Annotated in this window: 191 protein-coding genes, 2 tRNA genes, 6 pseudogenes and 1 riboswitch (2 of these 200 only partly in view); of the genes and pseudogenes, 110 read left to right on the plus strand and 89 right to left on the minus strand. The window is 60.5% G+C overall.

What is annotated here, in order from left to right; genetic code table 11:
* The 9 genes from hutU to hutG form a co-directional block, all read left to right on the plus strand.
* Window positions 1-981: the 3' portion of a urocanate hydratase gene (hutU, locus tag AACY19_RS04285; protein ID WP_339448258.1), read on the plus strand. Its footprint begins 687 nt before the window's first position; the window shows 981 of its 1,668 coding nt (coding positions 688-1,668); the start codon falls outside the window, past its left edge; its stop codon occupies window positions 979-981.
* Window positions 982-1,157: 176 nt separating this feature from the next.
* The gene (locus AACY19_RS04290; RefSeq protein ID WP_339448260.1) at window positions 1,158-2,630 is read left to right on the plus strand and encodes a purine-cytosine permease family protein; all 1,473 of its coding nucleotides are present in this window, start codon (window positions 1,158-1,160) and stop codon (window positions 2,628-2,630) included.
* A gap of 70 nt (window positions 2,631-2,700) precedes the next feature.
* Window positions 2,701-3,669, plus strand: coding sequence for an ABC transporter substrate-binding protein (locus tag AACY19_RS04295; RefSeq protein ID WP_339448262.1), 969 nt, complete (start codon window positions 2,701-2,703; stop codon window positions 3,667-3,669).
* 83 nt (window positions 3,670-3,752) lie between these two features.
* Complete coding sequence (locus AACY19_RS04300) at window positions 3,753-4,604, plus strand: ABC transporter permease (protein WP_339448264.1); 852 nt, start codon at window positions 3,753-3,755, stop codon at window positions 4,602-4,604.
* On the plus strand, window positions 4,601-5,431 hold the full coding sequence (locus AACY19_RS04305) for a quaternary amine ABC transporter ATP-binding protein (protein WP_007909304.1): 831 nt from the start codon (window positions 4,601-4,603) through the stop codon (window positions 5,429-5,431). Before AACY19_RS04300 ends, AACY19_RS04305 begins: the two co-directional genes overlap by 4 nt.
* Before the next feature lie 133 nt (window positions 5,432-5,564).
* Window positions 5,565-7,088 carry a histidine ammonia-lyase gene (gene hutH / locus AACY19_RS04310; protein ID WP_339448267.1) on the plus strand — a complete coding sequence of 508 codons (1,524 nt, stop codon included), beginning with the start codon at window positions 5,565-5,567 and terminating at the stop codon, window positions 7,086-7,088.
* A 117-nt stretch (window positions 7,089-7,205) separates the two neighbouring features.
* Window positions 7,206-8,738 carry a histidine ammonia-lyase gene (gene hutH / locus AACY19_RS04315; RefSeq protein WP_339448269.1) on the plus strand — a complete coding sequence of 511 codons (1,533 nt, stop codon included), beginning with the start codon at window positions 7,206-7,208 and terminating at the stop codon, window positions 8,736-8,738.
* A 100-nt stretch (window positions 8,739-8,838) separates the two neighbouring features.
* On the plus strand, window positions 8,839-10,044 hold the full coding sequence (gene hutI / locus AACY19_RS04320; RefSeq protein ID WP_339448271.1) for an imidazolonepropionase: 1,206 nt from the start codon (window positions 8,839-8,841) through the stop codon (window positions 10,042-10,044).
* Between the two features lie 10 nt (window positions 10,045-10,054).
* Window positions 10,055-10,858 carry an N-formylglutamate deformylase gene (gene hutG, locus AACY19_RS04325; RefSeq protein WP_339448273.1) on the plus strand — a complete coding sequence of 268 codons (804 nt, stop codon included), beginning with the start codon at window positions 10,055-10,057 and terminating at the stop codon, window positions 10,856-10,858.
* Between the two features lie 343 nt (window positions 10,859-11,201).
* On the opposite strand, the gene AACY19_RS04330 is transcribed toward hutG, so the two are convergent.
* Entirely contained in the window at window positions 11,202-11,711 is a 510-nt protein-coding gene (locus AACY19_RS04330; RefSeq protein WP_339448275.1) for a hypothetical protein, read from the minus strand.
* A 377-nt stretch (window positions 11,712-12,088) separates the two neighbouring features.
* Here AACY19_RS04330 and pip point away from each other — a divergent pair, with 377 nt between their 5' ends.
* The 7 genes from pip to AACY19_RS04365 all read left to right on the plus strand — a co-directional run bounded on the left by pip (window position 12,089) and on the right by AACY19_RS04365 (window position 21,130).
* Window positions 12,089-13,060 carry a prolyl aminopeptidase gene (pip, locus tag AACY19_RS04335; protein WP_339448277.1) on the plus strand — a complete coding sequence of 324 codons (972 nt, stop codon included), beginning with the start codon at window positions 12,089-12,091 and terminating at the stop codon, window positions 13,058-13,060.
* Window positions 13,057-13,494, plus strand: coding sequence for a D-aminoacyl-tRNA deacylase (dtd, locus tag AACY19_RS04340; RefSeq protein WP_339448279.1), 438 nt, complete (start codon window positions 13,057-13,059; stop codon window positions 13,492-13,494). The genes pip and dtd overlap by 4 nt, the downstream gene beginning before the upstream one ends.
* A gap of 321 nt (window positions 13,495-13,815) precedes the next feature.
* Complete coding sequence (locus AACY19_RS04345) at window positions 13,816-15,585, plus strand: glucan biosynthesis protein G (protein ID WP_445262288.1); 1,770 nt, start codon at window positions 13,816-13,818, stop codon at window positions 15,583-15,585.
* The gene (gene mdoH / locus AACY19_RS04350) at window positions 15,578-18,148 is read left to right on the plus strand and encodes a glucans biosynthesis glucosyltransferase MdoH (protein ID WP_339448283.1); all 2,571 of its coding nucleotides are present in this window, start codon (window positions 15,578-15,580) and stop codon (window positions 18,146-18,148) included. The genes AACY19_RS04345 and mdoH overlap by 8 nt, the downstream gene beginning before the upstream one ends.
* A gap of 357 nt (window positions 18,149-18,505) precedes the next feature.
* Window positions 18,506-19,303: a transporter substrate-binding domain-containing protein gene (locus tag AACY19_RS04355; protein WP_339448285.1), complete on the plus strand. Its 798-nt coding sequence runs from the start codon at window positions 18,506-18,508 to the stop codon at window positions 19,301-19,303.
* Window positions 19,304-19,443: 140 nt separating this feature from the next.
* Entirely contained in the window at window positions 19,444-20,403 is a 960-nt protein-coding gene (locus AACY19_RS04360) for an amino acid ABC transporter permease (protein ID WP_339448287.1), read from the plus strand.
* Window positions 20,396-21,130, plus strand: a complete 735-nt coding sequence (locus tag AACY19_RS04365; protein ID WP_339448289.1) for an amino acid ABC transporter ATP-binding protein — start codon at window positions 20,396-20,398, stop codon at window positions 21,128-21,130. The genes AACY19_RS04360 and AACY19_RS04365 overlap by 8 nt, the downstream gene beginning before the upstream one ends.
* A 146-nt stretch (window positions 21,131-21,276) precedes the next feature.
* Here the strand turns inward: AACY19_RS04365 and AACY19_RS27820 are convergent, their stop codons facing one another.
* The 11 genes and pseudogenes from AACY19_RS27820 to ubiE all read right to left on the minus strand — a co-directional run bounded on the left by AACY19_RS27820 (window position 21,277) and on the right by ubiE (window position 29,448).
* Complete coding sequence (locus AACY19_RS27820; RefSeq protein WP_445262289.1) at window positions 21,277-22,149, minus strand: methyl-accepting chemotaxis protein; 873 nt, start codon at window positions 22,147-22,149, stop codon at window positions 21,277-21,279.
* Window positions 22,132-23,193: pseudogene (locus tag AACY19_RS27825) on the minus strand (methyl-accepting chemotaxis protein); the annotation flags it as partial. The pseudogene AACY19_RS27825 and the gene AACY19_RS27820, both read right to left, overlap by 18 nt.
* Before the next feature lie 148 nt (window positions 23,194-23,341).
* A complete protein-coding gene (locus AACY19_RS04375) occupies window positions 23,342-24,049 on the minus strand; it encodes a 16S rRNA (uracil(1498)-N(3))-methyltransferase (protein ID WP_339448293.1) in 708 nt (235 codons plus the stop codon).
* Window positions 24,046-24,837, minus strand: a complete 792-nt coding sequence (gene tatC / locus AACY19_RS04380; protein WP_445262285.1) for a twin-arginine translocase subunit TatC — start codon at window positions 24,835-24,837, stop codon at window positions 24,046-24,048. The genes AACY19_RS04375 and tatC overlap by 4 nt, the downstream gene beginning before the upstream one ends.
* On the minus strand, window positions 24,834-25,292 hold the full coding sequence (tatB, locus tag AACY19_RS04385) for a Sec-independent protein translocase protein TatB (RefSeq protein WP_339448295.1): 459 nt from the start codon (window positions 25,290-25,292) through the stop codon (window positions 24,834-24,836). Before tatB ends, tatC begins: the two co-directional genes overlap by 4 nt.
* A gap of 10 nt (window positions 25,293-25,302) precedes the next feature.
* Window positions 25,303-25,581: a twin-arginine translocase TatA/TatE family subunit gene (locus AACY19_RS04390; RefSeq protein ID WP_339448297.1), complete on the minus strand. Its 279-nt coding sequence runs from the start codon at window positions 25,579-25,581 to the stop codon at window positions 25,303-25,305.
* A 25-nt stretch (window positions 25,582-25,606) separates the two neighbouring features.
* A complete protein-coding gene (locus AACY19_RS04395) occupies window positions 25,607-25,939 on the minus strand; it encodes a phosphoribosyl-ATP diphosphatase (RefSeq protein ID WP_003220849.1) in 333 nt (110 codons plus the stop codon).
* The gene (gene hisI / locus AACY19_RS04400) at window positions 25,932-26,333 is read right to left on the minus strand and encodes a phosphoribosyl-AMP cyclohydrolase (protein ID WP_017336101.1); all 402 of its coding nucleotides are present in this window, start codon (window positions 26,331-26,333) and stop codon (window positions 25,932-25,934) included. Before hisI ends, AACY19_RS04395 begins: the two co-directional genes overlap by 8 nt.
* 120 nt (window positions 26,334-26,453) lie before the next feature.
* Window positions 26,454-28,058, minus strand: a complete 1,605-nt coding sequence (gene ubiB / locus AACY19_RS04405; RefSeq protein WP_339448300.1) for a ubiquinone biosynthesis regulatory protein kinase UbiB — start codon at window positions 28,056-28,058, stop codon at window positions 26,454-26,456.
* Window positions 28,055-28,678: a ubiquinone biosynthesis accessory factor UbiJ gene (locus AACY19_RS04410; protein ID WP_339448302.1), complete on the minus strand. Its 624-nt coding sequence runs from the start codon at window positions 28,676-28,678 to the stop codon at window positions 28,055-28,057. The genes ubiB and AACY19_RS04410 overlap by 4 nt, the downstream gene beginning before the upstream one ends.
* On the minus strand, window positions 28,678-29,448 hold the full coding sequence (ubiE, locus tag AACY19_RS04415) for a bifunctional demethylmenaquinone methyltransferase/2-methoxy-6-polyprenyl-1,4-benzoquinol methylase UbiE (RefSeq protein WP_186531921.1): 771 nt from the start codon (window positions 29,446-29,448) through the stop codon (window positions 28,678-28,680). Before ubiE ends, AACY19_RS04410 begins: the two co-directional genes overlap by 1 nt.
* A gap of 166 nt (window positions 29,449-29,614) precedes the next feature.
* Between ubiE and AACY19_RS04420 the strand changes: the two genes are divergently transcribed.
* From AACY19_RS04420 to AACY19_RS04430, 3 genes are all read left to right on the plus strand, one after another.
* Window positions 29,615-29,890 (plus strand): polyhydroxyalkanoic acid system family protein, encoded by a 276-nt coding sequence (locus AACY19_RS04420; RefSeq protein ID WP_339448306.1) that lies wholly within the window; start codon window positions 29,615-29,617, stop codon window positions 29,888-29,890.
* Window positions 29,891-30,067: 177 nt separating this feature from the next.
* Window positions 30,068-30,490, plus strand: a complete 423-nt coding sequence (locus AACY19_RS04425; protein ID WP_166218551.1) for a phasin family protein — start codon at window positions 30,068-30,070, stop codon at window positions 30,488-30,490.
* 10 nt (window positions 30,491-30,500) lie between these two features.
* On the plus strand, window positions 30,501-31,361 hold the full coding sequence (locus tag AACY19_RS04430) for a phasin family protein (protein ID WP_339448311.1): 861 nt from the start codon (window positions 30,501-30,503) through the stop codon (window positions 31,359-31,361).
* A gap of 254 nt (window positions 31,362-31,615) precedes the next feature.
* On the opposite strand, the gene AACY19_RS04435 is transcribed toward AACY19_RS04430, so the two are convergent.
* The 10 genes from AACY19_RS04435 to AACY19_RS04480 all read right to left on the minus strand — a co-directional run bounded on the left by AACY19_RS04435 (window position 31,616) and on the right by AACY19_RS04480 (window position 44,472).
* Complete coding sequence (locus AACY19_RS04435; protein ID WP_283437986.1) at window positions 31,616-32,236, minus strand: TetR/AcrR family transcriptional regulator; 621 nt, start codon at window positions 32,234-32,236, stop codon at window positions 31,616-31,618.
* A 30-nt stretch (window positions 32,237-32,266) separates the two neighbouring features.
* A complete protein-coding gene (phaC, locus tag AACY19_RS04440) occupies window positions 32,267-33,949 on the minus strand; it encodes a class II poly(R)-hydroxyalkanoic acid synthase (RefSeq protein ID WP_339448316.1) in 1,683 nt (560 codons plus the stop codon).
* A gap of 140 nt (window positions 33,950-34,089) precedes the next feature.
* Window positions 34,090-34,944 carry a poly(3-hydroxyalkanoate) depolymerase gene (phaZ, locus tag AACY19_RS04445; protein ID WP_339448318.1) on the minus strand — a complete coding sequence of 285 codons (855 nt, stop codon included), beginning with the start codon at window positions 34,942-34,944 and terminating at the stop codon, window positions 34,090-34,092.
* A gap of 94 nt (window positions 34,945-35,038) precedes the next feature.
* A complete protein-coding gene (gene phaC / locus AACY19_RS04450) occupies window positions 35,039-36,718 on the minus strand; it encodes a class II poly(R)-hydroxyalkanoic acid synthase (protein WP_339448320.1) in 1,680 nt (559 codons plus the stop codon).
* Window positions 36,719-36,976: 258 nt separating this feature from the next.
* The gene (locus tag AACY19_RS04455; RefSeq protein WP_141127262.1) at window positions 36,977-37,348 is read right to left on the minus strand and encodes a gamma-butyrobetaine hydroxylase-like domain-containing protein; all 372 of its coding nucleotides are present in this window, start codon (window positions 37,346-37,348) and stop codon (window positions 36,977-36,979) included.
* An 83-nt stretch (window positions 37,349-37,431) separates the two neighbouring features.
* Entirely contained in the window at window positions 37,432-38,769 is a 1,338-nt protein-coding gene (hslU, locus tag AACY19_RS04460) for an ATP-dependent protease ATPase subunit HslU (protein ID WP_141127263.1), read from the minus strand.
* A 54-nt stretch (window positions 38,770-38,823) separates the two neighbouring features.
* Window positions 38,824-39,354 carry an ATP-dependent protease subunit HslV gene (gene hslV, locus AACY19_RS04465; protein ID WP_090280391.1) on the minus strand — a complete coding sequence of 177 codons (531 nt, stop codon included), beginning with the start codon at window positions 39,352-39,354 and terminating at the stop codon, window positions 38,824-38,826.
* A gap of 232 nt (window positions 39,355-39,586) precedes the next feature.
* Window positions 39,587-40,303 (minus strand): SPOR domain-containing protein, encoded by a 717-nt coding sequence (locus AACY19_RS04470; protein ID WP_339448326.1) that lies wholly within the window; start codon window positions 40,301-40,303, stop codon window positions 39,587-39,589.
* Between the two features lies 1 nt (window position 40,304).
* On the minus strand, window positions 40,305-42,041 hold the full coding sequence (argS, locus tag AACY19_RS04475) for an arginine--tRNA ligase (RefSeq protein ID WP_339448328.1): 1,737 nt from the start codon (window positions 42,039-42,041) through the stop codon (window positions 40,305-40,307).
* A gap of 211 nt (window positions 42,042-42,252) precedes the next feature.
* Entirely contained in the window at window positions 42,253-44,472 is a 2,220-nt protein-coding gene (locus AACY19_RS04480; RefSeq protein ID WP_339448329.1) for a primosomal protein N', read from the minus strand.
* A 289-nt stretch (window positions 44,473-44,761) separates the two neighbouring features.
* Between AACY19_RS04480 and rpmE the strand changes: the two genes are divergently transcribed.
* The 3 genes from rpmE (at window position 44,762) to AACY19_RS04495 (ending at window position 47,259) form a co-directional block, all read left to right on the plus strand.
* Window positions 44,762-44,983 (plus strand): 50S ribosomal protein L31, encoded by a 222-nt coding sequence (gene rpmE, locus AACY19_RS04485; RefSeq protein ID WP_064585593.1) that lies wholly within the window; start codon window positions 44,762-44,764, stop codon window positions 44,981-44,983.
* Window positions 44,984-45,024: 41 nt separating this feature from the next.
* Window positions 45,025-45,807 (plus strand): thermonuclease family protein, encoded by a 783-nt coding sequence (locus AACY19_RS04490; RefSeq protein ID WP_339448332.1) that lies wholly within the window; start codon window positions 45,025-45,027, stop codon window positions 45,805-45,807.
* A gap of 183 nt (window positions 45,808-45,990) precedes the next feature.
* Entirely contained in the window at window positions 45,991-47,259 is a 1,269-nt protein-coding gene (locus AACY19_RS04495; protein ID WP_103305454.1) for a malic enzyme-like NAD(P)-binding protein, read from the plus strand.
* Window positions 47,260-47,468: 209 nt separating this feature from the next.
* Here AACY19_RS04495 and AACY19_RS04500 read toward each other — a convergent pair whose 3' ends face one another.
* Window positions 47,469-49,913: a penicillin-binding protein 1A gene (locus AACY19_RS04500; RefSeq protein WP_445262290.1), complete on the minus strand. Its 2,445-nt coding sequence runs from the start codon at window positions 49,911-49,913 to the stop codon at window positions 47,469-47,471.
* A gap of 219 nt (window positions 49,914-50,132) precedes the next feature.
* On the opposite strand from AACY19_RS04500, the gene AACY19_RS04505 reads away from it, so the two are divergent.
* The 11 genes from AACY19_RS04505 to hemE all read left to right on the plus strand — a co-directional run bounded on the left by AACY19_RS04505 (window position 50,133) and on the right by hemE (window position 65,937).
* Window positions 50,133-51,197, plus strand: a complete 1,065-nt coding sequence (locus AACY19_RS04505) for a pilus assembly protein PilM (RefSeq protein WP_339448340.1) — start codon at window positions 50,133-50,135, stop codon at window positions 51,195-51,197.
* Window positions 51,197-51,763 carry a PilN domain-containing protein gene (locus tag AACY19_RS04510; protein WP_339448342.1) on the plus strand — a complete coding sequence of 189 codons (567 nt, stop codon included), beginning with the start codon at window positions 51,197-51,199 and terminating at the stop codon, window positions 51,761-51,763. Before AACY19_RS04505 ends, AACY19_RS04510 begins: the two co-directional genes overlap by 1 nt.
* Window positions 51,760-52,383 carry a type 4a pilus biogenesis protein PilO gene (gene pilO, locus AACY19_RS04515; RefSeq protein WP_339448344.1) on the plus strand — a complete coding sequence of 208 codons (624 nt, stop codon included), beginning with the start codon at window positions 51,760-51,762 and terminating at the stop codon, window positions 52,381-52,383. Before AACY19_RS04510 ends, pilO begins: the two co-directional genes overlap by 4 nt.
* Window positions 52,380-52,907, plus strand: coding sequence for a pilus assembly protein PilP (locus AACY19_RS04520; protein ID WP_339448346.1), 528 nt, complete (start codon window positions 52,380-52,382; stop codon window positions 52,905-52,907). The genes pilO and AACY19_RS04520 overlap by 4 nt, the downstream gene beginning before the upstream one ends.
* Before the next feature lie 13 nt (window positions 52,908-52,920).
* Window positions 52,921-55,002 (plus strand): type IV pilus secretin PilQ, encoded by a 2,082-nt coding sequence (gene pilQ / locus AACY19_RS04525; protein ID WP_339448348.1) that lies wholly within the window; start codon window positions 52,921-52,923, stop codon window positions 55,000-55,002.
* Between the two features lie 4 nt (window positions 55,003-55,006).
* Window positions 55,007-55,525, plus strand: coding sequence for a shikimate kinase AroK (gene aroK / locus AACY19_RS04530; RefSeq protein ID WP_045122260.1), 519 nt, complete (start codon window positions 55,007-55,009; stop codon window positions 55,523-55,525).
* A gap of 151 nt (window positions 55,526-55,676) precedes the next feature.
* The gene (gene aroB / locus AACY19_RS04535) at window positions 55,677-56,777 is read left to right on the plus strand and encodes a 3-dehydroquinate synthase (RefSeq protein WP_339448350.1); all 1,101 of its coding nucleotides are present in this window, start codon (window positions 55,677-55,679) and stop codon (window positions 56,775-56,777) included.
* A gap of 10 nt (window positions 56,778-56,787) precedes the next feature.
* Window positions 56,788-58,380 (plus strand): AAA family ATPase, encoded by a 1,593-nt coding sequence (locus tag AACY19_RS04540; protein WP_339448352.1) that lies wholly within the window; start codon window positions 56,788-56,790, stop codon window positions 58,378-58,380.
* A 349-nt stretch (window positions 58,381-58,729) separates the two neighbouring features.
* Window positions 58,730-63,175, plus strand: a complete 4,446-nt coding sequence (gene gltB / locus AACY19_RS04545) for a glutamate synthase large subunit (protein ID WP_339448354.1) — start codon at window positions 58,730-58,732, stop codon at window positions 63,173-63,175.
* A 33-nt stretch (window positions 63,176-63,208) separates the two neighbouring features.
* Window positions 63,209-64,627 carry an FAD-dependent oxidoreductase gene (locus AACY19_RS04550; protein WP_007909438.1) on the plus strand — a complete coding sequence of 473 codons (1,419 nt, stop codon included), beginning with the start codon at window positions 63,209-63,211 and terminating at the stop codon, window positions 64,625-64,627.
* Between the two features lie 242 nt (window positions 64,628-64,869).
* Window positions 64,870-65,937, plus strand: coding sequence for a uroporphyrinogen decarboxylase (hemE, locus tag AACY19_RS04555; RefSeq protein ID WP_008077242.1), 1,068 nt, complete (start codon window positions 64,870-64,872; stop codon window positions 65,935-65,937).
* Window positions 65,938-66,026: 89 nt separating this feature from the next.
* On the opposite strand, the gene AACY19_RS04560 is transcribed toward hemE, so the two are convergent.
* Window positions 66,027-67,301 carry an MFS transporter gene (locus AACY19_RS04560; protein ID WP_339448359.1) on the minus strand — a complete coding sequence of 425 codons (1,275 nt, stop codon included), beginning with the start codon at window positions 67,299-67,301 and terminating at the stop codon, window positions 66,027-66,029.
* 118 nt (window positions 67,302-67,419) lie between these two features.
* On the opposite strand from AACY19_RS04560, the gene AACY19_RS04565 reads away from it, so the two are divergent.
* Window positions 67,420-68,322: a LysR family transcriptional regulator gene (locus AACY19_RS04565; protein ID WP_339448361.1), complete on the plus strand. Its 903-nt coding sequence runs from the start codon at window positions 67,420-67,422 to the stop codon at window positions 68,320-68,322.
* Window positions 68,323-68,466: 144 nt separating this feature from the next.
* Here the strand turns inward: AACY19_RS04565 and AACY19_RS04570 are convergent, their stop codons facing one another.
* The 21 genes from AACY19_RS04570 to AACY19_RS04670 form a co-directional block, all read right to left on the minus strand.
* Complete coding sequence (locus tag AACY19_RS04570) at window positions 68,467-68,904, minus strand: excinuclease (protein WP_339448363.1); 438 nt, start codon at window positions 68,902-68,904, stop codon at window positions 68,467-68,469.
* 159 nt (window positions 68,905-69,063) lie between these two features.
* Window positions 69,064-69,504: an excinuclease gene (locus tag AACY19_RS04575; RefSeq protein WP_339448365.1), complete on the minus strand. Its 441-nt coding sequence runs from the start codon at window positions 69,502-69,504 to the stop codon at window positions 69,064-69,066.
* A 20-nt stretch (window positions 69,505-69,524) separates the two neighbouring features.
* Window positions 69,525-70,760 (minus strand): beta-ketoacyl-ACP synthase, encoded by a 1,236-nt coding sequence (locus AACY19_RS04580; protein ID WP_339448367.1) that lies wholly within the window; start codon window positions 70,758-70,760, stop codon window positions 69,525-69,527.
* Window positions 70,760-71,488, minus strand: coding sequence for a 3-oxoacyl-ACP reductase FabG (gene fabG, locus AACY19_RS04585; protein ID WP_339448369.1), 729 nt, complete (start codon window positions 71,486-71,488; stop codon window positions 70,760-70,762). Before fabG ends, AACY19_RS04580 begins: the two co-directional genes overlap by 1 nt.
* Window positions 71,481-71,945, minus strand: coding sequence for a hotdog family protein (locus AACY19_RS04590; protein ID WP_339448371.1), 465 nt, complete (start codon window positions 71,943-71,945; stop codon window positions 71,481-71,483). Before AACY19_RS04590 ends, fabG begins: the two co-directional genes overlap by 8 nt.
* Window positions 71,942-73,138: a beta-ketoacyl-[acyl-carrier-protein] synthase family protein gene (locus AACY19_RS04595; protein ID WP_339448373.1), complete on the minus strand. Its 1,197-nt coding sequence runs from the start codon at window positions 73,136-73,138 to the stop codon at window positions 71,942-71,944. The genes AACY19_RS04590 and AACY19_RS04595 overlap by 4 nt, the downstream gene beginning before the upstream one ends.
* Window positions 73,135-73,731, minus strand: coding sequence for a hypothetical protein (locus tag AACY19_RS04600; protein WP_339448375.1), 597 nt, complete (start codon window positions 73,729-73,731; stop codon window positions 73,135-73,137). Before AACY19_RS04600 ends, AACY19_RS04595 begins: the two co-directional genes overlap by 4 nt.
* Window positions 73,731-74,456, minus strand: coding sequence for a class I SAM-dependent methyltransferase (locus tag AACY19_RS04605; RefSeq protein WP_339448377.1), 726 nt, complete (start codon window positions 74,454-74,456; stop codon window positions 73,731-73,733). Before AACY19_RS04605 ends, AACY19_RS04600 begins: the two co-directional genes overlap by 1 nt.
* On the minus strand, window positions 74,453-75,700 hold the full coding sequence (locus AACY19_RS04610; RefSeq protein WP_339448379.1) for an NAD(P)/FAD-dependent oxidoreductase: 1,248 nt from the start codon (window positions 75,698-75,700) through the stop codon (window positions 74,453-74,455). Before AACY19_RS04610 ends, AACY19_RS04605 begins: the two co-directional genes overlap by 4 nt.
* A gap of 87 nt (window positions 75,701-75,787) precedes the next feature.
* The gene (locus tag AACY19_RS04615; protein WP_339448381.1) at window positions 75,788-78,127 is read right to left on the minus strand and encodes an MMPL family transporter; all 2,340 of its coding nucleotides are present in this window, start codon (window positions 78,125-78,127) and stop codon (window positions 75,788-75,790) included.
* The gene (locus tag AACY19_RS04620; RefSeq protein WP_339448382.1) at window positions 78,111-78,713 is read right to left on the minus strand and encodes an outer membrane lipoprotein carrier protein LolA; all 603 of its coding nucleotides are present in this window, start codon (window positions 78,711-78,713) and stop codon (window positions 78,111-78,113) included. The genes AACY19_RS04615 and AACY19_RS04620 overlap by 17 nt, the downstream gene beginning before the upstream one ends.
* On the minus strand, window positions 78,710-79,135 hold the full coding sequence (locus tag AACY19_RS04625) for an acyl-CoA thioesterase (protein WP_108224348.1): 426 nt from the start codon (window positions 79,133-79,135) through the stop codon (window positions 78,710-78,712). The genes AACY19_RS04620 and AACY19_RS04625 overlap by 4 nt, the downstream gene beginning before the upstream one ends.
* Entirely contained in the window at window positions 79,128-80,672 is a 1,545-nt protein-coding gene (locus AACY19_RS04630; protein WP_339448386.1) for an HAL/PAL/TAL family ammonia-lyase, read from the minus strand. The genes AACY19_RS04625 and AACY19_RS04630 overlap by 8 nt, the downstream gene beginning before the upstream one ends.
* The gene (locus AACY19_RS04635; RefSeq protein WP_339448388.1) at window positions 80,653-81,600 is read right to left on the minus strand and encodes an LpxL/LpxP family acyltransferase; all 948 of its coding nucleotides are present in this window, start codon (window positions 81,598-81,600) and stop codon (window positions 80,653-80,655) included. Before AACY19_RS04635 ends, AACY19_RS04630 begins: the two co-directional genes overlap by 20 nt.
* On the minus strand, window positions 81,597-82,331 hold the full coding sequence (locus AACY19_RS04640) for a glycosyltransferase family 2 protein (protein ID WP_339448390.1): 735 nt from the start codon (window positions 82,329-82,331) through the stop codon (window positions 81,597-81,599). Before AACY19_RS04640 ends, AACY19_RS04635 begins: the two co-directional genes overlap by 4 nt.
* The gene (locus AACY19_RS04645) at window positions 82,324-84,003 is read right to left on the minus strand and encodes an AMP-binding protein (RefSeq protein ID WP_339448392.1); all 1,680 of its coding nucleotides are present in this window, start codon (window positions 84,001-84,003) and stop codon (window positions 82,324-82,326) included. The genes AACY19_RS04640 and AACY19_RS04645 overlap by 8 nt, the downstream gene beginning before the upstream one ends.
* Window positions 84,000-84,545, minus strand: a complete 546-nt coding sequence (locus AACY19_RS04650) for a hypothetical protein (protein WP_339448394.1) — start codon at window positions 84,543-84,545, stop codon at window positions 84,000-84,002. Before AACY19_RS04650 ends, AACY19_RS04645 begins: the two co-directional genes overlap by 4 nt.
* Complete coding sequence (locus tag AACY19_RS04655) at window positions 84,542-84,796, minus strand: acyl carrier protein (protein ID WP_339448396.1); 255 nt, start codon at window positions 84,794-84,796, stop codon at window positions 84,542-84,544. Before AACY19_RS04655 ends, AACY19_RS04650 begins: the two co-directional genes overlap by 4 nt.
* Window positions 84,797-84,805: 9 nt before the next feature.
* Entirely contained in the window at window positions 84,806-85,078 is a 273-nt protein-coding gene (locus AACY19_RS04660) for a phosphopantetheine-binding protein (RefSeq protein WP_339448398.1), read from the minus strand.
* Window positions 85,056-85,868, minus strand: a complete 813-nt coding sequence (locus AACY19_RS04665; RefSeq protein ID WP_339448400.1) for a lysophospholipid acyltransferase family protein — start codon at window positions 85,866-85,868, stop codon at window positions 85,056-85,058. The genes AACY19_RS04660 and AACY19_RS04665 overlap by 23 nt, the downstream gene beginning before the upstream one ends.
* Window positions 85,844-86,569: a beta-ketoacyl synthase chain length factor gene (locus AACY19_RS04670; protein WP_339448402.1), complete on the minus strand. Its 726-nt coding sequence runs from the start codon at window positions 86,567-86,569 to the stop codon at window positions 85,844-85,846. Before AACY19_RS04670 ends, AACY19_RS04665 begins: the two co-directional genes overlap by 25 nt.
* 356 nt (window positions 86,570-86,925) lie before the next feature.
* Between AACY19_RS04670 and AACY19_RS04675 the strand changes: the two genes are divergently transcribed.
* A complete protein-coding gene (locus tag AACY19_RS04675; RefSeq protein WP_339448404.1) occupies window positions 86,926-87,696 on the plus strand; it encodes a ParA family protein in 771 nt (256 codons plus the stop codon).
* A gap of 134 nt (window positions 87,697-87,830) precedes the next feature.
* Here AACY19_RS04675 and trxC read toward each other — a convergent pair whose 3' ends face one another.
* The gene (gene trxC / locus AACY19_RS04680) at window positions 87,831-88,265 is read right to left on the minus strand and encodes a thioredoxin TrxC (RefSeq protein ID WP_339448406.1); all 435 of its coding nucleotides are present in this window, start codon (window positions 88,263-88,265) and stop codon (window positions 87,831-87,833) included.
* Between the two features lie 41 nt (window positions 88,266-88,306).
* Here trxC and AACY19_RS04685 point away from each other — a divergent pair.
* A pseudogene (locus AACY19_RS04685) lies at window positions 88,307-88,504 on the plus strand (type II toxin-antitoxin system PemK/MazF family toxin); the annotation flags it as partial.
* Window positions 88,505-88,509: 5 nt separating this feature from the next.
* Here AACY19_RS04685 and selO read toward each other — a convergent pair.
* The 5 genes and pseudogenes from selO to AACY19_RS27835 all read right to left on the minus strand — a co-directional run.
* Window positions 88,510-89,973, minus strand: coding sequence for a protein adenylyltransferase SelO (gene selO, locus AACY19_RS04690; protein WP_339448408.1), 1,464 nt, complete (start codon window positions 89,971-89,973; stop codon window positions 88,510-88,512).
* Window positions 89,974-90,021: 48 nt separating this feature from the next.
* Complete coding sequence (mscK, locus tag AACY19_RS04695; protein WP_339448410.1) at window positions 90,022-93,375, minus strand: mechanosensitive channel MscK; 3,354 nt, start codon at window positions 93,373-93,375, stop codon at window positions 90,022-90,024.
* A 34-nt stretch (window positions 93,376-93,409) separates the two neighbouring features.
* Window positions 93,410-95,152, minus strand: coding sequence for a potassium/proton antiporter (locus AACY19_RS04700; protein WP_339448412.1), 1,743 nt, complete (start codon window positions 95,150-95,152; stop codon window positions 93,410-93,412).
* A 210-nt stretch (window positions 95,153-95,362) separates the two neighbouring features.
* On the minus strand, window positions 95,363-96,235 hold the full coding sequence (locus AACY19_RS27830; RefSeq protein ID WP_445262291.1) for a methyl-accepting chemotaxis protein: 873 nt from the start codon (window positions 96,233-96,235) through the stop codon (window positions 95,363-95,365).
* A 30-nt stretch (window positions 96,236-96,265) separates the two neighbouring features.
* Window positions 96,266-96,988, minus strand: a pseudogene (locus AACY19_RS27835) (MCP four helix bundle domain-containing protein); the annotation flags it as partial.
* A 276-nt stretch (window positions 96,989-97,264) separates the two neighbouring features.
* Between AACY19_RS27835 and AACY19_RS04710 the strand changes: the two are divergent.
* Both AACY19_RS04710 and AACY19_RS04715 read left to right on the plus strand, forming a co-directional pair.
* Complete coding sequence (locus tag AACY19_RS04710) at window positions 97,265-97,495, plus strand: hypothetical protein (RefSeq protein ID WP_008077586.1); 231 nt, start codon at window positions 97,265-97,267, stop codon at window positions 97,493-97,495.
* The gene (locus AACY19_RS04715; protein WP_339448416.1) at window positions 97,492-97,794 is read left to right on the plus strand and encodes a cell division protein ZapA; all 303 of its coding nucleotides are present in this window, start codon (window positions 97,492-97,494) and stop codon (window positions 97,792-97,794) included. Before AACY19_RS04710 ends, AACY19_RS04715 begins: the two co-directional genes overlap by 4 nt.
* Before the next feature lie 3 nt (window positions 97,795-97,797).
* Here AACY19_RS04715 and AACY19_RS04720 read toward each other — a convergent pair whose 3' ends face one another.
* On the minus strand, window positions 97,798-98,175 hold the full coding sequence (locus tag AACY19_RS04720) for a hypothetical protein (RefSeq protein ID WP_339448418.1): 378 nt from the start codon (window positions 98,173-98,175) through the stop codon (window positions 97,798-97,800).
* Window positions 98,176-98,374: 199 nt separating this feature from the next.
* On the opposite strand from AACY19_RS04720, the gene AACY19_RS04725 reads away from it, so the two are divergent.
* The gene (locus tag AACY19_RS04725) at window positions 98,375-100,312 is read left to right on the plus strand and encodes a methyl-accepting chemotaxis protein (RefSeq protein WP_339448420.1); all 1,938 of its coding nucleotides are present in this window, start codon (window positions 98,375-98,377) and stop codon (window positions 100,310-100,312) included.
* Between the two features lie 143 nt (window positions 100,313-100,455).
* Here the strand turns inward: AACY19_RS04725 and AACY19_RS04730 are convergent, their stop codons facing one another.
* A complete protein-coding gene (locus AACY19_RS04730) occupies window positions 100,456-102,258 on the minus strand; it encodes an acyl-CoA dehydrogenase (RefSeq protein ID WP_339448422.1) in 1,803 nt (600 codons plus the stop codon).
* Between the two features lie 259 nt (window positions 102,259-102,517).
* Window positions 102,518-106,471, minus strand: coding sequence for a trifunctional transcriptional regulator/proline dehydrogenase/L-glutamate gamma-semialdehyde dehydrogenase (gene putA, locus AACY19_RS04735; RefSeq protein ID WP_339448424.1), 3,954 nt, complete (start codon window positions 106,469-106,471; stop codon window positions 102,518-102,520).
* A 457-nt stretch (window positions 106,472-106,928) separates the two neighbouring features.
* Here putA and putP point away from each other — a divergent pair, with 457 nt between their 5' ends.
* The 4 genes from putP (at window position 106,929) to AACY19_RS04755 (ending at window position 112,124) form a co-directional block, all read left to right on the plus strand.
* Complete coding sequence (putP, locus tag AACY19_RS04740; protein WP_339448426.1) at window positions 106,929-108,413, plus strand: sodium/proline symporter PutP; 1,485 nt, start codon at window positions 106,929-106,931, stop codon at window positions 108,411-108,413.
* 355 nt (window positions 108,414-108,768) lie between these two features.
* Window positions 108,769-110,784, plus strand: a complete 2,016-nt coding sequence (locus tag AACY19_RS04745) for a type VI secretion system Vgr family protein (protein WP_339448428.1) — start codon at window positions 108,769-108,771, stop codon at window positions 110,782-110,784.
* Complete coding sequence (locus tag AACY19_RS04750; protein ID WP_339448430.1) at window positions 110,774-111,478, plus strand: DUF4123 domain-containing protein; 705 nt, start codon at window positions 110,774-110,776, stop codon at window positions 111,476-111,478. The genes AACY19_RS04745 and AACY19_RS04750 overlap by 11 nt, the downstream gene beginning before the upstream one ends.
* Before the next feature lie 328 nt (window positions 111,479-111,806).
* Entirely contained in the window at window positions 111,807-112,124 is a 318-nt protein-coding gene (locus tag AACY19_RS04755; RefSeq protein ID WP_339448432.1) for a hypothetical protein, read from the plus strand.
* A 67-nt stretch (window positions 112,125-112,191) separates the two neighbouring features.
* On the opposite strand, the gene AACY19_RS04760 is transcribed toward AACY19_RS04755, so the two are convergent.
* From AACY19_RS04760 to AACY19_RS04770, 3 genes are read right to left on the minus strand one after another with little or no spacing between them, the layout of a single operon-like run.
* Entirely contained in the window at window positions 112,192-112,608 is a 417-nt protein-coding gene (locus tag AACY19_RS04760) for a hypothetical protein (protein ID WP_122593875.1), read from the minus strand.
* Window positions 112,605-113,177, minus strand: coding sequence for a type VI secretion system amidase effector protein Tae4 (locus tag AACY19_RS04765; RefSeq protein ID WP_339448435.1), 573 nt, complete (start codon window positions 113,175-113,177; stop codon window positions 112,605-112,607). The genes AACY19_RS04760 and AACY19_RS04765 overlap by 4 nt, the downstream gene beginning before the upstream one ends.
* Window positions 113,177-113,749, minus strand: coding sequence for a PAAR domain-containing protein (locus tag AACY19_RS04770; RefSeq protein WP_339448437.1), 573 nt, complete (start codon window positions 113,747-113,749; stop codon window positions 113,177-113,179). The genes AACY19_RS04765 and AACY19_RS04770 overlap by 1 nt, the downstream gene beginning before the upstream one ends.
* A gap of 132 nt (window positions 113,750-113,881) precedes the next feature.
* Between AACY19_RS04770 and AACY19_RS04775 the strand changes: the two are divergent.
* Window positions 113,882-114,061: pseudogene (locus AACY19_RS04775) on the plus strand (hypothetical protein); the annotation flags it as partial.
* Window positions 114,062-114,235: 174 nt separating this feature from the next.
* Window positions 114,236-115,072 carry a 23S rRNA (adenine(2030)-N(6))-methyltransferase RlmJ gene (locus AACY19_RS04780; RefSeq protein WP_339448439.1) on the plus strand — a complete coding sequence of 279 codons (837 nt, stop codon included), beginning with the start codon at window positions 114,236-114,238 and terminating at the stop codon, window positions 115,070-115,072.
* Window positions 115,073-115,156: 84 nt separating this feature from the next.
* Here the strand turns inward: AACY19_RS04780 and msrA are convergent, their stop codons facing one another.
* From msrA to aceE, 5 genes are all read right to left on the minus strand, one after another.
* Window positions 115,157-115,807: a peptide-methionine (S)-S-oxide reductase MsrA gene (gene msrA, locus AACY19_RS04785; protein ID WP_339448441.1), complete on the minus strand. Its 651-nt coding sequence runs from the start codon at window positions 115,805-115,807 to the stop codon at window positions 115,157-115,159.
* Between the two features lie 107 nt (window positions 115,808-115,914).
* Window positions 115,915-118,611 (minus strand): putative bifunctional diguanylate cyclase/phosphodiesterase, encoded by a 2,697-nt coding sequence (locus tag AACY19_RS04790; RefSeq protein ID WP_339448443.1) that lies wholly within the window; start codon window positions 118,609-118,611, stop codon window positions 115,915-115,917.
* 253 nt (window positions 118,612-118,864) lie between these two features.
* Window positions 118,865-120,262, minus strand: coding sequence for an alkaline phosphatase D family protein (locus tag AACY19_RS04795; protein WP_339448445.1), 1,398 nt, complete (start codon window positions 120,260-120,262; stop codon window positions 118,865-118,867).
* A gap of 275 nt (window positions 120,263-120,537) precedes the next feature.
* A complete protein-coding gene (gene aceF, locus AACY19_RS04800) occupies window positions 120,538-122,499 on the minus strand; it encodes a dihydrolipoyllysine-residue acetyltransferase (RefSeq protein WP_339448447.1) in 1,962 nt (653 codons plus the stop codon).
* Window positions 122,500-122,510: 11 nt separating this feature from the next.
* The gene (gene aceE, locus AACY19_RS04805; RefSeq protein ID WP_339448449.1) at window positions 122,511-125,156 is read right to left on the minus strand and encodes a pyruvate dehydrogenase (acetyl-transferring), homodimeric type; all 2,646 of its coding nucleotides are present in this window, start codon (window positions 125,154-125,156) and stop codon (window positions 122,511-122,513) included.
* Between the two features lie 384 nt (window positions 125,157-125,540).
* On the opposite strand from aceE, the gene glnE reads away from it, so the two are divergent.
* The 15 genes from glnE (at window position 125,541) to AACY19_RS04880 (ending at window position 143,578) form a co-directional block, all read left to right on the plus strand.
* The gene (gene glnE, locus AACY19_RS04810; RefSeq protein ID WP_339448451.1) at window positions 125,541-128,480 is read left to right on the plus strand and encodes a bifunctional [glutamate--ammonia ligase]-adenylyl-L-tyrosine phosphorylase/[glutamate--ammonia-ligase] adenylyltransferase; all 2,940 of its coding nucleotides are present in this window, start codon (window positions 125,541-125,543) and stop codon (window positions 128,478-128,480) included.
* Between the two features lie 175 nt (window positions 128,481-128,655).
* The gene (waaF, locus tag AACY19_RS04815) at window positions 128,656-129,690 is read left to right on the plus strand and encodes a lipopolysaccharide heptosyltransferase II (RefSeq protein WP_339448452.1); all 1,035 of its coding nucleotides are present in this window, start codon (window positions 128,656-128,658) and stop codon (window positions 129,688-129,690) included.
* 1 nt (window position 129,691) lies between these two features.
* A complete protein-coding gene (gene waaC, locus AACY19_RS04820; RefSeq protein ID WP_339448454.1) occupies window positions 129,692-130,753 on the plus strand; it encodes a lipopolysaccharide heptosyltransferase I in 1,062 nt (353 codons plus the stop codon).
* Window positions 130,753-131,874, plus strand: a complete 1,122-nt coding sequence (locus AACY19_RS04825) for a glycosyltransferase family 4 protein (protein ID WP_339448456.1) — start codon at window positions 130,753-130,755, stop codon at window positions 131,872-131,874. Before waaC ends, AACY19_RS04825 begins: the two co-directional genes overlap by 1 nt.
* A complete protein-coding gene (gene rfaP / locus AACY19_RS04830; RefSeq protein WP_339448458.1) occupies window positions 131,874-132,680 on the plus strand; it encodes a lipopolysaccharide core heptose(I) kinase RfaP in 807 nt (268 codons plus the stop codon). The genes AACY19_RS04825 and rfaP overlap by 1 nt, the downstream gene beginning before the upstream one ends.
* Window positions 132,680-133,414, plus strand: coding sequence for a lipopolysaccharide kinase InaA family protein (locus AACY19_RS04835; RefSeq protein ID WP_339448460.1), 735 nt, complete (start codon window positions 132,680-132,682; stop codon window positions 133,412-133,414). The genes rfaP and AACY19_RS04835 overlap by 1 nt, the downstream gene beginning before the upstream one ends.
* Window positions 133,411-134,163, plus strand: a complete 753-nt coding sequence (locus AACY19_RS04840) for a lipopolysaccharide kinase InaA family protein (RefSeq protein ID WP_339448462.1) — start codon at window positions 133,411-133,413, stop codon at window positions 134,161-134,163. Before AACY19_RS04835 ends, AACY19_RS04840 begins: the two co-directional genes overlap by 4 nt.
* Window positions 134,163-135,614 carry a lipopolysaccharide kinase InaA family protein gene (locus tag AACY19_RS04845; RefSeq protein WP_339448464.1) on the plus strand — a complete coding sequence of 484 codons (1,452 nt, stop codon included), beginning with the start codon at window positions 134,163-134,165 and terminating at the stop codon, window positions 135,612-135,614. Before AACY19_RS04840 ends, AACY19_RS04845 begins: the two co-directional genes overlap by 1 nt.
* Window positions 135,615-135,828: 214 nt before the next feature.
* Window positions 135,829-136,161, plus strand: coding sequence for a YceK/YidQ family lipoprotein (locus AACY19_RS04850; RefSeq protein WP_339448466.1), 333 nt, complete (start codon window positions 135,829-135,831; stop codon window positions 136,159-136,161).
* A 172-nt stretch (window positions 136,162-136,333) separates the two neighbouring features.
* The gene (locus AACY19_RS04855) at window positions 136,334-138,091 is read left to right on the plus strand and encodes a carbamoyltransferase family protein (protein ID WP_339448468.1); all 1,758 of its coding nucleotides are present in this window, start codon (window positions 136,334-136,336) and stop codon (window positions 138,089-138,091) included.
* Window positions 138,075-139,205 (plus strand): glycosyltransferase, encoded by a 1,131-nt coding sequence (locus AACY19_RS04860; RefSeq protein ID WP_339448470.1) that lies wholly within the window; start codon window positions 138,075-138,077, stop codon window positions 139,203-139,205. Before AACY19_RS04855 ends, AACY19_RS04860 begins: the two co-directional genes overlap by 17 nt.
* Window positions 139,205-140,101 carry an antimicrobial resistance protein Mig-14 gene (locus tag AACY19_RS04865; protein ID WP_339448472.1) on the plus strand — a complete coding sequence of 299 codons (897 nt, stop codon included), beginning with the start codon at window positions 139,205-139,207 and terminating at the stop codon, window positions 140,099-140,101. Before AACY19_RS04860 ends, AACY19_RS04865 begins: the two co-directional genes overlap by 1 nt.
* A gap of 8 nt (window positions 140,102-140,109) precedes the next feature.
* Entirely contained in the window at window positions 140,110-141,546 is a 1,437-nt protein-coding gene (locus AACY19_RS04870; RefSeq protein ID WP_339448474.1) for a PIG-L family deacetylase, read from the plus strand.
* A complete protein-coding gene (locus tag AACY19_RS04875; protein WP_339448476.1) occupies window positions 141,543-142,697 on the plus strand; it encodes a glycosyltransferase in 1,155 nt (384 codons plus the stop codon). Before AACY19_RS04870 ends, AACY19_RS04875 begins: the two co-directional genes overlap by 4 nt.
* Window positions 142,694-143,578 carry a glycosyltransferase gene (locus AACY19_RS04880; protein WP_339448478.1) on the plus strand — a complete coding sequence of 295 codons (885 nt, stop codon included), beginning with the start codon at window positions 142,694-142,696 and terminating at the stop codon, window positions 143,576-143,578. The genes AACY19_RS04875 and AACY19_RS04880 overlap by 4 nt, the downstream gene beginning before the upstream one ends.
* Window positions 143,579-143,596: 18 nt before the next feature.
* Here the strand turns inward: AACY19_RS04880 and AACY19_RS04885 are convergent, their stop codons facing one another.
* The gene (locus AACY19_RS04885; RefSeq protein ID WP_339448480.1) at window positions 143,597-144,814 is read right to left on the minus strand and encodes an acyltransferase family protein; all 1,218 of its coding nucleotides are present in this window, start codon (window positions 144,812-144,814) and stop codon (window positions 143,597-143,599) included.
* Window positions 144,814-146,673, minus strand: coding sequence for an O-antigen ligase family protein (locus AACY19_RS04890; RefSeq protein ID WP_339448482.1), 1,860 nt, complete (start codon window positions 146,671-146,673; stop codon window positions 144,814-144,816). Before AACY19_RS04890 ends, AACY19_RS04885 begins: the two co-directional genes overlap by 1 nt.
* A gap of 154 nt (window positions 146,674-146,827) precedes the next feature.
* On the opposite strand from AACY19_RS04890, the gene msbA reads away from it, so the two are divergent.
* The 3 genes from msbA to hldE all read left to right on the plus strand — a co-directional run bounded on the left by msbA (window position 146,828) and on the right by hldE (window position 151,045).
* The gene (gene msbA / locus AACY19_RS04895) at window positions 146,828-148,630 is read left to right on the plus strand and encodes a lipid A export permease/ATP-binding protein MsbA (RefSeq protein ID WP_339448484.1); all 1,803 of its coding nucleotides are present in this window, start codon (window positions 146,828-146,830) and stop codon (window positions 148,628-148,630) included.
* Between the two features lie 164 nt (window positions 148,631-148,794).
* Entirely contained in the window at window positions 148,795-149,499 is a 705-nt protein-coding gene (locus AACY19_RS04900) for a sulfotransferase family 2 domain-containing protein (RefSeq protein ID WP_339448486.1), read from the plus strand.
* 124 nt (window positions 149,500-149,623) lie between these two features.
* On the plus strand, window positions 149,624-151,045 hold the full coding sequence (gene hldE, locus AACY19_RS04905) for a bifunctional D-glycero-beta-D-manno-heptose-7-phosphate kinase/D-glycero-beta-D-manno-heptose 1-phosphate adenylyltransferase HldE (protein WP_339448488.1): 1,422 nt from the start codon (window positions 149,624-149,626) through the stop codon (window positions 151,043-151,045).
* 38 nt (window positions 151,046-151,083) lie between these two features.
* Here the strand turns inward: hldE and AACY19_RS04910 are convergent, their stop codons facing one another.
* From AACY19_RS04910 to AACY19_RS04925, 4 genes are all read right to left on the minus strand, one after another.
* Window positions 151,084-152,052, minus strand: coding sequence for a metal ABC transporter ATPase (locus AACY19_RS04910; protein WP_339448490.1), 969 nt, complete (start codon window positions 152,050-152,052; stop codon window positions 151,084-151,086).
* A 31-nt stretch (window positions 152,053-152,083) separates the two neighbouring features.
* Entirely contained in the window at window positions 152,084-152,896 is an 813-nt protein-coding gene (locus tag AACY19_RS04915; RefSeq protein WP_339448492.1) for an aldo/keto reductase, read from the minus strand.
* A complete protein-coding gene (locus AACY19_RS04920; RefSeq protein WP_339448494.1) occupies window positions 152,893-154,068 on the minus strand; it encodes an NAD(P)/FAD-dependent oxidoreductase in 1,176 nt (391 codons plus the stop codon). The genes AACY19_RS04915 and AACY19_RS04920 overlap by 4 nt, the downstream gene beginning before the upstream one ends.
* 141 nt (window positions 154,069-154,209) lie before the next feature.
* On the minus strand, window positions 154,210-154,542 hold the full coding sequence (locus tag AACY19_RS04925) for a DMT family transporter (RefSeq protein ID WP_099757821.1): 333 nt from the start codon (window positions 154,540-154,542) through the stop codon (window positions 154,210-154,212).
* Window positions 154,543-154,648: 106 nt separating this feature from the next.
* Between AACY19_RS04925 and AACY19_RS04930 the strand changes: the two genes are divergently transcribed.
* Window positions 154,649-155,545, plus strand: coding sequence for a LysR family transcriptional regulator (locus AACY19_RS04930; RefSeq protein WP_339448499.1), 897 nt, complete (start codon window positions 154,649-154,651; stop codon window positions 155,543-155,545).
* 11 nt (window positions 155,546-155,556) lie between these two features.
* Window positions 155,557-156,831, plus strand: a complete 1,275-nt coding sequence (gene waaA, locus AACY19_RS04935; RefSeq protein WP_339448501.1) for a lipid IV(A) 3-deoxy-D-manno-octulosonic acid transferase — start codon at window positions 155,557-155,559, stop codon at window positions 156,829-156,831.
* A gap of 82 nt (window positions 156,832-156,913) precedes the next feature.
* Here the strand turns inward: waaA and AACY19_RS04940 are convergent, their stop codons facing one another.
* On the minus strand, window positions 156,914-158,347 hold the full coding sequence (locus tag AACY19_RS04940; protein ID WP_339448503.1) for a TolC family outer membrane protein: 1,434 nt from the start codon (window positions 158,345-158,347) through the stop codon (window positions 156,914-156,916).
* A gap of 206 nt (window positions 158,348-158,553) precedes the next feature.
* Window positions 158,554-158,659: riboswitch (TPP riboswitch) on the plus strand.
* Between the two features lie 146 nt (window positions 158,660-158,805).
* On the opposite strand from AACY19_RS04940, the gene thiC reads away from it, so the two are divergent.
* Together thiC and cytX are read left to right on the plus strand one after the other, a co-directional pair.
* Window positions 158,806-160,698: a phosphomethylpyrimidine synthase ThiC gene (thiC, locus tag AACY19_RS04945; protein ID WP_339448505.1), complete on the plus strand. Its 1,893-nt coding sequence runs from the start codon at window positions 158,806-158,808 to the stop codon at window positions 160,696-160,698.
* Between the two features lie 104 nt (window positions 160,699-160,802).
* Window positions 160,803-162,095 carry a putative hydroxymethylpyrimidine transporter CytX gene (gene cytX, locus AACY19_RS04950; RefSeq protein ID WP_339448507.1) on the plus strand — a complete coding sequence of 431 codons (1,293 nt, stop codon included), beginning with the start codon at window positions 160,803-160,805 and terminating at the stop codon, window positions 162,093-162,095.
* Here cytX and AACY19_RS04955 read toward each other — a convergent pair.
* Window positions 162,064-162,810 carry an RsiV family protein gene (locus AACY19_RS04955; protein ID WP_339448509.1) on the minus strand — a complete coding sequence of 249 codons (747 nt, stop codon included), beginning with the start codon at window positions 162,808-162,810 and terminating at the stop codon, window positions 162,064-162,066. The genes cytX and AACY19_RS04955 overlap by 32 nt on opposite strands.
* A 228-nt stretch (window positions 162,811-163,038) precedes the next feature.
* Between AACY19_RS04955 and AACY19_RS04960 the strand changes: the two genes are divergently transcribed.
* The 9 genes from AACY19_RS04960 (at window position 163,039) to AACY19_RS05000 (ending at window position 172,343) form a co-directional block, all read left to right on the plus strand.
* A complete protein-coding gene (locus AACY19_RS04960) occupies window positions 163,039-163,656 on the plus strand; it encodes an NUDIX domain-containing protein (RefSeq protein ID WP_339448511.1) in 618 nt (205 codons plus the stop codon).
* Window positions 163,647-164,099 (plus strand): DUF1249 domain-containing protein, encoded by a 453-nt coding sequence (locus tag AACY19_RS04965; RefSeq protein ID WP_339448512.1) that lies wholly within the window; start codon window positions 163,647-163,649, stop codon window positions 164,097-164,099. Before AACY19_RS04960 ends, AACY19_RS04965 begins: the two co-directional genes overlap by 10 nt.
* A 99-nt stretch (window positions 164,100-164,198) precedes the next feature.
* Entirely contained in the window at window positions 164,199-165,014 is an 816-nt protein-coding gene (cpdA, locus tag AACY19_RS04970; protein WP_339448514.1) for a 3',5'-cyclic-AMP phosphodiesterase, read from the plus strand.
* Window positions 165,015-165,115: 101 nt separating this feature from the next.
* A complete protein-coding gene (locus AACY19_RS04975; protein WP_339448516.1) occupies window positions 165,116-165,724 on the plus strand; it encodes a YqiA/YcfP family alpha/beta fold hydrolase in 609 nt (202 codons plus the stop codon).
* 41 nt (window positions 165,725-165,765) lie between these two features.
* Window positions 165,766-167,673, plus strand: a complete 1,908-nt coding sequence (parE, locus tag AACY19_RS04980) for a DNA topoisomerase IV subunit B (RefSeq protein WP_103304642.1) — start codon at window positions 165,766-165,768, stop codon at window positions 167,671-167,673.
* Entirely contained in the window at window positions 167,673-168,662 is a 990-nt protein-coding gene (locus AACY19_RS04985) for an esterase-like activity of phytase family protein (RefSeq protein WP_339448519.1), read from the plus strand. Before parE ends, AACY19_RS04985 begins: the two co-directional genes overlap by 1 nt.
* Complete coding sequence (locus AACY19_RS04990) at window positions 168,659-169,183, plus strand: retropepsin-like aspartic protease family protein (protein WP_339448520.1); 525 nt, start codon at window positions 168,659-168,661, stop codon at window positions 169,181-169,183. The genes AACY19_RS04985 and AACY19_RS04990 overlap by 4 nt, the downstream gene beginning before the upstream one ends.
* Before the next feature lie 7 nt (window positions 169,184-169,190).
* Window positions 169,191-171,455: a DNA topoisomerase IV subunit A gene (parC, locus tag AACY19_RS04995; protein ID WP_339448522.1), complete on the plus strand. Its 2,265-nt coding sequence runs from the start codon at window positions 169,191-169,193 to the stop codon at window positions 171,453-171,455.
* A 177-nt stretch (window positions 171,456-171,632) separates the two neighbouring features.
* Entirely contained in the window at window positions 171,633-172,343 is a 711-nt protein-coding gene (locus AACY19_RS05000; protein WP_339448524.1) for a PqiC family protein, read from the plus strand.
* A 302-nt stretch (window positions 172,344-172,645) separates the two neighbouring features.
* Here the strand turns inward: AACY19_RS05000 and AACY19_RS05005 are convergent, their stop codons facing one another.
* A complete protein-coding gene (locus AACY19_RS05005) occupies window positions 172,646-174,157 on the minus strand; it encodes an AhpA/YtjB family protein (protein ID WP_339448526.1) in 1,512 nt (503 codons plus the stop codon).
* 134 nt (window positions 174,158-174,291) lie between these two features.
* Between AACY19_RS05005 and serB the strand changes: the two genes are divergently transcribed.
* Window positions 174,292-175,506, plus strand: coding sequence for a phosphoserine phosphatase SerB (gene serB, locus AACY19_RS05010; RefSeq protein WP_141128517.1), 1,215 nt, complete (start codon window positions 174,292-174,294; stop codon window positions 175,504-175,506).
* Window positions 175,507-175,610: 104 nt separating this feature from the next.
* Here the strand turns inward: serB and AACY19_RS05015 are convergent, their stop codons facing one another.
* The 4 genes from AACY19_RS05015 to AACY19_RS05030 form a co-directional block, all read right to left on the minus strand.
* Window positions 175,611-177,362: a molecular chaperone gene (locus AACY19_RS05015; RefSeq protein WP_339448530.1), complete on the minus strand. Its 1,752-nt coding sequence runs from the start codon at window positions 177,360-177,362 to the stop codon at window positions 175,611-175,613.
* Window positions 177,363-177,430: 68 nt separating this feature from the next.
* On the minus strand, window positions 177,431-178,291 hold the full coding sequence (gene asd, locus AACY19_RS05020) for an archaetidylserine decarboxylase (protein WP_024011354.1): 861 nt from the start codon (window positions 178,289-178,291) through the stop codon (window positions 177,431-177,433).
* Window positions 178,288-179,124: a thiosulfate sulfurtransferase gene (rhdA, locus tag AACY19_RS05025; protein ID WP_339448532.1), complete on the minus strand. Its 837-nt coding sequence runs from the start codon at window positions 179,122-179,124 to the stop codon at window positions 178,288-178,290. Before rhdA ends, asd begins: the two co-directional genes overlap by 4 nt.
* 42 nt (window positions 179,125-179,166) lie before the next feature.
* Window positions 179,167-180,705, minus strand: coding sequence for an HDOD domain-containing protein (locus AACY19_RS05030; RefSeq protein ID WP_339448534.1), 1,539 nt, complete (start codon window positions 180,703-180,705; stop codon window positions 179,167-179,169).
* Between the two features lie 166 nt (window positions 180,706-180,871).
* Here AACY19_RS05030 and motA point away from each other — a divergent pair, with 166 nt between their 5' ends.
* From motA to AACY19_RS05060, 6 genes are all read left to right on the plus strand, one after another.
* Window positions 180,872-181,723, plus strand: coding sequence for a flagellar motor stator protein MotA (motA, locus tag AACY19_RS05035; RefSeq protein ID WP_339448536.1), 852 nt, complete (start codon window positions 180,872-180,874; stop codon window positions 181,721-181,723).
* A 3-nt stretch (window positions 181,724-181,726) separates the two neighbouring features.
* Window positions 181,727-182,797, plus strand: a complete 1,071-nt coding sequence (gene motB / locus AACY19_RS05040; RefSeq protein ID WP_339448538.1) for a flagellar motor protein MotB — start codon at window positions 181,727-181,729, stop codon at window positions 182,795-182,797.
* On the plus strand, window positions 182,794-183,006 hold the full coding sequence (locus AACY19_RS05045; RefSeq protein ID WP_339448540.1) for a hypothetical protein: 213 nt from the start codon (window positions 182,794-182,796) through the stop codon (window positions 183,004-183,006). Before motB ends, AACY19_RS05045 begins: the two co-directional genes overlap by 4 nt.
* A gap of 35 nt (window positions 183,007-183,041) precedes the next feature.
* Window positions 183,042-184,232 (plus strand): S-type pyocin domain-containing protein, encoded by a 1,191-nt coding sequence (locus AACY19_RS05050; protein WP_339448542.1) that lies wholly within the window; start codon window positions 183,042-183,044, stop codon window positions 184,230-184,232.
* Between the two features lie 24 nt (window positions 184,233-184,256).
* On the plus strand, window positions 184,257-184,604 hold the full coding sequence (locus AACY19_RS05055; RefSeq protein WP_339448544.1) for a DUF6572 domain-containing protein: 348 nt from the start codon (window positions 184,257-184,259) through the stop codon (window positions 184,602-184,604).
* A gap of 372 nt (window positions 184,605-184,976) precedes the next feature.
* The gene (locus AACY19_RS05060) at window positions 184,977-185,252 is read left to right on the plus strand and encodes a hypothetical protein (protein ID WP_339448893.1); all 276 of its coding nucleotides are present in this window, start codon (window positions 184,977-184,979) and stop codon (window positions 185,250-185,252) included.
* A gap of 41 nt (window positions 185,253-185,293) precedes the next feature.
* Here AACY19_RS05060 and AACY19_RS05065 read toward each other — a convergent pair whose 3' ends face one another.
* The 4 genes from AACY19_RS05065 to rsgA form a co-directional block, all read right to left on the minus strand.
* Window positions 185,294-185,779: a toll/interleukin-1 receptor domain-containing protein gene (locus AACY19_RS05065; protein WP_339448546.1), complete on the minus strand. Its 486-nt coding sequence runs from the start codon at window positions 185,777-185,779 to the stop codon at window positions 185,294-185,296.
* Entirely contained in the window at window positions 185,779-186,738 is a 960-nt protein-coding gene (locus AACY19_RS05070; RefSeq protein WP_339448548.1) for a caspase family protein, read from the minus strand. Before AACY19_RS05070 ends, AACY19_RS05065 begins: the two co-directional genes overlap by 1 nt.
* Window positions 186,739-186,740: 2 nt before the next feature.
* Complete coding sequence (locus tag AACY19_RS05075) at window positions 186,741-187,148, minus strand: TIR domain-containing protein (RefSeq protein ID WP_339448550.1); 408 nt, start codon at window positions 187,146-187,148, stop codon at window positions 186,741-186,743.
* Window positions 187,149-187,359: 211 nt separating this feature from the next.
* On the minus strand, window positions 187,360-188,391 hold the full coding sequence (gene rsgA / locus AACY19_RS05080; protein ID WP_016985702.1) for a small ribosomal subunit biogenesis GTPase RsgA: 1,032 nt from the start codon (window positions 188,389-188,391) through the stop codon (window positions 187,360-187,362).
* 107 nt (window positions 188,392-188,498) lie between these two features.
* Here rsgA and orn point away from each other — a divergent pair, with 107 nt between their 5' ends.
* Window positions 188,499-189,041: an oligoribonuclease gene (gene orn, locus AACY19_RS05085; protein ID WP_016985703.1), complete on the plus strand. Its 543-nt coding sequence runs from the start codon at window positions 188,499-188,501 to the stop codon at window positions 189,039-189,041.
* Window positions 189,042-189,128: 87 nt separating this feature from the next.
* On the plus strand, window positions 189,129-189,743 hold the full coding sequence (locus tag AACY19_RS05090) for a TRIC cation channel family protein (RefSeq protein ID WP_178120910.1): 615 nt from the start codon (window positions 189,129-189,131) through the stop codon (window positions 189,741-189,743).
* On the opposite strand, the gene queG is transcribed toward AACY19_RS05090, so the two are convergent.
* Window positions 189,725-190,804, minus strand: coding sequence for a tRNA epoxyqueuosine(34) reductase QueG (queG, locus tag AACY19_RS05095; protein WP_339448558.1), 1,080 nt, complete (start codon window positions 190,802-190,804; stop codon window positions 189,725-189,727). The genes AACY19_RS05090 and queG overlap by 19 nt on opposite strands.
* Before the next feature lie 63 nt (window positions 190,805-190,867).
* On the opposite strand from queG, the gene AACY19_RS05100 reads away from it, so the two are divergent.
* From AACY19_RS05100 to AACY19_RS27845, 13 genes and pseudogenes are all read left to right on the plus strand, one after another.
* A complete protein-coding gene (locus AACY19_RS05100; protein WP_339448560.1) occupies window positions 190,868-192,367 on the plus strand; it encodes an NAD(P)H-hydrate dehydratase in 1,500 nt (499 codons plus the stop codon).
* On the plus strand, window positions 192,355-192,825 hold the full coding sequence (tsaE, locus tag AACY19_RS05105; RefSeq protein WP_339448562.1) for a tRNA (adenosine(37)-N6)-threonylcarbamoyltransferase complex ATPase subunit type 1 TsaE: 471 nt from the start codon (window positions 192,355-192,357) through the stop codon (window positions 192,823-192,825). The genes AACY19_RS05100 and tsaE overlap by 13 nt, the downstream gene beginning before the upstream one ends.
* Before the next feature lie 57 nt (window positions 192,826-192,882).
* Window positions 192,883-194,256 (plus strand): N-acetylmuramoyl-L-alanine amidase, encoded by a 1,374-nt coding sequence (locus tag AACY19_RS05110; RefSeq protein WP_445262292.1) that lies wholly within the window; start codon window positions 192,883-192,885, stop codon window positions 194,254-194,256.
* Between the two features lie 8 nt (window positions 194,257-194,264).
* On the plus strand, window positions 194,265-196,166 hold the full coding sequence (gene mutL, locus AACY19_RS05115) for a DNA mismatch repair endonuclease MutL (RefSeq protein WP_339448897.1): 1,902 nt from the start codon (window positions 194,265-194,267) through the stop codon (window positions 196,164-196,166).
* Complete coding sequence (gene miaA, locus AACY19_RS05120) at window positions 196,166-197,137, plus strand: tRNA (adenosine(37)-N6)-dimethylallyltransferase MiaA (RefSeq protein WP_339448566.1); 972 nt, start codon at window positions 196,166-196,168, stop codon at window positions 197,135-197,137. The genes mutL and miaA overlap by 1 nt, the downstream gene beginning before the upstream one ends.
* Window positions 197,138-197,232: 95 nt before the next feature.
* A complete protein-coding gene (gene hfq / locus AACY19_RS05125) occupies window positions 197,233-197,493 on the plus strand; it encodes an RNA chaperone Hfq (protein ID WP_339448568.1) in 261 nt (86 codons plus the stop codon).
* 12 nt (window positions 197,494-197,505) lie between these two features.
* Window positions 197,506-198,807, plus strand: a complete 1,302-nt coding sequence (gene hflX, locus AACY19_RS05130; protein WP_339448570.1) for a ribosome rescue GTPase HflX — start codon at window positions 197,506-197,508, stop codon at window positions 198,805-198,807.
* Window positions 198,808-198,903: 96 nt separating this feature from the next.
* A complete protein-coding gene (gene hflK, locus AACY19_RS05135) occupies window positions 198,904-200,076 on the plus strand; it encodes an FtsH protease activity modulator HflK (RefSeq protein ID WP_339448573.1) in 1,173 nt (390 codons plus the stop codon).
* Window positions 200,076-200,945 carry a protease modulator HflC gene (gene hflC, locus AACY19_RS05140; protein ID WP_339448575.1) on the plus strand — a complete coding sequence of 290 codons (870 nt, stop codon included), beginning with the start codon at window positions 200,076-200,078 and terminating at the stop codon, window positions 200,943-200,945. Before hflK ends, hflC begins: the two co-directional genes overlap by 1 nt.
* A gap of 312 nt (window positions 200,946-201,257) precedes the next feature.
* A complete protein-coding gene (locus AACY19_RS05145) occupies window positions 201,258-202,445 on the plus strand; it encodes an ATP phosphoribosyltransferase regulatory subunit (RefSeq protein WP_339448577.1) in 1,188 nt (395 codons plus the stop codon).
* Between the two features lie 54 nt (window positions 202,446-202,499).
* Window positions 202,500-203,789, plus strand: a complete 1,290-nt coding sequence (locus AACY19_RS05150) for an adenylosuccinate synthase (RefSeq protein WP_008078328.1) — start codon at window positions 202,500-202,502, stop codon at window positions 203,787-203,789.
* Between the two features lie 1,115 nt (window positions 203,790-204,904).
* Window positions 204,905-204,958: pseudogene (locus AACY19_RS27840) on the plus strand (hypothetical protein); the annotation flags it as partial.
* 390 nt (window positions 204,959-205,348) lie between these two features.
* Window positions 205,349-205,864: pseudogene (locus AACY19_RS27845) on the plus strand (methyl-accepting chemotaxis protein); the annotation flags it as partial.
* Window positions 205,865-205,964: 100 nt separating this feature from the next.
* On the opposite strand, the gene AACY19_RS05160 reads toward AACY19_RS27845, so the two are convergent.
* The 4 genes from AACY19_RS05160 to AACY19_RS05175 form a co-directional block, all read right to left on the minus strand.
* Window positions 205,965-207,530: an ABC transporter permease gene (locus AACY19_RS05160; protein WP_339448583.1), complete on the minus strand. Its 1,566-nt coding sequence runs from the start codon at window positions 207,528-207,530 to the stop codon at window positions 205,965-205,967.
* Window positions 207,530-208,540: an extracellular solute-binding protein gene (locus AACY19_RS05165; protein ID WP_339448585.1), complete on the minus strand. Its 1,011-nt coding sequence runs from the start codon at window positions 208,538-208,540 to the stop codon at window positions 207,530-207,532. The genes AACY19_RS05160 and AACY19_RS05165 overlap by 1 nt, the downstream gene beginning before the upstream one ends.
* A gap of 192 nt (window positions 208,541-208,732) precedes the next feature.
* Window positions 208,733-208,819, minus strand: a tRNA-Leu gene (locus AACY19_RS05170).
* A gap of 180 nt (window positions 208,820-208,999) precedes the next feature.
* A tRNA-Leu gene (locus AACY19_RS05175) sits at window positions 209,000-209,086 on the minus strand.
* A 225-nt stretch (window positions 209,087-209,311) separates the two neighbouring features.
* Here AACY19_RS05175 and rnr point away from each other — a divergent pair.
* The 11 genes from rnr (at window position 209,312) to AACY19_RS05230 (ending at window position 226,222) form a co-directional block, all read left to right on the plus strand.
* On the plus strand, window positions 209,312-211,942 hold the full coding sequence (rnr, locus tag AACY19_RS05180; protein ID WP_339448587.1) for a ribonuclease R: 2,631 nt from the start codon (window positions 209,312-209,314) through the stop codon (window positions 211,940-211,942).
* Window positions 211,939-212,706, plus strand: a complete 768-nt coding sequence (rlmB, locus tag AACY19_RS05185; RefSeq protein ID WP_339448589.1) for a 23S rRNA (guanosine(2251)-2'-O)-methyltransferase RlmB — start codon at window positions 211,939-211,941, stop codon at window positions 212,704-212,706. Before rnr ends, rlmB begins: the two co-directional genes overlap by 4 nt.
* A 307-nt stretch (window positions 212,707-213,013) precedes the next feature.
* Window positions 213,014-213,436 carry a 30S ribosomal protein S6 gene (gene rpsF, locus AACY19_RS05190; protein ID WP_038360383.1) on the plus strand — a complete coding sequence of 141 codons (423 nt, stop codon included), beginning with the start codon at window positions 213,014-213,016 and terminating at the stop codon, window positions 213,434-213,436.
* Window positions 213,437-213,464: 28 nt separating this feature from the next.
* A complete protein-coding gene (gene rpsR / locus AACY19_RS05195; RefSeq protein WP_002551829.1) occupies window positions 213,465-213,695 on the plus strand; it encodes a 30S ribosomal protein S18 in 231 nt (76 codons plus the stop codon).
* Between the two features lie 36 nt (window positions 213,696-213,731).
* On the plus strand, window positions 213,732-214,625 hold the full coding sequence (locus tag AACY19_RS05200) for a hypothetical protein (RefSeq protein ID WP_122599308.1): 894 nt from the start codon (window positions 213,732-213,734) through the stop codon (window positions 214,623-214,625).
* A gap of 19 nt (window positions 214,626-214,644) precedes the next feature.
* On the plus strand, window positions 214,645-215,091 hold the full coding sequence (gene rplI, locus AACY19_RS05205) for a 50S ribosomal protein L9 (protein ID WP_003221136.1): 447 nt from the start codon (window positions 214,645-214,647) through the stop codon (window positions 215,089-215,091).
* Window positions 215,092-215,211: 120 nt separating this feature from the next.
* Entirely contained in the window at window positions 215,212-216,609 is a 1,398-nt protein-coding gene (gene dnaB / locus AACY19_RS05210; RefSeq protein WP_008016882.1) for a replicative DNA helicase, read from the plus strand.
* 191 nt (window positions 216,610-216,800) lie between these two features.
* Window positions 216,801-219,113 (plus strand): YgiQ family radical SAM protein, encoded by a 2,313-nt coding sequence (locus AACY19_RS05215; RefSeq protein WP_339448600.1) that lies wholly within the window; start codon window positions 216,801-216,803, stop codon window positions 219,111-219,113.
* Between the two features lie 368 nt (window positions 219,114-219,481).
* Window positions 219,482-222,775, plus strand: coding sequence for a transglutaminase family protein (locus AACY19_RS05220; protein WP_339448602.1), 3,294 nt, complete (start codon window positions 219,482-219,484; stop codon window positions 222,773-222,775).
* A gap of 70 nt (window positions 222,776-222,845) precedes the next feature.
* Window positions 222,846-225,332, plus strand: coding sequence for a circularly permuted type 2 ATP-grasp protein (locus AACY19_RS05225; RefSeq protein ID WP_339448604.1), 2,487 nt, complete (start codon window positions 222,846-222,848; stop codon window positions 225,330-225,332).
* On the plus strand, window positions 225,332-226,222 hold the full coding sequence (locus tag AACY19_RS05230) for a transglutaminase family protein (protein WP_339448606.1): 891 nt from the start codon (window positions 225,332-225,334) through the stop codon (window positions 226,220-226,222). The genes AACY19_RS05225 and AACY19_RS05230 overlap by 1 nt, the downstream gene beginning before the upstream one ends.
* Before the next feature lie 97 nt (window positions 226,223-226,319).
* Here the strand turns inward: AACY19_RS05230 and AACY19_RS05235 are convergent, their stop codons facing one another.
* Both AACY19_RS05235 and AACY19_RS05240 read right to left on the minus strand, forming a co-directional pair.
* Window positions 226,320-226,505, minus strand: a complete 186-nt coding sequence (locus AACY19_RS05235; protein ID WP_339448608.1) for a hypothetical protein — start codon at window positions 226,503-226,505, stop codon at window positions 226,320-226,322.
* Between the two features lie 68 nt (window positions 226,506-226,573).
* Entirely contained in the window at window positions 226,574-227,161 is a 588-nt protein-coding gene (locus AACY19_RS05240; RefSeq protein WP_339448610.1) for an LOG family protein, read from the minus strand.
* A gap of 343 nt (window positions 227,162-227,504) precedes the next feature.
* Here AACY19_RS05240 and azu point away from each other — a divergent pair, with 343 nt between their 5' ends.
* Window positions 227,505-227,948: an azurin gene (gene azu / locus AACY19_RS05245; RefSeq protein WP_339448612.1), complete on the plus strand. Its 444-nt coding sequence runs from the start codon at window positions 227,505-227,507 to the stop codon at window positions 227,946-227,948.
* Window positions 227,949-228,121: 173 nt separating this feature from the next.
* Here the strand turns inward: azu and nadE are convergent, their stop codons facing one another.
* The 3 genes from nadE to AACY19_RS05260 form a co-directional block, all read right to left on the minus strand.
* The gene (nadE, locus tag AACY19_RS05250) at window positions 228,122-228,949 is read right to left on the minus strand and encodes an ammonia-dependent NAD(+) synthetase (protein ID WP_339448614.1); all 828 of its coding nucleotides are present in this window, start codon (window positions 228,947-228,949) and stop codon (window positions 228,122-228,124) included.
* 4 nt (window positions 228,950-228,953) lie between these two features.
* Window positions 228,954-230,177, minus strand: coding sequence for a nicotinate phosphoribosyltransferase (gene pncB, locus AACY19_RS05255; protein ID WP_158957135.1), 1,224 nt, complete (start codon window positions 230,175-230,177; stop codon window positions 228,954-228,956).
* Window positions 230,178-230,408: 231 nt separating this feature from the next.
* Window positions 230,409-230,686, minus strand: partial view of a LysR family transcriptional regulator gene (locus AACY19_RS05260; RefSeq protein WP_339448619.1) — the final stretch only. Its footprint extends 619 nt past the window's final position; only the last 278 of its 897 coding nucleotides appear in the window; its start codon lies off the right edge, out of view; it ends in the stop codon at window positions 230,409-230,411.

Below are 230,686 nucleotides of genomic sequence, written 5' to 3' on the forward strand. Positions count from 1 at the left end.
GGCAAAGCGATTTCCATCGCCCTGCTCGGTAACGCCGCAGAAATTCTGCCGGAACTGGTCAAGCGCGGCGTGCGCCCGGACATGGTCACCGACCAGACCAGCGCCCACGACCCGCTCAACGGTTACCTGCCAGCCGGCTGGACCTGGGACGAATACCGCGCCCGCGCCAAGACCGAACCGGCCGCTGTGATCAAAGCCGCCAAGCAGTCGATGGCCGTACACGTCAAAGCCATGCTGGAATTCCAGAAGCAAGGCATTCCGACCTTCGACTACGGCAACAACATCCGTCAGATGGCCCAAGAAGAGGGCGTCGAAAACGCGTTCGATTTCCCAGGCTTCGTACCGGCCTATATCCGTCCATTGTTCTGCCGTGGCATCGGCCCGTTCCGTTGGGCGGCACTGTCGGGCGATCCGCAAGACATCTACAAAACCGACGCCAAGGTCAAAGAGCTGATCCCGGACGACGCGCACCTGCACAACTGGCTGGACATGGCCCGCGAGCGCATCAGCTTCCAGGGTCTGCCGGCGCGTATCTGCTGGGTCGGTCTGGGCCTGCGCGCCAAGCTCGGTCTGGCGTTCAACGAAATGGTGCGCAGTGGTGAGCTGTCGGCGCCAATCGTGATCGGTCGCGATCACCTCGACTCCGGCTCGGTCGCCAGCCCGAACCGTGAAACCGAATCGATGCAGGACGGCTCCGACGCCGTGTCCGACTGGCCACTGCTCAACGCGTTGCTGAACACCGCGAGCGGCGCGACCTGGGTTTCCCTGCACCACGGCGGCGGCGTCGGCATGGGCTTCTCGCAGCACTCGGGCATGGTGATTGTCTGCGACGGTACGGACGAAGCGGCCGAGCGCATTGCGCGCGTCCTGCACAACGACCCGGCCACCGGCGTCATGCGCCACGCCGATGCCGGCTACCAGATCGCCATCGATTGCGCCAAGGAACAGGGCCTGAACCTGCCGATGATTACCGGCAAATAAAAGCCGATCTGTGGGAAATGCTTTTGGGTGGGAGTGGGCTTGCTCACGAATGCGTTGGATCAGGCAGCACATGCTTTCGAATGTGCTGACCCCTTCGCGAGCAAGCCCGCTCCCACCAAAAGCAGCCCACGCAAGGCGCTCAGTGAACCCGAATAACAATCCACAGAGGTTGAATCATGGCTGTCACCACCGATCGTGCAGGCAACAAACCGTTGATCGAGAGGCGTTCGATCGACTACATCCCGGAAGCGGAAAGACACGGTCGTCTGTTCAGCCAGTTCACCCTGTGGATGGGTGCCAATCTGCAGATCACCGCAATCGTCACTGGGGCCCTGGCCGTGGTGCTGGGGGGTGATGTGTTCTGGTCGTTGATCGGTCTGCTGATCGGTCAATTGCTGGGTGGTGGCGTGATGGCGCTGCACGCGGCGCAAGGTCCGAAACTGGGCTTGCCGCAAATGATCTCCAGCCGCGTGCAGTTCGGCGTTTACGGCGCGGCCATTCCGATAGTGCTGGTGTGCCTGATGTACCTGGGGTTCACCGCAACGGGCACGGTACTGTCCGGCCAGGCGCTGGGTCAGCTGTTTAATGTCAGCGACAGCGTCGGCATCCTGATTTTTGCCAGTGTCATCGTGTTGGTGACGGTGCTCGGCTATCGCGTGATTCATTGGATCGGTCGCGTTGCCAGCGTCATTGGCGTGATTGCCTTCGTGTTCCTGTTCTGGCGCCTGATGAGTCAGACCGACGTCGGCGCACTTCTGCAAATCCGTCATTTCAGCTGGAGCAGCTTCCTCCTCGCGGTGTCGCTCGCGGCCTCCTGGCAGATCGCGTTCGGCCCATACGTGGCTGACTATTCCCGTTACCTGCCAAGCAACACCTCGGCGGTAAAAACTTTCTTCGCTGCCGGTGCCGGCTCAGTGGTCGGTGCGCAAGTGGCGATGATTCTCGGCGTGTTCGCGGCGGCTTCGGCCAACGGTCAATTCGCCGGTCATGAAGTGGCCTATATCGTCGGTCTGGGCGGCACCGGTGCCACCGCTGCGTTGCTGTATTTCAGCATCGCGTTCGGCAAGGTGACCATCTCGACGCTGAACTCCTACGGCAGCTTCATGTGCATCGCCACCATCATCAGCGGCTTCAAAGGTCATCTGACCGTTACGCGCCTGCAGCGTCTGGTGTTCGTGCTGGTGATCGTCGGCGCAGCGACCCTCATCGCACTGCTCGGGCAGCACTCGTTCCTCGGTGCGTTCAAGTCGTTCATCCTGTTCCTGCTCGCCTTCTTCACCCCGTGGAGCGCGATCAACCTGGTGGATTACTACTGCATCACCCGTGAGCGTTATGACGTGCCAGCGCTGGCCGATCCGAACGGTCGCTACGGGCGCTGGAACCTGCTGGGGATCAGCGTTTATGTGTTCGGCGTGCTGGTGCAGTTGCCGTTCATCTCGACCAAGTTCTACACCGGTCCGCTGGTGGCCGCCCTCGGTGACGTGGATATTTCCTGGATCATCGGTCTGGTGCTGCCGGCTGCCGTTTACTACGTGTGCGCAAAAAAATGGCACAGCGCGGTACCCGATCAGCTGATTCTGCCGGTCGAGCAGAACAGCGTTGTACAACCTAAAACAAGCGGGGCCGGTCGCGCTGCGGCACAGGCCTGATTTGGACGTAGACAGGGCTGGATGCCTCTTGACTGCCGTAAGCCAATTCATGATTAGGAGCGTCACAACAATGAAATCGAACAAGACCCTGCTGACCACTTTGCTGTCCATGGGCCTGTTGGCCGGTGCCGGTGCCACCCAGGCCGCCGGCTGGTGCGAATCGGGCAAACCGGTGAAATTCGCCGGCCTGAACTGGGAAAGCGGCATGCTGCTGACCGACGTGCTGCAAGTGGTGCTGGAGAAAGGCTACGACTGCAAGACCGACAGCCTGCCGGGCAACTCCATCACCATGGAAAACGCCCTGAGCAGCAACGATATTCAAGTGTTCGCCGAAGAATGGGTCGGCCGCAGCGAGGTCTGGAACAAGGCGGAGAAGGCCGGCAAGGTTGTCGGTGTCGGCGCTCCGGTCGTCGGCGCGGTGGAAGGCTGGTACGTGCCGCGCTACGTGATCGAAGGCGACGCCAAGCGCAAGCTTGAACCGAAAGCCCCGGACCTGAAAAACATTGCTGATCTGGGCAAATACGCCGCCGTGTTCAAGGACGCCGAAGAGCCGTCCAAGGGCCGCTTCTACAACTGCCCGGCCGGCTGGACCTGCGAACTCGATAATAGCGAAATGCTGAAAAGCTACGGCCTGGAAAGCAGCTACACCAACTTCCGTCCGGGTACAGGTCCAGCACTGGATGCGGCAGTGTTATCGAGCTACAAGCGTGGCGAGCCGATCCTGTTCTACTACTGGTCGCCAACGCCGCTGATGGGCCAGATCGACGCGGTCAAACTGGAAGAAAAACCGGGCGTCGACAAGACCGTCAGCATCAAGGTCGGCCTGTCGAAAACCTTCCACGACGAAGCTCCGGAACTGGTCGCCGTGCTGGAAAAGGTCAACCTGCCGATCGACCTGCTGAACCAGAACCTGGGCCGCATGGCCAAGGAACGTATCGAGTCGCCAAAACTGGCGAAAATCTTCCTCAAGGAACATCCTGAAGTCTGGCACGCGTGGGTCAGTGCAGACGCAGCCAGGAAAATCGACGCGGCGCTGTAGGTCGATACCTCCCGGTCAACCGCGAGGCTGGCCGGGAGATATGCCGTCAACGCTTGATTGAGATGTCTGATTGAGAGCCGCTTATGTTTCCCGAAAGCTTTACCTTTTCCATCGCCGACTGGGTCAACGGTTGGGTCGATTCGCTGGTCACCAACTACGGTGATGTGTTCCGCCAAATCTCCGACACCCTGCTGTGGGCCATCGTCAACCTTGAAGGCCTGCTGCGTGCGGCGCCGTGGTGGTTGATGCTGGCCATCGTCGGTGTGGTCGCCTGGCACGCGACACGTAAAGTGGCAACCACGGCGGTCATCGTCGGTTTGCTGTTCCTCGTTGGCGCGGTCGGCCTGTGGGACAAACTCATGCAGACGCTGGCGCTGATGATGGTCGCGACGATCATTTCGGTGCTGATCGGCATTCCGTTGGGGATTCTCTCGGCGCGCAGCAATCGCCTGCGTTCGGTGCTGATGCCACTGCTCGACATCATGCAGACCATGCCAAGCTTCGTGTACCTGATCCCGGTGCTGATGCTGTTTGGTCTGGGCAAGGTGCCGGCGATTTTCGCCACCGTGATCTACGCCGCGCCGCCGCTGATTCGCCTGACCGATCTGGGCATCCGTCAGGTCGACGGCGAAGTGATGGAAGCGATCAACGCCTTCGGCGCCAACCGCTGGCAGCAACTGTTCGGCGTGCAACTGCCGCTGGCGCTGCCGAGCATCATGGCCGGGATCAACCAGACCACCATGATGGCCCTGTCGATGGTGGTAATCGCCTCGATGATCGGCGCCCGTGGCCTGGGGGAAGATGTGCTGGTGGGGATTCAGACCCTCAATGTCGGACGTGGCCTCGAAGCCGGTCTGGCGATCGTGATTCTCGCAGTGGTCATCGACCGCATTACTCAGGCGTATGGTCGGCCACGGCATGAGGTGAACAAATGAGCAACGCAACCGTGAGCAAGATCGAAGTCAAAAACGTCTTCAAGATTTTCGGCAACCGCGCCAAGGATGCCCTGGCCATGGTGGGTCAGGGCAAGACCAAGGATCAGGTGCTGAGCGAAACCGGTTGCGTGGTCGGGGTCAACGACCTGTCGCTGAGCATCGGCACCGGCGAGATTTTCGTGATCATGGGCCTCTCCGGCTCAGGCAAATCGACGCTGGTGCGCCACTTCAATCGGCTGATCGACCCGACCAGTGGCGCGATCCTCGTCGACGGCGTGGACATCCTGCAATACGACATGGACGCCCTGCGCGAATTTCGCCGGCACAAGATCAGCATGGTATTTCAGAGCTTCGGCCTGCTGCCGCACAAGACCGTGCTCGACAACGTCGCCTACGGCTTGAAAGTGCGCGGCGAGAGCAAGCAGATGTGCTCGGAACGCGCGCTGCACTGGATCAACACCGTAGGCCTGAAGGGCTACGAAAACAAATACCCGCACCAGCTCTCGGGCGGCATGCGCCAGCGTGTCGGCCTGGCCCGCGCCCTGGCGGCAGACACCGACATCATCCTCATGGACGAGGCGTTCAGTGCCCTCGATCCGCTGATCCGCGCCGAGATGCAGGACCAGTTGCTGGAACTGCAAAAGACTTTGCACAAGACCATCGTCTTCATCACCCACGACCTGGATGAGGCGGTGCGCATCGGCAACCGCATTGCAATTCTCAAGGATGGGCGATTGATTCAGGTCGGCACGCCGCGCGAGATTCTGCATTCGCCGGCGGATGAGTACGTAGACCGGTTCGTGCAGCGGCGGGCGGCGGTGGTTTAAGCAGTTTTGTGTTGGCTGGGCTGGCCTCATCGCGAGCAGGCTCGCTCCCACAGGAGACTGCATTCCAATGTGGGAGCGAGCCTGCTCGCGAAGGCGGCGTCACAGCTGCATCAATGTTCGGATGAGGTTAATGATGTCCCAGGCTGAAAAAATCGTTATCACAGGCCGCCCTCTGCGTTGGCAGGACGTGGTCGCCGTCGCTCGTCACGGCGCGCCACTTGAGCTGTCGAGCGACACCTGGGCGCGCATTGAAAACGCGCAAGGCATCGTCCAGCGCATCGTCGAAAGCGGCGAGCGTGCCTATGGCGTCAACACCGGTCTGGGCGGTTTGTCCAACGTCTCGCTGCAAGACGAACAGCTCAGCCAGCTCTCGCGCAACACCTTGCTCAGCCATGCCTGCGGCGTGGGCCCGGTACTCGCCGACGAGCAGACCCGCGCGATCATCTGCGCCGCCATTCACAACTACAGCCAAGGCAAATCCGGCATCCACCGGCGTGTTGTCGAAGCGCTGCTGGCGCTGCTCAATCGCGGTATCACCCCGCAAGTGCCGGCGCAAGGTTCGGTGGGTTACCTGACGCACATGGCGCACATTGGCATCGCGCTGCTCGGCGTCGGTAATGTCAGCTATCGCGGGCAGATTATTTGCGCACAACAGGCGTTGGCCGAGGAAGGTCTTGAGCCAGTGCAACTCGGCGCGAAAGACGGCTTGTGCCTGGTCAACGGCACGCCGTGCATGACCGGCCTGAGCTGTCTGGCAATTGCTGACGCAACACGGCTGGTGCAATGGGCCGACGTCATTGGCGCAATGAGTTTTGAAGCACAGCGCGGTCAGATCGATGCCTTCGACGCCGAGATCATCGCGCTGAAACCGCACCCCGGCATGCAGCAGGTGGGCGTCAATCTGCGCGCGATGCTCGACGGTAGCGAAGTGATCGCGTCGAGCAAAGGCATTCGCACCCAGGATGCGCTGAGCATCCGTTCGATCCCGCAAGTGCACGGCGCTGCACGCGATCAACTGGAACATGCGATCAAACAGGTCGAAGCCGAACTCAACGGCTGCACCGATAACCCGCTGTTGCTCGGCACGCCGGACAACTTCCGGGTGATGTCGCAGGCCAACCCGCATGGTCAATCGGTGGCGATGGCGGCGGACCTGCTGGCGATTGCCATGGCCGAAATCGGCTCGATTGCCGAGCGTCGCCTCGACCGTCTGGTGAACCCGCATGTCAGTGGCCTGCCAGCATTTCTGGTGGCCAATCCGGGGGTGAACTCCGGGATGATGATCGTGCAATACGTCGCCGCGTCGCTGTGTGCGGAAAACCGCCAATTGGCGCAACCGGCGGTGCTCGACAACTACATCACCTCGGGCTTGCAGGAAGACCATCTGAGCATGGGCACCAACGCCGCGCTGAAGCTGCATCGCGCCCTGGAAAACTGCACCCAGATCCTCGCCATCGAATATCTGCTGGCGGCGCAGGCCTTTGAATTCCTCAAGGAACAACGCTTCGGCGCGGGTACCGATGTCGCCTGGCGACTGCTGCGTGAAACAGTTCCGGCCTACGATCAGGATCGCTGGCTGGCCCCGGACATTGCCGCTGCCGCGAGCGTGTTGAAAAAACCGAATCTGCCGCACCACGTTCTACCGAATTTGCACTGACCAATACCCATACCAGCGTGCCAAGGCGCGGATCGTCCAAAAGACGAGAGGCGACGGATAACGGAATGCTCCGGAGCGACTGGTAGTTAATAACAAACTCTCAAAAGGAGCATTTTAATGACTGCGCTGAACCTGATTCCCGGCCAACTGACGCTGGCCCAACTGCGTGATGTCTACCAGCACCCGGTCAAGTTGAGCCTCGACGACAGTGCCTCGGCACAGATCGAAGCCAGCGTCGCCTGCGTCGAGCAGATCCTCGCCGAAAACCGCACCGCCTACGGCATCAATACCGGTTTCGGCCTGCTGGCCTCGACGCGTATCGCCAGCGAAGACCTGGAAAACCTCCAGCGTTCGCTGGTGCTGTCCCACGCCGCCGGCGTGGGACAGCCGATCAGCGATGAGCTGGTGCGGCTGATCATGGTGCTCAAGGTCAACAGCCTCAGCCGTGGGTTTTCCGGCATTCGCCGCGTGGTCATCGATGCGCTGATCGCGCTGATCAACGCCGAGGTTTATCCGCACATTCCGCTGAAAGGTTCGGTGGGCGCGTCGGGCGATCTGGCGCCGTTGGCGCACATGTCGCTGGTGCTGCTGGGCGAGGGCAAGGCGCGCCACAAGGGTGAGTGGATGGACGCCACCGAAGCGCTGAAAATCGCCGGTCTGACGCCGCTGACTTTAGCGGCTAAAGAAGGTCTGGCGCTGCTCAACGGCACTCAGGTTTCCACCGCGTTCGCGCTGCGTGGTTTGTTCGAAGGTGAAGATCTGTTTGCCGGTGCCCTCGCGCTCGGCGGTCTGACGGTTGAAGCGGTGTTGGGGTCGCGCTCGCCGTTCGACGCCCGCATCCACGCGGCGCGCGGCCAGAAAGGTCAGATCGACGCCGCCGCCGCTTATCGTGACCTGCTGGGTGAGCGCAGCGAAATCTGCGACTCGCACCAGAACTGCGAGAAAGTGCAGGACCCTTACTCGCTGCGCTGCCAGCCGCAAGTCATGGGCGCTTGCCTGACCCAGTTCCGTCAGGCCGCTGAAGTGCTGGCCGTCGAGGCTAACGCGGTGTCCGATAACCCGCTGGTCTTCGCCGCTGAAGGCGACGTGATTTCCGGCGGTAATTTCCACGCCGAACCGGTGGCCATGGCTGCTGACAACATGGCGCTCGCCATCGCCGAAATCGGCTCGCTGAGCGAACGTCGCATCTCGCTGATGATGGACAAGCACATGTCGCAACTGCCGCCGTTCCTCGTCGCCAATGGCGGGGTGAACTCCGGCTTCATGATCGCTCAGGTGACGGCTGCGGCACTTGCCAGTGAAAACAAGGCGCTGTCCCATCCGCATTCGGTGGACAGTCTGCCGACTTCGGCCAACCAGGAAGACCACGTGTCGATGGCCCCGGCGGCTGGCAAGCGTCTGTGGGAAATGGCCGAAAACACCCGCGGGATTCTCGCTGTGGAATGGCTGGCAGCGGTGCAGGGGCTGGATCTGCGCAACGGTCTGAAGACCTCGGCGAAACTGGAGCAGGCGCGGGCGATTCTGCGCAAGGAAGTGCCGTTCTATGAGAAGGACCGCTTCTTTGCGCCGGACATCAATGCGGCGACCGAGCTGTTGGCTTCGCGATGCCTGACCGGGCTGGTTCCGGCCAGTCTTTTGCCTAGCCTGTAAGGGCCTCTTCGCGAGCAAGCCCGCTCCCACCTGTTGAACGCAACCTCCTGTGGGAGCGGGCTTGCTCGCGAATCGATTTTGAACAAGACGAGGACTTGGGATGAAAACCCTCTGGCAACACTGCCACGTCGCAACCATGGCGCAAGGCGTCTACTCGATCATCGAGGATGCGGCCATCGTGACGTCCGGTGCGCACATCGACTGGATCGGCCCGCGCAATCAGTTACCGTCCGGCGAGTACCCGGCGGTCAATGACCTGCAAGGCGCGTGGGTCACCCCCGGCCTGATCGACTGCCACACCCACACGGTGTTCGGCGGCAACCGCAGCGGCGAGTTCGAAAAACGCCTGCAAGGCGTCAGCTATGCGCAGATCGCAGCCGCCGGCGGCGGCATCGCCAGCACCGTGCGCGCGACGCGCGAAGCCACTGAAGACGAGCTGTTCGCCAGCGCGGCCAAACGCTTGAAAAGCCTGATGCGTGACGGCGTGACCACGGTCGAAATGAAGTCCGGTTACGGTCTCGATCTGGCTAACGAGCGCAAGATCCTCCGTGTCATCCGGCGCCTGCAGAAAGAACTGCCGATCAGCGTACGCAGCACCTGCCTCGCCGCTCACGCGTTGCCGCCGGAATACAAGGATCGCGCTGACGATTACATCGATCTGATCTGCACAGAGATGCTCCCCGCGCTGGCTGCCGAAGGGCTGGTCGACGCCGTAGATGCTTTCTGCGAGTACCTGGCATTCTCGCCGGAGCAGGTCGAACGCGTGTTCATCGCCGCGCAAAAACTCGGCCTGCCAGTGAAGTTGCACGCCGAACAACTGTCGTCGCTGCATGGCTCCAGTCTCGCCGCTCGCTACAAGGCGCTGTCCGCCGATCATCTGGAATTCATGGACGAGGCCGATGCCATCGCCATGGCCGAAGCGGACACCGTCGCGGTGCTGCTGCCAGGTGCGTTTTACTTCCTGCGTGAGACCCAGTTGCCGCCGATGGACGCCCTGCGCAAGCACAAGGTGAAGATTGCCATCGCCAGCGACCTCAACCCCGGCACCTCGCCGGCGCTGTCGTTGCGTTTGATGTTGAACATGGCCTGCACCTGTTTCCGCATGACCCCGGAAGAAGCCCTGGCCGGGGCGACCATTCACGCTGCGCAAGCGCTGGGCCTGGCCGATTCCCATGGTTCGCTGGAGGTCGGCAAGGTCGCGGATTTCGTTGCCTGGCACATTGATCGTCCGGCGGATCTGGCTTATTGGCTCGGTGGTGATCTGGACAAACGCGTCGTGCGTCACGGCGTCGAATCAAGTCTGTAGGAGTGCGATTGTGGATAGGGTTCTGAACTTCAAACAAGGTCGCGTGCCGCTGCTGATCAGCATGCCGCACGCCGGTGTGCGCCTGACACCTGCGGTGGAAGCCGGGTTGATCGCCGACGCGAAAAGTCTGCCGGACACCGACTGGCACATTCCTCAGCTGTACGACTTCGCCGAAGAACTGGGCGCCAGTACCCTGGCTGCCGAGTATTCGCGTTTTGTTATCGACCTGAATCGTCCGTCTGACGACAAACCGCTGTACGCCGGCGCTACCACGGGGCTGTACCCGGCGACGCTGTTTGATGGCATTCCGTTGTTCCGCGAAGGGCACGAGCCGTCGAAAGAAGAACGCGCGACGTATCTTGAGCAAATCTGGACGCCGTACCACCGCACGCTTCAAGAAGAGCTGGCACGACTGAAAGCCGAGTTCGGTTACGCGCTGCTGTTCGATGCGCACTCGATCCGCTCGATCATCCCGCACCTGTTCGACGGCAAACTGCCGGACTTCAACCTCGGCACCTTCAACGGCGCCAGTTGTGATCCTCAATTGGCCACGCACCTGGAAGCCATCTGCGCGCGTCATGGCGAGTACAGCCATGTGCTCAACGGTCGCTTCAAGGGCGGCCACATCACCCGCCATTACGGCAACCCGGCGGGGAACATCCACGCCGTGCAACTGGAGTTGTGCCAGAGCACCTACATGGAAGAGTTCGAACCGTTCCGCTATCGCGCCGATCTGGCCGAGCCGACGCAGGTGGTGCTCAAAGAGTTGCTGCAAGGCTATCTGGCCTGGGCAAAGGCTTACTACACCGCATAACCCCTGTGGGAGCGAGCCTGCTCGCGAAGGCGTCAGGTCAGCCAACACCTGCGTTAAATGACAGAGCGCTTTCGCGAACAGACTCGCTCCCACAGCGGGTATGTGTTTTTGCAGGTCATGCGTGCTGGCCGCGTCGCCGCTGTGCAAATCCCGCTCGCCACAGTCCATTTTTCTCGGCTACCGGAAACCAGCGATGGGGAGACCAACGGCAAATTGCCGGGCGTCGACCGCGCACTTTCAGCGGTGCCAGTTGCGAATATGGCGGAGTCGACGCGGGCGCTTGAGACATTTGCGGCAGTGTTTGTTGGCTCGGGGCCGCTCTCCTGGGAAAAGAGATCGACCGTCAGGAGCTCGAATACACTTCGGCTTCAAGGTGATGAATAGTGAATGAACCTTTGATTTTGAACGTGTGATTACCAGGTGTACCAGCGTTGAAGTCGAACGTCCCGATGGCAGACTCACCGTTTTGCACAATTGAGTAGTTGATTTCTCCACCCTCCTGGCCAGGAAGTTCCCAGGCGGCATCGACGTTGTCGTCAGCATCATCCGGACTGTCGGTCAGTATGTAATAGCTGGCACTGTTTGCACGGACCTCCGGCAATACCAATGGCGGGTGAAGTGTGGTGGGACCGCGCGCGGGGCTCTTTTCGAGGTAGAACTGAATTGTGTTGATCTGCTTTGACCCGGTATCGCTATTAACTGTGTCCTCGAAGCCTTTGATAACCAGGTATCGGGCGCCTCCACGGGTAATGATGTCGTGCATTCTGACGCGGTTGGCGTGAAAGGTTTTCTCGCCATCTGGGCATTGAATAGTGGCCTCGAAGGTGCCAGTCGAATTATTTTCTGCAGCCATGATTGCGCTCCTTGGAGTGAGTTATTCGGCCTTGCGGTCAGCCGTCATGGTTTAAATCACCGCAGGCTTATTGAATGTCAGTGCCGTAGAGAGGGCTACTGTCATAATTGACAGGTCTTTATTCTTTTTCGCGATTGTTGCGCACATTTGTTCGAGCACTTTCAGCGGTTGTGCTGTTTGGGGGCGAAAGGCAGCGCAACGCTTGGAAGCCGACAGAGAGTCTTGCGCAAGCACAACGATAAAGGGTGCTGACTCATGGCTGACAAATTGCGGCAGCGGACAGGCATGCTCATTGACGTAAATCGGGTTTATGATGCCCAACGGCAGAATAATAGAAGTCCCCCCAGGGATGACCTCGACCCCTTACGGAGCGCGCAATGCAGACTTTGTTTCCGCAGATCAAACCTCACGCCCGGCACGATCTGGCTGTCGATGACACCCATACGCTGTATGTCGACGAAAGCGGTTCACCGGAGGGTTTGCCGGTTGTGTTCATCCATGGCGGCCCCGGGGCCGGTTGCGACGCGCAGAGCCGTCGATATTTCGATCCGAACCTGTATCGCATTGTCACCTTCGACCAGCGCGGTTGCGGACGCTCCACCCCGCACGCCAGCCTGGAAAACAACACTACCTGGGATCTGGTCGCCGACCTCGAGCGCATCCGCAAGCACCTGGGCATTGAAAAATGGGTGCTGTTTGGTGGTTCGTGGGGGTCGACCCTGGCTCTGGCCTACGCACAGACTCACCCCGAACGCGTTCACGGTCTGATCCTGCGCGGGATCTTTCTCTGCCGTGCGCAGGAAATCGAATGGTTCTACCAGGCTGGCGCCAGCCGCCTGTTCCCCGACTACTGGCAGGACTACATCGCACCGATCCCGCTGGACGAGCGCGACGACCTGCTCAGCGCTTTCCACAAGCGCCTGACCGGCAACGATCAGATCGCCCAGATGCACGCGGCCAAGGCCTGGTCGACCTGGGAAGGGCGCACCGCGACCCTGCGACCGAACCCGCTGGTGGTCGACCGTTTCTCCGAACCGCAGCGCGCACTGTCGATCGCGCGAATCGAATGCCATTACTTCACCAACAATGCCTTCCTTGAACCGAACCAGCTGATTCGCGACATGGGCAAGATTGCCCATCTGCCGGGGGTGATCATCCACGGGCGCTACGACGTGATCTGCCCGCTCGACAATGCCTGGGAATTGCATCAAGCCTGGCCGAACAGCGAACTGCAGGTCATTCGCGACGCAGGCCACGCGGCGTCCGAACCGGGCATCACCGATGCACTGGTGCGCGCCGCAGGCAACATGGCCCGGCGCCTGCTCGACCTGCCGCCCGAAGAAGCATGAAGGGGCTTTTACAGCGCGTAAGGAATGCGCGGGTTGAAGTCGCGGGTGACGTCGTCGGCGCGGTGGATCAGGGTTTGCTCGTGCTGGTAGCGGTCGAACCCGACGACACGCGCGCCAGCGCCGACAAACTTCTGCATAAGCTGCTTAACTATCGGGTATTCAGTGACTCCGAGGGCAAGATGAATTTGTCCTTGGCGGATGTGGCTGGCGGGTTGCTGCTGGTCTCTCAATTCACCCTGGCTGCCGACACCAAAAGCGGGCTGCGACCGAGTTTCTCGTCAGCGGCTCCTCCGGCGCTTGGAGAGGAATTGTTTGACTATCTATTAAACAAAGCGAAACAGATGCATGGCACTGTGGCATCAGGTAGATTCGGCGCGGATATGCAGGTGCACCTGGTCAACGATGGCCCGGTAACCTTCCTGTTACAGACGTGAAAGCGCTTGAAACATCTTTTAAAGGGCTTTTCGACTGAAAACAGGGGTTTTTCGCGATAAATACTTTGTTACCCCTGATGCGTTGTCACGCGGGCTACTAGATAATCGCGCGCTATGGGGATCAGCGTTCGTTGGTCCATTTTGACTTAGGTAGAGACTTGTCTGGATCCGATTGGGGAATCATTTTGCCCCAGTGGAGTCGGAACAATGCTCGCCAACCTGGCATATAGATAGCTGGCCGTTGGTTTTTTGATCTGTTTTCGGCGAGGGTTGCTCGTGATTGTTAGTCCCTGTAATGCAGCAAAATTGTCTGCCAAACGCATGCGAAGTGCCTTGGTAGCGGGTTCGGCGCTCCTGTGCCTGCTCAGCGCCGGCCAGCTTTGGGCGTTCAATCTTGACGATGTATCGGCGAAGGCTAAGGAACTGGCCGGGCAGAAATTCGAAGCCCCGCGCAGCAACCTGCCGAACGAATTCCGTGACATGAAATTCGCGGATTATCAGAAAATTCGCTTCCTCACCGAAAAGGCTGAGTGGGCCGATCAGAAGACCCCGTTCAAACTGTCTTTCTATCACCAGGGTATGCACTTCGATACACCGGTGAAAATCAACGAAATCACGGCGAGCACCGTCGAAGAGATCAAATATGATCCGACCCGCTTCGATTTCGGCGACCTGAAATTCGATCCGAAAGCCACAGAGCAACTGGGGTACGCGGGTTTCCGTGTGCTGTACCCGATCAACAAGGCCGACAAGCAAGACGAAATCATGACCATGCTCGGCGCGAGTTATTTCCGCGTTGTCGGCAAGGGCCACACCTACGGCCTCTCGGCCCGTGGTCTGGCGATTGATACCGCGCTGCCGTCGGGTGAAGAATTCCCGCGTTTCCGCGAATTCTGGATTCAGCAGCCGAAGCCGGGCGACAAGCACCTGGTGATCTTCGCGCTGCTGGATTCGCCACGCGCTACAGGTGCCTACCGTCTGATCCTGCGTCCGGGCAGCGACACCATTGTCGACGTCAAAGCGCAGATGTTCCTGCGTGACAAGGTCGGCAAACTGGGCATCGCACCGCTGACCAGCATGTTCCTGTTCGGCGCCAACCAGCCGTCGAAAGTCCTCAACTACCGTCGTGAACTGCACGACTCCAGCGGTCTGTCGATCCATGCCGGCAACGGCGAGTGGATCTGGCGTCCGCTGAACAACCCGAAACACCTGGCCGTGAGCAACTTCAGCGTCGAGAACCCGCGTGGTTTCGGTCTGCTGCAACGTGGTCGCGACTTCAGCCACTACGAAGACCTCGACGACCGCTACGACAAGCGCCCAAGCGCCTGGATCGAGCCGAAGGGCGAGTGGGGCAAAGGCACAGTTGATCTGGTAGAAATTCCGACTGCCGACGAAACCAACGACAACATCGTTGCGTTCTGGAGCCCGGAAAAAATGCCGGAGCCAGGCCAGCCGCTGGACTTCGCGTACCGCATGCACTGGACCATAGACGAAGCGGCGCTTCACGCGCCGGACAGCGCCTGGGTCGAGCAGACGCTACGTTCGACCGGTGACGTCAAGCAATCGAACCTGATTCGTCAGCCGGATGGCAGCGTGGCCTACCTGGTCGACTTCCAGGGCCCATCGCTCGCCGCTCTGGCGCCGGATGCCGACGTTCGCAGTCAGGTCAGTATTGGCGACAACGCTGAACTGGTTGAAAACAACGTGCGCTATAACCCGGAAACCAAAGGCTGGCGCTTGACCCTGCGGATGAAAATCAAGGACCCGAGCAAGTCGACCGAGTTGCGTGCCGCCCTGGTGCAGCCAATCGTCACGGCTGATCTGGCCAAGTCTGCGGTGCCGGCGTCCAATTCGTCCGTCGCCAAGGCCGACAAGGTTGCCGCCAGGCAACAAGAGAAAGCCGACAAGGAAGCCAAGGCAGCCGAGGCCAAACAGGCCGACGTCAAGCCAGCCGCAGATGCCAAGGACAAGGCCAACAAAGACGCCAAGCAGCCAGCTGCTGCCGAGGCGGCCCCAGCCACACCGGAATCGGCACCGACTGAAGAAGTCCTGACCGAGACCTGGAGCTATCAGTTGCCTGCCGATGAGTAACTCTCAAGTACAGCCAGAGACTCTGTCCGAGTATCTGGCGCATCTGCCGATGACCGACGAGCAGCGCGCGGAACTCGCGGGCTGCCAGTCGTTCAGCGAGTTGCATGAACGCCTGTCGTCCTCGACATTCGACGCCCCTGCCGAGGCCGCCCAGGCTTCGGTGGGCAAGCGCCTGACGCTGAGCACTGCCGAAGAACTCGAAGACGCGGAAATGCTGGTGCTCGACGCCAGCGGTCGCGTCAGCATGAAGGCAACGCCACCGATCCGTCGGACCAAAGTCGTACCGGAGCCGTGGCGCACCAATATTCTGGTGCGTGGCTGGCGCCGTCTGACCGGTCGCACCAACCCGCCGCAGCCGCCGAAAGACGAGAACGTCCTGCCGGCGGCGCGCTGGCGTACCGTCGGGTCGATCCGCCGCTACATTCTGTTGCTGCTGATGCTCGGCCAGACCATCGTCGCCGGCTGGTACATGAAAGGCATCATGCCGTACCAGGGCTGGTCGTTCGTCGATCTCGAAGAAGTCCTGCACCAGCCGCTGCTGCAAACCGCCACGCAAGTGCTGCCGTATGCGCTGCAAACCAGCATCCTGATTCTGTTCGGGATTCTGTTCTGCTGGGTGTCGGCCGGTTTCTGGACCGCACTGATGGGCTTCCTTGAGTTGCTCACCGGTCACGACAAGTACCGTATCTCCGGAAAAAGCGCCGGTAACGAGCCGATTCCGAAAGATGCGCGCACCGCACTGGTAATGCCGATCTGCAACGAAGACGTGCCGCGTGTTTTCGCTGGTCTGCGGGCGACGTTCGAGTCGGTCGCGGCCACCGGTGATCTGGATCGCTTCGACTTCTTCGTCCTCAGCGACAGTAACGACACCGACATCTGCGTCGCCGAGCAGCAGGCCTGGCTGGACGTCTGCCGCGAAGCCAAAGGCTTCGGCAAAATCTTCTACCGTCGCCGTCGCCGTCGTGTAAAACGCAAGAGCGGCAACCTCGACGACTTCTGCCGTCGTTGGGGCGGTGATTACAAGTACATGGTCGTGCTTGACGCCGACTCGGTGATGAGCGGTGAATGCCTGACCAGTCTGGTGCGCTTGATGGAAGCCACGCCGGACGCCGGGATCATCCAGACCGCGCCGCGTGCGTCGGGCATGGACACCCTGTATGCGCGCATGCAGCAGTTCGCCACCCGCGTCTACGGCCCGCTGTTTACCGCCGGTCTGCACTTCTGGCAGCTGGGTGAATCCCACTACTGGGGTCACAACGCGATCATCCGCATGAAGCCGTTCATCGACCACTGCGCCCTGGCGCCGTTGCCGGGCAAAGGTGCATTCTCCGGTGCGATCCTGTCCCACGACTTCGTTGAAGCTGCGCTGATGCGCCGTGCCGGTTGGGGCGTGTGGATCGCCTACGACCTGCCGGGCAGCTACGAAGAACTGCCGCCAAACCTGCTCGACGAACTCAAGCGTGACCGTCGCTGGTGCCACGGTAACCTGATGAACTTCCGTCTGTTTCTGGTCAAAGGCATGCACCCGGTGCACCGCGCGGTGTTCCTGACGGGCGTGATGTCGTACCTGTCGGCGCCGTTGTGGTTCTTCTTCCTGGTGTTGTCGACCGCGCTGCTGGCGGTGAACACGCTGATGGAGCCGCAGTATTTCCTTGAGCCGCGTCAGCTCTATCCGCTGTGGCCACAATGGCATCCGGACAAGGCAATCGCGCTGTTCTCGACGACCATCGTGTTGCTGTTCCTGCCGAAACTGTTGAGCATCATCCTGATCTGGGCCAAGGGCGCGAAAGAGTTCGGCGGCAAGTTCAAGGTGACCCTGTCGATGCTGCTGGAGATGCTGTTCTCCATGCTGCTGGCGCCGGTGCGGATGATTTTCCACACCCGTTTCGTCCTCGCCGCGTTCCTCGGCTGGGCCGCGACCTGGAACTCGCCGCAACGTGATGACGACTCGACACCATGGAGCGAAGCGGTCAAACGCCACGGCCCGCAAACCCTGCTGGGCTTCTGCTGGGCGCTGCTGGTGATCTGGCTGAACCCGAGCTTCCTCTGGTGGCTGGTGCCAATTGTCGGTTCGCTGATGTTGTCGATTCCGGTGTCGGTGATTTCCAGCCGCGTCGGTCTGGGCCTGAAGTCCCGTGACGAGAGCCTGTTCCTCATTCCCGAGGAATACAATCCGCCACAGGCCTTGCTGGCGACCGATCAGTACACCCACGAAAATCGTTACCACGCCCTGAACGACGGCTTCGTCCGCGCGGTGGTCGATCCACAGCAAAACGCTTTGGCGTGCTCGCTGGCGACCTCACGCCATGGTCAGGCCGAGCCGATCGAGTGGCTGCGTCAGGAGCGTGTGCGTCACGCGATCAAGGTTGGCCCGGCCGGGCTGAACAACCATGATCGCCTGCAACTGCTGAGTGACCCGGTCGCCTTGGCCCGTCTGCATGAGCAGGTCTGGGCCGAAGGTCATGCCGAGTGGCTGGATGCATGGAGGGCTTCGGTTAAAGCCGATCCCCATGCGCCACTGTTGCCGCTGCGACCGGTAAGCCTGCAGGCGCAACCGGCCTGATAAAGAAACCCCGCTAGCCAGCGGGGTTTTTTTATGGCGCTGAAAAGCCCCTCACCCTAACCCTCTCCCAGAGGAAGAGGGGACCGACCGGGTTGGATGTTCGAGTTACACCGACCTGAGATATCGAGTCGAACTCAAGTTTTGAATATTCCCCGATCTGCTCCCTTTCCCCCTCGCCCCCTTGGGGGAGAGGGTTGGGGTGAGGGGGTAGCTCTTGATTGTCAAACAAATCGCCCATTAAACCTTGTGCAAAAAAACGAGTGCGTTAGCATCCGTCCCCGAATTGGCGCACCCGGGCTTTTTGCTCGCCTCTGTTGGTTTGCGCGCCGCACACGCAATGGTTTTGGGGACTTGAAGATGAAGAAGTATCTGTCGATGCTGCTGGTCGGCGTCACGGCACTGGTTGCAGTCAATGCGGCGCAGGCTGGCGCAATTGATGACGCGGTCAAGCGCGGCACGCTGAAAGTCGGCATGGACCCGACCTACATGCCGTTCGAAATGACCAACAAACGCGGCGAGATCATCGGCTTTGAAGTCGACCTCCTCAAAGCCATGACCAAGGCCATGGGCGTCAAGCTGGAACTGGTTTCCACCGGTTACGACGGCATCATCCCGGCGCTGATGACCGACAAATTCGACATGATCGGCAGCGGCATGACCCTGACCCAGGAGCGCAATCTGCGCCTGAACTTCAGCGAACCGTTCATCGTTGTCGGCCAGACCCTGCTGATCCGCAAGGAACTGGAAGGCACCATCAAGTCTTACAAAGACCTGAACACCGCCGACTACCGCATCACCTCCAAGCTCGGCACCACCGGCGAAATGGTCGCCAGGAAGCTGATCTCCAAAGCCACGTACCACGGCTACGACAACGAGCAGGAAGCCGTGCTCGACGTGGTCAACGGCAAGGCTGACGCCTTCATCTACGATGCGCCGTACAACGTTGTCGCGTTGAACAAGGTCGGCGCCGGCAAACTGCTGTTCCTCGACAAGCCGTTCACCTTCGAGCCACTGGCCTTCGGTCTGAAGAAAGGCGATTACGACAGCCTCAACTTCATCAACAACTTCCTGCACCAGATCCGTGAAGACGGCACCTACGATCGCATCCATGACAAGTGGTTCAAGAGCACCGAGTGGCTCAAGGACATGGAATAACGCCGGTCTGCCAGACCGCGTTGCCCCATTCGCGAGCAAGCTCGCTCCCACAGTGATTATGTGAACACCACAAATCCACTGTGGGAGCGAGCTTGCTCGCGAAGAGGCCCTCCAGAGCAACACAAAATCCGGAACCTGCAATGAAACAGAAAAAAGCCCAATGGCCCTGGCACGTCCTCACCGTGCTGGTGCTGGTCGGCCTGGCGGGCGCGTTGTATTACGCGACGTCGCTGATGTCCTACGAATGGCGCTGGAACCGTGTGCCGCAGTACTTCGCCTATCAGGCCGAAGAAACACAACGCGCCACCGACATTTCCACCGTCACCGAACTGGTACGCGAGGGCAGCAGCGCGCGAGTCACTTTGCGCAATGACGCCGGTGACGAGCAGCATCTGACGGTCGACGAGAACAGCCTGCAGTTCGCCCAGGGCGACGATGTGGCTGAAGGCGACGTCGTGGGTGTAACCCGGCATTGGGCGGCAGGACCGCTGTTGTGGGGGCTGTGGACAACGCTTTGGCTGTCGGTGGTGTCCGGCGTACTCGGTCTGTTGATCGGTCTGGTCACAGGGCTGTGCCGTCTGTCGAACAACCCGACCCTGCGCGACCTCTCGACGATCTACGTCGAACTGGTGCGTGGTACGCCGCTGCTGGTGCAGATCTTCATTTTCTACTTCTTCATCGGCACGGTGATGAACCTGTCCCGCGAGTTCGCCGGGATCGCCGCGCTGTCGCTGTTCACTGGCGCTTACGTGGCCGAGATCATCCGCTCCGGCGTGCAGTCGATTGCCCGTGGTCAGAACGAAGCGGCGCGTTCGCTCGGCTTGAGCGCTGGCCAGTCGATGCGTCACGTGGTGCTGCCGCAAGCGTTCAAACGCGTGCTGCCGCCACTGGCCGGGCAGTTCATCAGTCTGGTCAAGGACACCTCTCTGGTGTCAGTGATTGCGATTACCGAGCTGTTGAAAAGCGGCCGTGAAGTCATCACCACGTCGTTCTCGCCGTTCGAAATCCTGTTCTGCGTCGCCGGCCTGTACCTGTTGATCAACCTGCCGCTGTCGAAAGTCGCCAGCCGGCTTGAGCGGAGGCTCGCGCAAAGTGATTGAAGTCCGCGATCTGGTAAAAGTCTTCGACACCCGTGGGCAAGTGGTGCGCGCGGTGGATAACGTCAGCACCCAAGTCGCCAAGGGTGAAGTGCTGGTGGTGATCGGCCCGTCGGGTTCCGGCAAGTCGACGTTCCTGCGCTGCCTCAATGGCCTGGAAGAGTTCGATTCCGGCTCGGTGAGCATCGACGGTCTGCAACTGGCCGACCCGAAAACCGACGTCAACGCCTACCGCCGCGAAGTCGGCATGGTCTTCCAGCATTTCAACCTGTTCCCGCACATGACCGTGCTGGAAAACCTCTGTCTGGCGCAGAAAGTCGTGCGCAAGCGCGGCAAGAAAGAGCGCGAAGCCAAGGCGATGGAGTTGCTGAAAAAGGTCGGGATTGCGCAGAAGGCCAACGAGTTTCCGTCACGCTTGTCCGGCGGTCAGCAACAGCGGGTGGCAATTGCCCGGGCATTGGCGATGGAACCGAAGGTGATGCTATTTGACGAGCCGACCTCGGCCCTCGACCCGGAAATGGTCGGCGAAGTGCTGGACGTGATGAAGAACCTGGCGGTGGAAGGCATGACCATGGTTTGCGTCACCCACGAAATGGGTTTCGCCCGGGAAGTGGCGGATCGGGTGTTGTTCTTCGATCACGGCAAATTGCTGGAAGATGCGGCGCCAGCGGAGTTCTTTGATGCGCCGAAAGATCCGCGTGCCCAGGCCTTCTTGCGTCAGGTTCTTTAATTTCAGCGTCTGATCTACCGCTTTCGCGAGCAAGCCCGCTCCCACAATTGACCGAGTTGTCCAAGCGGACGAGGTTCAATGTGGGAGCGGGCTTGCTCGCGAAGGCATCACCTCGATTCCGAATGAACCGGGGTTTGCGGCTCACCTCAAACCTTGAAGCGCCCCACCAGCATCTGCAAATGCGTCCCCAGGCGCGCCAGTTCAACGCTGGACGCTGCCGTCTCTTCACTCGCTGCCGACGTCTGGTCCGACACATCCCGCACATTCAGCACGCTACGGTTGATCTCTTCAGCCACCGCGCTCTGCTGTTCGGCAGCCGCGGCGATCTGCTGGTTCATCGCCTGAATCGCCGACACGGTGCGGGTGATGCTTTCCAGCGAGCCGCCGGCACGACGGGTCAGCTCTACGCTGCTGTCGGTCAGGGTGCGGCTGTTGTCCATGATCGTCGAGACTTGCTGGGTGCCGTTTTGCAGGCCGACGATCAGTTCTTCGATCTCTTCGGTGGACTTCTGCGTGCGCTGTGCAAGGCTGCGTACTTCATCGGCAACCACCGCGAAACCACGTCCGGCTTCCCCGGCACGCGCAGCTTCGATAGCGGCGTTGAGCGCCAGCAGGTTGGTTTGCTGGGCGACGGATTTGATCACGTCGAGCACGCTGCCGATCTTGTCGCTTTCGCGCTTGAGTTCGCCCATGGCTTCGGTGGAGTGACCGACTTCAACGGCCAGACGCTCGATCTGTGCAATCGCTTCGCCCACCACTTTGTCGCCTTCTCGAGCCTGTTGGTCGGCGGCGACGGCCGCTTCCGAGGCTTCCTCGGCGTTACGCGCGACTTCCTGCACGGTAGCGGCCATTTCGTTCATGGCGGTGGCCACTTGATCGGTCTCGATCTTCTGATTGTTGACGCCGGCGCTGGTCTGCTCGGTAACGGCTGACAGTTCTTCGGCAGCGCTGGCGATCTGGGTGACGCCATCGCTGATCCCGCCCACCAGTTCGCGCAGGCCTTGGGTCATGCTCTGCATCGAGCGCTGCAGTTGGCCGAGTTCGTCACGGCGCAGGGAGACCAGGTTGTGGGTCAGGTCGCCCGCCGCCACGCGTTCGGCGACTTTCAGGGTTTGGGTCAGTGGAATGATGATTTGCCGAGTGATCGCCCAGGCGGCAATCAAGCCGAAGGCCAATGCCAGCACCGTGGCAATCAGCAGCATGTTTTTGGCGTGTGCGGCGTCAGTGTCCCGAACCACAGTCTGGGATTCAGTGAGCTTCTTGCTGACGGCGATCAGAATGTCGCCCTGCGCCGCCATGCTGGCCAGCGCTGCGGCGTTCTTCACCTGTGAATCACGGAACTGGCTGACCGCGGCGCGGTAAGCCTTGAGCGAGTCGGTGGCTTGTTGCAGGTTGGCAACGTGCTGTTCCGGCACCCGGGTCGGCAGGCTTTCGAGGTTTTTCAGGGCATTTTCGATGGCCGTCAGCGCCGGTTGTTCGGCGTCGGCCTTGCCGCTGTAGGTGTAGCCGCGCACTTGATAACGCGCTTGCTGCAGCAGTTTGCTCAGTTCGATCACGGCGTTGTATTGCGCAACGCTGTCGCCCTGCAGCAGGGCATTTTCGACTTCGCTGACCTTGGCCACGGCATTGTCCGCGTTTGCCCCCAGCTTGCTGCGCGCGTCCTCACGTTGCACGGTGGCCTGGGTCATTTCCCCAAACGCGCGTTTGTACTCGGCTACTGCTGCCAGTTGCTGGTCGACCATCGCCGCATCGGCGGGCTGTTCGATCATGTTGCGCGCCGATTGCAGGCCGCTTTCGAGTTTGGCCAGCAATTCATTGACCGCGCCCGGTCCCTGCTCGCCGCGACGCATGTCGTAATCCATGCGCGCCAGGCGCAGGTCCTTGGTCAGCTCGTTGAGGCTGGAGATAAAGCCGAGTTTGTCACCGCGGCTGATGATGCCGCTCATGCCCGTCCAGCCGGTGAAGGTGATCAACAGCGTCAGCAACAGCACCAGGCCGAAACCGATGCCCAGCTTGCGTTTGACGCTGACGTTTCCAAGACTCTCGGCTAACCAACGGTACATGCGACCACTCCCTTCGGACCACTAATTGGACTTATGAAGAGGGTATCGGCCGAATGATGGCAATCTGTAACGCCATCTGTCCGCTGGCGCCGCACTGGTTCATGTAGACGCTGGCGAAGGCTGCTCCTGCACAGGATCGGTGTTGGGCTTAGAAAAGGCGGGCGAGGAGTGCGGTGACGGCGGTTTCGACGCGCAGGATGCGCTCGCCCAGTTGCACCGGTTGCAGGCCGGATTTGGCCAGCAGATCGATCTCATAGGGAATCCAGCCACCCTCCGGGCCGATGGCCAGGGTCACCGGTTCACTCAGGGCGCGCGGGCACGGCGGATAATTGCCGGGATGGCCGACCAGGCCGAGGGTGCCATCGGTGATCGCTGGCAGTCGGTCTTCAACGAACGGCTTGAAGCGCTTTTCGATGATGATTTCCGGCAGCACCGTGTCGCGGGCCTGTTCGAGGCCGAGGATCAGGTTTTCGCGAATCGCTTCCGGCTCCAGAAACGGCGTCTGCCAGAAACTCTTCTCGACCCGGTAGCTGTTGACCAGAATCACCTTGGATACGCCCATGGTCGCCACGGTCTGAAACACCCGGCGGAGCATTTTCGGGCGGGGCAGGGCCAGCACCAGAGTCAGCGGCAGTTTGGCCGGTGGCGTCTGATCGAGGCTGACGCGCAGCTCGGCTTCACCTGCTTCCAGGCGCAGCAGTTCAGCGGTGCCCATCAACCCGTTGATGCGGCCAACGCGCAGACTGTCACCGACCTCCGAGCGATGAACATCCTGCATGTGGGTCAGGCGTCGATCACGCAGCACAACCCGGTCGGCCGCGATGAAGTCAGCCTCTTCGAGCAACAGCAGGTTCATGCCTGGGTCGCTGGCGGCTGGTCGTTGTGGTCGTCGGCCGGATTTTCTTCCGGACGTTCGCGTTTGCTGACCAAGCCGCCGAACAGAATGCCGACTTCAAACAGCATCCACATCGGCACGGCCAGCAGAGTTTGCGAGAAGATGTCCGGCGGCGTCAGGATCATGCCGACCACGAAGCAGCCGATGATCACGTATGGACGGATTTTCTTCAGGTATTTGACGTCGACCACGCCGATCCACACCAGCAGCACCACGGCCACCGGGATCTCGAACGCAACGCCAAAGGCGAAGAACAGCGTCATGACGAAATCGAGGTAACTGGCGATGTCAGTCATCATCTCCACGCCTGCCGGGGTGGCGGCGGCGAAGAACTTGAAGATCAGCGGGAACACGAAGTAATAAGCGAACGCCATGCCGGTGTAGAACAGCAGGATGCTGGAAACCAGCAGCGGCACCGCGATGCGCTTCTCATGCTTGTACAGGCCCGGCGCGATGAAGCCCCAGATCTGGTGCAGGATCACCGGGATCGCGAGGAACAGCGAGACCATCATCGTCAGTTTCAGCGGCGTCAGGAACGGCGACGACACGTCGGTGGCGATCATCGTCGCGCCGACCGGCAGGTACTGGCGCAGCGGTGTCGAGACGAAGGTGTAGATCTGCTGGGTGAAGGCGAACAGCCCGGCGAAGATGATGAAGATCGCCGCCACACAACGCAGCAGGCGGGTGCGCAACTCGGTGAGGTGCGAAACCAGCGGCATGTGCTGGTCGTTTTCGGGGAGATCGCTCATGGGGCTCGCGGCGGCAATGTAGGATCGTGAGGAGCCGGCGCAACAGGCGCGGCGGCTGGAGCAACGTGTTCAACCGACGTTTGTGCAGCGGCGGGCGCTGGTTCTGTCGGTGTCATGACAGGAGCATTGGCGGCTGCAGGGGGTTGCGCAGCAGCAGGGCTGTGAATCGTCTGCTCGCCCACGTGCTCGACCGGGGTCGGCTCCTGCTGAACCGGCGTGAAAATCTTCCGCGCCTCTTGCTCCAGCGACAGAATGTGCTCGTTGTGCAGTTGTCGACGAATCTCGTCGGCACCGATTTCACGTTCAACTTCCTGTTTGATCGCATTGAAGCTGCGCTTCAGCCGTCCGACCCACAGGCCGGCGGTGCGCGCAGCGCCCGGCAGACGCTCGGGGCCGAGCACCAGCAGGGCGACGAGGCCGACAAGCAGCAGTTCAGAGAAGCTGATACCAAACATTAGTCAGTGCTCACACGTCTTTGCGGATCGGCTCTTCGACTTTCTGCGCCTGCACGTCGATGGTGTGCGGCGGGTTGGCCTGAGCGGTGGCTTGCGGCTGAGCCGGTGGCACCGGTTGCGCGGGCGTCACGCTTGGATCAGCCGGTTTCTCGTCGTCGTTCATGGCTTTGCGGAAGCCCTTGATCGACTCGCCAACATCGGTGCCGAGGTTTTTCAGTTTCTTGGTGCCGAACACCAGCACCACGACAACCAGAATGACGACCCAGTGTTTCCAGTCAAAAATGCCCATGTTGCTGTTCCTCTCTAAAAGTTGTTCAGGCGGACGGACGCGAGGCTTTCTCGACGTGTCCAGACAGTCCGAAGCGACGATCCAGTTCATCCAGCACGGCCTGCGGGTGCTGCCCCAACTGGGCGAGCATGACCATGCTGTGGAACCACAGGTCAGCCGTCTCATAGATCACATCGCTGCAGTCACCGCTGATCGCAGCGTCTTTGGCGGCAATAATGGTTTCGACCGACTCTTCGCCGACTTTCTCCAGAATCTTGTTCAGGCCCTTGTGATACAGACTCGCTACATAGGAGCTGTCGGCGGCTGCGCCTTTGCGCTCTTCGAGCACCTGGGCCAGACGAGTCAGGGTGTCACTCATGTGTGTGTCCTGCGCAATAGATGGCGTGCGGATCTTTGAGGACCGGATCGACCGTTTTCCAGTCGCCGTTTTCGAAGACACGGTAAAAGCAGCTTTGACGGCCGGTATGGCAAGCGATGTCGCCGATCTGTTCAACCATCAGGATGATCACGTCGGCGTCACAGTCCAGACGCATTTCATGCAGCGTCTGCACATGGCCGGACTCTTCGCCCTTGCGCCACAGCTTGCCACGGGAACGTGACCAGTAGATGGCACGGTTTTCCGCAGCGGTCAGTTCGAGCGCTTCGCGGTTCATCCAGGCCATCATCAGCACGCGTCCGGTCTTGTGATCCTGGGCAATCGCCGGCACCAGGCCATCAGCGTCCCACTTGATCTCGTCCAGCCAGTTTTTCATCTTCAATTCCCGAAACGCAGCTACAAGCTTTGAGCTTCAAGCTGCAAGTAAAAGCAGATTGCGGTGTTCCAGTATCGTCAGGCTTGCAGCTCGCAGCTTATAACTTGCAGCTGATTCGTGCTATCGGCGAACGATCAGATACAAGCCCACGGCGACCATGATGCCGGCCGGCCAATGCCCCAACTCATGCAGCGGGCCACCAATGGCGAGGATCGCCCCGCCGCCCAGATGCGCGCAACCGAGCAGGCGCAGGAACCAGTCGTCCTTGCGTTTGTGCCATGGCGCCGGTGGGTCGTGGGCGTGTGGCTGCGACATGCGTTCGAGCAGATCGCGGGCCATGTTGGCCAGGTGCGGAAGCTGTTCGAACTGGCTCTGCACGTTGCCGAGCAAGGTTTTCGGGCTGACGCGTTCGCGCATCCAGCGTTCGAGGAACGGCTGCGCGGTGTTCCACAAATCGAGGTCCGGGTACAGCTGACGGCCGAGGCCTTCGATGTTCAGCAGGGTCTTTTGCAGCAGGACCAACTGCGGCTGCACTTCCATGTTGAAGCGTCGCGCGGTCTGGAACAGGCGCATCAGTACCTGGCCAAATGAAATATCTTTTAACGGTTTTTCGAAGATCGGCTCGCACACGGTGCGGATCGCCGCTTCGAATTCATTGAGCTTGGTTTCCGCCGGCACCCAGCCTGAATCGATGTGCAATTGCGCCACGCGTCGGTAGTCACGCTTGAAGAACGCAAACAGGTTGCGCGCCAGATAATCCTGGTCTTCCGGGGTCAGGCTGCCGACGATACCGCAGTCGATCGCAATGTATTGCGGGCTCCACGGATTGACGGTGCTGACGAAGATGTTGCCCGGGTGCATGTCGGCGTGGAAGAAACTGTCGCGGAACACTTGGGTGAAGAAAATCTCCACGCCGCGTTCGGCGAGCATCTTCATGTCGGTGCGCTGATCGGCGAGGGTTGCCAGGTCGGTGACCTGAATGCCGTAGATGCGCTCCATCACCAGCACTTTTGGCCGGCACCAGTCCCAATAGACCTGCGGCACGTACAGCAGCGGCGAACCTTCGAAGTTGCGCTTCAACTGGCTGGCATTGGCCGCCTCGCGCAGCAGATCGAGTTCGTCGTAGATGGTTTTTTCGTAGTCCTGAACCACGTCGACCGGGTGCAGCAGGCGCGCGTCGGCAGACACTTTCTCGGCGGCGCGGGCGAGGATGAACAGCCACGCCAGATCCTGAGCGATCACCGCTTTCAAGCCGGGGCGGATCACCTTCACCACCACTTCTTCGCCGGTTTTCAACCGTGCGGCGTGCACCTGCGCCACCGAGGCCGAGGCCAACGGTTCGACGTCGAAACGGCTGAACACCTCGCTGATCTTCTTGTCCAGTTGCTCCTCGATGAGCTTGATCGACAGCTGCGAGTCGAACGGCGGCACACGATCCTGCAGCAGCATCAGCTCATCGGCGATGTCTTCCGGCAGCAGGTCGCGGCGGGTCGAGAGAATCTGCCCGAACTTGATGAAGATCGGTCCCAGATCCTGCAACGCCAGACGCAAACGCGCCCCCCGGCTCAGCTCCAGCGGCTTGCGCGGGAACCAGCGCCACGGCAGCACATAGCGCAGCGCCAGGAGAAACCAGGGCAGCGGCAGATCGAACAGCAGGTCATCGAGGCGGTAGCGGATCACGACAGACTGGATGCGCAGCAGACGGCGGACGGCGAGCAGCTTCATGCGTTATCGCTTGGGTCGAGGGATCGGGAAAGGCGCTCGAAACGCGCCTCGAGTCGTTCCAGATCAAGTTTGATCCGGTCCAGTTCGCTGAATCGCGCTTCGGCTTCGCGTTGCCCGACGAGGGTGCGCGATTCTTCGGCGAGGTATTCGGCGAGGTTCTGGTTGAGGCTGGCAAATCCTTGTTGATACCAGCGTGCGCGGCTGCGCAGATGGCCACCGATCAATTGCGTGGCGACCGGACCGAGCCAGCGCGAGAGTTCGTACTCCCAGTCCAGCTCAAGGTCTTGCAGCACGCCGGCCAGCTCCAGCAGCACGCCGCTGTCACCGTCGAGCTCGACTTCCGGGGCGTGCAGCACCGCGGTCTTGTCTTTGCTCACGGCGAGTTTCAGCAGGCTGGATGCCGGTGCGCGCAGGGTGCAGTCGACGCCGGTTTCCCAATGGGATGCCAGCATCAGGCCTTCGTCGCTCGGCAGAATGAACAGTTGCAGCGCCGGACTGCGGCAGTCGACGGCAATCACCTTGCCGGTCAAATGCGCCAGCCGCGGCAGCGCCGTGCTGTCGAGACCCAGCACCCGGTTGAGGCCGAGTTCAACGCTGGCGAGCAGCCCGGTGAGCAACATCAGGGCTTGATGCCGCGATGCAGGGCAACGATGCCTGCGGTCATGTTGTGATAGGTCACGCGGTCGAAACCGGCGTCGACCATCATCGACTTCAGGGTTTCCTGATTCGGGTGCATGCGGATCGATTCGGCCAGGTAGCGATAGCTTTCCGAGTCGTTGGTGATCAGCTTGCCCATCAGCGGCATGAAGGCGAACGAGTAGGCGTCGTAGGCTTTCGACATCAGCGCGTTGGTCGGCTTGGAGAATTCCAGCACCAGCAGGCGACCGCCGGGCTTGAGCACGCGCAGCATCGAACGCAGGGCGTCTTCCTTGTGCGTCACGTTGCGCAGGCCGAAGGCGATGGTCACGCAGTCGAAATGGTTGTCCGGGAACGGCAGTTTTTCCGCGTCCGCCTGAACGAACTCGACGTTGCCGGCGACACCCAGATCGAGCAGGCGATCACGCCCGACCTTGAGCATCGATTCGTTGATGTCGGCCAGCACGACCTGGCCGGTCGGGCCGACAAGGTGCGAGAATTTTCTGGTCAGGTCGCCGGTACCACCGGCGATGTCCAGCACGCGGTTACCGCTGCGCACGCCCGACAGTTCGATCGCGAAACGCTTCCACAGACGGTGCATGCCGCCCGACAGAAGGTCGTTCATCAGGTCGTACTTCGCGGCTACCGAGTGGAAAACCTCAGCGACTTTTTCCGCTTTCTGGCTTTCCGGAACGTTTTTGAAGCCGAAGTGAGTGGTGGGTTCGGCATCGCTGCCTTTGCGCTGATCAGTCATATCGCTGTCACCAAAAGAGAATGCGCGACATTCTAATCCCCAAGCCATGCTTTGTCTTGGAATGGCTAAAGGTAAGATGGGCAACCTTCGGGACGATTTGCCGCAGCGGCGGTCAAGATTTACCGAGACCTCTTCATAGCCCCATTCAAAAAGCAGGAGTCATTCAATGGCCAAAATCAGTGTTGAGCGTGCCCACAGCCTGGGTAAGGAAGCCGCCCGCGAGAAGGCCGACAAACTGGCGCAGAAACTCTCCGAGCAATATGGCCTGGAGCCGCAATGGTCGGGCGACACCCTGAACCTCAAGCGCTCGGGCGTGAAAGGTGCGGTGCATGTGGCGGACGATTCGATCAAGGTCGACGTTGAGTTGGGCATCATGATGTCGGCCATGAGCGGCATGATCAAAGCCGAAATCGAAAAGGCCCTCGATAAAGCCCTGGTCTGATTCCCGGTTGAAATGTGATTCCCCGTGGGAGCGGGCTCGCTCCCACATTTTTATGTGGTGTGCCCACCTGTTCATGTCAGTTGTTAGGGTGCCGTTTCTAATTTTTCTGCCTACTTTGTGCCACAGCCCGACACTTTCCCGGGCAGTTCCTCAAACCTTCTGCGCGTGAGGTGCACCATGGCCAAAGTTATTCTGAAGAAAAAAATCGACGCTTCGACTTCTGCTCTGAGCGACGTCAAATCCTATGCCCGCAAGATCTGGCTGGCAGGCCTGGGTGCCTACGCCAAGGTCGGCCAAGAGGGCAGCGACTACTTTCAAGAGTTGATCAAGGCTGGTCAAACTGTTGAAAAGAAAGGCAAAAAAGCCGTCACCGAAAAACTCGAAGCGGCCAACGCCGAGATCGATGAAGCCAAGGGTGAAGTGAGCTCATTCAAGGGGCGCGTCGAGGTTCAACTCGACAAGGTCGAGAAGGCGTTCGACACCCGTGTGGCAAGCGCCTTGAATCGTATCGGCATTCCGTCTAAACATGACGTTGAGGCACTCTCTGCTAAGCTCGATGAGCTGACGGCATTGCTCGAACGCGTCGCGCGAAAATCTTAAGGAGAACGGGATGGCTGGCAAAAAGACTACTGATAAAAAAGATAGCAGCTCGTGGGTCGGGAAGGTCGAATCCTACTCCCGCAAAATCTGGCTGGCTGGTTTAGGCGTGTACTCGAAGATCGACACTGACGGCAGCAAGCTCTTCGATGCATTGGTCAAAGACGGCGAGAAAGCCGAGAAGCTCACCAAGTCTGCAGTCGGCAAAAAAGTCGATGCCGCCAAGGACTCCGCTTCTTCGGCCAAGTCGCGCATCAGCGGCGTCAAGGATCGCGCGCTGGGCAAGTGGGACGAACTGGAAGGGGCTTTCGACAAGCGCCTGAACAGCGCGATTTCGCGCCTGGGCGTGCCGAGCCGCAATGAGGTCAAGGCACTCAACAGCAAGGTCGATACGCTGACCAGGCAGATCGAAAAACTCACCGGTCTGAAAGCCCAGCCTGTAGCGGCGAAAACCGCAGCAGCAAAACCGGCAGCGAAAACTGCGGCGGCCAAACCAGCGGCAAAAACCGCTGCCAAGCCATTGGCAAAAGCGGCGGCTAAACCTGCAGCGAAAGCCGCGGCCAAACCAGCAGCGAAAACCGCTGCCGCCAAACCAGCCGCCAAAGCCGCGGCCAAACCTGCGGCTAAAACTGTAGCGAAACCCGCCGCCAAGCCAGCCGCGAAGACCGCCGCTGCCAAGCCAGCGGCCAAACCGTCTGCGGCGAAGAAGCCTGCAGTGAAAAAACCGGCCGCGCCGAAACCGGCCGCAGCTGCTGCAGCCAAACCTGCCACTCCGGCAGCACCGGTCAGCGCGTCGAACTCCGCCGCTGCACCGACTCCCGCGGCAACCCCGACTGTTGCATCGACCCCGTCGACGTCAACCAGTCAGTCCTGATTTCTCAGGACAAAAGAAAACGCCCGGCCTGTGAAGGTCGGGCGTTTTTGTATCTGAATTCCAACAGCCCCTCACCCCAGCCCTCTCCCAGAGGGAGAGGGGGCCGACCGCAATGTCTTGCGTCATGCATCGACCTGAAAAACCGAGTCGATTATGGATTCAACAGAGAGATTTCAGGTCGGCGTAGCTCATCAGCATCCTCGGATCAGTGCCCTCTCCCTCCGTGAGAGGGCTAGGGTGAGGGGCTTTTGATTTCAGTCGTGATCTTCAAGGTACTGCAGGGCCATGCGTTCGGTGGCGACCTTAACCGGCGGCAGCAAGTGCGGCGCTACCAGCATCATGATCTGATAAACCACCAACCTCACCTCACCCTCACGATCCAGAATCCGCTGATAATCCAGTGAAAACAGCAACGTCATGGTGATCTGCTCGACCAGTTGCCCCAATGCCTGGGTATCGCTGACCAACTGGCCCCCCGCCTTCAACCGCGCCAGCAATGACGCCAGTGTGCGCTTCAATGCGTTGAGCAGGTTGCGAATGCCCTTGGCCAGTTTCGGCAAGCGTCCGGCGAGGTTCGACAGGTCCTGAAACAGAAACCGGTATTGCGCCAGGCGCTCGACGATCAGGTGCAAAAATAGCCAGTAATCCTCCGGCGCCAGTTCCACGTCCGAGGGCGGATCGAGCAACGGCGCCAGTTCATTCTGAAAGCGTTCGAACAACCCGAGAATCAGCGGCTCCTTGCCGTGGAAGTGGTAGTAGAGGTTGCCCGGGCTAATGCCCATTTCGTTGGCGACCTCCATGGTGGAGACGTTCGGTTCACCCTTTTCGTTGAACAGTTGCAAAGCACATTCGAGAATCCGGTCGCGGGTTTTCATCCAGTCTTCTTAGAAAAGTTCGGTTAAGCGTCAGCGCACCCGCACGTAAGTACCGGGTGCGGCCTGCATCGGTGGATAGTTCGGGTTGCCGAGAGTCATTTGGGTTTCGTGCTGGGCGCCGGAACGCTCCTGAATCCACGTCAGCCACTGCGGCCACCAACTGCCGTCGACGTGTTTGCCGTCGTAGTACCAGGCGCGCGGGTCGCTGCTCATCTTGCCGTTCTCGATGTAGGCGGCCTTCGGATTGCTCGGCGGATTGAGAATGCTCTGCACGTGGCCGCTGTTGGATAGCACGAAACGTCGGTCGCCGCCGAGCAACAGGGTCGAGCGATACACCGCATCCCACGGTGTGATGTGGTCGTTCATGCCGGCGACGCTGAAGCTGTCGACGGTGACTTTCTGCAGATCGATCGGTGTGCCGCAGACTTCCAGCCCACCTGGATGGGTCAGCGGGTTGTGCTTGAAAAAGTCCAGCAAATCACCGTGAAACGCGGCGGGCAGGCGCGTGTTGTCGTTGTTCCAGTAGAGGATGTCGAAGGCCGGCGGCTCCTTGCCCAGCAAGTAGTTGTTAACGAAGTAGCTCCAGATCAAATCGTTCGGGCGCATCCAGGCGAAGACCTTGGCCATGTCGCGACCGTCGAGCACGCCTTTCTGGTAGGAGCGGCGCTTGGCTGCTTCCAGGGTTTGCTCGTCGGCGAACAGCGTGGCCGGGGTTTCAAGCTGACTGTCGAGCAGGCTGACCAGATAGGTCGCGCTGGAGACGCGTCGCAGTTGCCGCTTGGCCTGCAAATGCCCTTGCAGGGCGGCAATGGTCAGCCCGCCGGCGCAGGCGCCCATCAGGTTGACATCGCGGGCGCCGGTGATCGCGCGGCAAATATTCATCGCTTCTTCCACCGCTTCGACGTAGGTCGAAAGCCCCCATTCGCGATGACGTACATCGGGATTGCGCCAACTGATCATGAAGGTTTGCAGACCGTTCTTCAGGGCGTACTGGACGAAGCTGTTCTGCGGGCTGAGGTCGAAAATGTAGTACTTGTTGATTTGCGGCGGTACCACCAGCAGCGGCTTGGTGTACTGCTTTTCGCTCATTGGCTTGTACTGGATCAGCTCAAGCAGCTCGTTGCGAAACACCACTGCACCGGTGGTGGTGGCGACAGTCTTGCCAACCTCGAAGGCCTGTCTGGTCACCTGCCGTGGCAAGCCGTCGTTGTGCAGCATGTCGTCGAGCAGATGACTGAGGCCGCGCACCAGGCTGCTGCCGCCGGAGTTGAACAGCTCCTTGACCGCCAGTGGGTTGAGCAGGGTGTTGGAGGGCGCCACGGCGTCGTTGAGCAGGGTGAAAGCGAAGTGCGCGCGGGCGCGGTCGTCATCGCTCATATTGCTTTCGTCGATCCAGCTTTTGACCTGTTTCTGCCAGGCCAGATACGCCTGCAGACTGCGCCGGTAAAACGGGTTGAGGCTCCACGCCGGATCGGCGAAGCGGCTGTCGTTCGGATTGGTCGGGTGCAGGGTTTCGCCAAGCAATACCCGGCCTAATTGGCCGCCGAGTTTCAAGGCGTGTTTTGCACTGTGAATCGGGTTGCGCAGGCCATGGGCGGCGACGCTGCGCAAGGTCGACATCAAATCCCGCCCGCGCAGACCGGTGATCGCACTTTGTGCGTTGATGAACACGGCGGGGCTGGGCACCACGCCCGTCGCTGGTTTGTCGCGCATGACTCAACACTCCTTCGTCTTCAGGCCAAAAACACACTCACCGAACCAGAACACCATAGACGCTGTTACGGGTTGCTGCCTGCGCGGCGTCCTGCCGCGCACTCTCTGCCAAAAGCCCTGCATAAAGCCTGCCGCAGAGGTCAACCGCCGTGCGGTGTCGGATGCGGGTGCATCACTGCGCGCTGCCGTTCTTCCTGGAGAAATTTCATGATGATCGGCGCCACCGCTTCGGCGCGGGTAATCAGGAACAGATGTCCGTCATCGATGATGTGCAACTGCGCGTTGGGAATGCGCCAGGCGAGCATGCGCATGTTGATCAGCGGGATCAGCGGATCGTCGTCGCCGGCCAGCACCAGCGTGGGCTGATTGATCTTGTGCAGCCAGTGGATACTCGTCCAGCCTAAGCCTGCGAACAGTTGCCAGTAGTAACCCAGCTTGCCTGCGGAACGGACTTTCGCTGCGTGGCTGGCCGCCAGTGTCGGGTCGCGACGGAATGAGCCGCCGTAGATCAACGGAGCGATGCGGATCACGTGGGACGGCTGAATGTAGCGCCGCGGGCTCGCCATCATCCACAGCACTTTGGGTTTGCCCGGCACCATCACGGCGCCGGCAGCGGTCGCCGCCAGCAACAGTTTCTTGCAGCGCTCGGGGTAGTCATAGGCGAACTGCTGCGCGAGCGCGCCGCCCCACGACACGCCAATGACGTTGACCTGACCGTAGTCGAGGTAATCGAGCATCCGCGCCGTCAGCCTGGCCAGCCCCGGAAAGCGATACGGCCGGTTCGGCGTCGAGGAACCGCCGACACCGGGCACGTCGAAGGCGATCACTTCCAGATCCGGGTCGAGCGCCGCGACAAACGGAAACACCAGCTCCAGGTTGGCGCCGATGCCGTTGAAAATCAGCAAGGGCGTCAAGTGAGGCTTGCCGGGGCGCACCGCCGTGCGGAGGGTCTGCCCATCCAGATCGACGGTACGGAATATGAACGGTTGCGGCATGCGTCAGGCCCTTCGGGTTAGAGTGGAGCAGCTACAAGCCGCAAGCCTCAAGCAGAACCTGCTCAGCTTGCGGCTTGTAGCTTGTGGCTTGCCGCTATCTTTCATGTACGTAAGTGCCCGGCGAGGCTTCACCTGCCGGATGTGCTTTGTTACCCAGTTTCGCCGGGGCCTTTTTCAGGTTGCCCGAGCGCTCGGCCTGCCAGGCCTGCCAGTACAGCCACCAGGAATCGGTGTGCTTGGTCGAGTTCTCTTGCCATTCATCGGCATTGGCCGCCATTTCCTCGCCGGTCATGTAGCGCGATTTCGGGTTGCCCGGCGGGTTCAGAATGCTCTGGATATGCCCGCTGCTCGACAACACGAACTCGACCTTGCCGCCAAACAGCTGTGCCGACTTGTAGCAGGACTTCCACGGGGTGATGTGGTCATTGGTGCCGGCCAGCGAGAAGATGTCGGCGGTGACCTGCTTGAGGTCGATCGGTGTGCCGCACACTTCCAGTGCATTGGGGCGGATCAGTGGGTTGTTTTTGAACATCTCGATCAGGTCGCCGTGGAACGCCGCCGGCAACCGTGTGGTGTCGTTGTTCCAGAACAGGATGTCGAACACGGGTGGCTCGTTGCCGAGCAGGTAGTTGTTGACCCAGTAGTTCCAGATCAGATCATTCGGGCGCATCCAGGCGAAGACCTTGGCCATGTCCTTGCCTTCGAGCACGCCGGCCTGGTACGAGTGACGCTTGGCGGTCTCCAGGGTCTGCTCGTCGACGAACAGGGCGACATCGCTGTCCAGCGTCGTGTCGAGCACGCTGACCAGCAGTGTGAGGGCATTGACCTTGTTCTCGCCGATTGCCGCGTAGTGGCCAAGCAGGGCGGTGCAGGTGATGCCGCCGGAGCAGGCGCCGAGCATGTTCACGTCTTTGCTGCCAGTGATCGCGGTGACCACGTCGACCGCTTCTTTCAGTGCTTCGATGTAGGTCGACAGACCCCACTCGCGCTGGGCCTTGGTCGGGTTGCGCCAGCTGACGATGAACGTCTGCACGTTATTGCGCAGGCAGAAGCGCGCCAGACTCTTGTCCGGGCTCAAATCGAATACGTAGAACTTGTTGATTTGAGGGGGCACGACGAGCAGTGGGCGCTCGTGGACCTGCTCGGTGATCGGTCTGTACTGGATCAGCTCCAGCACATCGTTGCGAAACACTACCGCACCTTCAGTGACACCGAGACTCTTGCCGACCTCGAACGCACCCATGTTGACCTGGCTCGGCATGCCGCCGTTGTGCACCAGATCCTTGGCCAGATGCGAGAGGCCGTCGAGCAGGCTCTTGCCGCCGGTTTCGAAGAAGCGTTTGACCGCTGCGGGGTTGGCCGCCGAGTTGGTCGGGGCCATGGCTTCGGTCATCAGGTTGATGACGAAGTGGCCGCGCGCGATGTCTTTGGGTGAGAGGCTGCTGTCGTCGATCCAGTCGTGGAGTTCCTTGCGCCACGCCAGATAGGTTTGCAGATAACGTTTGTAGAGCGGGTTCTGGCTCCACGCAGGATCGGCGAAGCGACGGTCATCGCCAGCCGGTTGCAGTTCGGATTTACCAAACAGCACGTTCTTCAGTTCGAGGCCGAAATGGGTGACGTGCTTGACGCTATGGATCGGTTGTTTGATGGCCTGTTTCAGCACCATGCGAGCAGAGGCCAGCAGATCCTTTCCGCGTAGCCCAACGACGGGATTAAGCCCCAGGGTGTTTTCCGAGGCTTGGTACTTCAGGTCATCGTTATTCTTGTTACTCATCTACGACGCTCCATTGTCCTGAGACGAGTACCCGGTTTTCTGCTGTGCAGTTCCACAGCCAATGCCAGGTACTACTGCTCGGGTGACCGTTAATTCTGCATAGCTGCTTTACAGTCGTAGAGCACTGCAGGGAACTTGCCAGCTCCATTGGTTACCCGAGTTTAATTTTTTTCGCAAGCAGGCCGATCCTCGGCCACACAGCAGAGCATTCAAACAGATGCAGTTAGAAAATGCCCTCTAATGAGCGCAAGGCTCGGACTAGAGCATCAGCTTGACGATGGACTCATTCGGGTCGCGGGTTTTTCCGGCGGCTTTGAGTTCGGCCAGATAATCGGCCCAGAGTGCGTCATAACGTCGCCCCAGCTCGTAGAGATAATCCCAGGTGAACAAGCCGCTGTCATGACCGTCGTCGAAGGTCAGTTTCAGTGCGTAGTGACCGGCCGGTTCCAGTTTGCTCAGACCGACGTTGATCTTGCCGAATTGCAGGATCGGTTTGCCGTGTCCCTGGACCTCGGCGGAGGGAGAATGCACACGCAGAAATTCGGCGGGCAGTGTGTATTCCTCGCCGGACGCGTAGGTGAGCGTCAAGGTTTTCGAGGCTTTGTGCAGTTTGATGTCGGTGGGAATCATAAAAACAGCCCTGAGCTGCAAGCAACAAGCTGCAAGCTTAACTCAGCCCGCAGCTTGTCGCTTGCAGCTCGGAGCTTGCCGCTCTACAGAATGTAGCGGGACAGGTCTTCGTTCTGCGCCAATTCACCGAGGTGACTGTTGACGTATTCGGCGTCGATCAGGATCGGCTTCTCATCGTGGGTGCTGGCCAGATCGCCGGCGCTGAACGACACCTCTTCGAGCAGGCGCTCAAGCAGGGTGTGCAGACGACGGGCACCGATGTTCTCGGTCTTCTCGTTGACCTGCCAGGCGATTTCCGCCAGACGCTTGATGCCTTCGGGCTGGAACTGGATGTTCAGGCCTTCGGTTTTCAGCAGCGCGCAGTATTGCTCCGTGAGCGAGGCGTGCGGTTCGCTGAGGATGCGCTCGAAGTCTTCCGGACTCAGGGCCTTGAGTTCGACGCGAATCGGCAGACGGCCTTGCAGCTCAGGCACCAGATCGCTCGGCTTGCTCAGGTGGAACGCACCGGAGGCGATGAACAGGATGTGGTCGGTCTTGACCATGCCCAGTTTGGTGTTGACGGTGCAGCCTTCGATCAGCGGTAGCAGGTCGCGCTGCACGCCTTCACGGGAGACATCGGCGCCGCCGACATTGCCGCGCTTGGCGACTTTGTCGATCTCGTCGATGAACACGATGCCGTGCTGTTCAACCGCTTCCAGCGCTTTGGCTTTCAGCTCTTCTTCATTGACCAGGCGTCCGGCTTCTTCATCGCGGACCAGCTTCAGCGCTTCCTTGACCTTGAGCTTGCGCGACTTCTTCTTGCCCTTGCCCATGTTGGCGAACAGCGACTGCAACTGGTTGGTCATCTCTTCCATGCCTGGCGGCGTGGCGATTTCGATGCCGGCCACTTCAGCGACTTCGATCTCGATTTCCTTGTCATCCAGCTGGCCTTCGCGCAGACGCTTGCGGAACAGCTGACGGGTGTTGGAATCGGAGCTTGGCGCTTCCTCATTGCTGAAGCCCATGCGTGCCGGCGGTAGCAGTGCGTCGAGGATGCGATCCTCGGCAGCGTCTTCGGCACGGTGGCGAACGCGGGTCATTTCCTGCTCGCGAAGCATCTTGATGGCAGCGTCGGCCAGATCACGGATGATCGACTCGACGTCACGGCCAACGTAGCCGACTTCGGTGAACTTGGTCGCTTCGACCTTGATGAACGGCGCGTTGGCCAGTTTCGCCAGGCGACGGGCGATCTCGGTTTTACCGACACCGGTCGGGCCGATCATCAGGATGTTTTTCGGGGTCACTTCAACGCGCAGCTCTTCAGGCAGCTGCATGCGGCGCCAGCGGTTGCGCAGGGCAATCGCGACGGCGCGCTTGGCATCGTCCTGGCCGATGATGTGGCGGTTGAGTTCGTGGACGATTTCGCGGGGAGTCATGGACATAGTAATTGACGGTCCTCAAGCAGAAACAAGCCGTGGCACAGGGCCGCGTCAGGCTTATTCAGCGAGATCCTGCTCCTCAATGGTCTGGGTGTGGTTGGTGAATACACAGATGTCGCCGGCGATGCCGAGTGCGGTTTCGACGATCTCGCGGGCCGACAGGTCGGTCTTTTTCAGCAGCGCGCTGGCTGCGGCCTGCGCAAAGGCGCCGCCGGAACCCATGGCGATCAGGCCATCTTCAGGTTCGACCACGTCACCGTTGCCGGTGATGATCAGCGAGGCATCTTTGTTGGCCACTGCGAGCATGGCTTCAAGGCGGCTCAGCGAGCGGTCGGTGCGCCATTCTTTGGCGAGTTCGACAGCGGCACGGATCAGGTGGCCCTGATGTTTCTCAAGCTGACCTTCGAAACGTTCGAAGAGGGTAAAGGCGTCGGCGGTCGCACCGGCAAAACCGGCGATGACCTGGCCGTGGTACAGGCGACGAACTTTTTTCGCGTTGCCTTTCATCACGGTATTGCCGAGCGAAACCTGGCCGTCGCCGCCCATGACGACTTTGCCGTGACGGCGGACTGAAACGATGGTGGTCAAGGGAAGAGTCTCCACACAGCGGGGCGAAAGTGCCTTATGCCCATTCATATGGGGGTGCTGGAGAGGATTTCAACCGGGGAGGGTGCGGGGGGACGAACGGCGGGTGATAGGTTCGGGCTATGTGGCGTTGGAAATTACGCTTTCGCGAGCAAGCACGCTCCCACAGGATTAGCGCAGACCTTGTGGGAGCGAGCTTGCTCGCGAAGAACGATGACGCGGTGGTTTTGGCGAATCAGCGGCTCTGGCGTTGTTGTAACAGCAGGTTGCTGAAGCCGGCGCCGGCCAGTTGTTTTTGTGCGGTGGTCAGTTGTTCGCGGTTGCTGAACGGGCCGACCAACACGCGATACCAGGTTTCATCCTTCACCGTGCCAGACTCAACCGCCACGGCCTGACCGAGCAGAATAATCTGCGCGCGAACCTTGTCGGCATCGGTTTCCTTGCGGAACGAACCGGCCTGCAGGAAGAACCTGGTCACTGGCGCCGCTTTGCTCACCGGTGGCGCTGGCGGCGGGGTAATCCCGGCCAGTGCTGCCTGCGCGCGCGCGGTGTCGATCTTCGCCGCTTCCGCCGGGGTCACCGGCGTAGTCGGGATGGCCGGCACTTGTGGCGTCGGCAAAGTCTTCTCCGGTACGGCGTCCGGCGGAACGATCACTTCAGATTCCGGCAGCAGGGTGTAGAAGTCGTACTTCGGCTTCACTGGTTGCGTCGGGCTCGGCGGGGTCTTGTTGGCCTCGGCGATCTTCGACGCTTTCTGCTGTTGCGCCTGTTCGACCTTCTCACGCTTGACCGTGTCGCTGCCCTTGCCCGGCTCCAGCTTCATCAGGAACACGATGAACGCGCCGACTGTCAGGCCGATGGCCATCCACAGCCAACCCGGAATCGGTTGCTTCGCAGGAGCCTGGTAACGGCTGGCGCCACGCTTGGGTGCAGGTTTTTTCTTGGCAGCCAACTTACATACGCTCCAGAGTTTCCAGACCCAACAGCTCCAGGCCTTGCTTGAGGGTGCGACCGGTCAGCGCGGCCAGACGCAGACGGCTCTGCATCTGGGCCGGGGTTTCGGCAGCGAGGATCGGGCAGTTCTCGTAGAAGCTGGAGAACAGACCGGCAACGTCGTACAGATACGTGCAGAGAATGTGCGGTGTGCCTTTGTCGGACACGTTGTTCAGCACTTCGCCGAACTGCGCCAGCTTCGCCGCCAGCTCTTGCTCGTGCGCCGCTTCGAGAACGATCTGGCCGTCGACTTCGCTGAAGTCCTTGCCCAGTTTGCGGAACACGCCGGCAACACGGGTGTAGGCGTACAGCAGGTACGGCGCGGTGTTGCCTTCGAAGTTCAGCATCAGATCGAAGTTGAAGCTGTAGTCGCTGGTGCGGTGCTTCGACAGATCAGCGTATTTCACCGCGCCGATGCCGACGACCTTGGCGATGTTGCGCAGCTCGTCTTCGGCCAGCGTCGGGTTCTTTTCCTTCACCAGGTTATAAGCACGTTCCTGGGCTTCGGTCAGCAGGTCGATCAGCTTCACGGTGCCGCCATCACGGGTCTTGAACGGACGGCCATCGGCGCCGTTCATGGTGCCGAAGCCCATGTGCTCCATTTCCATCGGATGGGTCACGAAGCCGGCCTTGCGCGCCACGGCGAACACTTGCTGGAAGTGCAGGGCCTGACGCTGGTCGACGAAATACAGCGCGCGATCGGCTTTGAGTTTGCCGCTGCGGTAGCGCACGGCCGCCAGGTCAGTGGTGGCGTACAGGTAGCCGCCATCAGCCTTGACGATGATCACCGGTAGCGGGTCGCCGTCGGCGTTCTTGAACTCGTCGAGAAACACGCACTGGGCGCCATTGCTCTCGACCAGCATGCCCGCCGCCTTGAGGTCGTTGACCACGTTGATCAGGTCGTCGTTATAGGCGCTTTCGCCCATCACGTCGGCCATGGTCAGTTTGACGTTGAGCAGTTCGTAGATCTTCTGGCAGTGCGACAGCGAGATGTCCTTGAACCGGGTCCAGAGCGCCAGACACTCGGCATCGCCGGCCTGCAGCTTGACCACCAGGCCGCGGGCGCGGTCGGCGAATTCCTCGGATTCGTCGAAACGCTGCTTGGCGGCGCGGTAGAAGTTTTCCAGATCGGACAGCTCGTCGCTGGTGATCGGATTTTCCTGCAAGTAGGCCATCAGCATGCCGAACTGGGTGCCCCAGTCGCCGACGTGGTTCTGGCGGATCACTTCGTCGCCGAGGAATTCCAGCACGCGGGCCACGCCGTCGCCGATGATGGTCGAGCGCAAGTGGCCGACGTGCATCTCTTTGGCCAGGTTCGGCGCCGACAGGTCGACCACGGTGCGTTGCGCCGGGCCAGCCTTGCGCACGCCAACGCGGGCGTCGGCCAGGGCGGCGTCGAGGCGCGAAGCCAGGGCTTGAGTGTTCTGGAAGAAGTTGATGAAGCCCGGGCCGGCGATTTCGGCCTTGGTGACGTTCTCGTCAGCCGGCAGCGCGGCGATGATTTTTTCCGCCAGATCGCGCGGCTTCATGCCGGCAGGCTTGGCCAGCATCATGGCGATGTTGCTGGCGAAGTCACCGTGGGTCTTGTCACGGGCGTTCTCTACCTGAATCGCCGGCGTCAGGCCTTCAGGCAACACACCTTCGTTGACGAGTTGGGTGATGGCTTGTTGGATCAGCTGGCGAATGGTGTCTTTCATGGTCTTCTCTTTCGACCGCAAGCGCGGCGGGCGCATCGATGCGCGGGTGGAAAAACTGGGCATTATCCGTTGCGAAGACGGGCTTGCCAACCTTAGCAGGCAGCTTATGGATATGTGGTGGAAATCAGCGCCTCTTCGCGAGCAAGCCTGCTCCCGCAAGGACTGCGCTGTACCTGCGGGAGCGGGTTTGCTCGCGGATGCAATCTATCCATCAATACAAATCGACAGGATCGACATCCAGCGACCAGCGCACCGCCCGCCCACTCGGCATCTGCTCCAGCGCCAGCAACCAGCTCGCCAGCAACCGATGCAGCGGCGCGCGCGCCGTCGCTTGCAACAAAAGCTGTGCGCGATACCGTCCGGCGCGGCGTTCCATCGGCGCAGGCACTGGCCCGAGCAATTCAATCCCGCTCAGGTTCTGCTCAGCCAGCAATCGCTCGGCTTCGCTGCACGCTTCATCAAGAAAGCCTTCCGCTTGCCCCGGTTTGTGCGCCTCGGCACGCAACAATGCCAGATGTGCAAACGGCGGCAGCCCGGCGGCGCGGCGTTCGCTCAGGGCTTGCTCGGCAAAGGCGAAGTAACCCTGCTCGGTCAGTTGCACCAACAAAGGATGGTCAGCCAGGTGTGTCTGGATGATCACTTTTCCCGGCTCTTCCGCTCGTCCGGCACGCCCGGCAACCTGCACGATCAACTGTGCCATGCGCTCGCTGGCCCGGAAGTCGCCGGAGAACAAACCGCCGTCGGCATCCAGAATCGACACCAGTGTCACCCTTGGAAAGTGGTGCCCCTTTGCCAGCATCTGCGTGCCGACCAGAATGCACGGCTGGCCTTTCTGGATCGTCGCGAACAACTGATTCATCGCGTCTTTGCGCGAAGTGCTGTCGCGGTCGACGCGCAGCACCGGATAGTCGGGGAACAGAATGGCCAGGCGTTCTTCGGCGCGCTCGGTGCCGGCGCCCACAGGCCGCAGGTCGACCTTGTTGCACTTCGGGCACTGGCGCGGCGTGCGCTCGACGTTGCCGCAGTGGTGGCAGCGCAACTCGCCGTAGCGCTGGTGCACGGTCATCCGCGCATCGCAGCGCGAACACTCGGACATCCAGCCGCAATCGTGGCACAGCAGCGTCGGAGCAAAGCCACGACGGTTGAGGAACACCAGGACTTGCTGGCCGTTGGCAAGGGTCTGGCCGATGGCTTGTTGCATCGGCCCGGAAATGCCGCTGTCCAGTGGGCGGCTTTTTACGTCCAGACGCAGGAAGCGCGGCTGTTTGGCGCCGCCGGCGCGTTCGTTCAGGCGCAGCAGGCCGTAGCGACCGGTGTAAGCGTTGTGCAGGCTTTCCAGCGACGGCGTGGCGGAGCCGAGCACAATCGGGATGTTTTCCTGGCGAGCGCGTACCAGTGCCAGATCGCGAGCGTGGTAGCGCAGACCTTCCTGCTGTTTATAAGAGCCGTCGTGCTCTTCATCGATGATGATCAGCCCGGGATTTTTCATCGGCGTGAACAGTGCCGAGCGGGTGCCGATAATAATGTCGGCCTCGCCATCGCGGGCGGCGAGCCAGGCGTCGAGGCGTTCGCGATCATTGACCGCCGAATGCAACAGGGCAATGCGTGCATTGAAGCGCTGTTCGAAGCGCGCCAGGGTCTGCGGGCCGAGGTTGATCTCCGGGATCAGCACCAGCGCCTGTTTGCCGGCTTCGAGGGTTTCTCGGATCAGTTGCAAATAGACTTCGGTCTTGCCGCTGCCAGTTACGCCGGCCAGCAGGAACGCGTGATAACTGTCGAAACCGGCGCGGATCGCTTCGTAAGCGGCGCGTTGCTCGCTGTTGAGCGGCAGTTCCGGTTGCGCCAGCCAGTGTTCGTGACGCGCGCCTGGTGCATGGCGACGGACTTCCACTTGCACCAGATTTTTCGCCAGCAGCAGATCAAGGCTGTCCTTGCTCAACATCAGTTTGCTCAGCAACTGATGGGCGACGCCGTGCGGGTGCTGGGCCAGGGTTGCCAGCGCCTCGCGCTGGCGCGGTGCGCGGGCGATGCGTGGATCATCGAGGCTGGCGCCGGGCGCTGCGGACCAGAAACGCTCCTGTCGGGCTTCGGCCAGTTCGCCCTGACGCAGCAGCACCGGCAGCGCCCAACTCAGGGTGTCGCCGAGGCTGTGCTGATAATACTGCGACGTCCACAGGCACAATTTGAACAGCGCCGGAGGCAGCGGCGGCGTGGTATCGAGCAGCGCCAGCGCCGGCTTGAGTTTCTCCACTGGCACTTCGCTGGTGTCGCTGATTTCGACCAGAATCCCGATCATCTCGCGCCGCCCGAATGGCACCCGCAGGCGCATGCCTGGCTGCAATTGCTCGCGCCGCACCCCGGCCGGCGCTCGATAGTCGAACAGGCGGCGCAGTGGCGAAGGCAGGGCGAGGCGCAGAATGGCGTCGGGCACGCGGGGGGATCTCGATCAACAGACGATTAAAAGGACGGTGTACATAACCTGTGGGAGCGAATCTGCTTGCGAAAGCGGTGTGTCAGGCGATGAAAATGCTGGCTGACAGATCGTCTTCGCGAGCAGGCTCGCTCTCACAGGGACAGCGCAATGGGCCGGGAGCCTAGCAGACGGTCGGTCTCGGTGACAGCTTGCGTGATTGAAAAGGTCTGGTAGAATCCGCGGCCTAATTACGTGCGGTATTCAACAATAGTGTTGGGTGGCGGCACGCTAGCCTGAGGAATACACCATGAAAGCCGATATCCACCCGAATTACCCAGAAATCGCTGTTACCTGCTCGTGCGGTAACAAGTTCGAAACTCGTTCGACCTTCGGCAAAGCCCTGGCGATCGACGTTTGCAACGAATGCCACCCGTTCTACACCGGTAAGCAGAAGACTCTGGACACCGGCGGCCGCGTGCAGAAGTTCGCAGACCGTTTCGCTACTTTCGGCGTTGGCAAAAAAGCCTGAGGCTGATCATTTTGGAAGGTCGTACCGGCTTTTCCAGACTGATGAAAAAGGCGTCCCTTGCGGGCGCCTTTTTTGTGTCTGCGATTTGGCTGTCTGGCGCGCAGGCCTTTTGCCCGTCGCCCTCGGGCTTGAGCCACGTCGAAGTGCAGCGCGTGGTCGATGGCGACACAGTGCGCCTGCGTGACGGCCGCAGTGTGCGGATGATTGGCCTGAATACGCCTGAACTGGGCAAGCAGGGCCGCAGCGACGAAGCTTTCGCAGTAGCGGCGCGTAAACGCCTGCAAGCCTTGGTGGATGACAGCGGCGGGAAGCTCGGTTTGCGCCTCGGCAAACAGGCGAAAGACCATTACGGCCGTACCCTCGCTCATCTTTATGGCGCCAGCGGCGCCAATCTCGAGGCGCAGATGCTCGCCGATGGCCTCGGTTTCCAGGTTGCCGTGGCGCCGAATGTCGATCTTGTTGCCTGCCAGCAAGCGGCAGAAAACGACGCGCGACAGGCCGCAAGGGGTGTCTGGCGCCAGTCTCCTGTACTGAAAGCGGAGCAGATCCAGCGTTCCGGATTTGCCCTGATCAGTGGACGTGTGAGCAAAGTTCAGCGCAATCGCGGCGGAATCTGGATCGAGTTGCAAGGCTCACTTGTATTGCGCGTTGCGCCCAATCTGGTCGGACAATTCGACAATGCCCGATTGCAGGCGCTAAAGGGCAGGCAGGTCGAGGCCCGAGGCTGGGTCGTCGACCGTTCGCGCAATGGTGGGCTGAAAGCGGGGCAGTCACGCTGGCTAATGCCACTGACTGATCCGGCGATGCTGCAAACGTCCCGCTGAAGAAAAATTGTAGACATTTTTTCTGTTGATTGTGAACAGTCAAGCCCTTGTGCGCCGTGGCTCTTGGCCCAAAGTCGTAGGACAGGGCGCTTGACAGGGGTGACTGCTCAGTCTTGTGGGGACTTTGCGAGGCGCGTATCCTCGCTGACCAGTCTGTCCAACAGTAAAAAGCGGAATGCCAAAATGTCTGATCTGAAAACTGCCGCTCTCGAATATCATGCCAATCCTCGTCCAGGGAAGCTGAGTGTCGAGCTCACCAAGGCCACTGCTACCGCTCGCGACTTGTCGCTGGCCTACAGCCCCGGCGTAGCTGAACCAGTGCGTGAGATCGCTCGCGATCCTGAACTGGCCTACAAATACACCGGCAAGGGCAACCTGGTTGCAGTCATTTCCGATGGCACCGCGATTCTCGGCTTGGGTAACCTCGGCCCATTGGCTTCCAAACCAGTCATGGAAGGTAAAGGCGTTCTGTTCAAGCGCTTCGCCGGCATCGACGTTTTCGACATCGAAGTCGATTCCGAAAGCCCGCAGGCCTTCATCGACACCGTAAAGCGCATTTCCATCACCTTCGGTGGCATCAACCTGGAAGACATCAAGGCACCTGAGTGCTTTGAGATCGAACGCGCTCTGATCGAGCAGTGCGACATTCCGGTGTTCCACGACGACCAGCACGGCACCGCCATCGTGACCGCTGCCGGCATGATCAACGCCCTGGAAATCGCTGGCAAAACCCTGCCGGAAGCGAAGATCGTCTGCCTGGGCGCCGGCGCTGCCGCCATCTCCTGCATGAAATTGCTGGTGAGCATGGGCGCTCGCATCGAAAACATCTTCATGGTTGACCGTACCGGCGTGATCCACTCCGGCCGTGACGACCTGAACCAGTACAAAGCCGTGTTCGCCCACGCCACCGAGAAGCGCAGCCTGGCTGACGCCCTGCAAGGCGCTGACGTGTTCGTCGGTCTGTCTGGCCCGAACCTGCTGAGCGCTGAAGGTCTGCTGTCGATGGCAGCCAACCCGATCGTGTTCGCCTGCTCGAACCCGGACCCGGAAATCTCCCCGGAGCTGGCTCACGCCACCCGTAGCGACGTGATCATGGCCACCGGCCGTTCGGACTACCCGAACCAGGTCAACAACGTATTGGGCTTCCCGTTCATCTTCCGTGGTGCCCTGGACGTTCGCGCCAAGCGCATCAACGAAGAAATGAAAGTGGCGGCGGCCAATGCCCTGCGTGAACTGGCCAAGCTGCCTGTTCCTCAGGACGTCTGCGACGCCTACGGTGGTGCACCGCTGGAATTCGGCCGTGAGTACATCATTCCGAAGCCAATGGACAAGCGTCTGATCACCCTGATCTCCGACGCTGTGGCCAAAGCGGCCATCGAGACCGGTGTGGCGACCCTGCCGTATCCGAAGAACTACCCGCTCAAAAGCGTGGATGACGTGTTCAACGGCTAAGCCGTTGTAATGCTTCAAGCGAAAGCCCCGGCTCGTGAGAGTCGGGGCTTTTTTGTTTTCGGGAATTTTCAGGATCGCATTTCATATCGGCAAGGGCCCTCACCCTAACCGTCTCCCGGGGGAGAGGGCCAGGGTGAGGGGCTCTTGATCTTCAGGCAATAAAAAGCCCCGCACTTCAATCGAAGGCGGGGCTTTTCAATATTGCGGGATCAGAACAGATCGATCGGCGCCTGTTCATCCGCCGGCAGCGGGCTGCCCGGCGCGATGCCGTTGCCCAGTTCATTCACCGACGGCGGCGTGTCCTCAGACTTGAACAGCTCGAAGTACGCGCCCGGTGTGCTTGGCGTTGCCGCACGACCGCTGACCGGGTCCACCCGCAGGCTGAGGATGCCTTCCGGCTCAGGCTGCACGTGCGGCGGCTTGTCCTTCAGCGCCGCCGACATGTAGTTCATCCAGATCGGCAGCGCCACGGTGCCGCCGAACTCGCGGCGGCCCAGGCTTTCCGGCTGGTCGAAACCGGTCCAGACCGTGGTCACGTAATCGGCGTTGTAACCGGAGAACCACGCGTCCTTCGACTCGTTGGTCGTACCGGTCTTGCCGGCGATGTCGCTGCGCCCCATCGCCAATGCACGACGACCGGTGCCGAGTTTGATCACGTCCTGCAACATGCTGTTAAGGATGTACGTGGTGCGGCCATCGACGATGCGTTCAGCCACTGCCGGCGCTGGCGGTACTGCAGCGTTCCCCGGTGCTTCACCCGGAACCGGTGCGGCATTGACCGTGAACGATTGAGCCTCCGGCGCAGCAATACCGTCCGTCGCCGAGCCACCCTGAGGCACGGTCGCAGGATTGGCGACGAACAGCATGTCGCCGTTGCGGCTTTCGATCTTGTCGATGATGTACGGAGTGATCTTGTAGCCGCCGTTGGCGAACGTGCTCCAACCGGTGGCGATCTCCATTGGCGTCAGCGTTGCAGTACCCAGTGCCAGCGACAGGTTCGGCGGCAGGTCCTGCTTGTTGAAGCCGAAGCGGGTGATGTAGTCGATGGTCTTGCCGACACCCATCGCCTGCAGCAAGCGGATCGACACCAGGTTACGCGACTTGTACAGCGCTTCGCGCAGGCGGATCGGGCCGAGGAAGGTGTTGGTGTCGTTCTTCGGACGCCAGACCTTGTCCAGGTACTCATCGACGAACACGATTGGCGCGTCATTGACCAGCGTGGCGGCGGTGTAACCGCTGTCCAGCGCGGCGCTGTAGACGAACGGTTTGAAGCTGGAACCTGGCTGACGCTTGGCCTGCATGGCGCGGTTGTAGTTGCTCTGTTCGAACGCGAAACCACCGACCAGCGAACGGATTGCGCCGTTCTGCGGGTCCAGCGACACCAGTGCGCCCTGGGCTTGCGGAATCTGGCTGAATTTCAGCGAATTGTCTTTCTGACGCTGCACACGGACCAGGTCACCGACCTGCGCGACATCCGACGGCTGACGCGGGTTGGCGCCCATGCTGTTGGTATTGAGGAACGGACGCGCCCATTTCATGGTGTCCCAGGCCACATACTCTTCCCCGGTGCGGGTCAGCACTTGCAGGCCGTTCTTGTCGACCTGAGTCACGATGGCCGGTTCGAGGCTGCTGATGGTGCGTTGCTTGGTCAGCTCGCTGGCCCAGGCTTCGCGAGTCTTGCCCGGCAGGCGCGACTCGGGGCCACGGTAGCCGTGACGCTGGTCGTAGGTCATCAAGCCTTCGTGCAGCGCCGTGTTGGCCATTTCCTGGAGGTTGCTCGGCACCGTGGTGGTAACGCGGAAGCCTTCGGTATAGGCCTCGCTGCCGTAACGACCGACCATTTCCGCACGGGCCATTTCGGCGATGTACGGCGCGTTCACTTCCGGGGTCGGTACGTGATAGCTGGCGTTCAGCGGTTCGTTGATCGCGGCGGTGTAATCCGCCTCGCTGATCTTGCCGAGCTTGTACATGCGCCCCAGGATCCAGTCACGACGCTCTTTACTGCGTGCCGGGTTGGCCAGCGGGTTGAAGCGTGACGGGGCTTTCGGCAAACCGGCGATCATCGCCATCTGCGCCAGGCTGATGTCACGGATCGACTTGCCGTAATACACCTGCGCTGCCGCCTCGATGCCATAGGCGCGGTTACCCAGGTAGATCTTGTTGACGTATAGCTCAAGGATCTCGTCCTTGGTCAGTTGCCGTTCAATCTGCAGGGCCAGAAGAATCTCGGTGGTTTTGCGCGAGAAGCTGCGTTCGCTGGTCAGGAAGAAGTTCTTCGCCACCTGCATGGTGATGGTGCTGCCGCCGGACTGGATGTGCCCGCTTTTGACCAATTGGGTCGCGGCGCGCATCAGGCTGCCCGGATCGACGCCATAGTGGTTGGCGAAATTGTCGTCTTCAGCACTTAGTAACGCATTGATGAAGTTGGGGGGAATGTCGGCGAAACGGATCGGTGTGCGGCGCATTTCGCCAAATTCTGCGATCAACTTGTTGTCGCTGGAGTACACGCGCAGCGGAATCTGCAACTGAATGCTTCTCAGCGCCTCCACAGACGGCAAACCCGGACTAAGGTAAAGAAACGCGCCGCTGAGACCTAAAAGCAGTCCGCAGAAAACGGCGACGATGGACCAACCGAAAAATTTCAGCAGACGAATCAAGGCGTTTGGACATCCAGGGCAAAGAATGAATTTGGCGTCGGGGTTCCGGTAACACACAGAACGGACCGCGCTGGCAGTAAAAAGCAGAAAAAAACGCTGGGCATTATAAGCACTTTTCTGCTGGGGGCGTCATTTGCGCTTCTGTCAAGACGGGGTGAAGGAACGCAATGCGTATTACAGAGTCCGTAACTCACGGAAAGTCATAGGGAATTGGTAGTGCTGGGACTCTTCAATAAAAAGGCCAATACATTACTGGGGATCGACATCAGTTCGACGTCGGTGAAGCTGCTGGAGCTGAGCCGTCAGGGTGATCGCTACAGGGTCGAAGCTTACGCTGTAGAGCCATTGCCGGCGAACGCCGTGGTCGAGAAAAACATCGCCGAGCTCGAAGGGGTGGGGCAGGCGCTGAGCCGGGTGCTGGTCAAGGCACGGACCGGACTCAGGAACGTAGCCGTGGCGGTGGCCGGTTCCGCCGTGATCACCAAGATCATCGAGATGGACGCCGGGCTCTCCGATGACGAACTGGAAAACCAGCTCAAGATCGAAGCCGACCAATACATTCCCTATCCGCTGGACGAAGTGGCCATCGACTTCGAAGTCCAGAGTGTTTCGCCGCGCAATCCCGAACGGGTCAACGTGCTGCTGGCCGCCTGTCGCAAGGAAAACGTCGAAGTCCGGGAAGCGGCGCTGGCCCTCGCCGGGCTGACTGCGCGGGTGATCGACGTCGAAGCCTATGCGCTGGAGCGCTCGTTCGGCCTGCTGGCTACGCAACTGGCTGCCTCGCAAGAGCGCCTGACCGTGGCGGTGGTCGACATCGGTGCGACCATGACCACCCTCAGCGTCCTGCATAACGGCAAGATCATCTATACCCGCGAGCAGTTGTTCGGTGGTCGGCAATTGACCGAGGAAATCCAGCGCCGCTATGGCCTGACGATTGAACAGGCCGGGCTGGCGAAGAAACAGGGCGGTCTGCCCGATGATTACGTCGGCGAAGTGTTGCAGCCATTTCGCGACGCGCTGGTGCAGCAAGTGTCGCGCTCGCTGCAGTTCTTCTTCGCCTCCGGGCAATACAACGCGGTCGATCACATTCTGCTGGCCGGTGGCACCGCTTCGGTGCCGGGCCTGGATCGACTGATCGAACAGCGACTGAACACTCCGACCCAGGTTGCCAACCCGTTTTCCAGCATGGCCCTGAGCAGCAAGGTCAACGCAGGGGCGCTCGCCAGTGACGCGCCAGCCCTGATGATTGCCTGCGGGCTTGCGCTCAGGAGCTTCGACTGATGGCGCGGATCAACCTCTTACCCTGGCGCGAAGAGCGCCGCGAAGAACGGCGCAAGCGCTTCCTGCTGGCGCTGACCGGGGTGGTGGTCGGATCGGTCGGAGCGGTGCTGATCGCCGATCAGGTCATCAGCGCCGCCATTGAGCGGCAAATGGCGCGCAACGATTACATCGGCAAGCAGATCGCCGTGGTCGACGAACGGATCAAGCAGATCAGTGATCTCAAGGCACGCCGCCAGCAACTGGTCGAGCGTATGCGCATCATTCAGGACTTGCAGGGCAACCGGCAGATCAGCGGGCGAATCTTCGATCAACTGGCGCGCACGCTGCCGGACGGGGTGTATTTCACCGACGTGAAGATGGCCGGTAAAACGTTGTCTATCCGTGGCGCCGCCGAATCCAATAACCGTGTCTCCGAGCTCATGCGCAATCTGGACGCATCCGATTGGTTCGATGCCCCGAGCCTCAACGAGGTGAAAGCGACCTCAGCCGATCAGGTGGAACAGTCCAATACCTTTGAATTGACTGTGCGCCAGACGCAGCCCAAGGATCTGGAGGACGACCAATGAAGCCGTCCGAATGGCTGGAGAGCCTGCGCAGCATCGATTTCAATGATCTGGACACCAGCAACATCGGTTCCTGGCCTGCTGCGGTGAAAGTCATGGCCGGGGCGTTGTTGATGGTGCTGGTGTTGGCGCTTGGCTATAACTTTTTCATCAGCGACATGGAAAACCAGCTCGAAGCCAGGCGGGAAGAAGAGGCCACGCTCAAGGAGCAGTTCGCCAGCAAGGCGCGCCTGTCGGCCAATCTGGAGCTGTATACCCAGCAAATGAAGGAGATGGAAAATACCTTCGGCGTGCTGTTGCGGCAATTGCCCAGCGACACCGAAGTGCCGGGGCTGCTGGAAGACATTACCCGTACTGGCCTGGGCAGCGGTCTGGAGTTCGAAGAAATCAAACTGCTGCCGGAAGTCGCCCAGCAGTTCTATATCGAACTCCCGATCCAGATCACCGTCACTGGCGCCTATCACGACCTCGCGACTTTTGTCAGCGGCGTCGCCGGGCTGCCGCGCATCGTCACGCTGCATGATTTCGAGCTGGCCCCGGCCAACCCCGAAGGCGGGACGAAGTTGCGCATGAGCATCCTCGCCAAGACATACCGCTATAACGACAAAGGGCTGCAGAAATGATCCCGTTTCGTTATCTCGCCGTGTCGATCGCGCTGTTGGCATTGAATGGTTGTGGGTACAGCGACGACTTCGGCGACCTCGACGCCTACATGAATGAGGTGCGCCTGCGCCCGTCGGGGAAGATTGAACCGACCCCGACATTCCGGTCTTACCCGACATTCACGTACAGCGCCGCCAACCTGCGCAGCCCGTTTTCGCGTCAGGTGCGGGTCGATGTGGCCGGGCAGAAGCACGGCTCGCGCAACGTCAAGCCCGATCCTGACCGGATCAAGCAATACCTCGAAGGTTTCAACATCGAGCAGTTCGAGATGGTCGGCACGATTGCCAATGCCTCCGGCTCCTTCGCGCTGTTGCGCGGGGCTGGCGGGGTGCATCGCCTGAAGGTGGGCGATTACCTGGGACGCAACGACGGGCGCATCGTCGCCATCAGCGCCAACCAGGTCGATGTGGTCGAAATCGTCCCGGACGGCCAGGGCGCCTGGCTGGAGCGTCCGCGCACCATTCCTTTGAAAGAGCATTCATAGTGGAAGTCGAACAATGAACAGGATTTTCTCCACCCTCGGTTTTTCGCTATGGATAGCGCTGATGTCGCCGATGGTACTCGCGGCCAGTCTGAAGACGCTGGACGTGGCGGCGTTGCCTGGGGATCGCATTGAACTGAAGCTGTCGTTCGACGGCCCGCCGCCGCAGCCCAAGGGCTATACCACCGAATCACCGGCGCGCATTGCCCTCGATCTGCCCGGTGTCACCAGCCAGTTGGCCAGCAAAAATCTCGACCTGGGCAGCGGCAATGCACGCACCGCAACGGTCGTAGAGGCCAAGGATCGCACGCGGCTGATCGTCAGTCTCACGCAATTGACGCCCTACAACACGCGGGTTGAAGGCAACAACCTGTTTGTCGTGGTGGGGCGGGGCGCACCGGCAGCAGCACCGCGTCCTGCGACTGTCGCACCGCCCGCACCGATTGCCGTAGCGTCATCGGCCAAGCCGTTCGTGGCGAAAACCCGGGCGATTCGCGGTGTCGATTTTCAGCGTGGCACGACAGGCGAGGGCAATGTGATCATCGATCTGTCGGACCCGACCATTGCCCCGAACATTCAGGAGCATGACGGCAAGATCATCCTCGAATTCGCACGCACCCAGTTACCGGAAAAGCTGCGGGTGCGTCTCGACGTCAAGGATTTCGCCACCCCGGTGCAGTTCGTCAATGCCGGCGTGACCGGTGATCGCACGGTTATTACTGTCGAGCCCAATGGCACGTATGAGTATTCCACTTTCCAGACCGACAACAAGCTGACCGTCAGCATCCGCCCGATCACCGCTGACGACCTGCAGAGGCGTAACGCTGATCGTCAGGTATACGTTGGCGAAAAGCTCTCGCTGAACTTCCAGGACATCGATGTGCGTTCGGTGCTGCAACTGATCGCCGACTTCACCAACCTCAATCTGGTGGCCAGCGATACGGTGCAGGGCGGCATCACCCTGCGTCTGCAAAACGTGCCGTGGGATCAGGCCCTGGACCTGGTGTTGAAGACCAAGGGCCTGGACAAACGCAAGATCGGTAACGTGCTGCTGGTGGCGCCGGCGGATGAGATTGCGGCCCGTGAGCGTCAGGAAATGGAATCGCAGAAGCAGATCGCCGAACTGGCGCCGTTGCGTCGGGAGCTGCTGCAAGTGAATTACGCGAAGGCGGCGGACATCGCCAAGCTGTTCCAGTCGGTGACCAGCGCCGAGGCGAAAATTGACGAGCGCGGCTCGATCACCGTCGATGAGCGGACCAACAACATCATTGCCTACCAGACCCAGGATCGCCTCGACGAGCTGCGAAGGATCGTGGCGCAACTGGATATTCCGGTGCGTCAGGTGATGATCGAAGCGCGGATCGTCGAAGCCAATGTCGATTACGACAAGAGTCTGGGCGTGCGTTGGGGCGGTTCGATTCAGAACAAGGGCAACTGGAACACTTCCGGGGTCAGCAACGGTTCGTCGACCACCATCGGCACACCGGGCAGCACCAGCACCAATTCGCCGTTCGTCGACATGGGGACGGTGGGCAACACGTCGGGAATCGGTATTGCGTTCATCACCGACAACGTCCTGCTCGACCTCGAACTGACAGCCATGGAAAAAACCGGCAACGGTGAAATCGTCTCGCAGCCGAAAGTGGTCACCTCCGACAAAGAGACCGCCAAGATTCTCAAGGGCACCGAGATTCCCTATCAGGAGGCCAGTTCCAGCGGCGCTACCTCGGTGTCTTTCAAGGAGGCCTCGCTGTCCCTGGAAGTGACGCCGCAGATCACTCCTGACAACCGCATCATCATGGAGGTCAAAGTCACCAAGGACGAACCGGATTACTTGAACAAAGTGCAGGATGTACCGCCGATCAAGAAAAACGAGGTCAACGCCAAGGTGCTGGTCAATGACGGCGAAACCATCGTAATTGGGGGCGTTTTCTCAAATACTCAAAGCAAGGTCGTAGATAAGGTGCCATTTCTTGGCGATGTGCCGTATCTTGGCCGCCTTTTCCGGCGTGATGTGGTTTCGGAGAAAAAATCCGAGCTGCTGGTATTTCTCACTCCGCGTATCATGAATAACCAGGCGATTGCTGTGAGTCGTTGATTCTGTGCGAAATTTGATTCTTGTAGGACCGATGGGCGCTGGAAAAAGCACCATCGGCCGGTTGCTGGCCAAAGAGCTGCGCCTGCCGTTCAAAGATTCCGACAAGGAAATTGAACTGCGCACGGGCGCCAATATCCCGTGGATCTTCGACAAGGAAGGCGAGCCCGGCTTTCGTGACCGTGAGCAAGCGATGATCGCCGAGCTGTGCGCGTTCGACGGTGTGGTGCTGGCGACCGGCGGGGGCGCGGTGATGCGCGACGCCAATCGCAAGGCTCTCCATGAGGGCGGGCGTGTGGTGTATCTGCATGCCTCCGTCGAACAGCAGGTCGGCCGCACCTCTCGCGACCGCAATCGACCGTTGCTGCGCACGGCCGATCCGGCGAAAACCCTGCGTGATCTGCTGGCGATCCGTGATCCGCTGTATCGAGAAATCGCCGATCTGGTGGTGGAAACCGACGAGCGGCCGCCACGCATGGTGGTGCTCGACATTCTCGACCGCCTCGCACAGCTTCCACCCCGTTAAAGCATCGCTCGAAATGCGCTATCCTCGGCGTCCTGTCACAGCTGCCGAGGTTGTGGCGGATGGCGTGCGAGCGGCGTCATACCCGCTATAGGCCGCAGACAACCAAAAATTCAGGGCAGGACGCCTGCTTCCATCTTCACTGTGGGGACACATGCAGACACTCAAGGTCGATCTAGGCGAGCGCAGCTACCCGATTCATATTGGCGAAGGTTTGTTGGATCAGCCCGAGTTGCTGGCTCCTCATATCCACGGGCGGCAAGTGGCAATCATCTCCAACGAGACCGTTGCGCCGCTTTATCTCGAACGTCTGACCCGCAGTCTTGCGCAGTTCTCGGTAATCTCGGTGGTGTTGCCCGACGGCGAAGCCTTCAAGAACTGGGAAACCCTGCAACTGATTTTCGACGGCCTGCTGACCGCCCGTCATGACCGTCGCACTACCGTGATCGCCCTCGGCGGCGGTGTGATCGGCGACATGGCCGGCTTCGCTGCCGCTTGCTACCAGCGCGGCGTCGATTTCATCCAGATTCCAACGACCTTGCTGTCTCAGGTCGATTCGTCGGTGGGCGGCAAAACCGGTATCAACCATCCACTGGGCAAGAACATGGTCGGCGCGTTCTATCAGCCGAACGTGGTGTTGATCGATACCGCGTCCCTGAAAACGCTTCCGGAGCGCGAACTGTCCGCCGGTCTGGCAGAAGTCATCAAATACGGTCTGATCTGCGACGAGCCGTTTCTGACCTGGCTCGAAGAACACGTCGATGCCCTGCGTGCGCTGGACCAGAAGGCCCTGACCTACGCCATCGAGCGCTCCTGTGCCGCCAAGGCGGCGGTGGTGGGTGCTGATGAGAAGGAAACCGGCGTGCGCGCCACGCTCAACCTCGGCCACACCTTCGGTCACGCCATCGAGACCCACATGGGCTATGGTGTCTGGCTGCACGGTGAGGCTGTCGCAGCTGGCACGGTGATGGCGCTGGAAATGTCCGCGCGCCTTGGCTGGATCAGTGAGCAGGAGCGTGATCGTGGCATTCGTCTGTTCCAGAAGGCCGGCCTGCCGGTGATCCCGCCCACGGAAATGACCGAAGCGGATTTTCTGGAACACATGGCAATTGATAAAAAAGTGATCGACGGTCGTCTGCGCCTGGTGCTGCTGCGCCGGATGGGCGAAGCGGTAGTGACCGACGATTATCCGAAAGAGGTTCTAAAGGCCACGCTGGGAGCGGATTACCGCGCCCTGGCTCAGCTTAAAGGTTAATAAGATTCCGATGACTAGTTTGCATGCCGACGAGGCGTTCCTCGGCCATTTTCAGTTAAGTCACGACCCTTTCGCGCCACGCGTGCCGGGCTTCAAGTTCTTCCCGGCCCAGCGCAAACCGGTGCTGGGGCAACTGCATCACCTGGCCCGTTACAGCCAGTTGCTGCTGGTGGTTACAGGGCCGCACGGCAGCGGCAAGACCTTGCTGCGCCAGGCGCTGGTCGCCAGCACCAACAAGCAATCGGTGCAAAGTGTCGTGGTTTCCGCCCGTGGCGCCGGTGATGCGGCGGGCGTACTGCGTCAGGTCGCTCAGGCGCTGGACGTGGCGCAGGCCGATGTCGGCGCGATTCTGGCGCAAATCGTTCAGCTCGCGCTGACCGGCCAGGAAGTCTATCTGCTGGTGGATGACGCCGAGCAACTCGACGAGTCCGCGCTCGAAGCGTTGATGGCGCTGGGCGCCGGCGCACCGGAAGGCCGTCCGCATGTGTTCCTCTTCGGTGAGTCGTCGCTGATCGCCCAGCTCGAGGCCTTGCACCTTGAGGAAGAGCGTTTCCACGTCATCGAATTGCAGCCGTACACCGAAGAAGAGACCCGCGAATACCTCGATCAGCGCCTCGAAGGTGCGGGCCGGGGTGTCGAACTTTTCACCGCAGATCAGATCTCTGATATTCACGAAAGCGCCGAGGGTTGGCCGGGCAACATCAACCAGGTCGCCCGCGATGCTCTGATCGAAGTCATGATTGCCAGCCGCTCTGCGGTCAAGCGTCCAAGTATGGGGTTCAACATGCCGAAGAAACACGTATTGGCGATTTCCGCCGTCGTTGTGGTCGCGGTCGCCGCCGCCTGGCTGATGCCAGGTCGCAACAAGGCGCCAACCACGGGTGCACCGGCCAATGAACAGGCACAGTTGCCATTGGGCCAGGGCGCAGCCAACGGCGGCGCGCCGAACGTCGAGTTCGCCGGTAATACGCAGCCGATGCCGCTGCCGCTGGTCGGCAACTCGCAACCGGTCATGCGTGGTCCGTTGGCGGAAGCCGCTGGCGGTATAACCGAAGGCGATGACGGTGTTCCGGTCGAAGGTTCCAGTGCAACGCCGCCAACCGTGACGACCACCGCGCCACCGGCAGGCGTTCCGGCCGGCCCTGCGCCGACGCCGGTTCCGGTCCCGGCAGCGAAACCTGCGCCAGCACCGACTCAGGTAGCCACTGCCAAGCCTGCTCCGGCAGCACCGGTAGCAAAACCGGCTCCAGTGCCAGCCAAACCGGTTGCAGCAGCCAAACCGGCCGAGAAGCCGGTTACTGTCGCCAAGGCTGCCGGTGGCAGTTGGTACGCGGGTCAGCCGACCAGCAATTACGTGGTGCAGATCCTCGGCACCAGTTCGGAAGCCTCTGCGCAAAACTTCGTCAAAGAACAGGGCGGCGAGTACCGTTATTTCAAGAAAGTGCTCAATGGCAAGCCGCTCTATGTGATCACCTATGGCAACTTCGCCAGCCGTGATGCAGCCGTTTCTGCCATCAAGGCCTTGCCAGCGAAGGTTCAGGCTGGTAAACCTTGGCCTCGCACTGTCGCCAGCGTCCAACAGGAACTGGCAACAACTCGCTGAAGATTCGGCGGCCTTACCCAGGCCGCCTCTCCAAGCACCTCAAAATTTCTACGAGTGCGCGCCGTCCCTGCGACCGCGTGCCTTGTGGTGTCTGCGTCACAGTAGTCTTTGAGTCGTTGCGGTCAAAATTAAAAAAGTTTTGACTAGCACAGCAGATCGTTTTAAACCTTTCACAAATGCGACATGAATTTGCGACATTTCGTCGTCAAATTTGTGAGCCTCTGTGTCGCTGTGTACAATGACCACCCTTTTGCCCCTGCCAAGCCGGCGTACGTTCGGCGCGGGATGCAAGTGGTTGAATTGAAAAGAAATTTGCCTCGAAAAGAGGCAGCCTGGTGAGAAAGTGTCTATGAAAGCAGGTCTGTACCAACCAGATGAATTCAAGGATAACTGCGGTTTCGGCCTGATAGCCCATATGCAGGGCGAACCCAGTCATACCCTTTTGACAACGGCCATCGAGGCCCTGACCTGCATGACCCACCGCGGTGGGATTAATGCCGACGGCAAGACCGGTGACGGCTGCGGTCTGCTGATTCAAAAGCCCGACGCCTTCCTGCGCGCTATTGCCCAGGAAACCTTCAGCGTCGAACTGCCCAAGCAATACGCCGTGGGCATGGTTTTCTTCAACCAGGATTGCGCCAAGGCCGAAGCCGCTCGCGAGAACATGAATCGTGAGATCCTCGCTGAAGGCCTGCAGTTGATCGGCTGGCGCAAAGTGCCCATCGACACCAGCGTCCTCGGCCGCCTGGCCCTTGAGCGCCTGCCACAGATCGAGCAGGTGTACATCGGCGGCGAAGGCCTGAGCGATCAGGACATGGCCGTGAAGCTGTTCAGCGCACGTCGTCGTTCGTCGGTGTCCAACGCCGTCGATCCCGACCATTACATCTGCAGCTTTTCGCACAAGACCATCATCTATAAAGGCCTGATGATGCCGGCCGACCTGGCCGCGTTTTATCCAGACCTGAGTGACGAGCGCCTGCAAACCGCGATCTGCGTGTTCCACCAGCGCTTCTCCACCAACACCCTGCCGAAATGGCCGCTGGCTCAGCCATTCCGCTTCCTCGCCCACAACGGCGAGATCAACACCATCACCGGTAACCGTAACTGGGCACAGGCCCGTCGGACCAAGTTCAGCAATGATCTGATGGATCTGGAAGAACTCGGCCCGCTGGTCAACCGTGTTGGCTCCGATTCGTCGAGCATGGACAACATGCTCGAACTGATGGTCACCGGCGGCATCGACCTGTTCCGTGGCGTGCGGATGATCATTCCGCCTGCGTGGCAGAACGTCGAAACCATGGACCCGGATCTGCGTGCGTTCTACGAGTACAACTCGATGCACATGGAGCCGTGGGACGGCCCGGCCGGCGTGGTCATGACCGACGGTCGCTATGCGGTGTGCCTGCTCGACCGTAATGGTCTGCGCCCGGCGCGCTGGGTCACCACCAAAAACGGTTTCATCACCCTCGCCTCGGAAATCGGCGTGTGGAACTACCAGCCGGAAGACGTGCTCGCCAAGGGTCGCGTCGGACCGGGTCAGATCTTCGCCGTGGACACCGAAACCGGGCAGATCCTCGACACCGATGCAATCGACAACCGTCTGAAGTCCCGTCATCCGTACAAGCAATGGTTGCGCAAGAATGCCCTGCGCATCCAGGCGACCATGGAAGACAACGACCACGGTTCGGCGTTCTACGACGTCGATCAGCTCAAGCAATACATGAAGATGTATCAGGTTACGTTCGAAGAGCGTGATCAGGTACTGCGTCCGCTCGGCGAACAAGGCTACGAAGCCGTTGGCTCGATGGGCGACGACACGCCGATGGCCGTGCTGTCCCAGCGCGTGCGCACGCCTTACGACTATTTCCGCCAGCAGTTCGCGCAGGTGACCAACCCGCCGATCGATCCGCTGCGTGAAGCAATCGTGATGTCGCTGGAAATCTGCCTCGGTGCCGAGCGCAACATTTTCCAGGAGTCGCCGGAACACGCTTCGCGCGTGATCCTCAGCTCGCCGGTTATCTCCCCGGCCAAGTGGCGCTCGCTGATGAACCTCGACCGCCCGGGGTTCGAGCGAGCGATCATCGACCTCAACTACGACGAAAGCGTCGGCCTCGAAGCGGCGATCCGCAACGTTGCCGATCAGGCTGAAGAAGCCGTGCGTGCCGGTCGCACGCAGATCGTTCTGAGCGACCGCCATATCGTCCCGGGCAAGCTGCCGATCCACGCATCCCTTGCGACCGGTGCCGTGCACCATCGCCTGACCGAAAAAGGCCTGCGTTGCGATTCCAACATCCTCGTTGAAACCGCGACCGCCCGTGACCCGCATCACTTTGCCGTGTTGATCGGTTTCGGCGCTTCGGCGGTGTATCCGTTCCTGGCCTACGAAGTGCTGGGCGATCTGATCCGTACCGGTGAAGTGCTGGGCGACCTCTATGAGGTGTTCAAGAACTACCGCAAAGGCATCACCAAAGGTCTGCTGAAGATCCTGTCGAAGATGGGCATTTCGACCATCGCTTCGTACCGCGGGGCACAGTTGTTCGAGGCCATCGGCCTGTCCGAAGAAGTGTGCGATCTGAGCTTCCGTGGCGTGCCGAGCCGCATCAAGGGTGCGCGTTTCGTCGACATCGAAGCCGAACAGAAAGCACTCGCCGTCGAAGCCTGGAGCCCGCGCAAGCCGATCCAGCAGGGCGGTTTGCTGAAGTTCGTCCACGGTGGCGAATACCACGCGTACAACCCGGATGTGGTCAACACTCTGCAGGCCGCTGTGCAGCAGGGCGACTACGCCAAGTTCAAGGAATACACCTCGCTGGTGGACAACCGTCCGGTGTCGATGATCCGCGACCTGTTCAAGGTCAAAACCCTCGACACGCCGCTGGACATCAGTGAAATCGAACCGCTGGAGTCGGTGCTCAAGCGCTTCGACTCTGCCGGCATCTCGCTGGGCGCTTTGTCGCCGGAAGCTCACGAAGCCCTGGCCGAAGCCATGAACCGCCTCGGTGCGCGTTCCAACTCCGGCGAAGGCGGTGAAGACCCGGCGCGTTACGGCACCATCAAGAGCTCGAAAATCAAGCAGGTCGCCACTGGCCGGTTTGGTGTCACCCCGGAATACCTGGTCAACGCCGAAGTGCTGCAGATCAAGGTCGCGCAAGGTGCCAAGCCGGGCGAGGGCGGGCAACTGCCGGGCGGAAAGGTGAACGGGCTGATCGCCAAGCTGCGTTACGCAGTACCGGGCGTGACCCTGATTTCGCCACCGCCGCACCACGACATTTATTCCATCGAAGACTTGTCGCAGCTGATTTTTGACCTGAAACAGGTCAACCCGAAGGCACTGGTTTCGGTGAAACTCGTGGCTGAAGCGGGCGTCGGCACCATCGCTGCCGGTGTCGCCAAGGCCTATGCGGACCTGATCACCATCTCCGGCTACGACGGTGGTACCGGTGCTTCGCCGCTGACTTCGATCAAATACGCGGGCGCACCGTGGGAGCTCGGCCTCGCCGAAACCCACCAGACCCTGCGCGGCAACGACCTGCGCGGCAAAGTCCGGGTGCAGACCGACGGCGGCTTGAAAACCGGCCTCGACGTGATCAAGGCTGCGATCCTCGGCGCCGAAAGCTTCGGCTTCGGCACCGCGCCAATGATCGCGCTGGGCTGCAAATACCTGCGTATCTGCCACCTGAACAACTGCGCCACCGGCGTCGCCACTCAGAACGAGAAACTGCGCAAGGATCACTACATCGGCACCGTCGACATGGTGGTGAATTTCTTCACCTACGTCGCCGAAGAAACCCGTGAGTGGCTGGCCAGGCTCGGTGTGCGCTCCCTCGAAGAGCTGATCGGTCGCACCGATCTGCTGGAAATCCTCGAAGGCCAGACTGCCAAGCAACATCACCTGGACCTGACGCCGCTGTTGGGCAGCGATCATATTTCGGCAGACAAGCCGCAGTTCTGCGGCGTTGAGCGCAATCCGCCGTTCGACCAAGGCCTGCTGGCCGAGAAAATGGTCGAGATGGCGTCGTCGGCGATCAACGACCTCAGCGGCGCCGAGTTCGCTCTGGATATCTGCAACTGCGACCGTTCGATCGGCGCACGGATCTCCGGCGAAATCGCCCGCAAGCACGGCAACCAGGGCATGGCGAAAGCGCCGATCACCTTCCGCTTCAAAGGCACGGCGGGTCAGAGCTTTGGCGTATGGAACGCCGGCGGTCTGAACATGTACCTCGAAGGCGACGCCAACGACTACGTCGGCAAAGGCATGACCGGTGGCAAGCTGGTCATCGTGCCGCCGAAGGGCAGCGCCTACAAAACCCAGGAAAGCGCCATCATCGGCAACACCTGCCTTTACGGTGCCACCGGCGGCAAGCTGTTCGCTGCCGGCACCGCAGGCGAGCGTTTCGCCGTGCGTAACTCCGGTGCCCACACGGTTGTGGAAGGCACTGGCGATCACTGCTGCGAGTACATGACCGGTGGTTTCGTCTGCGTTCTGGGCAAGACCGGTTACAACTTCGGCTCTGGCATGACCGGTGGTTTCGCCTACGTGCTCGATCAGGACAACACCTTCGTTGACCGGGTCAACCATGAACTGGTGGAAATCCAGCGGATCAGCGGCGAGGCGATGGAAGCCTATCGCAGCCACCTGCAAAACGTGCTGAACGAGTACGTCGCGGAAACCGACAGCGAGTGGGGTCGTGAACTGGCCGAAAACCTCGATGACTACTTGCGCCGTTTCTGGCTGGTCAAACCGAAGGCTGCCAACCTGAAATCGTTGCTTTCCAGCACTCGTGCCAACCCGCAGTGATATGCGCCTGAAGAGTTTGATGAGGTTTTAACAATGGCTGAACGTCTGAATAACGACTTCCAGTTCATCGATGTCGGGCGCAAAGATCCGAAGAAGAAACTGTTGCGTCAACGCAAGAAAGAGTTCGTGGAAATCTACGAACCGTTCAAACCCCAGCAGTCGGCCGATCAGGCCCACCGCTGCCTGGGTTGCGGTAACCCGTATTGCGAATGGAAGTGCCCGGTGCACAACTTCATTCCGAACTGGCTCAAATTGGTGGCCGAGGGCAACATCCTTCAGGCCGCCGAGTTGTCGCACCAGACCAACACCCTGCCGGAAGTCTGCGGCAGGGTTTGTCCCCAGGATCGTCTGTGCGAGGGTGCCTGCACCCTCAACGACGGCTTCGGCGCGGTGACCATCGGATCGGTCGAGAAGTACATCACCGACACCGCGTTCGCGATGGGCTGGCGCCCGGACATGTCCAAGGTCAAACCGACCGGCAAGCGTGTCGCGATCATCGGCGCAGGCCCGGCGGGCCTCGGTTGCGCCGACGTGCTGGTGCGCGGCGGCGTGACCCCGGTGGTGTTCGACAAGAACCCGGAAATCGGCGGTCTGCTGACCTTCGGTATCCCCGAGTTCAAGCTGGAAAAGACCGTGCTGAGCAATCGTCGCGAAGTCTTCACCGGCATGGGCATCGAGTTCCGGCTCAATACCGAAGTCGGCAAAGACGTCACCATGGAGCAATTGCTCGCCGAATACGATGCCGTGTTCATGGGCATGGGCACCTACACCTACATGAAGGGCGGTTTTGCCGGCGAGGATTTGCCGGGTGTCTATGACGCGCTGGACTTCCTGATCGCCAACGTCAACCGCAACCTGGGCTTTGAAAAGTCGCCGGAAGATTTTGTCGACATGAAAGGCAAGAAAGTCGTGGTACTCGGCGGGGGAGACACGGCGATGGACTGCAACCGCACGTCGATCCGTCAGGGCGCCAAGTCGGTGACCTGCGCTTATCGTCGTGACGAAGCGAACATGCCCGGCTCGCGCAAAGAGGTGAAGAACGCCAAGGAAGAGGGCGTGAAATTCCTCTACAACCGCCAGCCGATTGCTATCGTCGGTGAAGACAAGGTCGAAGGCGTGAAAGTGGTCGAGACCCGTCTCGGCGAACCGGATGCCCGTGGCCGTCGCAGTCCCGAGCCGATCCCGGGTTCCGAAGAGATCATTCCGGCTGACGCCGTGGTCATCGCCTTCGGTTTCCGCCCGAGCCCGGCGCCGTGGTTCGAACAGTTCGAAATCCAGACCGACAGCCAAGGCCGCGTCGTTGCGCCTGAGCAAGGTCAGTACAAGCACCAGACCAGCAACCCGAAGATCTTTGCCGGTGGCGACATGGTGCGCGGTTCCGACCTGGTGGTGACGGCGATCTTCGAAGGCCGCAATGCCGCCGAAGGTATCCTCGATTACCTGGGCGTCTGATTCCATTTCAAACTGAAATGCGATCAGAAATGTGGGAGCGGGCTTGCTCGCGAATGCTTTGTATCAGTCACCTGATGTAGTGACTGGCACAGCGCTTTCGCGAGCAAGCCCGCTCCCACATTGGTTTTGGCGTGTTCAAGATATCCCGATAAATTGACTCGATAGACAAAAGGCTGACCTGCATCCGTGCCTTTTGCCTCGCGCTCTGAGAAAATGCCCGCACTTTTTTTCCGGATGCCGACATGACTGCCCTGAAGAACGACCGTTTCCTCCGCGCCCTGCTCAAGCAACCCGTAGACGTCACCCCTGTGTGGATGATGCGTCAGGCCGGCCGCTACCTGCCGGAATACCGCGCCAGCCGCGCCCAGGCCGGTGATTTCATGAGTCTGTGCATGAATCCGGAATTTGCCTGCGAAGTCACGATGCAACCGCTCGACCGCTATCCGCAACTGGACGCGGCGATCCTGTTTTCCGACATCCTCACCATTCCCGATGCCATGGGCCAGGGCCTGTACTTCGAGACCGGTGAAGGTCCACGCTTCAAGAAAGTGGTCAGCACCCTCGCTGATATCGAGGCGTTGCCGATCCCTGATCCGCACAAAGACCTGGGCTACGTGATGGACGCCGTCAGCACCATCCGTCGCGAGCTGAACGGCCGTGTGCCGCTGATCGGTTTCTCTGGCAGCCCGTGGACCCTGGCGACTTACATGGTCGAAGGCGGCTCGTCGAAAGACTTCCGCAAGACCAAAGCGATGCTCTACGACAATCCGCAAGCCATGCACTTGCTGCTGGATAAACTGGCGCAGTCGGTAACCTCTTACCTCAATGGCCAGATCATGGCCGGTGCGCAAGCGGTGCAGATCTTCGACACCTGGGGCGGCAACCTGTCGGCGGCGGCGTACCAGGAGTTCTCCCTCGCCTACATGAAGAAAATCGTCAGCGGGCTGATCCGCGAGCACGACGGTCGCAAGGTTCCGGTGATCCTTTTCACCAAGAACGGCGGCCTGTGGCTGGAAAGTATCGCCGAGGCCGGCGCCGACGCACTGGGTCTGGACTGGACCTGCGACATCGGCAACGCCCGCGCCCGTGTCGGCGACAAGGTTGCGCTGCAAGGCAACATGGACCCGACCGTGCTCTACGCCAAACCGGAAGCGATCCGCACTGAAGTCGGGCGTATTCTGGCGAGCTACGGCAAGGGCAGCGGCCACGTGTTCAACCTCGGCCATGGCATTACGCCTGAGGTTGATCCGGAGCATGCCGGTGCGTTCCTGCGCGCGGTGCACGAGTTGTCGGCGCAGTATCACGAGTGATCGCCACACAATAAAAAACGCCCGGCTTGTGCCGGGCGTTTTTGTTTGCGTGATTCAATGTCAGACACAGATCAACTGTGGGATTTATGTCAGGCCTTGACGCCACCGAGGGGCGGCAACTTCGCCAGTTTCAATGCAACCAGCAGGGCGATCAGCAGCAACGAGCCGATAAACCAACCGATCCCGTTCCAGCCGCCGAGATGCCAGAACACTCCGCCCGCCGTCCCGGCAATACTCGACCCTGCGTAATAGCTGAACAGATACAGCGACGATGCCTGGCCCTTGGCCTTGGTCGCCCGCCGACCGATCCAGCTGCTCGCCACCGAGTGCGCGCCGAAGAAACCAAAGGTGAAAATCAGCATGCCGACGATCACCAGCAACAGCGGCACAAGCATCGTCAGGGCAAGACCGGCAAACATCAACGCAATGGTCGCCCACAACACCTTGCGCCGCCCCAGTTTGTCGGCGAGCGAACCGATCTTAGCGGAGCTGTAGATCCCCGACAGATAGACAATCGAGAGCAGGCCGACGAACACCTGATCAAGGTTGTACGGTGCGGCGAGCAGGCGATAGCCGATGTAGTTGAACAGCGTAACGAACGCGCCCATCAGCACGAACGCTTCAAGAAACAGCAGCGGCAGACCGGCGTCGCGAAAGTGCATGGTGAAACCGTCGAGCAGGCTGCGCGGATGCAGTGAGCGCGAGCGGAAATTGCGTGACTCCGGGAGGATCTTCCAGAACACTGCCGCCGCAATCATCGCCAGGCCACCAATCACCAGCATCGCCGTGTGCCAGCTGACGAAGTCGATCAACACCCCGGTGATCAGGCGACCGCTCATCCCGCCAATCGCGTTGCCGCCAATATACAAACCCATCGCCAGGCCGATGTGCTGTGGATGAATTTCCTCGCTCAGATACGTCATTGCCACTGCCGCCAGCCCGCTCAGCGACAAGCCGGTCAGCGCACGCATGATCAGCACGCCTTCCCAACTCGGCATCATCGCACTGGCCATGGTGCACAGCGCCGCAGCGAACAGCGCCGTCACCATCACCGGTTTGCGCCCGACCCGGTCGGAAATCGGCCCGGTAATCAGCAGGCCGATGGCGAGCATGCCGGTGGCCACCGAGAGGATCAGGCTGCTCTGCGCCGCGTTGATGCCGTACTCGTGGGACAGCAGCGGCATCATCGGCTGCACGCAGTACAGCAGGGCGAACGTCGCAAACCCGCCGCTGAACAGCGCCAGCACCGTGCGCATGAACATCGGCGTGCCTTTTTCGATGTAGATCTCTTGCAGTTCGGCGACGACATCGTCCGCTTCAGCAGGCGGGACTTCATGGGCAAGGGGCGCGACAGCAGTTTTCACTTCAGACCTCGGAGGGCACGGCCAGGCAGGCAATGAAAAAATCATATAGCTGGCTAATGTTTCTATCCAATATATTGTTCGACCTGTTTGATAGCTCTAACGACCTAATGGGGTTTCCATGGAATTGCGTCATCTGCGCTACTTCATCGCCGTTGCCGAAGAACTGCATTTTGGCCGTGCGGCGCAGGTGCTGGGCATCTCCCAGCCGCCGTTGAGCCAGCAGATTCAGGCGCTGGAACAGGAAGTCGGTGCGCGGTTGTTCGAACGGACCAATCGTCGGGTCGAACTCAGTGAGGTGGGGCGCTTGTTTCTTGAGGAGGCGCGTCTGGTGCTGGCCCAGGTCGATAAAGCGGCGGACGTGGCCCGGCGTGCTCAGTTGGGTGAACTGGGCGAGTTGAAGATTGGTTTCACCTCGTCGGCGCCGTTCAACTCGACCATTCCGCAGGCGATATTTGCCTTTCGCCAGCGCTTTCCGGCAGTGCACCTGAACCTGCGCGAAATGAGCAGCACGATGGTCGCGGATGCGCTGGTCGATGAATCGATTGAAGTTGGCATCATGCGCCCCCTCGGTTTGCCCGATTCACTGAGCGTGGTGGAGTTGATGCGCGAGCCGTTGGTTGCCGTGCTCGGTTCCAAGCATCCGTTGGCGCAAGGCACCGAAGAAGGACTGTTCCTCTCGGCGCTGGCGCTGGAGCCGTTCGTGTTCTTTCCGCGTAGCTACGGCAGCGGGCTGTATGCGCAATTGCTGAGTCTGGCGCGCGATGCCGGGTTCAGCCCGCACTTTGCCCAAGAGGCGGGTGAGGCGATGACCATCATCGGTCTGGTCGCGGCGGGGCTGGGCGTTTCGGTGTTGCCGGCGTCCTATCAGCGGATGCGCATCGACGGCGTGGTCTATCGACCATTGCTCGATCCGGAGGCGGTGTCGGCAGTGTGGCTGGTGCAGCGCAAGGATCAGAAATCGCCGATGGCCAAAGCGTTTGTCGACCTGCTCACACGCAAGGTTGAACCATCAAGTGGGTAATGGCGACTGGCCTCTTCGCGAGCAAGCCGGCTCCCACACAAGATCTTCAGCGAAGACAGATTTTGTGTATGACACGTTCCAAATGTGGGAGCGGGCTTGCTCGCGAAGGGGGCCGCTCGCCACACTGAAAACATTCCTGAATGTCTAAGGCAACCGCACCAGATCCCCCTTCAACGCTACCCGCGTCACAAAAATCCCCGCCCGGCATTCGTAGGTATTCAGATCCTTGCGCACATGCTGGTCGTAATAACTGACGATATTGACCACCGCATTGGCCCCGACCCGCTTGGCATCGGCCTGCAACTTGATCAGGTTGGACTGCAACACCCATTCGCACGAATCATGGTCACTTTTATTGAAACCGTTGGTACTCAAATCACTGACCACCCCACGACGCAGCAACTGCTGGGTGCCCTGCGGCCCGTTGCCGATCAGATAGAATTTCACACTGCCATCCAGTCGCCCGGCGCGAATCGCGTCCGACAACACGGTTTCGAATGGCATGTACATGAGGTGGGTGGCATGGCTGGTGCCGGGTAGCAGTGCGAGGAGTGCGGCGGCGATCAGGGCTTTCACTTGCATGGTCATCTCCTTGACGATGAAAGAGAACCGCGAGTGCTCGACCGATCAGCCTCGCCGTTCTGGCCGGCGGTGTGATGGTCGGCTTCAGCGAGTGTAGATGCTGCTTGATCACCCTCAATGAAAAGGGCGCCGAAAGGCGCCCTTTGTCGTTTCTGGCGGTTACTGAACCTTCGCCAGATCACCCTTCAACGCAACGCCTGCCATAATTGCGCCCGCGTGGCATTCGTAGGTCTGCGTGTCCTTGCGCTCGTTGCTCTTGTAGAAGCTGACGATGTTGGTCACCGCATTGGCGCCGGCGTTTTTCGCCGCCTGGTGCAGGCTGATGATGGCTGACTGTGCGACCCATTCGCAGGCCTCAGTGTCAGACTTGTTGAAGGCGTTGGTTTTCTTGTTGGTCACGGCGCCGGGGCTGACAACAGTGACTTTGCCGGCCGGGGTGTTGCCGGCCAGATAGAATTTCACGCTGCCATCGATTTTGCCCGAGCGCGTCGCTTCGGCGACGGCTTTGTCGAACGGCAGGTAAACCGCAGTGTCACGGGCCTGGCTGACTGCCGGCAAGGCACAGATGAGCAGGGCGGCAGCGAGTGGTTTGAAGCGCATGGAGGTCTCCTTGACCTGGATTAATCCGGTTGCGGCCAGCGGCGGAAAATCAACGAGGTGTTGACCCCACCAAAAGCGAAGTTGTTGTTCATCACGTAGTCGTGATGCATCTGGCGGAATTCGCCGCGCAGGTAATCGAGCTTGCCGCAGTGCGGGTCGACGTCGTCGAGGTTGAACGTGTGCACGTACTGGTCGCGGTTCATCATCTCGATGCTGAACCACGACTCCAGCGCACCGCAGGCACCCAGGGTGTGGCCGAGAAAACTCTTCTGCGAGCTGATCGGCATGCGCTCGCCGAACAGGCTGCTGGTCGCCAGTGTCTCGGCGATATCACCCTGTTCCGTCGCCGTACCGTGGCCGTTTACGTAGCCGATGGCTTCAGGCATGAGGCCGGCGTCTTCCAGTGCCAGCTCCATCGCGCGACGCATGGTCACCTGCTCTGGACGGGTGGTGTGCTGGCCATCGGCGTTGCTGCCGAAACCGACGATTTCGGCGTGGATGTGCGCACCGCGCGCGAGGGCGTGTTCGAGTTCTTCAAGCACCAGCATGCCGCCACCCTCACCGATCACCAGGCCATCGCGGCCCTTGTCGTAAGGGCGCGGGCTGGTCTGCGGCGCATCGTTTTTCAGGCTGGTGGCGTACAGCGCGTCGAAGACCATCGCTTCGGTCGGGCAGAGTTCTTCGGCACCGCCGGCGAGCATCAGCGGCAGGCGGCCGAACTTGATCGCCTCGTAGGCGTAGCCGATGCCCTGGCTGCCGCTGGTGCAGGCACTGGACGTGGGGATCAAGCGCCCGGTGAGGCCAAAGAAGATGCTGATATTGGCGGCGGTGGTGTGCGGCATCATGCGCACATAGGAGTTGGCGTTGAGGCCTTCCGCCACGGAGTTGAGCAACATGTTGCCGAACGCCTTGATCTCATCGGTGCTGCCAGTGGACGAACCGCAGGCGACGCCCATGCGCCCGTCCCTGATCGATTCATCGCCGAGCAGGCCCGCGTCGGCGAGGGCCATTTCCGCTGCCCCTACCGCCAGCCGCGACACGCGGCCCATGCTGCGCAGTTGTTTGCGCGTCCAGTGCGAAGGGACGACAAAATCATCGATAGGGCCAGCCAGACGCGTGTTGAGTTCGCTGAAACGATCCCACTCGTCCATCCGGCGGATGCCGCTGCGATTGGCCGCGAAGTTGCCGACGATGGTTGCCCAGTCGCTGCCCAGCGAGGTGATGCCGGCCATGCCGGTGACGACGACGCGTTTCATCAGCACAAGCCTCCGTTGACCGCCAGAACCTGGCGGGTGATGTACGAGGCTTCCGCCGACATCAGGAAATTCACCGCAGCGGCCACCTCTTCAGGAGTGCCCATGCGTTGTGCGGGAATCATTTTCATCAGTTCTTCCACCGGCACGTTTTCGTCGAGCATTGCCGTGTCGATCAGGCCCGGCGCGACGCAGTTCACGGTGATTTTGCGCTTGCCCAGTTCAATCGCCAATGCCTTCGCTGCGCCGATCACGCCGGCTTTCGAGGCGCTGTAGTTGACCTGGCCCCGGTTGCCGATCAGTCCCGAGACCGAGGTGATGCAGACAATGCGACCGGCGGCGCGGCGGCGGATCATCGGCATCATCACCGGGTGCAGAACGTTGTAGAAACCGTCGAGGTTGGTGCGCAGGACCACGTCCCAATCGTCGTCGCTCAGCGCGGGGAACGCACCGTCGCGGGTCAGACCGGCATTCAATACAACACCGTAATAGGCGCCGTGGGCTTCGACGTCGGCTTCCAGAAGGGTTTTGCAGGTTTCGCGGTCGGCGACATCGAATTGCAGGATGCGCGCGTTGCGCCCCAGCGCTTCGACTTGCGCCTGCACGGCTTGCGCTTCGGCCATGCCGCTGCGGCAATGCAGGACGATGTCGTGTCCGGCCTGGGCCAGACGCAAGGCAATGGCGCGGCCTATGCCACGGCTGGAGCCGGTGACCAGTACTGATTCAGTCATCGTTCGACTCCTTTTTTTGTACGAGATAGTCAGCCGCCTGAGGCGGGCGGAACACGTTCAGCCGAGCACTGGCGGCGATGCCTGGCGCAGTGATATGGCATTCGAAAACACCCATGCCGTTGTCATCCTCCAGCGAGCGAAGGCCATGAATGGTCAATTTGCTGCCGGCTGGAAACGCCTCGACGTTGCACTCGAACTTGCGGGTGCCAAGGAGGAAACCCAGCTCTACCGGATTGCCTTTCTGCCGTGCGTGGCAGCCGGCGAACGCGGCAACGCTCTGCGCCATCAGCTCGATGCCCACCCACGCCGGCAGGCTGCCGTCGGGCAGGTTGAACAGGCCGTCAGGCTGGACGGTGAGGCGGGTGTAGATCTGCTCATCGTCAAAGCGCTCGATGCTGTCGATCAGGATCATGTCGCCGGCGTGGGGCAACAGCTCGGCGAGCGGCCAGTGGCTCATGGGGCGTCTCCGATAATCAGGCTGACGTTATTGCCACCGAAGGCAAACGAGTTGCTCATCAGGTAGCGCGGAGCAATGGACGTCAGGCGCTCGCTCGCGGTCACCCACTGCAGTGGCGGCAACGCGGGATCGGCCTGACCGTCCCAGACGTGCGGCGGCAAGGCGTGATCGGGGTTGTCGGCGCTCAGGCTCAGCCAGCAGAACGCCGCTTCCAGCGCGCCCGCTGCGCCGAGGGTATGGCCGGTCATCGGCTTGGTGGAAGAGCACGGCACGCCACGCGGGAACAGCGCGGCGACCGCCAGACTTTCCATGGCGTCGTTATGTGAGGTGGCGGTGCCGTGCAGGTTCAGATAGTTGATCTGTTCAGCTTGCAGGTGCGCACGGCTCAGGGCTTTCTGCATCGCTTGCAGGGCCCCGCGTCCACTCGGCTCCGGGGCGGAAATGTGGTGCGCATCGGAACTGGCACCGGCGCCGAGCAGGGCAATGGCCGGGCCGTCGCCGCGCTGTTTGCTCATCACGAACAGCACCGCCGCTTCACCGATGTTGATGCCGTCGCGGTTGGCCGAAAACGGGTTGCAGCGTTCATCGGAAACGGCTTCCAGCGACGAAAAACCATTGAGGGTCAGTTTGCACAGGCTGTCGACGCCACCGCACAGCACCGCATCGCACAGTCCCAGATCGAGCAGGCGCTGGGCGCTCAGCAAGGCCCGGGCACTGGAGGTGCACGCGGTGGAAATCACATACGCCGGGCCGCTCAGTTGCAGCCAGTCGGCGAGGAAGTTGGCCGGGGCACCGAGTTCCTGTTGGCGGTAATCGTATTGCGCCGGGAATTGCTGCTCACGAATGTAGTGCGCCAAGCCACGGCTGGCCTCGTCGATGCCCGAGGTGCTGGTGCCCAGCACGACGCCTATGCGCTCGCGGCCGTAGGTCTGAATGGCTTGGCCGATGTCATCGCGAATCTGCAACGCCGCTTCCAGCAACAGTTGATTGTTGCGACTGCTTTGAGCGATCAGTGCTGGCGGAATCGGCGCCAGTTCACCGCGTACCGCCGCCACCGGCAATGCCCGCTCCGCGACCCAGCCCGACTCACGGCGCATGCCCGAGCAGTCGCCGGCAAACAGGTTGCGGGCCACTTCAGCGGTGTCGCGGCCGAGGGCGCAGATCACGCCGAGGGCATTCAGATAAGCGGTCATGGCGTCGGCTCACTGAGCGGTGAAACGCGATAGTGCGGGCCTTGGGGCAGGTTCAATTCGAAGCTCAACGGTTGTGTGTAGCGGATGTCCCAACGTGTCGGCAGCGAACGTTGTTCGCCATGGGCCTGCGCGGAGGGGTAATTACGCAGCAGTTCGCCGGACGGGGTCAGGGCGAACAGCAGCGCGGCGAACAGCTCACGGGCCTCCGGGTTCGGTGGCAGCAGGCCATCGGCTTGCCAGCGTCCGTCGATCAGTTGCTGGCGTGCCTGAGGAATGCCCAGCGGGTCCATCATCGACCAGCGAATGCCCGAGCCTTCACGCTGGATCACCAGCAGCCAGTCCTGACGCTGTTCCGCTTGCTGGCGCTCGATGTGCAATTGCAGAGGCAGGGGCAACGTCGGGTTGCTCGCCGGCAGCGGGGCCTGGCTGGCGCAGGCACCTAACAGAAGTACCACGCCGAACACAAAGAATCGCCACACAGGGGACATTGTGGGAGCGAGCCTGCTCGCGAAGGCGCCGGCACATTCAACAGAGAGGTTGGCTGACCCACCGCTTTCGCGAGCAGGCTCGCTCCCACAGGTTATGTGTCGCATCAACGATTACCCTCAAGCGGCTTGCGCGCAACGACGTTGACCAACGTCTCTTCACGCTCACCAAACGGCTTCGGCTTGCGCAAGCCGAACCGCTCCAGCAAACCGAAATCCTTCGACCGGCTCCACCACAGGTACGGGTACGAGACGTTTTGCTCGGCAAACTCGAAACCCTGCCCTTGAATCATCTTCAGGTACTGCGCCGCACTTTTCTGCACATGCATCGGATGGCGGAACAGCCAGCGAATCACCCAGGTATCAATGTAAGCCTCGGTGGACTCGGCGAACAGCAGATAGCCCCCCGGTTTCAGCACTCGATAGAACTCGGCGAGGGCCTTTTCCTGCTCGACCAGATGGTGGAAGGTCTGGTGGCAGAACAGCAGATCGACGCTGGCGTCCGGTATATCGAGCGTCGCGCAGTCACTGCCGATCAGCTCAACGTCCAGATTCAGACGCTTTGCTTCTTCAGCGCTTAGTTCAAGGCTGTGCGGGTCGGCGTCAACGCCGATCAAACGCTGTGGCGCGAAGGTCTGGCGCAGATGGGCGAACGACTTGCCCTGGCCGCAACCGGCATCGAGCAACACCGGATTTTGCGGCAGCGACTCGCTGAACAACCCGCGCAGGTCGTTGATCGCCACGCGCAACACATGGTGTTGCCAGGTGTGGCTGCGCAGGAACCAGAAACCGAAACGGGTTTCCTCGACGTAGCTGTCGCTCAAGTAATTCATGTGGCGTCCTTTGCACAGAGTTCGGAAATCATCTTCAACCGGCGGCGCGCTTCGCTGACGAACGGGTTGCGCTCATCCCAAGCGTAACCGGCGAGGATCGAGCAGATCATCCGGCGAATGTCCGCCTGGCTGTCTTCGTAAAAAATCACGTCTTGAAACGTGCCGGCGTACCAGCCCTCGACGTAGCAGCGGAAGGTGTCGACGCCGCGCTTCAGGGGCTCGGCGAACTCGCTTTGCCAGTCGACCGTTTCGCCCTGCAACTGCCGGTGCAGCACAGCAGCGGCCATGCTCGCCGAGCGCATGGCGATGGTCACGCCGGAAGAGAACACCGGGTCGAGGAATTCTGCCGCGTTGCCGAGCAAGGCGAAGCCAGGCCCGTGCAGGGATTTCACATTGGCCGCGTAACCGCCGAGCGTGCGCGCCGGGGTGTCCCACACAGCGTTGTTCAGCACGCCGGCGAGACTTGGCGTTTCGGCGATAAAGCTGCGCAGGCAGGCGTCCAGATCGCTATCGCGACCGACGAAGTGCTCGGCGGCAGCGACCACGCCAACGGAGCAACGACCGTTGCTGAACGGGATCGTCCAGAACCACACATCGCGATGCTCCGGATGGGTAGTGACGAGGATTTTTTCGCGGTCGAATCCCGGGTTGTCGATGTGATCTTCGACGTGGGTGAACACCGCCTGGCGCACCGGGAAATTCGACGGTGCCTCCAGATCGAGCAAGCGTGACAGCACGCGGCCGTAGCCGCTGGCGTCAAGGACGAAATCCGCTTCGAGGCGATACTCGCTACCGTCCTCGCGACGCACATCCAGTTGCGGTTTGGCCCGGTCGAAATCGACGCTGACGATGGCATCGCCGTAGCGGATTTCAACACCTTGCAGCGTCGCTTGATCGGCTAGCAGTTTGTCGAAATCGGCGCGCTGCACCTGGAACGTGGTCGGCTTGCCATCGGTAAAGGTGTCGCTGAAATCGAAGGCGCTGTAGCGCTCGCCCCAGGCAAATGCGGCACCGGTCTTGCGCTGGAAGCCGGCGGCGTTGACGGCGTCGAGCATGCCGGCTTCTTCGACAAAATCCAGGCAGTGACTGAGCAGGCTTTCGCCGATGGAAAAACGTGGAAAGTGCTGGCGCTCGATGACCAGCACATTGTGGCCCTTGCGCTTGAGCAACGCAGCGGCGATGGCGCCGGAGGGGCCTGCGCCGATGATCACGACCTGACGGGATTCCATTTCAACGATTGGCACGCGAGCTCCGAGACAAAGGGTTTTTCAAATCCATAGGCGCACTGTGCAGGCCGATCAGGGCCGGCAGCAGCCAGAAACCGACGACCATCATGTCGACGATTCCGCGACGCAGTTGGCGTGTTCATGGCGTCCGGCCCACGGTGCGAGGATGAAACTGAACGCCAGACCGAGGCTTACCGACAGACCGAAATTACTCACCGCCGGCGTGCTGGAAACCGCCAGCAAACCGAACGACAGCCACGTCGTCACGGCGGCCAGCAACGTGCCCAGCAGGCTCACGGCCGCACCGCCGACTTGCTCACGCATGAGGATTGCGTAATCAACGCTGATCGCCGTCACCAGCAACAGGCCAAACAGGCTGAACAGGGTCAGCGGCTGGCCGAGCCAACCGAGGCTGGCCAGACTGCACAACGCCGCCAGCAAGGGCAGGGCGACGATCCGCAGGGCACCGGTCAAGCCGAACGGCACGATCAGCACCAACACGATCAATACGCAGGAGGCGAGTTTCAGTTCCGCCGCGCTGACCTGGGTGTGGGCGAACACTTCATTCAATTCACCGAGCCGGTCGACCAGCATCACCCCTGGCAAGTCGAGCGCCTGTACCCGCAGCAGTGCCGGATTGTTCAGGCCTTGCAGGCTGGTGATCGCCGCTACGCCGTCATCGGTCGCGCCGAGCCACAGCGTGCGATAGGGCTCGCCAAGCGGGCCGGCCAGGGCCGCGTCGATGTCTTCGGCGGGCACGGTCTGTAGCTGTTGCAGCTCGGTTTGCAACGCGCTGAGCGGTACGCCGAGGTCGAGCAGCGGCTGCCAGAACTGCGGCAGTTTGTGCAGCGCCGCGCGCACCTGCTCCTGCTGGCTTGGCGGGCTGACCAGTTGATCGAGGGCCAGATAGCCTTGCAGTTTGTCGAGGTTGACCAGTTGCTGCAGCCGCTCGCTCAAGGCTGCCTGACGCTCGAGCAACTGTTGCTGATTGGCGGCGCGCACGAGAAAGAACTGGCTGGTCGGCTGATAGCCGGTGATCCGCGCGATGGTTTGCGCTTCGTCGGTCAGGCGTTGCGGTGCGCCCACCCATTGACGGATGTCGTTCTTGCTTTGCAGTTGCAGCAGACCGCCGACACAGAAGCCGATCAGCAGCGTGAGCAGTACCGGGGTGCGCACGCGCTCAAGGAGTTTTTCCCGCAGATTGACCAGGCGTTCGGCCAGATGCAGCGGCCATTGCGCCGGGCGCAGTTCGAGGTTGTTCAGCAGCGCCGGCAACAGGCACACCGCCGACAGATAGGCACCGAGCAAGCCAGCGGCGGAGAACACCGCGATCTGCGTCAGCGCCGGGAATGGCGTCCAGGCCAGCGCCAGATAACCGATGGCGCTGGTGATCAGGCTCAAGGTCAGCCCGGGCAAGGTCAGGCGCAAGGCCGGCCAGCTGCGCCACGGCTTCAGGCTCCAGCTCTTCGACAGATAGTGCAGCGGGTAATCCACAGCCACACCGATCAGGCTGGAACCGAGCACCAACGTCATCACATGCATGTGACCGAACAGCGCCACGCAGGTCACTGCACCGAACAGCATGCCGACCAGCACCGGCACAAATGCCAGCAACACGCGCCAGCGGCGGAACGCCAGCAACAGCAAGAGCAGAATGCCAATCGTGGCGCCGCCGCCGACCCAAGTCATCTCGCGGGTCGCTTGCTGCTGGCCGTTGGCCGCGTACAGCAGACCGCTGGCGGCCAGCAGTTGCACACCGGATCGGGCGGCCTGCTCACGGCTGAGCTGGAGCAAATCCGCGACCTTCAGTGGCAGGCTCATATCGAAAGCGTCGCCGGTGGTGCGCGCGCGCAACAGCACCCAGCGCTTGCCGTCGGCATCGGCCACGAGCGTGCCGCTGCCGATATCCAGTTGCACCGCGCCGTGTTTCGGCTGGCTGTTCTGGATACGTCCGGTCAGGCCCAGCCAATCGTCCTGGCTCGGTACCAGGCTAAAACCAGTGAACGGGTCGAACAGCGCCTGCACGCGCTGCTGAATGAAGACGTCGGGGTGTTCGACCAGCAATTGCCGATCATCCGCCGACAGCATCGCCAGGCGACCTTGCAGCAACTGCGTGCGCAGCGCCGGGAGATCCGCTTGCAGGTTCCACTGCACTTTTTCGAACAGACCGCTGGCCTGCCACTGCTCGCCCAAGGTCTGCGCCATGGTCACCGCCTGCTGCCGATCAGCGTGACCGACCAGCACCAGCATTTCGCGGTTGAGCGGTTCCTGCATGCGTTGTTCGGCGCGCTGTTCGAGGGCGTCGGGGTGGGTGCCGGGCACCAGCTCCATCAAGTTGGCTGACAACGGTGCACCGTCGCGCCACTGCCAGCCGGCCAGGGCGACAACGGCCAGCAGCAGGATCAGAAACAGCCAGGGCAGTCTGCGTTCACTCGGCAAAGTCATGTTGCTCCGCGTCGCTCAACGGTTGGCCGGCGGTGCTGTCCTGCATGCGCAGTACGGTGCTGTCGCCCTGGGTTTCCAGCAGTTCGATGGTTTGCACCAGCGCGCCGCCGTCGATGTTGATCTGGTTGAACACCTGCTTGAGCAAGACCGAGCGCGGGGTCAGCGTGAGTTTCCACTGCTGCGCGTCGCCGCTCAGGGCCAGTTCGAAATCCCGTTGCAGGCCACTGCTGTCACCCTGCAGCACGGCGAGAAACAAACGGTTCTGCTCGGCACCGGCGCTCTTGTTCGGCAGCATTTGCCAGCCAGTGCCGTCACGCCGGGCGATGCCTTTGGCGGTGATGCGGTAGTCCTGCTGCAGCGGGGTTTTCAAAAGCCAGAGCAAGCCATTGTTTTTGGCGAGGACGAACGAGCCTTTGCTGATCAGCGGCTGCGGCAGGGCGCGCAGGTGTTTTTCCTGGATGAACTGGCCGTGGATCACATCCGGTTTTGCCAATTGCTCGCTGAGCTGTTGCAGGTCAAAGGCGTTGGCCAGGGTCGACATCGCCAGCAGCGCCAGCGCGCACAGGCATTTACCAAAAACATTCATCGCAGCATCCTTTCCACGGCATCGGTGAAGACTTTTGGCGAGGCCAGCTGCATCTCGCGGCTGCTGACTTCGACGGCGACCTGCACGGAGCTGGCGCGGGTCAGGCGCTCACCCGTTTGCAGGTCGGTGATCAGGTAGTTGATCTTCAGACGGTTTTCCCACTCGACCAGACTGGCGCGCACATTCAGGCGCTGACCAAACACCGCACCGCGCACATAGCGCAGTTGCAGGTCGATGATCGGCCAGGCGAACCCGGACTCGACCATGTGCGTGTAGTTGTGGCCGATCTTGTCCAGCAGGGCGCAGCGCGCCACTTCCAGGTATTTGACGTAATGGCCGTGCCAGACAACGTGCATGGTGTCGACGTCGAAGAACGGCACGAGAATTTCGGTGTCGGCATGAAGCACTCCGGCGCTACGCATGCAGCCTCCAGTGTTGTGCGGCGATGCGTTGCAGGCACAGGCGCAATTCGCCTTCCAGTGCACGGTCTTCGATGACCGGCGGGAAGTCCCTGGCCAGTTCTTCGTGCATTGCCGCCAGCGACGGTGGCAACGGCCGCGCGTCTTCGGCACGGGCGCGCAACCAGACGCCCTGGTTGGCCGCGAGCAATGTGGCGGCGGCGACCTGTTCGGTCAGTTCCAGCACGCGGATCGCATCGCGGGCGGCAATGGTGCCCATGCTCACCTTGTCCTGGTTGTGGCATTCGGTGGAGCGCGAGAAGACGCTGGCGGGCATGGTGTTTTTCAGCGCTTCGGCGGTCCAGGCGCTGGTGCCGATCTGCACCGCTTTGAAGCCGTGGTTGATCATCGCGCGATCCGCTGGCGCGCCAGACAGATTGCTCGGCAGACCGTGGTTGTAACGCTCATCGACGAGCAGGGCGAGCTGCCGGTCCAGCAGGTCAGCGACGTTGGCCACCAGGTTTTTCAGGCTGTCCATGGCGAATGCGATGTGCCCGCCGTAGAAGTGGCCGCCGTGCAAAACGCGCTCGGCTTCGGCGTCGATGATCGGGTTGTCGTTGGCGCTGTTCAGTTCGGTTTCGATGAACGAACGCAGCCAGTTCAGGCTGTCGGCCAACACGCCGAGGACATGCGGGGCGCAGCGCAGCGAATAGCGATCCTGCAGGCGATGCAGCGGCGCGGTCGGCGCGTCGATTGCCAGATCCTTGCGCAGCCATGCGGCGACCTGCATTTGCCCCGGATGCGGTTTGGCGGCGAACAGGCGCTCGTCGAAGTGCTCCGGGTTGCCTTGCAACGCGACCACGTTGAGCGCGGTGATGCGCGTGGCCAGTTGCAGCAGATAGTCGGCGCGGGCAAAGGCGAGGCAGGCGAGGCCGGTCATCACCGCGGTGCCGTTCATCAGCGCCAGCGCTTCTTTCGGGCGCAGTACCAACGGTGTCCAGCCGAGTTCGCGGTGTACATCGCCAGCCTGGCGGCGCTCACCACGGAACATCACTTCACGCTCGCCGGAGAGGGTCGCGGCAACATAGGACAGCGGCGTCAGATCGCCACTGGCGCCGACCGAGCCTTCTTCGGGAATCAGCGGCAGGATGTCGTATTCAAGGAACGCATGCAGACGCTCCAGCAGTTCAATGCGCACACCGGACACGCCGTGGCACAGCGACTGCAGACGCGCGGCGAGCACCGCGCGCGTGGCTTGTGCGTCGAGCAGCTTGCCCAGCCCGCAGCCGTGGAATGTGTAGAGGTGACGCGGCAACGCTTCAACGTGATGGAACGGCACCGCGACCACGCAGGAGTCACCATAACCGGTGGTGACGCCGTAAATAACGCCTTCCTTGTCCAGCAGTGAATCGAGGAACCGCGCGCCTTTGGCAATGCGCTCGCGGTACTCGGCGTCGCCCTGCAACTGCACGGGCGCCTGACGGTTGGCCAGGGCCAGCACGTCTTCGATGCGCAAAGGGCGTTCGCCGAAGGTTACCGGCTCATGGGTTGGCGTCGTCATCGGTCTTCCAGAAAGGGTAAAAGTTGAACCATTGTTGCGGCGCTTCGAGACAATAGTGACTCAGGCGCTGCGCATAGCGGGTGACCCACTGATGAATGACCTGCTCGCGCTCGCTGCGTTTCCACACCACGGTGTCGGCGAAGGGCTCGAGGGTCAGGCGATAGTGGCCGTCCGGTTGTTTCAGGCACATCAGCAGATTGACCGGGCATTTGAGCAGACCCGCCAGCAGCCACGGGCCCTGCGGGAAGGGCGCCGGGTGGCCGAGGAAATCGACGGTCACGCTGCGTCCACCGTGCAGCGGCACGCGGTCGCCGGCAATCGCCAGCCACTCACCGCGTTCCAGACGTTCGTGCAGTTGCAGCATGATCACCGGGTCGAGTTCGCTGACCTGAATCAGGCGCAGATTGGTCGCCCCGGCTTCACCGAGCAGGCGGTTGAATTGCTCCGCGTGTTTGGTATGCACCAGCACATTCATGGTGACCTTTTCGCCGATCTCCGCGAGTGCGCGGCACACTTCGAGGTTGCCCAGGTGCGCGCCGACCAGCAGTTGTCCACGACTGCCGCGCAATTGATTGCGCAGCAGCGCCGGGTCGATGATTTCGATCTGCTCGATGCTCAGCTTGCCGTTCCACACGTCAAGCTTGTCGAGCATCGAATCGGCAAAGGCCATGAACTGGCCGAACACCCGCCATTGCGTAGGGCGCAAGTCCTTGCGCTGACTCCACTCGGCGAGGCGTTGCTGGTATTGCCAGGCACTGCGCCGAGCCGTGCGACCGAAGAGGAAAAAATACAGCACGATACCGTACAGCAACGGGCTGAGCAGGCGTCGGCCCAACACCTTGGCGGCGAACGCAGTGAGTTTCATCAGCAGGAAACTGCCGCGCTCTTCGCGGTCGGCCCAGTGCTTCTTGTCGACTTCGTCGGTCATGCTTGCCACCGTCGCCAGAGAATCACGGGAAGGCGCAGCAACATGCCGAAGAACAGCCGCGTATGCATGCTCGAAATCAGCGCGTTGTCGTGGAACAGACGGAAGTGCGAGACGCCGTCCAGCGGGTAGTGCACGCTGGTTTGCAGCCAGCGCATCGGCTGATTGCGCCACGACAGGCGCACGAGAATGTCCGAGTCGAAATCCATGCGCTTGCCGACTTTCGCCGAGTTGATGACCGCCAGCGTGGGGACCAGTGGATAGACGCGAAAGCCGCACATTGAATCGCGAATCTGCAGCGAGAGCGTGTTGATCCATACCATCACGTGGGTCAGGTAGCGCGCATACAAGCGGCCCTTGGGCACGCTCTCATCGAACAGCGGATAACCACAGATCAACGCCTCGGGACAGGCGCGGGACGCTTCGACAAAACGCGCGACGTCATGCAGGTCGTGCTGACCATCGGCGTCGACCTGCAGTGCATGGCTGAAGCCCAGTCGCGAGGCTTCGCGCAAACCGGTCATTACCGCGCCGCCCTTGCCTTGATTGGCGGTCAGGCGCACCAGATACACGTGATCGCGCTCGGCCAGCGCATCGAGCACTTTTGCGCAGGATGGCGTGCTGGCGTCGTCCACCAGAATGCACGGCAGCTTTTGCGCGAGCAGGGCGTCGATCACGGTGCTGATCGCGGTTTCGTGGTTGTAGACCGGGATGACGGCGCAGGGGTTATGCATGGGCAGCTCCCAGCAGAATCCGTCCACTGGAGCAGGTCGCCGTGTCATTGCGATAAGCGAAATACAGTTTGCTGCGCTCGGGATCAAAGCGCAGGTGCAACTGGACTTCATCGCCGGGGCGCACCAGTTGCTGGAATTTCAGCACTTCCATGCCGGCGAACGCGCCTGTCAGGTTCAGCAATTGCCGGCCAAGATTCAGCGCCCATTCCACCTGCACGACGCCTGGCAGCACCGGGGCCTTGGGGAAGTGCCCGCTGAAATACGCCAGGTCCGCCGGCACGCTCAGTTGCAGGCTCCATTCACCGTCAGTCTCGACTTGTTCCAGCACCTCGGGCGCTTTCGGTCGCGGGGCAATCAGCAACGCTTCGACATCGGCCTGAGGCAGTTTGCCCTGGCTGTTCAGCGGCAATTGCCGCAGCAGACGCCAGCGCCGTGGCAGCGCCAGGGCCTCGCAGTGTTGGCTGAGATGCTTGCGCAGGCTTTCCGTCAGGCCGCGCCGGCCGTGTTCACGCAAAGCAAACAGACCGGGCTCGCTGAGCACCAGCAATGCGCCAAGGGAGGCGCGATTTTCCTGCACTACACCCAGACGCGCTTCGGCGACCCAATCATGGGCGACCAAGGCTTGTTCCAGCATCGGCAGGGAGATGCGTTTTTCTTCGAGTTTGACGATCCGGTCCAGTCGTCCGAGCAGTTCGAAGCGACCATCGGCGCCAATGCGCACGGCATCTGCGGTGTGTTCGATATGGCCGGCGGGCAGGTAGGGCGAGGCGACCAGCAGCGCGCCGTCGTTGTCCTGGCTTAGCGCTACACCGGCAAACGGTTGCCACAGCGGCTGGCCCTGACGCCAGGCGATACCACCGGTTTCCGAGCTGCCGAGAATTTCGGTCGGCCACTGTTGCAGGCGTTGCTGCAGGCGTTGCGCGGCTTCAACAGGCAGCGCACCGCCGGAGGAAAACACCCGGCGCACAGCGCTGAGGGCCGGCCAGTCGAGGTTGTCGCCCATGCGCTTGAGCAGTGCCGGGCTGGCAACCCAGGCGAAAGCCGCATGCTCGCGGCTGGCACGCTGCAAGTCTTCGGGAAACGCGAGTTGCTTACGCACGAACGAACGCCCGGCGCACAGCGGCCACAGCACACGAAACAGCAAACCGTAGATATGTTGGGTGGCAACACTGCCGATGATGCAGGCTTCGCCGAGGTCGGCGCCCCACAGCTGTTCCAGCGCCTCGACCTCGTTGGCCAGTTGGCGCAAGGTCTTGTCGATGCGTTTGGGCTCACCACTGGAGCCGGAGGTGCACAGGCTCAACTGACATTGATCGAGACTCAGCTCGGCGCCGGGCAATGGCGGCTGCTGAACGTCGAGCAAACGTGCGTCACCGGCTTGATCGGTCAGCCACAGATCGACGTCGTTCGACCAGCGCTGACGCGTCTGGGGCTGCAGGTCCGAAGGCAGCAGAACGCTGACCCCCGCACGCCACGCACCGAGCAGGGCGATGGCCAGTTCTGCGGCATCTTCCAGATGCACGGCCACACGCTTCACGCCTTGCGCCTGCAGCCCGGCGGCGAAGTGCAGCGCCTGTGTGCACAGTTGCGCGTGATCAAGTGCCGGTGCGTGGCTGACTGCCCGCGCCGGTCGGGTCTTGAGCAACAGCTGCTCAAGTTTTATCCAGTTCATGTACGGCCTCTTACCCGTTGTCGTATCAGCCATTCAATGGCAAACATCAGGCCGATCAATCCATAGGAGATCAGGCCGGTGTACAACATCCACCAATTCAGCGGCGCCCACAGGGTCAGGAGGGCGGCGCACAAACCGTTGCAAAAGAAAAACACGCTCCAGGCCATGGTGACCTTGCGTGTGTAACGAATCGCGATCTCCGGCAGCTCTGGCTCACGCAAACGCGCCAGTCGTTCGACCATCGGTGGCCCGAATTTCAGGCTCAGGCTGAACAGCACCAGCATGAAGCCGCTGATCAGCACCGGGTACCAGCGCAACAGCAGCGGGCTGTCGAACAGCGCCAGCAGCAGGCAGAACACAATGGCCACGCCGGCCATCCACAGGCTGCCGGGTTTTCGTTCGCCGGTCAGTGCCCGCGCCAGCCACAGGCTGCCCAGCAGCAGACCGAACTGCCATGGAGCAAAATGCTCCATGCCGAAATACACCGCAAAGGGGTAGAGCAGACCGGCCAGCAGCAGCCCGAGGCCGATCAATCGGCTCATGCGGCCGGTTCAACCAGACGGTAGACCGCCTCGACCACGTCACCGACCGTGCGCACTGATTTGAATTCTTCGGCAGCGATTTTCTTGCCGGTCTGGCGCTTGATGTGATCGATCAGATCGACCGCGTCGATGCTGTCGATTTCCAGATCCTGATACAGGTTGGCGTCCAGGCTCACACGGGCCGGGTCCAGTTCGAACAGCTCGACCAAGGCATCGCGCAGGGTGTTAAAAATATCGTCACGAGTTTGCATGGTCCGGTCTCAAGCTGCCTGTTTTGCCGTGACGAACGCCGCAAGGCTGGCCACGTTGGTGAAATGGTTGCGGGTGTCCTTGGCGTCGGCGTCGATTTTGATGCCGTACTTTTTCTGGATCGCCAGACCCAGTTCCAGCGCGTCGACGGAATCCAGGCCCAGGCCTTCGCCGAACAGCGTCTGCTCATCGCCGATGTCTTCGGCGCTGATGTCTTCGAGGCCGAGGGCGTCGATGATCAGCAGTTTGATGTCCTGCAGGCTAGGGGTTTTCAGATCGCTCATCTTCGGCGAGCTCCTTAATGAAGTAAGAATGCAAATAATCGTTGAGCTTGCGCGATGCCTGCGGTGCAGGGCCTTGCGCGGCGAATGTCTGTGGATCTATATCGGCCCCGACGCGAAAACTGAAATGCACGCGGCGGCTGGGAATGCGATACCAGGGCTCGGCTTTGGTCAGGGTGGTCGGGCTGACCTTGATGATCACCGGGGTGAGGATTTTCGCACCGCGCAGGGCGATCGCCGCCGCGCCCCGATGAAAGGCTGGCGCCTGCCCCGGCTGGGTGCGCGTGCCTTCGGGGAAAATGATCAGGGTCTGGCCGTTCTGCAGCGACTCGGCGGCGGCATCGAGCATGTCCATGCTGCCGTCGTTGCTGATGTATTCGGTGCGGCGCAGCGGGCCACGGGTGAAGGGGTTTTCCCACAGGCTTTTCTTCACCACGCAATTGGCCTGGCGTACCAGGCCGATGAGAAATACCACGTCGATCAGCGACGGGTGATTGGCGATGATCATCTGCCCCGGCCGACCGAGGCGTTCGGCACCCTGAATGTCATAGGTCAGCACGCCGGTGCGGGCCATGAACCGCACGAAAAACCAGAACAGCCGACTGACGGTCTGCCGCGCACGCTGGCGATGTCTGAGCGCGTCACCGGGCAGGCAGCCCAGCAGCGGAAACACCAGCACGCGCAGGCACAGCCCGCCGAGCCCGAACAGGGCGAAGCTTGCAGCGGTGGCCAGCAGGCGCCAGTAATAGGCGTCGCGGTTCTTCTCGATCACGGGTTGCGTTGCCAGGTCCATACACGATTTTTCCAGGCATGTCGGCAAAGGGTTTGCTGGCCGAGCAGGGTTCGCAGCAGATTGAGCGCGTGGGGCCATTGCGCGTTGGACAGTGCTTCTGAGGGGCTGTTCAGGGTGAGCCGCCAGTCGGTACCGGGGGTGAGAAGCAGGCCTACGGCATACGGAAACGGCACGTCATCGATCCACTTCGAGTAGGCGACGGGCGGCTGTTCTTCGGTGATCACCAGCAACACGGCGGGGGCGCCTTCATTCAATAAGGCGGCAGCTTCGAGCATGCCGTGTTCGAGGCCGTCGCCCGCTGCCGCGAGGGCGGTCATTTCGCTGGTTTCGCCGCGCATGATCGACCACAGGCCGATGATTGCGTTGTGCACCGAAAGGCTGAACTGGGTGGGCGACAGCGGTTCGTCCCGGGCCAGATCGCTGAGGATTTCGTAAGTGCGCGGGGTTTCGCCGTGACGGGAGACGAACACCAGCGGCAGGTTGTCCCGTCCGTCGGCCAGCGGCCAGCCGACACTGAAAGCCATTCGGGCCAGGCGGCTGAGGCGGCGACGCTGCATGGCCGGCAAAAACGACACATCGGGCGCGGCATCACTGCTCTGGAGCACCACCGGTTGGCGGCTCCAGGCCTGCCAGGCGTCCACGCTGTCGAGCCCGGGGGCCCACGCGCGCCATTGGGCGATGTTGAAGTTGATCACGGACATTTCATCCCGCCCCTGCGGGCTTGTGTTGACGCATTGGAGTCGCCGGGCCGCAGCAGGCTTGACGTGGCGCTTGGCGCCGAGTGGCGCGCATTATCCCGGTGCGACGAGTGTGTAGCAAATGCTGGTTACATTTTGTGCAACGAAATGTACCGAACCGTTCACTGAAAAACTGTCACTTGGCCATTATCCAGATTGTGAGCGACCTGTCTGTCAGGCATCTCAGCGCGCACTGGCAGTTTTTACCTGGCCTGCACTCGGATATGGCCTCTGACTCTGTAGTCCGTGTCCGTGAAGGTGGCGAAGCGAGGCCGCGCGCATCTACACTCGGTCATTCTTTGATACACGGAGGTTTGGTCATGCGGCGCGTGGTGTTCAATCAGAAAGGTGGCGTAGGCAAATCCAGCATTGCCTGCAATCTGGCGGCGGTCAGCGCCAGCGAGGGGTATCGCACGTTGTTGGTCGACCTCGATGCCCAGGCCAACTCCACTCAGTATCTGACCGGGCTCACCGGCGACGACATACCGATGGGCATTGCCGACTTCTTCAAGCAGACCCTGTCTTCAGGGCCGTTCTCGAAGAAGAATCAGGCCGACATCTATGAAACCCCGTTCGACAACCTGCACATCATCACGGCGACCGCCGAGCTGGCTGACCTGCAGCCCAAGCTTGAGGCCAAGCACAAGATCAACAAGCTGCGTAAGTTGCTGGATGAACTGTCCGAGGATTACGACCGGATCTACCTTGATACCCCGCCAGCCCTGAATTTCTATGCGGTATCGGCGCTGATCGCCGCTGATCGGGTGTTGATCCCTTTCGACTGTGACAGTTTTTCACGGCAGGCCCTGTACGGACTCATCGCGGAAATCGAAGAGCTGAAGGAAGACCACAACGAAGGTCTGGAAGTCGAAGGCATCGTGGTCAACCAGTTCCAGGCCCGGGCCAGTTTGCCTCAGCAGATACTCGATGAGCTGATTGCCGAGGGTTTGCCGGTGTTGCCGGTGTACCTGAGCAGTTCGGTACGCATGCGCGAGTCGCACCAGGCCAGCATGCCGCTGATCCACCTCGATCCGCGCCACAAGCTGACCCAGCAATTTGTCGAACTGCATAACCTGCTCGAAGATCACTGATCTCCTGCATCGCCCCCAAATCCCCACTGTGGGAGCGGGCTTGCTCGCGAAGGCGCCGGGTCAGCCAACATCAATGTTGAATGGCACACTGCTTTCGCGAGCAAGCCCGCTCCCACAATTGGATCGGTGTTGGGTCAGATGCCCTGGCTGCGCAACCACGCCATCAACTGCGGCAACGGCAACGCGCCACTCTGCCGGGCCACCTCCCGGCCGTTCCTGAACAGAATCAGACTCGGAATCGAGCGAATCCCCAACTGCGCCGACAACTGCTGATTCGCCTCGCTGTCCAGTTTGGCCAACCTGCACTTGCCGGCCAACTGTGCCGCTGCCTGCTCGAACACTGGCGCAAACGACTTGCACGGCCCGCACCACTGCGCCCAGACATCCACCAGTAACGGCAGATCACCCTTGATCTGGCTGGCGTAATCGCCTTGCTTGAGTTCGAACGGTTTGTTCAGCAGCACGGCGGATTTGCAGCGACCGCACTTGGGCTGATCCGCAAGGCGCTCAGCAGGAATGCGGTTGAGAGCGTTGCAGGAGGGGCAGGGGATGAGGAGTGGGGTAGTCATGATGCGTTCTCTGATAGGCAGTCTATGCTAGCGGTGGGAATTTCAGCCGGAGTCTGGGTTTGGCGGTGACCATTACTGGCCACGAAACCAATGGTGTAGTGGTGTGTAATCAGGTTCGCAGTTTTGACATCGAACAACGGGTAAAAGAAGGTACGGCCAAATTCATCGAGCGACTGGATGACGTGACAATGTCTGACATCGTCGACCGTGTAATCAGTGCAATCGACCCGCTAAGCTGAAGCGCCTACGAAGAACAACTGATCTCCAGGTGCTTGCCCCACTCCGGAGGCCGCTCGGCGTAACTTTCCATCCCCGGCTGCTCTTCAAACGGTTTGCTCAATACCGCATGCAGTCGGCGTACCTCCGAGTAATCCCCTTGCTCTGCCGCATCGATAGCTTTCTGCGCCAGGTAATTGCGCAGGATGTACAGCGGATTGACCGCATGCATCCGCGCGCGGCGCTGCGTTTGATCAGCGTCGCCGTCACGGGCAACCCGGGCGACGTAGCGTTCGCCCCAGGCATCAAAGCCCTTGATATCGACGAAGTCATCACGCAATCGGGCGACGGCCTGTTCGGCGGATTCTTCACCCAATCGGCGGAAGAACAGCGTGTAGTCGACGCCGCTGTTCTGCATCAGTTGCAGCAGATCCTCCAGCAGTTTCTGGTCGTTGTCTTCAGCGGTGGTGAAGCCGAAGCGCCGGCGCATCAGATCAAGGTAATGCGCCTGGAACAGCGGCAGGTAGAGGCCGAGGGTTTCGCGCAGGGCTTCGACGCTGATGAAAGGCGTCAGTGCCTGCGCCAGTGCGCTGAGGTTCCACTGGCCGACCGGCACCTGATTGCTGAACGAGTAGCGGCCCTGATCATCCGAGTGGTTGCAGATGAAATTGGTGTCGAAGTCGTCGAGGAAGGCGAACGGGCCGAAGTCGAAGGTGATGCCGAGGATCGACATGTTGTCAGTGTTCATCACGCCGTGGCAGAAACCGTAGGCCTGCCACTTGGCGATCAGTTCGGCGTTGCGCTCGACGATCTCGCGGAACATCGCCAGATACGGTTCCGGCTGTTCCAGGCATTCCGGGAAATGCATCGCCAGCACGTGTTCGCCGAGTTCTTTCTGCTGCTCGGGGCGTTTGGTGTAGTAGAAATATTCGAAGTGGCCAAACCGGATGTGGCTTGGCGCCAGCCGTAGCACCATCGCCGCACGTTCCTGCTTTTCGCGCCAGACCGGGGTGTCGGAGCCGATCACGCAGGCCGCGCGGGAGGACGGAATGTTCAGCGCGTACAAGGCTTCGGAAGCAAGGAATTCGCGAATCGACGAACGCAGCACCGCACGCCCGTCACCCATGCGCGAAAACGGCGTCTGCCCGGCGCCCTTGAGGTGCAAGTCCCAGTGCTCGCCGGCGGAGTTGTAGACCTCGCCCAACAGCAGCCCGCGACCATCGCCCAGTTGCGGCGTGTAGCCGCCGAACTGATGCCCGGAATAGACCATCGCTCGCGGCTCGGCATCAGCCCACAGCTTGTGGCCGCCAAACAGTTCGGCAAATTCCCCGGTTTCGGCTGTGGCAGAGTCGAGATCGAGCAAGGCCAGCGCCGCCGGGCTGGCGACGACCAGGCGCGGGTTGTCGATGGGCTCGGGCAGCACGTGGGCGGAGAACGCATCGCCGAGGCGCGCGAAGCGATTGTCGAAGGTCAGTTCGTCGAGGGCTTTCAAGGGCCGGCTCCAGCAGAATGTCCGAGCATTCTGCTGGGAATAGACCGGTTAGTCGAGCTTGGCCGGCGGCGGCTCTTGCAATGGTTTCTGATCGTCGGGGATCGGCACGATGGTTTTTGTTTCGGGCTCGATGGGCACCATCTTGTATTCCTGACCTTGCAGGTTCTTCAGGTAAATCTCCATCTGGCGGAACGAGATATTGATGTGCTGCTTCTTGAACTCGCGGTTGATGAAGCGGTTGACCTCATCGAGCACCGGGTTACGGTCGCCCAGATCGCGCACGTGCATGCGCAACTCGTGATCGAGGGTGCTTTCGCCGAAATTGAGGAAGTACACGTGCGGCTCCGGCTCTTTCAGCACGCGCGGATTCTCACGGGCAGCCTTGAGCAGCAGCTCTTTGACCAGATCGAGGTCGGAGCCGTAATCGACGCCGAGTTTCAGGGTCACGCGGGTGATGGTGTCGGTCAGCGACCAGTTGATCAATTGCCCGGTGATGAACGTCTTGTTCGGGACAATGATGTCCTTGCGGTCGAAGTCGGTGATGGTCGTGGCGCGGATGCGGATCTTGCTCACCGTGCCCGACAGGTTGCCGATGGTGATGGTGTCACCGATGCGCACCGGACGTTCGAACAGAATCATGATGCCGGAGATGAAGTTCGCAAAAATCTCCTGCATACCGAAACCGAGGCCCACCGACAGCGCCGCCACCAGCCATTGCAACTTGTCCCAGCTCACGCCGAGGGTCGACAGGGTCGAGACGAAGCCGACGCCGGCGATCACATACGACAACAGCGTCGTGGTCGCGTAGGCACTGCCTTGGGCCAGATTGAGCTTGGACAGCACGAACACTTCCAGCAGGCCGGGCAGGTTGCGCGCGAGGGCGAAGGTGATGCCGATGATGATCAGCGCGCCGAGCATGTCGCCGATGCTGATCGGCACCATGCTCATGTTGGCGCCGGTGCCGCTGGTGTATTCGTAGAGGGTGATGTTGTCGAGGTACGAGAACACCGAAATCAGGTCCGACCAGACCCAGTACAGCGCGGCGATGAAACCGCCGAGCAGGGCGAGACGGATCAGGCGCAGCGACTGTTCGTTGACCTTTTCGATGTCCAGGGTTGGCTCTTCGATCACCGTCTCGCCGTCGCCGGCCTCTTTCGCTGCCTGACGTTTGGCCAAGGCACGCTGGTAGGCGAGGCGTCGCGCGGCAACGCTCAGACCACGGACGAAGGTGGCTTCGATCACCAGCCAGAACATCAGCAGGTACAGAGTGTTGATCAAGCGGTCGCTGAGTTTCAGCGCGGTGTAGTAGTAGCCGAAGCACACCGCGACGAACAGGGCGATGGGCAGCAAGGTGAACATCACGCCGACCGCTTTGCGAAACAGAGAAGTGTTTTCGTGAGCCGGGCTGCTGATCAACAGACGACTGAGCAGCCACGCCATCAGGGCGTAGCAGGTCAGCACGACGGGCATGCCGAGCACGTCGTCGGCCAGCGCCGCCGGTTGCAGTTCGGCGACGGCCACAATGGTCACCAGCGCCATCACCACCAGGCCGAGTCGACGAATCCAGCCCTGCAGGAATTCAACCTGGGGTTTTTCCCAGCGGAAGTGCAGTTCGGCCACGCCGCCCGGCGCCAGAATCCGGTAAGCGGTATAGAACACCAGCCACGCCTGACCCATTTGCAGCAGGGCCGCGCCCATGTTGGCGTTCTGCCCACGGGCATCGATCTGCAAGGCCAGACCGCACAGCGCGAGGCCAAGGGCTACCGGCATCGCCAGCAGAATATTGATCAGGATTGCCTGCGGCGTGTGCCACTGGCTGTCACGCTTGAAGTGGCCGATGTCCTGGTGAACCTTGTTCAGCCGCGCGTAGAGATTCTTGCGCCGCCACAGCAGTGCGCCGATCAGCAGCGCCAGCGGCAGGAACAGCAGTGGACGCTGGGTCAGGCCGTCGGTCAATTCGCTCAGGCTGGAGGCCCACGGCAGGGTGTCGACCTGACGTTTCAGGCGCTCCGGCACACCGCGCATCCATTCCAGGTCCAGCGGCTTGTTGCTCGGAATCCAGAACATCTGCTCGTCGAGGGTCGCACGCAGGCTCTGTGCGGTGCTCAGCAGTTGTTTCTGGTTGAGTTGCAGGGTGATCGATTCGTTGAGTACCGCGCTCAGTTCACGGTTCAGTCGCTCCAGCAGGTCGGCACGGGTGTTGGCCAGGTCCAGCAGGCTTTTGCGCAGCTGCGGGGTGATTTGTTCCGGCGGTTGCGTGGCGAGCAGGTTGTCGACGTAGGTCGACGGGTTGCTCAGCAGTTCACGCTGCTGGCTGACTTCAAATTGATAGAGACGAATGTCGGCGATCTGGTCCGCCAGATCGCGGTCGACCTTGAGGCGTGGCAATGCCTGCTTCTGCTTATAGAGAATCTTCGACAGCAGCAGGCTGCCCTTGAGCACGTTGATCTGCTCATCGAGAGCCGAATCGCTCTGGGTCAGGCTGTCGAGTTGCTGTTTGGTCTGCAGGTTCTGCTGGGTGACTTCGTTGAGACGGTCGGTACTCTTGAGCAGGTAGTCGGACAGCTTGAGGTTGGCGGTGCTTTCACTGGCGAGCAGGCTGCTGCCGCCGGCCTTTTGCGCTTCGATGGATTGCTGGGTAACGGTTTCCTGAGACTGCGCCAGACGCTTCTGGTTGATCAGGGTCTGCAGTTCCTGGATCTCGCGGTCGAGGCGGTCGGACTTCTCCGAGAGCAAGTCATGCTGGGAGTTGCCCAAGTCCTGCAACTGACTGTTGCCGGCCAGTTCCTGGCGACGCAATGGGATCAGCGCGTTCAACGCAGCCAGCTCGGCGCTCAATTGATCGCGCTGTTCGGCGCTGACGGTTTTGCCCGCGTCCTTGCCGGATTTGAGGATGTTGTTGATCTGCTGAATGCGCGTCTGGCTGGCGGAAATTTCCGCTTGAGCGCGCTCGGGACGCGTCTGCGCGGTGATGATCAGGCTGTTGGCGTCGGCCAGGGCCTTTTGCAGATCACTTTGCTGGGTGGAGCGATCAGTCAGGATTTGCTCCAGTTGCTGAATCGACTCCCTGGGGAAGCGCTGCGCCACCGGCACCACGGTCGTCGCCTTGAGCCGAGTCAGCTCGCGGGTGTTCTCGATGGTCTGCTTGGGCGCGGTCGCCAGTTGCTGCTTGAGATCGATCAGCTTCTGCTCGTAATCGCGCTGATTATTGAGCTGATTGAGTGTGTTCTGCAGGACGGTCTGCAGGGTCTTTTTATCGGCATCCGGCAGTTTGCTGTCGGCAAGTTTTTCCAGGCTGGCCTGTACGGCTTCGCTGGAGGGTGGTTCGGCGGCGTACAGCGGGCCGACAGTGAGACTCAGGCCCAGCAGGGCCGCGGCGAAAAATGAGCGCAGGGTAGGCATAGAGACCGGTCAAGCAAGTGAGAGTGAACGCAGTTTAGAGGAAGAGTCCGGGGCCCGGGCGACTTCCTTCGGGGAATCTGACGCCCACTTTGCCGATCTTGTTCCCGTCCATGACCGCGACTGTCCAGTGGGTGTTGTTCCACTCCACCTGGTCGCCGACGATGGGGGCGCCACCGACTTTATGAGCAATGAAGGCGCCCAGGGTCATGTCTGGATCGATGCCCTCGGCCGGTAAGCCATACAGCGCTGCAACCGCTTTAAGCTGGGCGTCTCCTTCGAGGACGAAGTCGCCGAAGAAACGCAGATCGAGGCCGCGTTGCGGTGCCTGGCTGAACAGTTTTCCGAGCGCGCCCAGGTTGTGCTCATGGCCGATAACACACAGCAAATCATCGACTTCCAGCACCGTACTACCCGACGGATGGAGCAGTTGCTGGCCACGAAACAGCGCGGCAATACGCGTGCCCTCCGGCATTTTCAGTTCACGCAGGGGCGAACCGATGCACCATTTCTCCGCACCGAGCTTGTAAACGAACAGCTCCCACTCGCTGGTGACGTGCACTTCGAGCGCCGCCCGGGAAATCGGCGCCGGCTCTGGCGGGACCGTCACTTTCAGCAGCTTGGCGACCCACGGCAGGCTGGTGCCTTGCAACAGCAGCGATACCAGCACGATGAAGAACGCGAGATTGAAGTAGAGCTGCGCATTCGGCAGCCCGGCCATCAGCGGAAACACCGCCAGAATGATCGGTACTGCGCCGCGCAGGCCGACCCAGGAAATAAAGGCTTTCTCGCGACCATGGAAGGCCTTGAACGGCAGAAGGCCGACGAGTACCGACAGCGGCCGCGCAAACAGAATCATCCACAGGGCCAGCCCCAGAGCGGGCAGGGCGATCGGCAGCAAGTCATGAGGCGTCACCAGCAGCCCCAGAACGAGGAACATGCCGATCTGCGCCAGCCACGCCATGCCGTCGAGCATGTGCAGAATACCGTGACGACTGCGCACCGGGCGGTTGCCGATCACCAGACCGCACAGGTACACCGCGAGGAAGCCGCTGCCGTGCAAGGCGTTGGTCAGGGCGAACACCACCAGACCGCCGGCGATGACCAGAATTGGGTACAGGCCAGCGGCCAGATGGATGCGGTTGACCAGTTGCAACATCAACCAACCGCCACCGAGGCCAATCACGCCACCGATGCCGAACTCGCGGATCAAGTGGGTCAACAGGCTCCAGTGCAGGCCGGTCTGGCCACTGGCGAGCATGTCGATCAGGGTTACGGTGAGAAACACCGCCATCGGGTCGTTGCTGCCCGATTCGATTTCCAGGCTGGCGGTGACCCGTTCGTTCAGGCCCTTGCCGCCGAGCAGCGAGAACACTGCTGCGGCGTCGGTCGAGCCGACGATGGCGCCAATCAGCAGGCCCTGAATCAGGTTCAAGTCGAATAGCCATGCCGCTGCCATGCCGGTCAGCCCGGTGGTGATCAACACCCCGACCGTCGCCAGCGACAGCGCCGGCCACAACGCCACGCGGAAACTCGACACCCGTGTGCGCAAGCCGCCATCGAGGAGGATCACCGCCAGTGCAAGGTTGCCGACCAGATAGGCCGTCGGGTAGTTATCGAAAATGATCCCGCCGCCATCGACCCCGGCGGCCATGCCGACGGCGAGAATGATGACCAGAATCGGAATGCCGAGGCGGGAAGAAAGAGAACTGACAAGAATGCTTGCGCCTACCAGCAACGCGCCGATCAAGAACAGGCTGTTGATGGTCGTCGCATTCAAAGGCAGTACTCCAGAAGCATAAAGACGGGCACAAACTGACCATGCAGTCTGCGTGCCAGCGATTCTAACCTGTTGAAATGTGATGCTGTCAAAAAGCTTTTTCAGCGGGGTATCAGGTTTTGTGTCCGGCGGGCGATTGCTGCCCTCACCCTAGGCCTCTCCCGGGGGGAGAGGGCTGGGGTGAGGGGTTTTTGACCTTGATCTCAAAATTTACAGGCTGAATCGCCCAACCATGTTGTTCAGGTCCAGCGCCAGGCGCGACAGCTCATTGCTCGCCGCACTGGTCTGATTCGCCCCGGTCGCCGATTGCACCGACAGGTCACGGATGTTCACCAGGTTGCGATCCACTTCCCGCGCCACCTGCGCCTGTTCTTCGGCGGCGCTGGCGATCACCAGGTTGCGCTCGTTGATCTCGACGATCGCGATGTTGATGGTGTCCAGCGACATGCCGGCGCCACGGGCGATGTTGAGGGTCGATTCGGCGCGCTCGGTGCTGTTGCGCATCGAATCCACCGCGTGTTCGGTGCCGCTCTGAATGCTGCCGATCATCCGTTCGATTTCGCTGGTCGACTGCTGGGTACGATGGGCCAGGGCGCGAACTTCGTCGGCCACCACGGCAAAACCACGACCGGCTTCACCAGCGCGTGCCGCCTCGATGGCCGCGTTCAGCGCCAGCAGGTTGGTCTGATCCGCCAGACCACGAATCACGTCCAGCACCTTGCCGATGTCACGGGACTCGTTGGCCAGATCTCCGATCAACGACGCCGTGCTCTGTACATCGGCACTCATGCGTTCGATGGCGCTGACCGTTTCCTGAACCAGATCACGACCGTCGCCAGCCGAGGTGGTGGCGCTCTTCGAGGCTTGCGAAGTGCTCACCGCGTTGCGTGCGACTTCTTCGACGGCGCTGGTCATTTCGTTGACCGCTGTGGCCGCTTGTTCGATTTCGTTGTTCTGCTGGGTAAGGCCACGGGCGCTTTCGTCGGTAACGCTGTTCAACTCTTCAGCGGCGGAGGCCAGTTGCGTGGCCGAACCGGAAATGCGCTGAAGGGTGTCACGCAGCTTCGACTGCATCTTCGCCATGGCCGCCAGCAAGCGTCCGGCTTCGTCCGAACCGTCGACATGAATCGGCTGGGTCAGGTTGCCTTCAGCGATGGTTTGCGCAGCGTCCAGTGCTTTGGAAATCGGCTTGGTAATGCTGCCCGTCAACAACCAGGCGAACAGCACGGTCAGCCCGGTGGCGATGATCAACAAGGTCACGACCAGATTGAAGGACATCGAATACTGATCAATGGCGTCTTGATTGGTCTCGGCGATTTGTTGAGTGTTGATCTCCAGCAAACGCGCGAGGGCGGTGTTCACCGCTTCGGAGTTGGCGAGTAAATCGCTATTGAGCATCTGCCGCAGTTCGTCGATCTGATTGTTGCGCGACAACGTTTTCATACGGTCTTCGAGCTGACGATACTGCCCCAGCAACTGCACGTACTGGTCGTAGGCTGCACGCTCCTGCGGGCCATCGATCAGTGGCTCGTAGACGCGTTGGGCGTCGGCGATCTGCCGGTTGCGCAGATCGAACAGTTCGATGGTTTTCTGCTGTACGTCTGCTTCGCGGTTGATCAGCAGGCGATAGGACAGCACCCGCAGACGCAACGTCAACTGGGTGAACTCATCCAGCGCCTTGATCGAAGGCACGCTGGCGGTGGCGATGTCTTCGCCGGCCGCACGGATTTTGCTCATCTGGTTCAGAGCGAAGACGCCGAGGATCAACATCAGGCCGCCGATCAGGGCGAAACCGGTGAACGCCCGAGGGGCGATATTCATATTGCGAAGGGACATGGGCGGATACCGAAAAGGGCCGCGTCCATGCGGGCTGAGACTGCTAATGGATGACTTATCGGTCAGGGGAATGAACTCTTGAGTTCATGTGCGTATTTGTCGCACCGGGCGCTGAGCGACGAAGTGCAGGAACAAGATCGACAAATCACAGTCTTTAAAACTCGCAAGAACGGTCCGCCGCCAGGAAAATCAAGGCTTTGCGCCGGTATAACCCTGGCATCCAAGGCGACTTTTCTTTATCTTACGCGCCCTTTGAAAAACGCTTGGAAGATCAAAATGTTGGAAGCATCCCTCAGCCAATTGGAACAGCTCGTCAGCGACCTGGTGCAACAGAACCAGACCCTCGCGCAAACCAACCAGAATCTGTCCACGGAACTGGCTCAGGCCAAGGATGAAAACGAAAGCCTGCAACTGAACCTGATGGAACAGGAAGAGAAGCACGGCGCCACCGCCGCACGCATTCAGGCTCTGGTTGATCGCGTCAATGCAGGTCCTGTCAGCGCATGAACCACGGCACAGCAGGGGTAAAAGTCATCTCCATTCTCGGGGAGGACTATTCGATCAAGGCACCGGCCGGGGAAGAACAGACCCTGCTGGACGCGGCACTGATGCTCAAGGCTGCTTTGGCCGACACCAAACGCAAATACCCGACATTGATCGGTGACCGCTTGCTGGTGCTCGCGGCCATGAATCTATGCTCGCAGCAGATCGAAATGAAGAAGCTGCATCAGGAAGAACTCGACCGTTACCAAGAGCAGGTCAGCGCCACGGTTGAAACCATCGCCAAGACCATCCATCAGGGTTGAAGGTCACACCGGGCGCGATTTACCGCTTTGAAACTCATTCGGCTTGTTGATGCGCTGCATTGAAAGGGTGGGCGTGTACGAGCCGTCGAGCTGATTGAAGGTTTTGCCGGTGATTTCATAACTGGCACCTTCATAAAGAAGGATGTTGCCTGTTCGAATCAGGTTAAGGCATTCATCATAGGTAATGTGATCGCCCGGACCCACTATTTGGCGGTTGAACAGAATATCGATCAGGTAGGCGTCGCCGCTGGCTACGAACTTCTTGTCTTCCACGACACCTGTCATGGACTCGTGGACCAATGTGTCGCCGACCTGGACGTACTTCAACATTTCATTGAAGCTGATATCGGTCCTTGAATTACGAGTGTGTTCAGCGTCCATTTCAAAGTCTCCAATCTGGTTGCAGGAGTTGAAGACATTACGCTTTCAGTGGCCGGGCGTAACCTGTCAAACCTGACAGGTGGCTTCTGGTTGATTGCGACCATTTGATCTGTCTATTGAAGTCAGTTTTCCATTCAAATTGTATACAGATGGCGCGACTGTTGCATTGATCCGACCTCTTATTCTTTGGGGGTGCTCCATGCAATTGTGGCGACGCAGTATTCAATGGCAGCTGATTCTCAGCATGGGCACCGCCCTGCTGGTCAGCATCCTGATCGTGGTTGGCATTTATACCTTGGTGGTCAACCGCCTCGCCCAGAGTTATCTGGTCGAGCAAGCGCTGCCGTCGAGCATTGAAGCGACGCGCAACGATATAGAACGGATCCTCGTGCAACCGCTGACGGCGGCCAAGGATATTGCCAGCAACACCATGGTTCGCGATTGGCTGGCGTCTGGCGAAGACAGCAGCAAAACGGCTGGCTTCGCGCAATATCTGGAAGGCATCCGCGCCGAACACAAAGCCTTCACCGCGCTGATCATCGGCACCGAATCCAATCACTACATCACCGAAAAAGGCCTGGACCGCACCCTCAGTCGTGCCAAACCGTCCGATGCCTGGTTCTATTCCTTCCTCGACAGTAATCAGCCGCGCACCCTGAACATCGACAATGACGGAGCCACTGGCGAACTGGCGCTGTTTATCGATTTGAAGGTCGAGCAGGCTGGCAAAGTGGTGGGTGTTGCCGGGCTTGGGCTGAGCATGAAAGAGCTGTCGGAGCTGATCCACAACTTCAGTTTCGGTGAGCGCGGCAAGGTCTATCTCGTGCGTTCCGATGGTTTGATCCAGGTGCATCCGGAGGCGCAATTCAGCGGCAAGCGCACGCTCACGGAGCAGATTGGTGCCTCGGCCGCCCAAACCGTGATGGGGCAAAAAAGTGCCGTCAGCAGCAGCTTCCAAAGAGACGGCGAAGACTTTCTGGCCTTCAGCCTGCCTTTACGCGATTTAGGCTGGACGCTGGTGGCCGAAGTGCCGCAATCGCAGATCTATGCTGAAGCACGCAAAGCAATGTGGATGAGCGGCGGTATCGGTCTGGTGGTGGCGCTGGTGTGTCTCGCCCTGGTGGTCTGGCTGGCCCAAGGGCTGGTGCGACCGATTCGGCAAGTAACAGCCGCGCTGGTAGCAATCGGTAGCGGTGGTGGAGATTTGACTCACCGGTTAGATTCCAGCCGCGCCGATGAACTGGGCGACCTTGCTCGCGGCTTCAACCGTTTCCTCGACAGCCAGCGCGGGATGATCGGCGAAGTGCTGACCACCAGCGAGCGCCTGCGCACTGCCGTGGGGCAAGTGGCGAAAGTGGTGGAGAACACCGCCGAGCGTTCAGGCCGTCAGCAGGAAATGACCGACATGGTCGCCACTGCCGTTCACGAAATGGGCCTGACGGTGCAGGAAATCGCGCAGAACGCCGGCAACGCCGCGCTCGCTTCGCAAACTGCGCGGGATGAAGCGATGCAGGCGCGGGAAGTGGTTGGCGGCTCGATTCGGCATATTGAAAGCATGTCCGATGAAATTGGTGTGGCAGCCGGCGCGGTGAGTGAACTGGCGCATCAGGTCGCGTCGATTGATTCTGTGCTGGCGGTGATTCGCGGGGTCTCCGAGCAGACCAACCTGCTGGCGCTCAACGCGGCCATTGAAGCGGCGCGGGCCGGCGATATGGGCCGAGGTTTTGCCGTGGTCGCGGATGAGGTGCGCACGTTGGCGCGGCGCACTCAGGCTTCCACCGACGAAATCCAGCAGATGATCGGCAGCCTCAAGCAGGGCGCGGAAAATGCGGTGTCATCGATGCGCACCGGGCAAGCCGCAACCGGCACGGGCGTTGAGTCAAGCCAGCGTACCGGGGCGTCGTTGACGGCGATTACCGGGCAGGTCGAGCGCATCAGCGACATGAACCATCAGGTGGCGACGGCGACGGAAGAGCAGTCGGCGGTGACGGAAGAGATCAACCGCAACGTGCAGGGGATTTCTGATCTGGCGCGGGCAACGGCGGGGGAGGTTCGGGCCTGTCGCGAAGACTGCCAGATGCTGCAGAAACTGGCGGATGATCTGGCGCGGCAGATGGGTGGGTTCAGGTTGAGTTGAGTCGTCGTCAGGTCGGGCCCCTTCCCGAGCAAGCCCGCTCCCACAGGGTTCTGCGGTGTTCACACATTATGTGAATCCGCCGCAACACCTGTGGGAGCGGGCTTGCTCGCGAAGACGGCATCAGCCGCTACGCATAATCCGGATCAGAACCAGGCATCCTGCATCGCCAGGCACGTATCATCCCGCGCCTCCAGCAATGCCAGCTCATGGTGACAACCTGGCACTTCCCACGTCAGAAAATACCGCGCTGCCTGCAACTTGCCCTGATAGAAGTCAGCATCTGCCGCATTGCCCTTTGCCAACCCTTCCTCCGCACGAATCGCCTGTTCCAGCCAGCGCCAGCCAATCACCGTGTGCCCGAACACTTTCAGGTACAACGCCGAATTCGCCAGGCTGCTGTTGACCTTGCCTTGCCCCAGATCGGTCAGCAAACCAATGGTCACCGTTTGCAGGCGCGCCACCAGTTTCTCCAGCGGCTCACGCAGTGCGGTCAGCGATTCATGCGCGGTAGAGCGCTCGGCGGTGTTGGCGATCAAGCGGATCAGTTGCTTAAGCCCGGCGCCACCGTTCTGCGCCAGTTTGCGACCGAGCAAGTCCAGCGACTGAATGCCGTGGGTGCCTTCGTGGATCGGGTTCAAACGGTTGTCGCGGTAGTACTGTTCCACCGGATATTCGCGGGTATAACCGTGACCGCCAAGAATCTGGATCGCCAGTTCGTTGGCCTTCAGGCAGAACTCCGATGGCCAGGATTTGACGATAGGCGTGAGCAAATCCAGCAGCTCATGGGCCTGTTTGCGCTCAGCTTCGGTTTCCAGAGTGGTGGTGTCATCGAACAGTCGTGCCGCGTACAGCCCGAGGTCAAAGGCACCTTCGACGTAGGACTTTTGCGTCAGCAGCATGCGTCTGACGTCCGCGTGCTGAATGATCGCCACCGGCGCGGTGGTCGGATCCTTACTGTCCGGCACGCGACCCTGCGGGCGCTCGCGAGCATACTCCAGCGAGTACAGGTAACCGGCATAACCGAGCATCACTGCGCCCATGCCGACGCCGATACGGGCCTCGTTCATCATCTGGAACATATAGCTCAAACCGTGATGCGGCTTGCCCACCAGATAGCCGACGCATTCGCCGTTATCGCCGAAATTCAGCGCTGTAGAGGTCGTGCCGCGCCAGCCCATCTTGTGGAACAACCCGGCCAGCAGCACGTCATTGCGCTGACCGAGGCTGCCGTCATCGTTGACCAGAAACTTCGGCACGATGAACAGCGAAATGCCTTTCACCCCCGGCGGCGCGTCCGGCAGTTTGGCCAGCACCATGTGCACGATGTTTTCCGAGAGCGGGTGATCGCCACCGGAAATGAAGATCTTGTTGCCTTTGAGGCGATAAGTGCCGTCAGACGCAGGCTCGGCGCGTGTACGAATATCCGACAGTGACGAACCGGCATGCGGCTCGGTCAGGGCCATGGTGCCGAAGAAGCGCCCGTCGATCATCGGCTGCAGAAAGCGTTGCTTCTGTTCTTCGGTGCCGAAACTCTCGATGAGGTTCGCCGCGCCCATGGTCAGGAACGGATACGAAGTCGAGGCGGCGTTGGCCGACTGGAAATGCGCGAAGCACGCTTGCGACAGCAACGTAGGAAGTTGCATGCCGCCAGCGTCGAAACTTCTCGCGGCGTTGAGGAAACCGGCTTCGAGGAAGGCATCCACTGCAGGTTTTACCTCGGGAATCAGAATCGCCTGACCGTCCTCGTAACGCGGTTCGTTTTCGTCCCCCTTGCGGTTATGCGGTGCGAAGTATTTCTCGGCGATGCTGCGCGCGGTGCCGATGGCGGCGTCGAAGGTTTCGCGGTTGTGCTCGGCAAAGCGCTCACGCCGGGTCAGGCCCTCGGCATCAAGGACTTCATACAGCTCGAAAGCCAGATTGCGGGAACTGAGCAGCGTCTCGGACATGGCGGCCTACCTGGAATTGGGGTTGGGCCGAGTCTAAGGCGGGGGAATGGAAGCTGGATAGGATGATTGATCGCGGTGATGTTAGAGCCGAGTAACTACTTAACAAACACCCCAAAACACTGTGGGAGCGAGCTTGCTCGCGAAGAGGTCGGCACATTCAACAGATGAGTTGACTGGCAAACCGCTTTCGCGAGCAAGCTCGCTCCCACAGGGATTGTTGCTATGCCGGGCATCTATGCAGGTGCCCGGTTTATCGGTATTAGCCGATGGTCATCAAACTTGCGTTACCACCCGCCGCAGCGGTGTTAACGCTCAACGCCCGCTCGATCACCAGGCGCTCCAGCGCAATGTTGGTTTCGCCCTGGGACAAGCCCTGAACCCCGACAATCGCGCCGGCACGCTTGGCAATCTGCTGGCAGACGCCGCGCAACTGGTCGGAGTGGCCGTGATGCAGAACCGCATCAAACACCACCTCATCCTTGTTCCAGTCAGAAACCAGCTTGATCCGCGCCTGAATCTCCTTCGGCAGGCGTGCGAACAATGGCTTGCTGATGTCGGACTCTGGCCACACTGCCGAACCACCTACGGCCAATACCGCAGCCAGTTGGGTCAACAGATCACCTTCGACGTCCGCCAGGCACAGCACATGCTCACGCGGCAGGATCGCGTAGCTGTTTTTCTCGCCGGTCGGACCCGCCAGCACGCGGGTGATACCGCTTTGCGACTGCGCAGCGTACTGCACGCACAGGGTGCTCAGGTCAGCGTACTTGTTGCTTTCAGCCCAGGTTTTCAGGGCGTTCAGCGGTTGGCTCATGGCATCGCGTAGTCGAACGTCCGGGGCGATAACGGCATCACCGCGAGCGAAGGATTGTTCGATGGCATCGGTAGGACGTGTCGACAGCAAACGGTACAGGTACAGCGGACCGCCGGCTTTCGGGCCAGTACCCGACAGGCCTTCGCCGCCGAATGGCTGCACGCCGACCACGGCACCGACGATGTTGCGGTTGACGTAGACGTTACCGGCATTGACGTTGTCGATCACCTTGGCGATGGTCTCGTCGATGCGGGTGTGCACGCCCAGGGTCAGGCCGTAACCGGAAGCGTTGATCTGGCCGATCAGTTGGTCGATCTCTTTGCGCTTGTAGCGCACCACGTGCAGCACCGGGCCGAAGATCTCGCGCTGCAGTTCGTCGAAGCTTTCCAGCTCGATCAGGGTCGGCATGACGAAGGTGCCGCGTTTGACTTCTTCAGTGTCCGCGATAGCCACTTGGTACACGGTGCGACCTTTATCGCGCATGCCCTGGATGTGCTTGTCGATGCCAGCCTTTGCTTCGGCGTCGATCACCGGGCCGATGTCAACGGACAGGCGCTCAGGGTTGCCGAGACGGCTTTCCGCCATGGCACCTTTGAGCATTTCGATGACGCGATCAGCGGAATCTTCCTGCAGGCACAGTACGCGCAGCGCCGAGCAACGCTGACCGGCGCTGTCGAACGCCGACGAAACCACGTCGATCACCACTTGTTCGGTCAGTGCCGAGGAGTCGACGATCATTGCGTTCTGGCCACCGGTTTCGGCGATCAGCGGAATCGGACGGCCCTGGCTGTCGAGACGGCCAGCGATATTGCGTTGCAGCAGACGCGCGACTTCGGTGGAACCGGTAAACATCACGCCTTTGACGCGTTCATCACCCACCAGGCCCGCGCCGACGGTTTCACCGCGACCCGGCAGCAGTTGCAGCACGCCTTCCGGAATGCCGGCTTCAAGCATCAGGCGCACAGCCTGAGCCGCGACCAGTGGCGTTTGCTCAGCCGGTTTGGCCAGAACCGGATTACCGGCAGCCAATGCCGCAGCCACTTGACCGCTGAAGATCGCCAGCGGGAAGTTCCACGGGCTGATGCACACCACCGGACCCAGCGGGCGGTGGGCGTCGTTGCTGAAATCGTTGCGCGCCTGCACCGCGTAGTAACGCAGGAAGTCGACCGCTTCGCGGACTTCGGCGATGGCGTTGGCGTAGGTCTTGCCCGCTTCACGCGCCAGCAGGCCCATCAGCGGCTGGATCTCGCCTTCCATCAAGTCGGCGGCACGTTCAAGAATCGCCGCACGTTCGGCTGGCGGGGTGGCCTGCCAGATCGGCGCGGCGTTCAATGCGCATTGAATCGCGTTGTCGACGTCTTCGACGGTGGCTTCTTGCACATGACCGACCACATCACGATGATCCGACGGGTTCAGCACCGCTGTCGGCGTTTCGTTGCTGGAAGCGCAACCGAGCATCGGCGCGGCTTTCCAGTCGTTGTGCGCAGTGGCGAGCAAGGCGCAGGACAGCGAAGCCAGACGATGTTCGTTGGCCATGTCGATGCCGCTGGAGTTGGCGCGCTCGGAACCGTACAGATCACGCGGCAACGGAATACGCGGGTGTGGCAGGCCGAAACCACCTTCCACGGTCGCCATTTGCTCGATCTGGGCAACCGGATCGGCTACCAGCTCCTGAATCGAAATCGATTGGTCGGCGATGCGGTTGACGAACGAAGTGTTCGCGCCGTTTTCCAGCAAGCGACGCACCAGATACGCCAGCAGGGTTTCGTGGGTGCCGACCGGAGCGTACACGCGGCACGGACGGTTCAGCTTGCCTTCGGCAACTTTGCCGACAACCTGCTCGTAGAGCGGTTCGCCCATGCCATGCAGGCACTGGAATTCGTACTGGCCCGGGTAATAGTTCTGACCGGCGATGTGGTAAATGGCCGACAGGGTGTGAGCGTTGTGCGTGGCGAACTGCGGGTAGATGACTTCCGGCACCGACAGCAGTTTGCGTGCACAAGCGATGTAGGAAACGTCGGTGTACACCTTGCGGGTGTAGACCGGGTAGCCTTCCAGGCCTTCGACCTGGGCACGCTTGATTTCGCTGTCCCAGTACGCGCCTTTCACCAGACGGATCATCAGGCGATGACGGCTGCGACGGGCGAGGTCGATCACATAGTCGATCACGTATGGGCAACGCTTCTGGTAAGCCTGGATAACGAAACCGATACCGTTCCAGCCAGTCAGTTGCGGCTCGAAGCACAGACGCTCCAGCAGATCCAGCGACAGTTCGAGACGGTCGGCTTCTTCAGCGTCGATGTTCAGGCCGATGTCGTATTGCTTGGCCAGCAAGGTCAGCGACAGCAGGCGCGGGTACAGCTCGTCCATCACGCGCTCGTACTGCGCGCGGCTGTAACGCGGGTGCAGTGCCGACAGCTTGATGGAAATGCCCGGGCCCTCGTAAATCCCGCGACCGTGGGACGCTTTGCCGATCGAGTGGATGGCTTGTTCGTAAGACGCCAGGTACTTCTGCGCATCGTGCTCGGTCAGCGCTGCTTCGCCGAGCATGTCGTAGGAGTAACGGAAACCCTTGGCTTCGAACTTGCTCGCGTTGGCGAGTGCTTCGGCGATGGTTTCGCCGGTAACGAACTGCTCGCCCATCAGGCGCATGGCCATGTCGACGCCCTTGCGGATCATCGGCTCGCCGCTCTTGCCGATGATGCGGCTCAAGGACGAGGTCAGGCCGGCTTCGTTGTGCGTGGAGACCAGTTTGCCGGTCAGCAGCAGGCCCCAAGTGGCCGCGTTGACGAACAGCGACGGACTGTTGCCCAGGTGCGGGTGCCAGTTGCCGGTGCTGATCTTGTCGCGGATCAGCGCATCGCGAGTGCCCTTGTCCGGGATACGCAGCAGCGCTTCGGCCAGGCACATCAGCGCCACGCCTTCCTGGGATGACAGGGAAAATTCCTGCAGCAGGCCCTGAACAATGCCTGCACGACCGCCAGCGCTTTTCTGGTTACGTAATTTTTCCGCGATGGTTGCGGCGAGTTTGTTGGTGGCTTCGGCCATCGGTGCCGGCAGGCGAGCCTGCTCGATCAGCATCGGCACCACTTCCGGCTCGGGGCGACGGTAAGCGGCGGTGATCGAGGCGCGCAGAACGGATTGCGGCAGGATGCTTTCAGCGAATTCGAGGAAGCACTGGTGGGCGTGATCGGTGTGGACTTCGCCCGCCTCATCGGCGTCCTTGGCAGTCAAACCGTTAAGCTCGGTCAGGGTTGCACCACCCTCGAGTTTTTCCAGGTAATTGAAAATTGCCTGCTTGATCAGCCAGTGCGGTGTGCGATCAATCGAGGTTGCGGCAGCCTTCAGGCGCTCGCGGGTCGGGTCATCGAGTTTGACCCCAAGGGTGGTGGTAGCCATATTTTTATCCTCATGGTTGCCACAGTTGCGTGGCATCAGCTGGCCGCAAGATTAGCCGTGCGCTGAACGAGGTGCAACCGGGTGCAACCCTTTTTTGTCGGAAAAACAGGCAGCTCGTCAGGAATTTTTTTCTGGTACGAAAGTGCTGCTCCTGCTTGGTGCTTTTGCTTCTAGCAAAGGGCCATGACTGCCACAAAAGGGAGCAAAAACAAGGCGGTCGTCGATAAATCCGACTAGGTGCAACTAATTCTCGCGAAACTGGTTGCACCTTATTTGATTTGTTGCATAGGATTCGCGCCCAAGGTGCAACCGGAAATGATCCGGCGCACCGGCTGATGGCTTTCCTGGGGAAACATCAGTCCTAAATGCGCGGTATTCCGGATCGTCTGCCAAACGTCGTCGTTTGCGTGCGGTTCACCACCGCCGCTACATAAAAACAAAGCCAGGGCGTAACTCAATGAGCGTAAGCAATCCAACCCTGATCACGTTCGTGATCTACATCGCAGCAATGGTGCTGATCGGCTTGATGGCCTATCGCTCCACCAACAACCTTTCTGACTATATTCTCGGTGGTCGCAGCCTCGGCAGCGTCGTTACCGCGTTGTCTGCCGGTGCGTCTGACATGAGTGGCTGGTTGTTGATGGGCCTGCCGGGCGCCATCTATATGTCCGGTCTGTCCGAAAGCTGGATCGCCATCGGTCTGGTCATCGGTGCCTACCTGAACTGGCTGTTCGTGGCCGGCCGTCTGCGCGTGCAGACCGAGCACAACGGTGACGCCCTGACTCTGCCGGACTATTTCGCCAGCCGTTTTGAAGACCAAAGCGGTCTGCTGCGAATCATCTCGGCGATTGTGATTCTGGTGTTCTTCACCATCTATTGCGCCTCCGGCATCGTGGCCGGTGCCCGTCTGTTCGAAAGCACCTTCGGCATGTCCTATGAGACGGCGCTGTGGGCCGGTGCTGCGGCGACGATTGCCTACACCTTTATCGGTGGTTTCCTGGCCGTGAGCTGGACCGACACCGTACAAGCCACGCTGATGATTTTCGCGCTGATCCTTACGCCGATCTTCGTCCTGCTGGCCACTGGCGGCGTCGACACCACATTCCTGGCCATCGAAGCACAAGATCCAAGCAACTTCGACATGCTTAAAGGCACCACCTTCATCGGCATCATCTCGCTGATGGGCTGGGGTCTGGGCTACTTCGGTCAGCCGCACATCCTCGCGCGTTTCATGGCGGCGGATTCGGTCAAATCGATTGCCAAGGCGCGTCGTATTTCCATGGCCTGGATGATCCTGTGCCTGGGCGGCACCGTCGCCGTTGGTTTCTTCGGCATTGCCTACTTCTCGGCACACCCGGAAGTGGCTGGCCCCGTGACCGAGAACCACGAACGCGTGTTCATCGAACTGGCCAAGATTCTCTTCAACCCTTGGATTGCCGGTGTCCTGCTGTCGGCCATTCTGGCTGCCGTAATGAGCACCCTGAGCTGCCAGTTGCTGGTGTGCTCGAGCGCCCTGACCGAAGACTTCTACAAAACCTTCCTGCGTAAATCCGCTTCCCAGGTTGAGTTGGTGTGGGTCGGTCGTGCCATGGTTCTGCTGGTTGCGCTGATTGCCATCGCGATGGCTGCCAACCCGGAGAACCGCGTATTGGGCCTGGTGTCCTACGCCTGGGCCGGTTTCGGTGCCGCGTTCGGTCCGGTTGTGCTGATCTCGGTGATCTGGAAAGACATGACCCGTAACGGCGCACTGGCCGGCATCATCGTCGGTGCAGTCACCGTGGTGGTCTGGAAGCATTTCGAACTGCTGGGTCTGTACGAAATCATCCCGGGCTTCATCTTCGCCAGCCTGGCTATCTACATCGTCAGCAAGATGGGCGAGCCGACCCGTGGCATGGTTGAGCGCTTCCAGGCAGCGGAAAAAGATTTCCATCTGAACAAGTAATGCGTTGAGCTTCGGCTCACACGAAAACGGCCCGTTTCCAACAAGGAGGCGGGCCGTTTTTTTGTGCCTGTGATTTCTCAAGCATTGTGGAGATCCAATGTGGAAGCGGGCTTGCTCGCGAAGGCGGTTTCTCATTCAGCAATGATTCAAGCTGACATGCCGCTTTCGCGAGCAAGCCCACACACACATTTGTTTCGTCGATGGGTTTGAGGGATTTGTCTGTAGTTGGATATGCCAATTTTCAGAGGTTTTTTCGACAATAGAAGTAGGGCAAATCTGATTTTCCCGTCGCCCACTCATCATCCCTTGCCCCTCATGCAGAATCGCCCGCCCTCAATCTGCAGAGAGACATCGGATGTTCGCGCCTGCCAATCAACCGCGTTTCACGTTGACCCTCGAAGGCGCCCGGCATGACCTCAAAGTCCTTGAGTTCACGGGCACGGAAGCCATCAGCCAACCGTTTCGTTTCGAGCTGGAACTGGTCAGTGAACGGCCCGATCTGGACCTCGAAAGCCTGCTGCACTGTCAGGCATTTCTGAGTTTTGATGCGGACGGTTCCGGTGTGCACGGTCAGGTTTATCAGGTCGGGCAGGGGGATTCCGGGAAACGGCTGACGCGCTATCACTTAAGTCTTGTCCCGCGTCTGACATACCTCGCGCACCGGATCAATCAGCGGATCTTTCAGCATCAAACGGTGCCGCAAATCGTCGCGCAGGTGCTCAAGGATCACGCGATCCTGCGTGATGCCTTCGAATTTCGCCTCGGCAGCGAATACCCGGCGCGCGAGTACTGTGTTCAATACGCCGAAAGCGATCTGGCGTTTATTCAGCGCCTGTGTGCCGAAGTCGGCATTCATTACCACTTTCAACACAGCCCGGAAGGCCATGTGCTGGTCTTCGGTGATGATCAGACCGTATTTCCCAGACTGGCGGCGCCAACGCTGTACCTGCCGGGCAGCGGCATGTCCGCTGGCGCCCCGGCCATCCAGCGCTTCAACGTCCGTGTCGAGACCCGCACCAGCGCCGTCACCCGGCGCGACTACAACTTCGAAAAACCACGACTGCAACTGGAAAGCCGCATCGACAGTGAACTGCGCCCGGTGCTGGAGGATTATCACTTTCCCGGTCAATTCAATAACCGCGAAAGCGGCAAACACCTGAGCCAACGAACCCTTGAGCGGCATGTCGCCGACTATCGTCAGGCCGAAGGCGTCAGCGACGAATCCGCACTGGTTTGCGGACATTTCCTGCAACTGTCCGAGCATCCGCGCCAGGATTGGAATGACCTTTGGCTGCTCACTGCCATCGAGCATCGGGGTCGTCAGCCACAAGTGCTGGAGGAATCGGTCACCAGCGATGGGGAGGCTTTCCAGGGTTACCGTAATACTTTTCGCGCCACGCCGTGGGACGTGTTCTTTCGCCCGGTGCTGGGGCCGGAAAAACCACGAATGCCCGGCTATCAACCTGCCGTCGTCACCGGACCGAAAGACACGGAAATCCATTGCGACGAGTACGGTCGGGTCAAGGTGCAACTGGCCTGGGATCGTGACGGCGAGTTGAATGAGCATTCCAGTTGCTGGCTGCGTGTCGCCACCGGTTGGGCCCATGATCAATACGGCAGCGTGTTGATTCCCAGGGTCGGGATGGAGGTGCTGGTCGGCTTCATTGACGCCGATGCCGATAAACCGTTGGTCGTCGGCTGCCTGCCCAACGCTGCGACACCGGTGCCGCTGAACCTTCCCGCCGACAAGACCCGCAGCATCTTCCGCAGTCAGAGCAGCCCCGGCGGTGGCGGCTACAACGAGTTGCGCATCGAAGATAAAAAAGGCGCCGAGGAAATCTACCTGCGCGCCCAGCGCAACTGGACGCAACATGTGTTGCACGATCAGCAGGTGCAGGTCGACAACCAGCGCAGCATTGTTGTCACCGGCACCGCGCGGCATGAACTGAAGGCTGATGAACAACGCATCACCCACGGTCAGCGCCAGACCGAAGTGAAGCAGGATGATCATCTGACGGTGACCGGCGATCAGCATATTCGCGTGAGCAGCCAGGCGCTTAACGCCAGTGCGCAAATCCACGTCAGCGCTGGCCAGCAAGTGGTCATCGATGGCGGCGCGAGTGCCACGATCCAGGCCGGCGGGCAGTGGATCAACATCGGTCCGGGCGGGATTTTCAGTAGCGTGCCGATTGTCGTCGGTGGCGCGCCGATGGCGGCGATGAGTGCGGCACCGGTTGTACCGGGGTTGTCGGAGAAACTGGCCGCTGCGCCGGCGGCCGTGCTCACCGCCGCCCAAATCATGAGTCTTAAAAGCGATGCGCCGTTCTGCGAAGAGTGTGAGCGCTGCAAGGACGGTGTGTGTGCAGCCTGATGTTCTCGCCCCCCATGTGTGGCTGGCGCAGGAACCGCTGAAACCGACAGAGCAACTGTTCGCGATTTTCAGTCATGCCTGCGACGCCAATCCTGCGCTGGGTTCGCCGAGCCCGATCTGGGCGGACACGATCTACGCCGAGTGGGATGCGGTGATGCCTTACGTGGGAATTGTCGCTGCCGACAGTGAGTTTCTTGATTGGGTGGCGGCCACCGAGTCGCGGGACTGGGGCTGGCTGGCGGTGTCTTCGGCAACGCTTGAAGAGGTGGTGGCGCACTTTCGCAGCCTGACGCAGGTGCTGATGCCGGATGGTAAAGCAGTGTTTTTCCGCTTTTGGGACGGGCGCTTTCTGTTGTCGATTCTGCAGGCTGATGAGGTAGAGGTGGCGCAGTTGTTCCCGGTGATCGCGCGCTGTTTGATCAATGGTCAGGCCTTGAACATCGGCGGCCGGTCGCAGGTTTCAGGACGGGTATTCCCATGGTGGCAGGTGCCGGAATCGGTGCTGGCACAGCAAGGTGACGAGGTTCGAACGACCAATGCGATGCAGTGGTTGAGCGAAGAAGCACCGGGTGTGTTGGAGGCGTTTCCCGAGGCGGTTTTACGCTGCAAGGTGAGGCGGTTTTTTCAGGACTCAATGTCGGAAGAATCGCCGCAATCGGCGTTGTTGGCGTTTTTGCTGGCAGAGGCAGAGTGAGTTTTCGGGGCGAAGGTCTCGGACAATTCCTTCGAGTTGCGGCGGTTTTCATGAACTGGTGGGCGGTGGGTTGCAGGGATAGTCTTTTCGTTGTCACTGCGGGAGCGGTGACAGGGTGTAGGAACCCTCTACCTATGGTGCATCAGCGCTGTTTTTGATTTGCGGCACGTAACTCGTGTGAGCAATGTCGTCAGCGGCGGCTGTGTGCGGGACACGCTTAGGCGTGGCCGAATTCCATGGGTCGGTTTCCTACTCCCGTGCACGGCTGCCACCCAATCCCGTAGGAAGGAATGCGGCAGTTCATTCTTACACTCTATGGAAGATAGAAATGACGACAATACGAACGGCTCCACCCTACGAAAAAATCATCCCCCATCCCGACAACCGCTTCATGGCCCTGACCGGCAATTGCAGCGACATGCCCACCCTGTTCGTCGATACCCACGTGCCCCTCGACATCCTCATGGACGCCGCCAACTACCGCATCCGCGCCGTGGCCCAGGTCCTGGAAAACATGTGCATGCGCGGCTCGGTCGAATGCGACTCCATCATCCTCAGCGACTTCGCCATGCTCTGCGCCATCCCGCTGCGCGACGGCTGTGATGTGCTCGATGTCATCGGCAGGCGCCTGAGCAGCCTGCCTTAACGCCGGTGTTGTGACAGATCCTTCCTGCCTCGGTATATGGAAGGATCACTAACCACCTGTGAGGATTTTAATTCTGTAGGTACTGATCCTGTGACTTGATAAAAGCATCGAACGCAGGAGAGTTGTAAATTTCGAGGCAAGAATAGAACACGATATTTTTGCCTGACTGTTTGCTGATTGAAGATGTCTTCGTGTATGTCTCTGTCACGAATTTTTCGGTTTCTAGGTAGGGGTCGTGGGTGACTTCCAGTGTGTCCTCATTCTGCAATATGGCGTGTTCACCTTTGCCCATTACTGAGTAAGCGCCAATCGCAAGTCCGAGGTCTGACTTGATGTCTGATGCACTCTTGAATTGATTCGATATGCAGTTAGCTAGGCCGTAATTCTTCAGTGACGTTCTCGCACTATTGAGATCTGCTTCACTGGAAATGGCGTTAGCGGACAGGCCAAGAATACCTATTGCGATAAGCAGCTGGAATTTCATCCTTTTAACTCCCAGAAATTGATTTTTTCCAGCTTTACGTCTGGCCTATCGTAAGTGTGACTGTCTGAGCGGTGGTAGTCACTGTTATCGCCGGTCGCGCTACCGTTCCACAAAGTCGCATGACCCGTCGCATCGCTCCAGCCATTGATCTCCATGATAATCACGCCTTTCTTACCATTGATGTAATTTGCCTCGCTCATTTTCAACTCACGATCCGGAGCACCCCAATTGTGTTTCAGGAAAGCTAGAAAATCTGCGACTTTCATGATGTAGGGGAGTTGATCAGCACCAGCAAGACGATAGATGGATTTGCTTGGAATGATCGTTCCTTTCGGTATTTTGTATCCACCATAGTTAAACCCTCTACTTATCCTCAGAGCGCATGCGTTTGCGTAAGCATCAGGTTTGTCTGCTCTGGCAGCTTCGACATTGCCTCCTACGAGCGCATACACATCAATCGAGCTTTTAAGACCAACTTCTGCGTAGGCTGTCCATAAGGTGCTGAATTTTGGCCGTTTTACGAGGATGTTGGAGGTAACTCCACCGGCACTGATATTGAGCTGAGCCATTAAATTTCTCCCTCCATGTCAAAGGCTTCAGCCTCGAAAGCGTTTGGAATTATCGCTATACCTTTCGGGCCCACGGTGCCAGACAGCGCTTTTTCGGTTGCACCGCTGATCGTCACGGTAACGGTCTCGCCGGGTGAATAGCCGGAAGTTTTCACATGAATATTCAAGTCGGTATAAAAGCGCGACACCGAGTCCACCGGCGTCTGGTTGGCTCCATATGAAAACGTTATGTGTTGAATACTTTTCGGTTTGGGGACCAGAGGAATGATGGGGGAGAAGCTTGCAGCGCTATGTTCGCCTCCACCAAAGACGGAGGATTGAGCAAAGAGAATAGTGTTGGATTTTGGCGGACAGCCGCACGCTACATAATCACCCTCGAGCGCAACCGGTCCCGCAGGCAGAGTGATAGTTCGCGGGCCTACCGCGACAATCGGGCCTTTACCCGGAGGGCATACGGGACAGCTGGCCATATGGCCGAGAGATGAAGTGCTCACCGCGTAATCAATGTTGATTCCGATGTTTCCTTCCAGAACCGCGCCCCCGGTTGATGTAGGGGCGCCGATACCGATCATCTTTCTTCCCATGTAAATTTCCCTCTTTACAGGTTTTAAGTGATACGGATATTCGCATTCCCTTCGCTTGTGCGACGACGGTTATCCTGCCGCAAGATGTTTCTTGATGTTGCTCGTGCGTTACGAGACATCGCCCTTAACCACCGTCTGCGCGCCGTGGCCCAGGTCCTGGAAAACATGTGCATGCGCGGCTCGGTCGAATGCGACTCCATCATCCTCAGCGACTTCGCCATGCTCTGCGCAATCCCCCTGCGCGATGGCTGTGATGTGCTCGATGTCATCGGCAAACGCCTGAGCAGCATGCCCGCCTGAAAAAGCAAAAGATCGCAGCCTGTGGCAGCTCCAAAATGGGTCACGCGCTGCCGATGGATGATCGTTTCCACGCTGAGCGAGGAAACGATCAGTGCGCAGGGAAGCCGCTCGGCTGCGAACCCCTGACTTGCCGCGCGGTAAAAGGTAAACTTTGCGCCCTTCGCAGGAGCAACCATGAATTATCGTCACGCCTTCCATGCCGGCAATCACGCCGATGTGTTCAAACACCTGACCTTGACCCGCCTCATCGCCCTGATGTCGCGCAAGGAGCAGCCGTTTGCCTATCTCGACACGCACGCCGGCATCGGTCTGTATGACTTGCAGGGCGATCAGGCCAATCGCACCGGCGAGTATCTGGAAGGCATCGCGCGTTTGTGGGATCAGCCGGACTTGCCGGCGCTGACTGCCGACTACATGAAGGTATTGCACGAGATGAACCCGGATGGCCAGTTGCGCTATTACCCGGGTTCGCCGGAGCTGGCGCGGCGTCTGACCCGGCCGCAGGATCGGGTGATGCTCAATGAAAAGCACCCCGAAGACGGCGTACTGCTCAAGGACAACATGGCCGGTGATCGTCGGGTCAAGGTTCACCTCGGCGAGGGCTGGCACGTTGCACGGGCGATGTTGCCGGTGCAGGAGAAGCGCGCGGTGATGTTGATTGATCCGCCGTTCGAACAGCTCGACGAGATGCAGCGTTGCGCAGCGTCGTTGAAAGAGGCGGTGGGCCGGATGCGGCAGACCGTGGCGGCAATCTGGTATCCGGTGAAGGATCAGCGTGCGTTGCGGCGTTTTTATCAGGACCTGGCCGGCACCGGCGCACCGAAGTTGTTGCGTGTGGAGCTGCTGGTGCATCCGCTGGATACGCCGAACAGCCTGAACGGCTCGGGCATGGCGATTGCCAATCCGCCGTGGGGGCTGGAAGAAGAATTGCGTGAGCTGCTGCCGTGGTTGTCGAAGAAGCTGGGACAGACCCAGGGCGGCTGGCAGATGGATTGGCTAATAGCGGAGTAAAGCTTCGAGCTACAAGCTACAAGCTACAAGCTACAAGCTGAAGCGAACGCAGCGCTTGCAGCTTGAAGCTTGCCGCTCGCAACTTTAATTCGGCATGCACACGCCGGTGCCGCCAATTCCGCAGTAGCCTTCTGGATTCTTCGCCAGATACTGCTGGTGGTACGCCTCGGCGAAGTACACGGTCGGTGCCTGTTCGATCTCGGTGCTGATTTCACCCAGACCCGCCTTCGACAGCTCGGCCTGATAGGTCGCCTTGCTCTTCAGCGCCGCATCCAGATGCTCCGGCGAGGTCGCATAGATCACCGAGCGGTACTGCGTGCCGATGTCGTTGCCCTGGCGCATGCCCTGGGTCGGGTTGTGCAGTTCCCAGAACATCGCCAGCAGTTCTTCGTAGCTGACTTTTGCCTTGTCATACACCACCAGCACCACTTCCGCGTGGCCGGTCAGGCCCGAGCAGACTTCTTCGTAGGTCGGGTTTGGCGTGAAACCGCCGGCGTAACCCACCACGGTGCTGACCACGCCTTCACGCTGCCAGAAGCGGCGCTCGGCGCCCCAGAAACAACCCAGGCCGAAAATCGCAAAATCGACGTCCTGGAAAAACGGGCCAAGCAGCGGGGTTTCTTCGAAGACGAAGTGTTTTTCAGGCAGGGTCATCGCGGTTTCGCGGCCGGGCAGAGCTTGTTCTTTGGTTGGGAGCACGTTTTTGTTCACCAGAATTTCCGAGCGTAGAACCATGATCGTTCCTCTCAGTCGGGTTGGATGTAAAAAGTCAGACCGTCAGTGTGCCCAATGATGCCCGGTTAATCACTAGCCAAAAAATGTGGGTATGACGCTTGTGGGGGTTACAGGCAGAGCGGGCCGCGCGGGTAGCGCTTGAGGGCGTGGATCAGTTCGCCGCCGGGGATCGGCCGGTCGAACAGGTAGCCTTGGCCAACGTCGCAACGGTGGCGGCGCAGGAACGCCAGTTGCTCGGCGGTCTCGATCCCTTCGGCCACGACCTTCAGTTTCAGGTTGTGCGCCATGGCGATCACCGCCGAGGTGATCTCCATGTCGTCCTGATTGTCGGGAATTTCGTGGATGAAGCTGCGATCGATCTTGATGATGTCGATCGGGAATTTCTTCAGATAACTCAGCGACGAATACCCGGTGCCGAAGTCGTCCATGGCCAGGGTCAGGCCCAAGCGCTTGAGTTGGTCGAGCTGCAAGTGCGTGTCTTCGGTGGCTTCCAGCAGCAGGCCTTCGGTCAGTTCCAGTTCGAGCAGGTTGGCGGGCAGCGCTTCTTCCTTGAGGATGTTGGCGATGGAGGCGACCAGATCCGGGTCGGAAAACTGTTTCGGTGACAGGTTGATCGCCACCTGCAGATTGCCCATGCCGGCAGCGGTCAGCGCTTTGCTCATGCGGCAGGCCTGACGTGCAATCCACTTGCCGATCGGAATGATCAGGCCGGTTTCTTCGGCAACGCTGATGAACTGGTCCGGGCGGATCATCCCGCGTTCCGGGTGATTCCAGCGCAGCAGCGCTTCCATCCCCAGCAAACGACCGCTGCGCAGGCACAGCTTCGGCTGGTAGAACACGTCCAGTTCGTTCTGGGTCAGGGCGCGACGCAGGTTGTTCTCGACGAACAGCTTGTAGCTGGCCTCGGCGTTCAATGCTTCGGTGAACACGTGCACCTGATGCTTGCCGTTGGCCTTGGCCTTGTGCAGCGCCAGTCCGGCGTTACGCATCAGGGTTTGTGGGTCGCGACCGTGCAGCGGCGCGCAGGCCAGGCCCACGGAGCCGGTGACGCTGATCAACTGGTTGTCGACGAACATCGGTTTGTCGAGGGTCGCCAGCAACTGGTTGGCGATTTTCTGGCCCGTCGCAAGGTCGGTCTCGTCGAGCAGTACGGCAAATTCGTTACTGGCGAAGCGCGCGAGGCTGCCACTCGGGCTCAAGCTGTTGCGCAGACGCCGGGCCAGGCTGATCAGCAGTTTGTCGCCGGTCTGATGGCCGAGGCTGTCGTTGATCCGCTTGAAGTTATCAATGTCCACCAGCAGCAGGCTGATCGGGGTATCGCTATCCCGGGCGAAGCGTTCGTCCAGATTGCGGATGAACGCGGGCCGGTTGCCGAGGTTGGTCAGGTTGTCGGTGTACGCCAGACGTTCGATGCGCTGTTGCGCCAGTTTGGTCTGGGTGATGTCTTCGTAGATGCCGATGTAGTGCGTCAGCTCACGGTTGTCGCCATAGACCTTGGAAATCGACAACTGGCCCCAGTAGGGTTCGAGGTTTTTGCGGCGGCTCTTGAATTCACCCTGCCAGCTGTTGCTCTTGACCAGCGCGGAAGGCGCCTCGAACAGCAGCTCGCTGAGGTTTTCCAGGGCCGGCAGCTCGGACAAACGCTGACCGTGGACTTCTTCGGTGGTGTACTGGGTGATCGCGGTGAAGCTTGGGTTGACGTACTCGACCACGCCGTCGCAGTTGACCAGCAAAAACGCGTTGGCGCTTTGTTCGACTGCCCGCTGGAACAGGTGCAGAGCGCTGGTGGCGGTACGGCGGTTGTGGTTGTTGATGACTTGCGCGAACTGGTCGGCCAGTTCACCGGCAAAGGCGATTTCGTCGGACTGCCAGGCGCGGGTGACACCGATTTGCTCCAGGCACAATACGCCCACCACTTGACCATCAATACGGATACTCGCGTCGAGCATGGCATTGACGTCGCGCGGACGCAGGGCTTCGGCCATCTCGCGGGTACGCGGGTCGCGCATTGCATTGTGCGCATCGATGGCGCGGCTGCTGTGCAGGGCTTCCATGTAATCAGGGAAGGTGCTGATGTCGATGGCGTCCGGCAGCAGGTAGTCCTGCGTGGCGCGGTGGTAGGCCGAGATCGGCACCAGTTGCTGGCCGTCGAGATTCCACAAGCTGGCGCAGTCGATTTCATAGATATCGCAGGCGCAGCGGGTGATCAGCTCGGCGGCTTCCTGCAGCGAGTTGTGCGTGCTGTAACGCTGGCGCGCCAGCAACAGAATCAGGTCCTGCTGGGCGCGCACGCGTTCAAGGTGCTGCAGTTGTTCCTGCTGGGCGCGTTGATTCAGTTCGAGGGCGATTTGCAGGCGCGAATTCTGGGTTTCGAGATCGACGGACGGCGGCTGCGGCGCGCCGGCGAACACCTCATCGACCGCCAGCAGATAACCGCGCAGCAGGTGCCGATTGTGTTGTTTGTAGGCTTCACCCAGCTCAAGGATGCTCAGCGCGCCGGCTGGCGTATGCAGGGTGTAGTGCACCCGATAATGCGGGCTGCTGCCGAGTTGTTGCTGGATCGCGTCATGCAGTTGATAGCGCGCTTCCGGCTCCATCAGGCTGGCATAAGGTGAACCGACCAGTGCGCAGAGTTCGACGGCCGGTTGGCCAAACTGGCGTTCGCAGTTGGGATCGAGAAAGAGCATCGCCCAACTGGCTTCATTCAGGCGCTCGAAACGCAGCATGCCGAGCCGCGAGGGCACAGGCAACTGCGTCACTACCTCGGCCACCATACGGCTGGCGGCATCGGGTTGGCTCTTCATGAAGGAAACTCGCTTGGAAATATGCTGAACGCGCCGGGCTCTCGCCCTCTTTACTGTTGCCTGCGGCAAGGTTGCATCATTGCGGCACCGACTGACAAGAGAGATGAAGGCCAAGTGCTATAAGAATATGTCGGCTGCGCTGAACATTTCTCCAGCGCGTCGTTGAAAAGAGCAGAACATTGCAGCCTGCGGCCGATCCTGCAGGGGCTTACGTCGATGCAGGAACTGCAGCAGGCTGCGGTGTTTCAAGGTTTCAACGCAATTTCATGCTGATCGACTGCAGCTTTTTCCCGTCGCGATCATGGTAATTCACCAGAATCTGATCAGCCTCGACCACGACATGGGCGAAGTTGTCCTCGCTGACGACCGTGCTGGTCAATTGGTGCACATAGTCGCCTGTCCCCGTTCGCGCCAGCGGCTTGTCGAGGATAAAAGTCGACGCTTTCGCGTAGGGCAGCAGCTTGCTGTTGCACAGCGGCGAAGACACGATGGTGTGGACTTCGAAGTCCGGGTCTTCGCTGTGGGTCAGGCGCGAGGTCAGTGAGCCGTGCACATCGCCGGAAACAAACACGACGTTCTTGATCCGGTGGGTGCGGATGGTTTCCAGCAGGCGCAGGCGCTGTTCGGGGAAGGCCTTCCAGGCGTCGTCACCATGCTCCTTGCGATCCGGATAGAACATGACGCTGGTGACGACGAACTTCACTCGCGCAGGGCTGTTGATCAGCCAATCGAGCAGGGCCTGTTCCTGGGCTTCGTCGAGGATGCGCCGATCATCGGCCGACAGGTTGCGCCGGGTGCGACTGTCGGTGACAAACCAATCAATATCGCCATCACTGAATTGATACCAGTAGTGCTCGAGCACTCCACGGTTTATCTCGCCGCTCGCCGTAAGTTCATGTGCCGGGCTGTGACTGGCTTGATATAACTCATAAGCCGCCATCGCATTGCGATATAACTCATGGTCAGCCTTGTCGGCATGGGCGGGCCAGTTATCTTCTATCTCATGATCGTCAAGAATCATGTAAGTAGAAGTTCCCGACATCAGTTTCTGGATGTTTGGCTGGGAAAAGGCCGCACGATATTTCTCGAGAATCTCTTTATATTCCCGATCCGGGGCAACGATATTCAAGTCGTCGACATAGATTTGATCGCCGGTCATCAGGGTCGCACTGACCGGAGGCTGTGCGCCCTCGATCAGTTGATTGATGGAGGCGAAGATCCGGTCGCCCAGATGTGGCAGTGACGGGATGCCGGCGGTCATGCGCAAATAGCGGCAGGAGCCGACAATGTAGGCGCGCGGCTGGGTCACTTCGCTGGAACGGGTACGCAGGCGGTAGATCTCCCGCGGCCATTGCAGTGGTAACTCGGCGACACTCTCGACGGTGTGCACCGGATTCATCGGATTGAACCAGCCCGCCTGATATTCATATTCGGTATCACTACTCAAGTTGTTGAGGGCGAATACTTCGCTCATGTCGCGCAGTGCACTGAGTTTGGCAAAGATAGGCTTCGACCATTCCAGACTTCCGGAAACCCGATAACGAATGCCGGCAAATACCCAGCTGTTATTTTGTGTGTCACCGCGCATGAAAATGCGCGCGTGGTCAGTTGTCGTGTGGCCGATAATAGGGCCGATAGTGGGTTTGAACATGTTCGAATCCATTCGAATGTATATTGATGTTTGATTAACTAGTGTGAAGTTACTAACTAACTTGGTGAGCCAAGACTAATAAGTTGGCAGGGAAAAAGATTGCGCCGAAGTGGACTCGGGTCGTAGCCGATGTCATCGAAAGTTGTAGGAAAGATACCTGGACAGGTTTTTCAGGCAAAAAAAAGCCCCGTCAAACTGACGGGGTTGAGGTACGAGCGTGTGGCGCTCGAAAGGGTGACGCAACAGGCCCTCCGTTCCCGGAGGGCCTGTTCGAGTTACAGCAGGATCGTGCGGATGTCCGCTAGCAGGCTGCCCAGACGCTGGGTGAAGCGTGCGGCAGCGGCGCCGTTGATCACACGGTGATCGTAGGACAGCGACAACGGCAGCATCAGTTTTGGCTGGAAGGCTTTGCCGTCCCAGACTGGCTGGATGGTTGCCTTGGAAACACCGAGGATCGCCACTTCCGGCGCGTTGACGATCGGCGTGAAGCCGGTGCCGCCAATGTGGCCGAGGCTGGAAATGGTGAAGCAGGCGCCTTGCATGTCGTCAGCGGTGAGCTTCTTGTCGCGGGCTTTGGCGGCCAGCGCAGCGGCTTCGGCTGCCAGTTGCAGCAGGCTCTTCTGGTCGACGTTCTTGATGACCGGTACCAGCAGGCCATCCGGGGTGTCGACGGCGAAGCCGATGTTCACGTACTTCTTGCGGATGATCGCCTTGCCGCTTGGCGCCAGCGAACTGTTGAAGTCCGGCAGCTCCTTGAGCATGTGCGCGCACGACTTGAGCAGCAGTGGCAGGATGGTCAGCTTGACGCCGGCCTTCTCGGCAACGGCTTTCTGCGCAACGCGGAACGCTTCCAGCTCGGTGATATCAGCCGAATCGAACTGAGTCACGTGCGGGATGTTCAACCAGCTGCGGTGCAGGCTCGACGCGCCGATCTGCATCAGGCGAGTCATCGGCACTTCTTCGATTTCGCCGAAACGGCTGAAGTCGACGACCGGAATCGGCGGGATGCCCGCGCCACCGGTTGCGCCAGCAGCAGCGGCCGGTGCTTCCTTGGCCTTCTGCATCATCGCTTTGACGTAAGTCTGCACGTCTTCTTTGAGGATACGACCGTGCGGGCCGCTGGCGCCGACAGCGTTCAGCTCGACGCCGAACTCACGGGCCAGTTGACGCACGGCTGGGCCGGCGTGAACTTTCGCGCCGGGCTTGGCCGGTGCGGCGGCTGGAGCGGCAGCAGCAGGTGCAGCGGCAGCCGGAGCAGCAGCGGCAGGTGCCGGAGCGCTCGGAGCTGCGGCAGCTGGAGCCGGGGCAGCAGCCGGGGCCGCGCCTTTGACTTTCAGCTTGAGGATAAGGTCGCCGGTACCAACTTCGTCATCCAGCTTGATGGAAACGCTTTCCACCACGCCAGCGGCAGGCGATGGAATTTCCATGCTGGCCTTGTCGGATTCCAGAGTGATCAGCGACTGGTCGGCTTCAACGGTATCGCCTGCCTTGACCAACACTTCGATGATCTTGGCTTTGCCAGCCGAGCCGATGTCCGGAACGTGGATGTCCTGAACGCTGTCGGCAACCGGTGCGGCTGGCGCGGCTGCCGGAGCAGGCGCGGCGGCAGCGGCCGGTGCAGCAGCCTGAGCCGGAGCGGCAGCAGCAGGGGCCGCAGCACCTGCCACTTCCAGATCCAGAATCAGGTCGCCAGTGCCGACTTCGTCGTTGAGCTTGACGCTGATGGCCTTGACCACGCCAGCGGCAGGCGACGGGATTTCCATGCTCGCCTTGTCGGATTCGAGGGTGATCAGCGATTGATCAGCTTCGACGGTGTCGCCGACCTTGACCTGGATCTCGATGATCTGGGCCTTGCCCGACGAACCGATGTCCGGCACGTGCACTTGCTGAACCGAAGCGGCAGCAGGGGCAGCGGCTGGCGCGGCAGCAGCAGGCGCTGCAGCCGGCTTTTCTTCGGCTTGCTTGGCCGCAGCAGGGGCCGGAGCAGGGGCCGCTTCAGCGGCACCCTCGACTTCCAGCTCCAGCAGTTCGTCGCCTTCTTTCAGGCGGTCGCCCAGCTTCACTTTCAGGCTCTTGATGACGCCGGCTTTCGGGGCCGGCACTTCCATGCTGGCCTTGTCCGATTCCAGGGTCAGAATGCTCTGGTCGGCTTCGATACGGTCGCCGACCTTCACAAACAGTTCAATTACTTCACCTTCACCGCTGCCGATGTCAGGTACGCGAATGAGTTCGCTCACAAAATGTCTCCTCAGCAGTCCAGTGGGTTGCGTTTTTCCGGGTCGATGCCGAACTTGACGATGGCCTCAGCCACGACTTTAGGTTCGATATCACCACGGTCAGCCAGTGCTTCCAGGGCTGCCAACACCACGAAATGACGGTCGACTTCGAAGAAATGACGCAGTTTCTTGCGGCTGTCGCTGCGGCCGAAACCGTCGGTGCCCAGGACTTTGAATTCCTTGGACGGTACCCACTGACGAATCTGCTCGGCGAACAGTTTCATGTAGTCGGTAGACGCGATGACCGGACCTTTACGGCCGTTCAGGCACTCTTCGACGTAGCTCAGCTTAGGCTTCTGGCCAGGCTTCAGACGGTTGCTGCGCTCGACAGCGAGGCCGTCGCGGCGCAGTTCGTTGAAGCTGGTAACGCTCCACACGTCAGCGCCGATGTTGAACTCTTCACGCAGGATCTTCGCCGCTTCACGGACTTCACGCAGGATGGTGCCGGAGCCCATCAGCTGAACGTGGTGCGCCGCATCGCGGGTGTCTTCTTCGAGCAGGTACATGCCTTTCTTGATGCCTTCTTCGGCACCGGCCGGCATGGCTGGCTGCTGGTACGACTCGTTCATCACGGTGATGTAGTAGAAGATGTCCTGTTGCTCTTCGGTCATCTTCTTCATGCCGTCCTGAATGATCACCGCCAGCTCGTAGCCGTAGGTTGGATCGTAGGTGCGGCAGTTCGGGATGGTCGCGGCCAGCAGGTGGCTGTGACCGTCTTCGTGTTGCAGGCCTTCACCGTTCAGGGTGGTACGGCCGGCGGTGCCGCCGATCAGGAAGCCACGGGTACGGCTGTCGCCGGCAGCCCAGGCCAGGTCGCCAATACGCTGGAAGCCGAACATCGAGTAGAAGATGTAGAACGGCAGCATCGGCTGGTTGTGGCTGGAGTACGAAGTACCTGCAGCGATGAAGGAGCTCATGGCGCCTGCTTCGTTGATGCCTTCTTCAAGGATCTGACCTTTCTGGTCTTCCTTGTAGAACATCACCTGGTCTTTATCGACTGGCTCGTAGAGCTGGCCGACGGACGAGTAGATGCCGAGCTGACGGAACATGCCTTCCATACCGAAGGTACGGGCTTCGTCCGGGATGATCGGAACGATGCGCGGGCCGATTTCCTTGTCCTTGACCAGTTGCGCGAGGATGCGCACGAAGGCCATGGTGGTGGAAATTTCACGGTCGCCCGAACCATCGAGGATGGCCTTGAGGGTGTCCAGATCCGGCGTCGGTACGCTGAAGCTCTGTGCGCGGCGCTGAGGGACGAAGCCGCCCAGGGCAGCACGACGTTCGCTGAGGTAGCGGGCTTCGGCGCTGTTTGGCTCTGGCTTGAAGAACGGCAGGTTCTCCAGCTCTTCGTCCTTGACCGGGATGTCGAAACGGTCACGGAACAACTTCAGGCTGTCGACGTCGACTTTCTTGGTGTTGTGTGCAGTGTTTTTCGCTTCGCCGGCACCGGTGCCATAACCCTTGATGGTCTTGGCCAGGATGACGGTGGGTTGTTCTTTGTGGTTGACCGCTTCGTGGTACGCCGCGTAGACCTTGTACGGGTCGTGGCCACCACGGTTGAGTTTCCAGATCTCGTCGTCGGACAGATCAGCAACCATCGCCTTGAGTTCTGGCGTGTTGAAGAAGTGTTCGCGGACGAACGCGCCGTCTTTGGCTTTGTAGTTCTGGTACTCGCCGTCGATGACTTCGTCCATGCGACGTTGCAGGATGCCGTCGACGTCTTTGGCCAGCAGTGGGTCCCAGAAACGGCCCCAGATGACTTTGGTCACGTTCCACTGAGCACCACGGAACACGCCTTCGAGTTCCTGGATGATCTTGCCGTTACCGCGAACCGGGCCGTCGAGGCGCTGCAGGTTGCAGTTGATGACGAAGATCAGGTTGTCCAGCTTCTCGCGGCCGGCCAGGGAGATAGCGCCCAGGGATTCCGGTTCGTCGCACTCGCCGTCGCCCAGGAAGCACCAGACTTTCTGTTTGCCCGGCTGGATGAAGCCGCGGTGTTCCAGGTACTTCATGAAGCGTGCCTGGTAGATCGCCTGGATCGGGCCCAGACCCATCGATACGGTCGGGAACTGCCAGAAGTCAGGCATCAGCCAAGGGTGCGGGTAGGACGACAGGCCCTGACCGTCGACTTCCTGGCGGAAGTTGTTCATCTGGTCTTCGGTGATGCGGCCTTCCATGAATGCACGGGCGTAAACGCCTGGCGAAGTGTGGCCCTGGAAGTAGATCAGGTCGCCGCCGTGTTCGTCGGTCGGGGCCTGGAAGAAGTAGTTGAAGCCGATGTCATACAGGGTCGCACTGGAAGCAAAGCTGGAGATGTGACCACCCAGGTCAGAATCTTTCAGGTTTGTACGCATTACCATGGCCATCGCGTTCCAGCGTACCAGCGAGCGAATGCGGCGTTCCATGAACAGGTCGCCAGGCATGCGTGCTTCGTGGGTTACCGGGATGGTGTTGCGGTAAGGCGTGGTGATGGCGTAAGGGAGTTGCGAGCCGCTGCGGGTCGCGAGTTCACCCATACGGGTCATCAGATAGTGAGCACGGTCTTCGCCTTCTTTGTCGAGAACCGATTCCAGGGCGTCCAGCCATTCCTGGGTTTCGACGGGATCGAGGTCTTGCATGGCTTGCTCCAGGGCGGAAAGGCTTCCAGAATCGGTTGCCTGAGTTTGCGACTGGCCTTGTGGGCAGACGATTTAAAATTCTTGGATTGCCGACAGGTTGTTCCGGCGGCGTGTAGTTTTACTACAAATCTTTGAGCATTTCAGCCTTTCGGATGTATAGACGAGTAGTAAAACTACAGATGAAAGGCTTGTGGCCTCCGACTGCGTTGTGAGAATAATCGTTAAGGTTGGTCGATTACCATCCGTAAAAGGTGAAACTTTGATGCTGGATGCTAAAGAAGAAGAAATTTCAGCTATTTCTAACTTTTGTTCGACAGTCCTTCGCGTAGCGGGTTTTCATCATTCACTACAAGCGGCCGTTTACACGCCGATCAAGGATAGACCATGACCCTGCCTGTGCTTGCTGAACTGCCTGCCATTCTCCTGCCGTTGGTCACTCGATCCGAGCAGTCGTTCCGTACAGCCGTCGCCGCCCTTGAAGATGATCACGGCCTCGCCGACTGGACCCCGGAGCGCTGGGCGCAATTCGCCCGCGTCACCGCCGCCAGCGAGTTTGTCATTGAACAGAGCGTTCGTGACCCTTTGATGTTGCTGTCGCTGGTGCAGTCCGGCGAACTTGACCGGCCGTTCGCCCCCGGTGAATTGTGTGCGCAGATTTCCGCTGCGGTGAACGTGGCACAGACCGAAGACGAACTCGGTCGCGCCCTGCGTCGCCAGCGCGCCCGCCATCAGGTGCGGATTATCTGGCGCGACCTGACCCGTCAGGCCGATCTGGTGCAGACCTGCCGCGACCTCTCGGACATGGCCGATGCGACCATCGATCAAGCCTGCCAATGGCTGTACAGCCGCCATTGCACGCAGTTCGGCACACCGACCGGGCGCCGCAGCGGCCTGCCCCAGCCGATGGTCATCCTCGGCATGGGCAAACTCGGCGCCGTCGAGTTGAACCTGTCTTCAGACATCGACCTGATCTTCGCCTACCCCGAGGGCGGCGAAACCGTCGGTGTGAAGCGCGCGCTGGATAACCAGGAATTTTTCATCCGTCTCGGCCAGCGCCTGATCAAGGCCCTCGACCCGATGACCGTCGACGGTTTTGTGTTTCGTGTCGACATGCGCCTGCGCCCCTACGGATCGTCCGGCGCGCTGGTGCTGAGCTTCAATGCGCTGGAGCAGTATTACCAGGATCAGGGCCGCGACTGGGAACGTTACGCGATGATCAAGGCGCGGGTGGTCGCCGGCGATCAGGTGGCCGGTGCGCAATTGCTCGACATGCTGAGACCGTTCGTTTACCGGCGCTATCTGGACTTCTCGGCCATCGAAGCGCTGCGCACCATGAAGCAGTTGATCCAGCAGGAAGTGCGGCGCAAGGGCATGGCCGACAACATCAAGCTCGGTTCCGGTGGTATTCGTGAAGTCGAATTCATCGCGCAGGCGTTCCAGTTGATCCACGGTGGCCGCGACTTGAGCTTGCAGCAGCGTCCTCTATTAAAGGTGCTGAGCACGCTGGAAGGGCAGGGTTATCTGCCGCCAGCGGTGATCAGCGAGTTGCGCGAGGGTTACGAATTCCTCCGTTACACCGAGCATGCGATTCAGGCGATTGCCGACCGCCAGACGCAGATGCTGCCGGACGGCGCCCAGGATCAGGCGCGCATCGCCTTCATGCTCGGCTTTGCCGATTGGCAGGCCTTCCACGAAAAACTGATGTTCTGGCGCGGTCGCGTGGCCTGGCATTTCGCCCAGGTGATCGCTGATCCCGACGAAGAGCAAGGCACCGATTGCGAAGTGGTGGTTGGCGGTGAATGGCTGCCGCTGTGGGAAGAAGAACAGGATGAAGAAGCGGCCTGCCGACAACTGGAGGAGGGCGGCTTCCGTGATGCGAGCAAAGCCCTGAAGGCTCTTGCCGGCTTGCGCAGCAGTCCGCAGTTGCGGGCGATGCAGCGATTGGGTCGTGAGCGGCTCGATGCGTTCATTCCGCGCCTGTTGGCGCAGGCCGTGGAGCATGACAACCCGGATCTGGTGCTTGAGCGTGTGTTGCCGCTGGTTGAAGCGGTCGCGCGGCGTTCGGCTTATTTAGTGCTGTTGACGGAAAACCCCGGTGCGCTGCGCCGTTTGCTGACGTTGTGTGCGGCGAGCCCGTGGATTGCCGAGCAGATCACCCGTTTTCCCTTGCTGCTCGACGAGTTGCTCAACGAAGGTCGTCTGTTCAAGCCGCCACTGGCTCCGGAACTTGCCGCCGAACTGCGCGAGCGTCTGACGCGGATTCCCGAAGACGACCTCGAACAGCAAATGGAAGCCCTGCGCCATTTCAAACTGGCGCACCGCTTGCGCGTTGCCGCCTCGGAAATCGCCGGCAGCCTGCCGCTGATGAAAGTCAGCGATTACCTGACCTGGCTGGCCGAAGCGATTCTTGAACAAGTGCTGGCCCTGGCCTGGCGGCAGACCGTGGCGAAGTACGGTACTCCGCTGCGCACTGACGGCACGCTGTGTGATCCCGGCTTCATCATTGTCGGTTATGGGAAAGTCGGCGGTCTGGAACTGGGGCATGGTTCGGATCTGGACCTGGTGTTCATCCATGACGGTGATCCCCATGCGGAAACCGACGGGCCGAAACCGATTGATGGTGCGCAGTTCTTTACCCGGCTGGGGCAGCGAATCATTCACCTGCTGACGGCGCAGACCAACTCGGGTCAGCTGTATGAGGTGGATATGCGTCTGCGGCCGTCCGGTGCTTCAGGGCTGTTGGTGAGTTCGCTCGGCGCGTTTGCCCGCTATCAGGAAAATGAAGCCTGGACGTGGGAGCACCAGGCCCTGGTGCGTGCGCGGGTACTGGTCGGCAGTCAGGACGTGGGTCAGGCGTTCGAGAAAGTTCGTGCGCAAGTGTTGGGAAAATCCCGTGATCTGGCGAAGCTGCAACAGGAAGTCAGCGAGATGCGCGCGAAGATGCGTGACAACCTCGGCAGCAAGAGCACCGCGGCCGGTACCGGGGCGAATGCCTTCGAGGCCACGGCGCCGTTCGACCTCAAGCAGGACGCCGGAGGTATCGTCGATATTGAATTTATGGTGCAATACGCGGCCCTGGCGTGGTCGCACAGCCAGCCGCCATTGCTACGCTGGACCGACAATATCCGCATTCTGGAAGAGCTGGAACACGAAGGGCTGATGCCTGCCGAAGATGCCAGCCTGTTGCGCGAGGCCTACAAAGCCTACCGCTCCGCCGCTCACCGGCAAGCCTTGCAGAAGGACCCCGGGGTGATTGCAGGAGACCAGTTTGTCGAAGAACGGCGGCAGGTATTGCGGATATGGAAAGAGTTGGGTCTAAGCTGAAACACGCCAGTGAAGACAATGAGATTCAAAGGTGGGAGCGAGCCTGCTCGCGATAGCGGAGTGACAGTCGACAGTTATGTTGAAGGTAATGACCCATCGCAAGCAGCGCCGCTCCCTCAGTGATTCTCGAGGCGGGGAGGCGTAAATGCCTCCCCGGTTCGTTTTTGGAAACCGCATGAATATTCTGATCGTTGGGCCCAGTTGGGTCGGTGACATGGTGATGGCGCAGACACTCTTTCAGTGTCTCAAGCAGCGCCACCCGCAATGCGAAATCGACGTGCTGGCCCCAGAGTGGAGCCGGCCCATCCTTGAGCGCATGCCCGAAGTGCGCAAGGCCTTGAGCTTTCCGCTCGGTCACGGCGCGCTGGAATTGGCGACGCGTCGGCGCATCGGCAAATCCCTGCGCGGCCAGTACGATCAGGCGATCCTGCTGCCGAACTCGCTGAAGTCGGCGCTGGTGCCGTTTTTTGCCGGCATCCCGAAACGCACCGGCTGGCGGGGCGAATTTCGTTACGGTCTGCTCAACGACGTGCGCACCCTCGACAAAGAACGCTATCCGCTGATGATCGAGCGTTTCATGGCCCTGGCCTATGAACCGAGCGCCGAGCTGCCGAAACCGTATCCACGCCCCAGCTTGCAGATCGACCCCGTGACCCGCGAAGCCGCACTGGCCAAATTCGGCCTGAGCCTCGACCGCCCGGTATTGGCCCTGTGCCCCGGCGCCGAGTTCGGCGAATCCAAGCGCTGGCCGTCCGAGCACTACGCCAAGGTCGCCGAAGCGCGCATTCGCGAAGGCTGGCAGGTGTGGCTGTTCGGCTCGAAAAACGATCACGCAGTCGGCGAAGACATTCGCGCGCGGCTGATTCCGGGCCTGCGTGAAGAGTCGGTCAACCTCAGCGGTGGTACCTCGCTGGCCGAAGCCATCGATTTGATGTCCTGCGCCGACTCGGTGGTGTCCAACGACTCCGGCCTGATGCACGTCGCCGCTGCACTGAACCGCCCGTTGGTCGCCGTCTACGGCTCGACCTCACCAGGCTTCACCCCGCCGCTGGCCGAGCACGTCGAAGTCGTCCGTTTGGGCCTCGATTGCAGCCCGTGCTTCGACCGCACCTGCCGCTTCGGCCATTACAACTGCCTGCGCCAGCTGATGCCGGACGCGGTCAACGATGCGTTGCAGAAGTTGCAGGGCTCTGTGGTCGAGGTTCATTAAGTTGCGGGTACTGTTGATCAAGACTTCATCGCTGGGCGACGTTATTCATGCGTTGCCGGCGCTGACCGACGCCGCCCGGGCCATCCCTGGAATCACGTTCGACTGGGTGGTGGAAGAAGGTTTCGCCGAGATTCCGACCTGGCACCCGGCCGTTGGCAAAGTGATTCCGGTGGCGATCCGCCGCTGGCGCAAAAACATCTGGAAGACCATTACCAGCGGCGAGTGGAAGCGCTTCAAGCAAAGGGTGCGCGCCAACAAATACGATTTGGTGATCGATGCCCAAGGCCTGCTGAAAAGCGCCTGGCTGACCCGCTACGTCAAAGCGCCGGTGGCCGGTCTGGATAAAGGCTCGGCCCGCGAGCCGATGGCTTCGCGGTTCTACGACCGCAAACTGGCCGTGGCCCGTGGTCAACACGCCGTCGAGCGCGTGCGGCAGCTGTTCGCCATCGCCCTCGGTTATGACCTGCCCAAAGGCGTCGGCGATTACGGCCTCAACGTCGAACGTCTGGTCGAGCTGCCGCGAAAAAACGCTTTTGTCGTGTTCCTGCATGGCACCACGTGGGACACCAAACACTGGCCGGAAGCCTACTGGCGTGAGCTGACCGAGCGCGTCGGCTACCTCGGCGTCGGCGTGAAACTGCCGTGGGGCAATCCACAGGAAAAGGCCCGTGCCGAGCGCATCGCTGCCGGTTTCAAACATGCCGAAGTACTGCCGAAACTCAATCTGGCCGGCGTCGGCAAAGTCCTCGCCGGGGCGCAAGCCTGCGTGGCGGTGGACACCGGCCTCGGGCACCTGGCGGCGGCGCTGGACGTGCCGACCATCTCGCTGTTCGGCCCGACCAACCCGGGCCTGACCGGCGCCTACGGCAAATTGCAGATTCACCTGGCCAGCGACTTCCCGTGCGCGCCGTGCCTGCAAAAGAAATGTACCTATCAACCGACCGCGCAGGATGCCCGTCAGTTTGACCTGAAGCGTGAACAGCCGCTGTGCTTCACGCGTCTGAACCCCGAGCGTGTCGCCAGCCGACTGAGCACGTTGTTAATGGCTGAGGAGCTGCGCTGATGCAATTGGCATTCGTCCTGTACAAATATTTCCCGTTTGGTGGCCTGCAGCGCGACTTTATGCGCATCGCTCAAGAATGCCAGAAGCGCGGCCACCAGATTCGTGTCTACACGCTGATCTGGGAAGGCGACGTGCCGCCCGGCTTTGAAGTGCTGGTGGCGCCGGTCAAGGCGTTCTTCAATCACCGCCGCAACGAAAAACTCAACGCGTGGATGGAGGCTGATCTGGCCAAGCGTCCGGTGGATCGCCTGATCGGTTTCAACAAGATGCCGGGGCTGGACGTCTATTACGCCGCTGACGGTTGCTTCGAAGACAAGGCGCAGAACCTGCGCCACTCGCTGTACCGTCGCTGGGGCCGCTATCGCCACTTCGCCGAGTACGAGCGGGCGGTGTTCGCCAAAGACGCGAAGACCGAAGTCCTGATGATTTCCGAGGTGCAGCAACCGCTGTTCATCAAGCATTACGGCACGCCACTTGAACGCTTCCACCTGCTGCCACCGGGCATCGCTCAGGATCGTCGGCGTCCGGCGGACGCTGACGAGATTCGTGCCGGTTTCCGCGCCGAATTCAACCTCAAGGACGACGAATTGCTGCTGGTGCAGATCGGCTCCGGGTTCAAGACCAAGGGCGTTGATCGCAGCCTCAAGTCGCTGGCCGCATTGCCTGCCGAGCTGAAGAAACGCACCCGGCTGTTTGTAATCGGCCAGGATGACCCCAAATTGTTCCAGATGCAGAGCGCCACATTGGGTCTGGGCGACAACGTGACGTTCCTCAAGGGCCGTAGCGATATCCCGCGTTTCCTGCTCGGCGCCGATCTGTTGATCCACCCGGCGTACAACGAAAACACCGGTACCGTGTTGCTTGAAGCACTGGTCGCCGGCCTGCCGGTGCTGGTCAGCGCGGTCTGCGGTTACGCCCATTACATTGCCGAGGCGGATGCCGGGCGAGTGCTGGACGAACCGTTCGATCAGGCGCAACTGACGCAGTACCTCACCGAAATGTTGCATGACGACGCTGCACGCGCGGCGTGGAGCCGCAATGGTCTGGCCTTCGCCGGGACGGCCGACCTCTACAGCATGCCGCAGCACGCGGCCGATGTGATTCTGGCGGAGCACGCTTAATGAAGTTGATGCTGGCTGAACCGTTCAAAAGCCTTTGGGCCGGGCGCGACCCGTTTGCCGAAGTCGAAGGCTTGCAGGGCGAGGTATACCGCGAGCTGGAAGCACGCCGGACACTGCGCACGGAAGTCGACGGCAACGGGTTTTTCGTCAAGATCCACCGTGGCATCGGTTGGGGCGAGATTTTCAAGAACCTGCTGACCGCCAAGCTGCCGGTGCTCGGCGCGGGTCAGGAGTGGAAGGCCATTCAGCGTCTGCAGGAAGTCGGCGTGCCGACCATGACCGCCGTTGCGTATGGCGAGAAGGGCAGCAATCCGGCGGATCAGCACTCGTTCATCGTCACCGAAGAGCTGGCGCCGACCATCAGCCTCGAAGACTTCAGCATCGATTGGGTCAAGCAGCCGACCGAGCCAACACTCAAGCGCGCGCTGATCGCCGAAGTCGCGCGCATGACCGGCATGATGCACCGCGCCGGCGTCAATCACCGCGACTGCTACATCTGCCACTTCCTGCTGCACACCGACAAACCGGTGACGCCGCAAGACTTCAAGCTCTCGGTGATTGACCTGCACCGGGCGCAGACCCGCGCGAAAATCACTCAGCGCTGGCGCAACAAGGATCTGGCGGCGCTGTACTTTTCCGCACTGGACATCGGCCTGACCCGCCGCGACAAGCTGCGTTTCCTCAAGGGCTATTTCCAGCAGCCGCTGCGCCAGATCATGGCGCAAGAAGCGCCGTTGCTGAGCTGGCTGGAAGGCAAGGCCAACAAACTCTATGCGCGTAAACAGCGTTACGGAGATGCGCTCTGATGGCGGGTTGGAACCTTGAACCTGAATACAGTGATCTCGCCGACGATTTCGGCAGTCTCGAAGCGGTGTTCGCTTTGCAAGGCGAGCGCCTGACCCGCGACCCGCTGTCGGAAGTCATCCGCGTCGAGCGCAACGGCGTCAACTACTACGTCAAACGCTACGTCGGTGCCGGCAAAGGCCTGCGCCGTTATCTCGGCAAGCCGCGTGTGAAGATGGAATGGCAGAACCTCAAGCGGTTCGCCAAGTGGGGCATTCCCACCGCGCAAGTGGTGGCCTGGGGGCTGGAGCGACGCGGCGCAGCTTATGATCGCGGCGCGATGATCACGCGCGAACTGCCGCGTACCGAAGACCTCTCGGCACTGGCCGAGCGCAAAGATCCAAAACTCAAGGATCGCGTCTGGGTCGATGGTGTCAGCCGGCAACTGGCAGGTTATACCCGGATCATGCACGACCATCGCTTCACCCATAATGATCTGAAGTGGCGCAACCTGCTGATCGATGATCAGGCTCGCCTGTTTCTGATCGACTGCCCGAACGGTGATTTCTGGCGCGGCTTCTGGCTCAAGTACCGAATTACCAAGGATCTGGCCTGTCTCGACAAAGTGGCGAAGTATCATCTGTCGAGCACCCAGCGCCTGCGCTTCTACCTGCAATATCGTGGGCGTGACCGCCTGAATGCTGCTGACAAGAAGCGCATTCGCCACGTGGTGAGATTTTTCGAGGGACGCGAATGACTGATTTCCTGGCCGCTGAAGACCGTGCGCTGCTGGAGCGCCATGGTCTCGGCACCTTCGATGCCCTGTGGGCCAAGCAACTCGAAGCGGTGGATGAGCCGAACACCGACGGCGGCGGCTGGAGCAGCGTGTTTCGCCTGGAACTGGAAGGCCACGCCTACTACCTCAAGCGTCAGAGCAACTACCTTACCCGAACCCTGCATGCGCCGTTTGGCGAGCCAAGTTTTGCCCGCGAATTCCGCAACATCAGCCGCTACAGCAAGCTCGGTATTCCGGCGCTGCAAGCGGCGTTTTTCGGTGAGCGCAAGGTTGGCAGTGACGTTCAGGCAATCCTGCTGACCCGGGCCCTCGACGGCTGGGACGATCTTGATTCGCTGTTGCAGCGTTGGTCTGCGCTGACGACCGTGCAGCAGTCGGCGATTCTCAAGGCCTGCGGGCAATTGGCGCGGCGCCTGCACGGTGTGCGCCAGGTGCACGGCTGTTTCTATCCCAAACACATCTTCTTGCAGGCGGACGGTGCGGCCTATCAGGCACAGTTGATCGACTTGGAAAAGACCCGGCCGTTGCTGTTCGGCATGCGCGACCGGGTCAAGGATCTCGAACCGTTGCTGCGCCGTGCGCCGCAATGGAGCAATGCACAGTTGCGTGAGTTGCTCGCCGCCTACCTTGATCAGCCGACGGACAGCTCGCTGGTCGACAGTTGGGTCACGCGTCTGACTGCGCGGCGCAGTCGCAAGGAAATTCGCTGATGCAATTGTCTGACCTGAAAAGCGCCGGGCGCACGCCCGTTCTGCCGCTGACGATTACTTTGGCCGATGCTGCAGGCCCGGCGGATTTGCAGCTACTGACGCTGCTGCGAGTGTTGCCGGGCCAGCGTTATGTTGGCGCCGGCGTCTGGCGCGGGCGACCAGTGCTGGCCAAGTTGCTGGTGGGCAGCAAGGCTGCGCGGCATTTTCAGCGCGAACTCAATGGCGTGAAGCGGCTGGCTGCGCAAGGCCTGACCACGCCGCTGCTGTTGGTCGATGGCTTGAAAGACGGCGAGGGCGGCTGGCTGCTGTTCGAGTTTCTCGAGGGCGCACAGAGCCTTGGTGATGCCTGGAGCCAGGTCGAGGCATTGCCGGTGCTGGCCGATGAACAATCGGCTGTGCTGGCCGAAGCGCTCGGCGCAATCGCCCGACTGCACAGCAAAGGCCTGTGGCAGGAAGACTTGCACCTGGACAATCTGCTGCGTCACGACGACCAGTTGTATTTGATCGATGGCGCGGGAATCTGCGCGCAAACCGCCGGCCAGCCGCTGTCACGGCAAAAGGTGCTGGAAAACCTCGGCGTATTTTTCGCTCAGTTGCCCAAGTCGCTGGAGCCGTTCACCGAAGAGTTGCTGGTCTATTACCTGTTGAGCAACGCCGAGCACGCGCTGCCGCTCGAAGCGTTGCAAAAGCAGATCGACAAGGTGCGCGCCTGGCGCCTGCGCGACTACCTGATCAAGGTCGGTCGTGAATGCACGCTGTTTGCGGTGCAGCGCGGTGCATTTGGCCTGCGCGCCATTTGCCGCGAGGAAGAGGCGGCGATGGTGCCGGTGCTGGAACAGGCCGATGCGCTGCTCGATCAGGGCCATTTATACAAGACCGGTGGCGCGGCCAGTGTCGGCAAGGTCGAGGTGGCCGGGCGCACGCTGGTGATCAAGCGCTACAACATCAAGAACTTTGCCCATTGGCTCAAGCGTTTCTGGCGCCCGAGCCGGGCGTGGCATTCGTGGCGCGAGGGCAATCGTCTGGCGTTCCTCGGCATTGCCACGCCGAAGCCGCTGGCGGTGCTTGAAAAACGTTTCCTGTGGCTGCGCAGTCGGGCTTATCTGGTTACCGAATATTTGCCTGGACCGGATATCATCGAGCGCTTCGCGCCGTATGTTGAAAGCGGCAACGCCCCGGAAGCCGAACTGCAGGCGCTGGATCAGTTGTTTGCGCGATTGATCGCCGAGCGCATCAGTCATGGCGATTTCAAGGGCCATAACCTGTTCTGGCAGGAGGATCGCTGGGCGCTGATCGATCTGGACTCGATGTGCCAGCATGGTTCGCCGGGCAGTTTTGCTCCGGCCTATGCCCGTGACCGGGCGCGGTTCATGCGCAACTGGCCTGAGAGCAGCGCGCTGTATCAGGTGATCGATCAGCGGTTACCTAAAGCTATCGCCAGCGCAGCCTGACCCTCTTCGCGAGCAGGCTCGCTCCCACATTGGAATGCATTCCCCTGTGGAAGCCAGTCTGCTGTTGATGAACCCCAAAAAACACCGCAGATCCCTGCGTGAGAAACTGTGGACAAGCTCCACTGACTTCTCCTACAGCTTCTACAGAAGCCATGAACTGTGCGGCCTCCAGCTCCGATGCTAGTTTGCCTGACGACTACGGAGGGCATGCTGGATGATCAAAAAGGCTGTGACACTGGGCGCTTTTTCATGGGTTTTATCAGGCTGCGGAAGCGCTCTGACCGTGCTGCAGGACGACGCCGATGTCGCCCGCGACATGCGCAAGCAAAAGACCTACTGTCATTCCATTCCCCGCCTCTACAGCGGCCTCGCCTACGACTTCTGCGTGTTGAACGCACCACCCGACCCGACAGGCTTCCTGGTGCCCTTCGTGCTGCTGGATCTGCCGCTGTCCGGGGTGTTCGACACGGTTTCTCTGCCGTACACGATTTACCGGCAGATCGAAGATGGCAATCTCAATATTTACTGGCGCACCGGCCGTTATTAAGGCTACCCAAGGGCTTTCAGAGGGCCGTTCAGCCAGGGGTGATTCGCACAGGGTCATTCCCGCCATGTTTACGCTATAATCCCGCCCTTTAGCTGTCTCTCGCCCGGTGCGAGGGCACATCAATTTTCAAGGCGCACTGCGCCTGCATGCAGACTAAAGAGGCTAGACCCCTGTGGCATTGACGATTCTTGGCCTGTCCGGCGCCCTTAGCCATGATCCATCAGCCGCCCTGTACATCGACGGCAAGTTGGTGGCGGCGGCTGAAGAAGAGCGCTTCGTTCGCGATAAACATGCAAAGAACCGCATGCCCTACGAATCGGCGAAGTTCTGCCTTGAGCAGGCCGGTATCAAGCCGTCCGACGTTGATGTGGTTGCGATTCCGTTCGCGCCGATCAGCCTGTTCGGCGAGGCTCGCTGGCACTACGCCAAGCGCTACTGGTACGCGCCGGATCGCGCCCTCGATGCGATCCTGATGGGCAACCGTCGCTACAAGCGTTATCGCAACAAGATCGTCTGGTGCCTGGAGCAACTGGGGTTTGATCCGAAAAAGATCAAGATCGAGCCGGTCGAGCACCACCTGGCTCACGCCTCCAGCGCCTACCACTGCTCGGGTTTCAAAGAGAAAACCGCGATCCTCGGCATCGACGGCAAGGGCGAGTACGCCACGACCTTCTTCGGTTATGGCGAAAACGGCAAGATCCACAAGATCAAGGAATTCTTCGATCCGGACTCCCTCGGCGGCCTGTATGGCGCGATCACAGAGTTCCTCGGTTTCGAGATGCTCGACGGTGAGTTCAAGGTCATGGGCATGGCGCCTTACGGCGACGCCAGCAAATACGACTTCTCGCGTCTGGCCTCGTTCGAGAACGGCGAGCTGGTGATCAATACCGACTATGCCAACGTGATCGGCCTGCGTCGCTACAAAGAGAAGGGCAAAGGCTTCTACTTCTCGCCGAAGCTGATCGAGTGGCTGGGTCCGAAGCGCGAAGGCGACATCGCTGACGAACCGTACATCCACTACGCCGCGAGCATGCAAGCGCTGTTCGAGAAACTGGCGCTGCAGATGATCGACCACTACCTGGGCGACATCCTCAAGGAAACCGGCAAACTGGCGTTCGCCGGTGGCTGTGCGTTGAACGTCAAACTGAACCAGAAAATCATCGCTCGCGATGACGTCACAGAGCTGTTCGTCCAGCCGGCGTCCGGCGATGCCGGCACCGCTGTTGGCGCTGCCGCTTACGTGTCGCACGCTCGTGGCGTACCGGTCGAGAAGATGGAACACGTCTACCTCGGCCCGTCGTACAGCAACGAAGACGTGATCGCCGCATGCGCCCGTCACGAGAACAAGCCGGCCTGGCGCAAGCTCGACAACATGCCGGAGCAGATCGCCAAAATCATGGTCGATGGCAACCCGGTGGCCTGGTTCCAGGGCCGCATGGAGTTCGGTCCGCGCGCACTGGGTGGTCGTTCGATCATCGGTTGCCCGAGCATTGCCGGCGTCGCTGACCGAATCAACCATCAGATCAAGTTCCGCGAGCGCTGGAGGCCTTTCTGCCCGTCGATGCTCGACACCGTGGCGCCACAGATGATCAAGATCGATCACCCGGCGCCGTTCATGACCTTCACCTTCGAAGTGGCTGAAGAGTGGAAGACTCGCGTGCCGGAAGTCGTCCACGAAGACGGTACTTCCCGTGCCCAGGTGCTCAAGCGCGAATACAACCCGCGCTACTACGACATGATGAAAGCGCTTGAAGCCCTGACCGGCAACGGCGTGTCGCTGAACACCTCGCTCAACCGTCGTGGCGAACCGATGATCTGCTCGCCGACCGATGCGCTGAACATGTTCTTCGGCTCCGATCTGCAGTACCTGATCATGGAAGACATTCTGGTGGTCAAAGAGGGCGCAAACGCTTATGACTCGCTCGGCTGAACGCCATGTGCTGCAGTTCTGTCACGGCTATGACGGGCCGTTCCTCGACTGCGCACGGCAGTACGCCAGCCTGTTCGCGGACACCGGTTATCGGGTGACCACGGTTTTTCTGACCGGGGCCGCCGATAGCGAGGTGGCCGCAGCGTGTGCTTCCGATGAAGTGTTGTTCATGGAATACAGCTCCAAGGCCATTCGTGGCCTGAAGCTGGGGGCCATCGGCGATCTGCGCAAGATCGCCGCTTCCCGCAATTTCAGCTTTTGCATCGCCCATCGTTTCAAGCCGATCTATATCGCCTTGCTCGGCACATCGTTGCCGGTGATTGGCGTGCACCACGCGTTTGATGATTACAAGCGCGGTACGCGCAAGCTGTTCGCGCATATTTTCCGCAAGCGTCTGAGCCTGCTCGGCGTGTCCGATGCGGTGCGCGATGACATGCGGCGTTGCCTGCCGAAATGGCCGCAGAATCGCATCCAGACGCTCTACAACCGCATTGACGTACCCGCCTTGCAAGCCAGTCAGGTGTCCGCCCGCGAAGCCCGCGAGACCCTGGGTCTGGCGCAGGATGCGTGGATTGTCGGCAACGTCGGTCGGTTGCATCCGGACAAGGATCAGGCCACGTTGTTGCGAGGTTTCGCCGCCGCTTTGCCTGGTTTGCCCGGCAACAGCCAACTGGTGATTCTCGGCAAAGGCCGTTTGGAGCAGGATCTCAAGGAGCTGGCCCGCGAGTTGGGCATCGGCGACCGGGTGCTGTTCCTCGGTCAGGTGCCGGACGCGCGCAATTACTTCCGTGCGTTCGATGTCTTCGCCCTGAGTTCCGATCACGAACCGTTCGGCATGGTGTTGCTGGAGGCCATGGCCGCCGGCGTGCCGTTGCTGGCCACGGCGTGTGGCGGGGCGAAGGAAGTGGTCGAAGGCGTGGGCATTCTGTTCCCGCTCGGCGATGCCGAGCACCTCGCACAAGGTTTGCAACATTTGGCCGGCATGGATGATCGACAGCGCCAGCAGTGTGCCGAGATGATGCATGACCGTCTGCGTGAGCGTTTCTCCGACCGTGCGGTGCGTGACACCTTCTGGCGTCTGCCGCAAGTTACCGATCTGGCACCGAGGGGCTGATGCTCAACCGATTTCAAGGCTGGCGCGAACGTGGCTGGTCGCCCGTTGACGCCTCGACCTATGCAACCACCTGGCAGCGTTTCGGCGGCAGCGTCGCGACCCATCCGCTGGTGGTCGAGCGTCTCGCCGATCTGGCGGGCATCCCGGTGCGATACCTGGCCTGGGAGCAACAAGGCGAAGTCAAAGCGGCGATCCCGACCTGGGGCCGTGATCTCGCCTTGTCCAAGGACGTGCTCAAGCGCAACGGCAAAAAAGGCCTGTTCGACCTCGGCAACGCCGAGCTGATCCTGCCGGCCGCCGTTGATGCCCAAGCGCCGCTGCGCCATCGCGCGCGCTACCTGTCAGCGCTCAACGAAACCCGCTTCAGCGGCCTGAAGTTGCAGACCGAACAACTGGCCATGGCCCGTACCCCGGAAGAACTGTCGAAGAAGTTTCGCTACAACCAGCGCCGTGAATTGCGTCTGCTGGAAGAGGCGGGCGGTGTGGTGCGTCCGGTCAGCGAATTTTCCAGTGTTGAACTGGCGGCGATCTACTGCGATCTGTTCCAGCGTCGCTGGGGTTTCCCCGCTACCGGCGCGGCGCGCGTGGCCGATGTGATCGAGCTGTTGCGCGAGCTGCTGATCGGCTCGGTGATCTTCCTCCACGATGCGCCGATTGCGATTCAACTGGTCTATCGCGTCGAAGCGCCAGAGTGGATCAGCGTCGAATACATCAACGGCGGCGTCGATCCCGAAACCCGCGAATTCAGTCCCGGCAGCGTGTTGAGTTTTCTCAATACGCAAAGTGCCTGGGAACACGCGCGGGCGTTGGGCAAACCGCTGCGGTTTTCCTTCGGTCGCGCTGACCGTGAATACAAGGATCGCTGGTGCAATCCTGTGCCGGTGTTCACCGTATGAGCCCGCCCATGAGCCGCAAACAGCAACTGCTCAAGCGCCACCGGCGCAACAAGCGTATCGGCCTGCTGATCGCATTGGTCGTGTTGACAGCGCTGGGTGTGGTGGTCGCCTGGTGGTTGCCGCTGCTGCTCGCGGTGATCGGCTGGATCGCCCATGAAGCGTGGTTCGCCGATCATTTGTTCTATTCGCCCAAAGACGATTACCAGTACAGCTTCCCGCCGTTTACGCCACAGCCGAAAGTGCATCTGAACGGCGAGCAATTGCGTCTGGATGAAGGCGTGATGCTGGTGGATGACGCCACGCTGATTCTCGCTGTGCAGGTCAAAAGCTCATGGCTGGGACGTTTTCTTGATCCGCGCGTCGAGCTGGTGGGCGGTACGAGTCCCGACGCGCAAACCTTCGAACGCGGCGTCAATGGCCTGCGCTATCTGAACCTCAGCGGTCAGGCACAAGCCTTGTCCCAAGGCGTGCTGCGCTTGCGCGGACGCTTTTGCCGCGTCTGCGGCGAGCCGGTGCTGTGGGCGCTGGAGCAAGCGGATTACCGCCGCTCGCGGGTGATGGTGATCGCACCGCACGCCGACGACGCCGAACTCGCGGCTTACGGTTTGTACAGTCAGGCCGACGAAGCCTGGATCGTCACACTGACCGCCGGCGAAATCGAAGCCGAACACTATCAGCAGATGGGCCTGAACAAGGTCGAAGCGGCGCGACTCAAGGGCCGGCTGCGCGCCTGGGACAGCCTCGCCGTACCGCGCTGGGCCGGCGTGCCGTCGGAAAACTGTGTGCAGTTGGGCTATTTCTGTCTGCAGCTGGCTGCGATGCAGGCCGCGCCGAATCAAGCGATGGCTTCACGCGAAGCCGATCTGAGTGATACCCGCCTGTTCCGCCAATTGAATCCATTCAGCTTGCCGAGTGACGTCGACGGCGCGCCGACCTGGAACAATTTGCTGGCCGATTTGCGTGAAGTATTGCTGCGCGCGCGCCCCGACGTGATCGTTCTGCCGCACCCGACGCTTGATCCGCACCCTGACCATCTCTGCAGTCAGCAAGCAGTGTTGCAGGTGCTGGGTAGCCTCGACTGGCAGCCGACCCTGCTCGGCTACGCCAACCATCTGCACGACAACGATCGCTGGCCGATGGGCAATTCTGGAGAGGGCATTGCACTGCCACCGGCTTTCGATGGTGCGGCGCCGATGCAGCCGCTGTGTCTGCCGCTGACCCTTGAGCAGCAGCGTGACAAAGCCATGGCGCTGGGCATGATGCACGACCTGCAGCCACCGGCCCCCTTCAAGCGCCGTTTGCGCCGCTTGATTCAGCGCTTGCTGGCGGGTCGTGCACCCTCGGTGTACGGCGAGAACGAATTTTTTCGAAAAGCGGTCAGGCGTCAGGAATTGCTCTGGCTGCTGAAACCGGGTGAATCGGGCACGAACCGGGGAGAGTTATGAGTCAACGGTCAAAAGTGCTGCAGCTGCAGCCTGACTACAACGTCAAAGCCCATGATTTTGCCGACCTGGCCGAGCAGATCGTCAAGGCGCTGCCGTCGGATCGCTATGAGGTGACCGCGGCGTTTCTGCGTGGCAAACCCGCGCCGGGCGAACCGGTCAGCCGCGCCGACCGTTCGGTGTACTTCGAGTTTTCCGACAAGTCGCTCAAGGGCATGCGCCTGCGCGCGATGTGGCAGTTGTACAAGTTCTGCCGCCGGGAAAAGTTCGACGTGGTGATCTGCAACCGTTTCAAACCGGTGAACATGATGCTCACGCTCAACCGCTGGTTGAAGGTGCCGCTGTGCATCGGCATCTCCCACGGTTTTGGCGAATACGACCGTTTCTATCGTCGTCGTCAGACTCAGCGCCTGATCGACCACCACTGGCGTTTCGTCGGCGTGTCGCCAGCGGTCAAACAGTATCTGCTGGACTGCGCTTGCGGTTTCACTGAGCAGAACACCTTCGCCATTACCAATGCCATCGACATCGAACAGGCCGAAGGTTTGCAACACAGCCGCGAACAGGCCCGCGAGATGCTCGGCATTGATCCGAATGTGCGCCTGATCGGTGCGCTGGGCCGGCTGGTGTCGGTCAAGGGGCACACTTACCTGCTGCAAGCCTTTGCCGCGCTGAAAGACAGATACCCGAACACGCAACTGGCAATCATCGGCGCCGGGCGCCTGCAAGCGCCGCTGGCCGCCGAGATCGAGCAGCTGGGCCTGAGCGGTCGTGCGCACTTGCTGGGCTTCAAGGAAAACGCCCTGCAATACGTGCGTGCCTTCGATATCTGGACCATGCCGTCACTGGCCGAAGGCCTCGGCCTGGCCTTGCTGGAAGGCATGAGCGGACATTTGCCGGTGATCGCTTCGAACGTGCCGGCGATGCTACCGCTGATCGAGGGCGCCGGTGGCCTGGCGATTACGCCCAAGGATGTGCCGAGCCTGGTCGCGGCGCTGGATAGCTATCTGGCGCTGTCCGACGACGAGCTCAAGACCAAGGGGGAGCAGGCTTATCGTTATCTGCAGGCACAACATGACATCGAGGTGTTCCGTCAGGAGTACCTCGACCTGATCGATTCTGGCCTGGAACAGGCCCGCAAGGTACAGCCATGAGCGAAGCGAACGCCCTCGTCACGGTCATCATCGCGTCGTACAACCACGGCCCGTACATCGAGGAAAGCATCCTCAGCGTCATCAACCAGACTTACCAGAACATTGAGTTGCTGGTGGTCGACGACGGCTCGAAGGATGACAGTGTCGAGCGCATCAAGGCGCTGCAGGCGCAATACGGTTTCGATTTTCGCGTGCAGCAGAATCAGGGTCTGACCAATACCCTCAACGGTGCCATTGCCCGTGCGCAGGGTAGTCTGATCGTGCCGTTCGGCTCCGATGACATCATGTACCCGGAGCGCATTGCGACCCAGGTCGCCTACATGGATGGCAAGCCGGAAGTGGGGATCTGCGCCGGCAATATCGAATTGATGGATGCCGATGGCAATCTCTACCCTGAGAAGCGTCAGCGTCGCGACGTGCCGTTCCGCCGTCTGGATTTCGACGACATGTTCCTCGAACGCAAGCCGTATCCGCCGGCCCCGACCCTGATGATTCGCCGCGAAGCGCTGGACAAGGTCGGTGGTTTTGACCCGACGATTCGCCTCGAAGACCTTTACATCGAATTGAAAGTGACCCGCGCCGGTTACTTCATCGACGGCTTGAACGTGGTGATGGCACGCTATCGCAAGCACGCCACCAATTCGTACAAGAACCACCGTTTCATGATTGAAAGCATCCTGCGCATCTATGCGTTGTTCAGCGATCATCCGCTGTACGACGAAGTGCGTTACAAGTCGCTCAATTCGATGTTCCTGAAAACCGCCAACCGTGATCGCAAGCTTGCACGGGAGCTGCTGAAGCAGATCCCGTTCAAGGCCTGGAACAAGAAGACCTGGCGCGGTCTTGGACGTTTGCTGTTTTCGCCGCAGGAAAAGGACTGAGGGAGCAGTCGCTCGCGATCAGCGAGCGACTTTTTCCGACAGGCGCTTTTCGCCTTTCTGGCGCTGACGCAGCCGTTCGAGGAGTTTTTTGCCGGCAGCCATGCCCGGCATCTCGATGTACAGGAAGGTCAGGCTGCTGATCAGTATCAGCAGGCAGGTACATACAGCGACCAACGGCAGATAGACCCACGCCTGCGTGGCATCCAGCTGCAGCAGCAGCGGCAGGCGCTGCACCATCAGCCACAGGATGAAACCGTGGAGCAGATAGGTGCTGTAGCTGATTTCGCCCAGCCAGCGGATGCTGCGAGGCTTCAACAAACCGAACAGGTTGTTGCCCGAAGCAACGATCACGAAAAACAGCGTCAGCAGAAACAGCGGCGCAGTCTTGAATGCACGGTTGTACGCGGTGAACGCGATCACCAGTGCCAGCAACGCAATGATCCCGGCCAGTCGCGTGTTGCTCCACGCCAGCAATTTCGGGCGACGAATCCAGTACGCCGCCGCGATGCCGCCGAGAAAACTGGCGAGGAAATGCTTTTTCAGCGAGTGCTCCCAGCCCACTACCTGATACAGCACATAAATGCCGATCAGGCACAGCACCACTTGCAGCCACGTGCCGCGATAGATGAACACCAGCCCCGCCAGCGGCAACGCCAGATAGAAGAACACTTCATAGGCCAGCGTCCATGTAACGTTGGAAATCAGCATGCCGGTCTGGTGGTACTGGTTGATGTCGGGTCGGTCGAACGTCAGCCAGGCGAGGATCTGCTTGAACAGTTCCAGGCCGGGTTCTTTCAGCTCCCAGTTCTGCAAATGGAACACGGTGACAAAGACGATCAGCATCAGCGGCAGGTACAGCGGGTACAGGCGAAACACCCGCGATATCCCGAACGCCAGCCAATCGTGCTGGCGACCCTGCGTCAGCAGGCGATTCCAGAACAGGAACCCGGTGATCATGAAAAACAGCGCGACGCTGCCCTGGCCCAGCATCGAGTAGAAGTTGCTCGGCGGGAACTCGAACACCCCTGTGCGCAGGAAAATCCAGGTAATGACCGAGTGGTGCACGAATACACCAAACGCCAGGTAGCCGCGCAAACCGTCGATGCTGGCATAACGGCTTTCACCGGAATGCTGCAGGTGGCGGGCGATTTTCGGGACCGCGCGCAGCAATAGCGCGGCGGACAGGATGGCCAGCAGATAGGCTGCCAGCGCAATGGACGGATTGGTTTCGCTCATCAATGAACCCGGGCCTGAATGTTGCCGGCCAGCACTTGCTTGTGCAGATTGTCCACAGCAGATTTCGACGCCGTCTTGGCGTACCCCAGAAGCAGCGCATCGAGGTGATCCTCGAACAGCCAGCGTTTGTCGACGGTGTAACGTTGCATGTGGCGCAAATTGCGCTGACGCAAGGACAAACTGAGCGGGGTAGGGTAGACGCGCAGATCAGCCAGATCAATCAGGCCGAACTCGCCATCCTCCAGCACCAGTACATTGCCCAGGTGCAGCGAACGGAAATACACACCCTTTTCGTGCAGTTGCGCCATGAACTTGCCGAAGCGCTCTACCAGCGCCTGACGTACTGCTGGCGCAGTGATGCTCTGCAATACCTGGCGCAGCGTATGGCCCGCCAGCGGCGCGTAATGCACGGCACTGCTGCCGTCGTCAATGCGGTAGAGGTTCAATACCTGCGGGGTGGGGATGCCCATCCGGCGCAATTGCTCGCTGTTTACCGCAAAGCGTTCGGAATACGGGTTGAAGCAGCCCGAGGTGTACCAGCGGCGGCGGCGGAACAGCTTGAGGAACGTGCCGTCGTTGAGCCGCAGGACTTTCGGGCCGAGGCCGTCTTCTTCAATGATCTGCGCTTCGCGGGTCATGTCGTGCAGACGGGGCGACGAGAGCTTTTGCACCGGCATTGCCAGCAGGCGCCGGGCGCGCTGGTTGATGCTCAGTGCGGCGATCAGTGCCAGCGGAATCCACAACAGGAACCAGTGCTCCTTGGGCCGCGAGATGATCCCGCCGCCCTCGGTCAGGCCTGCGCCGATACCGAACACGAGCAGGGTCGAGGCAACGATCAGCAACGGCTGCACGCGCTGGCGCCAACTGCTCAGCAGGCCCCACGCGAGGAAGAACAGCCACGGCAGCAGGCCGAAAATCCCGACATAGAACAGCACGCCAAGGACAAAGCTGTGCGGTTCCTGGAAGCTGTATCCCACGCCAGGATCAATCGACAGGCTGGCGTTGTAGCCATGGCCGATCCACGGATGTTCGCCGATCAGGTGCAGAGCCTGTTGCCAGATTTCCAGCCGGTAAGAATCACCGCGCTCGATGATCATTTGCGAAAACAGGGTCAGCACGGCAATGCCGCAGGCGGCCAATGCGCCGAGCAGGGCCAGCGAACGGCGGTTCCAGCAGATGAAACAGAGCCACAACGCGGCCATCGTCAGTGCGACCAGTGGTGTTCTGGAGCCTGTGCCGATCACGGCCAGGAACATGATCGCCATGGCCGGCACGCTGAGCCACATCATCTGGCGGCGCTTGCAGGTCATGGTCACGCTCAGCCAGTAGGCGCTGAAAAAGCCGAACAGGTGCGAACTCAGCAGCGGATTGTCGAAGGCTCCGCCACCGATCAGGCGCAAGCCGGGTTGGTAGACCCGGGCGAACATGAACAGGAAGTACGTCGTAGCAATCAGCGCGACCATGGCGGCGGCAAACAGCAATGGTTGCAGGATATCGTTGCGATAGCGCACCAGCAGGTAAGTACCGGCAAACAGCAGCAGGGTATGCAGCGGCGGTTTGAACATGCCGCCGACCGCGCCGCCAGGCCCCCAGGACAGGCTGAGCAAGGCCCAGGCGACAAACAACAGGAGGGCGACGAAAATCGGCTCGCGCACCAGTTCCTTGAGCTCCCGCGGTCGCAGGCACAGGGCAATCAGCGTGGGGATGCTGAACAGGCCGTAAAAAAGCTTGTGATGCAGACTGCGGCCCGGCAGAAAGAACAGCGCGCACAAGAGCAAGAGATAGCCGATGGGTAGAATCCACAGGCTAATGAAATCGAAGACTCGATTGGACGTACTGCTGAAGCCGCGAAGTTGCATGCTGTGAGATTCAATCCTGAAGTTGATCGACCATTCGGATGATGGCTATTTGGTGCTGAAAAAGGTGCCTAACAATAGCAGCCTTTCGCCGATTGCCAGAACCCTGAAGAAGCTGTGCTAAAGTCAGCGTCCTTTTTATCGACTTTCGCGTGATATGACTGACTCCAGTACCGCCGCAAGCCCTTCGAGCTTGAAAATCTATTTCCGCCTGCTCGGCTATGTTCGGCCGTATATCAGTTTGTTCCTGATCAGCATCGTCGGTTTTCTGATTTTCGCTTCGACCCAGCCGATGCTGGGTTACATCCTCAAGTATTTCGTCGACGGCCTGTCCAACCCTGAAGCAGTGCTGTTTCCAACCGTGCCTTACCTGCGTGACCTGCAATTGTTGCAGGCCGTGCCGCTGCTGATCATCCTGATCGCTGCGTGGCAGGGGCTGGGCTCTTATCTGGGCAACTACTTTCTGGCCAAGGTCTCCCTGGGCCTGGTGCACGACCTGCGGGTGCAGTTGTTCAACAACCTGCTGGTCCTGCCGAACCGTTATTTCGACAAGCATAACTCCGGTCATCTGATTTCGCGTATCACCTTTAACGTGACGATGGTCACGGGGGCGGCAACAGATGCGATCAAGGTCGTAATCCGCGAAGGCATGACGGTGATCTTCCTGTTTGCCTCCTTGCTGTTCATGAACTGGAAGCTGACGCTGGTGATGGTTGCGATCCTGCCGCTGATCGCCGTGATGGTGCGCACCGCGAGCAAGAAATTCCGCAAGCAGAGCAAGAAGATCCAGCTCGCCATGGGTGACGTTACCCATGTCGCTTCGGAAACCATCCAGGGCTATCGCGTGGTGCGCAGCTTCGGCGGCGAGGCTTATGAAGAGAAACGCTTCTTCAAGGCCAGCCAGAGCAACACGGACAAGCAACTGCGCATGACCCGTACCGGCGCGATCTACACGCCGATGCTGCAACTGGTGATCTACAGCGCCATGGCGGTGCTGATGTTCCTCGTGCTGTTCCTGCGCGGTGACGCCTCGGCGGGTGACATGGTTGCCTATATCACCCTGGCCGGCCTGCTGCCGAAACCGATCCGCCAATTGTCTGAAGTCAGTTCGACCATTCAGAAAGGCGTGGCCGGTGCAGAAAGCATTTTCGAACAACTGGACGTCGAGCCTGAAGTCGATACCGGTACGGTCGAACGCGATGCGGTGACCGGTCGTCTGGAGGTGCGCAACCTCAGCTTTACCTACCCGGACACCGAGCGTCAGGTCCTCGACAACATCAGCTTCTGCGCTGAACCTGGCCAGATGGTTGCGCTGGTCGGGCGTTCGGGCAGCGGCAAGTCGACGCTGGCCAACCTGATACCACGCTTCTATCACCACGATAAGGGCGAGATCCTGATCGACGGTGTGGAAATCGAAAACTACAAACTGCTCAACCTGCGTCGTCATATTGCGCAGGTCACGCAGCACGTGACCTTGTTCAGCGACACCGTGGCCAACAACATCGCTTACGGCGATCTGGCGGGCGCACCGCGTGAAGACATCGAAAAGGCTGCCCGTGACGCCTACGCGATGGACTTCATCGCGCAACTGCCCGAAGGTCTGGACACTCAGGTCGGCGAGAACGGTGTGTTGCTCTCCGGCGGTCAGCGTCAGCGTCTGGCGATTGCCCGGGCATTGCTCAAGAACGCGCCGTTGCTGATTCTCGACGAGGCCACCTCGGCCCTCGACACCGAGTCCGAGCGGCACATTCAGTCGGCGCTCGATCAAGTCATGAAGGGCCGCACCACATTGGTGATCGCGCACCGTCTGTCAACCATCGAGAAAGCCGATCTGATTCTGGTCATGGATCAGGGCCGCATCGTCGAGCGCGGCACCCACGATGAGTTGCTGGCGCAGAACGGCTACTACGCGCGTCTGAACGCCATGGGCCTGGATGCTCCTGCTGAAGACATCGCCTGATCGACCGCTCTAACACGCCGGGTGCGCAACGTACCCGGCGATTTGTATCCAGACCTTTACCCTTCTTGACCAAACCGGCATAAAACCGGGGCACGCGCTTGTTAAGGTTCCTGAACGAACTCTGACATTGATCGACGGGCTATCCCCGTCGCGCGGGTACTTTCATGCTGCAACGTTATCTCTGGAAATTGCTGCCCAAAGCACAACGTGCGTTTTTGCTGGGGCGGCTGTCGGTGGTTGACCGGCAGGTGGTCAACAAATCGATGTCGGCCAGTCTGAGCTTCCCCAAGGCTTTCCAGCAGCGCGGCTGCCTGTTCATCCATGTGCCCAAGTGCGCCGGCAGCAGCGTCTGCGAGGCGATGTTCGAAGGCTGGCGCCCCGGGCATCTGCCGTTGTACTGGTACGAAGAGCAATTCCCCCAACAGTTTGCCGCCGCCTACAAATTTGCCTTCGTCCGCGACCCGCTGGAGCGCGCCTACTCGGCGTATGCCTTTCTGCGCGGCAACGACTTGAGCGAGCGCGATCATGCCGCCCAGCAATTGGTCCGGCAATACCGTGATTTCGATGATTTCGTGGCGCGCTGGCTGCGCCCCGACACCATTGCGCGACAATTGCACTTCGCCGCGCAAACCGATTTCCTTACCGACTCGCTGGGGCATCTGGCGCTGGACTTCATTGGCTATCAGGAACACCTCGCGCGGGATTTCCAGATGGTCTGCGATCAATTGGGGCTCGCCGGCCAGTTGCCGCATGTCAACGTTTCCCGTCATCGCCAGCCGCTGCCCGCCCGCGAATTCTGTTCATTGCGCACGCGTCGTCTGGTGCGTCGGGCGTATGAGCGTGACTATGAATTGCTCGGCTACGAATGAATGGCTGTTGTGCAATAAATGAGCAAAAAACCGAGCTGTTTCATCCTGTTGCAGCCTGCACGCAAGCCTGCGCCAACCCTGTGTTAATATCGCGCCCCTGTTCATTTTGTATGTGGGTTGCTCCATGAAGTTGTCCATGCCGCGATTCGATCAAGCCCCTGTCTTGGTGGTCGGCGATGTCATGCTCGACCGTTACTGGCATGGTGGTACCTCACGGATTTCCCCTGAGGCGCCTGTTCCGGTCGTTAAAGTCGAGCAAATCGAAGATCGTCCGGGCGGTGCTGCCAACGTTGCCCTGAACATTGCCGCGCTGGGTGCGCCGGCGTCGCTGGTCGGTGTGACCGGTGATGACGAAGCCGCCGACAGCCTGAGCAACAGTCTCAAGGGCGCGGGCGTTCGTGCGCTGTTCCAGCGCATTGCGCATCAGCCGACCATCGTCAAGCTGCGGGTCATGAGTCGGCACCAGCAATTGCTGCGTATCGATTTCGAAGAAGCGTTTGCCACCGATGCCCTGGCGCTGGCCTCGCAGGTCGATGACCTGCTCGAAGGCATCAAGGTGCTGGTGTTGTCGGACTACGGCAAAGGTGCACTGAAAAACCATCAGGCCCTGATTCAGGCGGCCCGTGCCAAAGGCATTCCGGTGCTGGCCGACCCCAAGGGCAGAGATTTTTCCATCTACCGTGGCGCGAGCCTGATCACCCCGAACCTCAGCGAGTTCGAAGCTATCGTCGGCGGTTGCGCCGATGAGCACGAACTGGTCAGCAAGGGCGCAACCCTGATGCACGACCTCGAGCTCGGCGCCTTGCTGGTGACCCGTGGCGAACATGGCATGACCCTGTTGCGCCCGGAGCATCCGGCGTTGCACTTGCCGGCCCGGGCCCGTGAAGTGTTCGACGTGACCGGTGCCGGCGATACGGTGATTTCCACCCTGGCGGCCGCGATTGCCGCCGGCGAGGAACTGCCCCACGCGGTGGCGCTGGCCAACCTGGCAGCGGGCATAGTGGTCGGCAAACTGGGTACGGCGGCGATCAGCGCCCCGGAGCTGCGTCGCGCGATCCAGCGTGAAGAGGGTTCCGAGCGTGGCGTACTGGGGCTGGAGCAACTGCTGCAAGCAGTGGCCGATGCCCGCGCGCACAACGAGCGCATCGTCTTCACCAACGGTTGCTTCGACATTCTCCATGCCGGTCATGTGACCTATCTGGAGCAGGCGCGGGCACAAGGTGATCGCCTGATCGTGGCGATCAACGACGATGCGTCGGTCAGCCGTCTGAAGGGGCCGGGTCGCCCGATCAACAGCGTCGACCGGCGCATGGCCGTGCTCGCTGGCCTTGGCGCGGTAGACTGGGTCATCAGCTTCCCCGAAGGCACCCCGGAAAACCTGCTGCGTGAGGTCAAGCCTGACGTACTGGTCAAGGGCGGCGATTACGGCATCGATCAAGTGGTCGGTGCCGATATCGTCACGGCCTATGGCGGTACGGTGAAAGTGTTGGGGCTGGTGGAAAACAGCTCGACCACCGCGATTGTGGAAAAAATCCGCGGTCAATGATGGTTAGCTGATTGCTCCCGCGCAGAGCGTGGGAGCAATCAAGGTCGTGCGGCTTTGCTCGGCACGATTTTCTTCAGCAGTTGCCTGGCCTTGCCCCGCAGGCGTGCCAGCCCGGTCGCCTTCTCCGGTGGCGTCAGACCCTGTTGGCGCAGCCAGTCCTTCCAGCGAATCCGCTCCTCACGTACCAGCCAGCCATCCTGTTTGGCGAAGCTCTCGGCCAGGTACAGACCCCGAGTGCCTGCCGGGTACAACTGACCCTTTTTCAAGGTGTACAACTCGGCCAGCGGTTCGCCGTCCTGCAATGGCATCAGGTACAGGTCCGGTCGTTTTCGATCCAGTCGAGCGACCAGTTGATCACCTTCAAGACGCTCATCGACATGGAACAGGCTCAGGGATTTGGCTTCCTTGGGCACCTCCAGGCGCAGGTCGTAGATCAATTGCAGCGATGCGGTCGGCAGATGCACATAAGCTCTTGGCCGTTCCTGCAATTGCAGATTGGCGCAACGCACAGGCAGCGCCGAGCCGGACAACGGCGTCAGGCGAAACGGCAAAGCCTCGCGATAGTGCAGGGCGGTGGCGTAGGGGGCCGGCAGCCAGGTGTCATTGAAACGCCCGCCGAGCCAGCCTTCCGGGGTTTCCAGCAGGCACTCTTCGGCGATCTCCTGGATGGCGGTGTGCAGCGGGATGTTCAGCTCGTGGGCCGGCACATAGCCGGAAATAAGCTTCAGGACGACGTCACCGCGATCCTGACGGCGCTGGCGCACCAATACCCAATAATCGCGATTCTGCCAATGCAGGGTCAGGCGCACCGAGACCCCGAGGTTGGCCAGTTCCAGCGAAAAACGCTCGGCATTCTCCACGCTGACCGGTTTGCGTCGCTGCAAGGTCTGGGTGAAATTCAGCGGCATCCCCACGCTCTGATAGCTCAAGCCTTCGGGCGTGGCTTCGACGTACAGCGGCAGGGTCTTGAAGTTGCTCGGGTTCTTTCTGATGAGCGTGCGCGGCATATCGGCTCCTGCTTAAGGCCGCGAAGCGGCGTCAGTGACCACGAAGGACCTGGGCAACGGTCGCAACGTTGTGGGCGAGGTGCAGCGGATTGATCGTGCCGACAATAGCACTGGCCACGCCGGGCTGGGCAAACAGCAATTCGAAGCTGGCGCGCACCGGGTCCATCCCGGGGCTGAGGCAAACGTGACCGCTGGCCAAGGCTTTTTTCACCAGAATGGCTTTGCCGTGCGCAGCAGCATAGTCAATGACAGCCTTCTCGTTTTGTTCGTTCAGATTGTAGGTGACCATCGCACAGTCACCTTCTTGCAAAGCCTTGAGCCCGCCTTCGACCGTTTTGCCGGAAAAGCCGAAGCCACCAATCTTGCCCTCGGCCTTGAGCGCCGCGAGGGTGGCGTAGACTTCTTCGTGCTGGAGAATTGCCATGTCGTTGCCGTCGGAGTGCACCAGCACCAGCTCGATAAAATCGGTTCCAAGACGTTGCAGGCTGCGTTCCACCGACATCCGCGTGTGCGCCGCACTGAAGTCATGGCGCGACTGCCCGTCGGCAAACTCTTCTCCAACCTTGCTGACGATCACCCAGTCCTGACGCTGACCACGCAGCAGCGGGCCGAGGCGTTCTTCGCTAAGGCCATAGGCCGGGGCGGTGTCGATCAGGTTGATGCCCAGTTCGCGCGCCTGCCTGAGCAGCATCCGCGCGGCATCGTCATCGGGAATCTGAAAGCCGTTGGGGTATTTCACGCCCTGGTCGCGGCCCAGTTTGACCGTGCCCAGGCCAAGCGGCGAAACCATCAGGCCGGTGCTGCCCAGCGGGCGATGCAAGTCGTGCAGAGTGGCGATGCTCATGGCAACAGTTGCTCCCAGGCCGGAACGCCCATGGGTGGTTTCGGCAGGGCCGGCAACGGCTCGGTGACCTGCGGCTGGATGCCGTCGCGTTGCAGCGAGGCAATGACCCGATCAGCGAAGTCCGGGGCTAGTGCCAGTTTGGTCGGCCAGCCCACCAGCAAGCGGCCCTGTTCGGCGAGAAAAGCATTGTCCGGGCGGGTCAGCCCGCTTTGCAGCGGCTCGGCACGGTCGACGCGCAAGGTCGCCCATTGCGTGGTGCTGAGGTCGATCCAGGGCAGCAACTGCGCGATTTCCTTTTGCGCGGTGGCAATCTGTTCTGCCGGCTCGCGGTTGACCCCTTCGCTCTCGGCGATGTCGCCGCCCATGTACCAGACCCACTGACCGTCAGCTGCCGGATGAGTGGTCACGGTGATGCGCGGTTTGGTGCCGCCACCCAGGCAATGGGCGTACAGCGGTTTCAGGCCCGGGCCTTTGGCGATGATCATGTGCAGCGGCCGGCGCTGCATGGCCGGTTGGCTCAGGCCGAGGTCTTCGAGCAATTGTGCGGTACCGGCGCCAGCGCTGAGGACGATGCGCTGGGCGCGGATGTCGCGGCCATCGACTTTCAGCCCGACCAGCACACCGGCTTCCAGCAACGGTTCGATGATTTGCCCGGCGAGCAGACTGTCGCCGGCCAGATCGGCGAGACGCTGGATCAGGCTGGGCACATCCACTACCAGTTCGGCGAGGCGGTAGACCTTGCCTTTGAAACGCCTGTCTTGCAGGGCTGGCGGCAGTTGCTCGCCCTTGACCTGATCGACACGGCCACGCACGGCTTTGCTGGCGAAAAAACTGGTGAGGTTGCCGGCGAGGGTGCCGGGCGACCAGAGATAGTGAGCCTCGGAGAGCAGGCGCACGCCGGACAGATCCAGTTCGCCGTCACCGGCCAGCGCCTCACGCCAGCGTCGCGGCATGTCGGCAATGGCTTCGGAGGCGCCGGTCAGCGCACCGTGCAATGCGTATTTGGCGCCGCCGTGGATGATGCCCTGCGACTTCACACTCTGCCCGCCGCCAAGGCTGGCGCTTTCCACCAGTACGGTCGAAAACCCCTGGCGGCGCAGACGCGCATTCAGCCAGAGGCCGGCGACACCAGCGCCGACAATCAGAACGTCGGTGGAAATAACGGATGGCATGCAGCGACCTCAGTGTTCAAGACAAGGGCGCAGTATACAGACTCGCGAAAGAGCGGCATTTGTCGATGGTCAACAGGGCAGACACAAAACCATATGTGGGAGCAGGCTTGCTCCCACAGACGGGAATGGCGATACTTCAGATTAGTGGCCGGCGGTTTTCGAGAACAGCTGGATGACCACAACGCCCAGCACGATCAGCGCCATTCCCAGCATTGCCGGGATATCCAGTTTCTGCCCGTAGATGAACAGCGCGGCCACGCTGACCATCACGATGCCCATGCCGGCCCACACCGCGTAGGCCACGCCGACCGGAACCGTGCGCACCACCAGCGTGAGCATCCAGAACGCAATCGCGTAGCCGACGATGACCAGCACCAGCGGCAGCGGCGTGCTCAAGCCTTTGACGGCTTTCATCGACACGGTGGCGATCACTTCGGCGCAGATGGCGATGGCCAGATAGGCGTAGGCGTTCATGGTTTATACCCTCAAGTGGAACGTTGCTTTCTGAATCGGCATTCTAGGGACTCCTCAGATGGGGTAAAGTCATTACCTATCTGATTAGAAGATGGGTTGGCTCGGCATGCAGTGGAATCTGGAGCAACTTCGGGTGTTTGTCAGCGTTGCCGAACACTGTTCGTTTTCGGCGGTTGCCCGTCAGCAACGCAAGGCGCAATCGGCGATCAGCAGCGCCCTTGCCATGCTCGAAGATGACTTGGGGGTGAGCCTGTTCGAGCGCAGCAGCGGTCGCCAGCCAGTGTTGACCGAAGCCGGTCGGGCGTTACTTGAAGAGGCGCGGGAAGTCTTGCGCCAATGTGAGCGCCTCAACGGTCGGGCGATGGCGATGATGCGCGGCGAGGAAGCGCAGTTGCGCGTGGCCCAGGATGAAGCGATGCCGTATCAGGCACTCGTAGAAAGTTTCGGCGCACTCGCCGAGCAATTCCCCAGTCTGGAAGTGCAACTGACCAGTGCCGCCCAAGGCGAGGTGGCGCGCAAACTGGTGGAGCGTCGCGCCGATCTCGGCCTGCTGTTCTATCACGACGAAATCCCCGAAGCGCTGGAGCGCCGTGTACTCGGCAGCGTGGAAATGGTCACCGTCTGCGGTATCAATCATCCACTGGCGAAACAGTCCGGCGTGACCTGCGAACAACTGGCGCAACACCGGCAGTTGTTGATGTCGACGCAAACCAGTGTCTATCCCGGCAACGAGCCGGCCAGCCCGCAGGTGTGGCGCGCCGACAGTTTCTATGTGATGGCTGAATGGCTGGTGCGCGACCTTGGCTGGGCGTGGCTGCCCCGGCATGTGGTGCAGTACTCGGCGTATCAGGGCCTGATGGTCGAACTCGACAGCGAATGGACCCCGCCGGCGCTGGTGGTCGAACTGGTCTGGCGCCGCGATGAGCCCCTGGGTCCGGCAGCGAGGTGGCTGGCCGAACGTTTTGCCGTGCACTTGCGCGCGATCGGCGACAAAAGCCGATAAACTCCGCCGCCATGAATAGAACTCTTTACACCGCGCTGTTTTATCTGGGGCTGCCATTGGTGGCGATTCGGCTGTGGCTGCGGGCGCGCAAGGCGCCGGCGTATGCCAAACGGATTGGCGAACGCTTCTCCTATGGCATGCCGGCGCTGCAACCCGGTGGCATTTGGGTGCACGCGGTCTCCGTGGGCGAAAGCATTGCGGCAGCGCCGATGATTCGCGCCCTGCTGCAGCGTTATCCGACGCTGCCGATCACCGTGACCTGCATGACCCCGACCGGTTCGGAGCGAATTCTGGCGCTGTTCGCCCACGAGCCGCGCATCCAGCATTGCTACCTGCCGTATGACTTGCCGTGTGCGGCGGCGCGCTTTCTGGATCGTGCGCAACCGAAGCTCGCGGTGATCATGGAAACCGAGTTGTGGCCCAACCACATTCACCAATGCGCCAGGCGCGGCATTCCGGTGGCGTTGGCCAACGGGCGCTTGTCCGAGCGCTCCGCCAAAGGTTATGGCCGCTTCAGCAAACTCACCGCACCGATGCTCGCCGAGATGAGTTTCTTCGCCGTACAGACCGAAGTCGAGGCTCAGCGCTTGCGCGATCTCGGCGCGCGCCCGGAGACCGTCGAGGTCACGGGTTCGATCAAATTCGACCTGACCATTGACCCGCAATTGCTGCAACGCGCTGCCGATTTGCGCGGCCAGTGGCAGGCGCTGGAGCGTCCGGTGTGGATCGCTGCCAGCACGCACGAAGGCGAAGACGAAGTGGTGCTCAACGCCCATCGTCGCCTGCTGACCAATCACCCGGATGCGTTGCTGATTCTGGTGCCGCGTCATCCGGAGCGCTTCAATTCGGTGTTCGAACTGTGCCAGCGCGAAGGTTTCGCCACGGTGCGACGCTCGACCGGGGCGAATGTCGATGCGCAGACTTGCGTGCTGCTCGGCGACACCATGGGCGAATTGCTGTTTCTGTATGCCTTGGCCGACAGCGCGTTTGTCGGCGGCAGCCTGGTGGCGAACGGCGGGCATAACCTGCTGGAGCCGGCAGCGTTGGCGAAACCGGTCATCAGCGGCCCGCACCTGTTCAACTTCCTCGACATTGCCGCACAGCTGCGTGAGGCCGGGGCTTTGGCGGAAGTGGATGATGCCGAAGGGTTGGCGGTGGAAGTGCAACGTCTGTTCGAGTTGCCGCGCGATGCACAACGCATGGCCGAAGCCGGGCTGGCGGTGATGCGCCGCAATCAGGGCGCGTTGCAGCGTTTGCTGGAGGGTTTGGGCAGATTGATCAGGTAAGGCAAAAAGGCTCGCAGCCGGCGGCAGCTACAGGAAACGCATTTGCAATGCAGAAGCTGCCGCCGGCTGCGATCTTTTGATTTCAGGGGCGGGCCTTGAGCTGTGCTTCGGCTGCCTTGGCCAGATCCGGCGGGAGGAAGTCCTTGTCCGGGTTGTAGTCGGCTTTCAGATAACGCCGCAGGTCTTCCAGATCGCCCGGGTTCAACGTCCCCGCTGCCTGCTTCAAGCGCAGGTTGTCGAGGATGTAGTCATAACGCGTGTTGTTGTAGTTGCGCACCGAGGTGTATAGCTGGCGTTGCGCATCGAGCACATCGACGATGTTGCGCGTACCCACCTGATAGCCGATTTCCGTAGCTTCCACCGCGCTCTGGTTGGAGATGATCGACTGCTTGCGCGCCTGTACCTGCTCGACGTCGGTGTTCACCGCACGATGCAGATTGCGGGTGTTCTCGACGATCTGCCGACGCAGGGATTCACGCTGTTGCTCGCTCTGGTCCAGTTGCGCATACGACTGGCGCACTTGCGAACTGGTCAGCCCGCCGCTGTAGATCGGGATGTTCAGTTGCAGGCCCACGGTTGTCTGCTCGACGTTGCCGCTGTACGGCGTGCCAAAGGCGTTCGGGTTGGCAAAGCCGAGGGCGTCATTGTCACCCTTTTCATATTTGGCGACGGCATCGAGGGTCGGCAAGTGACCGGCCTTGCGCTGCTTGAGGGTTTCTTCGGCGGAGCTGACGGCGAAGTTGCTCGCCAGCAGATTGAGGTTCTGTTTAGCCGCCGTATCGACCCAAGCCTTGGCGTCATTGGGTGCCGGCGGCAGAATCGGCAACGTGTGGACGATGCCCTGAATCGAGTTGTACTGGCGGTTGGTCAGGGTGATCAGCGCTTCGAACGCATCATCGACCTGACGCTGCGCGACGATGCGGTTGGCCCGCGCGGTGTCGTAGCTGGCTTGCGATTGCAGGACGTCCGTCTTGTCCGAGAGGCCGACATCGAAGCGCTCGTTGGACTGGTCGAGTTGGCGCTTGAACGCCGCTTCTTCAGCCTTGGTCGACGCCAGATTGTCCTGGCTGCGCAGCACGTTGAAATAGCTTTCCGCTGATTGCAGGATCAGGTTCTGCTCGGTTGCCGACAATTGCAGCGCAGCCTGTTCGTTGACGTCCTTGGCGGCCTGGTACTGGAACCAGCGATCAGCACGGAACAACGGTTGGGCGAGCGTCGCCTGATACGAGTGAGCGCTGCGATTGGCGATGGCTGAAGGCTGATCGATCGAGGTGCGCACGTTCGCCGTTTCGGCGCCGCCGGACAGATTCGGCAGCAGGCCGGCCCGGGCCTGCGGCACCACTTCTTTCTGTGCGCCGTACTGGGCGCGGGCGGCGGCCAGGTCGGCGTTGTTGTCGACCGCTTCCTGATAGACGCTGACCAGATCGGTTTTGGTCGACAAGGGCGCTTCTGCTGCCCAGGCCATTGCGTTGGACGCACAAGACACGGCAAGAGCCAGTGAGAGTTTGCGCAGCATGAGGCGATCCCTAGCATTAATATTATGAAAATAATCCGGGCGCCAAAGGTAAGGCGCGGGCCCCGTAGCGTCAAGGCGTGGCAGGGCAAAGCGAGTGTAGTTGCGCAAGCGCATCACAACAATCGGCCAAGCTCCTGTATTTATGCCATTCATCATGGTGTTTGCTGCGGTGTTGGCGTTCTTTGCCGGTTGTGTCTAGACTGGCCGGGTTCTTGTCGGGGTGCCTTGCTATGAGGCTGAGATCGAATAATTTCGGATCCCGTTGAACCTGATCAGGTTAGCGCCTGCGTAGGGAACAAGATTTCTCGTCACCCGGCGAGTCCTCTTGTGCTTCGTCCGGGAAATTGTTCGACAATCGAACGCTCGACGACGATGCACAGCACCGGTCCTGGTGCGTCCGTGCCTTTCAGGTTCTGCTCCGACAATCCACTGCCTGGATGCTGTCTGGAGAGCCCGTGATGACGACTACAAAATCAAAAAACGCGATCAACCTGAGTGACTCGGCCAAGGTCGACGAGCAATCGGTCAAACCGTTCACCCGTTCGCAAAAAGTCTACGTTCAGGGCTCGCGCCCGGACATCCGCGTACCCATGCGCGAAATCACCCTCGACGTGACGCCGACCGACTTCGGCGGCGAAATCAACGCGCCGGTCACCGTTTACGACACTTCGGGCCCTTACACCGACCCGAACGTAGTGATCGACGTGCGCAAAGGACTGGGCGATGTGCGTTCGGCGTGGATCGATGACCGTGGCGACACCGAGCGCCTGCCAGGCCTGAGTTCGAACTTCGGCCAGCAGCGTCTGGCCGATGCGGAGCTGACCAAGTTGCGTTTCGCTCACGTCAACAACCCGCGCCGCGCCAAGGCCGGGGCCAACGTCAGCCAGATGCACTACGCCCGTAAAGGCATCATCACCGCCGAGATGGAATACGTCGCCATCCGCGAAAACATGAAGCTGCAGGAAGCCCGCGCTGCCGGCCTGTTGCAGCAGCAACACGCCGGCCACAGCTTCGGCGCGAGCATCCCGAAAGAAATCACTGCCGAATTCGTCCGCGAAGAAATTGCCCGTGGTCGCGCGATCATTCCGGCCAACATCAACCACGTCGAACTGGAACCGATGATCATCGGCCGTAACTTCCTGGTGAAGGTCAACGGCAACATCGGCAACAGCGCGCTTGGTTCGTCTATCGAAGAAGAAGTGGCGAAACTGACCTGGGGCATTCGCTGGGGTTCGGACACCGTGATGGACTTGTCCACCGGCAAGCACATCCACGAAACCCGCGAGTGGATCATCCGCAACTCGCCAGTGCCGATCGGCACCGTGCCGATCTACCAGGCGCTGGAAAAGGTTAACGGCGTTGCCGAAGACCTGACCTGGGAGCTGTTCCGCGACACGCTGATCGAGCAGGTCGAGCAGGGCGTCGACTACTTCACCATCCACGCCGGCGTACTGCTGCGCTACGTGCCGCTGACCGCCAAACGCGTGACGGGCATCGTCTCCCGTGGCGGTTCGATCATGGCCAAGTGGTGCCTGGCGCACCACAAGGAGAACTTCCTTTACACCCACTTCGACGAAATCTGCGAAATCATGAAGGCCTACGACGTCAGCTTCTCGCTGGGCGATGGTCTGCGTCCGGGCTCGATTGCCGACGCCAACGACGAAGCGCAATTCGGCGAACTGGAAACCCTCGGCGAACTGACCAAGATCGCCTGGAAGCACGACGTGCAGTGCATGATCGAAGGCCCGGGCCATGTGCCGATGCAGTTGATCAAAGAGAACATGGACAAGCAGCTGGAGTGCTGCGACGAGGCGCCGTTCTACACCCTCGGCCCGCTGACCACCGACATCGCACCGGGCTACGACCACATCACCTCGGGTATTGGTGCGGCAATGATCGGCTGGTTCGGTTGCGCGATGCTCTGCTACGTGACGCCGAAGGAACACTTGGGTCTGCCGAACAAGGATGACGTGAAGACCGGAATCATCACCTACAAGATCGCCGCCCACGCAGCGGACTTGGCCAAGGGGCATCCGGGCGCACAGATTCGCGACAATGCCTTGAGCAAGGCGCGTTTTGAATTCCGTTGGGAAGACCAGTTCAACCTGGGGCTTGATCCGGACACTGCGCGCTCGTATCACGATGAAACCCTGCCGAAGGATTCGGCCAAGGTGGCGCACTTCTGTTCGATGTGCGGGCCGAAATTCTGCTCGATGAAGATCACCCAGGAAGTCCGCGAATACGCGGCCAACCAGCGGATCGACGCGGTCGACGTGGATGTCGCCCAAGGTCTGGCGGAACAGGCCGAGCGGTTCAGGAAGGAAGGCAGTCAGCTTTATAAAAAAGTGTAAGCGGCAAGCTACAAGCTGCAAGATAAAAGCAGATGCGAAACCTGCTTTTTCTTGCCGCTTGTGGCTTGCAACTTGTAGCTATCACTCCTGTGAGATCAACACCCTTGAGCATTCAACCCAGCACTTATTCCCCCGACCTCGCCGTGCCCGCCGACAAGCGTGTGTTTGGCGGTCGGGACCTGTTTTCCCTGTGGTTTTCCCTCGGCATCGGCCTGATGGTTTTGCAGACCGGCGCATTGCTCGCGCCGGGTCTGGGCCTGTCCGGGTCGCTGCTGGCGATTTTCCTTGGCACGCTGGTTGGCGTGCTGTTGCTGGCCGCTGTTGGCGTGATCGGCAGCGACACTGGCCTGTCGTCGATGGCCGCGCTGAAACTCAGTCTCGGCAGTCGAGGCGCGAGCCTGCCGGCGCTGCTGAATCTGCTGCAACTGATCGGTTGGGGTTCGTTCGAAATCATCGTCATGCGCGATGCCGCCAGCCTGCTCGGCACCCGTGCGTTCAGCGAAGGTTCGCTGTGGTCGAGCCCGATATTGTGGACATTGTTTTTCGGTGCTCTGGCGACCTTGCTGGCGGTGAGCGGGCCGCTGACCTTCGTGCGGCAGATCCTGCGCAAATGGGGCATCTGGCTGCTGCTGGCGGCGTGCCTCTGGCTGACCTGGAACCTGTTCGCCAAAGCCGATCTGGCCGCTCTCTGGTCCCGCGCCGGTGACGGTTCAATGCCATTTGCCGTGGGCTTCGACATCGCCATCGCGATGCCGCTGTCGTGGCTGCCGCTGATCGCCGACTACTCGCGTTTCGGCAAGCGTGCGAAAAACGTTTTCGGTGGTACTGCGGTCGGCTTCTTCATCGGCAACTTCTGGCTGATGAGCCTCGGCGTCGCCTACACCCTGGCCTTCGCGCCGAGCGGTGAAGTCAACGCGTTGCTGCTGGCTTTGGCCGGCGCCGGATTGGGCATTCCGTTGCTGCTGATTCTGTTGGATGAGTCGGAAAACGCCTTCGCCGACATTCACTCGGCAGCGGTGTCCAGCGGAATTCTGTTGCGCCTGAAAGTCGAGCATCTGGCCTTGGCCATCGGCGTTGTCTGCACGCTGATCGCCCTGCTGGCGCCGTTGGCGCAGTATCAGAATTTCCTGCTGTTGATCGGTTCGGTGTTTGCGCCGCTGTTCGGCGTCGTGCTGGTGGATCACTTCATTCTGCGCAAACGCAGCGCTCAGGTTGCGTCAGCCGCATTGCGCTGGCCGGCATTGCTGGCCTGGCTGGGTGGCGTGAGCACCTACCATTTGCTGGCGAATCTGTATCCGGATGTCGGCGCAACCCTGCCGGCGCTGGTGCTGGCAGGGCTGTTGCAGCTGGTGCTGGGCCGGGCCTTCAGTTACGGCCGGGAAACAGCTCGGGCTTGAGAATGCCGTTCAGGCGCGGGTAAGGAATCTTCAGTTCGATGTGGCCCAGTGCGTAAGGCGCAATGGTGGTCACGTCGTACTTGAGGATCACGCCGCCGTAGGTCAGCGCCACGTTCGGGGTTTTCACGAACGGCCAGTTGTTGACGAACTCCGGTTCCTGATCGAGTTTGGTGCTGATCAACCAGCTGTTGTGCGCGACCTGCGCCGCCTTCCAGAATGCCTCTTCCTGACCCGGCATCAGCATGTCGGACAGGTTCAGCACCTTGTGCTGCTGGCGCGAATAGTTGATGAAACCGCGACCCGGTGTGCCATGCGCGCCGCCGGTGTCGAGGTAACTCGACACCTCGATGATCACCAGGCCGTCATGCTGTTCACGTACTTTCGCTTGCAGGTAACTGCTGTTGCGCGGGCCGGCACTGGCCAGGAACTGCTCGCGATACGCCGCCAGGGTTGGCGCCACGGGAGCGTTCTTCTCGGTGCGGGTCATTTGCAGCAGGCGTTTTTCGATGATGCCGTCCAGCGCAGGTTCGGCCGGGAAGCGCAGGGTGTCGATGTTCACCAGCGGGCAATCCGGGTTGGAACAGCCCGGTTTCAGTTGTTCCGACGCATCGCGGGTGGTTTCCAGCGGCGTGCGGTAGTTGGGTTGGAACAGGCTTGCGCACGCGCCCAGAGTCAGGGCAATGGCGGCCACGGAGGCAATTTTGAAAAGCGACATGGGCGTCCTTTCGAAAGCAAGGGAAGGCAAAAAAGTTACCGCTTCGACTCTCAACGAAGCAGTCAGTTCGCCACTAAGCTAATTAGAGTGCGTTTCGCCTCCACCGTCCATCCCGGTAGCGGGAAAGGGGCTGCATCAAAAGGCGCGGGCGCGTTAGGATGGCGCGAAGTCGAGGTTGCCAGTCACTCCCAGCAATCTCGTAATGGATGTGCAGTGAAGAGGATGCTCATGACTGATTATGCCAACACCCTTCCGACCACCGTCGATGTCGTGCGGCGCGAACGTTGCTACGAGGGCTTCTACAAGCTCGACCGTCTGCACCTGCGTCATGAATTGTTTGACGGTGGGATGAGCCGCGAAATCAATCGTGAAGTGTTTGTGCGTCACGATGCCGTGTGCATGTTGCCTTACGATCCGCAGCGCGACGAAGTGGTGCTGATCGAGCAGTTTCGCGTCGGCGCCATGGGCAAGGCCGATAACCCGTGGCTGGTTGAACTGGTCGCTGGTCTGATCGACAAGGATGAGCAACCGGAAGAAGTTGCTCACCGCGAGGCGCAGGAGGAAGCTGGACTGGCCATCAAGGCCCTGTGGCCGATGACCAAATATTTTCCGTCGCCGGGCGGCAGCAACGAGTTCGTGCATTTGTATCTGGGGCGTTGCATCACCGACGGCGTTGGCGGCCTGCATGGCCTGGAAGAAGAGGCAGAAGATATCCGCGTCACGGTCTGGGCCTTGGAAGATGCCTTGCAGGCCGTCCGCGACGGACGCATTGCCAATGCGGCGAGCATCATCGCCTTGCAGTGGCTGGCGCTGAACCGCGCCGAAGTGAGGGGGCTATGGTTGTAAACAAGTTGCGCGATCGTTATCGAGTCGACCTCGCGGGGCTGCAAGCCGCCTGCGAGGCCAACTATGCGCGCCTGATGCGACTGCTGCCGGACATGCGCAACGACCCCGAGGCGCGGCGTATCGCCGTGACCCAGGGCGAGCAGATGCTCGGCGTGCTGGCCCTGGAAGTGCTGCAAACCTGTCCTTACACCACGACACTGCAGGTGCGTCAGGAGCACAGCCTGCCGTGGCTGCCGGTGCCGCAACTGGAAGTGCAGGTCTACCACGACGCGCGCATGGCCGAAGTGGTCAGCGCCGAACATGCACGACGCTTTCGCGGCATCTATCCTTATCCGAATGCGGCGATGCATCAGCCGGATGAGAAGGCTCAGCTCAACCTGTTCCTGGGGGAATGGCTGAGTCATTGCCTGGCGTTGGGGCACGAGTACGAAGTCGTTCGCTAGTTGTGAACTGCGTCCGGTTCGCCGGTTTCCTCTTTGACTGATCCCCCAGCATAATTGCGACACTTGATCGTTTCCGTGCTTTTGCCTTGGGAGAGCGCCTTGCCGAGCGTATCCACGTTGACCCACGCCGATCCGGCGTTGCTGGTGCAGTTGTCCGATAGCCATCTGTTCGCTGAAGCGGACGGTACGCTGGTGGGCATGAACACCCGCGAGAGCCTGCAAAAGGTCATTGAGCTGGTGTTGGCGCAGCAGCCGCAGATCGACCTGATGCTGGCTACCGGAGATATTTCCCAGGACGGCACGCTGGAGTCGTATCAGCAGTTTCGTCAGATGAGCGCGCAGATCGATGCGCCGGCACGCTGGATTCCCGGCAATCATGACGAACCGATGATCATGGCCCAGGCTGCCGTACAGAGCATGCTGCTGGAACCGGTGATCGATATCGGCAACTGGCGCGTGACGATGCTCGATTCGGCTGTGCCCGGTTCGGTGCCGGGGTATCTGCAGGACGATCAACTGCAGTTGCTGGCGCGCTCGCTGAGCGAAGCGCCGGAACGTCATCATCTGGTGTGTTTCCACCATCATCCGGTGCCGATCGGTTGCGCTTGGGCGGACGCGATCGGTTTGCGCAATCCCGAAGCGTTTTTCGAGGTGCTGGATCGCTTCCCGCAGGCTCGCGCCGTCTTGTGGGGGCATGTGCATCAGGCGTTTGATCGCGAGCGCAATGACGTGCGTCTGATGGCGTCGCCGTCGACCTGCATTCAGTTCGAACCGGGCAGTGAAGACTTCAAGGTCGGTGAGCAGGCGCCGGGGTATCGGTGGTTGCGTTTGTGGCCGGATGGGCGAATCGAAACCGGCGTTGAGCGGGTGACCGGGTTTGCCTTCACCGTCGATTACGGCTCTGACGGTTACTGAGACCACGCTGGCCTGCTCGCGAAGGCGTCCGCACAAACACCCACGATCTGCCTGACTCCCTGTAAACTCCGCTATCTTTGGCCGACACTCAGGGAGCTCAAATGTCCGGTTCGATTCTCTATATCCACGGTTTCAACAGCGCTCCGGCCTCGAAAAAGGCCTGTCAGCTGGTCGCGGTGATGGAGCGGCTGGGTTTGGGCGACAAACTGCGTGTTCCGGCTCTCCATCATCATCCGCGCGAAGCCATCGGTCAGTTGGAGCAAGCAATCGCCGAGCTGGACAGCCCGCTGCTGGTGGGAAGCTCCCTCGGCGGCTACTATGCGACTCACCTGGCCGAGCGCCATGGCCTGAAGGCCCTGCTGGTCAACCCAGCGGTCAGCCCGCACCGGATGTTCGACGGCTATCTGGGCCCGCAGAAGAATCTGTATACCGATGAAACCTGGGAATTGACCCACGACCATGTCACGGCCCTGGCCGAACTGGAAGTGCCGGCACCTCAGGATGCGCAGCGTTATCAGGTGTGGTTGCAGACCGGCGATGAAACCCTTGATTATCGCCTCGCCCAACAGTATTACCGCGCCTGCGCCTTGCGCATTCAGGCCGGCGGCGATCACAGTTTTCAGGGTTTTGCCGGGCAATTGCCGGCGTTGCTGAGTTTTGCCGGCATTGGCGCCGATGTGTATCAGGCAATCGATTTCACCGCACTGTGAAGTCTTGCCCCTATTTCATGAATGACTGACGACGAGACCCTATGGCCACTCCCAGCGCTAGCTCTTATAACGCCGACGCCATCGAAGTCCTCTCGGGCCTCGACCCGGTGCGCAAACGCCCCGGCATGTACACCGACACCAGTCGGCCGAACCACCTCGCCCAGGAAGTCATCGACAACAGTGTCGACGAAGCCCTGGCCGGCCACGCCAAATCGGTGCAGGTCATCCTGCACGCCGATCACTCGCTGGAAGTCAGCGACGACGGTCGCGGCATGCCGGTCGACATTCACCCGGAAGAGGGTGTGTCGGGCGTCGAACTGATCCTCACCAAGCTCCACGCGGGCGGCAAGTTTTCCAACAAGAACTACCAGTTCTCCGGCGGTCTGCACGGGGTGGGTATTTCCGTGGTCAACGCCTTGTCGACCGAAGTGCGCGTGCGCGTCAAGCGTGACGGCAACGAATACCAGATGACGTTCAACGACGGCTTCAAGGCCTCGGAGCTGGAAATCGTCGGGACTGTCGGCAAGCGCAACACCGGCACCAGCGTTTACTTCGCGCCGGACCCGAAATACTTCGATTCACCGAAATTCTCCATCAGCCGTCTCAAGCACGTGCTCAAGGCCAAGGCTGTGTTGTGCCCGGGCTTGCTGGTCAGCTTCGAAGACAAAGGCACCGGCGAGAAAGTCGAGTGGCATTACGAAGACGGCCTGCGTTCCTATCTGGTCGACGCGGTCAGCGAATTCGAACGTCTGCCGAACGAGCCGTTCTGCGGCGCGTTCGCCGGTAACAAGGAAGCGGTCGACTGGGCGCTGCTGTGGCTGCCGGAGGGCGGCGACGCGGTGCAGGAAAGCTACGTCAACCTGATCCCGACAGCGCAGGGCGGTACCCACGTCAACGGTTTGCGTCAGGGGCTGCTCGACGCCATGCGCGAATTCTGCGAGTTCCGCAGCCTGCTGCCACGTGGCGTGAAGCTGGCGCCGGAAGACGTCTGGGAGCGAATCGCTTTCGTCCTGTCGATGAAAATGCAGGAACCGCAATTCTCCGGCCAGACCAAAGAACGACTGTCGTCCCGTGAAGCGGCGGCGTTCGTCTCTGGTGTGGTCAAGGATGCCTTCAGCCTCTGGCTCAACGCCAACCCGGAAACCGGTCTGGCCCTGGCCGAACTGGCGATCAACAACGCCGGTCGTCGTCTCAAGGCGAGCAAAAAAGTCGAACGCAAGCGCGTCACCCAGGGCCCGGCGTTGCCGGGCAAACTGGCCGACTGCGCCGGGCAGGACCCGATGCGTTCCGAGCTGTTTCTGGTCGAAGGTGATTCCGCCGGCGGTTCCGCCAAGCAAGCACGGGACAAGGAGTTCCAGGCGATCCTGCCGCTGCGCGGGAAGATCCTCAACACCTGGGAAGTCGACGGCAGTGAAGTGTTGGCCAGCCAGGAAGTGCACAACATCGCCGTGGCCATCGGGGTCGATCCGGGCGCGGCAGACATGAGCCAGCTGCGCTACGGCAAGATCTGCATCCTCGCCGACGCCGACTCCGACGGTCTGCACATCGCGACCTTGCTCTGCGCCTTGTTCGTCCAGCATTTCCGCCCACTGGTGGACGCCGGTCACGTCTACGTCGCGATGCCGCCGTTGTACCGCATCGATCTGGGCAAAGAGATTTATTACGCGCTCGATGAAGCCGAGCGCGATGGCATTCTCGACCGTCTGGTCGCCGAGAAGAAACGCGGCAAACCCCAGGTCACCCGATTCAAGGGTCTGGGTGAAATGAACCCGCCGCAGCTGCGCGAAACCACCATGGACCCGAACACTCGGCGTCTGGTGCAACTGACGCTGGGCGAAGACTTCGCCGAAACCTCGGAAATGATGGACATGCTGCTGGCGAAGAAACGCGCCGGTGACCGCAAGACCTGGCTCGAATCTAAAGGCAACCTCGCCGAGGTGCTGGCCTGATGCGGTTTGGCTGGGCCTTGGCGGGTGTGTTGCTGCTGAGTGCGATGAATGTGTCGGCCGAGCCGTTGCAGGAATTGCGCGTGCTTGCCGAGCACCCGGTCGATGGTATGCGTGGCGGTAACCTGTCGGGGTTGGCCATGTGCGGCGGGGAACTGTGGACAGTGTCGGACCGCGATGACGATCAGATCTATCGGCTCAATATCGCCGATCAGGTCTGGCAGGCCGAAGCCGTGCACATCGACGTGCCGCTGGTGCCGGACACCGGTTTGCCGTGGGGCCTGCGCTCGCGCAACTGGGCCGCGTCGTTCGTGCGCGGTGGCGATCTGGATTTCGAAGGTATCAGCTGCGACAGCGCCGGCAATCGCTACATTGTCAGCGAAGGTCATGCTGCGGTCTTGCAGGTGCCGGTCAGTGGCCCGGCCAACTGGCTGAAGATTTCACCGATGATGGTCCGCGAAGCGCGGGCCAGCGGCATGCTCCTGCATTTCAATGCGATCTTCGAGGGCCTGGCGATCAACCCGGCGGGCGATCAGCTTTGGCTGGCGGCCGAACGGCAAAGCCGCGGCTTGCTGCTGATCAAGCGTCAGCAGACGGTGTGGAATTGCGACGGTCGCTGCGTGCTGCTCAGTGAGGGCGGCAAAGAGATGCAACCGCCGCAGTTTCCCCACGCCAAAGCGGTCGATAAGGATTTTTCCGACATTTCGTTGTTCAACGGCAAATTGTTTACCCTGGAACGCAACGCGTTCCAGATTTGTCGCCGCGACCCGCAGACCGCCAAGGTCGAGCACTGCTGGTCGTATGCGGCCGAACTGTTGCAGGCCAACCGTCGCTACTCGCAGAACTACGGGCTGGAAGAGGCGCTGATCGTTGACGCTGACGGTGCGTGGATCGGCGTCGACAACAATTTTGGCCCGCGTGCCGACGGCGAGGTTCGCCCGATTGTCTGGCGCTTCGCCGCGCCTGACGGTGGCTGGAGCGCCAAGCCGTGAGCCAGCAGCCGCCGGGCAAACGCGCCGGTCGTGTGCTGATGATTCTGGCGTGGTGCGCGGCGCTGTTTCTGGCCACGCGGTTTTTCGGTCAGTGGGAGCAACGCCAGCAGAATCCGAACGTGGTCGTCACGTCGGAGCAGGGCGCAGGTTTTATCGAAGTGAAACTGGCCGGCAACGCCCAAGGGCATTTTGTCGCCAGCGGCCAGATCAACGGTGAGCCGGTGGAGTTCTTGCTCGACACCGGCGCCACTGATGTGGCGATCCCGGCGGATCTGGCCAAGCGTTTGAAGCTGGAAGAAGGTTTCGGTGTGACTCTGAGCACGGCCAACGGCCTGAGCCAGGGCTACCGAACCAAAATTGCCCGCCTGCAACTGGGCGACATCGTGCTGCGGGATGTCCGCGCACTGGTGGCGCCGGGGCTGCATGGCGATCAGGTGCTGCTCGGCATGAGCGCCCTGAACAAACTTGAATTTACTCAGCGCGGTGGCACCATGCTGCTGCGCCAGACAACGAACCGATGAGGCCCGCATGAGCGACTCCCTTGATCTCAGCCTGGACGGTGTAGAACGCCGCTCGCTGGCTGACTTCACCGAAAATGCCTACCTCAACTACTCCATGTACGTGATCATGGACCGTGCCTTGCCGCATATCGGCGACGGTCTGAAACCGGTACAGCGGCGTATCGTCTACGCCATGAGCGAGTTGGGGCTGGACGCCGATTCCAAGCACAAGAAATCGGCGCGGACCGTCGGCGACGTGCTCGGCAAGTTCCATCCGCACGGCGACTCGGCCTGCTACGAAGCGATGGTGCTGATGGCCCAGCCATTCAGCTATCGCTACACGCTGGTTGACGGCCAGGGTAACTGGGGTGCGCCGGACGATCCCAAGTCCTTCGCCGCCATGCGTTACACCGAAGCACGCCTGTCGCGCTATTCCGAAGTGCTGCTCAGCGAACTGGGCCAGGGCACTGCCGACTGGGGCCCGAACTTCGACGGCACCCTGCAGGAGCCGCTGGTGTTGCCGGCGCGCTTGCCGAACATTCTGCTCAACGGCACCACCGGCATCGCCGTGGGCATGGCCACCGATGTGCCGCCGCATAACCTGCGTGAAGTGGCGACTGCTTGCGTGCGTTTGCTTGATGAGCCGAAAGCCACGGTTGAACAGCTCTGTGAACACATTCAGGGCCCGGACTACCCGACCGAAGCGGAAATCATCACGCCGCGCGCCGACCTGCTGAAAATGTACGAAACCGGCAAGGGCTCGGTGCGCATGCGCGCCGTGTACCATGTCGAGGACGGCGATATCATCGTCACCGCGCTGCCGCACCAGGTGTCCGGCGCCAAGGTGCTTGAGCAGATCGCCGCGCTGATGCAGGCGAAACCGTCGAAAGCCCCGCAGATCGCTGACCTGCGTGACGAGTCCGACCACGAAAACCCCTGCCGCATCGTGATCATCCCGGTCAACAGCCGCGTCGATCACGAAGCCCTGATGCAGCACCTGTTCGCCAGCACCGAGCTGGAATCGACCTACCGGGTCAACGTCAACATCATCGGTCTGGATGGCAAGCCGCAGCTGAAAAACCTGCGTGCCTTGCTGGTCGAATGGCTGGAATTCCGCGTGCTGACCGTGCGTCGCCGCCTGCAATTCCGCCTCGACAAGGTCGAGCGTCGCCTGCACCTGCTGGACGGTTTGTTGATTGCCTACCTCAACCTGGACGAAGTGATCCACATCATCCGCACCGAGGAACACCCGAAAGCCAAGCTGATCGAGCGTTTCGCCCTCAGCGAGATTCAGGCCGACTACATCCTCGACACTCGCCTGCGTCAGTTGGCGCGCCTGGAAGAGATGAAGCTGCGCGACGAGCAGGACGAACTGCTTAAAGAACAAGCCAGGCTGCAAGCGCTGCTGGGCAGCGAAGCCAAGCTGAAGAAGCTGGTGCGCACCGAACTGCTGAAAGACGCCGAAACCTATGGCGATGACCGTCGTTCGCCAATCGTCGAGCGTGCTGAAGCCAAGGCGCTGACCGAGCACGATCTGCTGCCGAACGAGAAAGTCACTGTCGTGCTGTCGGAAAAAGGCTGGATTCGTTCCGCCAAAGGTCACGACATCGACGCCACCGGTCTGTCATACAAGGCTGGCGACGGCTTCAAGACCTCGGCGGCGGGACGTTCCAACCAGTCTGCCGTGGTGATTGACTCCACCGGGCGCAGCTATTCGGTCGCCGCGCACACGCTGCCGTCCGCCCGTGGTCAGGGCGAACCGTTGACCGGTCGTCTGACGCCGCCACCGGGTGCGACTTTTGAATGCGTGCTGATGCCGGAAGACGACGCACTGTATGTGATCGCCTCGGACGCCGGTTACGGTTTCGTGGTGAAAGGCGAAGACCTGCAAGCCAAGAACAAGGCCGGCAAGGCTTTGTTGAGTCTGCCGAACAACGCCAAGGTGATTGCGCCGCGTCCGGTGGCTGATCGTGAGCAGAACTGGCTGGCCTCGGTTACGACCGAAGGTCGCCTGTTGATCTTCAAAATCAGCGATCTGCCACAATTAGGGAAGGGCAAAGGCAACAAGATCATCGGTATTTCCGGTGAACGTGTGGCCAGTCGCGAAGAATATGTCACGGACATCGCCGTCATTCCTGAAGGCGCGACGTTGGTGCTGCAGGCCGGAAAACGGACACTGTCGCTCAAGGCCGAAGACCTCGAACACTACAAAGGTGAGCGTGGTCGGCGTGGTAACAAGCTTCCACGTGGCTTCCAGCGGGTTGATGCGCTGCTCGTCGAAAACCTCAATTAGGCGCCCTAGAGCGTTCGATCTACGATTTAACGCGTAGATCGACGCTTTGGCGCTGGAGTCGGAACGCATATTCACGGATGATATGGCCTTTCCAAGCGCCGGCGTGGCCGAGCGTTCTTCATATTTATTGAGTATTTTCACTGTGGTCAGCCTTGTGGCGGCCACCTGGACGGGATGATGACTGCTCTGCGCCCCCTTATTTTCCTGCTCGCCGGCGTTTTGGGCCTGGCGGGTTGCAGCGTTCACCAGCCGGTGTCGCTGTATCAACTGGACAGCGGAAGTCCGGTTCAGCCTGCGCAAAGCGCGGGCATGGCGGTTTTGTTGGGTCCGGTGGTCGTCGCTGACTACCTGCAACGCGAAACCCTGCTCCAACGTCAACCGGACGGCAGCCTGCAAGCGGCGACCGATGGTCGTTGGGCTGGCAGCCTTTCGTCGGATATTGACCAGTTGCTGATGCGTCAGGTAGCTGGCCATCTGGACAGTCAACGTGTGGTGCTGGCGCCGGCCACCAGCGGCTTTACCCCGGACGTGCAGGTGTTGCTGACCATCACGCGTCTGGACTCGGGTGCGAAACAGCCGGCGATTCTCGATGCGCAGTGGCGTCTGATCGACCGTCGTGGTCAGGTGCGTGACAACCGCATCGTCCATCTGCAAGAGCTGCATGCCGGTAGCACGGCGTCGCAGGTGCATGCGCAAGGGATTCTCTTGCAGCGTCTGGCCGAGCAACTGTCGGTCGCGTTGAAACCACTGGCCAATCAGCCTCCGGTCGCGGAAGTGCCACGTAAATCAGCAACGAAACCGGCAGTGCCAGCGGCGGAAGCCGAAAAGCAGCCGAAGATTCCGATGGCATCGCCGATTCGGACCGACATGGAAGTGTTCCGCTTCTAAGCCTGGATCGAGTCAGAACAGAGCCCGCCTTGTGCGGGCTTTGTTGTTTCTACCCTCACCCTAGCCCTCTCCCGGAGGGAGAGGGGACTGACCGAGGTGTCTTGCGTCATACGTCGACCTGAAAGAGCCTGGCGATTCTGGATTCACAGCAGGGCGCTCAAGTCGCTGTAGCTCTCCAATATCCCCAAATCAGTCCCCTCTCCCTCGGGGAGAGGGTTAGGGTGAGGGGCTTTTCAGTCACACACAAAAAAGCCCGCAGACAATCACTCGTCTGCGGGCTTCTGTGTTTCAGGGCTTAAGGCTTACGCCCGGCGCTCGTGCATCCGCGCCAGTTGCCGCTCCAGCATCGACGGATAAGGCTCCATCAAGCGCTCTACACAGCAAGCGCCTTCAGGGCTGGCAATCGGGCGGATTCGCGCACGCTGGCGGATCAGCGCGTCATCACTGATCTTGCGCTCAACCAGCAGCAGGTTGCGGCTGTGTTGCGACAGGGCCAGGGCGTCCTGCGCCGAATCGGTCAGCAGCAGGTCGATCTGACTCAGGCCAAACAACTCGTCACCCAAAGTCAGCCCCAGCTGCAGTTGCAGGGTGATGCCGCTGTCCGCGACCTCGATCTGTAACTGGTGCCCCAGCGCCCGCAGCAACTCGCCGCAGCAAATGGCATTGGTCAGGTAATCGTCGCCGCTGTCTTCGGTGTGGAACAGCATCAAGGTGCTGCCGTCGTTCAGGGTTTCGATTTCTGCCTGATACAGCGAGGCGGCCTGATCGAGGCAGTCGCGATAACGCTCCAGCAACTCTTCCAGGCGCGCACGCGGCAGGCGACGCAGTTGTTCCTGCGAACCCAACTGCACGGCGAGTACGGCGCTGTGCTGAGGCACGCTCGGCGTGGCCTTGCGGGCCACCGGTTGCGGTGCCTGGTCCAGCGACTCGTCGCGCAGATCAGCGAAGGCGTCATCGTCCTCGTCGTCTTCAACGGTGCTGACCACATGGCGCGGCGCCGGTTTTTGCGCGGCCAGCGGGCGGGTTTCGTCAAAGCTCGGATCACGCAGGTTGCGCACCTCGAACTCTGGTTCGTCCTCCTCCTCTTCGAACTCGGGTTCCGGCTCAGGCTTGGGTGCGGGTTCCGGGGCGAAATCGGCGTGCAGCTGCCGCGCCAGATCGCCGATCTCGTCCTGACGATCAGTGCCCGGCGTGTATTCATTGATGTTTCGCAGCCACACGCGCAGTTGCAGCAGCGGTGTCGACAGATAACGGCCCATGCGCAGGCTCAGGGCCAGCGACAGCGCCAATAGAATCCCGCTCAAAATGCCCATGCTTTGCAAGCTGATGGTCATTGGCTGCTGGAACTGATCCATGTCCAGGCTGATGCGCAGCTGCCCGGCGGTCACGTCCTGGAAGGTGATCTTGCTCTCGTACATGCCTTCGGCTTCGCCCAGCAGGCTGTGCTTGGGCCGCTGACCGGACTCGGCGAGGATGCGGTTATCCACGCTGTAGATCGCCGCGTGGGCCACCAGTTTGTTCTTGGTCAGGTTGTTGAGCAGCACGTTGAGGCTGAGGATGTCGTTGGACACCAACAGCTCCGTGGCCGAGGTCGCGGTCTGTGTGGTCAGGCTTTCGCCCAGCGCATCGGCTTGCTGGTGCATGGCCTGCTTGAATTGCAGGCCCATCACGCAGGCATAGATCACCAGGGCCAGAGCGACCAGGATCACGTTATGGCTGGCAATGCGCAATGCAATCGGTACACGGCGGTGGCGCAGTGCACGGAAGATCAGCAGGAAGAAGTTATCGGTTTTAACTGGCGTGGGCCGGTTCACTGAGCTCGGCTCTTTTGTCCGTGAAGTTGACGCGCAGTATAGCGACAGGCCCTAGACCGGCAAAGCGCTCGCGGTGCCCGATGGTCACTGAAAGTGGGTAGAATGCGGTTTTTTTCCAGTTGCGGGGGTGCGCGTTGCGCGAAATCGTCCTGATTAACATCACGGGAGTCGACCGTCCGGGTCTGACGGCAGCCATTACCGGCGTTCTGGCACAAGGTGGTGTGAACATTCTCGACATCGGTCAGGCGGTGATCCACGACACCCTGTCGTTCGGCATCCTGGTTGAAATTCCCGACTCCGAGCAAGGCAAGTCCGTGCTCAAGGACATCCTGTTCAAAGGCTACGAACTCGATCAGCAGGTACGTTTCACCCCGGTGTCCGAAGAGGATTACCAGCAATGGGTGGGCAATCAGGGCAAGAAACGCCACATCGTCACCCTGTTGACGCGCAAAGTGACCGCCGGCCAATTGCAGGCCGTCAGCTCGATCACTGCCAAATACGGCCTGAACATCGACCATATCGACCGTCTGTCGGGTCGAATGCCGCTGGACACTCCGGCGGACAAGGGCAAGGGCTGCATCGAGTTCTCCGTGCGTGGTGAAGCGGCTGATCCGCAGGCCCTGCGCGCTGAATTCCTCAGCGTCGCGCAGGAGTTGAACGTCGACATCGCCTTCCAGGAAGATTCGCTGTTCCGCCGCAACCGGCGCCTGGCGGTGTTCGACATGGACTCGACGCTGATCGAAGCCGAAGTCATCGACGAATTGGCCAAGGCGGCCGGTGTCGGCGAGCAAGTGTCGGAAATCACCGAGCGCGCCATGGCCGGTGAACTGGACTTTCGCGCCAGCTTCAAAGAGCGCCTGGCCTTGCTCAAAGGTCTGGACGTCAGCGTGCTGGACTCCATCGGTGCTTCGTTGCGCCTGACCGAAGGCGCCGAGACCCTGTTCGCCGAACTCAAGCGCCTGGGTTACAAGACCGCGATCCTGTCCGGTGGCTTCACCTATTTCGCCAAGCAGTTGCAGGCCAGACTGGGCATCGACTATGTGTTCGCCAACGAACTGGAAGTGGTCGACGGCAAGTGCACCGGCGTGGCCATCGAGCCGATTGTCGATGCGCAGCGCAAGGCCGACCTGTTGAAAGAACTGGCACACAAGGAAGGCTTGCGTCTGGAGCAGACCATTGCCGTGGGCGACGGTGCGAATGACCTGCCAATGCTGGCGATTGCCGGGCTGGGTGTGGCGTTCCGCGCCAAGCCGCTGGTCAAGCAATCAGCGAAGCAGGCGATTTCGACGTTGGGTCTGGATGGCGTGCTGTACTTGCTGGGTTTCCGTGATCGTGACGGGCAGCTCTGAGTTCTCTATCGCTTGACTTGGCCTCTTCGCGAGCAGGCTCGCTCCCACAGTTAAATGCATTTCAAATGTGGGAGCGAGCCTGCTCGCGAAGGGCACGCCTCGGTCTAGAGCGATTTCCACAACGAATCAAAATCCTCCTCGCTCCCGCCATCCCGTGCGGCCTCCAGCGAGCGATAAGCAAACTGATTGAAACTGTGCGTACTCGCCACCCGCCGATCCAGCCCGGCGCGGTGTTTTTCGCCCTGGGTATTGATCAGCACTTTATGGCCTTCCTGAAACGGCAAGCGTGGCGCGAGCAGGGTTGCTGGCAAATCAATCGCACTGATTTGCGGCAGTAGCAGCCCGCGCAGATACTGACTGTGATCGTCTCGCGAGCGCACCAGTTGCAGGCCACAGGGCTGGGCATGGGGTGCCACCAGCTCAATGCCCATTTGCGTGCCGCCACCACGCACCTGTCGAATCCAGCGAATCACCGCGATGCTCCAGCCCAGGCTCACGCTGTCCTGAATCCCGAGCATTTCCCCGGCCTGCAACTCGGCGGGGACCTCGCTTGGCCACGCCAGGCAATAACCACCGGGGCTGTGGTTGATCACCGGTAAGGCGTAAGTCGGGTAGTGCGGTGTGCTGTCGCTGGTGTTTTCGTCCTCAACCAAGTGGTCGTACTGGATTTCTTCATACGGCAAAAATTGCTCGCTGTTCTGCGGCGCCGCGTCGAACGCCTGACTCCAGCTGTCCTTTTCACCCTTGGCGACGGCGTTGCTGAAGTTCGCCGCGCGGGCGCCGGGGTGTTTCAGCAGTTCGCTGAAACTGCGTTCCCCGCCGAGGTAGAAGTGCAGGGCGCTCATCCCGACGCACACGGTCAGATCGCCCTGACCCACGGTGCGCTGAAAACTGCGCTCGGCTGCCTGCCCCCAAGTGGCATGCAGATGTTGCAGGGTGTCGACGCTGAGCCCGGTCGGAACCGGCAACGGTGTCGACGTATCCATTTGCCCCAGATGCGCTTCGATGGCGTTCACTAGCGCCTGCGGGTCGAAACCGAGTAATCCGGGCTGTTGCTCGCTGCGAAACATGTTGCGATAACGTGGACCGGCATCGATTTGCGGGCTGATCGCAAACAGACCGTCGCCAGGGCGACCGGGATGCAACTTGAGCAGGGCGCTCCACGGTTCCAGCACTTCGGTCAGGCGCGCGATCTGGTTCTGCCGCATCTGATTGCAACGGGCGCTGCCCAGCAGCAGCGCGGCGATGTAGGTCTGTTCAACGCTGAGTTCGGTGGTGAGGCTGGCGAGATCGTCGTTTATCCGGCGCTGTTGCAGCTGCAGTTCGCAGGCGGTGCGATAGAGCTGATGCAACTCGAACCACACATGCTCCGGCGGCGAGCTGTACAACTGCGTGGCGCGCAGCAGTTGGCTTTTCATCGCATGAACGGCGCGTTGCAGGGCCATGCCGACCAGTGCGGCGCGATCCTTGGCGTACTTGGGCGCAATCCGCAGGACGATCTGTTTGTAGCCGATGGCCAGATGGCTTTGCAGGGCCTGGCAGAGATTGCTGATCTTGCGTGAACGCTCATCGAGCATGATCGCCTGATGCAGGAAGTGTCGCTCCAGGTGCTGGCAGACGAAGTAAACCTCGGGCCGCAGCAACTCCAGCAAGTGCAGGCGGTTGTCGCTGGGGGTGAGCAATTGGTTGAGTTCACCCAGCCCCTGATACAGCAGGCGGGCGGTTTCGCCGATATTGGCCTTGGGCAGGCCGGCGATCCAGCGCTTGAGGTCGCGCGGGTTGGCTTCGCAAAACGACAGGCGCGGCTGACTCGGGGTCGGGGCGCGCAGCTGTGGAGGGGAAATGGTCTGGCTCATGCCAAAAACCATAGCAGCAAATGAGGCAATCTGCGGGAGCGCCTGAGGCGGCCCCCGCAGACGATCAATCAGGCTTTTGGCAGCGCCAGGCCTTGACCCATTTGCACGGGTGAACCGGCGACCAGCTCTTCAGCCCATTTCACTTGATCCGGGCCAAACAGCACGATGGCGGTCGAACCCAGTTTGAAGCGGCCCAGTTCAGCGCCTTTTTCCAGGTGAATTGGCGCACGTGCGGCTTCGTCGTAGCGGAAAGTCTTTAGCTCGCGTTTCGGCGGCGTGACCAGACCGGCCCACACGGTTTCAATCGAAGCGACGATCATTGCGCCGACCAGCACCACGGCCATTGGCCCGCGTTCGGTGTCGAAAATGCATGCTACGCGCTCGTTGCGGGCGAACAGTTCCGGGACGTTTTCAGCGGTGGTCTGGTTGACCGAGAAGATCCGGCCCGGGATGTAGACCATTTCGCGCAGGGTGCCGGCCAGCGGCATGTGCACGCGGTGGTAGTCCTTCGGCGACAGGTAAATGGTGGCAAAGTCGCCGCCCATGAACGGCGCGGCGTTGGCCGCGTCACCGCCGAGCAGTTCCAGCACGCTGAAGCTGTGGCCCTTGGCCTGGAACACCCGGCCATGCTCAATCGGGCCGAGCTGGCTGACCGCACCATCGGCCGGGCTGAGGATCGCGCCCGGGGTTTCGTCCAGCGGACGCGCGCCGTCTTTCAGGGCGCGGGTGAAGAACGCATTGAAGTGCTCGTAAGCGGTCAGGTCTTCGACCAGCGCTTGCGACATGTCCACCTGGTAGCGCTTGGCGAACCATTGGGTGAAGGCATTCTTGAACCAGCGCACGCGGCACTCGGCAATGCAGCCGGCCAGACGTGACAGCAGGTGATGAGGCAGCAGGTACTGGCTGAGGATAAACAGACGCTCTTTCATTGGTTGTCCTTGGAAACTTGAATCTCGACAGGCGTGTCAGGGTGGTTGCCCCATTCGCCCCAGGAACCGGCGTAGCCCTTGACCCGCGGATAACCGAGGGACTTGGCCACCAGATAAGTGAAGCCCGACCGGTGATGGGTCTGGCAGTGAGTAATGATTTCCTTGTCCTTGGTGATCCCGAGGTTTTCGAGAATCTGCGGCATGTCCGTGCGGATGCGCAGCTGACGTGCCTTGTCCATGCCCGCCGTCCATTCGAAATTGACTGCGCCGGGAATGTGTCCGGCCTTGGCCGCCAGCACTTTCTCGCCGGAGTATTCCAGCGGCCCGCGCGCATCCCAGATCGCCAGATCGGCAGCACCGAGACGGCTTTGCAGGTATTCACGGGTCGCCGTCGGCTCCTCGTGCAAAGTCAACGGCACCGGGCCACCGACGGCCGCGGGTACCTGGATCGACATCGGCATGCCATCCGCCAGCCATGCCGGCAGACCACCGTCTAAATAGTGGTACTGGTCGTGACCGATCACGTCGAGCAGCCAGATGAAGCGTCCGGCCCAGCCGCCGCCTTCATCATCGTAAACCACGTAGACCGCGTCCTTGCGATGGCCCAGCTCACCGAACAATGCTTCCAGATCCGCTTTGGCCGGCAGCAGTCCCGGCGCCGGCGGCTGGCCGAACTGGGTGCGTTTCGGGTCGACAAAGCGTGCACCGGGCAGATGACCTTCGGCGTAGCGGGCGGGGCTGGTCAGGTCCACCAGAATCAGGTTGCTGGCCTCAAGCCGAGGAAGCAAGTCGCTCGGTTCGATGACGAGCGGCAAGCCAGAGAAGTCAGACATGTGAGGTCTCCAGAGCACAAAGGGGGGGATTGTAGCGCAGCCTCATCGGCCACGGCTGCTAAAGCTGTGCAGGGCTTTTTCAACGCATTGCGCGGTTTTACCGAAGGCTTGTACGGTAATGTCGGCGAACGGCCCGCCGCCCTGATCGGCGACGACGATCATGATCACCCGGCCATTGTTGACCAGTGAACGCAGGAACAGATGCTCGCCACGAAACAGTGTGCGCAGGCTCGCAGGCAGCAGGGCGGAAAATTGCGCATCGTTCTCTGGCGTGATGCGAACCTGTGCCTGTTGCGCGAGCAGTCGTTGCAGGACCTTGCTCTGGCCGACGACGAAATTCAAGGCAGCCGCTTCTTTGGGTAAGCCGTGGATCTGGTGCACGCGCAGGCTCGATTGCGTGCGGTCGGCCATCAGGATCATCACCCGGCGCATGCCGCTGGCGACCAGCGCATCGCGAGCGGCGACGGTCAGGCTCATGGCATTGGTGAAGCGGCTCGGTTCGGCGAGCAGTTCAGCGCATTGCCGGCGCCATTGCGTCAGATCTTCCGAGGTTGGCGCAGCGGCGGGCAACATACCCGCCGGCAAACGGCGCGTGCCCCAAGGCCACAACAGCGAAACCGCGGGGTGCCACAGATCCGGCATTGCATGCAGGCGTGCGCTGTTGGCAGCCTGCTGGTGCAGTTGTTGTTGCACTTCGTCCATCGAGACTTGCAGATAAAGGCTTGTCAGGTACTGCCAGCGCTCACTGTGCGGACTGTCCCAGGCCTGTTGAGCCGACAGCGCCAGGCCGTTGGCCAACAGCACGGTGTTGGCCGGCTGGTTGAGCCAGCGACGCAGGGTCGGGTCATCGTCGAGGCGGTTTTGCTGGCGCAGCGGGTGTTCACTGTCCCGGGCGATGCGCAGCACTTTCACCAGTTCGCGCTGTTCACTGAGCAGCAATTTATAGCCCTGCTGCACCCAGATCGGCAGATGCCAGGCTTGCACCAGCGCCTCAGCGATTTTCAGCAGGCGCACGCCGAATAGTTGCTTTTCGACCACGCGTGCCGATTCGCCCTTGTGAATCACCCGCAGCTCCCACTCTTCAAGCAATTGCGGATACGTCAGCGCCAGCGGCCACAGCGGCGACAGAAACAGCAGGCTGCCCCAATGAATGTCCTGCCACAGCCGCGCCAGACGACTGGCGAAAAAGCCGTTGGCCTGTTGCGTGGCGTGCTGGCTGATCATCTGCAGTTGGCGCAGGGCCTTGGGAATTTGCATCTGCGGTTGGGCAGGCAGGCGCGCGAGCAGTTCTTCGGTGCGGGCGAGGCCGAGGCGGGTGATTGCGACTTCGAGATTTTCCGCTGGCGCGCTCATGTTGCCGTGGGTGTGACGATTCGCCTCACGGATGACGCTCAAGGCCAGCGCGGGGCTGTCCTGCATCAGGTCGGCAATGTCGCGCAGCGAGCTTCGGTTGTCGCGGATCGCCCGGCAAACCTTGTCGTGAGCCTCTTGCGGCACGGGCAGGCGGACGCTGTCGAGGAGCTTGACCCAGCCGTCGAGCGTGGTCGGTCTAGCGTGTGGGACGTTCGTTTCATTAGCCATGTCTGGACGGGATCTTCACTGACTGTAGACGCGCCCGGCATGGGCTAAATTGGCTTTTCGCCTGAACTGGCTATAGTCTGGCGCAGTTTTGCCGATAAGTAGAAGAAGAGATTTTTTAACTTCCGAATATGACCTTGAACCCGACTTAAGTAAGTACTTTCTACCTATGGCTAAAATTATCGGCATCATCGTCGTATTCGCGAGCGTGCTCGGCGGATACGTGCTTTCCCACGGCAAGATTGCCGCCCTGATTCAGCCTTTTGAGGTGTTGATCATCGGCGGTGCCGCACTCGGTGCATTCCTGCAGGCCAACCCTGGCTATATGACCATGCACGTGCTCAAGAAGTCCCTGAGCATGTTTGGTTCCCGCTTCAGCCACACGTTCTATCTGGAAGTGCTTGGCCTGATCTACGAGATCCTCAACAAGAGCCGCCGCGAAGGCATGATGGCCATTGAAGGCGATATCGAAGACGCCGCCGCGAGCCCGATTTTCGCCAAGTATCCGGCCGTGCTCAAAGACGAGCGCATGACCGCGTTCATTTGCGATTACCTGCGCATCATGTCGTCTGGCAACATGGCCCCGCACGAACTCGAAGGCCTGTTCGACATGGAGTTGTACAGCCTCAAGGAAGACCTTGAACACCCGTCCCACGCAGTGAACGGTATCGCCGACGGCATGCCCGGTTTCGGTATCGTCGCGGCGGTACTCGGTATCGTGGTGACCATGGCTTCTCTGGGTGACGGTGACCAGAAGTCCATCGGCCTGCACGTCGGTGCGGCACTGGTCGGTACCTTCTTCGGTATTCTCGCGGCTTATGGTTTCTTTGGCCCGTTGGCACATTCTTTGGCCCACGATGCGAAGGAAGAGCTGAACGTCTACGAAGCCATCAAGGCTTCGCTGGTGGCTTCGGCTTCCGGCATGCCGCCATCGCTGGCGGTCGAGTTCGGTCGCAAGGTGCTCTACCCGGCCCACCGTCCAAGCTTTGCCGAGCTGGAACAAGCCGTTCGCGGTCGCTAAGACATGGAAAATAATCAGCCGATTATCATCAAGCGCGTCAAGCGCATAGCCGGCGGGCATCACGGCGGGGCGTGGAAAATCGCCTTCGCCGACTTCGCCACGGCGATGATGGCGTTCTTTCTGGTGTTGTGGCTGTTGTCCACCGCGACGCCGGAGCAGAAGATCGCTATCGCCGGTTACTTCAAAGACCCGGTCGGCTTTTCCGAAAGCGGCACGCCGTACATCATCGATTTGGGTGGTACGCCGACCCTGGCGCCGGAAAACACCCTCAACCCTGAGGTGAAGTCCCAGCCGCAACCGGACAAGGTCACCATCGATACCGAACAGGTCGAAGGCATGGCCGAACAGGTCGAGAGGGAACGCCTGGAACTGCTCCTGCAAGAGCTGCAGAACAAGGTCGACGAGAACCCGCAACTGCAGAAATTCAAGGATCAGATCCTCTTCGAGATCACGCCCAACGGCTTGCGCATCCAGATCATGGACGCCGAGAACCGGCCGATGTTCGACTCCGGCTCTGCACGCCTGAAGCCATATTTCGAAGACATCCTGCTGGCCATGGCTGACACCATCAAAGCGGTGCCGAACAAGATCAGCATCAGCGGCCACACCGACGCCAAGCCTTACACCGGCACCGGCGATTTCGGTAACTGGGAGCTTTCTGCCAACCGCGCCAACGCGGCCCGTCGTGCCCTGGTTGCCGGCAGCTATCCGGACGCGCAAGTGGCGCGGGTCGTCGGTTATGCCTCGTCGGCGCTGTTTGACCGGGAAAACCCGTTCAACCCGGTCAACCGTCGCATCGATATCGTCGTGCTGACCAAAAAGGCCCAGGCCGCTATCGAAGGCGCGCAAGGTGCCGACGCGGCTAAACCGGAGGATCAAGGCCAGAACGACGCCGCTCCGGCAGCGCCGGTCGATCCGAACGCTCTGCCGGCGGATCAGCAACCGGTACCGGCACACGAGTTGCGCGAACGCCTGAACCTGTTCGACGACGCCGCACCGAAACCGGCGGAACCGGGGAGTGCGGCGCCAGCCACTCCACCGCCCACTGCCCCGGCCCCCGCGCCGAAGCAGTGACCCACAAAAAAGCCGACAGTGATGTCGGCTTTTTTGTGCCTGTTGTCTCGTCCGAGAAGCTCGGCAGGTTCACGCTTGCAGGGCTTTTCTCGTTTTCGGCGGGCGGCCATTTGCTGGTGTTCACCGATGATCAGGTATTGCAGTTTTTGGGAATTGCCCTACAGCCAGCGCTTGAGCTTCCAGGTAACGTCAGTCTGCCCCAGCTATGAGCCGGGATTCTCCAAGGACGAAAAGGAAGCTCAGTGTGAGCGGATACGTACCCAACCCTCCGAAGGGCTACCGCAACAAGGGTGTAGAGCCTGTTGATATCTATGCCCAGCGTTGGGCGGAATACAAAGACATCCCCTCGAAAGAAGAGGCGAAGCCCGAAACCGTGGGCTGTGTGTTCGCCAAGAGCTGTAACCTCCCTGACGGAATAATCAACCACAGCAATCCATCCGGTTTTGTGCCTGTTGAGAAACTGGCCGACTACGGACTGTGGGCTGTGCTTGGAACAGGGGCTGCGATTACCGCCCAAGGCACCCAACTGCAGCTGGTTGGCGGGTCTGCTACTGTCAGTGCAATTGCTGAACGTCTTGGTGGTTCACTCGCACTGACCTTGCTGGAAGGTGCTGGAGCCGTTGCGGCAGGAGCCGCCGTGGGCACCATCGCACTACTAATGCCGAACACCAGCATTGCCCCCGACAGTGCTTTTTACACAAACGATCAATACGCCACACTTGATGCTGGCCTCACGCGCGTACGAGTCAACGTGAAGACCCTGCCGGATGGCTCCGTTAACGCTTACGGGTTCTACACAGGAGGTAAAAGGGACTGGGAAAATGTCCCTGTCATCAAGGCAACGAAGGATGGCGAGAACTACGTTGCTGACATCGGCAGCGGCATTGGGCTTACTTGGACGCCAGCGGCGAACTCCGATGGTGTATTGGGTATTCCTGCACTTGAGGGCGCCCCATATTTGCCCCCGGTGTGGGTGTATCCGCCGACCGCACAATCTGACACCGTACTGGCAAATCCAAAGCATCCCCCCGAATTCCAGGATGCAATTATCTGGTTTCCCGCTGATGCGGGACTTGAGCCCATCTACATTGTGCTCAGTACGCAGTTGGAGAAGAACAAGGCTGCTGGGGCTGAGTTCGAAGACAAGACTTACGACGGGTTCTCCGAAGAAATGGAGGAGTCAGCTCAACAGGTCACAATCAAAACAGAGAGCGGCACGAGAACCCGTCTCGATATGATTGGCAGAGACTCGAACGGGGATATTGCCTGTGTCGAATGCAAAGCCTCCGAAACAGCACCACTGACACGCAATCAAAAACAAGCGTTCCCAGAAATTGAACGGGGCGGCGGGGTCATTGTCGGCAAGGGCAAGCCGGGATTCCCGGGAGGGACGGCCCTCTCGCCCACCCGTGTAGACGTTGTGCGACCGAAGTAAAACTGCGGAATTTAAGGAGCTGTCATGTCAGTAACAGACGCCAAAATCATCGATATGTGGGGCATCCCAAAGTGGGACAGCAGCAAGATCGTTCTCGGCATCTCTGACCACCTCGCATGGAGAGATAAAGCCGAGCAAGGCGAGCATCTGCAACTGCTGCAAGACAAGATCAACATGTACGTTGCTTTCATCGAGAGCGGCGAGATTTACACAGAGATTCCGGGGGCGTTGGGTAAGTCTCCTATCATCCGTGTTCAGGGCAAATACGAGCTGTCAGAGCAAGGCGAACTCTTTATTGATCGCGCTGCTGAGGTGCTGAAGGAGGCGGGTATTGGGTTTGAGTTTGTACTCAAAGAAGATCCTGCAGAGTGACGAGCGAGACTTGCTAGCTGTCCGCCTCGCCTCAGAAAGACCAAGCACCGTTTCAAGCGCTTTAGTTTCGAGTTGGCAAAGTTGGTTGATTACCTATGCCCCCAAGTTGTCACTGAGCGCCCGACAGCCGATGGTCCCGCCACGCGACTAGTCGATCTGGAGCACGTAAATGCGAAGTGGCCGGAAGCTTCCAAGTAACAAGCGGTGGCCGAGGCCGTTTCGCAGAGTGATGTAGGAAGGCTCCGAGACGTATAAAACGGGTTTCATTTCACCCAAGGGCTCACTTATAGTTCGTCCGTCACGGAGCACTCGATGACCGATCTTAGCCGGTCGAAACAAGATGGAATATTCATAAACCATTGGAGTTTGACCATGGCTGATTATCGCCCCCTTCAAGGCAACCTCAGCAGCACCCCCACGCTCTACATCGACACCGAAGCCAAGGCCTCGGCACTTCTCGAAAATGCCAAATATCGAATCAACACTGTGCGCAATATGCTCAACAGCGTGAGTTGCCTTTGCGTCAAAGACGCCGAAGGTCATGATCTGGAACATTTCGCCTGCGCCGCGCACCTCCTGCTTCAGGACGGCTGTGACGCGCTGGATGCGTTGGGCTGGAAGCTGGATAGAGTCGCGCCCGGACTTTGAAAGTAAAAAGCCGCGATGGTGTCGCGGCTTTTTTACGTCTGTCAGAACCCGCGCCGAATGCGGTTCTTCAGTTGTTCATGGAAAAACTCGGCATTTCGTTTGTAGGTGCCCTTAACGGATTCGCTTATCGATTCCAGCGACATCGAGCGCTTGTTCGACACTTCCTCACGATACGCTTCGATAAAGAAATCCAGATCTTTATCCGTACTCAGCTTCGGCCATTTATCCAGATACAACGGCAGTTCCGCCGGCCCGGTCTTGAACGAGCAAATCCGCCGATTGCTGATGGTTGCCTCGCCAATCTCGAACGGCACCCACCACGACGAAGCAGTCCGCTCCGAAACCACCGCCAGCAAGTGCGTGCACTCGGTGATGTTGCGGGTGATGACCCCGGTGATGTCGTCAGTGGTCTGCGATTCCGGGTCGAGCACATCCAGGTAGGTTTTGATGTTGGCCTGTTTCAGGCGGCTGTTGATCGCCACGGCATGCAGGCGATCCATATGGCGGTAGCTGATAAAGACAGGCATCAGAAGTGTCCTTTGATCGCGAGTTCGCGGTAGTAGGCGCCGAGCGCGGTGAGGCGGCAGCCGGTGGAGTTGATGGCCGCGTAATACATATGTTCGGCGCCCACCGGTTCTATCAGGCTGTGGCGATTGCACATTTGCAGTTGCTTGAAGATGTCGCCGTGCTCGGGGTCGAACAGCGCTTCGGTGGGCTCGTAGCTGGGGTCGAGCCTGAAGACGAAACTCGGCTCGGGGAACCAGTCCTTGAGTTTGCGTAGGGTTTCTTCGGCAATCAGCGGTGCCACTTCGCGCAGTGGCACGAACTGCGACACATTGGTCTTGAATACCGGACGCTGTTCCCAGGCTCCCAGCGCATTGTCGACAAACGAATAGACGCTACCGGGGGTGACCTTGCCGAGTACGTTGGCAGCGCCACCATGCAGCGCTTGCAGCAACAGATCCGTGAACACACCGTGGCCGCGACTTTCGAGGGCGTACTGTTCTTTTTTGCAGGCGGTGAGAATGGTCATGCCTTCGCCGATCACACTGCTGCCGCCGCGTAAATTGCGCATGGCACCCGCTGCACCGGCCTGGCAGCAATCGAGAATGATGATTTTGTTTTTGATCTGCGACGCCTGATCAGCCCACAGCAGAATGTCGCTGATGCGGATACCGTCTCCGCCAGGCTGGTAGTCCTGGGGAATCAGTAGTCCTTCGTCGATGCTGGTGTCGAACTGCCCATGACCGGCGAAATACAGCAGTGCCACGTCACAGTCGCCTGAGAACAGGCTCTGGATCTGCTGTTTCATGTATTTGAGCGTTAGTTGTTCTTCAGCCGACGTCAGCACTTTGCTGCTGAAGTTCGGGCGCCCGTTGGCGTGGCGCTCCAGTACCGAAGCCATGGCCATTGCATCGTTGTTACAACCGCTCAAAGGAGCGACATGGGCGTAGTGGTTGATGCCGATAAACAGTCCCTTACGCATGGTTACACCGCCGTGTGCAAGCGAATCGCACTGACGATGCTGTTGGTGTTCCACGCGCATTCGGCGTGCGCCGCTTCACGCACCACGGTGGAAATGCGCTCGGCGCCGAATGGCTTGATCGCGATGATCACCTTGCCCATGCGTTTGGCGATCTCGATTTCCTTGTTGATCCACTTGCTGTAGGTCGAATACATCCCGGCCATGATCAGCACCGCCGAGCAAGGGCGAATCTTGTTTTCGATGGCCTCTTCGAGCTGCTTGTCAGTCTGCGCACCCAAGATCGGGTTATGTGACGGCACGGAAAAATTCTTGAAACTGAAATCCGGCTTGGCGCCGAGCAGGCGTACCAGATTGTCGTGAGCGTGGGCGTAGTTCCACGAATGGCTGATGAACAGGTGATAGGTCTGCATGGGGGCCTCGAAGGTCGCAAAGGTGCGAAGGAGGACCCCAATCTAGGCATCTGGAACGTGCCTACAAGGGTTGGGTGGTGAAAGAGAAATGTCCTGCAAGCAGGCATGCGCGAGCCTGTCAGAAAGGTCTGACGTTTAACGGGATCGGGGATTTGTCAGGCGCGGTCCGACATCCGGCAGCCCTCGGGCGAGGTGCTGCCGGTGCTGGTGTTTAGTAGCCGTTTTCCGGCAGGCTGGCGATGATCGAGCGGTAGCTGTTCATCCGCTGCTGTTGTACGCGGCCATCTTCCAGGGCCTTGAGCAAGGCACATCCCGGTTCACGGTCGTGTTTGCAATCGCGGAAGCGGCAGGTGCCGAGCAAATCGTTGAACTCGATGAAACCGGCTTCGACGTCGGCGCGGCTGACGTGGCCCAGGCCAAATTCGCGGATGCCCGGGGAGTCGATCAGTTCGCCGCCACCGGGGAAGTGGAACAGGCGCGCGGTGGTCGTGGTGTGCGTGCCCTGACCGGACAGCTCGGACAACGGCCCGACGCGGGTTTCCACTTCAGGCAGCAGGCTGTTGACCAGCGAGGACTTGCCGACGCCGGACTGGCCGACGAACACGCTGATGCGGCCGTCGAGCTGCTGTTGCAGTTGTTCCATGCCGTTGCCGTGGTGCGCCGACACTTCCAGCACCGGATAACCCAGCGTGCGGTATACCGCCAGCAACGCGTTGAGCGCCGGGGCGTTCTGCTCGTCGATCAGGTCGAACTTGTTCAGCAGCAACAACGGACGGATGCCGGCGTGTTCAGCGGCTACAAGGTAGCGGTCGATCAGGTTGGCATGCGGCTCGGGCAGCGGGGCGAAGACGATGACGATCATGTCGACGTTGGCCGCGACCGGCTTCAACTGGCCGCGGCTGTCCGGACGGCACAGCTCGGTGGTGCGCGGCAGTTGCGCAACGATCACGCCGATGCCCTGGTTGCCGGCACGCCAGACGACGGTGTCACCGGTGACCAGCGCGGGCAGGTTGGCGCGCAAGTGGCAACGGAAGACCTGGCCGGCCTGATCGCCGTCAACCGCCTCGACCTCGACCTGCACACCGAAGTGAGCAATCACCAGGCCGGTCTGTTCCGGGCCCAGGTCACCGCCCTCCAGGGCTTCGACAGCCGAGGACTCGCGTTTGGCGGCGCGTGCGGCGCGTTCGCCTTGAATCTTTTCGATGCGCCAGTTTTGACGACGATTGAGTTGGCGTTTGGCCATGGGTGTTCCGTCTGAAGAATGCAGCGATTAGGTAAAACGGCCGCGAGTTTAGCACGCCCGGCCATCGGGCTAGGCTAAACTGCGCAGCATTGCCTAGGAGCCGAAACATGCCAAACCCGCAGAACCTGATCTGGATCGACCTGGAAATGACCGGTCTGGACCCGGAAAACGACGTCATCATCGAAATGGCCACTATCGTCACCGACAGCGACCTCAACACGTTGGCCGAAGGCCCGGTGATCGCCATTCACCACAGCGACGAAGTCCTCGCGCGCATGGACGAGTGGAACACCCGCACCCACGGCAACTCCGGCCTGACCCAGCGCGTGCGCGACAGCCGCATCAGCATGGCCGAAGCGGAAGCCGAAACCATCGCTTTCCTCGAGAAATGGGTGCCGAAGGGCAAGTCGCCGATCTGCGGCAACAGCATCTGCCAGGACCGTCGCTTTCTTTATACCCACATGAAAGGGCTGGAAAGCTACTTCCATTACCGCAACCTCGACGTCTCGACGCTCAAGGAACTGGCGGCACGCTGGGCGCCGGACGTGCGCGACAGTTTCAAGAAGGGCAGCACGCATCTGGCGCTGGATGACATCCGCGAATCGATCGCCGAACTGCAGCATTACCGTAAGCACTTCATCAAGTTCTGATCAGGCGTGACTCAGCAGGGGGTGGCTTGCCCCCTTTTGGTGCCGCCGCGAAATGGCTAGACTGCGCGCCCTCTTGCCTGGATCGCCATCATGTTGCTGATGCTCTATCTCGTCGCCATCACCGCTGAAGCCATGACTGGCGCGCTGTCTGCCGGGCGTCGCGGCATGGACTGGTTCGGGGTGGTGCTGATTGCCTGCGTCACCGCGTTGGGCGGCGGTTCTGTGCGCGACGTGCTGCTCGGGCACTATCCGCTGACGTGGGTCAAACACCCGGAATACCTCGTGCTGACCTCGGTGGCGGCGATGTTTACCGTGTTCACGGCACGCTGGATGCGTCACCTGCGCTCGCTGTTTCTGGTGCTCGACGCCGTGGGTCTGGTGGCGTTCACTCTGATCGGCTGCATGACCGCGCTGGAAATGGGCCACGGCATGCTGGTCGCTTCGGTCAGCGGCGTGATCACCGGGGTCTTCGGCGGCATCTTGCGCGACATCTTCTGCAACGACATCCCGCTGATCTTTCGCCGAGAGCTGTACGCCAGCGTCTCCTTCGCGGCGGCGTGGTGTTACATGCTTTGCCTGTATCTGAATGTGCCGAGCGAGCAGGCGATCTTGATCACGCTATTTGGCGGTTTCCTGTTGCGTCTGCTCGCGATCCGTTTTCACTGGGAAATGCCCAAGTTCGTCTATAACGACGCGCCTTGACGTTCGGCATGCTGCCTGAGCGCCCACTCCACATGCTCACGCACCAGCTCTGACGGATAGTCTCGCCGCGCCTTCAATGCTTCGAGCACCGGAATGCTCGACGGCGCGTTGCCGAGGCCGACCGCCAGATTGCGCAGCCAGCGCTCATACCCGGCGCGACGCAGCGGCGAGCCTTCGGTGCTGCTCAAGAATTTGTCCTCGTCCCACAAAAACAGCTCGGCCAGTTCGGCGTTGTCCAGATTGTGCCGTGGCTTGAAGTCGCTTTCGCCGGAGGGCTTGGCGAAGCGATTCCACGGGCAGACGATCTGGCAGTCATCGCAGCCGAACACGCGGTTGCCGATCAGCGGGCGCAGGTCTTCGGGGATCGCGTTTTTCAGCTCAATGGTCAGGTAGGAAATGCAGCGGCGAGCGTCCAGTACGTAGGGGCCGACGAAGGCGTTGGTCGGGCAGATATCGAGGCACGCGGTGCAGCGCCCGCAATGTTCGCTGCTGTGTGGCTCGTCCACCGGCAGCGGCAGATCGACGAACAGTTCACTCAAGAAGAAATAACTGCCAGCCTTGCGGTTCAGCACCAGGGTGTTTTTGCCGATCCAGCCCAGTCCAGCCTGCTCGGCGATGGCTTTTTCCAGCACTGGGGCACTGTCGACAAACGCACGAAAACCGAATGGGCCGATCTCCGACTGGATCTTGTCAGCCAATTGTTGAACACGTTTACGGATCAATTTGTGGTAATCGCGGCCCAAGGCATAACGCGACACGTAGGCTTTTTCCGGTTGGGTCAGGCGTTTGGCCATTTCGGTATCACCCGGCAGGTAGTCCATGCGTAGCGAGACCACGCGCAACGTGCCTGGTACCAGCTCTTCCGGGTGCGAACGTTTGCTGCCGTGGGCGCCCATGTACTCCATTTCGCCGTGGTAGCCGGCCGCGAGCCAACGCTGCAGATGCTGCTCATGCCCGGCCAGATCGAGGCCGCTGATGCCGACTTGCTGAAAGCCCAGCTCGCGGCCCCAATCCTTGATCGATTGGGCGAGGGCGGGCAGGTCTGTAGTGATGGCGGACATGAGGCGAGAGAAACCGGAGCTGAGGTGCGTATAATTCTGCCAGACATCGGAGCCCGAAGACGCATGCCGCACACGAAAGATCAATTACCCGACGCGCTGTATGGCGCCGCACAGGTGCGCGAACTCGATGCACGGCTGATCGCCGCCGGTACGCCGGGCTTCGAACTGATGCGGCGCGCGGCCCATGCAACGTGGCGTGCGCTGGTTCGGCAATGGCCGTCGGCGACCGAGCTGACGGTGCTGGCCGGACATGGCAACAATGCCGGCGACGGTTATCTGGTCGCGGCGATGGCGCAGCGAGCAGGCTGGCAGGTGCGAGTGTTGGCCGTCGGCGATCCGCAACGTTTGCAGGGCGATGCCGCGCTGGCCCATGCCGCGGCATTGGCTGAAAATGTCGCGGTGCAGGATTGGCAGGCTCAAAGCGAGCTTCGCGGCGTCCTTCTTGATGCCTTGCTCGGCACGGGTTTGAGCGGTGAAGTGCGCGAGCCCTATATCTCTGCGATCAAGGCCATCAACGCCAGTGGTTTGCCAGTGACAGCCGTCGATATCCCTTCCGGGCTAAGCGCTGACACCGGGCAGGTGCTGGGTGCTGCGGTGCAGGCCGATCTGACCGTGACCTTCATCGGGCTGAAAATCGGCCTGTTCACCGGCGACGCGGCGGACCACGTCGGCCAATTGGTATTTAACGATTTGCAAGCCTGCGCCGACATCTATCGTGACATTACGGTCATCGCCCGACGGCTTTACCCGGCTAATCTTCCGGGGTTGGCGGCGCGCGCTCCGACGTCGCACAAAGGCCGTTTCGGCCATGTGTTGCTGATCGGCGGCGATCACGGGTTTGGCGGGGCGATTGCGCTCAGTACCGAAACGGCTTTGCGCAGCGGCGCGGGCATGGTGTCGCTGGCGACCCGTCCCGAGCATGTTCCGGCAGCGCTGGCGCGAGTGCCGGAAGTCATGGTGCTTGGCACATCGTCGGCCAATCAGTTGATGGGGTTGCTGGAGAAAGCCTCTGTGCTGGTGATCGGCCCGGGGTTGGGGCAGGCCAGTTGGGGGCGCGCGCTGTTGTCCGCCGCTGCCAATGCAAACTTGCCACAGGTCTGGGACGCCGATGCGTTGAACCTGCTGGCGAGTGGTTTCGTCACCTTGCCCAAGGATTGCGTGATCACGCCGCATCCGGGTGAGGCGGGGCGGTTGTTGGGCATCAGTACTGCCGAGGTCCAGGCGGATCGTCCGGCAGCAGCGTTGGCGTTGAGTGAAAAGTACTCAGCGGTTGTCGTGCTCAAAGGTGCCGGCAGTCTGATCGCCCACTTCGATGGCCGTTTGGCGGTGTGCCATCAAGGTCATCCGGCCATGGCCACAGCCGGCCTCGGTGACGTGCTGGCCGGTTTGACCGGTGCGCTGTTGGCGCAAGGCATGGACGGTTTCGATGCCGCGTGCCTGGCGGTCTGGCTGCACGCCAATGCGGGAATGCAACAAGGTAAATTCGGCCGAGGGCTGGCGGCCAGTGATCTGATTCCAGTCATTCGTCAGTTGTTGGAGGAGCAAGCACCGTGTCTGAAGTAACCCTGTACCTGGCCGATGAACAGGCCATGAGCGACTTTGGTGCACGGATCGCCCGCGTGACCCAGGGCCATGGACTGATTTTTCTTCAAGGTAACCTGGGGATGGGCAAAACCACGCTGTCGCGCGGGATCATTCGCGGGCTGGGGCACGTCGGTGCGGTAAAAAGTCCGACCTTTACCTTGGTCGAACCCTACGAAATCGGTGACATCCGCGCCTTCCACTTCGACCTGTATCGGCTGGTCGATCCGGAAGAGCTGGAGTTTCTCGGCATCCGCGACTACTTCGAAGACGACGCGATGTGTCTGATCGAATGGCCCGATAAAGGTGCAGGCTTTTTGCCAAAGCCTGACCTGACCATTACCATTAGCCCGCAAGACAGCGGGCGTTCGCTGAAAATTTCATCCCAGGGCTCGCGTGGCGAGATCTGGTGTGCCGCTTTGGCATTGGAAACCAATTAAATGATGGGGTTAGGTATGCGCTTTCGCGCGATGGTGGCTGCCGCTGGACTGTTGTTGATGGCAGTAACCGTCAACGCTGTGGCCGATTCAAAGGTCAACAGCGTGCGCCTGTGGCGGGCGCCGGATAACACGCGACTGGTTTTCGACCTGAGCGGACCGGTTCAGCACAGCGTCTTCACCCTGACCGCGCCGGATCGGCTGGTCATCGACATCAACGGTGCCACCCTCGGTGCGCCGTTGAATGTGCAGACCGCAAACACGCCGATCATTGCAATGCGCTCGGCCCAGCGAACGCCGACCGACCTGCGGGTGGTCATCGACCTGAAAAAAGCCGTCACCCCGAAGAGCTTCTCGCTGGCGCCGAACGCGCAGTACGGCAATCGCCTGGTGGTCGACCTGTTCGACAACCCGGCCGACGCGGCGCCGCCACCTGCGCCGACACCCAAGGTGGCGACCGTGCCAGCGGTGCCGGTTACGCCGACTGAACCTTCGATCAAGTTGCCGCCGGCCCCGGCGGGTAAGCGCGATATTATTGTTGTCATCGACGCCGGTCACGGTGGCGAAGACCCGGGTGCGTCCGGCTCGCGGGGCCAGCGTGAGAAAGATGTGGTGCTGCAGATCGCCCGCGAACTGCAGCGTCAGGTCAACGGCATGAAAGGCTTCCGCGCCGAACTGACCCGTACCGGCGACTACTTCATCCCGTTGCGTGGCCGTACCGAAATCGCCCGCAAGAAGGGCGCTGATCTGTTTGTCTCGATTCACGCAGACGCCGCGCCGTCTACCGCCGCTTTCGGTGCGTCGGTGTTTGCTTTGTCTGATCGCGGCGCGACTTCGGAGACCGCCCGTTGGCTGGCCGACAGCGAAAACCGTTCTGACTTGATCGGTGGTGCCGGCAACGTCAGCCTCGACGACAAGGACCGCATGCTCGCGGGCGTGTTGCTCGACCTGTCGATGACCGCCTCGCTGACCTCCAGCCTCAACGTCGGCCAGAAAGTCCTGACCAACATCGGTCGTGTGACGCCGTTGCACAAACAGCGCGTGGAGCAGGCCGGGTTCATGGTGCTGAAGTCGCCGGACATCCCGTCGATCCTGGTCGAAACCGGCTTCATCTCCAACGCCAACGAAGCGAGGAAACTCTCCGCCTCGAGCCACCAGCAAGCGCTGGCGCGTTCGATCAGCAGCGGCGTGCGCCAGTTCTTCCAGCAAAACCCGCCACCGGGCACTTACATTGCCTGGCTGCGTGACTCCGGCAAGATCGCCCAAGGCCCGCGCGATCATCGTGTCGGCCCGGGGGAGACGCTGGCAATGATCGGCGTGCGCTATCAAGTGTCGCCAGCGACATTGCGCAGTGCGAACAACCTGAAAAGCGATGAGTTGAAAGTCGGCCAGCACTTGACCATTCCTGGCACCGAACTGGCGTCCAAAGAATGAACGAAGTGCTGAACGCTGCTGCGCGCATCGAGCTGCTCAGCCCGCGGCTGGCGAACCAGATTGCCGCCGGTGAGGTGGTTGAGCGTCCGGCCTCGGTGATCAAGGAATTGCTGGAAAACAGCCTCGACTCTGGTGCCAGGCGCATCGATGTCGATGTCGAGCAGGGCGGCGTCAAGTTGTTGCGCGTGCGTGATGACGGCAGCGGTATTTCCGCCGATGACCTGCCGCTGGCACTGGCCCGTCACGCCACCAGCAAGATCCGTAACCTCGAAGACCTTGAGCAGGTGATGAGTCTGGGCTTCCGTGGTGAAGCACTGGCATCGATCAGCTCCGTGGCACGCCTGACCCTGACCTCGCGCACCCGTGGTGCCGAGCAGGCCTGGCAGGTCGAAACCGAAGGCCGCGACATGGCGCCTCGGGTTCAGCCAGCCGCGCACCCGGTCGGCACTTCGGTGGAAGTCCGCGACCTGTTCTTCAACACGCCGGCACGACGCAAATTCCTCAAGACCGAAAAAACCGAATTCGATCACTTGCAGGAAGTGATCAAGCGTCTGGCGCTGGCGCGTTTCGATGTGGCCTTCCATCTGCGCCACAACGGCAAGACCATCCTCAGTCTGCATGAGGCCCATGATGATGCGGCCCGTGCGCGGCGCGTGGCGGCGATCTGCGGTTCGGGTTTTCTGGAGCAGGCGCTGCCGATCGAGATCGAGCGCAACGGCCTGCATCTGTGGGGGTGGGTCGGTCTGCCGACCTTCAACCGTAGCCAGGCCGATTTGCAGTATTTCTTCGTGAATGGCCGGGCGGTGCGCGACAAACTGGTGGCCCATGCGGTGCGTCAGGCCTATCGCGACGTGCTGTTCAATGGTCGCCATCCGACCTTTGCGCTGTTTTTCGAAGTCGATCCGGCGGCAGTCGACGTCAACGTGCACCCGACCAAACACGAAGTGCGCTTCCGTGACGGGCGCATGGTGCATGATTTCCTTTATGGCACGTTGCACCGCGCGTTGGGCGATGTGCGTCCGGAAGACCAGCTCGCTGGTTCCGTGACCACCGCCGTCGTCCGGCCAACCGGCCTCGATGCCGGTGAGTTCGGCCCGCAGGGTGAAATGCGTCTGGCCGCCAATGCGCTGCTGGAGCAACCGCAGGCGCAACCGGCGTTCAATGCGTCGCCCGGTGCCAGCGCTGGCGGCGCTTATCAGTATCAATACACACCGCGCCCGCAATCGGCGATACCGCCCGCTGCCGAGGCTCAGGCTGCGTACCGCGAGTTTTTTGCGCCGTTGCCAGAGGCTAACGCCAATGCACTGCCGGCGGGTCAGGAAGACATTCCGCCGCTGGGTTATGCGCTGGCGCAGTTGAAAGGCATCTACATTCTTTCCGAGAACGCACAGGGACTGGTGCTGGTGGACATGCACGCCGCTCATGAGCGCATCATGTACGAGCGTTTGAAGATTGCGATGGCCAGCGAAGGTTTGAGTGGCCAGCCGTTATTGGTGCCGGAGTCGCTTGCGGTCAGTCAGCGCGAAGCCGATTGCGCCGAAGAACACTCGGCGTGGTTTCAGCGCCTGGGCTTTGAATTGCAGCGGCTGGGCCCGGAAACCCTGGCAATCCGCCAGATTCCAGCCTTGCTGAAGCAGGCTGAGGCTAATCGTCTGGTGGGTGACGTGCTGTCGGACTTGATGGAATACGGCACCAGCGACCGGATTCAGGCACACCTGAACGAACTGCTCGGCACCATGGCCTGCCACGGTGCGATCCGCGCCAACCGGCGCCTGGCCCTGCCGGAAATGAACGGCTTGCTGCGCGACATGGAAAACACCGAGCGCAGCGGTCAATGCAATCATGGCCGGCCGACCTGGACCCAATTGGGTCTGGACGATCTGGACAAACTGTTTCTGCGCGGTCGTTGATGAACCAGCTTCCTCCAGCGATTTTCCTGATGGGCCCGACCGCTGCGGGCAAGACCGATCTGGCCATCGAGCTGACCAAGGTACTGCCGTGCGAGTTGATCAGCGTCGATTCGGCGCTGGTCTATCGCGGCATGGACATCGGCACCGCCAAGCCTTCCAGGAACCTGCTGGCCGAGTTTCCGCACCGTTTGATCGATATTCTTGATCCGGCGCAAGCATATTCGGCCGCGGATTTCCGTCGCGATGCCCTGCAAGCCATGGCGGAAATCACCGCGCGCGGGAAAATTCCGTTGCTGGTCGGCGGAACCATGCTCTATTACAAGGCGCTGGTCGAAGGTCTGGCGGACATGCCTGCGGCCGATCCTGCGGTGCGGGCGCAGATCGAAGAAGAAGCTGCACGCCTTGGCTGGCAAGCGTTGCACGATCAACTGGCAGTGATCGATCCGGTGTCCGCTGCGCGGATTCATCCGAACGACCCGCAGCGCTTGAGTCGCGCGCTGGAAGTCTATCGGGTCAGCGGTCAGAGCATGACTACCCTGCGCGAACAACAATCTGCGCAAAGTACTGAAGCAGCCGCTTCGGGACTGCAACAATTGCCCTATACTGTCGCGAACTTGGCCATTGCCCCGGCAAATCGCCAGGTACTGCACGAGCGCATTAAACAAAGATTCACAAATATGCTGGAACAGGGGTTCATTGACGAGGTCGTAGCCCTGCGTAAAAGAAGTGACCTGCATTCAGGGTTGCCGTCTATACGTGCGGTAGGCTACCGCCAGGTCTGGGATTATCTGGATGGCACGCTGTCGTTGGCTGAAATGCAGGAGCGCGGCATCATTGCCACGCGTCAATTGGCCAAACGCCAGTTCACCTGGCTGCGCAGCTGGGAAGATATACACTGGCTGGACAGTCTTGATTGCGACAATCTGCCACGCGCCTTGAAATACCTTGGGACCATCTCCATATTGAGCTGAGTCCTTGCAATTGCCGTCTATCCTTGGGGGTGTGACGGCCGAAGCCATCTGAATTACCTATTTTTTATTATTGAATCCTTAAAGGAGTGCGGCACATGTCAAAAGGGCATTCGCTACAAGACCCTTACTTGAATACTTTACGTAAAGAGAAAGTTGGGGTTTCCATCTATCTGGTCAACGGTATCAAACTGCAAGGCACGATCGAGTCGTTCGACCAGTTCGTGATCCTGCTGAAAAACACCGTGAGCCAAATGGTTTACAAACACGCTATCTCGACAGTAGTGCCGGTTCGTCCAATTCGTCTGCCTAGCGCAAGCGAATCCGAAGCAGGTGACGCTGAGCCAGGTAACGCCTGATAGGAGTCTCCTTTGTTCTTTGAGCGCCACGGTGGTGGTGAGCGAGTCATCCTCGTTCACTTGGATGGACAGGACCCTGAGGCGCGCGAAGATCCGCAGGAGTTTCAGGAGCTGGCTAATTCGGCGGGTGCCGAGACCGTTGCGTTTTTTAACGTTCCGCGTCATCGGCCAACCGCCAAATTCCTGATTGGCAGCGGCAAGGTCGAGGAATTGCGCGACCTGGTCAAAGCTGAAGAAGCCGATCTGGTGATTTTCAATCACATCCTCACGCCCAGTCAGGAACGTAACCTCGAACGTGTTTTCGAGTGTCGCGTGATCGACCGTACCGGTCTGATTCTCGATATTTTCGCCCAGCGCGCCCGAACCCATGAAGGCAAGCTCCAGGTCGAACTGGCCCAGCTTGACCACATGAGCACTCGTCTGGTTCGCGGCTGGACCCACCTTGAGCGTCAGGGTGGCGGCATCGGCATGCGTGGTCCGGGTGAAACCCAGCTGGAAACCGACCGCCGTCTGCTGCGGGTTCGTCTGCGGCAGATCAAAGGCCGGCTGGAAAAGGTGCGTAGCCAGCGCGAGCAGTCGCGCCGTGGTCGATCCCGTGCCGATATTCCGACCGTATCCCTGGTGGGCTACACCAACGCCGGGAAATCCACACTGTTCAATAACGTGACGAAATCCGACGTGTACGCGGCTGACCAGCTGTTCGCCACGCTGGACCCGACCCTGCGCCGTCTGGAACTGGACGACCTCGGACCGATCGTTCTGGCCGATACCGTGGGTTTCATCCGCCACTTGCCGCACAAGCTGGTCGAAGCATTTCGGTCTACGCTCGAAGAGTCGAGCAACTCCGACCTGCTGTTGCACGTGATCGATGCGGCCGAGCCGGATCGCATGTTGCAGATCGAGCAGGTGATGGTAGTGCTGGGCGAGATTGGGGCTCAGGACTTGCCGATCCTCGAGGTATACAACAAACTCGATTTGCTTGAAGGCGTGGAGCCACAAATCCAGCGCGATGCCGATGGCAAGCCGCAACGGGTCTGGCTCTCGGCGCGAGACGGCAGTGGTCTGGAACTGCTTGAGCAAGCCATCGCCGAGTTGTTGGGCAGTGATTTGTTCGTAGGCACATTGCGTTTGCCGCAACGATTTGCGCGACTGCGTGCGCAGTTCTTCGAGCTCGGTGCGGTACAGAAAGAAGAATACGACGAAGAAGGCATCAGTCTGCTGGCCGTTCGTTTGCCCCGGATCGAGTTGAATCGACTGGTAAGCCGCGAGGGATTGCAGCCGATGGAATTCATCGAGCAACACACTTTGCAATAAAAGCCTGAAAAAGCGGTTGTGCCGCGAAGGCAGGCATTCTGTAGCATTGGTTGGCGCGCCGTGGGTGCGTCTTTGCTTTATCAGATGGAGAGCGCTATGGCTTGGAATGAGCCGGGTGGCAACTCGAATAATCAGGATCCTTGGGGTGGCAAGCGCCGCAATAACGGCGACCGCAAGGGGCCACCAGATCTCGACGAGGCCTTCCGAAAGCTGCAGGAAAGCCTGAACGGGTTGTTCGGTGGTGGTAAGAAACGTGGTGATGACGGCGGTGGTTCGGGCAAGAGCAGTGGCGGCTTCGGCGGTCTGCTCGGCATCGGCCTGGTCGTGCTGGCGGCCGTCTGGCTGTACAGCGCGGTCTATGTAGTCGACGAGCAGGAGCAGGCCGTGGTACTGCGCTTCGGCAAGTACTACGAGACTGTCGGCCCGGGCCTGAACATCTACTTCCCGCCGATCGACAAGAAGTACATGGAAAACGTAACGCGTGAGCGTGCGTACACCAAGCAGGGCCAGATGCTGACCGAAGACGAGAATATCGTCGAAGTGCCGCTGACCGTGCAGTACAAGATCAGCAACCTGCAGGATTTCGTGTTGAACGTCGATCAGCCGGAAATCAGCCTGCAACATGCGACCGACAGTGCGCTGCGCCACGTGGTGGGTTCGACCGCCATGGACCAGGTGCTGACCGAAGGTCGTGAATTGATGGCCAGCGAAATCAAGGAGCGCCTGCAACGCTTTCTCGATACCTACCGCACCGGCATCACCGTGACTCAGGTCAACGTGCAGAACGCGGCAGCCCCGCGTGAAGTGCAGGAAGCCTTCGATGACGTGATCCGCGCCCGTGAAGACGAGCAGCGTTCGCGCAACCAGGCTGAAACCTACGCCAACGGCGTCGTCCCGGAAGCCCGTGGTCAGGCCCAGCGCATCATCGAAGATGCCAACGGTTACCGCGACGAAACGGTTTCGCGTGCCAAGGGTGAGGCTGATCGCTTTACCAAACTGGTCGCCGAGTATCGCAAGGCACCTGAAGTCACCCGCGAGCGTCTGTATCTGGACACCATGCAGGAAGTCTTCAGCAACACCAGCAAGGTACTCGTGACCGGTAACAAAAACGGCCAGAGCAACCTCTTGTACCTGCCGTTGGACAAGATGATTCAGAACAGCTCGGGCAGCAATGCGCCAGTCACCGGCTCGGCCGCCGCCCGCAACAACACGGACGTCGCGCCGCATGTCACTGACCTGCCGCAGTCGCGCACAAGGGAGACCCGCTGATGAGCAATAAATCGCTGATCGCCCTGATCGTTGGCGTCGTGGTGGTATTGGTGGGCTGGAACTGCTTCTACATCGTGGCTCAGACCGAGCGTGCGGTGTTGCTGCAATTCGGTCGCGTGGTTCAGGCTGATGTTCAGCCAGGTCTGCATATGAAAGTGCCTTACGTTAACCAGGTGCGTAAATTCGACGCACGACTGATGACGCTGGATGCACCGACGCAACGTTTCCTGACCCTGGAAAAGAAAGCCGTCATGGTGGATGCCTACGCCAAGTGGCGGGTGAAGGATGCCGAGCGCTTCTACACCGCGACTTCCGGTCTCAAGCAAATCGCCGACGAGCGTCTGTCCCGTCGTCTGGAATCCGGTCTGCGTGACCAGTTCGGTAAGCGCACCCTGCACGAAGTGGTGTCGGGTGAGCGTGATGCACTGATGGCTGACATCACGGCGTCGCTGAACACCATGGCGGAAAAGGAGCTGGGTATCGAAGTCGTCGATGTCCGGGTCAAAACCATTGATCTGCCGAAAGAAGTAAACCGCAGCGTGTTCGAACGTATGAGCACCGAGCGTGAGCGTGAAGCTCGCGAGCACCGCGCCAAGGGTAACGAGCTGGCCGAAGGCATCCGTGCCGACGCCGATCGTCAACGCCGCGTGTTGCTGGCTGAAGCCTATCGTGAATCCGAAGAGGTTCGCGGTGATGGTGATGCCCAGGCCGCTGCGATCTACTCCAAGGCCTACGGTCAGGATCAGGAGTTCTACAGTTTCTACCGTAGCCTGCGTGCCTACCGTGAAAGTTTCGCGAACAAATCCGACGTCATGGTCCTGGACCCAAGCAGCGACTTCTTCCAGTACCTGGAAAAAGCCAAGCCTTGATACGTCGTTGACCTGAAGCACTCCGCCCGGCGGCTAAAACCTCGGGCGGGGTGATCCTTTGGGAAAACGTGTGTATGATGCGGCAGCCGGGAAATTCCCGGCTTTTTTGCGTCTGCACGTTTGATTGCTGTTTATGTTGCAGACATCGGGTTGAATAGCCCGAGAGTATTTCGAGGAAAGTGATGGGCGAAGCCGGTAACAGGCCTTTCGCCGCGTCGTTCATGCGCGTGCGTTTTGAACGAACCGGTCATTTTCTGCTTCACTCAAGGCTCGCCCTCGTGCTGGCCGCCCGGATCAAAGGGGAATGGCGTAATGGCAACGGTAGACCGCTGGCTGCTGCCAGATGGCATCGAAGAAGTACTGCCACCGGAAGCGGCGCGCATTGAAGTTGCGCGTCGTCAGGTGTTGGATCTGTTCCAGAGTTGGGGTTACGAATTTGTCGTAACTCCCCATATCGAGTACCTGGAATCGCTGCTGACCGGCGCGGGCCAGGACCTGGATCTGCGTACCTTCAAGGTCATCGACCCGCAATCGGGCCGGCAGATGGGTTTCCGTGCCGACATCACGCCGCAAGTGGCGCGCATCGATGCGCACACCTTGCGCCGTGAAGGGCCGAGCCGTCTGTGCTACGCCGGCAGCGTGCTGCACGCCCAGCCGCGTGCACTGTCGTCCTCGCGCAGCCCGATCCAGTTGGGCGCCGAGTTGTACGGCGATGCCAGCCCGAGCAGTGATGTTGAAGTGATCAGCCTGATGCTCGCCATGCTGCAGCTGGCCGATGTGCCGGACGTGCACATGGACCTCGGTCATGTGGGTATCTACCGTGGTCTTGCGCGTGCCGCCGGGTTGTCGGGCGAAGTCGAGCAGCAGTTGTTCGATGCACTGCAGCGCAAGGCAATCGACGAGGTCATCACCTTGACCGAAGGCCTGCCGACCGATCTGTCCGGCATGCTGCGCGCGCTGGCCGACCTGTGCGGCGGCCGTGAAGTGTTGAGCGCTGCCCGTGAGCGTCTGGCCAATGCGCCGGCGCCGGTACTGGCGGCACTGGAAGATTTGCTGGCCATCGCCGAGCGTCTGTCGGCGCGCTTCCCGCAGTTGCCGCTGTACTTCGATCTCGGCGAGCTGCGCGGTTACCACTACCACACCGGCGTGGTGTTTGCGGTGTTCGTGCCGGGCGTGGGCCAGTCCATCGCTCAGGGCGGTCGCTACGACGACATCGGTGCCGACTTCGGTCGCGCCCGCCCGGCGACTGGCTTCTCTACCGATTTGAAAACCCTGGTGACCCTGGGGCGTGCTGAAGTCGAGCTACCGTCTGGCGGTATCTGGATGCCTGACAGTACGGATGCGGCACTCTGGCAGCAGGTTTGCCAGTTGCGCAGTGAGGGTCAGCGTGTCGTTCAGGCGTTGCCTGGACAACCTTTGGCCGCCGCCCGTGATGCGGACTGCGACCGGCAATTGATTCAGCAGAACGGGCTTTGGCAAGTTTCGCCACTGGCTTCTTGAGTTTTCCTGCCGGCCATCGCCGGCACCAAGTTTGCGCGAATGAGGACAAGTGTTATGGGTAAGAATGTCGTAGTCCTGGGCACCCAATGGGGTGATGAGGGCAAAGGCAAGATCGTTGATCTGCTGACCGAACATGCTGCCGCCGTAGTGCGCTACCAAGGTGGCCACAATGCGGGCCACACCCTGGTGATCGACGGCGAAAAAACCGTTTTGCACCTGATTCCGTCGGGCGTGTTGCGCGAAGGCGTGCAGTGCCTGATCGGCAACGGCGTGGTGGTTGCACCTGACGCCCTGCTGCGCGAGATCACCAAGCTGGAAGAGAAAGGCGTACCGGTGCGCGAGCGCCTGCGTATCAGCCCGTCCTGCCCGCTGATTCTGTCCTTCCACGTGGCGCTGGACCAGGCCCGTGAAAAAGCCCGTGGCGAGCTGAAGATCGGTACTACCGGTCGCGGCATCGGCCCGGCTTACGAAGACAAGGTTGCTCGTCGTGGCCTGCGTGTTGGTGACCTGCTGAACATGCCGCGCTTTGAAGACAAGCTGCGTGAACTGGTGGACTACCACAACTTCATGCTGGTCGGTTACTACAAAGAGCCGGCCATCGAGTTCGAAAAAACCCTGGCAGAGTGCAAGGAATACGCTGAGCTGCTCAAGCCGCTGATGCTGGACGTCACTGCCGAGTTGCACGACCTGCGTCGCGCCGGCAAAGACATCATGTTCGAAGGCGCCCAAGGTTCGTTGCTCGACATCGACCACGGCACCTACCCCTACGTAACCAGCTCCAACACCACTGCTGGTGGCGTGGCGACCGGTTCGGGCGTTGGTCCGATGTTCCTGGATTACATCCTGGGCATTACCAAGGCATACACCACTCGCGTCGGGTCGGGTCCATTCCCGACCGAACTGTTCGACGACGTGGGCGCGCACTTGGCCAAGCAAGGTCACGAGTTCGGCGCTACTACCGGTCGTGCCCGTCGTTGTGGCTGGTTCGACGCCGTTATCCTGCGTCGTGCTATCGATGTGAACAGCATCTCGGGCATCTGCCTGACCAAGCTGGACGTACTCGACGGCCTGGAAACCATCAACATCTGCGTTGGCTACAAAGATGCGCAGGGCAACGCCGTTGCGCCGACCGACGCTGACAGCTACGTGGGCCTGCAGCCTGTGTATGAAGAAGTGCCGGGCTGGACCGAATCGACCGTGGGCGCCAAGACCCTGGAAGAACTGCCGGCTAACGCTCGTGCCTACATCAAACGCGTTGAAGAGTTGATCGGCGCGCCGATCGACATTATTTCGACGGGCCCTGACCGCAACGAAACCATCGTTCTGCGTCATCCGTTCGCTTGATAAGTCGTTGATGTAAAAACACAAAGGCCCCTTGATCGGGGCCTTTGTCGTTTATGCCTGTTGGACGGCATGACCTTTGCTGTGAATCTGCCTACAAGAGTGCCATCAAATTAATGGCGTCAGAAGTCGAGGTATTCACAGTGTCGGCCGTTCTCTCACTGTTACAAAGCCGTTTGTTGCGGCCCGTGTTCGTTACCCTTGGTATCGCTCTTTTGGTGCAAGTGCTGGTGGCGGTTGCCCTGACACGAAGCACGGTCACTGCACTGGAAGCGGATCTGGGCGTTCGCCTCGGTGCCGATAGCCAGAAACTTTCCGGGGAACTGGAGCAGGCTGGGCGTGAAGTCACGTCGAGCCTCGACGCGTTGTCCGCCAGTACACGTCAGCGTTTGACCGCAGGCCTGTCCTCGCGGCTGAAGGACGAGCAGGCGCAACTGCGTGCGACGCTGGAAAAAGACCTCAAGGATTCGGCCAACGACATGGCTCAGTTGCTCGCCTCGGTGGCGCCGCGCGCCATGTGGGACAGCGACGTGCCGACCCTTTCCGAGTTTGCCCGCCGCGCCCAGCGCAATCCCAATGTGCTGTTCGTGGTCTACGACGACGCCACCGGTCAGCACCTGACCCGTTATCTCAATCGCGAAAACCCGATCAACAAGGCCTTGCTGGAAAAGGGCCAGGGCGAGCGCGCGCTGGACAAAGTGCTGGATGCGGCGAAGAACGATCCGTCGGTCTACTACCTTGAAGCTTCGATCAATCCCAACGGTGTGGAAATCGGCAAGGTGCTGATGGGGGTTTCTACCGCCTCGGTGGAAACCGATCTGGCGGCGCTCGACAAACGCTTCTCGGCACTGATCGCCAGCAGTGATCAACTGGTCGGGGACAGCCTCCAGGGCGCCGCTGCGGACAGCGCCAAAGCCATGCAGGCGCGTCTGCAGTCGGCGCAATCCACCGCTGCCGAAATGAAAGCGAATACCACCGGCACCGTTCAGGACGCTGCCGCGACGTTGCGCTGGCGGATCGGCATGGGGCTGGCGCTGGTCGGTTGCGGCGTGTTGCTGTTGCTGGCCGTGGTGCTGGGCCATCGCGTGGTCAATCGGCTGAAGATGCTGAATGCGGCGATGGACGATCTCGCGGCGGGCGAGGGCGACCTGACCAAGCGTGTGCAGATCAGCAGCAAGGACGAGATCGGCGATATGGCCTCGGCGGTCAATCGCTTTGTGGATAAGTTGCAGCCAATCGTGCGCGAGGCGGGTGATGTCGCGCAGCGTACCGGTGTAGAAATCGGTGCCATGACTCTGCGCAATGCCGGTGCCGATGCGGCCGCCGGCATGCAGCGTGACGAGGTTGCGGAAAGCTTGCGCGCGCTGTCGCAAATGGCTGATGAGGCGCAGTCCGAAAGCCACGCGATGCAAGCAGCCTTGAAGCAGGTTGTGGATATTCGTCAGGCCACGAATGAAAACACCCGCACATCCGCCAAGGTCGGCAGCCTCATCGAGGCGCTGGCGGGGCAGGTCGACACCGGGGCAAAGGTTATTGAGCGTCTGGCGCAGCAGAGCGAGCAGATTGAAGTGGTGTTGACGGTGATCCACGGGATCGCCGAACAGACCAACTTGCTGGCACTCAACGCGGCCATCGAGGCGGCGCGTGCCGGCGAGACCGGGCGAGGGTTCGCCGTGGTAGCCGACGAAGTCCGAGCGCTGGCGAGCAAGACGCAAAGCTCTACCGGTGATATTCAGGCGCACATCGTTGCGTTGCAGCAGGGCGCGCGTGAGGCGGTCGAGGCGATTGGCCAGGCCGGCCGTCAGGCCAGCGAAGGGTTGCTGGTGTTGCGTGACAGTGCGCGGTTGCAGCAATCGGTGCAGGCGTCAGTCGAGCAGGTACATGCGGCGATAGGTCTGGCAACCCAAGCTGCGGCGCACCAGGCGCAAGGTGCGCAGGCTGTGCGCGGGCGCGTCGAGACGATTCATGCGCAGGCCGAGAAAGCGGCGCAGGCGGTGGTGGAGACCACGGCGAGTGGCAAAGTGCTGGATGGCCTGGCGGCGCAGTTGAAGGCGAGTCTGGGGCAGTTCAGGGCTTGATGTTGCTGCCTTCGCGAGCAGGCTCGCTCCCACATTAGAGCGCATTCCCAGGTGGGAACTCGGTCAACATGTGGGAGCGAGCCTGCTCGCGAAAGCGGTGTCAGCGGCTCAGATACATCCGCGTCGTCAGCAAATACACCGGCAACCCCGAGACCAGAATCAACAACGCCGCATAAGGCGCTGCCGCCGCAAACTCGACATTCGCGGTGTGCGCCCATACCTCGGTCGCCAAGGTATTGAGCCCGGTCGGACTCAACAGCAGCGTAGCCGTCAATTCCTTCATCGCATCCAGGAACACCAGCGCAAATGCCGCGCCCAATGCCGGGAAAATAATCGGCAACGTCACCCTGCAGAACGCCATGAACGACGAGGCGCCCAACGTGCGCGCAGCCTCCTCCAGTTGCGGTGCGGCCTTGTTCAGGGCCGTGCGAACGGGTGCCTGCGCCAGCGGCAAGAACAGCAGTGCGTAAGCGATCAACAGCAGGCCTGAGGTCTGATACAGCACTGGCAAGTAGTGCAGGGCGAAATACACCAGTGTCAGCGCAATCACCAGCCCCGGTAGCGCATGCAGCAGATACGGCAAGCGCTCGGCCCAGATCGCCAGTTGGCCTTTGTAACGCACCACCAGCAGGCCCACCGGCACCGCCAGCACCAGGCACAGCGCAGCGCCGCCAAGCGAAAGCGCCAGCGATGACAGCAGTGCCTCGGTAATCGCTGCCACAGGGAATGCCGCCGAAGAGCCCACCGCCAGCCAATACGCCAACATCCCCAAGGGTATCCCGCTGCCGACAATCGCCAGCATCAGGCAATACAACTGACCGACTGTGGCCCAGGGCCCAAGCCGAACCTGTTCAGCGCGACGCGCCGCACCCTGCCCGGTGCGCACATGCCGGCCTTTGCCGCGTATACGCAGTTCCAGCCACAACAGTGCCAGACACAACGCGAGCAGCACGGCAGACAGCATCGCCGCGTTGGCATTGCTGAATTCCAGTTCGAATTGCTGGTAGATCGCCGTGGTGAAGGTTTGCAGGCCGATGATCGACAGCGCACCGAACTCCACCAGCATGTGCAGGGCAATCAGCAGAGAGCCGGCCAGCAGCGATGGCCACAGTAATGGCAGGGTCACGCGAAAAAACACGCCCCAGCGGTTCTGTCCAAGTGTACGAGCAGACTCTTCAAGGGAAGGGTCGAGGTTGCGCAGGGTCGCCGCTACCGGCAGAAAAATCAGCGGATATTTCGACAGGCTCATCACCAGAATTGCGCCGCCGAGGCCTTCGAACTGCGCGCTCAGCGACACCCAGGTGAAGCTGCTGACAAACGCCGGCACCGCAAATGGCAGACACAAAATCACGCCCCACAGGCGCCGCCCTGGCAGATTGCTGCGTTCTAGCAGCCATGCCAGCGAGAGGCCGACCACGCCGCAAGTGACCGTCACGCCCACCATCAGTGCCAGGGTGTTGCGCAGCAGGCCGAACACATACGGGCGCCACAACAAGTGCAGCGCCTCGGCCCAACCGGCCTGCCAGGCTTTGAGCCCGACGTAGACCAGCGGCAACAGGCTCAGCACCACCAGCAACAACACCGGCAGCACCAGCCAGATTGACGGCCGCTTGCGTTTTGGCACGTAACCCCCGCGCATGGCGGGGGCGGATAACGATGCGGCCATCAGTTCAAGCCAACTTCACGTTCCAGCTCCAGCGCTTCTTCGGCATTGCCCAGATCGGCTGGTGTCACGTTCGGCGCTTCCAGCTCGCTGAACGGCTTGAGTCCGCGATCCGATTCCATGCCTTTGTGCAGCGGATATTCGGCGGTGGTCTGAGTGATCACGCGCTGGCCTTCTTCGCTGGCCATGTAGGCGAGGAATTGCTGGGCTTCTTTTGGATGTTTACTGGATTTGAGTACGGCAGCGCTGGACACGGTGATCAGGCCGCCAGCGTCGCCGCCGGTGAAATAGTGCAGTTTCGAATCAAGCTTGCCTTTCTCGCGCTGCAGGGCAAACCAGTAGTAGTTGTTCACCAGCACGGTGGCGACTTCGCCGTTTTCAACGGCTTTGAGGGCGACCATGTTGTTGCTGTAAGTCTTGCCGAACGCGCGCAGGCCGGTCAGCCATTCTTCGGCGGCGTCGCGACCGTGCATCTTGATGATCGCTACAGCCTGTTCCTGGAACGCGCCGCTGGTCGGAACGAAACCGACTTTGCCTTGCCATTGCGGATCGGAGAACTCCATTACCGATTTCGGCAGGTCTTTTTCATCGATCAGCTTCGGGTTGAAAGCGACAACGCGAACCCGAGCGGTCACACCGATCCAGGTGCCGTTCGCAGCGACGTATTTTTCCGGCAGTACGGCCAGAGTGGCGTCATCGGCCTTGGCCAGCAGGCCTTGTTCGCCGAGATTATTCAGTGGCGGCGATTCTTCGGTGTAAATGACATCGGCAGGGGAACGGTCGCCTTCTTCGATGATCTGGCTGGCGAGCTGATTGCTGCTGCCTTTGCGCACGTTGACGTGAATGCCGGTCTTGGCTTCGAAGGCTTTAGCGATCGCGTCACCAACTTCCTTGTGTTGGCCGTTGTAGAGAGTCAGGGAAACCGCATCGGCAGCCTGGGTGAGGGGAGTGGCGAGCGCCAGGCCGAGAAGGGAGAAGGTCAGGCCTCGGCGCAGGGTATTTCGAAACGTCATTCGCAGGGTTCCTCACTGTCGCATTGCAAAAACTTGAAACAATGATAAACGATATTGTTTCTCAAGTGCGCCTTGCGGTGGAACTGGCGTTTTGATAGGTGAGGCGGCGTTCCGTTTTCTGGATGCCAGAAACGCAAAAACCCGCTTTCGCGGGTTCTTGTGAAATTCAAGGTCGTAACCTTGAATTTGAATTGGTGCCCAGAAGAAGACTCGAACTTCCACGACCGTAAGGTCACCAGCACCTGAAGCTGGCGTGTCTACCAATTTCACCATCTGGGCAATCATCGCTAGCGTTGCCGCTGTTGATGTGGCGCACTATACGGAGCGCCTTTTGATCTGTAAACCCCTGATTTAATTTTAATAAATCGGTTTTAAGAAAACCCGGGCTTAGAATGCACAAAACCCGCTTTCGCGGGTTTTGTGTGAGCCTTGAAACTGATCTAGTCTCAAGCTCGAAATTGGTGCCCAGAAGAAGACTCGAACTTCCACGACCGTAAGGTCACCAGCACCTGAAGCTGGCGTGTCTACCAATTTCACCATCTGGGCAGTATCGGCAACGCTGTGCGTCGTCGATGGCGCGCACTATACGGAGCGTCTTTTTAACTGTAAACCCCTGTCAGCAAAAAATATGATTTTTTTTACCGGCGGTGTGCAAAACGGCTTTCAAGCGACGATACCGACCCTCATAAGGGCCTTATATAGTCGGAAATTTCCCGTTTCATGGCGCCTATGCCAAACTAACCCGCATATAGACAAGGTGAAAACTCTCTAATGGCCGATTGGCAGTCCCTCGATCCCGAGGCCGCTCGTGAAGCGGAAAAATATGAAAACCCTATTCCTAGCCGCGAACTGATCCTGGCGCACCTCGCCGATCGGGGTTCGCCTGCTGCCCGCGAGCAACTGGTCGAAGAGTTTGGTCTGACCACAGAAGACCAGATCGAAGCCCTGCGCCGCCGCCTGCGCGCCATGGAGCGCGACGCACAGCTGATCTACACCCGCCGCGGCACTTATGCACCTGTAGATAAACTCGACCTGATCCTTGGCCGCATCAGCGGTCACCGTGACGGTTTCGGCTTCCTGGTGCCGGACGACGGCAGCGACGACCTGTTCATGAGCCCGGCGCAAATGCGTCTGGTGTTCGATGGCGATCGTGCGTTGGCGCGTGTGTCCGGTCTGGATCGTCGTGGTCGCCGCGAAGGCGTGATCGTTGAAGTGGTGTCGCGTGCTCACGAAACCATCGTTGGTCGCTACTTCGAAGAAGGCGGCATTGGTTTTGTCGTCGCGGATAACCCGAAGATCCAGCAGGAAGTGCTGGTCACCCCGGGCCGTAACGCCAATGCGCAGATCGGTCAGTTCGTCGAGGTGAAAATCACCCACTGGCCGACGCCGCGCTTCCAGCCGCAAGGCGACGTGGTCGAAGTGGTCGGCAACTACATGGCGCCGGGCATGGAAATCGATGTCGCCCTGCGCACTTACGATATTCCGCACGTGTGGCCTGAAGCTGTTCTCAAGGAAGCGGCCAGGCTCAAGCCGGAAGTCGAAGAGAAAGACAAAGAAAAACGCGTCGACCTGCGTCATCTGCCGTTCGTCACCATCGACGGCGAAGATGCCCGCGACTTCGACGATGCGGTTTATTGCGAAGCCAAACCGGGCAAGCTGCGCCTGTTCTCCGGCGGCTGGAAGTTGTACGTGGCGATTGCCGACGTTTCCAGCTACGTGAAAATCGGCTCGGCGCTGGACAACGAAGCGCAAGTGCGCGGCAACTCGGTGTACTTCCCCGAGCGCGTGGTGCCGATGCTGCCTGAGCAACTGTCCAACGGTCTGTGCTCGCTGAACCCGCACGTTGATCGTCTGGCCATGGTTTGCGAGATGACCATCTCCAAATCCGGCGAAATGACCGATTACTGCTTCTACGAAGCGGTCATCCACTCCCATGCCCGCCTGACTTACAACAAAGTCAGCGCAATGCTGGAAACGCCAAAGGTCGCTGAAGCGCGCAAACTGCGTGGCGAATACACCGATGTCCTGCCGCACCTCAAGCAGCTTTACTCGCTGTACAAAGTGTTGCTGGCTGCCCGTCACGTGCGTGGCGCGATCGATTTCGAAACTCAGGAAACCCGGATCATCTTCGGTTCCGAGCGCAAGATTGCCGAAATCCGTCCGACCACCCGTAACGACGCGCACAAACTGATCGAGGAGTGCATGCTGGCGGCCAACGTGGCCACAGCCGAATTCCTCAAGAAGCATGAAATTCCTGCGCTGTACCGCGTCCACGACGGCCCGCCACCTGAGCGTCTGGAAAAACTGCGCGCCTTCCTTGGCGAGCTCGGCCTGTCCCTGCACAAAGGCAAGGATGGCCCGTCGCCGAAGGATTACCAGGCTTTGCTGGCGAGCATCAAGGATCGTCCGGATTTCCACCTGATCCAGACCGTGATGCTGCGCTCGCTGAGCCAGGCGGTGTACAGCGCGGACAATCAGGGCCACTTCGGCCTGAATTACGAAGCCTATACCCACTTCACCTCGCCGATTCGCCGTTACCCGGACCTGCTCACGCACCGCGCGATTCGCAGCGTGATCCATTCGAAGCAGGACACTCCGCACGTTCGTCGTGCCGGTGCGATGACCATTCCGAAAGCGCGTATCTATCCTTACGATGAAGCCGCGCTGGAGCAACTCGGCGAGCAGTGCTCGATGAGCGAGCGCCGTGCCGACGAAGCGACCCGCGATGTCGTGAACTGGCTCAAATGCGAGTTCATGAAAGATCGCGTGGGCGAGTCGTTCCCCGGCGTCATCACCGCCGTGACGGGTTTCGGCTTGTTCGTCGAGCTGACCGATATCTACGTCGAAGGCCTGGTGCACGTCACCGCGCTGCCGGGCGATTACTACCACTTCGATCCTGTGCATCACCGCCTGGCGGGCGAACGCACCGGTCGCAGCTTCCGCTTGGGCGACACCGTTGAAGTGCGCGTCATGCGCGTTGATCTGGACGAGCGCAAGATCGACTTCGAGATGGCAGAAAAAACCATCAGCGCGCCGATTGGTCGCAAGAAGCGTGGCGTCGAAACCGCTGCACCTGCTGCCAAGGCTTCGGAAGAAAAGGCTGCTGCGAAAACCGCCAGCCGTCGTCCGGCCAAGGAAAAAGCCGTCGAAGCCTATCGTCCAAGCGATGCTGTGGCGAAAAACGCCGAGTTGCGCAAAAGCCGTGAATTGAAGAAGGCCTTGCTGGCTGACGCCAAAAACGGTGGTAAAGCGGCGTCCGGGGGAAAGACCGGACGGTCGGCGCCTGAAAAGGCCTCCGGCGGCAAACCGGCAAAACCAAGCAAGCACCGTAAGGGCCCGCCAAAAGCGGGTTCGGCTCCAGCCAAAAGTGGCGGAGCACGTAAACCGAAGGCGAAGTCATGAGTCAGTTGGAAAAAATCTACGGCGTTCACGCGGTAGAAGCGTTGCTGCGTCATCACCCGAAACGCGTCAAGCAGATCTGGCTGGCTGAAAGCCGCAACGATCCGCGCGTACAGACACTGGTTGAGCTGGCCAACGAAAATCGTGTCCAGGTGGGTCAGGCAGAGCGTCGCGAAATGGACGCTTGGGTTGAGGGCGTGCATCAGGGCGTGGTCGCGGAAGTCAGTCCGAGCCAGGTCTGGGGCGAAGCGATGCTCGACGAACTGCTTGATCGCACCGAAGGGGCGCCGCTGTTGCTGGTGCTCGACGGCGTGACCGACCCGCACAACCTCGGCGCTTGCCTGCGCTCGGCGGATGCTGCCGGTGCGCTGGCGGTGATCGTGCCGAAAGACAAGTCGGCCACCCTCACGCCAGTGGTGCGTAAAGTGGCCTGCGGCGCCGCGGAAGTGATTCCGCTGGTGGCAGTGACCAACCTTGCGCGCACACTGGAAAAACTCCAGCAGCGCGGTCTGTGGGTTGTCGGCACGGCGGGTGAGGCCGAGGTCAGTATCTATGACCAGGATCTGACCGGCCCGACCATTCTGATCATGGGCGCCGAGGGCAAAGGCATGCGTCGTCTGACCCGTGAGCATTGCGACTATCTGGTGAACCTGCCGATGGCCGGTAGCGTCAGCAGTCTCAACGTTTCGGTGGCGACCGGCGTCTGCCTGTTCGAAGCCCAGCGTCAGCGCGGTGCAAAAGCCAAGGCTGCCGCGAAGAAAGCCTGAGTCGGACACGATTCGAATGTGGGAGCGAGCCTGCTCGCGAAAGTGGAGTGTCAGTCGACATAAATGTTGCCTGACAAACCGCCTTCGCGAGCAAGCTCGCTCCCACAGTGTTTTGTGGTGTGGCGTAAATGGGTGATTGTTCAAATATTCACCAATTGCCTTGCACCTCTTCTGTCCCTTCTCTACAATTGCGCCCCTTGCTGTGACGGCAGGTACGCATGTGCCCCGCGCCAGCGAGTCCATAAGTGTCATTCACTCCTTGTCTGACCGTTTTTGAGCGGCAGGCTACAACCCGTAAGGAGCATTCATGCGTCATTACGAAATCATCTTTCTGGTCCACCCGGATCAGAGCGAGCAAGTCGGCGGCATGGTTGAGCGTTACACCAAGCTGATCGAAGAAGACGGCGGCAAAATCCACCGTCTGGAAGATTGGGGCCGTCGTCAACTGGCCTACGCAATCAACAATGTTCACAAGGCTCACTACGTGATGCTGAACGTTGAGTGCACTGGCAAGGCCCTGGCCGAGCTGGAAGACAACTTCCGCTACAACGATGCAGTGATCCGTAACCTGGTCATCCGTCGCGACGAAGCCGTTACCGGCCAGTCCGAGATGCTCAAGGCTGAAGAAAACCGCAGTGAGCGCCGTGAGCGTCGCGACCGTCCTGAGCACGAAGGCGCTGATAGCGCTGATAGTGATGACAGCGACAACAGCGATAACGCTGACGAGTAATCCACGGACCTTTTAAGGAGCCTATCAAATGGCACGTTTCTTCCGTCGTCGTAAATTCTGCCGCTTCACCGCTGAAGACGTGAAAGAGATCGATTACAAAGATCTCAACACTCTGAAAGCCTACGTATCCGAGACCGGCAAAATCGTTCCAAGCCGCATCACCGGTACCAAAGCTCGTTATCAGCGTCAGCTGGCCACCGCTATCAAGCGCGCCCGCTTCCTGGCCCTGCTGGCCTACACCGACAGCCACGGCCGCTGAGACCGGGCAGTCGACAAGTAGCAAAGGATTGAATGCATGCGTGCCTTAGCTGAGTTCATCATGCGGGGCCGTATGCAGGCCACTCTCGTGGTGGCCGGATGTGCAACATTGCCGTTGTTGTATTGGTTGGGCGCTGCCGCCGGGAGCCTTGTGCTGCTGCGGCGCGGATTGACGGACGCCCTTGGCGTTCTGTCGCTGGGACTGCTGCCGGCATTGATCTGGTGGCTGTATGCCGATGACCCACGGGCACTTTTGGTGCTGCTGGGGTCTTCGGGACTTGCGTTGGTTTTGCGCGCAAGTGAGTCCTGGGTTCGCACGCTGCTGGTCAGCGTAGTGATTGGAGTGGTGTTTTCGGTGGTGCTCGGGGCAGCGTTTGCGGCCCAGATCGAGATGCTCGCGCAGGCCTTGATAAAGGTTATGCCGGCGCTACTCGGTGAGACCTACAAGCAATTGTCGGTCGATGAGCAAGCGCGTTTCGCGTCCCTGATTGCACCGGTCCTGACCGGACTGATTGCGGCTTTGTTGCAGATCGTCAGCGTGCTGAGCCTGATTGTCGGGCGGCATTGGCAGGCGTTGTTGTACAACCCGGGTGGTTTTGGTCGCGAGTTTCGCGCCATCCGAATCCCGCTGGGGCCGGCGATGTTACTGCTGGCGTTGATGCTTCTGGGCCCGAATCTCGGTGCACAGATGGCCATGTTGACGCCGTTGTGCAGTGTACCGCTGGTGTTCGCCGGACTTGCCCTGATTCACGGGCTGGTCGGGCAGAAGCGACTGGCCGGTTTCTGGCTGGTCGGGTTGTACGTCACGCTGCTGCTGTTCATGCAGCTGATCTATCCGTTGCTCGTGGTTCTGGCCATTGTCGACAGCCTGATTGATTTTCGCGGTCGTCACGTGTCGAAAGACGCCGATAACGCGAACGGTGAAGGTTAAAAGTTAAGAGGATTTCCACATGCAACTGATCCTTCTGGAAAAAATCGCCAACCTGGGCAACCTGGGCGACAAAGTAAACGTTAAGGCTGGTTACGGCCGTAACTACCTGCTGCCTTTCGGCAAAGCTACCGCTGCGACCGCTGCCAACCTGGCTGCGTTCGAAGAGCGTCGTGCTGAGCTGGAAAAAGCTGCCGCAGACCGTAAAGCATCGGCTGAAAGCCGTGCTGCCCAACTGGCCGAGCTCGAAGTGACCATCACTGCCACCGCTGGCGACGAAGGCAAGCTGTTCGGTTCGATCGGTACTCACGACATCGCTGACGCACTGACCGCTTCCGGCGTTGAAGTGCAGAAGAGCGAAGTTCGTCTGCCGAACGGCACCATCCGCAACGTGGGTGAATTCGACGTGGCTGTGCACCTGCACGCCGAAGTTGAAGCCACTGTACGCGTTGTCGTGGTAGCAGCTTAAGCAACACCTGATCGGCTGGCGGCTTGTACGTCAGACGGTTAACATCGGGCACGATCCTGTTTACAGGTCGTGCCCTTTGTCTTTCTGAATTCCCTGTTTTTCCAAACAACACAAGTGGCCATGAACGATATCTCCGCTCCCGAGCAATACGATCTGCAAACCGCCGCCCTGAAGGTGCCGCCGCATTCCATCGAGGCCGAACAGGCTGTGCTCGGTGGTCTGATGCTGGACAACAACGCCTGGGAACGCGTGCTCGATCAAGTCTCCGACGGCGATTTCTATCGACATGACCACCGTCTGATCTTCCGCGCGATCGCCAAACTGGCCGATCAGAACATGCCGATCGACGTCGTGACCCTGTCCGAACAACTGGACAAGGAAGGTCAGACCTCGCAGGTCGGCGGCCTTGGTTACCTCGGTGAACTGGCGAAAAACACGCCGTCCGTCGCTAACATCAAGGCTTATGCGCAGATCGTTCGCCAGCGTGCAACGTTGCGCCAACTGATCGGCATCAGCACTGAAATTGCCGACAGCGCCTTCAACCCGGAAGGTCGTACCGCTGAAGAAATCCTCGACGAGGCCGAACGGCAGATCTTCCAGATCGCCGAAGCACGGCCGAAGACCGGTGGCCCGGTCGGCGTCAACGAGCTGTTGACCAAAGCCATCGACCGCATCGACACCCTGTTCAACACGGACAACGCCATCACCGGCCTGTCTACCGGTTACACCGACCTCGACGAGAAGACCAGCGGCCTGCAACCGGCTGACCTGATCATCGTCGCCGGTCGTCCGTCGATGGGTAAAACCACCTTCGCGATGAACCTGGTCGAAAACGCCGTGTTGCGCAGCGAGAAAGCGGTACTGGTCTACTCGCTCGAGATGCCAGGTGAATCGCTGATCATGCGTATGCTCTCCTCGCTCGGTCGCATCGACCAGACCAAAGTGCGTTCCGGCCAACTAGAAGACGATGACTGGCCACGCCTGACCTCGGCGGTCAACCTGCTCAACGACCGCAAGCTGTTCATTGATGACACCGCCGGTATCAGCCCGTCGGAAATGCGTGCGCGCACCCGGCGTCTGGTGCGTGAGCATGGCGACGTCGGCCTGATCATGATCGACTACCTGCAACTGATGCAGATCCCCGGTTCCAGCGGTGACAACCGCACCAACGAGATTTCCGAGATCTCGCGATCCCTGAAAGCCCTGGCCAAGGAATTCAACTGCCCGGTGGTGGCTCTGTCGCAGCTCAACCGTTCCCTGGAACAGCGTCCGAACAAGCGTCCGGTGAACTCCGACTTGCGTGAATCCGGAGCCATCGAGCAGGATGCCGACGTGATCATGTTCGTGTACCGCGACGAGGTGTATCACCCGGAAACCGAGCACAAAGGCATCGCTGAAATCATCATCGGCAAGCAGCGAAATGGGCCAATCGGCTTTATTCGCCTGGCGTTCATTGGCAAATACACCCGCTTCGAGAACCTCGCGCCGGGCAGTTACAACTTCGACGACGATGAATAATTTTCTAATCGTCTGAGCTGACGCCTTCACGAGCAGGCTCGCTCCCACTCTGGAATGCGTTTCTTTGTGGGAGCGAGCCTGCTCGCGAATGGGCGTGGCGCAATTTCCGACCACAGCCGTCGGAATTGGTCAAAATTTGTGCTATATTCCGCGCCCGCGAAATTCACTGAAAGCCAACACCGGTTATCGACATGCAAGCAGCCAAGCCGTTATTTGACTATCCAAAGTACTGGGCCGAATGTTTCGGGCCAGCGCCATTCCTGCCAATGAGCAGGGAGGAGATGGATCAGCTTGGCTGGGATTCCTGCGACATCATCATCGTCACCGGTGATGCCTACGTCGATCACCCGTCGTTCGGCATGGCGATCATCGGCCGGCTGCTGGAGTCGCAAGGCTTCCGCGTCGGGATCATCGCCCAGCCAAACTGGCAGTCCAAAGACGACTTCATGAAGCTCGGCGAGCCGAACCTGTTCTTCGGTGTCGCGGCCGGCAACATGGACTCGATGATCAACCGCTACACCGCCGACAAGAAAATCCGTTCCGACGACGCTTACACACCGGGTGGTATGGCCGGCAAGCGTCCGGACCGCGCGAGCCTGGTGTACAGCCAGCGTTGCAAAGAGGCCTACAAGCACGTGCCGATCGTGCTCGGCGGCATCGAAGCCTCGCTGCGCCGCATCGCTCACTATGACTACTGGCAGGATCGCGTGCGTAATTCGATCCTGATCGACGCCAGCGCCGATATCCTGCTTTACGGCAACGCCGAGCGCGCGATTGTCGAAGTGGCCCAGCGTCTGTCCTACGGTCACAAGATCGAAGACATCACCGATGTGCGCGGCACCGCGTTCATTCGTCGCGACACACCGAAAGACTGGTACGAAGTCGACTCGACGCGTATCGACCGTCCGGGCAAGGTCGACAAGATCATCAACCCGTATGTGAACACTCAGGACACCCAGGCCTGCGCCATCGAGCAGGAAAAGGGCCCGGTGGAAGATCCGCAGGAAGCCAAGGTCGTGCAGATTCTGGCCAGCCCGCGCATGACCCGCGACAAGACCGTGATCCGCCTGCCTTCGATGGAGAAAGTGCGCAACGACCCGGTTCTGTATGCTCACGCCAACCGCGTGCTTCACCTCGAAACCAATCCGGGCAACGCCCGCGCGCTGGTGCAGAAGCATGGCGAAGTCGACGTCTGGTTCAATCCGCCGCCGATTCCGATGACCACTGAAGAAATGGACTACGTGTTCGGCATGCCTTACGCCCGTGTCCCGCACCCGGCGTATGGCAAGGAGAAGATCCCGGCCTACGACATGATCCGTTTCTCGGTGAACATCATGCGTGGCTGTTTCGGCGGCTGCACCTTCTGCTCGATTACCGAGCACGAAGGCCGGATTATCCAGAACCGTTCCGAAGAGTCGATCATCCGCGAAATCGAAGAGATCCGGGACAAGGTTCCAGGCTTCACGGGGGTCATTTCCGACCTCGGCGGCCCGACCGCAAACATGTATCGCATCGCCTGCAAGACGCCGGAAATCGAATCCGCGTGCCGCAAGCCGTCCTGCGTGTTCCCTGGCATTTGCCCGAACCTGAACACCGACCATTCGTCGCTGATTCAGCTGTACCGCAGCGCCCGTGCCTTGCCGGGCGTGAAGAAGATTCTGATCGCCTCCGGCCTGCGCTATGACCTCGCGGTCGAGTCGCCGGAGTACGTCAAAGAGCTGGTGACCCACCACGTCGGTGGCTACCTGAAGATCGCCCCGGAACACACCGAGGAAGGTCCGCTCAACCAGATGATGAAGCCGGGCATCGGCAGCTATGACAAGTTCAAGCGCATGTTCGAGAAGTACACCAAGGAAGCGGGCAAAGAGCAGTACCTGATTCCGTATTTCATCGCCGCCCACCCGGGCACCACCGACGAAGACATGATGAACCTGGCCCTGTGGCTCAAGGGCAATGGCTTCCGCGCTGACCAGGTGCAAGCGTTCTACCCGTCGCCGATGGCCACCGCCACTGCGATGTACCACTCGGGCAAGAACCCGCTGCGCAAGGTGACGTACAAGAGCGACGGCGTGACCATCGTCAAGAGCGAGGAGCAGCGCCGTCTGCACAAGGCGTTCTTGCGTTATCACGACCCGAAAGGCTGGCCGATGCTGCGTGAAGCGCTGATCCGCATGGGGCGCGGCGACCTGATCGGTCCGGGCAAGGATCAACTGATCCCGTCACACCAGCCGGCTACCGACAGCTACCAGAGCGCCCGTCGCAAGAACTCGACGCCGGCTGGCAGCCATAAAGTGGCGAAAGAAGGTAAAGAGAAGACCACCAAGATCCTCACCCAGCACAGCGGCTTGCCGCCGCGTGCCAGTGATGGCGGTAATCCTTGGGACAAGCGTGAACAGGCCAAGGCAGCGGCGTTTGCCCGCAACCAGCAAGCGGCCAAGGAGCGCAAGGACGCTGCGAAAGGCAAAGGGCCGAAGCCGGCGCGCAAGCCGGTCGTACCGCGCTGAGTTGCTTTTTAGCTTAACAGAACGCCAACCTTCGGGTTGGCGTTTTGCGTTTCAGGGTTCAAGGAAATATGTTGAGGCGATTGACACCTTCGCGAGCAAGCCCGCTCCCACATTTGATCGACGGTGATTCGCCTGTTTGAATCTGGCTAGAGCTCCCTGTGGGAGCGGGCTTGCTCGCGAAGAGGCCCGCTCAGACACCTCATCAACACCTGCCCGCCACATTTAGGCGCAAATTCGCCAAGCCATTTCCTCGCATCGCCCGCTTTTGGTGCTGTACTGCGCAAAGCATTCCGGGAAAGCGCCCAAGCCTCTGTATGGCATAAGTCTTGCGCGCTTTCGAATACGCTTAGGCTCGCAGGAGGCACGCCGTGTCGATTCATGTCGCATTGCATCACGTCACGCATTACCGCTACGACCGCGCTGTCGAACTCGGCCCGCAGATCGTCCGCCTGCGCCCGGCCGCCCACAGCCGCACGCGGATTCTGTCCTATGCGCTGAAAGTCTCGCCCGAGCAGCATTTCATCAACTGGCAGCAGGACCCGCAGGGCAACTATCTCGCGCGCCTGGTCTTCCCCGAGAAAACCAGTGAACTGCGTATCGAAGTCGATCTGCTCGCCGAAATGGCGGTGTTCAACCCGTTCGACTTCTTCCTCGAACCCTACGCCGAGAAAATCCCTTTCGCCTACGCCGCCGATGAACGCAAGGAGCTTGCGCCGTACCTCGAAACCCTGCCGCTGACGCCTAAATTCAAGGCCTATCTGGACGCCATTGATCGCACGCCGCTGCCGGCGGTGGATTTTCTGGTGGCGCTCAACCAGCGCCTGAGCGAAGACATTGGGTACCTGATCCGCATGGAACCGGGCGTGCAGACGCCGGAACATACCCTTGAACACGCGTCCGGTTCCTGCCGGGATTCGGCGTGGCTGCTGGTGCAACTGCTGCGCAACCTCGGCTTGGCGGCACGGTTTGTTTCCGGTTACCTGATTCAACTGACGGCGGATGTGAAAAGCCTCGATGGACCGTCCGGCACCGAAGTGGATTTCACTGACCTGCATGCCTGGTGCGAAGTGTATCTGCCCGGTGCCGGGTGGATCGGCCTCGACGCCACTTCCGGGCTGTTCGCCGGTGAAGGGCATATCCCGTTGGCCTGCAGTCCCGATCCGTCCTCGGCGGCACCGATCAGTGGTCTGGTGGAACCGTGCGAATGCGAATTCAGCCACGAAATGTCCGTCGAGCGGATTTGGGAGGCGCCGCGCGTCACCAAGCCCTACACCGACGAGCAATGGCTGGCGATTCAGGCGCTCGGTCGACAGATCGATGCCGACCTGCTGGCGGACGACGTGCGCCTGACCATGGGGGGAGAGCCGACCTTCGTCTCCATCGATGACCCGGACGGCGCCGAGTGGAATACAGCCGCGTTGGGCGCGGACAAACGCCGACTCTCGGCCGAACTGTTCCAGCGCATGCGCAAACACTACGCGCCAAAAGGTCTGGTGCATTTCGGCCAGGGCAAGTGGTATCCCGGTGAGCAACTGCCGCGCTGGTCGCTCAATTGCTATTGGCGTCGCGATGGCGAGCCGGTCTGGCACAACGATGCGCTGATCGCCGACGAACAACAGGATTACGGCGCCGATGGCGAGTTGGCCGGACGCTTTCTCGCCAGTGTCGCCGAGCGCCTGAAATTGCCGGCGCGCTTCGTGTTCCCGGCCTACGAGGACCATTTCTATTACCTCTGGCGTGAGGGTACGTTGCCGGGCAACGTCAGCGCCGAAGATTCGCGTCTGGAGGAGCCGCTGGAACGCGCACGCCTGCGCAAGGTGTTCAGTCAGGGGCTGAATAAAGTCATTGGTCAGGTGCTGCCGCTTGCCCGCACGGCCAAGGGCGATCAATGGCAGAGCGGGCGCTGGTTTCTGCGCGACGAACACTGCCGTCTGGTGCCCGGGGATTCGCCGTTGGGGTATCGCTTGCCGCTGGGTTCACAGCCATGGGTGAAGGCTGCCGAGTATCCGTTCATCCATCCGCAGGACCCGAATCAGGACTTCCCTGAGCTGCCGGATGCCGCGCAGCTCAATCGTCATGGCGAACCGGCAACGGCGGATGAACGCCTGCCGAAAATCGACGAATCCGCCGACTGGCTGACCCGTACCGCGCTCTGCGCCGAAGCGCGCGAGGGGCGTTTGTATCTGTTCATGCCGCCATTGGAGCGGGTCGAGGATTATCTGGAGCTGGTGGCCGCCATCGAAGCCACTGCTGAAGAATTGCATAGCCCGGTGCTGCTGGAAGGGTATGAGCCTCCGAGCGATCCGCGCCTGAGCACCTTGCGCATCACCCCGGACCCGGGCGTGATCGAGGTCAACGTGCAGCCGTCGGCGACCTGGGACGAGTTGGTCGAGCGCACCGAATTTCTCTACGAAGAGGCGCGACAAACTCGCCTGACCACCGAGAAATTCATGATCGACGGCCGCCACACCGGTACCGGCGGCGGTAACCATTTTGTGCTCGGTGGCGCGACGCCGGCAGATTCCCCGTTTCTGCGCCGCCCCGATCTGCTGCGCAGCCTGATCAGTTACTGGCACAACCATCCGTCCTTGTCTTACCTGTTTTCCGGGCTGTTCATCGGCCCGACGTCTCAGGCGCCGCGCATCGACGAGGCGCGCAACGACGCGTTGTATGAGCTGGAAATCGCCTTCGCACAGATGCCGGAACCGGGCGAGGAGTGCGCGCCGTGGCTGGTGGATCGCCTGTTGCGCAACTTGCTGATTGACGTCACCGGCAACACTCACCGTGCCGAATTCTGCATCGACAAACTGTATTCGCCGGACGGCGCCACCGGACGCCTCGGCCTGCTGGAATTACGCGCCTTCGAAATGCCGCCCCATGCACGCATGAGCCTGGTTCAGCAGTTGCTGCTGCGGGCGCTGGTCGCACGGTTCTGGCGCGAACCTTATGCGCCAGCGAAACTCGCGCGTTGGGGCACCGAGCTGCACGACCGCTTTCTGCTGCCGCATTTTATCGAGCAGGATTTCGCCGACGTCATCGTCGAACTCAACATTGCCGGTTATCCGCTGCGAGCGGAGTGGTTCGCGGCGCATCTGGAATTTCGTTTTCCCAAGGTCGGCGATTATGCGGTCAATGGCATCGAGCTGGAATTGCGCCAGGCCCTGGAGCCCTGGCATGTGCTGGGCGAGGAGGGCGGCGCGGGTGGCACGGTGCGCTACGTCGACTCGTCGCTGGAGCGTTTGCAGGTCAAGCTCAAAGGCCTCCCACCGCAGCGCTATCTGCTGACCTGCAATGGTGTCGCGGTGCCGCTGCACCCGACCGGGCGGGTTGGCGAATTCGTTGCCGGTGTGCGTTACCGTGCCTGGCAACCGGCCAACTGTCTGCAACCGACGATTGGGGTTCACGCACCGCTGGTGTTCGACCTGCTCGACACCTGGATGGGCCGTTCGCTGGGCGGCTGCCAGTACCACGTGGCGCATCCGGGCGGGCGTAATTACGAGACCCTGCCGGTCAATGCCAACGAGGCGGAGAGCCGGCGCATGGCGCGGTTTTTCCGCGTCGGACACACGCCGGGAAAACTTCCTGTACCGAAGGTGGAAATCAGTGACGAATTGCCGATGACCATCGATTTACGACGTTTCCAAATCGTCCGCGACGTTTAGATTTTTCGTATATCCGCACGTCATGTGCCTGCGTTAGTCTGACCGTTCCCTGCTGTCTGCCGAGCTTTCCATGCCTGACCTGCTAGACCGCTACCCGCTGACGGCGGGCACGTACCATGAACTGCTCGACGGCTGTGGCGCGGTGCGCCCGCACTGGCGGCGGCTGTTCGATCAGTTGCAACGCAGCACGCCGGCGCAGCTGGTGCAGCGCCAGGCATTGCTGGCGCGGCAGATCCAGGAAAACGGCGTGACCTATAACGTCTATGCCGACCCCAAGGGCGCGGATCGGCCCTGGGAACTGGACCTGCTGCCTCATGTGATTGCCGCGGATGAGTGGCAGCACTTGCAGGCCGGGATTGCCCAGCGGGCTCGCTTGCTCAACGCGGTACTGGCAGACCTGTATGGTGCGCAGCGGCTGATCCGCGAAGGCCTGCTGCCGGCGGAGCTGGTGTTCGGGCACAACAACTTTCTCTGGCCTTGTCAGGGTATTTCACCGCCGGACGGGGCTTTTCTGCACCTGTATGCCGTCGATCTGGCACGCACGCCGGACGGCCGCTGGTGGGTGACGGCGGATCGTACCCAGGCCCCGTCGGGCGCAGGCTATGCCTTGGAAAACCGCACCATCGTGTCCCGTGCGTTTCCCGAGTTGTACCGTGATCTGAAGGTGCAGCATCTGGCCGGATTCTTCCGCACCCTGCAGGAAACCCTCGCCCGTCAGGCACCCAGCGACGATGACACGCCGTTGGTCGTGTTGCTCACGCCGGGACGCTTCAACGAAAGCTATTTCGAGCATTTGTACCTCGCGCGCCAGCTCGGTTATCCGTTGGTCGAGGGCGGTGACCTTACCGTGCGCGATGCCACGGTCTATCTGAAGACCCTCAGTGGCCTGCGTCGGGTTCACGCGATCATGCGCCGCCTCGATGACGATTTCTGCGATCCGCTGGAGCTGCGCACGGATTCGGCGCTCGGCGTCCCCGGCCTGCTCGAAGCCGTGCGCCAGGGACGGGTGCTGGTGGCGAACGCGTTGGGCAGCGGCGTGCTCGAGTCACCGGGTTTGCTGGGCTTCCTGCCGAAGATCAGTCAGTACCTGTTTGGCGAAGATCTGCTCCTGCCGTCCATTGCGACGTGGTGGTGCGGAGAGGCGCCGGTGCTGGCCGAGGCACTGGAAAAACTCCCGGAACTGCTGATCAAGCCAGCTTTCCCGTCACAAAGTTTCGCCCCTGTATTTGGCCGCGATTTGAGTGAAAAGCAGCGCCAGAGCCTCGCCGAACGCATGCAGGCCCGGCCATACGCCTACGTTGCGCAAGAATTGGCCCAGCTGTCCCACGCGCCGATCTGGCAAGCGGATGAAGGGCAATTGCAGCCTCGGGCGATTGGCATGCGTATGTACGCCGTAGCCAGTCGTGAGGGCTATCGCGTGCTGCCCGGCGGTCTGACGCGGGTGGCCGCCGAAGCCGACGCTGAAGTGGTCTCGATGCAGCGCGGCGGGGCGAGCAAGGATACCTGGGTGCTGGGCGACCGCCCGCCGAGTGGTGAGCAGTGGAAGACCCAGCGCAATGTCGGTGTACACGATCTGGTGCGGCGCGATCCGTACCTGCCCTCGCGGGTGGTGGAAAACCTGTTCTGGTTTGGCCGCTATTGCGAGCGCTGTGATGACAGCGCGCGATTGCTGCGGATCATGCTTGCGCGGTATGTCGATGGCGATGACCCGCAGGCGTTGCTCGCGGCGGTGGATCTCGGTGAGCGGCTGACGCTGTTGCCGGACGAGGGCGAGCTGCCGGAGCGACTGCTGGCCGCGCTGCTTGGCGAAGACTGGTCGTTCAGCCTGCGTTCCAACCTGCAACGTTTGCAGTGGGCGGCCTCGCAGGTGCGTGGCAAGCTTTCCCGGGAAAACTGGCAGGCGCTGGTGGAGTTGCAGCGCGAAGCGATGGAGCTGGACACCGACGAGCCGGATTTCGGTGAGTTGCTCGATTTCCTCAACCGTCTGGTGATGTCGCTGGCGGCGCTGTCCGGTTTTGCTCTGGATGACATGACCCGCGATGAAGGCTGGCGCTTCCTGATGATCGGTCGGCGCATCGAGCGTCTGCAGTTTCTCAGCAGCAGCCTGGCGGCGTTCCTGCGGGGCGCGGGCGCATTCGATCAGGCCGGTCTGGAATGGTTGCTGGAGCTGGGCAACAGCAGCATTACCTACCGCTCACGTTATCTGGCGGTGGCGCAGTTGATCCCGGTGCTTGATCTGTTGCTGCTCGATGAGCAAAACCCCCACGCGGTACTGTTCCAGTTGAAACTGGTGACTCGCACCCTGAAGCGCTTGAACGATGATTTCGGTGTGCCCCGTGAGCCCGGCCTGCAGCAATGGGTCGAGCGTCTGGCACAGTTCGATCTGGGGTGTCTGGAAAATCCGCTGTTCGGTGAATCCGGCATGCGTGCGGCACTCGACGGACTGGCAGATCTGCTGCAAAGCATTGCCGATGCCAGCGGACAGGTCTCGGACCGTCTGGCCCTGCGCCATTTCGCCCATGTCGATGATGTCAGCCAGCGCACGGTGTCCGTCTGATGAGTGCTCAATACCAGATCTTTCACGACACCTGTTATCACTACGACAGCCCGGTATCCCTGGCACAGCAACTGGCCCATCTGTGGCCGCGCGAATGCTCCTGGCAGCGCTGCACCGAGCAGCAATTGCTGATCAATCCCGAGCCGACGGCGCGCCGTGATGAGCTGGATGTGTTTGGCAATCCGCTGACCCGTCTGGCGTTCGAACGGCCCCACGACGAGTTGCAGGTCAATGCCCGGCTGACTGTTGAGGTGTTGGCGCGGCCGGTGCCGGATTTCCACCAGTCGCCGCCTTGGGAGTTGACCCGCGATGCGCTGACGTACAGCAGCCAGCCGCTTTCGGCTGAATTACTGGAAGCAAGTCGTTATCGGTTTCAGTCCCCATACGTGCATCTGAAGCGCAGCTTCGTCGAGTTCTCGCACAGCTGTTTTCCGCCGGGCCGCCCGCTGTTGCAGGGGGTGCAGGCGTTGATGCAGAAGATCTTCAACGAGTTCACCTTCGATGCCGAGGCGACCCAGGTGGCGACGCCGCTGGTGGAAGTGCTGGAGCGGCGGCGCGGAGTCTGTCAGGACTTCGCGCATCTGATGCTGGCATGTGTGCGTTCCCGGGGGCTGGCGGCACGTTACATCAGCGGCTATCTGCTGACCCAGCCACCGCCGGGCCAGCCACGTTTGATCGGGGCGGATGCCTCGCATGCCTGGGTTTCGGTGTTTTGCCCGGTCTCGGGTTGGGTGGACTTCGATCCGACCAACAACGTGCAGCCGGCGCTGGAACACATCACCCTGGCGTGGGGCAGGGACTTTTCCGATGTGTCGCCATTGCGTGGGGTGATCCTGGGGGGCGGCAATCATGACCCGGAAGTGCGCGTCACCGTGATGCCATTGGATTAACGCGGATCAAACTGGGAGGGCAGTGAGGGCCGGCAGGAAACTGCCAGCCCCGTCACAAATCCGCAGGGTCTGATTCAATCATCAAACCCGGTGGGGCTCAGGCCTCAGGTGCCTGATCTTTCGGTGCTTCGGTTGCATCAACATCATCCGTCGCCACTTCACCGTCAGGGTTCAGTGTCGCTTCTTCAGCCATTTGTTTCTTGCGCTGAAGCTTTTCCTCTTTCTTCTGCTCCTTTGCCAGGTCTCGTTGACGTTTGGCGAAGGAGTAATTGGGTTTGGCCATGGGCGATCCTCTTGGGTCGAAGGTGAGGTTGAGCGGCGCGTATTCTGCCCTGTATCGGTGCCCGGCGGTTAGCCGGGTTTTTGGTCAACCCACTTTGGCGTGACGGTGGGCTTCCAGTGATCAAGGGCATCGAGCAGCGTTTGTGGCGACTCGCTTACTTGCAGCATGTCACGGTGTGGCGCGCGAACGAAGCCTTCGCCGACGATATGGTCGAGAAATGCGGTGAGTTTGCTGTAGAAACCATTCACTTCCAGCAGGCCCAGTGGTTTGCCGTGGTAGCCGAGTTGGCCCCATGTCCACACTTCGAACAGCTCTTCCAGCGTACCGAGGCCGCCGGGCAGGGCGATAAACGCATCGCTGAGTTCGGCCATCCGCGCCTTGCGCGCGTGCATGCCGTCGACCACTTCCAGGCGCGTCAGGCTTTTGTGGCCGATTTCCTTGTCCATCAGGCTTTGCGCAATGATGCCGATCACTTCGCCGCCGGCAGCCAGCGCGGCATCAGCGACAATCCCCATCAAGCCCACGGCACCGCCGCCGTAAACCAGCGTCAATTTGCGCTCGGCGAGGGCTTGGCCCAAGGCGATGGCGGCTTCGCTGTAAGCCGGGTCAGTACCGGCGTTGGCACCGCAAAACACACAAACGGATTTCAAAGACATGCCTTCCTCCTGAAGCGATCAGGCCCACAGGGTAATGGCTGGCAAGCCTCGCTCCAAGCGTTAAACGTCGTGCTTGGGCGTTTCACAGGTGCCGCTGGCACCACAGGCATAGGCGGCCAGCAAGCTGCACAACAGACCGTTAAAGAACATGATCGATACTCCGTTTCATTGGGATGGGCCGATCTTAGGGTTGAACGTGTGTTCTGGCCGTTAGATTGTGTCGATGAGGGCCATAGCCTGAAAGTTGTATACAATTTTTGACTCAAGTCATAGGAACTTGCGAAGATTTCAGGCAGTCTTTCCACCAATAGTGTTTTTGTTAACCCTGCCTTGGAGATTCACCATGTTTTCCAAAGTTGTTGCAGTATCCCTGCTGGCGCTGGCCAGCGGCCAATTGATGGCTGCCGAGTGCAAAACCACCGTCGACTCCACCGATCAGATGTCCTTCAACACCAAGGAAATCGTGATCGACAAGAGCTGCAAGACCTTCACCGTCGAGCTGACCCACTCCGGCAACCTGCCGAAGAACGTCATGGGTCATAACCTGGTCATCAGCAAGGAAGCTGACATGCAGCCGATCGCTACCGCTGGCCTGGCTGCCGGTATCGACAAGAACTACTTGCCGGAAGGTGACGCGCGCATCATCGCCCACACCAAGATCATCGGCGCCAAGGAAAGCGATTCGCTGACCTTCGACGTGGCCAAGATCGCTGACGGCGGCTATGGCTTCTTCTGCTCGTTCCCTGGGCACATTTCGATGATGAAAGGCACGATTACCGTTAAGTAAGCAGGCCAATCGCGTCATCGTTCTTCGCGAGCAAGCCCGCTCCCACATTCGACCGCGATCAACTGTGGGAGCGAGCCTGCTCGCGAAAGGGCCAGCTACATCGACAGATAATCTGGCCAAAGAAAAGCCCGCTGAGGATCACGCCTCAGCGGGCTTTTTCATTCGTTCACGGATTACGGCGCAAACGGCATCACACGCTTGTGATGAGTTTTTTTGTACGTATCAACAATGATCTTGAACGCCTCTTCACGCACCGGCTCACCATGCAGAAACGCATCGATCTCGGCATACGTCACGCCGTGGGATGCCTCGTCCGGTTTCCCTGGCGACAGGTCTTCCAGATCCGCCGTCGGCACCTTTTCGACCAGTGATTCCGGAGCACCGAAGCTGCGGGCAATCGCGCGCACCTGGTTTTTCACCAGGCCGCTCAGCGGTGCCAGGTCGCAGGCGCCGTCGCCGAATTTGGTGAAGAATCCCATCACCGCTTCCGCCGCGTGGTCGGTGCCGATCACCAGACCGTGGGCTGCGCCGGCGATAGTGTACTGGGCGACCATGCGCATCCGCGCCTTGGTGTTGCCGAGGACGAAATCCACCGATACCGCGTGCTTGCCTTCGAATGCTGCGACTTCACTGGCCAGCGATTTAACCGCCGGGCCGATGTTGACGGTGTGGCGTTCGTCCGGGGCGATAAAGTCCACCGAGGCCTGGGCGTCATGCTCATCGAACTGGGTTTCGTAGGGCAGGCGCACGGCGATGAATTTGTAGTGGGTGTCGCCGGTCTGGTCGCGCAGCTCACGCATCGCGCGCTGGGCCAGCAGTCCGGCGGTCAGCGAATCGACACCGCCACTGATGCCCAGCACCAGTGACTTGAGCCCGGAATTGACCAGGCAATCCTGAATGAAGGTAATGCGCCGGGCGACTTCGGCCTGCAGGGCTTCGTAGTTGGCGAACGGCGGTTGCACCTTGAGCTGCTGCGCAATCTCACGCTGTACGGCTTGCATGAATTCACTCCTTGCTAGATAGACTGGAATCGGCAGGAACCTGGAAGACGTGTCGCAAATACGCGACGAAATTCGGGTCTTTGCAGTGGGACTTGCCTGGCTCGTCGGAGATCTTCGCCACCGGTTGGCCGTTGCAGGCGGTCATTTTAAGCACGATGCTCATCGGTTCGACACCCGGAATGTCACAGGTGAGATTGGTGCCAATGCCAAAGCTGACGTTGATCCGACCGTGCAGCGCGCGAAAGATTTCCAGCGACTTGGGCAGGGTCAGGCTGTCGGAGAACACCAAGGTCTTGCTCATCGGGTCAATGCCGAGCTTGTGGTAGTGCGCGATGCATTTTTCGCCCCACACCACAGGATCGCCGGAGTCGTGGCGCAGACCGTCGAACAGCTTGGCGAAAAACAGATCGAAGTCGCCGAGAAACGCATCGGTGGTGATGCAGTCAGTCAGAGCGATACCGAGCAGGCCGCGATATTCGCGCACCCAACAATCAAGCGCGGCGATCTGGCTGTCGATCAGCCGTGGGCCGAGTTGCTGATGGGCCATGATCCACTCGTGGGCCATGGTGCCCAGGGGTTTCATATCGAGTTCGCGGGACAGATGCACGTTGCTGGTGCCGACAAAACGTCCGGGGAAATCGTGCTTGAGCACGTTCACCACTTCTTCCTGCACGCGGTAGGAAAACCTGCGACGCGTGCCGAAATCGGCTACTTGCAGTTGCGACAATTCGTCGGCCGAGGCGTTGGCAGTCAGCCAGTCAAACTTGCGATAGAGCTGCTCGCGCGCCTGTTCGAGTACGGTTTCGCGGTAGCGATAGCGGTTGCGCACTTCGCTCACAATCGCCAGCAGCGGCACTTCGTAGAGGATGACATGCAGCCAGGGCCCACGCAGGCGGATGAACAGCTCGCCATTCTCGATACCGGTGTGCACGTAGCGCAGGTTGAAGCGGAACAGTCCGAGAAAACGCAGGAAATCCGGTTTGAGGAAGCTGATGCGCTCAAGGAAGCTCAGTTGATCGGCGCTCAGGCTCAATTCGGCCAAGCGCTCGATCTGATAGCGAATCTCGGCCAGATACGGGCGCAGATCCTCACTGTTACGGCAACGAAACTCCCATTCGACTTCAACGTTGGGGTAGTTGTGCAGCACCGCCTGCATCATCGTCAGTTTGTAGAAGTCGGTGTCGAGCAGGTTCTGCACGATGCGATCGGCAAACACACTCTCGCTCATAACGGGGTCTCCAGGTGCGCCGCGCCGTGGCACGGTCTCAATCAATGGCGCTAGTGGCGCATATCAACGACGAAGATTGCCAGCAATTTTTTCAATCGCCGCAGAACCCTTGTGGGAGCGAGCCTGCTCGCGAAGGCGGTGAGTCAGTCAATTCAAATGTGGCTGATGCACCGTCTTCGCGAGCAAGCCCCCTCCCACAGAGGGTGTGGATAATCCTGAATTGACGTCAGGTCAGGGATTGTCGATCTGCTCCAGCATCCATTTTACGAAGTCGCGCACCTTCGGCACTTCCGCCGCGTGCTCGGGGTAGGCGAGGTAATAGGCATCGTTGCTCGGCATTGCATGCTGCCAGGGAATGACCAGTTTGCCGTCGGCCAATTCCTCTTCCACCAGAAACCGTGGCAACAGCGCCACGCCGCAGCCAACTTGCGCGGCGCGGATGCACATATAAAAGGTTTCGAAACGTGGCCCGTGATAGCTGTGTTCGGTCTGGTAGCCCTGACTGTCGA

It is taken from the genome of Pseudomonas sp. EA_5y_Pfl2_R50, assembly GCF_963970475.1.
Classification (GTDB): domain Bacteria; phylum Pseudomonadota; class Gammaproteobacteria; order Pseudomonadales; family Pseudomonadaceae; genus Aquipseudomonas.

What these genes read in the sequence shown, in the direction of transcription:
- AACY19_RS04290 (WP_339448260.1), top strand. Translation starts at nt 1,158, where the DNA reads ATGGCTGTCACCACCGATCGTGCAGGCAACAAACCGTTGATCGAGAGG.
- AACY19_RS04295 (WP_339448262.1), top strand. Translation starts at nt 2,701, where the DNA reads ATGAAATCGAACAAGACCCTGCTGACCACTTTGCTGTCCATGGGCCTG.
- AACY19_RS04300 (WP_339448264.1), top strand. Translation starts at nt 3,753, where the DNA reads ATGTTTCCCGAAAGCTTTACCTTTTCCATCGCCGACTGGGTCAACGGT.
- AACY19_RS04305 (WP_007909304.1), top strand. Translation starts at nt 4,601, where the DNA reads ATGAGCAACGCAACCGTGAGCAAGATCGAAGTCAAAAACGTCTTCAAG.
- hutH (WP_339448267.1), top strand. Translation starts at nt 5,565, where the DNA reads ATGTCCCAGGCTGAAAAAATCGTTATCACAGGCCGCCCTCTGCGTTGG.
- hutH (WP_339448269.1), top strand. Translation starts at nt 7,206, where the DNA reads ATGACTGCGCTGAACCTGATTCCCGGCCAACTGACGCTGGCCCAACTG.
- hutI (WP_339448271.1), top strand. Translation starts at nt 8,839, where the DNA reads ATGAAAACCCTCTGGCAACACTGCCACGTCGCAACCATGGCGCAAGGC.
- AACY19_RS04330 (WP_339448275.1), bottom strand. Translation starts at nt 11,711, where the DNA reads ATGGCTGCAGAAAATAATTCGACTGGCACCTTCGAGGCCACTATTCAA.
- pip (WP_339448277.1), top strand. Translation starts at nt 12,089, where the DNA reads ATGCAGACTTTGTTTCCGCAGATCAAACCTCACGCCCGGCACGATCTG.
- dtd (WP_339448279.1), top strand. Translation starts at nt 13,057, where the DNA reads ATGAAGGGGCTTTTACAGCGCGTAAGGAATGCGCGGGTTGAAGTCGCG.
- AACY19_RS04345 (WP_445262288.1), top strand. Translation starts at nt 13,816, where the DNA reads ATGCGAAGTGCCTTGGTAGCGGGTTCGGCGCTCCTGTGCCTGCTCAGC.
- mdoH (WP_339448283.1), top strand. Translation starts at nt 15,578, where the DNA reads ATGAGTAACTCTCAAGTACAGCCAGAGACTCTGTCCGAGTATCTGGCG.
- AACY19_RS04355 (WP_339448285.1), top strand. Translation starts at nt 18,506, where the DNA reads ATGAAGAAGTATCTGTCGATGCTGCTGGTCGGCGTCACGGCACTGGTT.
- AACY19_RS04360 (WP_339448287.1), top strand. Translation starts at nt 19,444, where the DNA reads ATGAAACAGAAAAAAGCCCAATGGCCCTGGCACGTCCTCACCGTGCTG.
- AACY19_RS27820 (WP_445262289.1), bottom strand. Translation starts at nt 22,149, where the DNA reads ATGCAGAGCATGACCCAAGGCCTGCGCGAACTGGTGGGCGGGATCAGC.
- AACY19_RS04375 (WP_339448293.1), bottom strand. Translation starts at nt 24,049, where the DNA reads ATGAACCTGCTGTTGCTCGAAGAGGCTGACTTCATCGCGGCCGACCGG.
- tatC (WP_445262285.1), bottom strand. Translation starts at nt 24,837, where the DNA reads ATGAGCGATCTCCCCGAAAACGACCAGCACATGCCGCTGGTTTCGCAC.
- tatB (WP_339448295.1), bottom strand. Translation starts at nt 25,292, where the DNA reads ATGTTTGGTATCAGCTTCTCTGAACTGCTGCTTGTCGGCCTCGTCGCC.
- AACY19_RS04390 (WP_339448297.1), bottom strand. Translation starts at nt 25,581, where the DNA reads ATGGGCATTTTTGACTGGAAACACTGGGTCGTCATTCTGGTTGTCGTG.
- AACY19_RS04395 (WP_003220849.1), bottom strand. Translation starts at nt 25,939, where the DNA reads ATGAGTGACACCCTGACTCGTCTGGCCCAGGTGCTCGAAGAGCGCAAA.
- hisI (WP_017336101.1), bottom strand. Translation starts at nt 26,333, where the DNA reads ATGAAAAACTGGCTGGACGAGATCAAGTGGGACGCTGATGGCCTGGTG.
- ubiB (WP_339448300.1), bottom strand. Translation starts at nt 28,058, where the DNA reads ATGAAGCTGCTCGCCGTCCGCCGTCTGCTGCGCATCCAGTCTGTCGTG.
- AACY19_RS04410 (WP_339448302.1), bottom strand. Translation starts at nt 28,678, where the DNA reads ATGTTGCTCACCGGGCTGCTCGCCAGCGTTGAACTCGGCCTCAACCGG.
- ubiE (WP_186531921.1), bottom strand. Translation starts at nt 29,448, where the DNA reads ATGACTGATCAGCGCAAAGGCAGCGATGCCGAACCCACCACTCACTTC.
- AACY19_RS04420 (WP_339448306.1), top strand. Translation starts at nt 29,615, where the DNA reads ATGGCCAAAATCAGTGTTGAGCGTGCCCACAGCCTGGGTAAGGAAGCC.
- AACY19_RS04425 (WP_166218551.1), top strand. Translation starts at nt 30,068, where the DNA reads ATGGCCAAAGTTATTCTGAAGAAAAAAATCGACGCTTCGACTTCTGCT.
- AACY19_RS04430 (WP_339448311.1), top strand. Translation starts at nt 30,501, where the DNA reads ATGGCTGGCAAAAAGACTACTGATAAAAAAGATAGCAGCTCGTGGGTC.
- AACY19_RS04435 (WP_283437986.1), bottom strand. Translation starts at nt 32,236, where the DNA reads ATGAAAACCCGCGACCGGATTCTCGAATGTGCTTTGCAACTGTTCAAC.
- phaC (WP_339448316.1), bottom strand. Translation starts at nt 33,949, where the DNA reads ATGCGCGACAAACCAGCGACGGGCGTGGTGCCCAGCCCCGCCGTGTTC.
- phaZ (WP_339448318.1), bottom strand. Translation starts at nt 34,944, where the DNA reads ATGCCGCAACCGTTCATATTCCGTACCGTCGATCTGGATGGGCAGACC.
- phaC (WP_339448320.1), bottom strand. Translation starts at nt 36,718, where the DNA reads ATGAGTAACAAGAATAACGATGACCTGAAGTACCAAGCCTCGGAAAAC.
- AACY19_RS04455 (WP_141127262.1), bottom strand. Translation starts at nt 37,348, where the DNA reads ATGATTCCCACCGACATCAAACTGCACAAAGCCTCGAAAACCTTGACG.
- hslU (WP_141127263.1), bottom strand. Translation starts at nt 38,769, where the DNA reads ATGTCCATGACTCCCCGCGAAATCGTCCACGAACTCAACCGCCACATC.
- argS (WP_339448328.1), bottom strand. Translation starts at nt 42,041, where the DNA reads ATGAAAGACACCATTCGCCAGCTGATCCAACAAGCCATCACCCAACTC.
- rpmE (WP_064585593.1), top strand. Translation starts at nt 44,762, where the DNA reads ATGAAAGCCGATATCCACCCGAATTACCCAGAAATCGCTGTTACCTGC.
- AACY19_RS04490 (WP_339448332.1), top strand. Translation starts at nt 45,025, where the DNA reads ATGAAAAAGGCGTCCCTTGCGGGCGCCTTTTTTGTGTCTGCGATTTGG.
- AACY19_RS04495 (WP_103305454.1), top strand. Translation starts at nt 45,991, where the DNA reads ATGTCTGATCTGAAAACTGCCGCTCTCGAATATCATGCCAATCCTCGT.
- AACY19_RS04510 (WP_339448342.1), top strand. Translation starts at nt 51,197, where the DNA reads ATGGCGCGGATCAACCTCTTACCCTGGCGCGAAGAGCGCCGCGAAGAA.
- pilO (WP_339448344.1), top strand. Translation starts at nt 51,760, where the DNA reads ATGAAGCCGTCCGAATGGCTGGAGAGCCTGCGCAGCATCGATTTCAAT.
- AACY19_RS04520 (WP_339448346.1), top strand. Translation starts at nt 52,380, where the DNA reads ATGATCCCGTTTCGTTATCTCGCCGTGTCGATCGCGCTGTTGGCATTG.
- pilQ (WP_339448348.1), top strand. Translation starts at nt 52,921, where the DNA reads ATGAACAGGATTTTCTCCACCCTCGGTTTTTCGCTATGGATAGCGCTG.
- aroB (WP_339448350.1), top strand. Translation starts at nt 55,677, where the DNA reads ATGCAGACACTCAAGGTCGATCTAGGCGAGCGCAGCTACCCGATTCAT.
- AACY19_RS04540 (WP_339448352.1), top strand. Translation starts at nt 56,788, where the DNA reads ATGACTAGTTTGCATGCCGACGAGGCGTTCCTCGGCCATTTTCAGTTA.
- gltB (WP_339448354.1), top strand. Translation starts at nt 58,730, where the DNA reads ATGAAAGCAGGTCTGTACCAACCAGATGAATTCAAGGATAACTGCGGT.
- AACY19_RS04550 (WP_007909438.1), top strand. Translation starts at nt 63,209, where the DNA reads ATGGCTGAACGTCTGAATAACGACTTCCAGTTCATCGATGTCGGGCGC.
- hemE (WP_008077242.1), top strand. Translation starts at nt 64,870, where the DNA reads ATGACTGCCCTGAAGAACGACCGTTTCCTCCGCGCCCTGCTCAAGCAA.
- AACY19_RS04565 (WP_339448361.1), top strand. Translation starts at nt 67,420, where the DNA reads ATGGAATTGCGTCATCTGCGCTACTTCATCGCCGTTGCCGAAGAACTG.
- AACY19_RS04570 (WP_339448363.1), bottom strand. Translation starts at nt 68,904, where the DNA reads ATGCAAGTGAAAGCCCTGATCGCCGCCGCACTCCTCGCACTGCTACCC.
- AACY19_RS04575 (WP_339448365.1), bottom strand. Translation starts at nt 69,504, where the DNA reads ATGCGCTTCAAACCACTCGCTGCCGCCCTGCTCATCTGTGCCTTGCCG.
- AACY19_RS04580 (WP_339448367.1), bottom strand. Translation starts at nt 70,760, where the DNA reads ATGAAACGCGTCGTCGTCACCGGCATGGCCGGCATCACCTCGCTGGGC.
- fabG (WP_339448369.1), bottom strand. Translation starts at nt 71,488, where the DNA reads ATGACTGAATCAGTACTGGTCACCGGCTCCAGCCGTGGCATAGGCCGC.
- AACY19_RS04590 (WP_339448371.1), bottom strand. Translation starts at nt 71,945, where the DNA reads ATGAGCCACTGGCCGCTCGCCGAGCTGTTGCCCCACGCCGGCGACATG.
- AACY19_RS04595 (WP_339448373.1), bottom strand. Translation starts at nt 73,138, where the DNA reads ATGACCGCTTATCTGAATGCCCTCGGCGTGATCTGCGCCCTCGGCCGC.
- AACY19_RS04600 (WP_339448375.1), bottom strand. Translation starts at nt 73,731, where the DNA reads ATGCGACACATAACCTGTGGGAGCGAGCCTGCTCGCGAAAGCGGTGGG.
- AACY19_RS04605 (WP_339448377.1), bottom strand. Translation starts at nt 74,456, where the DNA reads ATGAATTACTTGAGCGACAGCTACGTCGAGGAAACCCGTTTCGGTTTC.
- AACY19_RS04615 (WP_339448381.1), bottom strand. Translation starts at nt 78,127, where the DNA reads ATGACTTTGCCGAGTGAACGCAGACTGCCCTGGCTGTTTCTGATCCTG.
- AACY19_RS04620 (WP_339448382.1), bottom strand. Translation starts at nt 78,713, where the DNA reads ATGAATGTTTTTGGTAAATGCCTGTGCGCGCTGGCGCTGCTGGCGATG.
- AACY19_RS04625 (WP_108224348.1), bottom strand. Translation starts at nt 79,135, where the DNA reads ATGCGTAGCGCCGGAGTGCTTCATGCCGACACCGAAATTCTCGTGCCG.
- AACY19_RS04630 (WP_339448386.1), bottom strand. Translation starts at nt 80,672, where the DNA reads ATGACGACGCCAACCCATGAGCCGGTAACCTTCGGCGAACGCCCTTTG.
- AACY19_RS04635 (WP_339448388.1), bottom strand. Translation starts at nt 81,600, where the DNA reads ATGACCGACGAAGTCGACAAGAAGCACTGGGCCGACCGCGAAGAGCGC.
- AACY19_RS04640 (WP_339448390.1), bottom strand. Translation starts at nt 82,331, where the DNA reads ATGCATAACCCCTGCGCCGTCATCCCGGTCTACAACCACGAAACCGCG.
- AACY19_RS04645 (WP_339448392.1), bottom strand. Translation starts at nt 84,003, where the DNA reads ATGAACTGGATAAAACTTGAGCAGCTGTTGCTCAAGACCCGACCGGCG.
- AACY19_RS04650 (WP_339448394.1), bottom strand. Translation starts at nt 84,545, where the DNA reads ATGAGCCGATTGATCGGCCTCGGGCTGCTGCTGGCCGGTCTGCTCTAC.
- AACY19_RS04655 (WP_339448396.1), bottom strand. Translation starts at nt 84,796, where the DNA reads ATGCAAACTCGTGACGATATTTTTAACACCCTGCGCGATGCCTTGGTC.
- AACY19_RS04660 (WP_339448398.1), bottom strand. Translation starts at nt 85,078, where the DNA reads ATGAGCGATCTGAAAACCCCTAGCCTGCAGGACATCAAACTGCTGATC.
- AACY19_RS04665 (WP_339448400.1), bottom strand. Translation starts at nt 85,868, where the DNA reads ATGGACCTGGCAACGCAACCCGTGATCGAGAAGAACCGCGACGCCTAT.
- AACY19_RS04670 (WP_339448402.1), bottom strand. Translation starts at nt 86,569, where the DNA reads ATGTCCGTGATCAACTTCAACATCGCCCAATGGCGCGCGTGGGCCCCC.
- AACY19_RS04675 (WP_339448404.1), top strand. Translation starts at nt 86,926, where the DNA reads ATGCGGCGCGTGGTGTTCAATCAGAAAGGTGGCGTAGGCAAATCCAGC.
- trxC (WP_339448406.1), bottom strand. Translation starts at nt 88,265, where the DNA reads ATGACTACCCCACTCCTCATCCCCTGCCCCTCCTGCAACGCTCTCAAC.
- mscK (WP_339448410.1), bottom strand. Translation starts at nt 93,375, where the DNA reads ATGCCTACCCTGCGCTCATTTTTCGCCGCGGCCCTGCTGGGCCTGAGT.
- AACY19_RS27830 (WP_445262291.1), bottom strand. Translation starts at nt 96,235, where the DNA reads ATGGCGAAGATGCAGTCGAAGCTGCGTGACACCCTTCAGCGCATTTCC.
- AACY19_RS04710 (WP_008077586.1), top strand. Translation starts at nt 97,265, where the DNA reads ATGTTGGAAGCATCCCTCAGCCAATTGGAACAGCTCGTCAGCGACCTG.
- AACY19_RS04715 (WP_339448416.1), top strand. Translation starts at nt 97,492, where the DNA reads ATGAACCACGGCACAGCAGGGGTAAAAGTCATCTCCATTCTCGGGGAG.
- AACY19_RS04720 (WP_339448418.1), bottom strand. Translation starts at nt 98,175, where the DNA reads ATGGACGCTGAACACACTCGTAATTCAAGGACCGATATCAGCTTCAAT.
- AACY19_RS04725 (WP_339448420.1), top strand. Translation starts at nt 98,375, where the DNA reads ATGCAATTGTGGCGACGCAGTATTCAATGGCAGCTGATTCTCAGCATG.
- AACY19_RS04730 (WP_339448422.1), bottom strand. Translation starts at nt 102,258, where the DNA reads ATGTCCGAGACGCTGCTCAGTTCCCGCAATCTGGCTTTCGAGCTGTAT.
- putA (WP_339448424.1), bottom strand. Translation starts at nt 106,471, where the DNA reads ATGGCTACCACCACCCTTGGGGTCAAACTCGATGACCCGACCCGCGAG.
- putP (WP_339448426.1), top strand. Translation starts at nt 106,929, where the DNA reads ATGAGCGTAAGCAATCCAACCCTGATCACGTTCGTGATCTACATCGCA.
- AACY19_RS04745 (WP_339448428.1), top strand. Translation starts at nt 108,769, where the DNA reads ATGTTCGCGCCTGCCAATCAACCGCGTTTCACGTTGACCCTCGAAGGC.
- AACY19_RS04755 (WP_339448432.1), top strand. Translation starts at nt 111,807, where the DNA reads ATGACGACAATACGAACGGCTCCACCCTACGAAAAAATCATCCCCCAT.
- AACY19_RS04760 (WP_122593875.1), bottom strand. Translation starts at nt 112,608, where the DNA reads ATGAAATTCCAGCTGCTTATCGCAATAGGTATTCTTGGCCTGTCCGCT.
- AACY19_RS04765 (WP_339448435.1), bottom strand. Translation starts at nt 113,177, where the DNA reads ATGGCTCAGCTCAATATCAGTGCCGGTGGAGTTACCTCCAACATCCTC.
- AACY19_RS04770 (WP_339448437.1), bottom strand. Translation starts at nt 113,749, where the DNA reads ATGATCGGTATCGGCGCCCCTACATCAACCGGGGGCGCGGTTCTGGAA.
- AACY19_RS04780 (WP_339448439.1), top strand. Translation starts at nt 114,236, where the DNA reads ATGAATTATCGTCACGCCTTCCATGCCGGCAATCACGCCGATGTGTTC.
- msrA (WP_339448441.1), bottom strand. Translation starts at nt 115,807, where the DNA reads ATGGTTCTACGCTCGGAAATTCTGGTGAACAAAAACGTGCTCCCAACC.
- AACY19_RS04790 (WP_339448443.1), bottom strand. Translation starts at nt 118,611, where the DNA reads ATGAAGAGCCAACCCGATGCCGCCAGCCGTATGGTGGCCGAGGTAGTG.
- AACY19_RS04795 (WP_339448445.1), bottom strand. Translation starts at nt 120,262, where the DNA reads ATGTTCAAACCCACTATCGGCCCTATTATCGGCCACACGACAACTGAC.
- aceE (WP_339448449.1), bottom strand. Translation starts at nt 125,156, where the DNA reads ATGCAAGACCTCGATCCCGTCGAAACCCAGGAATGGCTGGACGCCCTG.
- glnE (WP_339448451.1), top strand. Translation starts at nt 125,541, where the DNA reads ATGACCCTGCCTGTGCTTGCTGAACTGCCTGCCATTCTCCTGCCGTTG.
- waaF (WP_339448452.1), top strand. Translation starts at nt 128,656, where the DNA reads ATGAATATTCTGATCGTTGGGCCCAGTTGGGTCGGTGACATGGTGATG.
- AACY19_RS04825 (WP_339448456.1), top strand. Translation starts at nt 130,753, where the DNA reads ATGCAATTGGCATTCGTCCTGTACAAATATTTCCCGTTTGGTGGCCTG.
- rfaP (WP_339448458.1), top strand. Translation starts at nt 131,874, where the DNA reads ATGAAGTTGATGCTGGCTGAACCGTTCAAAAGCCTTTGGGCCGGGCGC.
- AACY19_RS04835 (WP_339448460.1), top strand. Translation starts at nt 132,680, where the DNA reads ATGGCGGGTTGGAACCTTGAACCTGAATACAGTGATCTCGCCGACGAT.
- AACY19_RS04840 (WP_339448462.1), top strand. Translation starts at nt 133,411, where the DNA reads ATGACTGATTTCCTGGCCGCTGAAGACCGTGCGCTGCTGGAGCGCCAT.
- AACY19_RS04845 (WP_339448464.1), top strand. Translation starts at nt 134,163, where the DNA reads ATGCAATTGTCTGACCTGAAAAGCGCCGGGCGCACGCCCGTTCTGCCG.
- AACY19_RS04850 (WP_339448466.1), top strand. Translation starts at nt 135,829, where the DNA reads ATGATCAAAAAGGCTGTGACACTGGGCGCTTTTTCATGGGTTTTATCA.
- AACY19_RS04860 (WP_339448470.1), top strand. Translation starts at nt 138,075, where the DNA reads ATGACTCGCTCGGCTGAACGCCATGTGCTGCAGTTCTGTCACGGCTAT.
- AACY19_RS04865 (WP_339448472.1), top strand. Translation starts at nt 139,205, where the DNA reads ATGCTCAACCGATTTCAAGGCTGGCGCGAACGTGGCTGGTCGCCCGTT.
- AACY19_RS04870 (WP_339448474.1), top strand. Translation starts at nt 140,110, where the DNA reads ATGAGCCGCAAACAGCAACTGCTCAAGCGCCACCGGCGCAACAAGCGT.
- AACY19_RS04875 (WP_339448476.1), top strand. Translation starts at nt 141,543, where the DNA reads ATGAGTCAACGGTCAAAAGTGCTGCAGCTGCAGCCTGACTACAACGTC.
- AACY19_RS04880 (WP_339448478.1), top strand. Translation starts at nt 142,694, where the DNA reads ATGAGCGAAGCGAACGCCCTCGTCACGGTCATCATCGCGTCGTACAAC.
- AACY19_RS04885 (WP_339448480.1), bottom strand. Translation starts at nt 144,814, where the DNA reads ATGAGCGAAACCAATCCGTCCATTGCGCTGGCAGCCTATCTGCTGGCC.
- AACY19_RS04890 (WP_339448482.1), bottom strand. Translation starts at nt 146,673, where the DNA reads ATGCAACTTCGCGGCTTCAGCAGTACGTCCAATCGAGTCTTCGATTTC.
- msbA (WP_339448484.1), top strand. Translation starts at nt 146,828, where the DNA reads ATGACTGACTCCAGTACCGCCGCAAGCCCTTCGAGCTTGAAAATCTAT.
- AACY19_RS04900 (WP_339448486.1), top strand. Translation starts at nt 148,795, where the DNA reads ATGCTGCAACGTTATCTCTGGAAATTGCTGCCCAAAGCACAACGTGCG.
- hldE (WP_339448488.1), top strand. Translation starts at nt 149,624, where the DNA reads ATGAAGTTGTCCATGCCGCGATTCGATCAAGCCCCTGTCTTGGTGGTC.
- AACY19_RS04910 (WP_339448490.1), bottom strand. Translation starts at nt 152,052, where the DNA reads ATGCCGCGCACGCTCATCAGAAAGAACCCGAGCAACTTCAAGACCCTG.
- AACY19_RS04915 (WP_339448492.1), bottom strand. Translation starts at nt 152,896, where the DNA reads ATGAGCATCGCCACTCTGCACGACTTGCATCGCCCGCTGGGCAGCACC.
- AACY19_RS04920 (WP_339448494.1), bottom strand. Translation starts at nt 154,068, where the DNA reads ATGCCATCCGTTATTTCCACCGACGTTCTGATTGTCGGCGCTGGTGTC.
- AACY19_RS04925 (WP_099757821.1), bottom strand. Translation starts at nt 154,542, where the DNA reads ATGAACGCCTACGCCTATCTGGCCATCGCCATCTGCGCCGAAGTGATC.
- AACY19_RS04930 (WP_339448499.1), top strand. Translation starts at nt 154,649, where the DNA reads ATGCAGTGGAATCTGGAGCAACTTCGGGTGTTTGTCAGCGTTGCCGAA.
- waaA (WP_339448501.1), top strand. Translation starts at nt 155,557, where the DNA reads ATGAATAGAACTCTTTACACCGCGCTGTTTTATCTGGGGCTGCCATTG.
- AACY19_RS04940 (WP_339448503.1), bottom strand. Translation starts at nt 158,347, where the DNA reads ATGCTGCGCAAACTCTCACTGGCTCTTGCCGTGTCTTGTGCGTCCAAC.
- thiC (WP_339448505.1), top strand. Translation starts at nt 158,806, where the DNA reads ATGACGACTACAAAATCAAAAAACGCGATCAACCTGAGTGACTCGGCC.
- AACY19_RS04955 (WP_339448509.1), bottom strand. Translation starts at nt 162,810, where the DNA reads ATGTCGCTTTTCAAAATTGCCTCCGTGGCCGCCATTGCCCTGACTCTG.
- AACY19_RS04960 (WP_339448511.1), top strand. Translation starts at nt 163,039, where the DNA reads ATGACTGATTATGCCAACACCCTTCCGACCACCGTCGATGTCGTGCGG.
- AACY19_RS04965 (WP_339448512.1), top strand. Translation starts at nt 163,647, where the DNA reads ATGGTTGTAAACAAGTTGCGCGATCGTTATCGAGTCGACCTCGCGGGG.
- AACY19_RS04975 (WP_339448516.1), top strand. Translation starts at nt 165,116, where the DNA reads ATGTCCGGTTCGATTCTCTATATCCACGGTTTCAACAGCGCTCCGGCC.
- parE (WP_103304642.1), top strand. Translation starts at nt 165,766, where the DNA reads ATGGCCACTCCCAGCGCTAGCTCTTATAACGCCGACGCCATCGAAGTC.
- AACY19_RS04985 (WP_339448519.1), top strand. Translation starts at nt 167,673, where the DNA reads ATGCGGTTTGGCTGGGCCTTGGCGGGTGTGTTGCTGCTGAGTGCGATG.
- parC (WP_339448522.1), top strand. Translation starts at nt 169,191, where the DNA reads ATGAGCGACTCCCTTGATCTCAGCCTGGACGGTGTAGAACGCCGCTCG.
- AACY19_RS05000 (WP_339448524.1), top strand. Translation starts at nt 171,633, where the DNA reads ATGACTGCTCTGCGCCCCCTTATTTTCCTGCTCGCCGGCGTTTTGGGC.
- AACY19_RS05015 (WP_339448530.1), bottom strand. Translation starts at nt 177,362, where the DNA reads ATGAGCCAGACCATTTCCCCTCCACAGCTGCGCGCCCCGACCCCGAGT.
- asd (WP_024011354.1), bottom strand. Translation starts at nt 178,291, where the DNA reads ATGAAAGAGCGTCTGTTTATCCTCAGCCAGTACCTGCTGCCTCATCAC.
- rhdA (WP_339448532.1), bottom strand. Translation starts at nt 179,124, where the DNA reads ATGTCTGACTTCTCTGGCTTGCCGCTCGTCATCGAACCGAGCGACTTG.
- AACY19_RS05030 (WP_339448534.1), bottom strand. Translation starts at nt 180,705, where the DNA reads ATGGCTAATGAAACGAACGTCCCACACGCTAGACCGACCACGCTCGAC.
- motA (WP_339448536.1), top strand. Translation starts at nt 180,872, where the DNA reads ATGGCTAAAATTATCGGCATCATCGTCGTATTCGCGAGCGTGCTCGGC.
- motB (WP_339448538.1), top strand. Translation starts at nt 181,727, where the DNA reads ATGGAAAATAATCAGCCGATTATCATCAAGCGCGTCAAGCGCATAGCC.
- AACY19_RS05055 (WP_339448544.1), top strand. Translation starts at nt 184,257, where the DNA reads ATGTCAGTAACAGACGCCAAAATCATCGATATGTGGGGCATCCCAAAG.
- AACY19_RS05060 (WP_339448893.1), top strand. Translation starts at nt 184,977, where the DNA reads ATGGCTGATTATCGCCCCCTTCAAGGCAACCTCAGCAGCACCCCCACG.
- AACY19_RS05065 (WP_339448546.1), bottom strand. Translation starts at nt 185,779, where the DNA reads ATGCCTGTCTTTATCAGCTACCGCCATATGGATCGCCTGCATGCCGTG.
- AACY19_RS05070 (WP_339448548.1), bottom strand. Translation starts at nt 186,738, where the DNA reads ATGCGTAAGGGACTGTTTATCGGCATCAACCACTACGCCCATGTCGCT.
- AACY19_RS05075 (WP_339448550.1), bottom strand. Translation starts at nt 187,148, where the DNA reads ATGCAGACCTATCACCTGTTCATCAGCCATTCGTGGAACTACGCCCAC.
- rsgA (WP_016985702.1), bottom strand. Translation starts at nt 188,391, where the DNA reads ATGGCCAAACGCCAACTCAATCGTCGTCAAAACTGGCGCATCGAAAAG.
- orn (WP_016985703.1), top strand. Translation starts at nt 188,499, where the DNA reads ATGCCAAACCCGCAGAACCTGATCTGGATCGACCTGGAAATGACCGGT.
- queG (WP_339448558.1), bottom strand. Translation starts at nt 190,804, where the DNA reads ATGTCCGCCATCACTACAGACCTGCCCGCCCTCGCCCAATCGATCAAG.
- AACY19_RS05100 (WP_339448560.1), top strand. Translation starts at nt 190,868, where the DNA reads ATGCCGCACACGAAAGATCAATTACCCGACGCGCTGTATGGCGCCGCA.
- AACY19_RS05110 (WP_445262292.1), top strand. Translation starts at nt 192,883, where the DNA reads ATGGCAGTAACCGTCAACGCTGTGGCCGATTCAAAGGTCAACAGCGTG.
- miaA (WP_339448566.1), top strand. Translation starts at nt 196,166, where the DNA reads ATGAACCAGCTTCCTCCAGCGATTTTCCTGATGGGCCCGACCGCTGCG.
- hfq (WP_339448568.1), top strand. Translation starts at nt 197,233, where the DNA reads ATGTCAAAAGGGCATTCGCTACAAGACCCTTACTTGAATACTTTACGT.
- hflK (WP_339448573.1), top strand. Translation starts at nt 198,904, where the DNA reads ATGGCTTGGAATGAGCCGGGTGGCAACTCGAATAATCAGGATCCTTGG.
- hflC (WP_339448575.1), top strand. Translation starts at nt 200,076, where the DNA reads ATGAGCAATAAATCGCTGATCGCCCTGATCGTTGGCGTCGTGGTGGTA.
- AACY19_RS05145 (WP_339448577.1), top strand. Translation starts at nt 201,258, where the DNA reads ATGGCAACGGTAGACCGCTGGCTGCTGCCAGATGGCATCGAAGAAGTA.
- AACY19_RS05150 (WP_008078328.1), top strand. Translation starts at nt 202,500, where the DNA reads ATGGGTAAGAATGTCGTAGTCCTGGGCACCCAATGGGGTGATGAGGGC.
- AACY19_RS05160 (WP_339448583.1), bottom strand. Translation starts at nt 207,530, where the DNA reads ATGGCCGCATCGTTATCCGCCCCCGCCATGCGCGGGGGTTACGTGCCA.
- AACY19_RS05165 (WP_339448585.1), bottom strand. Translation starts at nt 208,540, where the DNA reads ATGACGTTTCGAAATACCCTGCGCCGAGGCCTGACCTTCTCCCTTCTC.
- rnr (WP_339448587.1), top strand. Translation starts at nt 209,312, where the DNA reads ATGGCCGATTGGCAGTCCCTCGATCCCGAGGCCGCTCGTGAAGCGGAA.
- rlmB (WP_339448589.1), top strand. Translation starts at nt 211,939, where the DNA reads ATGAGTCAGTTGGAAAAAATCTACGGCGTTCACGCGGTAGAAGCGTTG.
- rpsF (WP_038360383.1), top strand. Translation starts at nt 213,014, where the DNA reads ATGCGTCATTACGAAATCATCTTTCTGGTCCACCCGGATCAGAGCGAG.
- rpsR (WP_002551829.1), top strand. Translation starts at nt 213,465, where the DNA reads ATGGCACGTTTCTTCCGTCGTCGTAAATTCTGCCGCTTCACCGCTGAA.
- AACY19_RS05200 (WP_122599308.1), top strand. Translation starts at nt 213,732, where the DNA reads ATGCGTGCCTTAGCTGAGTTCATCATGCGGGGCCGTATGCAGGCCACT.
- rplI (WP_003221136.1), top strand. Translation starts at nt 214,645, where the DNA reads ATGCAACTGATCCTTCTGGAAAAAATCGCCAACCTGGGCAACCTGGGC.
- dnaB (WP_008016882.1), top strand. Translation starts at nt 215,212, where the DNA reads ATGAACGATATCTCCGCTCCCGAGCAATACGATCTGCAAACCGCCGCC.
- AACY19_RS05215 (WP_339448600.1), top strand. Translation starts at nt 216,801, where the DNA reads ATGCAAGCAGCCAAGCCGTTATTTGACTATCCAAAGTACTGGGCCGAA.
- AACY19_RS05225 (WP_339448604.1), top strand. Translation starts at nt 222,846, where the DNA reads ATGCCTGACCTGCTAGACCGCTACCCGCTGACGGCGGGCACGTACCAT.
- AACY19_RS05230 (WP_339448606.1), top strand. Translation starts at nt 225,332, where the DNA reads ATGAGTGCTCAATACCAGATCTTTCACGACACCTGTTATCACTACGAC.
- AACY19_RS05235 (WP_339448608.1), bottom strand. Translation starts at nt 226,505, where the DNA reads ATGGCCAAACCCAATTACTCCTTCGCCAAACGTCAACGAGACCTGGCA.
- AACY19_RS05240 (WP_339448610.1), bottom strand. Translation starts at nt 227,161, where the DNA reads ATGTCTTTGAAATCCGTTTGTGTGTTTTGCGGTGCCAACGCCGGTACT.
- azu (WP_339448612.1), top strand. Translation starts at nt 227,505, where the DNA reads ATGTTTTCCAAAGTTGTTGCAGTATCCCTGCTGGCGCTGGCCAGCGGC.
- nadE (WP_339448614.1), bottom strand. Translation starts at nt 228,949, where the DNA reads ATGCAAGCCGTACAGCGTGAGATTGCGCAGCAGCTCAAGGTGCAACCG.
- pncB (WP_158957135.1), bottom strand. Translation starts at nt 230,177, where the DNA reads ATGAGCGAGAGTGTGTTTGCCGATCGCATCGTGCAGAACCTGCTCGAC.